This window comes from Bacillus sp. FSL W8-0920 (assembly GCF_038593215.1).
GTDB classification, from domain to species: Bacteria; Bacillota; Bacilli; order Bacillales; family Bacillaceae; genus Bacillus; species Bacillus pumilus.
Genome location: NZ_CP151974.1, coordinates 1,556,004 through 1,786,689, shown reverse-complemented (window position 1 = coordinate 1,786,689; position 230,686 = coordinate 1,556,004). Strand labels below are relative to the sequence as shown.

Genomic DNA, 230,686 nt, shown 5'->3' with positions numbered 1-230,686 from the left:
AATTGGCGGTCTTCCCTCTTGTCAGCTCCATACATCTTTTACATATCTATTATTATTCGCAAGGGTTGTCAGCCAATTTTCAGCTGCTTCCTTCGAGCATTGTTTCTCGTGTTGATAGAGGTCGATCAGTGTAGCCTCTACATCTGGTGCCATGACTTTTCCGTCCCCGCACACGTAAAGATACGCACCTTGGTCAAGTAACTTGATTAACATGCCGCCGTCTTCTTTCAACAAATGCTGGACATATACTTTTTGCTCTTTGTGACGAGAATAAGCCCGGTGGATGTGGACAACTCCTTTTTGCGCTGCAAGCTGCATTTCTTCAAAATACAGATCATCTTCATGAGGGTGACGGCAGCCAAAATATAGGTGAGCTTCGCCTAGTGGTTTGCCTTCCTTCTGCCATACTTCTCTTGCCTGAACAAACCCTCTAAATGGAGCGATTCCTGTACCCGGTCCGATCATGATCATCGGAACTTCAGATGAAGGCGGCAGCTGGAATCCTGCCTGCGCTTCGTGGAGGAAGCAGGCGACTTCTTCTCCTTCCTGCAGACCGCATAAATAGTTTGATGCGACTCCGGCATATTCTCCGCGGCCGCTCCACGCTTTCCCTTTCACAACCGCCACTGTGATACTGACTCTTTTTTCATCGACCTTTGGTGAGCTAGAAATAGAATAATAGCGCGGCTTCAAACCTGGTAAAAGTGCTAAAAAGTGCACAAATGACAGCTCACATGCTTCATATTGATCTAGTAAGTCAAGCATGGTTACTCGTTTCTTTAAAATAGCTTCTTGATACGCTTCACCAGCCATTTGCTCAAGCTCCACGCGGTGAGGCGGACAAACTGTATATGCGGCGAGCTCTCTTAGCTGCGTACGTGTTGCAGGCTCTTGAAGCTCAACATGCGACACAAGTAATTCTCTCATTTGAATCGGCTGATCTAAAGGTAAATGATTTGCTTCTTTCTCAGAAGAAAGCTTGATGTGCTGCTTAGGATCTAGATTGAAGCGATTGATCACCCGCTGAACGAGTGCATCACTATTTTTCGGAACAATTCCGATATGATCCCCTTCTTTGTACTTTTTCCCTTCAGGCAATTGCAACTCAATATGTCTTGTTTGCCGCTCACTTTTTTCAGATTGTAATTCTTCATTTTTCAGTACAACAGCTGAAAAGGCACCATATGTTTTAGCCACAGGACGTTCTACTAGCTCATTGGTATAAGCAACTGAAAGCTTTGGGTTTTCTTTACCTTTTTCTTGGAAGGTGAGCTTAAATTCTTTTGCGAGCTGCTTGAAGACCGTTTTCTGAAATGCTTCTTTATCCTCATCCATATCTCCGCCTGCATCACCTTCTCCTAAATCAGCTGCACGCTTCGCACCTTTTCTTTCAAGTGCTTCATCAATGAGACGAGGAATACGCTGGTACGTACTCGCCCAATTTCGATCTCCGCATCCAAACACAGCAAACGTCACGTTTGTTAAATCCTGCTCTTTATCCTGCGTGACCCAATCCACAAATTTTTTCGCATGGTCAGGCGGATGTCCATTATATGAAGCGGTCACGATGAAGACTGCACCCTTATCTGGTAATTGACGTGTATAGTCATCAAGCGGAGCAGTGGTCACATCAAACCCTTTTGCTTTTCCTTCTTCAGCCAATTCGTTTGCGATTTGCTGCGCTGTGCCAAGATTTGATCCATATAAAACAAGCAATGGTGTACCATGACTCTCCACTTTTGACTCATCAGATTTTGTGCTTTTTTTCGCCTCGTCTTTCGGTGGTGCCATAAAGAGTTGCTGCTTTCTTGGCCGCACTTTGATTTTAAAATCGTTTGGCTTAATCGTCAGAGATTCTTTTAAATCAAGTTCATATGATGTGTGATCAATCAATTCCAGGTTGTGCAGGACCATTGCCAGTACCATTGTGGCTTCATGAAGGGCGAATTGCATGCCGATACATGCACGCTGTCCATTCCCAAAAGGCTTGTAGGCATGCTGCGGGATCTTTTCAGGGTGTAGAAACCGCTCTGGTTTAAATTCTTCCGCATCCTCTCCCCATACCGCTTGATCACGATGTAACTTAGGTAGCAGCACGGAGACACTTTGGTTCTTTTTAATCGAATATTTCCCTCCGATGACGGTGTCCTCTTTCGCATAAAAAGAGAACGTAGGCGCTGTTGGCCAGAGGCGAAGAGATTCATTTAAAACCATACGTGTGTAATTTAGTTTTTGTACCTGCTTAAATGTTGGCAGTCCGCCTTGCAGCACATCATCTGCTTCTTGGACAGCTTTCTTTAATTTTTCAGGATTCTTTAATAAGAAATAAATCGCAAAGGATAGTAGCCCGCTTGTTGTTTCGTGCCCAGCTATTAAGAAGGTAATGATTTGATAGCGAATATTTTCATCTGACAGGCGCTCTCCTGTTTCAGGGTCCTTTGCATGCAACATGAGGGACAGTAAATCATCGCCCGTTTTATCTTGTTTTTTCCGTTCTTGAATAATGTCATCTACTAATTGCTTCATAAAATCAACATTATCTTCAAATTTTTTTCTTCTTTTGATCATTAGCTTATCTGCAACCGGCAACCGGCTCGCCTGATCCATCGCTTCGCTTAAACCATTCACCATACTTGCGATGAATGGATGCTGATTTTCTTTATAAAAACTGTTAAACCTGAAATCAAAACCACAAAGTCCGATCGTATCTAAAGTAAGCTTTGTCATATCCTCTGCTACTTCAATTTCTTCATCACGGCCTGTTCTTTGCCATTTTTGTACAAGCTGTGTGGCAATATCGAGCATCATTTCATGATAGCCCTTCATGGCCTGCTGACTAAACGCCGGCATCAAGATGTGGTGAGCCTTTCTCCAGTTCGGTTCTTCTGTCCAGCTCGTAAATAACCCATCCCCTGCAAATGCTCTTACTTTATTGAGACTAGTCCCAATGTATTTATCAAAACGGCTCTCATCACATATTTCTTGGAAAAGTTCATGATTAGAAACAAAAATACTTGTTGCTTTTGAAAATTCAAACTGAAAGATCGGTCCTAATTCATCTGCCAGCCGCCAAAAGGTTTGAGAAAGCTCCCCCTTTTTGATATGGGGAATATTTTTAAAAGGTCCGTATGTTTTTGGTTTTGGAATGATTGATGTTTGTTGCATGTGCCCACTCCTTTTCATTCATTAAGATGCGACGCTGATAGCGCGCCATAAACTTTGCTCAATGTCCTCTAGAAATTCAATCGTTGGCTCTATTTCTTCTGCAAGAATTTGTTTATGCAGCTGTACAAAGGCACCAAATACAATCGATAAAATGGTTCTACCTGAAAGATTTGGATGAATCCCATCCTTTTTCCCTTCTTCAAAGATAAGGAATAGCTCATGTAACAAATGCTGCATTTTCTCTTTGCTCGTCTCGTCTAAGTAATGGGATCGTTTATCAATTTCTAAGAAATATAGCCCGCTTGGATTCTCCTTTGTAAATAAAACCAAGCAATAAAATACATGCTTAAAGTACGCCCGAATACTCGCCTTTGGATCTGGACTGTTTGTGTTCATTTTTTCGATAAATGCAGAAAGGCTGCGCTGGTACAAAATATTGACGAGTGCCTCTTTACTGTCGAAATAACGGTAAATGGTTCCCGCTCCGACGTTTGCTCTTTTTGAAATCATTGGCATCGTGGTCCCATCAAAGCCCCGTTCAATAAATAAGTCTAGTGAAGCCTTCATGATCTGTTCTTGTTTATCAGTCACTGCTAGCACTTCATCCCCTCCTCGCCACAGGAATGAACGTTCATTCCGCAAACGGTATATTATATTAATATTTTAATTTGTTCTATATACACTTAAACACATTTATTTTTTTCCGTCATCACATTTTCTGAAAATAATAATAATTGAGAAATGATGCCTAGTCAGACAGCATCCAAACGACTTATAAACATTGACGGATATGTGTCATGCGGGTGACCTCCGCACTATACCTTCATTCTTGATCAATCGGAGAGTGAATGTGGTCGTCATATGTATCAATATATAAGCTGCCATTACTTGAACGGACTGCGTATACAATGTCCTTTAAGGAGAGCTGCCTTTTCTTAAGCTCTTCATCTATCCACTCCACCGTTAATTGATTTTCATGAATGTTTTTCAAAATGAGCTTTCCGTCCATGATCACTTCAATAGGCATGTAGCCCTCTGCCTTCATATACAATTGAAGATCCTTTCGAGTGACATTTTCAAACGAAGGATATTTTTTCACTGACATATGTCCATCTGTTTCAATTATGGCAAATTCAACTTCGCTAATATCAAAAATGTCTTTTTCTCTCAGCTGCTGATTTAAATAATCAAGGGTATATCTCATTCCCTTCATATTCTCTTCAAGAATTTTGCCATTTTGTATGACAAGGGTTGGTTTACCGGCCATAAATCCTCTCAATTTTCGGCTCCTTAAAGCAATGAGCGAAATCACATAAATGATCATGACAAGCGTGACAAAGGAAATCGTCGTGTGATGAAACGGAAGCGTTGTATTAAACGCGAGACTCGCCGCAATTGAACCTAAGCTAATGGCTGCTATAAAATCAAAAATATTCATTTGTGCTATGGTTTGCTTTCCAAGAAGACGTGCTCCACCAAATAAAATCGCAAAAGCAAACATCGTCCGTAAAATGACTTCAATATGGTCAGGCATGTAAGGGTCCACCTTTCAATTGCATCAAAAAAAGCCTTTTCCTTAGAAAAGACTCCTTTTTAGACTATGCATTTATTCCATCATTATTCAATTGGGCTGCATCGCTTTGCTCAAAATGTGAGCGCAGCTCAATAATGGAGCTATTTCTGACAGCATTGGCATCTTGCTCAAGAAGCCACGTATAAAATCTAGCTTGCTCCGCTGTTTGCAATGCCTGCATATATTTATGCGTGGAACGCTTCTCTGCAACGCGCTGTTTGATCGCGCGCATCTGCTTCCAGAATTGATAATAAGGAAGCTTGAGCTTGGTCATCAAGCCGCGATCATCCTCAATGACATATCCCTCTTCTTTGATCGAGTCGTCATGAGAAACGGCCTGATACCATTTATAAAAAGACGTCCAATCATGGAACACAGCCACTTCCTGCTTGCTGGATATTCCAAGCTGTTCGCTTACTCTTTTCACTTCAGTAAATGGTGCCTTTTCATAGCTTAGCTGACGCTTCACTATATCAAGCAAAATGAGTTGATCATGATCATATGTGATAATATGTGGGTCTTTCTCTGGCAAAATGACTTCAAACACAAGAGATGCATTGTGGTCACGTACGTATGATTTGATGTAGTCGACCTGCACGTCTCCGAAGGTCTGATAGAATAACTCCTCGACCCAGGAAGCATGCTGATTTTGTTTCACATGAGATGTATACGATTTGGACGTAAACACCAATTCGTCTTCCATTTCGTTATACCCAACCGTCCCTAAATATCCATTTGCTTTATCGTAGACGGTGACAGGAAATTGAAGGTGGTTCACTAGATGATGCATTTTTGTCTCCGGACGCTCATCAATGTTAAAAAATTTGTTGTAGCTTCTTGAAACAATCTGCTTTGACACCATATTGACAAACAAACCTCTTGCCTTCACATTCACATCATCCCACTGCCGTTCACTAAACGCTTTTTTCGTAAAATTAAAAGATGAAATATGGTGCGGAAGCTTTAATTCCTGTACATACTCATGCTGATCTAAGTGAGCTAAAAAGTCATCTAGTGAGATATCTGGTTGAATAGCGGCTGATGGTTTTTTCTCAGAAGCTCTATAGATTGGGTTGTCAATTTCATGAGTCTCAATCCCGTCAGCTGTGATTTTCAACACCCTCAGCTGTCCCCCGAATTCAACCTGGCCTTCTAGATTATAAGACCTTTCCGCTGCTTGAATAGGCAGCCTGTATAAATTGCGATGCCCGTGAATTTGAATGACATCTAATCCAGCAGTATTTTGAACAAACAAGTGATCAATGTCATCTGAATATTCACCTACACCGTGGATGAGTTGCTGTGTTGAGACATGCAATAGCTCTTCTGGCAAATGAGCAAGCCCCCCGTGGGTAACAAGAAATGTCTTGCCATGGTACGTAAAATAAGTAAGCTGATGAAATGTCCTAACAAACTTTCGTACTTCTTTTAAATCAAAGTCTGCTGCTTCAATCTCAGGTGCAGTATGCCGGTTAAACATATTACTTCTTACTTTTTCACCATGTGCAAACCGGTATAAATGCTGATCATGATTGCCCTCAATCACGATGACATTCCGGCATTCTCTATGTGCGAGCATCCATTCTAATACTTCCTTGTTTTCTATACCTCTATCAAGCAAATCACCTGCAAAGATATAAAGTTCATTTTCTTTAATATCTCCTTGTAAATAGGTGGTCAGAGCGGTATGACAGCCGTGAATATCTCCAAAAACATGAATGGCCTCATATTGATCGAAGGATCGAGGCTGATAGGTCATCACTTGCGGATATTCCTCAGGCTGCAAGACAGTCACCCATGATGGGACCTTTTCTGTTTTTAACCGCTCATTCATTTGATATAAAACAGACTCCCGCACAACTTTGTGAGCTTCCCGTGAGCGATTTTGCAATAGAGCTGTTTCAAGCGACACCTGCGTGAAATCGACGACATACACCCTGTAACGATACGATGTGGCCAGCGATTTATATTGAGATATCGATTTGCTTGAAATATGCGTGGCATCAATCACAGTAAAGTCTCCGCGTTCCATACGTGCTGTAAGCAATTCAAATAATAAAGACCAGACTTTGTGGTCATGCTTGCTTGAAATTTCTGGTTTCCCATTGACAGATAACTGTGGAGGCTGGGTCAAAAGACGAATCTGATCCGCTGATAATGTGTAAGGCTCTAAGCCTTGGGCTTTGATCCAAGTTGATTTCCCTACGCCTGGGAGACCTCGTAAAAGGACTAAAGTTCTCATATTGGTTCTCCTTTAATAAGTGATATTTTACCTATTATAGATAAATGATGGATAAATCTCAATCTTTTATCGATTATGGTAATATATAGATAGAAAGGGAGGTTTTACGTATGTCTAATGGGGAGAATATCGCATTTAATATTGGTGATCTTCTATTTCAAGTGTTCTCTCTTCTATTCATTGCTGCTATCGTGACGATCATTGTCATCGCTTTTCGAATGATCAGAAGAAAAAGAATGGAATTGAAGAAGGTTGAGGAAAGATTGAACAAAGTAATTGAAAAAAACGATTTAAAAGAGTAAAAATCCGGAATTTAACCGGATTTTTTTTGTTTCATCACAATCCCTTGCCGCTGCTGCATCAAAAAGAAAAAGACGCCTAAAAGGACAAGAAAACCGCCACACATTTGGAGCAGCGTGACTTTCTCTCCAAGCAGCCATACAGCAAGAATCGTGGCTCCAACAGGTTCGCCAAGGATACTCATTGAAATGGTTGTGGCATTGACATAGGTTAAAAGCCAATTATTAATGACATGAGACATGGTGGGAATGATCGCAAGCAATAAAAAGATTCCCCACTCTTTACCCGGATAGCCTGTAAAAGGCGTTTGCTGAATCAAATTGAATAAAATTAAAAAAAGACCGGCAAAACCAAACACACAAAAACTATAAATCCAATGAGATATCTTTCTGACAGCCTGTTGACCTATTAATAAATAACAAACAACCGCGATCACACTTAAAAAGGATAAAATGTCTCCTAGGATGGCTTCCTGGCTATGACCTATGTCTCCCCACCCAATCATAAGTGCACCAACAATTGCGGCACACATCGTCAAGAGTGCAGGCAGCGTGGTTCGTTCACGGAAAAAGAGAAAGCCGCCTAATAAGGAGACCATCGGCTGAAGGGCGATGATAATAGTAGAGCTTGCCACAGTCGTCAGCTTCAGTGAGCCAAACCACAACACAAAATGGAGTCCTAAAAAGAAGCCTGACATACATAAGAAAAACCAATCTCTTCGCTGAATCGAGAGAAATTCTTTTTTTCGTGGCAGAATAAACGGCAGCATAAAAATCGCGGCAAAGATCATTCGATACATGCTTAAAATAGCAGCAGGTGCATTTGACCATTTCACAATGATAGCAGAAAACGAAATGGCAATAATTGAAATCACAAGCGGTAGTGCAATTGATTTCTTTTGAGCAGTTGACTTCATGTCCATAAGCAGCTTCCTTTACATCAGCAGTAGATGAGAAGTTCATCTTGTATGTCGTCATCTTACTATGTCCAATCCGCTAGAGGCAAGATGATTTTAAAACTTATGTACGCTTTTTTGCATGAAAAAAGGCTTTCTTCTCGAAAGCCCTATTCATCATCTATCAATAGATAAACCGCCCGAACTGGACCATGAACCCCTACTACTAAATTCATCTCAATATCCGCAGAGTTACTCGGACCTGATATGAAATGAATAGCACCTTTCGCCTGCTCTCCCTCCTCTACTGAGCGATTAAGAGCCGAAACAGCTTGAATCATCCGCGGAACCACCGTGCTTTTTTCGATACACACGATATACATCATCGGTAAAAAATGGAGCGCTCTTCCTTGGCCCTGATGGGATGAAAGGACGACTGTACCTGATTCTGCTAAGGTGTAATCACTGAATACAACCGAATACGCCGCTTGTTCTACTAGCCTGATATTTTCTTCCCTTGAAGCCTCAGCATTCCAGCTGGTGACTGCGAATCCTTCGTGCTGCAAGGTGTCAAACATCGGATAAAATCCATATTGTTCAAAACGATGATCGCCCGATGTCATCACAGAACCCTCTCCATACTCTGTCATCAATGATCGTAATACAGAGGGCGCTTCCTCTGGTGTTGTTTCGACCACTCTTGTATGAATTCGTTGACATTGCACCTTCAATTGCTCGACTAGCTCTTCTTTAGACAAAAGTCCGTTTGTTTCCCACTGAACTTGATGCTTCCAAGCTGGACGCTGAATAGATGCAGGCGAGGAGGAATCCTTCCCTAATTGCTTACGGATATGAGCTAAAAACGATTCTCGGTGAGAAATGGTTCCCTTCATCACTGTTCCTCCTTCTGTCTCTTTTTAAACCAATCCCTGAATCTTTCTTTACTTGGAGCTGGCAGGTCACGAATATCTGTCCAATTCTTTAAAGGACCTATTCCTTTTGAAATCTGTCCGTTTGAAGCCATACGATTCATCAATACAGGAGCTGCTTTTGTTCCGAATTGATACATCCCGGGAGTCGATGCGCCCATTCCGAACATTTTCATCGCCATCATTTCAGCTTTAGACGCTCTCCCCTCTTTTTCCACGATGACTTGACGATGTTTTATTAATAACTCGTGAAGCGGGATCTTTACTGGACAAGCATCTGTGCAGGCCGCGCAAAGGCTGGATGCAAAGGGGAGCTCTTGGTAGTCATCATAGCCGCCAAGAAGCGGCGATAAAACAGCACCAATTGGCCCCGGATAAATCGATCCGTATGAATGTCCGCCCACATGCCGGTAAACTGGGCACACATTGATGCAGGCTGCGCACCTGATACATTGGAGAACAGACTGAAAGGCAGTACCTAATATATTGGACCGCCCATTGTCCACAATGACCAAGTGAAATTCTTCTGGCCCATCCACTTCTTCTTCTCCTTTTGGTCCAACGACAGAAATGTAACTCGTTAATTTCTGACCGACTGCACTTCTGCACAAAAGACCAACGAGGACATCCAGCTCCTCCATCGTTGGAACAATCCGTTCCATGCCCATAACGGCGATATGTGTCTTCGGGATAGCCGTGACAAGATCCGCATTCCCTTCATTTGTCACAAGGCAAATGGAACCTGTATTGGCGACAGCAAAATTACAGCCGGTGACACCAATATCTGCTTCGAGGAACTTTTCACGTAAGATGGCTCTCACAAAACTCGTCATATCTTCAGGTGTCTCTGACATCTCATATCCGAGCTTTTCGTGAAAGACTTCTCGTATTTGTTCTTTCGTCATATGAAGAGCAGGTGCCACAATATGTGAAGGAGGTTCATGATCATCTACTTGCAGAATATACTCGCCAAGATCGCTTTCCACCACCTCACAGCCGATCTCTTCAAGGGCTTGATTCATTTCAATTTCTTCTGTGACCATTGATTTTGATTTAACGATCTTTTGGGCCGCCTTTTTCTGTGCCACATGTTGAATATACGCCGATGCCTCTTCCTTTGTTTTTGCAAAAAAGACATGTCCCCCGCGTGCACTAACACTTTCACTTAATTGGTATAAGTAGTCATCAAGATGCGTCAGCGTATGCTGGCGGATTTCCTCGCCAAGCTCACGCCACTTTTCCCAGTTGCCAAGCTCTTCGCTCGCAGCTAGCCGCCTTTCATACAGGCGTTCCTGTGCTGAGGAAACAGCACCTCTCATGACTTTATCTTCTAACCCTTCCCCGATTCGTTCTTTAAAGGCCTTCTCTCCAATTTTCATACTCATGTGCCGTTCCCCCTCTTAAAGTCAGCGGCTATTTAATACCTCTGCGATATGCATCACTTGAATGGGCTTATCAAGACGATTCAGCCTCCCGCCAATATTCAGCAGGCAGCCGCAGTCAGCACCAATGATGTATTCAGCGTGTGTCTCCTCTATGCTTTGGACTTTCTCATCGACCATTTGCTCAGAAATAGGAGTCATTTTTACTGAAAAGGTTCCTCCAAATCCGCAGCAATTTTCGGCGCGCGGCAATGGTGTCATCGTCAAATCTTTGACATTTGACAACAGTGTGAAAGGGGCTTCCTTAATTCGCAGCAGTCTCGTCATATGACAGGATGTGTGATAGGTTGCGTTTCCTTTCAGGCTCGCTCCGACATCTGTGACGTGTAATATATCAACAATAAACTCGGTTAATTCATATGTTTTCTCAGCAAGTGCCTTAGCTTTTGCTGACCACACTGGGTCTTCTTTTAAAAGATGAGGATATTCTAAAAACATCGCCTTACAAGAACCTGACGGCGTCACGACATATTCAGCTGATTCAAAGGCTTTGATCATGTTTTTTGCTGCTTTAATGGTTTCTTTTGTATAGCCGCTGTTAAAGGCTGGCTGCCCGCAGCACACTTGTGCCTCTGGAAATTCCACTTCTACACCGAGCCTTTCTAATACTTCCACTGTGGCCTTTCCTACATTTGGCTGCATGGTGTCAATTAAACAAGTAACGAATAAATGGACTTTCATCGGCGAACTTCCCTTCTTTGCTGCAATTTGATTCATCAATTTGGTCATCTGATGACGAAATAACAGGCCTTATTTTCATTTTAATCCCAAATTTCTGAAATTTCAACGAGGTGATTTGTCTAAATTTGGACATATGGCTCGTGTAGCTTGAATGAAAAAAACGCCCTTTTGATAGGACGTTTGAGAAAATTTATTTTGTAATCATTTCACGAATTTTTTCGTCGATAGGAGTGAGATGGCCTAATTTTTCTTTATGTTCTCAATTCTTTTTTCGAAAGAGGGATGACTTTCACGCCATTCAGACTTTTTTCCATAATCTCCATCTTCTTCTTCAATAAGGCTGCTTAATTTAATCAAAGTATTGAGATACAGTGTTTTATTCCCAAGGTGGAAAACAGCAAAGTTATCAGCCTGAATCTCAAATAACCGGCTGATTTTCTTTGGCAGCCATTCCGTAATGAAGATCATGAGAATTACTCCTACTGGGAAAATAAGAACATATTGCCACCATCCGTTGGCAAGCATAACATGTCTGGCATAATACATACTGATACCCATAAGTAATGTTACGATCAAAGTTAGGTACATGGTATAATGTGCGTGTTTTAACTTTGCATGTCCCATTTCATGATATAAGATAGCACGAATTTCCTCTTTATCAAACTTTTCTAACAACCCTTCTGTCACATACACATCAACTCTTCTTTTAAATGGAAGTTTAAATGAATATATCCAGGCATTCACATCCTGTTTTGAGTCTTTTTTCACCCAAATATTCACCTTTTGGTTTGTCTTATACTCAATATCCTTGCGAATATACATGAATGCTTCTGTATTTAAAACTTCATATTTGTTTATTATTTTTTGAATGATTGAGTAACCAATAATAAATAATATGATTAGGGCGAAGTACCAACCACAGAATAGAAAAAGGTTATCCATGATCTTCGCTTGAAATGACAAAGGAAGTAATAAATAAGATCCGAAATATAACAAGGATAATGTGGCAGCACCAAACAAAACGACTTGCTCCCTAACATTCATTAAAAACGAATTTCCTGACGCACCTTCATTCTCTTCTAAACCTTCAGGCGTATCTTTTGTAGTATACTCAAATGAATAAGCTGTCAATAAGACTGACAGGAAACTAGGTACAAGTATAGAGAGAATGATGCTTAATACATAAGAGCCTGTTATTGATAGCGCATATCCCATTAAGAAAAAATAATTTAATCCCAAGGGAAGAAAAATGGCTAGAACAAAGGGAATAAATAATGTGAATAGGTTTTTCATAGATTCATGAAGATTAAAAAATAAAAATAACATAGCTGGAAAAAGAATTCCTATTAAGGTAATTAATATAATATATGTGGTATTATGCTTAAAACCTGTTTTGACCTTAGTAGTTTCTGTTAGATTCGTTAGATTGTATTTAGAGAAAAAAGGATTTTGCGATACCTGTTCCATCTTAATTTTATCATCATGAATAAGTACAAAACCTCTTCTTAGAAAAACCATTGCTTTTTCTTTCATTAATTTGTTAGTTTCAATCGTGCTAACTCTATTCCTAGATGAAATCTCCGTGAAATTTACTTGCTTTCCCCCCAATTGAAAGGCTGCTTCTGAACGATCTTTGGAGTCATCATCTTGATAGGTTAATAAAAAATCACCCTGATAAAGAGAATGGGAGATTAATACTTTTGGATTGTTAGCTTTGTTCGAATCAAGTAGAACAAAAGGAGAAACAACTGCTGAACGGATACCAACTTCAATCAAAATGACTATTATTGTTATAATGCTTGCAATAAGATAAGAAAGGGAGGCTTTTCGTAACATTTCGTCACATCCTGCTTATGTAGATTTTAAAAGGTTTCATATGTTAAGAAAGAGTAATAACCATTATATACGTCCATTATTCAGAAGAACTAATTGAAAATCTAACCTTTATTATTAGCTTCCCTATGCTAGATTAAGCAGGAAGAATAAACAAATAATAAGCCTAAATTCCATTTTAGTCCCAACTTCCTGCAATTTCAATGAAGTGCTCGTGTAGCTTGAATGAAAAAAACGCCCTTTAGATAGGACGTTTGAGAAAATTTATTTTGAAATCATTTCACGAATTTTTTCGTCGATAGGTGTTAACGGCCGTCCTAATAAGGTTTCGAAATCATGGCTTTCAACGGCTAAGGCACCATCGCGAATTCCGCTTTGAATGGCTTTGACAAATGGAACAGCTTCTTTTCGTACACCATTAGAAGCTAAAAATTCCCCAAATGTGTCGACATCAATTGGCTCCACTTTAATCTCTTTTCCGCTCACCTCACTGACAATGTGAGCAAGTTCAGTGTGTGTCCGAAGAGGGCCTGACAGTTCATATATCTCCTTGTCATGTTTAGAAAGTGTTAACGCATTTGCGGCCGCTTCTGCGTAGTCATTTCTTGTTGCCCAGCCAACCTTGCCATCACCAATTGGACTTAAAAATGGTGCGCCGCTAACGGCTGCTAGTATCGTATCTTTTTCATTTTCTACATACCAGTTGTTTCTTAGAAACACATGAGGAATGCCAGAGGCCACAATGGCTTCTTCAGTTTTTGCGTGGTCGTGTGCAAGGACAAGCTGACTCTCTCTTGCATTCACAACGCTTGTATAAGCAATAAAGGATACACTGGCTGCTTTCGCCGCTTGGATGGCAGCCGTATGTTGCTGCACGCGGTCACCATCCGCAGTTGAAATGATCAAAAGGCGGTCAATGCCTTGAAAGGCTGCCTTAAGGGTGTCTGGCTGAGTAAAGTCTCCGCGGCGTACATCCACCCCGGCTTCCTTTAAATGTGCTGCTTTTTGCGGATCTCGAACACTCACCGCAATTTGTTCAGCTGGTACCTTTTTAAGTAAATGCTGGACGACGAGCGATCCAAGCTGTCCTGTTGCGCCTGTTACTAATAACTTCATAATGTTTGACCTCCTCATTTTGTGATTCACGGTGATGTGCATACGTTATAATCAAAATGGTTACAACAAAAGTGTAAAAAAAGCTCCAATGTATGAGCTTTTTTATTCCGCCTCTGTCAATAATTGCTGAATTGTCACTTGCTTTAGGTGATTCTCAAGTGCAGCTTGTGCTTCTTTTAGTTCATGCCGCAGTCTTGTATCCATCGCTTGACCAATCGGACATGCGATGACTGGCTGATGGAAGTTAAACAATTCTTCATCCTCGCTTACATCGACAGCACGGTACACATCTAACAGCGTGATTTCCTCTGCCGGCCTTTTTAAGTAAGCACCACCTACTCCGCGGCGTATCTCAATGAGACCTGCCCGTTTGAGCATTGCCATCATTTTTCGAACAATGGCTGGATTTGAATTCACACTTTCTGCAATAAAATTCCCTGTACACTCTTTTTGAACACCTGCAATAAATGACAAAATATGAACAGCAATCGGATACCTGTTGCTAATTTGTTTCACAATCTTTCACCACCGTTGTAATCAATATAGTTACAACGAGTGATTTTGTCAATCAATAAACGGATTTTTCTTTCGATCCCAGTCCTCATATGTCATGATATCGTGGTCTTCTTCTGTATCAAGCTCAAGCGGGGCAATGCATTCAAGCAGATTTCCATCTGGGTCAAGAAAATAGATCGCTGCATGAAATTGCGGCGGATTATCGAGAACTAAAGGCTGCTTCTCTTCTGAAAAGCCAAACATTGGGTGAATGCTGATGCCTTTTTCAACCAGCCAAGCCTTGATTTGTTCGATACTAGAGGTTGTAATTTGAAAAGCAACGTGCCGTGTCGAGGGATGATATGGGAAGTCATTGATATCTACTTTCCACAAGCCAAGCCAGCTCTTCCCTTTCTCAATCCATAAAAAAGCAACTCGTTCATTTGCGTGAGCAAGTGTCAATTCCAATTTTTCATAAAACGCAATAGATTTCTTTAAGTCACTCACAGGTAAATGGGCTTCATACAAACCTTTTATCATCATCAAAATCACTCCTTTTCTACCTTCTATTCTGCGGGAATTGATGAGATTCTGCCTCAGCAAAACGATGTATTTTATCCCCTTCATTGGTTTGAGAAGAATGATATGTTTGATCGATTACATATGGGGGAAGTTGTTCAAATAAAAGAAAGGAGCGCTTTATATGCCTTGGACGATGAAAGATTATCCTGCTTCATTTAAATCATTAGACAACGTCATTCGAAAAAAAGCGCTTGAGATTGCGAACAAAATGATGCAGGAAGGCTATGACGAAAGTAGAGCCATCCCAATTGCAATCAGTCAAGCGAAAGAATGGAAAAAGAACGCAACGGAGAAAGAGATCGAGAATGTCTCAGCTCATGGTTCTGTCACGCCATCTAAAGACAGCAGCTCCGCAAGACCAGAGCTTATGGATCATGCGCAGCATGTCGTCAAGCACGAAGAAGGCTGGGCGGTTCAAACAGAGAAAGCAAAACGAGCAAGTGAGGTCAAAGAAACGAAACAAGAAGCCATCGACCGGGCAAGTGAGATTGCATCTAATAAAGGGACTTCTGTTGTTATCCATAGAAAAGATGGGAACATTCAGGATGTGTTAAAACCGCAGTAAGACCGCTCAAAAGCGGTCTTATTTTATGCATTCTTTTCTTTTTTCGCTGGTGCTTTTCTTTTTTTAGGTGCTGTCTTTTTCGCTTTGGCTGGTTTTGATCGGTCGATTGAAGCCTGTAGAGCTGCCATTAAATCGGTCACATTGGATGCAGGATCTTTTTTGCCTGTCGTTTCTGGCTGAACTGTATGTTCTCCAGATATTTTATCTCCAATTAAATTCATCAGCTGTTCTCTGTATTCATCCTGATAGGCAGCTGGATCGAAAGTTGTGGTTAATTGCTCGATTAAAAGAAGCGCTGTATCTAACTCCTTTTTTACAATGTTTTCTTCTTGGGGGATATTCGGTACATCTGATACCTGTCTAATTTCATCAGGGAAATGAATGGTTTCCATCAGTAAAATATGTTCATAGCATCTAACGATTGCTAATTGCTCCTTTGAGCGGATCATAATCTTTGCGACACCAATTTTCCCCGATTCCTCTAAAGCTTTTCTTAATAATGAATAAGCCTTCGCTCCGCCGGTATCTGGTGATAAAAAGTAACTTCTTTCATAATAGATTGGATCAATCTCTTCGATCTTCACAAAATCAATGATTTCAACGGCTTTTTCTTCATTTTCTTTTCGCAGCTTTTCAAGCTCTTCCTCGTCTAATTCAATGAATTTATTTTTCGCATACTCGTACGCTTTGACGATTTGTTCTGGTGCCACCTCTTCACCGCAATTGGCACATACTTTCTTGTAGTTAATGGGCGTGTGACACTCTTTATGCAGCTGCCTTAATTTAATGTCTTTGTTCTCTGTAGCGGTAAACAGCTTCACTGGAATATTGACTAGTCCAAAGCTAATGCCGCCTTTCCAAACTGTATGCATCGCGTCACCTCCGTTCTTTTCTCCTTACTATGCAATGTTTTCGTTAGACTTATGTATGTGAATGAAAATTTCATCCCACTCTAAGAACACATCATATGAGGAAGTGACATGCACAAATGAAACCTATGCAATTAACGGCTGCACATGAGGTTCCTACCGGTGCAGACTGGGTGTATGAATTAAAATATGACGGCTTTCGAGCCATTCTGACGTGGGATCAAAACGAGATTCATTTAGAAAGCAGAGCCGGAAAACGATTAAATGAACAGTTTCCTGAGGTGATTGAACAGTGCGAACAATTAAGGGATCAGTTTGCTCTTTTTTTACCTCTGACGTTTGACGGGGAATTGGTCTTTTTACTGGATGAACAGCAAAGCGATTTTGCGAGGGTTCAGCAAAGAGGCAGGCTGAAAAACAAAGAGGCGATTAAGCAACAGGCTGAGCGGTTTCCATGTCATTTGATCGCATTTGATCTATTAAGATGCAAAGGGCAATCTCTAATTGATTTACCGTTGATAGAAAGGAAAAAACAGTTACAGCAAGTTTTCCAAGCAGCAAAACTTCCGCCATCTGTACAGCTTGAACACCCTTCCCTTCTTCAACTCATTCATACAGACACAAATCCTGAAAATATGAAAAAGCTGATGACGACGTATTTAGCAGAAGGACTCGTTGCGAAAAAAGGAACGAGTAAATGGCACGACAATACCCGGTCAAAAGAATGGTTGAAAGTCAAAAACTGGCGATATGTCTCTGTCATAGTGACTCATTTTGATAAAGAAAATGGCTACTTTCAAGGCTGTATTTATCAAGATCATCAACTCACTGAGGTTGTCCAATTCAAGCATGGATTTTCTAAAGAAGAAGAACAAACGCTTCGTACGCTCTTTCAAACAAAAGGCAAGCAGACAGGGGCATCAGGATATGAAATCCCACCTTCTATCGTCGCGAGCATTGCTTGTATCTCCTTTGATGGATCCGCCTTAAGAGAGCCGCGTTTTTCTTCCTTTTTACTAGATACTGATCCAGCGACGTGTACGTTTCAGCAAATGCTCAAACAGCTATATCCGCTCCCTGCTGTGATTGACATCACTCATCCCGAAAAACCGATTGTGCCAGCTCTTCATCTGAACAAGGCAGATTACTTACTTTATTTGAGACAAGCCGCTCCCTATCTCTTGCCCTTTTTACGTGAAAGACGGCTGACTTTAATTCGGTTTCCTCATGGCGCCGGGGATGAATTCTTTTATCAAAAGTCGACACCTGATTATGCGCCAGATTATGTGTTGACCGATCAAGCTGATGATATTGCTTACACGGTCTGTAATGACCCTCAGACGCTTCTTTGGCTTGGCAACCAGCTTGCAATGGAATTTCATATTCCTTTTGAAACAAGGGATACGAACCGGCCGGTCGAAATCGTCTTTGATTTAGACCCGCCGTCTGTTAACGAGTTTCATCTAGCCATAGAAGCTGCCAAGCGAATCAAAACGCTTTTAGACGGTCTCTTTCTCACAGCCTTTATTAAAACAAGCGGTGGTAAAGGCCTACAAGTGTATATTCCATTAAAGAAAAATGCCTTCACATACGTAGAAACGAGAACATTTACCGCGTTTATATGCCAATTTTTATGTGAACAAGCCCCTGAGCTATTTACTTTGGAACGTCTTAAGAAAAAACGCGGCAAGCGCTTGTATTTAGACTATATTCAGCACGATGCTGGAAAAACAATCATTGCGCCCTATTCACCAAGAGGAAATGAGCTTGGACTTGTAGCGACACCGCTTGAATGGGACGAACTCCATCAAAATGGACTTCATCCTTCTTTGTTTACCATGCCAGCTGTGATAGAGCGTCTAAAGGAAAAAGGCGATCCATTCCGACGCATGAGGCACCTTGCAAATGATGACACTTTCAGACAAGTTTTGCACCGGCTTGAGGACATTATCCCGGCACATAAGATGGACATACGCGGTCATTAAGCGTTACACTTACTCATTAGAGAGTAAGAAAGGGATGACCATTTTGACCGCACATTCATTTCGAAATATAGCACTTATTTTCTTGTGCCTTGCAGCAGGTATTGTGGATGTGATTGGCTATTTGAGCTTAGGGCATGTATTTACAGCCAATATGACAGGTAATATTGTGCTACTTGGCATTGCAGCAGGAAGCTCCTTGCAGCTTACGGCCCTTCATTCCATCACCGCACTGAGTGGATTTGTATTAGGGATTTTACTTGCTGTTGTGATAGGCGGAAAGCATGAGAAAACATTTTGGCCAAAAGCCGTTACACGTATCTTTATCATAGAAGTCCTGATACTGCTTCTATTTGCTCTCATGACCATTTTCCCTTATACACAAGGTGCTTATTTTATGCTCATTATCCTTTTAAGCATGGCCATGGGCCTGCAGACAGCGGCCGCCCGCAAATTAAATGTGGCTGGCATTTCCACAACGGTTCTAACGAATACACTCGCCAACCTATTTGAGGATTTGGCTCAGCGCATTTCACATCGGGAAAAAAGAACAGCTCCCATTCAGCATGTCAGTTTCATGCGAATAGGCTCTATTGTCTTTTACTGCCTAGGTGCTGCATTAGCGGCATACACAGATGCATTTGATCCGTTTATCATCATTTGGCTGCCTATCTCTATCCTAGGGGTCATTGTGATCACTGCTGCATTCAAGCACTTTCATCAATTGAAATAGCCAATCGAAAGATGGCTATTTCAATCTCTGTAATGAAACCACTAATAACTTCTTACATAAAAACCAGGAGGACGCCCCATAATGAACGTGGAGCCATATGGAGAATATCCAGAAAATGTCCCGAATCCACCATATCCAGGATAACCTCCTAAACCAGAGAACACGCCAGGGCTCACATAATACCCGCCAAAGCCAATATGTGGCCCCACTGCTCCTCCGCTAAAACCGCCTCCGTGAAATCCTCCATACACCCGTGGGTCCATACAATCACCTACCTTCTAGATACACTTCATCACATCATATGCATGACAAATGGAGCGGTGTTCCCGCTTTTTCTTTTACTTCTATGTACAATAGACCAATTTGAGAAAATTTGAATGAAAAGTCCTGCAAAAAATTAAATTAAGCAAAGAAAGGTGACCTTTTTAACTTGTTGCTCTGCCCTATGTTTATTTAGAATAATGAGGCAGGTAACAAATTTGCACACCCCCTTTGTTGCGAATTCTTCTTATTAAACGTTCTTGTAGCGTTTAATAAGAAGAGCCTATTAAAAGACAAAAAACCCTTGCTGACGATAATCAACAAGGGCAAGAGATAAATGGTGGATTAACCACCAATGATTTTTTCTGCTACTTCGAAAGAACCCGCAACGTTTTGAGTCAGAACTGACGCAGCGATCGCTAAACCTACAACGAATAATACTTTTAAACCTGTTTTCATCTTAAATCAACCCCATTCTTTTCATATGTAAATCCGCTTCTAAACTTTTGTTCAAATAAAAAACAGACTGCTCATAAAGTGCTTGCTTTTCACAATACTTAGCCGCAAAATGTGAAAGCTCTTTTACTTCATGATATTCATTCTTCTCTTCTAACTTTCTTAATTTCTCATCAATTTGTTGAAATCTTTGTGGTGCATTCGTTAAGTAAAGGTCATGGACGATGCCTATTTTCAGCTGAAACACTTCATGAGAAGCATCTTTTATTCTCGCATACGCAGCCTCTATATAGTGGCTTGCACGCTGCTTTTCACCAATCACACAGAGTTCCCGGCTCATCAGATACGTAGAATGGAAAAAGAAATCCGACTCGTAATATTCTTGATGGGACAATGCTTTTTCAAGATGACGTATTGATTCTTTCGGTTTATTCCAAAATGAATATAAAATGGCCACATTGTGATGAAGCTGAGCCAGCATAAAATCATCCTGCTCGCTTGTCAAAACCTCTTCCGCCAAACGATAATTTTCAAGCGCCTCTTCATACCGGCCGATCTCTGTTTGATTCGCCGCTATGAGGGAATATGAAAGTGCCGTTCTTCTTTCATAATGCTTGTGCCGTTTATAAACGTGAAGGGCTCTCCTGATATAGCTTAATGAGAGCATGATATGACTAAGCCGGTAGTAAAGCCAGGCCACCTTAAAATCGAAATCAGCACGTTCGATCTCACTTGGAATTTTATCTAAGAGCTTTTCAGCACTTTGATACATTTGCAATGCAACCTCGTAATTCCCTTGATGCTGCTCATACACACCCTCATAAAAATCAAAATAGTAGGCAAGGCGGTTAGATAAGTCATCCTCTTTTTTCCCGTGGAGACCTTCCATACTTTTCGTTGAAACACTGCCCTTTTGACCTCTTAAATTGTACATGAGAATGTGATGCCTCTTCTCAAGAAGAGAATAGTACATAAGGATGTCCGCATCATCAATTTCCTCTACTGCTTGTTTCGCTTTAGCAAATAGCCGTTCTGCCTCATCTGCATGATCTTTTTTAATTTCCATGTTCCAGTCATTTAATAATGATGCCAATTCCGCAACAGGAATCTTGCTCATTCTACACCCCCAATCACCTTCAGCTGCATCACATGATTTCACTAAATATGGAACTTCTATTAGCAATTGCTAATTAGTCCATTCGAGATCATTTTAATATGAATCACTTAAATCTTCAATAACCGTTTCCTTTGAAAAAGCTTTTCTTTTTTCTAACCAATGATGTTTGCGTAAAAATTCCGTCTTTTTTCGGTTTTAAAATAAACAATCATCTCGGGATGAAATGAAAAAAGCCCTTTTTGGGGGCTTTTTGTACTTATTCCAATCGTATGATGGTAAGTGCCGCTCCAACAGACCCTCCCCCAAGTAACACCACTGTTGCGACTAAACCGAAAATTTGGAGAGAAATTTGGTTACCTGCTGCAAGTGTTGTAATGAGTGATACGTTGTAGGTAGATGCCGATAAAGCGGGTGTTAATATAGAACCGGGAATGGCAGATCCGCTGTTAACCAGCCTTGTTCCAGCAAGCAGCGCTGCATTTGTGTTCACTTGATAAGTGATGAAATAGCGACCCGAGACTGGCACTGTAAAAATCGTATTTCCACCACTTGCCGTAAAACCATCTAAACTCTGATTATTAGGCAAAGAAACCGCTGTCCCGCCTAGGACAACAAGCACTGTACTTCCCGACGTATTAGACGCGTACATTGAGTTAGCGGTTACAATTGTACCGGTTGGACCGGTTATACCCGTTGAACCTGTTGCTCCTGTTACTCCGGTTAATCCTGTTGATCCGGTTGAACCCGTTGATCCTGTTGGACCCGTTACTCCCGTCGGGCCCGTTGATCCGGTTGGACCTGTTACTCCCGTTGAACCTGTTGATCCTGTTGGGCCAGTTACTCCGGTTAATCCTGTTGATCCGGTTGAACCCGTCGATCCGGTCGGGCCAGTTGATCCGGTTGAACCCGTTGATCCGGTCGGGCCAGTTGATCCCGTTGATCCGGTTGGGCCAGTTACTCCTGTTGGACCCGTTATTCCTCCACACATATTAAGCTGGGCACACATGCCTCTCACTTCTTTCAAACTGTGGAATCTTCAAGACATACACACTAATACTGATAATTGAGAGAAAAAGAAACGACAATACTTCCAGTCGAGGTCCCACCCGTAGCTACAATCCCAATGGAGTTAAGATCACTTAGCGTAATGGATCGACTCTCTCCTGGAGGTACAGTGAAATCTGGAACAGCCGCACCGTTGACCTCTAATGTCACAGTTGGAGCTACAGCCACGATTCCGTTGTTTTCCACCATAATGGTCCCGTTTATGACAAATGGTGTTCCATCCGTCCAGACGACTACTGGATCCGCTGCTGCTGCTAAATCGACTGTGAAGCATACCGCATCATTCACAAAGCCTGTTTGCTCATTACTACACCCGCCTAAAATAGCCATTTTAACCCTCCTTCAACCTATTCTTGATAGACTATGATCTAGTGATCTACGAAGATTGTGCGCTTATCCCAGACTCAAAGCCTTATTTTTTTCCTTTGTACCATGTTCAATTGAATGTCTAAACATGCTTGCACCTTTTCAGTGGTTTGATGATTGAAAATCAACATCATATCTTTTACAGTAATCGATCGACTTTCTCCTTTTTGAACACATATATCGTGACATGATTTTTTCGTTTGAATCGTGATAGAAACCGGCACATCTTGATCATCATGATGATGCAAAATCACTGTTGCTGCATTTGGTAATTTTGTTCCATTTCGCCAGATTTCAACCGAACTGGGCGATGTTGAAAAACCAAGAAGGAGGTGGTGAGGTTCTATGTTCTTTAAAATGATCGCATCATAGACTGGTTGTTCTGCTTCAATCATTCCGCATAAAAAAGAAAGATCAACAAGGATCTTTGAACTGGATCGATATAAAACTTTCTGACAGCACGCCGATCGCATGCAGCATGGAACAAGAAGCTCTAACACCACACAATTCTGTTCTTCATTGATGGAAATCAAGGAAAAATAGCAAGTCTTAAACACACTTTTTTCAAAGAACACCCATGAGTAGAAAGGTTCTCCATCTTCCATGAGTAGCAAAAAAGAAGGACTCATTGAACGCTTGTGAGTAAAGCTTTCATTTTTTGTTTGATTGTTTATCTCTTTCAGTTTACTCATCAACAGGTTTGTCACTTTCCATCAGCCCAATTCAATGCTGTATACAAATCCATATGGTCTTTTATCATATGTGCCTTTGACTATTTTGTGCGATTCGCCTATAGATCAGTAAACTAATTATCAGCACAGCTTTTCATTTATCCAGTTTCTTTATATAATATGATCAATAACTTCCGCGCCTCAGTAGCTCTAGAAGGGAAGAGCGCCGTAAAACAAATTGTAGCTGGCGGGTCGCAAGGCAAGGGTTTCAGAAGCACCGAAAAGCACACGAGCTGAGACAGGTGAAATTCCTGTCGGTGAAATTCCGTAGGGAAGCGTGTTGCCCCTAGCCTATGCTTACGAAAGGAGTGCGGGTTCGAATCCCGTCTGAGGCTTATGAGGTAGATGGAATGGGAGGATAAAATATCATGCATGTGTTTGAAGAGTATGTAAGCAACATTGGTAACCCAGAGCTGAAGCAGCGCACGCAAGACATTTTACAATGGATTTTAGACACATTCCCTCAATTAGAACCAAAAATTGCTTGGAATCAGCCCATGTTCACAGACCATGGCACATTTATTATTGGGTTTAGCGTGGCAAAACATCACATTTCTGTCGCACCAGAAGGAAAAGGAATTGATCACTTTTCAGCTGACATTGTACAAGCTGGTTACGATCATGGAAAAAAGATGTTTCGCATGAAGGAAAGCTTGCCAGTTGATTATCCTCTCCTAAAGAAAATCATCGAATTTAATATCGAAGACAAAGCGGATTGTACAACGTTTTGGCGAAAATAAAAAGTACCCCGATCTGAGCCATTATTAGATCGGGGCATTTTGCTGCAACATGTTATTTTGTTCTCTTTCTTACAACGTTCTGCTCAAGCCACTCATAACATGACAAGATGGCATTCACGCTCCTTTGACATATCGGTAAATAGACAACTGCAACCGCTATTAAACACGCTATAACAGCCCCTGCTAAGACATCAAAAGGATAATGGACACCTACCCATATCCTTGAAAAACCAACGGCGCACGCTATGATCAGCCAATAAACATGGCGTTTGTGAAAAAGCCAAAAGATCAGACATACAGAAAAAATCAAGATGGTATGATCACTCGGAAAAGAGTTATTCACTTCCTTTTGAATCAAAAGGTTGACATGACTCATTTCGGCAAAGGGCTGCTGGTTGGAATAAAAAAATCCTGCAATTTTCCCAATTAACTCTGCCAATATGAAAGTAAGTCCAGCAGATACCACCATTCCCCTATTGGTTTTACTTCGACTTTGAAACCATATGAACAGACACGTGAGCGCTGCTAACAGCACAGTATATTCAGCTAGTCCAATGAATATCGGATTCAAATAACCATGATCGATACTGAGCTGATTCACCCACCTAAATAAATCTTCATTATATCGCTGCATCTCATTTCATTCCTTTTTCCTCGATTTATGACAAGGATAATTGAAATAAGATGACTCTTCCATCGATTGAACGAACAAACCATGGAACCATATGACATGTTTGTCACTTTGCTGTCACTGACATCATTTACTTACTGCTCTATAGAGAGTGATGCTGCTCCCATTCCTTTTTAAGTAAAGCATATTGGTACGTGTTTTCATATTTAGGGGTGCCATCCTCATATGTAGTAAATGAAATAAACTCAAGAAAAAGGCCTTCTCTCCGCATGCCTAATCGCTCACATAATGCCTGCGAACGGACATTATCATCTTCTACATAGGCATAAAGCCGCCTTGCTGCCTTTTCTACAAATAAATAGAACAAAAGCGCCACAGCGCTCTCTCGTGCATATCCCTTTCCTTCATATGCTTCATTGAAATTCCAGCCGATTGAATACGTATCAGGATCCTCTTTTAAATGAAACAACTCACCGATAATCTGCCCACTTTCTTTTAAACAAACCGCTACATATGAATGGTCTTCTTTTCTCTTTTTCACTATAGCCAAAGCTTCTTCTAATGAAGAAATTCGATCAGCGAGGAAACAATTTACTCTTGGATTAGACAAGTACTCAAGCATCCCTGCTGCATCTTCATCGCAAAACGGTCTAAGCATTAAACGATTCGTTTCTAATTGATTCATAAATGACTCCTCACTGTTTTTGCTTTATTTCGTGTTTTCTAGTCTTTTCATATTTTAGATGACATGCACCAGCTTTGACAATCAAGTTATTCTGAAGTGTCTTCAAATAAACGAAACTCATAAAAAGCATTTTGCTATTAAATCATTTGGTCAAAACTGATAAAATAGAACTTATGTTTCTATTTTATGAAAAAGGGGTTACACGATATGATCAAAACAGTGGATGGCAACATTTTAGAGGCAAGTGAAGACATCATCTGTCACCAGGTGAACTGTAAAGGGGTCATGGGCGCTGGATTAGCCAAACAAATCAAAAGCAAATATCCCAATGTGTACAAAGAGTATAAAAAATTATGTACAGAACAAGGAGATGACTTGTTAAGCTCCGTTCAACTCATCACAACTAATGACGGAAAAACAATTGCTAACTTATTTGCTCAAACCGGATACGGAAGAAAAAGAATGCAAACGGACTACGATGCCTTACGCAGCTGCTTGCAAAGCCTAAATGACACAGTAACCCATTCAAATGAAACGAAAAACCATACTTCCATCGCCATTCCCTACGGGATCGGCTGCGGACTGGCTGGCGGCGATTGGGCGATTGTGGAAGGCATGATTGAAGAGGTATTGGGTGGGTGTGAAGTGACGGTTTATCGGTTTAAATAATGGAATGAGTTTTTTATGATATGAAATATCAAATACAGGCACATAAAAACCCTCCTTGATTAGGAGGGTAATGCGTGTTAGTTGTCGTCTTTATTTTTTAAATAATTTAATACAGCTTCTTTATCTTCCTCATCTTCAGGGAGAAATCCAAAGGTTTCATATTCCCAAACTGCTATTCTCTGTATATTGTCAATTCCTAAAGAATAAACATCTTCGTATCCAAAATCAATAGTGAATTTCCCTGAAACATCTAATTGGAGAGTAGCTGTTGTCCAAGCACCTAAATCATTTTGTATATATGTCTTTTTCAACTCTTCAAAAATTTCACTAAGTTCGTATAATAAGTGGATGTATGTTGACTTACTTACATTATATTTATGAGGAATTTGATGTCCATTTACATATTCTTTTTCATTTTGCTCATTAAAATAAAACACTATCTCAGCCGAATCATCAAGTATTTCTGCATACATCCAAACTTTATCCCAATCACATGGTATTAATTCATTAATTGATTCTGCTATTTTTTTATAGTTTATTTCTAATTCTTCCATTGAGTTTTAACCTCCAGGTTGATTCTTAATAAATGCTTGAGAATAACGTTCTCCAATTTTATACTCCACAGAGAAACTAACAGGTCGTAATGAATCTCCTTTATAGATAGGTTCAATGCTCAATGCTACTTGTTTAGGTGGGTTTGAATTTAAAGCTTTCAACCACCGTTGCTCCATAGTGTACCATTTCCCGCCACTACGATTAATCTGTGAATTCATCGGAAGCAGGTTATCAATATCACCTGAACCTTTAAAAATTGACGCAATTAAATTCCCACCATCATCATCCAGTAATCGATCTGGCTTACCTGAATTAGATTGGGCGTATTGGTTTCTTTTGACCTCTCCGTATTTTAAATCACTTGCTTCAACTTTGACAATACGTCCGTAGTGATCGGTTGTGTAGGTATACCCTTGCTTTGTTGAATAAACAACATTTGGTTTTAATACTTTTTTCCGTTTCCATCTCACATAGTGGTCTCCGTAACTGACAACGGTTGGCGGTGATTTTTGTGCTGGTAAGCGTCTGCCTGTCTGAGAGATGCCGTAGCCTGAGTTGTTGTCTAGACGCTTAGCCATGGAGAGGAGTTTATTTTTAAGTTTTTCCCCGTCAAATACATTGTACGGGAGCTTCGGTCCACCAGCCATTTGAAATTTTGGTGAGTACGGCAATAGATTCGGAATAGAGACTCTGTCTAATGATTTTGCTCCTTGTTCAAGCCCTTTCTTCACTGTAGTTTTCGCCGCCGTTGTCCCCGTTTTTGTGATGGCTCCTGTCCCTTTAGAACCGAAGACAATTTCTGCTAGTGAACCAGTCGCATAGGCGAACCAGTGTGACCGTGAATACGCATCACCATCTATGACTTCTTTTTCGAATGAGCCTGAAATGGCTTTTCCAATCGCTTTCGATGTTTCAATTGGGTGTGAGTGAAACAGCTGTTACGACCGATTCAACGGCACCCCCAGGGTCTGTTACAAGATCATAGATGCCAACCACTGTATCTTTGGTCACATCATATAGACCAACTGCTTTTACACTGTCAATGAATACCTCTGATGCTTCTTCCTGCGCTTTGATTTGAAGCAGCTGGCTGTATACATTAATCAAAAATTGAAAAGTCAAAGGCTTGTTAACACTTATTGCATAAGCAATTGTTAATTCGAATTCTTCTGTTTGTCGTTCATCTATAATTGGTTTATCTATTTTTTTCGTTTCTGCTAAATCATGGTTAAGTTGTGCAACATGCTCAGGTAACATCATCGCAGTCATTTTTTTCTAAGCATTTAATCATTCTTCTTGAAGGATTAAACAGCAACAGAATGTTCTTTATCAATGAGCTTTAAGAACTTTTGTTCGATGTAAATATTGGTATTAAAAAAACCCTCCAAATTATAGGAGGGCAATGTGTTAGTTGTTTTCTTCTTTGTTTTTAATAAACTCCAACACAACTTCTCTATCTTCCTCATTTTCAGGGAGAATTCCCAAATTTTCATATTCCCAAATAGCCATTCGTTGATAGGTATTGTAATGGGAGTTCAATACATCATCATAATTAAAATCTATGACAAATTGATTCCTATTCTTAATCTTTAGTGTTAAATTTGTCCAAACTTCTTGATTGTTGATTTTAAATTCATCTCTCAGTTTTTTGAAAGAATCCTGTAAATTAATTAATAATTCATCATATATATTTTCACTGACGTCAAATATATCAGGAATATCATGAGAATACATATATTTTTGTTGTTTGTTTGTATTAAAGAAAAAATAAACTTCTCGAGAGTCATTCAGGATTTCTGCATATAGCAAAACATTCTCCCAATCAACAGGTATTATATCATTTATTGTATTCAAAATTTCTTGATAAACTTCATACGATGGTTCCATCTCCATTTTAATTAACCTCCTGACTTATTTTCAATCGTTACCTTTTTAACTCTCCGATCACCAATTTTATATTTAATTTTAAATAAAGAGGGCCGCATAGAATCTCCTTCATATCTTATATTTTCTACGGAAACTGACACAGTCTCAGGTGGGTCTTTCCTCAAAGCTGCCAACCACTCTTGTTCCAATTTATACCATTTCCCACCGCTTCGATTAATCTGTGAATTCATCGGCACAAGATTATCAATATCCCCAGACCCTTTAAAAATAGAGGCAATTAAATGCCCACCATCATCATCCAGTAATCGATCTGGCTTACCTGAATTAGATTGGGCGTATTGGTTTCTTTTGACCTCTCCGTATTTTAAATCACTTGCTTCAACTTTGACAATACGTCCGTAGTGATCGGTTGTGTAGGTGTAGCCTTGCTTAGTTGAATAAACGACATTCGGTTTTAATACTTTTTTACGTTTCCATCTCACATAGTGATCTCCGTAACTGACAACAGTCGGTGGTGATTTTGGTGCTGGTAATCGCCTTCCCGTTTTGGAGATTCCGTATCCTGAGTTGTTGTCGAGTCGCTTTGCCATGGAGAGGAGTTTATTTTTGAGATTTTCTCCGTTAAATAATTATGATCATGCATTACTACGTTCTATAGCTAATACAAACTAAAACACCCATTTACATTATTTTTTAATAAATAAAAAGGATGCACTTTAGCACCCTTTAAACTTAAAAGTTATTTAGATTAGTAAATATTTATCTTCTTCCTTTAACATTTTCAAGAGGTCGTCACTAAGTTGGATTCCTAAAGCTCCTGTGTCACTTTCATCATCTTCTTCAACAACAAATAAACTTTCAATAAATTTAGTAAACGTATCAGCAATCAGGAACAGATCCTGTTCTCCATCTCTAAGTTCATGATCCCAAAATAGATTTTACCTTGGTCTTGTTCACTAATCTCCAGTAGCCAAACTGGCCATTCTTTTAAATCGGTGTATATATTATCTTCAATCCAATATTCTCCATAGTCGCTTATAAAACTTTTATAGTCAGAAGAAATATTATAATTGTTTTCTGCTCTTATTTTATTTATTTGTTCCATTGTTTTATCACTTGTCAATCTGTATTCAATAGTATATTGATTTAGCTTATCTTTAATTTGTTGAAAGCTCATTTTAATAGCCTCCTCTCAAGTCTGATACAGCACCAATATGCGGTACATTTTTATGTAATTCAGTCGGTACAAGTTGAATCACAGATGGAAATCTCTTGCTGGTAAACTTTTCCCTGGATCATATGTCTATTCTAATACAAAAACCCTCCTTTATTTGGAGGGCAGTAAGTAGTTGTAACTTTATTCTTTGTTCTTAATATATTGCTCAAGAAATTCCCTGACTGATTTTCTTTTAGGAAGTATTCCAAGATTTTCGTAAGCCCATATTGCTCTTCTTTGAGACCCATTAATTCCTTGATTCAATATATCTTCATAATCTAAGTCTAAGGAAAATTCACCATTTGCATCTAATTTTAAAGTTAAATTTGTCCATTTTTCTGGATTAATTAATTCATATGCTTGTTGTAGCTCTTCAAACAAATCATGTAATTTTATTAAAAACTCGTTATAGATTGACTTACTTACATTATGATCTTCAGGTATATTATGCGAGTAAAGAAATGCTGTTTCTCCCTTTAATCTATAATAAAAATTAATCTCTGCAGAGTCGTCTAATATTTCGGCATATAAACAAACTTCATCCCACTCTTTTGGTATCATCTCATTAACAATTTGTGCAATTTCACCATACAGAGTATCTAGTTTCTCTAATTCCATTGTTTATCCACCTTTTTGATTTTTAATAATTGATCTTTGTAAATCGTCATCACCTATTTTAAATTCAACAACAAAACGTTCTGGTCTCAATGAATCACTTTTATAAACTGGTTCTATCGAAACAGATACTTTCTCAGGAGGAACTTCTTTCAATGCAGCTAACCACTCTTGCTCCATCTCATACCATTTCCCGCCACTACGATTAATCTGTGAATTCATCGGAAGCAGGTTATCAATATCACCTGAACCTTTAAAAATTGACGCAATTAAATGCCCACCATCATCATCCAGTAATCGATCTGGCTTACCTGAATTAGATTGGGCGTATTGGTTTCTTTTGACCTCTCCGTATTTTAAATCACTTGCTTCAACTTTGACAATGCGTCCGTAGTGATCGGTTGTGTAGGTATACCCTTGCTTTGTTGAATAAACAACATTTGGTTTTAATACTTTTTTCCGTTTCCATCTCACATAGTGGTCTCCGTAACTGACAACGGTTGGCGGTGATTTTTGTGCTGGTAAGCGTCTGCCTGTCTGAGAGATGCCGTAGCCTGAGTTGTTGTCTAGACGCTTAGCCATGGAGAGGAGTTTATTTTTAAGTTTTTCCCCGTCAAATACATTGTACGGGAGCTTCGGTCCACCAGCCATTTGAAATTTTGGTGAGTACGGCAATAGATTCGGAATAGAGACTCTGTCTAATGATTTTGCTCCTTGTTCAAGCCCTTTCTTCACTGTAGTTTTGGCCGCGGTTGTCCCTGTTTTTGTGATGGCTCCTGCCCCTTTGGAACCAAAGACGATTTCTGCTAGTGAACCAGTCGCATAGGCGAACCAGTGTGAACGAGAATACGCATCACCATCTATGACTTCTTTTTGGAATGAGTCTGAAATTGATTTTCCAATCGCTTTCGATGTTTCAATTGGATGAGAAACAGCCGTAATGACTGATTCTACGGCACCACCAGGGTCTGTCACAAGATCATATATTCCGGTCACTGTATCTTTGGCCACATCATATAGACCAACTGCAGCACCTTTTACACTATCAACGAATACCTCTGATGCTTCTTCCTGCGCTTTGATTTGGAGCAGCTGGCTGTAATACATTTTTTGATCGTAAGAAAGATTTTCATATCCAATTTCGTCTACAATCTCAAAGTATTTCGCTTCTGATATACACGAAGGATCATTGAGCTTTTCTTTCAATTCTTTAATTCTTCGTTTCTCTTTTTCTTCTTTTTTCACTTTTAAATATGCTTTCACCTGTGCATCGATTTTATCATGATTCTTGTACACATCTGTCTCATGAAATGCTTTTGCATCATAATACATGGGTTGAGCGTTCTTTCCTTTTCCTGTAGCAGCCATCATCTTTGCATAAAAAGTTTTGAGGTGATTCTCAATCGCTTCTGATTTTGCGTATTCTGTTTTTAGCTCATGATCTATTTTATGTAAAGCATCAATTGTCTCTTTTCTTTTTTTGTTCGCATCGTCTAAATGTTCATTGACCTCTTTACTTGAAAATGTGTGTAATTCAATTAAATCACTGATATCGTCAAAAATAGTGGAAAGAGCTTCTTTTTGTTCCTTGACCATATCTTTATTGTTCTGAATGCCTTGCTTCAATTGAGCATCTAGGAAGTGCTCATCAATAAATGTACTCCCGCCTAATGATTCATCATCCAGCTTTCCTTTCACTCCATCTAAAAAAGCTTTTTGCATATCGATAAAATCAAGATAAGTGTCTGTGTATAGTGCAAGATCATTATAAAAAGCTTTGATATTATCTGCACCTTTTCCAGTAAACTCATCACCTAATCCCGATACACCTTTTAATGCTTTTTTCACAAGTTTCATCTCTTCTTGAAGCTCATGATAGGCCTTTGACCTCTGTTCGACAGCTGATAGTAAAGATGGAGCATCTAATATTTTCATATAAAAAAGACTCCTTTTATGGAATATTCTTTTACTAGAATACCATAAGGAGCCTGACACTTTAATCCACTTTATCGTTTTTTAACCAATTATCCTCCGTAGTGGTGGATTAAAACCCTATCGCTTTTATGAACCTGCACCTCTAGAGAAAAGTAACACTACCTCATTTTTAGCATCAGCTTGAGTTTGTTGTCCAACAGGCATTCCAAGAATTGTACCTAATAGCAAAGCAGTAGTAATCATCATCATTATTTTTTTCATGATCATATGACCTCCTTTCCTATAAGCGTACAAGATTTTAAAGCCAATTCCAAGAAGTAGTTACTTTCTTCATAAAGATTTAACTTCTTATAAATGGATGCAACATCAGGAGCTAGAGCCTCTATATCAACATATGCTTTTCTTTCTTCCAAAAAACATAGCCCTTTCTTGATATCCTCATAGCTTTCCCGTGGTGTTGTATAACATTTCTCAAGGATATTGAATTTCAAAATAAAGTTTGTGTTTTGCTGTTCTTTAGAAAAGGATTTCCCCTCAGCAACCCAACTTATTGCCTGATCCAATTGATTTGATTTATAGCTTGATCTTGCAAATTCATACGCACATTGTAAGTATGAAACAGGGGCTGACTGTTTTAGATCATCTGCGAAAATTGCTTTGTTAAAATATTCAATGGCTTCTATATGGTGGTCATCCTGAATTTTGAGAAATCCTAAATCATAATAAGCCAACGCTAACAATCTCTTATCATTCTTCTCAATTAGTCTATCAACACACTCCAAAAGCATTTTTTCAGCTTTGTCTAGTCTACCATCATCAATCAAATTCAGTGCCAACAACATATTACAGTTTATGGTCTGTATGCTGTAACCTTCATGACCTTTATAGATATCTTTTGCTGTTTGTAGATGATGGTGAGAAAGGAGCGTGACCTTATTGAAATAGTAGAGTGTGCCAATTTTATAATGGAACTCAGCCTTTTCAATTTCATCATGTACCTTGTCCAATTGTCTCTCAGCTACTCTAAATAGGACTAGAGCTTCTGAATAATTATTCCTTGCACTCTCGTACATACCTTTGAAAAGATAAAAGTAAAACCTTAGCATGTCATCTGTTTTGACTCTTTCGCTTTCTGTTATTGTTGGCTGCCCCACTAAATCTTCCATAAGTACCTTAAATCTATAATCAAGAATATTGAAATAGAGTAAAACATCTTGATTTTCTTCCATTTCGCCTAACATCTCTTGAATCTCATCCCTCAACTCTACTGCTTGTGAAACTTCCCTCTTTTTAATATGTAAATACCATTTGTTGAGAGTGTTTGCTACATCTACAGAGGAAATCAAACCCGACATCCCATTACCCCCTTGCTCTCATTTCCTTTGTATAATTTTAACACGATATTTACAACATATGTAAAGTCAAGGTGGTCATTTTAAAAATTTTCGGTATCCCGCAAAATGCAAAAATACGTTTCTATAAAAGGTATGTTTTATGTAGAGTGCATTAAAAGAGGAACAGCATGGCAGTAAAAAATTATACATATGGATCCTGTAACACAGGAAGTAACAGAGCTTTCTAAAGGTGGATTTAGTACAAAAAAGAAGAGCAAGTTGATGCTTAAAACATGAGAATTGCTTAGAAGTGGTATTGAAGTTGGTGGCGTAGAAACAACTTTAAAACATTTTCTTTAGGAACGCCTATTCTCTTTTTAAATATAGATTCACACCCCATTTTCTTCTTTTTTTAATATAAATTGAGACCAAAATAAAATCCCCCTGAAGCCAATAGCTCCAAGGGGTTTCTTGATTAATACTGAGACATATACTGATCGCGTTCCCATGGGTGTACTTGGGTTCTAAACATAATTTATTACTTAATATATGTAATTTGTAGCTTCTTAACCCTATTAAATCAACGTTTTGACAAATAGAATCCTCATCTTAACTCATCTTCAATTATCCATAGGTGGTCAAAAAGTGGTCAATTTTGTGGTCAAAATCGCAGCGAGTTTAATCTGGTTTTTTATTGATTATTGATCCATTTTAATAGGAATTCTTTAGTTTGAGCGACAGGGTAATACCACTTGTTCCCTATCTTTCTTTTTGGGAAATCTTTATCAAAGAAAAACTCTTTTTGCATAGTGTTCATACACATACTTGTCTGGTATTCTAGCTCCTTAGTATTCCAAAACAGTTTTTCATTGTCGAGCTTATTTAAGTGTTTCTCCAATTCATCTATGTAAAGTTTTCTAACTTCTTCTTCATCAATTTTGATGTTTAACATTTAATTCCTGCTTTCATTTTTTATTTTATATACGACAATATAAAAATTACAGAACGACGAATAAGGTGCTAGCATCATGCCCCACCCTTTGTTTTTAACAAACTTCATTAGTGTTTAATTAAAACAAGCAGACAGGGTAACATCTCCCTGTCTGCAAATTTAAGCTTTATTACCATTAATATATTTCACTAACATGGCTGCTGCGTACATAAAGAATGCAGCGATTAAACCATTCACCATGCTCCCAAAAACGACAATCAAAATCTGTCCTGCGTAATCCGTCCATGTCTTATCTGGAAATACTGCAATGTTCCATAGACTCACCAGCATGTAGAATCCAGTCACAACGATAAACGTCCAAACAACTAACTTTGATTTGAGCATTTACTGACAATCCCCCATTATCCATTTTCTTCTATGATAACATGGGTTAATAATTAATCCTCAATCAATTCATCTTGCTCCATATTCTTGACTTCGTCTAACTCACGTTCTAAACGCTTCTTATCTTGTTATCCTTTCAAGACGTGTATGAGCAATACACAGAATTGGTTTCTTCGTATGTTGAAAAATGTTCTTGTTTCAAATAACCCTCAAAGCCCAAAGCAGCTTTAACTATATTTTTACTCTTAAACAACATATCTCTTTGAATATCATCATCTCTCATGCCTGAAATATCGTCCATAAACATTGCGTGTAATTTAAATCTATTATTCTCATATTCAAATCTAAGAATCTTCACTTGTAGTCCCCCTAGTTTCATTTCCTTAATTATACAGAAAATTTAGATTGAATGAAAAGAATACCGTAGTTTCATACGACTGAACGCAAAAATGCGTTTTGATTTAAATCCACTTCCGAGTTCCCCAACCCTAATATGGTACAAATCACAATTTAATAAGCCATATTAGCATGAATATTTTTAATAAAAATGTGAATATTACTCATGAAAATATTTTAAAAGGTGGTTGAGTATTTGTGAATAATTATGGTCCTGATAAAAATCTTCGAATTAGATGGGAATGGTCACACACTATTCGAATTCAACCTAAACAAAGCGTAATTTACCGTTTTAGTTTTAGAGCAGATCATGAGAACGCAGTAATTGTTTATTCATTACCTGATATCAAACCATTAGTTGAAAGAGGTAACCATTCTCGTTCGACAGAAGACTGGGAATTCTATAACGATTGTAATGAAACTATTGAACATCTTATAACCGGATGGTGCAAATCTACACCACCTGATGCAGAGGAACCGTGGTATCACAGCCCTAAATATATTCATCCTAGCACTGAAGTAACTGATGTAATTGGATTTGCAGATGATCAAAAACGAGATACACCTCCAAGAGACCCAGATTTATTCCAAAATGCCCTAGTTACTGTAGTTTATCGGTAATTTTATAATTAGTCTTGACTTGTCGTTTGCTTTTTGGCTTGATAGGTTGAAAGCAATGGACAACGGCTGGACAAGTTGTCTGCCTGAATTTGCTTGTAAAAAAATAAACAAACTCAGACAGGCGACTGACTAACTTGATAGTGTATCAAGCTTATGGTATCCGTATGTGTCACCCTATTTGCCGTTGGTTATTCTCCAAACAAGCCTACTGTGTCAAGTGTCCCTAACAGTTTCAGAAAGCCCATAATTGGACTCTCATACTTGTGGCTTGTCCTGCATCGTCAGAAACGATACACCCATCCTTCGTTCAGCACTTAATGGCAGCTTTCGCCTTTCAGATACATGTACAAATAGGGAAGCACAGTGGTATCCTATCCTCATTTATCGCATCGGCTGAGTCACTACCCTTTCAAGTTTAACGTGTGTTAGTGCATTCCACGACAGTCTTACCCTTAAAATAGGCATCACTAAAGACAACACCTTGATCCAGGAGTATAGACTGATTCTATTTAGTTAGGTGAGGTAAACTTTACTTACCTCACAAAATCCACGACCTATGTTTAAATGAGGTCGCAATGCGTTCTATTGAATATAGATAAAAAATAAGTTAGAATGGGCTGGTATCATGGGAGTGTACCAACCCATCAGATTAGATAGTGCGCCAACACTTTTCTAATCAGCTAGAAATGACGATCATGAGCAGTAGGAATAGCCCTAATGTGCTCATGATTGTTACAAACAGTAACTCATCTATGAATCTTCTAAATAGCTTCCCCATCAGATTAACCCCACTACAGCTAACTCACCACGATCATAAATCTCAAGCAAATTATAATCATCATCCTCCACGCTATATTGTCCATTATTATGTACTTCAACCACTGTTCCAACCTCTCCGTATAAGTTTAGAACTCTTTGCCCTACAGATAACTTCCAGTTTGGATTAACATTGTTTAACATGTTCATTTCCCCTTTGTAATTGGTTTAGTTGGATCAAGTATGATGCAATCAAATTCAGTTTCTTGATTCTTCGGTTCTAATATCCTCAAGTCGGTTAAGGCTTCCCAAAGCGTGATTTGCTTCAATAGATGTGTAACGACCTCAGCAAGCGTTTCTAAGTCTGCATATGGAACGTTTCTTCCTATATACCAGATCGTTCCCTCATCATAGTTACCGTCAGTTCGTTTAGTGATTTCAGCTAGTACGATCTGACCATCACACTCCCCTACTGCATAGCCTTCTTTAACAATGATTGCTGAGTAAAGATTGTTGATTTCTTGTGTGTTGAATTCGGTTTGAACGATTGTGATATGGTTCATCTAACTCTCCTTCTTTGACACGTTTTTGGTGTTGACTTAATCATAAATCAACACCTTAAAGGTGTCAACACTTTTTTGTAGTCGATTTTTAAGAAAATCCACTTTTAGATTCTGTTTTTTGTTATAATCAAAAAGGAGGTGAAACTGTTGACTAAAATTGTTAAAACAAGATTGAAAGAAATATTAGATGAACGAGGCTTATCAATTAGGGGTTTCGCCTTCGGGAATGACCTGAGATTTGAAACCGTTAGAAGGTTTTACAATAACACCGCTAAACAATACCAACGTGAGACACTAGGCAAGATTTGCGAAGCCTTGGATATAAAAATTGAGGATTTACTTTACATTACAGAAGATGATTCTAATGACTCTTAAGCAAAAGTATTGCTTTTTATTTTTTTGAAATTCGTTAAACAAAACAATTGCAATGGTGATACAAATAGATTAGAGGTAAGCAAAATGGAAGAAAAGCTACTTAATTTAATCGAACAATTGGCTGCGGACGTATCAATCATCAAACAAGATGTGAAGGAAATTAAATCTACAGTTACCAAGTTGGAAGAAAATGAGCAGTTTTATAATTGGGCAGAGGTGAAGCTATATGGCTGAAGCCGAACAAATTCTAAAAGCTATTCATGAACTTTCAGTACAATTAAAAGGAATTGAATGCAATATTGTTGAATTCAGTAATGAAGTAAAAGATGAATTCAATCAGATAAATGAAAAATTAGATAGACAAATAGCCACTTACATTAATGTGTAGGTGGTTTTTTCATGCGTAAATATACCCCTTTTACGCTGTAAGAAATTAGTAATGCATCTAATGAAACAAAGACAAAAAGCATGTGATTTAAATACTATTTCCTCTAATTTATGTAAAATTTATTTCATTTTGTGATATCCTCACTATTGAAAAATGATTAGAAAGGAAGTATTCCAATGAAAAAGTTTTTTGTTAAGATGTTGCTAGTTCTCATTTCAGCAGCAGTATTTATTCCAACTACAGCTACACACGCAGCAGAAAAGGTCGAACAGAAAGAAGATTTGGTAGTAACTATCAAACCTACTGAGCTTCAGAAACAACTTGCTTTAAGAGATGTACCATTAGAAAAACAAGAAGCCTTGATTCAAGCATTTAAAGCTATTGAGAATGCTAACAATGATCCACTTGCTACTACAAATGGCCCTAAAAGTGCGGGTATTAAGGCAGCAATCAAAGTAATTAAAGGTTTAGTAAATAACGACTGGGCACAATGGGTTTTAAAGCAACGTTTTGGAAAGGAAGCAGTAAATGGTACTGTCAAAAATGCAAACAGGATCATTAAAGAATTAGAAAAAATTCTTGATACTCCAAAAAATGCAGCTGGTAGGGCTCGAGAGGTTGTTTCTGCAGAGCTTAGAAAACATATAGATGGAGGTGTAGCTGATACAATCGGACTTGTTGTTGAATACATTGTTCTCACTGCTGATCTACTCATACTTTAGATAAAAGGATGGTGACTATATATGTCACAAAATCAATTCATTCAATTCCAAAAAGCCAATGGTTTAGACGATGAAGACGTTCAATTCCTCATCACTCTCTCAGGAGCATTTTGTAGTTGTGAAGAGGAAGACAAAAAGGCATATGATATAACAAGGTTAGCGTTCATTAGACACTTTGGTGAGGATTTAAACCTTTCAGAGATAGAAGGAAACACTAGAGAAGAATATGAAAAGATCATCAATCAATTTCTAAGCAAGAAGGATAAAAAAATCAATGTAGATGAACTTTTACAATCTTTTTATGCTGCGGATATGATGGATGGATTAAAGAAGAAATTCAATTAACGACCTTCATTTGAAGGTCTTTTTTATTACCATCATTTACATATAGACCCTCTCCTCTATTCTTCTTATTATTAATTTTAGAAATTCAATTAGAGGAGTTTTATTATGGCCAAAACTAATAGAGGAAATTGGAAGGAAAACTTTGAACACGCAAAAAAGAATACGACAGAGATATTAACTTTTCCAGGAAAGCCATACTCAATAGCAATCTTTCCTCAAGTATACGGGGATCTTGTTACAGAAGAAGAATTCTATCAAGAATTAGCAAATATAATCATAAAAGAAGCACGTATGGAATCTAAATATAATGAGGGTGATGAATATGATCGAACAGGACAAAAACAAGCCTCCAAAGAAGAAAAAAGAATCGATTGAAAACTATAAGATTGTTATAGATTTAACTGAAGAAGAAATTGAAGAACACGTAGATGAAATAATGAAGTCAGAAGAATTCTATAAATTATTCGAAAGCATTATGTACAAATATAATCTAGTCTAATAAACAAACCAGTCCTCTCGATCAATTCAAGAGGACTATTTATTTACTTATAAATTCAAGAGCCAATAAACATAATTAAAGCAGCGAAAATTGCAGCGATTACAACTAAAAATAAGACACAGCCTGAAAAAAGGTGGCTTTTCGATCCTGTTTCAAAAAAGTAGGCAATACAAAAGACTAGTCCAATTATAACCGGTATGATGAGTGCTATCACATGAATACCTCTTTCCCTATATGTATGTTGATATATTCATGCAATTATATCCTTTTATAGACATATAGGGCAATATGATTATATATTAACCTATTGCTTCCCATAAATACTTCACATTTGGTTTATTTCCTCGTAAAAGATTATCAGCTCCCGTTTTAAACAGGTTTATACCTATGCTTCCATATGCATCTGTGCCGCCCACCAGAACCAAATTTCCATTTGTTAATTGGTTTATATATCCGAATGAATTCAAAGTTATATGTAAGCTGCTATCCTCTATAGATGTGGAATATATCTTGACGGTGTTAGGTGTGAAACTTAAATCGAGCTGCCTACCTATAGTACCATCTCCAATGTATTCTCCACTTGCATAAACAGCGTTGGCTTGAATATCACTTTTAAGTGCATATTCGCTCGCTTCTAATCCACCTAACTTCATTGCATTACCTGAAATTGATGCCGAAATCACACCGTTTTCATCTCTAACAGGGATGGTATTAGGTGCTTCATGTGCAGCAGTGGTTATTCCATTCAATGAGTCTGCACTTCCTGCAGATTGGATAATCCATTGTTCTCCATCGTATAGTTCAGACTTGTTGTTCACTGGATCAATCCAAAGAGTACCAACGTCAGGATTAGAAGGCTTTTCATTTGTAGCAATCTGATACAACCCATTTACTTTCCCTCTAACCTCTACAGTAGTAGACGGTCTATAAGGATTCTCGTTCGGAGCCTGTGGCTGAACTATATCTGATAACAAAACACCATTTGAACTAATAGAAGTTTCAACATTTCTGTATGCCTGTACTCCAAAGGTGAAGTATTTTGTCGGAACCTGTGAAGTAAATGTAGCAATTCGCTTATCAAATCTAACAGAAATACGTTGTTCCTTAGCTAACGAAGCACCAAATAAGTAAGTGTCTGAATATGTATCAGGATAACAGTGTACGATGAAACCATCTATATTGTATTTATCTTCATCAGAGGTTGGATAATTCCATGACACTGAAATATCAACAGAGCCATTTTCATTTACTTTGTGCGATATGGATTTCACTCCTATGGTTGGAGGAGAAGGAGGAATTGAAATACGATCATTACGTGCATTGTAGTTAGTAGCAAGCCGATCATAGTCAATCTTACGAGTGTTGAATTCAGTAGATGCTTTATCAGCCTTATAAAACAATTGAATGAAGTCATCTTCTTCTTTAGCCTTTTTTCCATTTGTGATAGTAACTGATATAGATGAATCATCAAAATTCAAGCTCATTCCAGCTAAAGTAGCTCTATATTCAGTTCCGAACTCTTTGTTTTGAATTCTAATTATGTCACCTAATGAAATCCTATCCCAATAATCTTTTTCACTTACTGCATTATATAGGTTAACTATGTTTGTCTTAATGTCGATAGGAGGTGATTTCCGTTTCTCCAGCTCTTCGTAGCTTTTTTCATATAGCTCCGTTTCATCAAAAATGTTGTCGTTAGTCCACTCATCTTCAAGTATAAATTTGGACAGCTCATTGGACATATCTTCGCCAAGAAAGTTGCTCATATCTAGTCGTTTTCTAAGCTGCTCAATCTGACTGTTTAACGTGGAAATCTCAGAAACGGTTTTATCGATTTCATTCTTTTTTGTATCAACTTCTTTTTGCTTTGCATTTCGTTGCTTTATTAAATCTTTAGTGTCTCCATCAGTCTCTTTAACCACTTCAATTCGATCTAAAATTTGCTGCAACTCAAGGTTTTTAAGAACGAATAGCTCATTCTCTTGAGCAGTCTTTTTGGCTTCGATTTTCTTTTTGTCATCCAACATTGTTTTGAACTTTTTGGATTCTTTGTCGACAAGTTCATTGTAATCTAATAAAGCATGACAAAGCTCATTGCTCATATAAGCACTTTTCTTCAATACATTTCTTTTATCGTCACGTTGGAATGGTCTCAAAAATAAGCTGAAATCATCAAGATACCCTTGCCCTGTTGGATTTATAGAGTTGATAACAATACCGTCTTTTCCTGTGACGTGTAATCTTGTCACTACTTCGTCCATGCTTCTAGTATCCGTCATATCAATCATGAAGTTGTGAGATGATATCTTAACACCTTTAAATTTAGATATGTTGTTTTTTTCAAAGAAGGATACTCTATCATTAATAGTGTCATATACAGGTACAGCGTCAAACGTTTCACAAATATTCCTTAAAAAATCGAATCTTGATGTAATTGATCCGATAGAAAATGATCGTCTTTTTTCATTAAGCGTGCTTTCAATTTCTCCAATAGTCCAACCAGTTCCCTTAAGACAAACCTCACCAATTTCCTGGAGATTCTTTGATATACCTTCATATTGCCTGATTTTTGGTTTATTTAACATGTAAGGAGTGAGCTGACAATTAACCTGAATCTCAGATTTTTCTTGAGTTGTCGAATCAGTAATACTATCTATTACATAATATTCAGTTCGATTTAAGAAAGTGGCCTTAATCAAGTACCATTCCCTGATAAGTTGAGCAACGTGGTTTGGTTTAATTTCATCACCATATCTAGCTTTAAGAGGGATATTAAATGTTAGATCATTAATGGTAGCATGATTTAGGTTGGCTGAAGCATTCGAGAAATCAACAATATTTGCGATCTTCTTTTTATTTGTTCTACATAGCTCTAATTTAAGCGTACCTGGTTTGAAAGTGAATTCTTCTAGATTCATCTTTTATCTATTACAACTCCTTTAGATTGTAAAAAAAGAGCCTGATTAACAGACTCTTATACTTTACCTTTCATTTGCTTTAACCCTTTGCGAATTGTTTGCAATGCATTATTAGCCCCTTTTTCATCACCAACCATTTTATCAATGTGCATATTCACTGAATAATTGTTCGTAACATTCTTAGACTCTGACACTTCAAATCCTGGAACAGAAAGTCTTGGGATAGCTACTGAAGAAGCAACGTTGTTAAACATACTACGGATTGACTCGTAGCTCTTCGCTATTGCACCCATACTTCGATCTTCTACCTTTGTTTCTCTAAGTAGCTCTACAGCTTTAAGCATATTAACTGAGTCTTGTTTATTGAGGACAATTTCCCCATCATCTACTACAGCTAAAGCGCCTTGGGCTGGAACTTTACCAACTGATCCACCAGTCTTAAAACGAGCGATCTTCTGTCCAGTTGTATTTCCCTTAACAACAACTCCTAAAGCATTTGAAGCCTCTTTAAGCTTATCAATCAAATTGTTAGAAATAGACTTACCGATGGACTCCATATTTGAATTGATGAATTTAGTAAACTCAGAAAGCTTTTTATTGATATCGCTAATCTTACCGTCCATCAATTTTCCTTCTAAATCTTTGAATCCACGTTCATCGTTAACAAGATCATCATATTTTGTATTGATTGATTTTTCGTCTTTTTCAAGTTGATCTTGTAGCGCTTCTTTACGTTTGGAGTTTTCACGATCTTTTAGGAATTGATCTAAATCAAGCTGTTCTTTTTGCATCTGTTCGGTAAGCTCTTTAACCTTTGACTTACCAAACTCAGAGTCATCGAGCGCATATTGGTTTATCTGATCTAAAAGCTTTTGAATGCTTTCCTGACGATCTTTTAAATCCTTTTGGAACTTAGCTTCATCATCTTCTTTATCAATGCCATCAATGATGTCTTGAGTAGCTTTACGAAGAGCTTCAAGCTCGATATCTCGCATTTTCTCATACATCTCTTTGTAGATAGAGACAACTTCATCTGCAAGTGACTTATAAATATCTTTGATGCTTTTCTTGGTTTGATATAGCTCTAGGTTGAAATCCTTTTGTTTATCTTTCCAAGAAGCGATTTCGTCAGATATTTGCTTTTGGATTTCAGGGAAACCCTTAGCTGCTTTCTTTTGTTTCTCCAAATCTTTTATGTACTTTGCAGCTTCCTTTTGTTGCTGCTGAATCAGCTTGATTTGCTGACTATAGTACTTAACTTTATCCTTGTCTTCTTCAGTTGTTTGAATCTTAATATCAACATTCTTAAGTTTTGATTCAGTCTTTTTGACTGACTTATCAATATTGTTAAGAATTTGATCAGTTTTAGATTGAACAATAGTAGCTTGTAATTCATAAACCTGATCTTTGATACTGATAAGATCAAGTTTAGCTTGTTTTAATTCTTCACGTAATTGATCACGTTGAGCAGCGTTTAATTGTTTATTTTGCTTTAGCTCTTTGTTAATCCAACTTACTTTTTGACTCTGAATCTTTTGTTGTGCTTCAACTGCTTTACGTTGTTCATTTGTATATTTTCTAAACTGAGCACTATCGTTGAGATAGCGGCTTGCTTTAGATTGGTTTTGAGCAACTTTCAACTCTAAATCAGATTTACGTTTTTCAAATTCATCAAGCTTTGACTGGACAAGCTCATATTGTAAATCTTGAATTTGGTCTTTAACAGAAGATAGGTCACCTTCAAGTCCAAGTAAGTCAGATTTAGCTTGGGAAATAGCTTGTTGGCGTTCAGCTTCAGAACTAGACAAGTCAGATCCAATTTGTTGCATATATGCTTCTGGATCAATCGCTTTACCGTTTTTCTCAATCTGCATATGAAGGTGAGTACCAGTAGAACGACCAGTGCTTCCCATCTTACCGAGAGTTTGCCCAGCTTGAACCTTTTGCCCAGCCTTAACATTAAGACCTTTTTGCATATGCATATACTTAGCTACGGTACCATCATCTTGTTGGACGACAACCCAATACCCAGCAGATTTAGAGTATGCGGCAGTGAGGACTTTCCCAGATTTTAGCGACTTAATAGGAGTGCCAGATTTAGCAGCTAAGTCTAAACCTTTATGAGGAGCAGAGCGTAAACCTTTTTCTTGCTGACCGAAATGAGATGTTCTTCTCATTGAGTCATAGTAACCAGCAGCCGATCCACCACTAGAGGATAGTGAACCACCCATTTGTTTAAAGTAGTTGTTTACTTTCTTAACGTAATTTTGCGTTTCTTTAATAGGTGGTACGCCGCCATACTTCGTTACATTACCAGGCCCCGCATTGTATGCCGCTAATGCCTTTTCAATTGACCCGAATTTATCAAGCATTTGTTTAAGGTACTTAGTACCACCCATAATGTTTTGATAAGGATCTTTAGAATTCTTAACTCCTAGACCTCTAGCTGTTGCAGGCATAAGTTGCATTAATCCTGTTGCGCCTGCATGTGAACGAGCATTAGGGTTAAAGTTAGATTCTTGTTTAATAACAGCAGCGATTAACGCAGCTGGAACATTGTATTTCGATGCAGCTTGATTAATTATGTTTGAGTACTTACCAGAGTAAGAACCACCTGAAGCAGAATATGAAGAACTAGAAGGGGAGTAGGATGAAGAAGAATCAACAATACCCGTTTGAGCAATGTAGCCAGATTTAATTTGCTCTTTAAGTAACTTAATTTGACTCTTAAGAAGCTTTTCTTTTCTTTCTAACGCCTTGATTTCCTTCTTAATTGAATCACGATATTTCTGTGACCACTTAGGATAGTCATTAGTCTTTCTATTTTGTTCTTCAATCTGCTTATTGACTCGCTCTAATGCTTCTTTATATTTGTCTGCAACATAGATTGAATCTTTCGTTGATTTTGAAGCTTTGTCAGTTGAGTCAGATAGATTTTCGTTTGATGTGCCAACTTCTCCGAGGCTTGCTGATGCCAATTTACTGAAATCGTCCATCTCTTTTGTGAGATCAACAAGGCCTTGTAGCCTTTCTCTTGTTGCGTGCATTTCAGCTTTTTCTTCTGATAATTCACCCATTCCAGAAGTTTTACCAAGTTCTTTGTCGATGTCAGCTAAACTTGCTTTAGCATCCTGGAGAGTCTTAAGAGATCTCACTTCAAAACCATAGCCATTGATCTTCTTAATAGAGTTGTTTACTTCGTTCTTTGTTTGTTGGTTACTAAACTCAACCATATCTCTATACGCTTTAATCTTAGCGTCACGAAGTTTAACAACTGCATTTCTATTTATGCTTACAACGCCATTTTCAATTTTAATTGCGCCAATCAAATCTTTTTCTTTTTGCATCAGTTTTGTGGCTTCAGTAGCAGAAATGTTTTTACCTTCGGCCATCTTTTCTAACAAACCATTTAGAGGGGAAACTTGATCAGCAAGTTGATCATAGATATCTCCAAAGGCTTCAGGTAATAAATCAAACTGACCAGAAGATATAACGTCTTTAAGTGCATCTTTAATTGCATTGGTATCCCCTGCTGCTTCTTTAAGGCGACTGCTTAAATCTGCTACTTTGCTACCTGTTTCGTCCACTGCATCGCCAAATTCGTCATAGGTAACAGATGTGTCATTAACTACACCTTTTAACTTGTCCATGCTGATACTCATGATATCAATGCTTGAACCTGATACCTGGTATTTAGACAGGTATGCCTCTAAATCTTCTTTGGCTTTTTCAAACCCACCTGAGTCACTATCGTCTAATGCTCTTTGTAACGCATCCTGTATTCTACCTAAATTCTTTTCAAATTCCTCAACATCTTTAGGATCAGTCAATTCATCAAGATTAAGTGCATCAACAACCTGCTTAATCTGGTCTTTTAAGCTCGTACTAATTGTTAATTTACTAAACGCTTCAGCAGTTTCAATGATCTTGTCTTTCATTTCATAAGAAGCGCTTACTACTTGCTGACGAATGGACTCCATTTCCGTTTTGATTTTAGCTCTATCCACATCTGTCTTAGATATAGGTGCTTTTGCATTAATGAAGGCATTGTCAGATACAAATGGATTGTCTAAGTCTTTTTGTTTCTTCTCTAATTCTTTATTTAATTCTTTGATTTTGTTAATCGAATCTTGAGCAGTGTCAGAAGCTTTAACTTTAATTTCTTCTTTTTTTGCTTTGATTAAATTTCTAACGGCTTCAGTCTCTTTATCAACTCGTTCAGCAGAAACTAGGTGCGCTCTTCCTGTTGAATCTACACCCTCCACCAGAGCAGGAAACAGATTGGCTAACTCTTGGGTTATCTTTAGATACTCTTGCTCATTCGTTGTTGTAAGGCCACCATCACGCCTAGATTGATCTAATTCCTTATATCTCTTAATTAATTCTTCTGTTTGATCTTTATTGACTGTAAGTGCTTCAATATTTGTATTTTGAGTTTGTTCAAATTCTTCTCTAGCTTTTTTAGCGTCTGAGTATGCTCCTACAATCTTTTCTAGGGCTACTCCAATCAAAATCAAACCTGCTCCAACTACTGTTGCAGACATTAATCCTCTCCAAGCTACAGTCATAGCCTTTGTAGCTAGTGCCGCTCTAGACATCCCTGCTTCAACGCCTAATAAAGCTTTTTGACTTGCACTCAAAGCACCTACGCCAAATACTAAGGCCGTCTGCATAGCTCTAGCTGTCTTACTAAACGCAAATACCGCTGCATTAGCTGTTAGGAAAGCCGTAGGAAGAAAACCAATGGAATTGACTACTCCTGAAATTGCAGCTAACAAGTCGCCTAATACATCAGTAGCAGCGATTAGACCATCACTAATAAAAGCCCTGCTTGCAGCTTCAGAAAGCTCTACAAACTTATTGGAGAGATTGTTTAACCTAGCTTCTAACGATTGAGAATATTTTTCTTGCTCCCTCATCGAGCTACCTTGACTGTTTATGGCCATTGAAGTTGCTTTAGTAGCTGTTTCCCAATTCTCCATTAACGCTAAGAATCTTGTATTTTGGAATTGAGAAGCGATTGTAATACCTAGCTGTTGCTTTTGAGCTTGAGACAGCGTTTTCCATCTTCCAGCTAGTTTTTCTAAGATATCCGCAACAGGTATAGCTTCCCCACCTGCATCTTTAACAGCTATCCCTATTCCTTCTAAAGCTGAAACTGCTTGTTTGTTCGTCTGAATCCTAGCAAAAATTGTTTTTAGGGCGTTTCCAGTAACGTTACCCGACTCTTTTGTACTTGATTGAATACTCGCTGTATAACCAAGTAATTGCTCCATACTTACACCATAAACTTTTGCTGCCGCTGCTGATTTACGCATTGACTGAGCTAAATCTAGTGAAGATGTCTGGAAGTTGTTATCGACTTCATTTAGAGCATCAGAAATTTTGAGGGAATCTTTTGAAGCTATACCGAAGTTGACCATTGCTGATGTAAGAGCCTTAACGGTATCTTCAGGTTGAAGTTGTGAGATATTTTGAAGGACTTGAGAGGTTTTAGTTAGGTAGAGGAGTTCGTCACCTTTATAACCTTGTCTGGCAAATTCTGATGTCATAGTAAGGACATCAGCTACTTTATTAGACAATTCATTACTTAGATCAATTGAACGCTGCAACAACTCATTAAACTTATAATCAGGAGCGTCCATTACTCTTCGGATTTCAGTCATTTTCGAGTCAAGCATGATAGCATTATCGACCATAGCTTTTAGGCCGCTAACTGCACCAAAGAATATCGATCCAGTAATTAAATAGGCTGGCATCCTTGCAAATGCTTCGCCTAACCTACGGCCAAATGTATTAATGTTCTGAGCTGAGTTAGTTACATTTGCTGAAAGCTCTCTGAACTGAACATTTAAGCTCTGCATCTGGTTTTGAAGCTTAGGTGTGCGACTGGTTAAAGCATTTACTGAAGAAAGATATTGCTGAATTGCTTGTGAGTTTGTATCACTTATAGACGAACCATATTGGGATGTTAATTTACTGGCTCTAACTGCAGCAAGCCGTTGATATAACTGAATTTGCCGCTGTATTTCTTGAGTCTTTGCTACTGCTGCTGACTTATCATCTAAAAGCTTTATTTTCCCACGAAGCGCCTCAATTTCATTTGCACTTTGAGCAAGGTTTAGTTTCTTACCTAAAGATGTCAAAGTAACATCTGATACTATTCCTTTTTGGCGTAATTTCTCCAAAGAATCATGTAACGTATCAACAGCTTTTCGCTGCTGGTCGTAATTAGTTACTGTTTTTACAGATTTTAAGCCATTTTTATCAGAGGCGTATGTAACATCATCAAAGCCATTTTTGTACCTTTCGACTTTTCCTGTTCTTCTGCCAGAGCCGTCAGTTTTGTTTACTTCTTTTTGTTTTTGTCCAAGTCGCTCCGTAAGTTGAGTAAGCTTCGCTACTTCTTTAGCTTCTTCTCTTAAACTCTTTGTTGTATTATCAATGACTTTTCGAGTTTTTTCGTGGATTTCTCCATTTTGCTTTATTTTCTGATTGACTGTTTTAATTGATCCATCTGCATTTTTAAAAACAGTCTCATACTCTTTAATGGTTGCGTTGTAATCTTTTAAGCTACGTTGATTCTCCGAAAAGCGCTTTGAAATATTTTCAAGACTCTTTAAGACATCTTTAACAAGATCGATGTCTAATTTAAGACCGTTTACTTTGCCTTGCAACTGTTTAATTTGATTGTTTATTTGATCGACTGATTTTTTCGAGGTGTCAGCCATTGGTGTAACAATAATTTTTAATTGCTCACTCACTTTTACATCTCCTTTTGTAATAAAACAAAAATAAAAAAAAGAAACACCTCGAAAATGTAGTCGAAGCGTTTCTTTTCATTATTTTTTCGGTTTTACAAATACCTCAATATGCTTTCCCCAATCTCTGGGACGGTAAAGAACTTCATATTTAATGTCTTTGTACACTATCTCTGCTCCTGTTTGCAAAAACTTCAAAGGCCTACAAATCAGTAAATCTGTGACATCTGGAAATCTTCCTAAGGCAGACTGATACATCTTTTCATCTAAAGGCTGGAATTCACATTTGTATGGAGTAAATTTCTCTACCTTTTCCATGATTGGTTTCCCAGTGATCTCATTAATCTTTCCAGTTGGGACAGTCTCAATATCTATTTTGTAGAAGGTTTTTTTAAAATTCATGATATGGCCTTTTACAGCAACTTAACTGTTTGATTGTTATTATTATAGTCATCCAACTCATTAATAATATAGGCAGGAATCGTTTCATGAAACGATTCGTTGACAGCTCCCATAGCCTCTTTTTTGACACCTTCATATCCTCTCAGTCTAAATTTAAAAACTGCGATATTTAGAAGGGCTGAATATAATCGATTAGGTATTTCATCTAAGTTACAATGATTTAGTATGAAGTTTTCTGCATCATTAATATAGAGCTGTAAAAGAGTGTCATCAACTTCTTCATCAATTAAAGTCTTAAAATCTTTAAGTCGATTCATTGTCTCCACCTGCCATTTCATTCTCTTCAACTTTAGTTTTGGCTTTCTTAGTCTTTTTTTCTGTGTATTTTTCATAATCCGAATTCTCAATAAGGTATTCATAATGATCCTCTGTTACATTCCATACCAAACCTGTAACTTTATTTTTAATCCACAAATATATCATGCTCCTTTGTTTTAAAAAAAGAGAGGGAATCCCCTCTCTTATCAATAGTTTTCAAATTTAGCAGTTAATAAAGCGATCCCCTTCGGTTTCGCCAATTTCGCTCCATAAACATTTAACCCTTTCACTGCATCCGCAAAGTGTTTTTCTTGACGGAATGATTCAACCTTATTCAGTTGCGATGCAAAGGTAATTGCTGATCGATGACCTGCCATAATCTTATAGTTGCCATCCACTACAGGACAATTGTTAGAAGTGTAAACTTTTAAAGAACTAACATTCCCGATATATCCGTCATATAGAACTTCAGGAAATTTAGTGAAACGTGCGTCTTTTTGTAGCATTCCATAACCCGCTTCTGGAATAACAACGAATCTATCTTTCTTAGGAACATTTGCTTCAGATAGCTTTACGTCTAAATCAACCAAATGGTTATACAGGCTTCCTGAATGAACTCCTTGCGGTTCTGCATCAGTACCAATAATATTATTCTCATCTACTCCAGTGTACAAATTGGCGATAAACTTATCTACGTTTTCAGCGATTCCGAAAGCAGCCTCTGTCATAGCTTCCTTTAGAATATTAATATTTGATTGAGCTGCAGCAATGTCTTCAACTTTAAAGTTAAAGAAATCTCTCTGATCAATTTTAAGCTCCATTTGTTCAGCATCAAGTTCTTCTGGGTCACCTACCCCATCCTTTTCTGTGTACTTTCCAATTGTTACTTTACCTAGCGTGTTCATCTTAACGGTGCTTCCGTATTTCACATCGCCTTGATAATCCGAATTAACAAGATTCCCGTACACTAAAGATTTTTTGTACATTTTGTTTAAATTAGTTGACCAAACAACTGGGAAAAACTTTTCATATGCCATATTTTAATTCACCTTAACCTTTTATAATTAATTTTGTGATGTAAGAAGCTGAAGAACAGCCTCTTCATTTTCCAAATATTCTTTTTCAGACATGCTTTCTAACTGCTCAATAGTAAATGTTTTTGGTTGTTGTAGACTGCCTTTTGGATCAATGCCATCTTCTTTAAGTCTTTCTTTTGTCTTACTTTGCAAATGTTGATCGAAAACATCTTTAAAAATATTGAGATTAGCTTCTGTTTTCTCAGAATCATCAGATAGGAAAAAGTCAATTAATTGAGTCGGTAGACCATCTTGGTGAGCCTTCTCTAAAGCTTTTTCTTTGATCTCCTTCATCTTGAGAGTTTTTTCTAATTTTTCAACTTTGATTTCAAGTGGATTTTTAGTTGGATTGAGTTCTTTAACCTTTTGATCAACTAGCTTATCCAAATTATTAGCTTTCCACGTTTCTAACCCTTTTGTAAAATGTTGATCTAAACGTGGTTGAAGATACTTCTTGCCATCGTCAGTTTCTAAAAACTGTTTTACTTCTTCTAAATTCATATGTATCACTCCGTTTAATTTGCCTTTATGTGCTCGCCATAAAGTCTATTTTGTTGTATGTATAACCCACATTCATACATCCCTGCCCTAACCGCTCGCAGGATTCCCAATTTTAAAGCATAATTAAAACCCTGTTGGTTCAACAGGGTCTTCTTGTGCTGGTATTACTAAAACATCTGGTTTACCAGCTGTCGTATCTTTGCTATTTTCTAGTTGTTTTTGAAGCTTTTCATATGCTGCAGAGGGGTTTGAGATAAAAGATAATCGAGATAGAAGGTCTTCATGAGGAACTATTCCATTCAATGCAGCTACCATTTGAGCATTGGCAACATCATCAACTGGAACATTTCGTGTGAAGGAGATAGCAATATCTTTATAATCAAACTTCCTATTTTTGATGTCTTTAAGCGCTAAATATTCACAGAAAAGTTTGAGCCTTGATTTTAACAACTGATCAAAGTCTGACTCACTGATAGCTGATTGGTTTTCAAGCTCTTGAAGCTTTAAACGAATTGTTACTCCTGAAGTATTACTTTGGAAATTCTCGTTTAAATTAACTTGATGACTTTGAGCGTAGATTTCATCTTGAAACAATTGAAGTACGTCTTTTAAGAAAGTAGCATTGATGTCTTTTGTAAGCCACTTCACTTCAGAATTTGCATTAGGCAACTGAATAATACCGTTTTCCCGCATCTCTTTAGCGTCTTTCATTGTAATATTACAGTTTTTAAACACGAGATAAGAGTTACGATGATCCATGATTTCTTGAGCTGACACCGACAGGATAGCATTGTAAATGTCAATAATCTTCATAATATCTTCAAATGTAGATTTCTTAGAATCGTTATTCTTTAATTCTCTTACTGGACAACGAGAAAACCTATGTGGCTTTTCTTGTAAAAGTTCAAAAGCACCACCATTAATCTTATAATTTCGAAAATGGGTGTCATCCCAGACATCAATGTACTCACTGTCATCAAATTTCACTTTATATTTTCGAACAGCTAAAGTAATCCTATTTTCAACAGAATTATCGTGAAGCACAATCATTTCAGATGGATGGTATACAGCACATTGAAAATCCCCTTCGCTATTAATGAAGCTAACCTCATAAGCATGACCATTAATCGAAGATATAATTTTTAATTTAATGTTATGATTGTGTTCCCATGTATTAAAGTTGTAATCAATCAAGCTTAGAAATTCTTTGTTGTCAGTTTTAGAATTGTAACTAACTGGTTTACCCAACAAATATCCCACACTGTTTTGAACCATCTTCCTGCAATAGTTAAAATAAACCCTCATATCATTTTTCATTGGGTCATTTGCAATACGTTTATGAAGAATGTCGTGATCACCGTTATAATACCGCCACTTTTTATCATAATTAGGTTTAGTCAATTTTAATTCATCAAGCAGCTTATTTATAATTTCTTCTTTATCAAAAATACTCATACACCTCTTTAGAAGAACCAGCTCTTAGGTATTGATTTAACATACCCTACGTCTTCTACTTCATTTATTCTTTTAGACCATTCTGCAACTGCATCAGGAAAGTCGTCATAAGCAGAGAAATCCGCTCCGGCGAAATCTTTGAGCTGTTGAATGGCCTCTTCATCCTCATCATTAAAAATGATTCTTCCCATATTTACATCACCGACAATAGTGTTGATTCTGTCATCCTTGTTTTTAGTAACGGCATTATTCAACCACTCGATATTCCTGCCAGATAATTCAGGATCATTTTTAACTAATTCTTGAAGCTGAATTACATCCGCTCCGTTATATACGTTTTTCTCAATGTTGACAAAAGTAATGTCGGGATATTGTTTGAGCAACTTCAACGTGCAAGCCATGTAATCCTCATACTCACCTTTAAAGACAGTACCTTTACGAACGTATTTGATATTCATATCTGATATACTACCTACAACAAAAGCGTAATAGTCTTTTTTCTTCTTTTGTTTGTTTCGTGTCCCTGCTGGATCAATAGAAAGCATGGTTTTAACAAAGTCATGACTTTCAATTTTCTCAGCAGATTCAGTAATGATAGTTTTGAATTTCTTTTGCCCAGTAGAGGTGATAACACCTTGGACTTCCTGGTTATATGCAACTGGGTTTTCATAATAAGCAAGAGCCATTTCTAATGGTTTCCAGTAACTTTCCCACAGAATCGGAAATTTCATTTCCTTTTCATTTTGATAATAAAACTCTTTAGCATGTTGCAGCCTGTTCTCATTTTTAGAATCTGAAAGAATGTCTTTAAATTCAGCCCATAGACCAGAATTAAACAATTCATCAATGTCATCTACAAGAATCCCTTTTTCTTTGCGAACCTGCCACGTAGCTAACTTTTGAAGCCTACTATAGAAACACTCTGGATGCTGAATTGTTCCACATCCAATCATAATGCCGCCTTGTCTAACCATTTTCCCATTTTCATCAAATTGTGGTTTTTGGAATGCAAAGTTAACATCTGAAGAAAAACGACTCCATTTTTTCTCTCTATTTGCATCCGTAGCACAATCGTCATTGTTTTGGTAATCATCTAAAATGGCTAACTCAATCCGAGTGTTTCCGTACTTCCTACCCCTCATATCTGTTTTACTACTGATACTTTCAACCATCGTTCCATTTGTGAACTCAAGTTGCGAAGAATTACAGATATATTTTTTGTTCGTGGGATCTAAAAGCTTGCCATAGCACGACTCAATATAAACGTTGCCTACAAACACTTCTTTGATTTGCTTAATAAACTTTTCAGCAAGGTCACCAGTCGATGAACATACTAATGTGAAAATTCTAAGCTTATTTGCAACAGAAAAAGAAACAGCTGGTAAGTTTGCGAAGGCACTTTTACCTGTTCCCCTCGGAAGAATATACGATTGCTTATCATGCGTATTACGCAAAAGCATTCCTTCAATGTCTTCCCATATCTCTCTATGAATAGGAGCTATTTCAGACGTATCAGGCGCTCTAAATGTATCTTGCAGGAAAAATAAACAGAAGAATTCAAGATTTTTCTGACCTAATTCCCAAGCTAATCCATGATATGTGAATAAATCCTCAGCACGTTTCATCATCATATGAGATGCGAAATCTTCTGCTTCTGTTTCAGTCATATTCTCTCTTATTGCCTGTTTGACTAAATATTCATATAAAAACATCCTATTTTCAGATGTGTTTATGTTTATTGATTTGGTTATTTCTATCACCTCGAAATTTTGAAAAATACTGCAAAAAATTTGTACCCTGCTATCGTTTAAAAGGGCATTTTCTCAAACAGAAAGGTGGGGGTTAAAGCCTATCAGCTTCCTGTCTAAGCCTCTTTATCTACTTCGAGATATATTTGTATCAACTGTTCTATCGCTTCTATATCGAGCTTTAAACACTCTTATAATCTGCCTACAATTATGTGATTCCAAAATGAATTCAAGTAATATCGGTGTCATAACTTTTAAGTATTGACACCACTTAAGACACCCAGTATAATTAAGGTATCAAAAGGTGTCATAACTTAGTGTCATAAATACATACTTAAAAAGGGGTGCTCAATATGAAATATGGTTATGCTCGTGTAAGTACACAAGGTCAAGACTTAACAGGTCAAATCGAACAATTGAAAGAGGAAGGTTGCGAAAAGATTTATCAGGAGAAATTCACAGGGACACGCCAAAAGGAAGTTGAACGCCCCCAATTTAATGCCTTACTATCACAATTACACAAAGGAGACACCTTAGTAGTAACTAAACTTGATCGGTTTGCAAGATCAGCTAAAGATGCAATTGATGTAATTGAAGATTTGTTTGATAAAGGAATTAAAGTTCACGTTTTGAATATGGGACTCGTTGAGGATACGCCTACAGGCCGCTTGATATTTAACATCTTGAGCTCTTTTGCTCAGTTTGAAAGGGATATGATTGTAGAACGTACACAAGAAGGAAAAGCACGTGCGAAGCAAAGCGAGGACTTTAGAGAAGGAAGACCGAATAAGTTCTCAAAGAAGCAAATACAGCACGCTCTTGAGTTATTAAACGATCATTCGTATAAACAAGTTGAACAGCTGACAGGCATAAGCAAGAGCACACTAATTAGAGCTAAAAAGAAACAACAAACCCTCTCTATGGTATAATATAGATGAGGGTTTTTATTGTTCTTCCTTAGATTTCTTCCACTTTTTAATTTCATCTTCGATTGTTTCTTTATCTACTTCATTAGACTTTGTTTCAGTAATTTCAACCTTAGATGTTGGAGTACCTTCTGAATATGCCAGCAGCGTTTTGAGTGCGTCTAGCTGATCCTTAGTCTTTTGACTATCATCCATGCCGATATTCTCCAATTTTTTAAACCAATTCTTAGCTCTTGCGCTTCTCTCTTGCTGTGCTAAAAGTTTGAAGTTTTGTATCTCATTGTCCAGCTCCTGTAAGTATTCTTTATCTTTTCTCCAAAGGTATAATGCATTACGACTGACTCCAATTTCATCAGCAATTTCCTGCATTTTCATCCTTCCTTCAGCAATTAACGAGATCGATTTAATCTTTCTTTCATCTAACATATTTCGCTTTACACACCTTTTTATTTACAAATTTTTGTTTTTTTATTATAGTTTACCTACTAAATAGAATAGGGTGACTAATTATGTCAAAACCTTCATTTCGTCATATTCTTGACAATATGATTTTTAAAGAAATTCAACTAAATGAAGTATCAGATTACTACTATGAAATGGAACAATACAATCAAAAATCACAAAATGAATACAGTGAACAACTTAGAAATGCTTTAAAAGCTAGTGAAGATGGATTAGCTAATGAAGAAATAGATGAGTACATCGAAGAATTTTCTGCTAAAAAAGAGTATTACAAAAAAACACACGCTAATTTATTGAGACAGAATACTTTCCTTCAAATATATTTTTTATTTGAAAACTATTTGAACAAAAAATGTGAGCTTTGCCAAGAGATTCTTGATATAGATGTGGGTTTAAAAGATATCGAGGGTAGAGGAATTAAAAGAGCGAAAATATATTTAACAAAGCATGGCCAAATCACAGGCCCTTTCAGTAGCCACCTATGGAGGGATATTTCAAATTACGGTAAAGCAAGAAATGCCATAGCACACGCAAATTCAACAGCTAAAAATACTGAAGGTGAAATAAAAAGTTTACCTGGATTGATTATTTCATACAAAAATTCAGAGATATTTACCTTCACTTTAGATGAAACTTTCGTTCCGTCATGTTTAAAAACAGTAAGAGATTTTGTAGATTTATTAAAGTAACCATATTCATTACATGATTATTCCAATCAATTTTAAATACTAACACATAAACTCTAAATAATACTCAAAGGTGATAGAATGTATCAATTTACAAATGCGGCAGAATTTAGATTAACAATGGAATTAGAAAAGATTAAAAAGTTTTATGAAGAGTTAGAGCTTAATCATTCCAAAATATCTTTAGAGAACGATCGACTTTTAAAAGAAAACACTTCATCGTTAACAGAAGAAGAAGAGTTGAAATATTATGAAGATCATTTCGATGTAGATTCATATAATAAATATAACGTTTGGTTTCCGCAATTGACCAGACAAGGACTTTTCACTCAAACTTTTTTTATTTTTGAATATTATCTAAATCAACTATACATAGAATTTAAACTAGAACAAGATCATAAGGTAAACTATAAAGATATGCATGGAAGTGGCATTAAAAGAGCTCATCTCTATCTAAGTAAAATTTGCTCTATTGACAAACCTTTTCAGACAAATGAATGGAAACTGCTTAAAGATTATAATAAGGTTAGAAATGCCATAGCCCATGAAAACGGGGAAATGAATGAAAATGTCAACTTAAAAGGGTTTGTTAAAATTGAATATAATAACAGCCCTGATACATTTATTCTCGAAGAGGATTTTGTCGACAATTTCTTAAAAACCATAGAGGGTTTTAGATCTAAATTTTATGATTAATCATTTTCTGTCACTCTAGTCTTTAAAACAACTGTTAACAATTCATCATTAAATTCATCAATGATATTGTTAACAGTTTCTTTCACTTCTTCACTTGGTTCATAAAACGGGTCTAATCTATGATTGGCCAATTGATCATTCTCGAACTCTAGCTTGGCAATATGATCTAACATTTCTTTGGTAACTCTTTTGAAACTATCAATGTCAACCAGTTGCGCGTTGTTTTCTTTACAGGAATCACACCGTTGGAACGAATACTTTCCGCCTAGAATACGACATAGATGAGATACTGTTTCTAAGATTCCTTCTGGTGTACTACATCGCTTCACTAAACATTTATCACAATCCATAAGAATTGTTTCTTTGTTTTTGTTCTTTTTAAACATCCTTAAATCAATCCTCTCTAATTTTAATTCCACTGTATTTAACGTGTCTTACAGCTCATCTAACGCTTTAATAACTTGCTCCGTCTTATTATCCAAATCGCTTTCAACAAGCTGATCTACAGCATCCTCAACACTCTTGATATGATCAAACACCTTCTGAATACTTTCTTCGGGAAATGACATCATAATCTGTCCCATCAACCCACTATCGACTAAGTTGACATACGCACTCATTTTAGATTTCAGGCTGTTTGGGATTTTAAGGTTTGTAAACTTCTTGATGATCAAGAAATACAACCAATCCGTCATAGCAACTTCATCAATCTTCAAACCATTTTTATCTCCATTAAAGTAATCGGTATTTAACTCTTTAAGGACTTCCGCAATTTTACTGGGCGCAAACTCTGGATAAATATAAAGGTGGAACTCATCATTCAGTTGAACCTTCTTTTTCTCATCATATTTCTTGGTGAGTTCACCTAATGTTGTTAAATTCACTGCTTTTGTCGTCATTTTTCATTCTCCTTTTTGTGTGAATTATTAAGGGGTGTGCAACATTTAATCGCACACCCAAGTAAATTAATCTCCTAAGTCTCCACCATCGTCAGGCGTTGAGTTGCCAGGTGCAGAAGGTGCTGCTCCTTTTGAGCCATCTTCATTACGCTTAACTCTTGCAAAACGTCCGATTTTCCCATCGTCATCCGCAAGCGCTCTATAACCTAACTCTGGTGTAAAGGCCTGTCCAGCCTCAAGAGACATATCAAACTCGCCTGAGAAGTTAACTTTAGGCAACTGAATGTATAAGTCACTGAATACTTTAGATGTAATTGGATCATATTCAAGTGTATGGAGTTCTAAGTAATAGTTCTCTGAGAACTTATCACCATTGATTTCAACAGTTTCAGCATCCACTTCAATTAAGTAATGAACTGTAACTTGTTCGCCCTTTTTAGCAAAAGTATTGGATAATGTATAACTCGTTCCAGAAACGGCAGTCTGATAGACTTCCCCATTGGTTTTATTTGTGAATGTAACTTCTGAATCTTCTAAAGGTGTTTTTGTCAAGGTAACACCATTTGAATCATTAACTGTTAGAACTTCATCTTCGTAAACGGAAATAGTTTCATTCTCAATGGAAACTCCTTGCTGCATTGCCATGAAATCAAGGTCAAAGAAAGCGTTCCTAATGTTACCTGAGACTTCTTTGCTTGAGTTAATAACATATAAATCCTTGTTTCCCCAACCGCCTTTTAAAAAGTCCTGCTGAACTTGTTGTGCGAGGGATGTTAATTGTGTTACTGCTGAACCAATTACTTTACCCGTACTGATTTGTTTCATTGTCACTTTTCCAACTTCGTGTATAACTGACTGCTTTGCCATTTCTAATAAACAACTCCTTAAATAATAAAAAGACTGATTTTATCAGCCTAGTAATTTTTCAATTGATTCTGAATCTTTTTGTGACAAGTGATGTTTCTCCTCAGCATATAGGTCAATATGATCGTCCCATCCATTAACCTTCACTTCTGAACTGACAGTAGCAAAAATAACAGACGCATCATGATTTTCTTTTTTGAGTATGCGGTGATATGTAAGATAAAGCTGATAAAGAGACCACTCATTAATAGTGGAATAGTCTACGCCTGTCATTACTACAACCACACTAATCATGTCTGATAGATCAGCGCCATTATCACTTGACTTCAATTCCTTTGAAATCTGATTAAGCTCTTCTATCTCTGAATTTGGAGATTTCTTGTCCTCATTGATTAGATGCATCTTCAAGACAAGACTTCTCAATTCTAGGAAGTTTTCATTCGATATTTTTGACATGATTTCTTTATCATCGAAAACCTTAATAAATATAGATTGATAAGCTTCTAAATACAGCGGATGCATCAAAATTAGTTGAAATAAATTACGACCACTAACCATTTCTTCAATGTCTTCGGCATCGAGTTTATCTTTCAAGGCCTGTCGCATAGACTCTACTATTTTATCTTGGTTATCTGCCATCAATTGGAGGTCACTAGAAAAATCAACATACTCTTTAATCTTGATGAAGTGACAATCCCCAATGGGCGTTCTTACAGGTTGCCCAGTGCCGAAAAGCTGCATAAAATCATTTGATTTCATTTGCTTGTACCAAAAGTAAAAATAAGTTTATAACCGATATATCCATTCGGGGAATTTGGGATTAGTAATCGCTTATAATTCACAATTTTTCCGAAGCCAGTTGCTCTGCTATTAAAAAGCAGCTGTGCAAGATTATCTTGAATCTTTAAGTTTCTTAATTCAATTTGTTCCACTTCATCAATACTGGTATAGATGTCAATCATGATATCTTGGGATTGAATTTGTAGGTTGTTTGTGGGAGTACCATTCGCTAGGTACATACACATTCTAGCAATTGGTTTTTCATCTTCTAAATCATCAATTTTAGGGGATCTGTAGATTAACAAGGGGATTTGATCATCATTTGTTACATCGGGATGATCTGAAGATAATGGGGATTCTTTATAGAATAAGAACCTATTATTCTTTTCATTAGATGAAATCAGTCTGTAAATATCTAAAAAATTTTGCTCAATATTACTCATTTAAACGTGTCACCTCCTTTATCCAATGAGGGACTAAACTTGTCATAGAAATCTCTTTCTTTATATTCTGTTCAACTCGTTCCAGTAAGGCAGGATCAATTTTGCTATAGATTTTTTGAAAATCTGTATTGGGATTTGGGTTTCCCCATTTTGGTTTAAACATGGCTTACACCATCCATTTATATGAAATATTATCGTTTGAATTTTTTTAGTTGTACGAATACAGGAGCGCATATAGCGCCCCAACACTCATACAAAAAGGAGAAATAAAAATGTTTGTAACATTCGGTGGAAATGGACTGCATCTTACAATCCACACCTAATCATTCGTTTTCTGGAGGAGAAAATAAATGGTTACTAAACTTCAAAAAGCGCAAATTCATTTATTTTTGATAAGGTCGCTGAAATTGCTAGGTACAACCCTTATTTGTTGTTTCCGCAACAAACGGTATTGTAGTGACGACCAAAAAATTGCTACTTTTTCTTCCATACGAGTTCAGGGCGAGAATAAACAAATTCGACAAGTCGATTTAATTTTTCTTTTGAAATCTCGCACTCGAAAGTGAAGTATTTACTCAAATGAGACTGAGTACAACCGCAATGCTTGGCTGCTTCCACCTGGGTTATTCTTCTTTTTTGCATAGCTTGTCTTAGTTCAAATCGTTCGATATTCATTTATTCTAGTCCCGACTCCTTTCGCAAGATTTATTTAATCATTGCGTTATCATTCATTTTTATGTTATGTTTTAAATAGGGATTTATTTATTCCCTAGTATACGGTTATAGAAATTCATATGAATATAAAAAACCCTTGTTGTATCAAGGGTTCTTCGTGCATCCATTAATCTGTTATCAAATTCACGCGGACATTTTTCTGTTTTTTCTCGCAATCGCTTTTCTATCCGCATCCAACTGTTTCCGATGATCTTTATAACAATTCTCACATAAGTAATGTCTTCTGGCATTCAGATCACTCAACTTGTTTTCACAATGATGGTTTTTACATTCAGCAATCACATTTAAATTTGTCTTCAGATTCCACAGGAGATCATTTCCAAAGCATCCCCATAATGTATCCTTGAATTTTGTCTTCTTAATGAAGAATAGATATTCAACTAAGATATCGACCACTTCAGTTTTTGTCACATTTAGATTCAATAGTTCCTCAGTGAATACCTTATACACAAACCATTTTTTATCAGATCTCTTTTCTTCCTTTTTCTCTTGATTACTTAACCTGTATTTATTCGTATCCATCATTTTGTACACTTTGATCACTTCAACCATCTTTAATAAATCTGAATCCCCATGATTTATCTTCAATTCACGCATTACACATTCGTTTAATCTTCTAATCCTTTCTAGCAATCTAGGGCTACGATCAGGTGCGCTTAAACTCTCATAATATCTCGCTTTGTATAACTCTTTATACTCTTTAAGGAGTTGATCTAATTTATCAATATTTTCTTTTGTTAATGGTTTTTTCTTATGTAATTTCGGACTCAAGAACAGTCTGTAATTATACTCTAATGGATCCAACGCCTTATCAAAACTTCTTTTCGTTTCTCTTGCAGTCGGCATAATTATATCTATCTTATCAACAGTCATAGCACCGTTAGGCATTTCAACGTTTTTCTCTTCCTTGTCTTTCGCATATTTAAAGAAGTATGGCAGCTTTCGCCTTCTTGTTTTATCATCTTCTTCAACTTTCAAGAACTTTTCAATCTCATTACTAGCATGTGTAGCCCTCGTTGGCTGGTATAACGTTTTCGCATAGTCTATTCCAAAGTTATTCTCCATCGTTAACCATTTGATTACATCCAGGTTCACATTTTCGCTATTCCAAACTTTTGAAATGTTATTAGAAAACTCTCCGATGTTGATCTTGAAAGAACTTCTCAAATTGTCATATATTTTGCCGTTTTCAATGATATCTTTCTGAGCAGATTCCATTTCATAATAAAGAGGAAGAATTTCATCATGTTGGCCAACCTTCATATTTCTTTTAGCAATACTGACAAATTCCTTATCGCTTACAACAAGAGCCTTATCACCATCAAAATCAAACTGCAATAACCTAAATAGAGAGTCTTTGTTTGATGTATAGATTCCTTTTGTGATGAACCATTTCTTCGTTTTTTCGTTTATCACATTGGATCTGATGCCATGCTCTCTATAAAGGTGAGGAGAACGAAGCACGTCAATTTCTAAGCTGTCTTCATATAATTTACAGCTAACCTCTCCATCTTCAATTAATCCGTTTGGATTTTTCTCACCAGTAAACCAAAATTCACAAGCTGCGTACAGGTCGGGTATTAAGAAAGTATGATGTGATCCTTTTAACTTTATTTTTCCTGCTTTAGCTTCCTTGATCATCCTCGCTTTAATTTCTTTGATCGTTTCTTTCACATGATTATCTTTTAATAAGCTAGGATATACAAACAGAGCTTCCTGGAGATTGCTTCTTTTCTCATTTTCTTCAACGGCTCCCATAACATCTAACATGGCATCAGTGCTCTGATAAAGTGTTTTGATCTCATTAATCGTAAGTTTTGTTAATCTTGTCATTTCGCTGTCTGTGATGTCCGTTAACGTTTGAAGCATTTGATAGTTAAGCTTACTTGTCTTTAAGTTCTCCTCTTCCTCATTTAGTTTGGATGCTTCACAATTGTATTCCTTGAAACAGCGTTTGTAGTGATCCCACTTACTTTCCCTTTCGTTACCATAATAGCTCCACATTTTAAATTGAGACTTTGTAAGGATCATGTGAATATCGTCTACCAGCACATCCCATTCACGACCATCAATGTCTTTTATAATTGATTTACCATGCTCTTTTGCAAACTGTTTGAAATCGAAAGGTACTAGCATCCCCTTCATAAATGGTGCTCTGAATTGAAATGGTTTATCTGCAACAGTTGGCAATATCATTCCGCAGCCATCAGTCTGATCGACTGGAATAGTCATCTTCTTCCGAGTTATTTCATATGTATTACGATCAATATAGTCAAAGTGGCCTTCTATTTCATTTTCAAAGTCTGGAACAACTATTGCTTTATCAATATCGAACCCTTCCCATACTGCACTAGCACTATTCGATAAAGCTAGATAGGCATTCCATTTATTGATATTCATACCGCCTTTAGAGTTGATCAACTTTTCATCGAGTCCGCACATTAAGGTTGTTTTGTGCTTATTTAGCGATGACCTCTTGATGAAAACACCTTTCTTATCACGAATCTGTCCAGCAGATGAAGCATAATAGTCGTACTGCTTTTTATTGAACTTAAATCCTTTTTTGATCAGACTGCCGAAAACTTCTTCATAAAAACTTTCAACAATAATAATTTCATCTGAAGGTTGTTCGTTTTCTGTTTCAATCCCTAATGTTCTAGTTAAGGTTGATTCAAAAATGCCAATAACCTTGTTAATATTGATATCTCCAGTATTCTTGTATCTGATTGCATCGAGATTGAGTTCCCTTGTCTTTTTAAAGTCCGACATCAATTCTTTCATTTTCTTCTTATTCTGGTTTTTAATAAGATTAGCAATCCCACATAATTTAACAATCTTTCTTCTAGTAAGACCTTCATCCCTCAACACTTCTATATTCTTCAGCTGCTTTTCTTCTGAACCTTCCAGCTCCTTTTTTGCAACTATCTTCAAGGAATCAACATAATCAGTAATTATTTTTTTGGCAGGCTGATGTTTTTTCATTTCTCCTTCTTGCTTCTCTGTTAGTTCAATTGTTTCCATTACGCTTAGACTTGCATTGCTACTTTTAACTTCTTTCAAAAATTCAACGAAGTAAGTCAAGCTAAGATTTTCATTATTGATTACCTGTTCCTCTGGTGTAAAAAATGCTGATGTGTCTAATGAGTAAATATATACTTGCTTTGATAAGTTTGATTTCAATGAATCTCCTCCAAATTGTTATTTCTATCACGAAGAATGATTAACTTGTTAATCATGATGAGAAGGTGTACAAAGCTTGCTTTGTGCAACTGCTCTTTTGCATGTGAGTGTTTATGTAATACATGGGGGATGCTTTAGATAGACAATTTTCCACTACGTTCCAAATTATCTATCGTGCAGCCAACCATCCCCCATACCCCCTTCAGACTGTGATTGGGATTTTGTTTTTCCTTTTAAAGAATGTTTTTCTCTAATATGTAAAGTGGAAAAAATAACGGATTGAAACGTTTTGCTCTTATATTTCTATAGGAAGTCTAAACCGTCAATTTTATAGTCCGTCAGGCAAGCTATATTCAATCTCAAAATCCAACTCATCTATTTCTTCAAGTTCCAAAATTTCTTGAGAGATAATCTTTGCATTATCTTTAATCACAATATCTATTAACTTCTTAATATCTTCAGAATATGACTGTTCAAGTCTAAATTCCTTTTGTTGTGACAATTCACTTTCAGTTTCGTGTCTTTTAGAACCGTTGATAGCTAATTTTTTACAGGCTTTTTCATTAAGCTCATTTTGATGTCGTTGCCTGTCTGATTTGTTCAACAGAAAATCCAATAGTTTATCAGACTCTTCTTTCAAATATTTATCGTTCGGTGTGATTTCATATGCAGAATAATAAAAATCAATACCTCCAAGTTCTTTTAAGAGTTTTTTTGACTTTTCACAAAACTCCTTCCAGTCTTTTGAGATTCTAAGACTTTTGAGGTTTGTATAACCGAGCGAGAGCATCGTGCTTCTCTCAGAAAATAAAATTAGACGCTTTTCGTCAGGCGAAGCTAAACTATGCATCCCATTTTTACTTACCTTTGTTACAGTATTACAAATAATAAGCCTTTTATTTTGAAGGGTTTTTAAAGCCAACTCAATCGCTCTTTTAAAAGAGTCATTTGTAGTATAGTAAAAGTCACTTACCACTTGCCTATCTACTTTACAAAATATAGATAAAGCTTTTTTTCTTTTAAAACAATGGCTGTAGTTTAGATTCACCAGATTGAGTTCCCTTAGAAACTTACTTTTGCTGATTATCAGGTTTCCACTATGTCTTTTCTGAGCTAACAGATCGAGAATTAAAATTTGCATGATATCGCCATAAACAGTGTTATTCCCTTTCCGCTTCCTCTTTTCAAGTGGAGTTTCATAAACTTGATCAATGGTAATTAGATGTCCAACTTTGTTATATGTACAGTACCTTTCCAACTCTCTAAACTGCGCTTTCTTCGTATCCGATGATTTTTTCACTTCGATGCCTAATTCTTGGCACATAACTTTATAATTTTTGAATTGTTTTCCTGGTTTTAAAATTTCTATTTTTATAATTATCGCTCCCATGCTTTTCAGTAATAATATCTATGTAATATCTCGCTGTCTCTCTGCAGCTGCTATCGCTATGTTCATCTGTTGCGATCTCGTACATGTACTTTATGTATTTCTCATCTAACCCTAGCTCCGCTATAAAATCCATAAGCATTGCTATTTGATTCTCAAAGTGTTTTAACGCTTTGTTAGTGTTGTCTAAACCAATCTCCAGGGCATATTGATTATTCTGAAGGAACCGTGTCTCAGCATCCTTCTCGTCCTCAAATACTTGATCAGTGTAATAGTGGTTATTATTTAGCATGAAGAACAACAACTCTCCTTTCTTCATCACAATCTAATTTACATAAAAGAGTTGTTTTACCCACTTCTAATTCCCTTATGTATTTCAACTTGCTGCTTTCAATTAAATCAATATGTATTGTCGCTTCAGGACAGTATTCACTCGAAACGATTATAGAGTCGCCTTCATCATTCCATTTAATTATGTTCATTCTGTGATATCCATCAGAAGTGAATGTGTTCATGCTTCTGATCATTACACCTATGTCTTTTCTTAGATTAGTCGTTGACTCTCGATAGAGAATTTTTTTACAGACACCTTTATTCATCCTATAAGGCATTTTGATGATCGCTGACTCTAAATGGTTTAATTTCACTAAATCAGCTACAAATCCATTAGTGATCAGCAGCGCATTCAATTCGGGGTTATAATATGTACCATTGTTTTTTAATTCAGTTGTGAAACCAATATCCTCTGCCATGCTTGCGATAGCCATGCTTCTGAATTTACCCAATCGCAACCTCCTTCTTTCATTAAGACTTCTTGATAGTTAAAGATGAGTTACATCGGTTACAAGTTAAGACCAAACTTTCATCATTCACATAAAGATCACTAACTGCGAAATGCTCTCCGCCTATATCATCAGTACCGTAAATCTCAGAATCGAATGATAGCTGTATCTCATGGTGGCCAAAATCATTATCAGAAATTTCACTATGAAACATCTGCTCTTGATTAAACCCCACTTCGTTTCCACACGTACAAGTTAGATTTAAAATCATTTCAAGTTCTCCTTTTCAGATTATTTCTTGATATATCAAAAAGGCAGGGATTCAATCTCCCCACCTTTCTAATATGTAAGGCATTTAATTAAGCGCCATGACCAAATCCTGCTGTGTTGAAATCAGAAGCAGTATCAATTTGTGTACCTGCAACTACACCTCCGAAGAAAATTGCAGCTGCTACAATAGTAAGTGCGAATACTTTTTTCATTTTTTCACCTCCCTTCAAGCGATTAATTCATCTTAAACTGCCAATACTTCAAGAATGAGTTTATCTGTGCCTAACTTTTCAAGTTCAAGTAGTGGCAAGTTAGCAGAGAATTTATCCCCACTTAATTTAAAATACTTAATAGACTTATAGAAATATCCGTCTGAGCCATACGCAAGCCCTTTTAGATACATATGCATACCTAACTGGTTGTCATCGTGTTCCTCGGCTTCTAGGGCTTCTAGAATTGATTTAGCGATTGACATTTCACCTTTGCGAATGTAGCTGTGAGCAACCTCTTGTCGGTCACTAATTTCCTCTGAGTCATGATGTAACCATTTGTTTTCTTTTCCCCATAAATTTTCAAGGAAGCACAAACTTCTTAAAGCTTGGATTGATCTCTCTCTGTTCTCAGTTGAATGTTCTAACGCAAAAAGAAAACACTTTTTACTTGAATCGTAGTCTGTAAACATTTGAGAGTTACCTTGCGCTAGGTATGAATAGGCTGTAATTCTTCTTACGTTGGAGTTGAGTATCCCGTAGCTTGAATAATATCGCACTCTTTCCAGCTTATTCTGCCTTAGTGAACAGTTAGCTAAAAGTAGCATCAATCGGCTGTGGAACGATTGTTTAACATATGACTCTTCTAAACTTTCAATCACAACGTCTTCTGACAACGAATCTAGCCTGTTGAATTGGTTATTCCATAATGCGAAATACATCGGAATGATTCGACTATAAACTTTCATCTCGTCTGTTTTTAATTTGAAACTACCTAGTAACCTGACCAAATCTTCAGAATTCACAAGACCTTCTTCTGCATCCCTTTGTGCTTTGTAAGTCTTTGCCCATTCTATGCTTTTTGCGTTTGCTGTGTTGTTGAGGATATTCTCGATGTGAGCATCAAGCTTTTCAATTTCAGCGTTCACAGATAAGTATTCCAAAGCTTGTCTCGAACACTGCTTGCCTGGATCAAGCGTTAATATGTAATCACTCATCAATTCCATTTCATTAACTGGATCAATTTCTTTAACAATATCTATGATGCTTTGAATATCATTTGTTTCCTTGCTAGGTTCGTTCAGAAAACGGTAGAACCCACTTCTGTCTGTATACCCTGCTATCTTTGCCAATTTCATAGCCATTGAAGAATCGTCTTCACACTTGCTTTTGATGAATGCTTTTAATTTGCTCAATCCAATATCCCCCTAGTTATCTCTATTTAGTTATGAATTATTCATCTTGGGTTATTCAGTTGTCAAAGAACGCGGAAGATTTGTCTTACCTCACAATCTTAATGTAGCATGATTTTGGTAATATGTAAATTGTAAAATTAATTTGTTTTATGCTTCATTTTATAATATAATTAACACATAGAAACTGGAGGTAGTGTCATGAATTACTCTGTACTTGAATATTTCAGGAAATCGATGAAAGAAATACGTACGATGAAAAAAATTGGATCAAGAGAATTATCAAGAAAAATCGGAAAAGCCGAAACTTATATTTCACAATTTGAAAGAGGGCTAATTAAATCACCTGATTATCAAATCTGTTTCGATATAATGAAAGAACTTGGCTTTGCGGAGAAGGACATACCAAACATATTGTTTGAACAATATGAAATTATGTCACCAGAGGAAGAAAAGGCATATAAAGAAGCAGAAGAAAGAGAAATAGAACGAATGCAAGAACTATACAATGACCCTGATTACTTACAAGCAGAATTGATAAGATATTTAGAATCGGAAAAAGAAGCAGAAGAAAGAGAGAAAAGGTCAGAATTAATCAAGTCTTCCCCTTCTAAAATGTGGGGAGAAAATTATTCGGAAGATAGGAACGAGAAGTTCTTCGCAGAGGTCTCAGGTGTTGATGATGAAATAACTTTCAATATTAAAAGTGCACTAAAAATACTTTCAATAATTCAAAAACATGATAAAAACTATGCACATGTTGTAAGTCAGGGATTTTATGAAATGCTTAAGGATAGCCAGTTCAATATATTACTTTACAACTTTATCTTTAATTTCTTTAAACATGACATAAAACTCTTAGATGAAGAAGGCCTTTTAAAAGTTATGAATTCCTATATCGATGAATTAAATCAAGCGAAAAAGAAAAAAACAGCTTTCGGAACGCCGAAAAAAATAAAGAAGATTGTAACTTTGCAATCTAAAGGAGGTGAATAGGTGTTAATTAACGCATCCACTGAATCATATGTAGCAAATTAAAGAAAGTTATGTAAATAAATTTCATATGTAGATAATCTTAAGTATACCCTCTGATCATCATTGACTAATTAAAAGGTGGGATTTTATTGGCAAGTTTCCGTAAAAGAGGTACGACATGGCAGTATAGAATTAAATATAAGGATCCTGTAACACAAGAAGTAACAGAGCTTTCTAAAGGTGGATTTAGTACAAAAAAAGAAGCACAAATTGCTGCTTCAAAACATGAGGAATTACTTAGAAGTGATATAGAGGTTGGAGGTGGAGAAACATCTTTAAAACATTTTCTTATTGAATGGTTAGAAGTTTATAAAAAAGGAAAGGTTGCAAAAAACACGTTTAACATTCACAAAAGAAATATTGAGAATAAAATCCTCCCCTACTTCCTAGAGATTAAGCTAAAAGACATAACACCAATGAGATACCAAAAATTCATAAATACTCTTGAGGAATCAGGTAAATACAGCACAAGAACTATCGAGATCATACACGGCACAATGTATCATGCTTTATCGATGGCTGTTAGACCACTTAAAAAAATTTCATCAAATCCATGCGATGGAGTTGTATTGCCCAAAAAAGATCGATCCAAATCCAAACACAGTTTGGAATATATCAACTCTGAGGACATTGGAAAGTTCTTAAAAATAGCTCGTCAGGACAACTATATCTATTACATTTACTTTAAGACTTTGATTGAAACTGGAATGAGAAAAGGTGAAGCTGCTGCTCTTCAACGAAAAGATATTGATCTAAAAAATCGGACAATAGCCATAAACAAATCACTAGACTTCCAAAGAGACCCTGGTGAAGAAGTATTCGGAAACACAAAAACATATCACTCAGAACGAACAATCAAGATTACTGAGTCTTTTGCAAAGGAACTTCATGCTCATATGAAGTGGATCAACGATAACAAAATGGTCTTTAATGAAATATACGACCATGATCTAGACCTTGTTTTCTGCAGAGAAAAAGGAGATCCCTTACCAAAGTCCTCCCTCTTCAATGCTCTAAAAAGAATATTAAAAAAGGCTGAAATTGAAAATATCCCAATCCATGGACTAAGACATACTCACGCCGTTCTTCTATTAGAAGCTGGCCAGAGCATGAAGTTCATCCAAGAAAGATTGGGACATAAAAATATAAGCATAACTTCTGACGTGTATGCTCATATAAGTGAAAAACTCGAAAATAAATCTGTGGACAGTTTCGAGAATTACATCAACTCAATTCTGAGTTGAAATTTTTTGGTGATTTTGGTGGTCAAAAAGTGGTCAAACCTTTTTTGGGTTGTGGACACTGTAAATTTGACCACCAAATTCTTTTCTAAAACCCTTTTAAATCAACGTTTCTTTATTAATACTGAGACATATACTGATCGCGTTCCCATGGGTGTACTTGGGTTCTAAACATATCCCATTCGATTTCTTTTGATTCGATGAAGTGCTCGAATAAGTGATCGCCTAGTGCGTTGACCATGACTTCGTTTGATTTCAGCAGCTCAAGTGCTTCTGCAAGTGTTGCAGGCAGATCAGCAATGCCGTTTTCAAGGCGCTCTTCTTTGTCCATGACATAGATGTTTCTGTCAATTGGTGCTGGTGCGTCTAGTTTGTTTTTGATTCCGTCAAGACCTGCTGCAAGTAATACGCTTAGTGCAAGGTATGGGTTTGCAGATGGGTCTACGCTGCGCACTTCTACACGTGTGCTGATGCCGCGTGATGCAGGGATACGGATTAATGGGCTACGGTTTTGTGCACTCCATGCCACGTAGCAAGGTGCTTCATAACCAGGTACAAGACGCTTGTAAGAGTTCACCGTTGGGTTTGTGACCGCTGTAAAGCTAGTTGCATGCTTGACGATACCTGCGATAAAGTGTCTAGCCGTCTCGCTTAATTGTAAATCTGCTTTTTCATCAAAGAATGCGTTTTTGCCATTTTTGAATAATGATAGGTTACAGTGCATACCAGATCCGTTTACACCAAACAATGGTTTTGGCATGAATGTCGCATGAAGACCATGCTTTCTCGCGATCGTTTTGACAACGAGTTTGAACGTTTGAATGTCATCACAAGAACGGATGGCGCCTGCATATTTGAAGTCAATTTCATGCTGTCCAGGTGCTACTTCATGGTGAGACGCTTCAATTTCAAAGCCCATTTCTTCAAGCTCAAGCACGATATCACGGCGGCAGTTTTCGCCTAAATCTGTTGGTGCAAGGTCAAAGTATCCACCTTTATCGTTTAATTCAAGCGTTGGCTCGCCTTTTTCATCTAATTTAAATAAGAAGAATTCTGGCTCAGGTCCAAGGTTGAAATCACTAAATCCTAGGTCTTCCATTTCCTTTAAGACACGCTTTAAGTTGTTACGTGGGTCTCCATCAAATGGCGTCCCGTCTGGCTTGTAAATGTCACAAATAAAGCGTGCAACTTTACCTTTTTCTGCTGTCCATGGGAATATAACAAATGTGTTGAGATCTGGGTATAGATACATATCTGATTCTTCAATACGTACGAAACCTTCAATAGATGAACCGTCAAACATACATTTGTTATCGAGAGCTTTTTCTAACTGGCTCACAGGAATTTCAACATTTTTAATCGTTCCGAGAATGTCTGTAAATTGCAGACGGATGTACTTTACATTTTCCTCATTTACTAATTTTACGATATCTTCTCTTGTGTATTTTGCCATTTCGTAAAACTCCTCCCCTACAAAAGGTAAAATTGTATAGCAATGCTTTTGCTAATTGGTTAACGGAAGAACCTTGACATATCCCCCTGCCTAAAGGTCGTTCCTTGTTGGAAACGTCCAGCCTGAATGAGTTCCTTCTTCAGTAGCTTCCTGAGTTCATCATCTGTCAAGTTGTGCTTCGCTGTGGATTTCTCCTCGGTCTTTGCATCAGACGCTGGATGTTCTGCCTCAGCATTGGCAAAAAGTTTTTTGATTCCTGCCATGTTTACACCTTGTTCGATGAGGTTTTTAATTTCTAGTAATTTATCAACATCATGGAAAGAAAATAATCGGCGATTCCCATCACTTCTTGCTGGAAATACTAAACCATTTTCCTCATAATAGCGAATTTGCCTTGCAGATAATTCTGTTAGCTGCATGACAATCCCAATTGGGAATAAAGGCATTGAGCGGCGAATGTTATCACTCATCTCAACTGTCTCCTCCTCTTTGCTTAAATTTATTATATGTCATGTTATATTATGTGTCAACATTATGTTAGGAATATTAACATGGATTTTTTTATCGAGCAGGTATGTCGATAAAACCTTGTTCCAATAAGGCATCTACAGCACTGCAAATCGCATTTTTCACATGGGCATACGTCAGTCCGCCTTGAACGTAGGCTGTATAAGGCGGTCTGATCGGTCCATCGGCTGACAATTCGATACTAGCCCCTTGGACGAAGGTGCCCGCTGCCATAATGACATCATCCTCGTAACCCGGCATATAGCTTGCATGCGGTGTGACGTGACTGTTGATCGGAGATGCATATTGAATCGCCTGACAGAATGCAATCATTTTGTTAGGATCACCAAATTCGACGGATTGAATTAAATCCGTTCTTTTCGCATTCCACGCTGGGTTCGTTTGGAATCCGAGCTTCTCAAGAAAACGAGCCGTGAACACTGCACCTTTTAAGCTTTGCGCCACAACATGCGGTGCTAAGAAAAATCCTTGATACATCTCCTGAAGCGCATAAAGCGAGGCACCCGCTTCACTGCCGATGCCCGGAGATGTCATTCGATAAGAGCAAGCTTCTACCCATTTTTCTTTTCCAACGATGTAACCGCCTGTTTTGGCAAGCCCGCCGCCTGGGTTTTTAATAAGGGAACCCGCCATAAGATCCGCTCCCACATGACATGGCTCTTGTAATTCAGTAAATTCACCATAACAGTTGTCCACAAACACAATGATTTCTTCATTGATCTCTTTTACAAATGAAATCATTTGCTCGATTTCTTCTATTGTAAAGGAAGGTCTTGAAGCATAGCCTTTCGAACGCTGAATGCCGATCATTTTTGTTTTAGAGGAGATTGACTCTTTTACTTTGTCATAATCGACGGATCCATCTTGTCTTAAATCAATGGCCTTGTAATCAATCTGGAAGTCTTTTAATGAGCCTGTCCCTTCTTTGCCGCGAATCCCTACAATTTCTTCTAGCGTATCGTATGGTTTTCCCGTCATATAGATCAATTCATCGCCAGGTCTCAGCACACCAAATAACGCAATGGAAATGGCATGTGTGCCGGAAATGATCTGCGGACGCACAAGGCCGCTTTCTCCTCCGAAGACATCCGCATAAATTTTTTCTAGCGTGTCTCTTCCCATATCATCGTAGCCATATCCAGTTGTCGGGTTAAAGTGAGAATCACTGACTCTATGCTTTCGGTAGCTTTCAAGCACCCGCCACTCATTTTGTTCGCTCTTTTGATCAATTTGCTGATGCATGTGAAAAATGTCTTGTTCTGTTTCTGCTGCTACTTTTTCTAAAATACTGCCGTGTTTTAATGTATGAAACATCTTGATTTAATTCCTTTCTTACAACATATACTTCTTGATTTGACCTAATATGGTCTGCTCCTCACCGCTAAACCCGGTGATGTCATAAAGTTCTGCTTCTTTTTGAAATTCTAGCGCTTCCACGAGCGTTTCTGATTTTAATGCGGAGATGAGCTTTCCTTCATACGCTGGAATCTTCACATGATAGGGCTTTAAAAAGTTTTGTTTCAGTTCTGCCATAATATCCGCTTTTAATCGCTTTACATCTTCTTCGCGCCTCGCACTGATTAATAGATGACGATGCTTTGAAGATGGGATGAAATCCGGTCTGATTTGATCTTCTTTGTTATAAACCGTCAGCATTGGAATACGATCTGCTTCTAATTCCTCTAAAAGCTCATGAACCGTCCGTTCGTGACCTTCGTAATCCTCATTAGAAGAATCAATGACATGAAGCAAATAATCGGCTTCCTTCACTTCTTCAAGAGTGGAACGAAATGCCGCAATGAGTGTTGTTGGGAGGTCTTGGATAAAACCAACGGTGTCTGAAATCAGCACACTATAGCCAGATGCTAATGTCATCTTACGTGTCATTGGATCAAGTGTCGCAAATAGCAGATCTTCTTCATGGCTATCTGCATCTGTTAATTGGTTAAACAAAGTAGATTTTCCGGCATTCGTATACCCAACAATGGCAATTTGGAACACACCATTTTTCTTCCGGCGTTCCCGGTATCTTGTCCGGTGCTCTTTGACTGTAGATAATTGCCCGTTAATTTCGTGAATACGGTTTCGAATATGGCGTCTATCTGTTTCAAGTTTTGTTTCACCTGGACCTCTTGCGCCAATTCCTCCGCCTTGCCTTGAGAGGCTGATCCCTTGTCCGCTTAGTCTCGGCAAGGCATACTGAAGCTGGGCAAGCTCTATTTGCAGCTTCCCCTCTCTTGTCCGGGCTCTTTTTGCAAAGATGTCTAAAATCAATTGTGTCCGATCGATAATTTTCACATCTAAGGCAGTTGCCAAAGCTTTTAGCTGACTTGGAGACAGTTCATCATTAAAAATAATGACATCACATTCGAATTCCTCGCAAAGCACTTCAAGCTCTTCTACTTTCCCTTTACCGATATATGTTGCGCTGTCTTGTCTATTTCTCTTCTGCGTCATTACGCTGACAGCTTCACCGCCAGCCGTTTTGGTTAAGGAAGCTAATTCTTCCATTGAGTATTGAAAGCGTTCTTCCGTGACATGCGGCAATTGACAGCCGACAAGGATCGCTTTTTCTGTCATTTCATGTTCATTCAACGTCAGTTGTTTCCTTTCTGTACTTAAGTTTTCAGTAGTACCATCATACCAAACACACCACACGTATACCACTATTCGGATGGTTTATTTTAGTATCTCTTTATAAAAAGGATACGCCATTTTAAGTAGGCGTATCCTCTTTCATTTGGAGATCGTGACTTTTAATCGTGAGCAAATCTTTTTTATCATAATGATCCACAAGCAGGAGTCTCATCGCTTGGGTACGAATGGCCTTTTCAATCGTGTTTCGCACAAAACGGCCGTTGCTGAATTTTGCAGGACTCGTGGTGCTTTTAATGTGCATTAAGTAATCTCGCAGCTTCCATTCAGCTTCTTGAGTAAATATATATTCTCTGTCAGCCATCATCCGTTTGGCAATGTCCATGAGCTGATCGACGGTATAATCAGGAAAGCTGATATTGATTGGAAATCTCGATTGCAGGCCGGGGTTTAATGATAGAAAATGATCCATTTCCTTGGAGTAGCCAGCAAGAATGAGAATGAATTCGTGCTGTTTGTCCTCCATATGTTTGACTAGGGTATCAATCGCTTCTTTCCCAAAATCCTTTTCGCCTCCGCGGGCAAGAGAATAGGCTTCGTCGATGAACAAAATGCCGCCTAGTGATTTTTTAATTAAATCTCTTGTTTTTTGAGCAGTATGACCAATGTACTCGCCGACTAGATCTCCGCGTTCCGCTTCAATTAAGTGACCTTTTGAGAGGACATTCATTTCAAAGAAAAGCTTCCCGACAAGTCTTGCAACCGTTGTTTTCCCTGTGCCGGGATTCCCTTTGAACATCATATGAAGCGCTTGTTTACCTACCTTTAACCCTTGTTCCTGCCTTTTTTGATTGACAAAGATCCAAGCATAAATCTCTTTTATGTTTCGTTTCATTTCATCCATACCGACAAGGCTGTTCATTTCACGCTCTATTTCCCGTAAGATGCTGTGTTTTGCCTCATTTTTCTGCAAGGCTTCTAGGTATTCTGCCTCTGAATCTGCATCAACCAATACTTGTTTTTGTCCGTTAAGTATAATATTGATTTGGCCGTTGTTTTTATATGTGACAGCTCGCTCCAACGTATTCACCTCTCGCTCTTCTCTCTTTATTCTATTCGGGTGGAGCTGTAATCGTGACAATCGCCCGCTTAAGCCCAAGTTTGCTGTCAAAATGACCCGAGATTCCGAATATTGTAGGGATTTCTGCGGTTTCCCAGGAAATGATGTGCTATTTCCATTGTATTCATCCCATTTAGGCGGACAAACCAACAATTTGTTTTTTCTTAGAAAAATGTAGCTTTCTCATCACAAATTGTGCAGAAAAGAGTCTCAATGATTTCCGCATTTTGTACAGGCAATTTTTCTATTTTCTCATAAAATAAAGACGAGGTGATGAATAGATGGTGAAAATTTTTATTGATCCTGGCCATGGAGGAACAGATTCTGGAGCTGCTGCTAATGGACTTTTGGAGAAAAATATCACACTGCAAATCGCGATTTTATTGAGAGATATGTTGATTAGTGATTATGATGACGTTTCCGTCCGCTTAAGTCGTTCTATTGATCAATCCGTTACTTTGGCCCAGCGTACAAATGCGGCAAACAGCTGGGGAGCTGACTATTTCGTGTCTATTCATATTAATGCAGGCGGGGGCACAGGTTTTGAAAGCTATGTGTATCCTGGCGTTTCAGCACCAACCACCACGTATCGCAATGCCCTTCATGATGAAATTGTTCGCTCGGTGGATTTTGCCAACCGCGGCAAGAAAACAGCGAACTTCCACGTTCTTCGAGAAACTTCTATGCCCGCTATTTTAACAGAGAATGGTTTCATCGATACGACAGCTGATGCAAATAAGCTCCGCAACGCAACCTTCCTTCAAGGCATCGCTCGCGCTCATGCCACTGGATTAGAGAAAGCCTTTCAGCTGAAAAAAAAAGCTAGTAATCTTTATAAAGTTCAGGCTGGAGCTTTCAAGGTGAAAGCCAATGCAGATGAATTAGCAGCCACGCTGAAATCCAAAGGCTTTGACGCCTTCGTTGTATTAGAGGGCGGCATGTTCCGAGTGCAAGCCGGGGCTTTTCGTACAAAGCAAAATGCGGATGACCTCGTCGCAAGATTGAAACAGGCCGGTCATGACGCATTCGTTTTCCAATAACTGAAGCTTGTTATAACGAAATAAACCGGCTCAAGTCTGCTGCTGAGCCGGTTTATGATTGATTCCTTTATGCTAAAATGTTCACGACAAATTGAGACCACGTTTCAAGTCGATCGAAGTATTCAGGCTTTTTCAAATCGGATGCTTTCATCCATTTTCCTGAGATTTGATCTGTTTCTTTCACTTCTACATGAGCGCCTGGAGATAATTCAAGCGCCGATAACAGTCCAATGTGCACACGGCCGACACTGTTGTCATCATCATTAATTAAACCAAGGGTTTTCATCTCAAGTTTGTCTTCTTCTTGAATAGAAAGTTCCTCGTCTAGTTCACGATCCGTATTTTCTTTTAGAATTTCAGCAAAGTTTTTGCCTTCGATGAAATTCATGTGACCACCAAAGCCAAGAGATAACTTATGATGCAATCGAGTCTCTCCCCCGCCTTGAAGCCTTTCATATACATACACTTCGTCGTCACGCTTAATCACGACATAAGGAATCGGCTGCTTGAAGTCAGGATTTTCTTCCGCATCGCCTCTGCGCATCTGCTTGAAGTGCTCTTCGATTTCTTTCATAATGGTGTTGATTGTTTTCTCTTCACTATTCACACCATTAAACGCAAGCGTTTCGTTTTGGAATACGCGTGTGCGCGGTGCAACTAGTATGATTTCATCCATTTTTCCCATGTTCGGTAACCTCCAGTATGTAACGCATTATATGAAATGGCAAAAAGCCAAAACGAGTGATGCGTTTTGACTTTTACGCCTTACTTATGATTCATCTCCAAAGAAGAAGTCGTCATCTTTTAACGGCTCAACCGTTGCTTTTTTGTAGCCGTTCCCTTTCATTGAGAAGAAGTCATGCGATTTTGTTTTTGTATTGAGTCCGTTCAATACAATTGGATTGATCTCTTCTTCTTCAAAGTAAGGGGCAAATCCAAGGTTCATTAACGCTTTATTGGCATTGTAACGAATGAACTTTTTCACATCATGCGATAAATTGACTTGGTCATATATATCTTCCGTGTAATGAAGTTCATTTTCATAAAGCTCGTTCAAGAGGTCAATCGAGAAATCATATAGCTCTTTTTGCACGTCAGGTGTTTGTTTGTTGTAAATTTCTTGTGCTAATAATCCAACATATACACCGTGAATCGCTTCATCACGCAAAATCAAGTTGATGATTTCACCACTTTGCATGAGCTTTCCTTGTCCATAGAAATAAAGCGGGTAGTAAAAACCACTGTAAAATAGGAAGCTTTCTAAATAAACAGAAGCAACCATTGCTTTAAAGAGGGAAATCGGATCGTCCTTTTGAATCGAACGGTATAAACTGACAATCATATCTGCTTTCTTTTGCAAGAATTTATTCTTTTTGACCCATTCAAACACTTCACTGATCGTTTCAGTTGGTGCGAGTGTCATGAAGATATTTGAGTATGATTTCGCATGTACCGCATTTTCCATCATCGCCATAAAGTTTAATACTGCTTTACGCTGATGGCCTTCTACATGTTCAGCCACAATCGGCATCCCTGTATTTCCTTGTTCTGTATCAAGTAAAGTCAATCCAGCAAGTACCTTCATGTACGTATCTCGCTCTTTTTCACCTAGATATTTCCATGTTAAGAGGTCCCCGTTTAAGGAAATCTCTTCAGGAAGCCAGAACTGCTTCACATTTTGGTTGTAAAACATTTGTGTAAAATCATCTTCGTGTTTTGACCAGTTGGCTGCATCATAAATTTTTGTCACGTTAAACTCTCCTTTAATCAAACAACACAAGAAAGACAGCCTTCCTGCCCTGTATCCTTCGTTCTTGCATAATAAAGTGTCTTAATGCCTTTATGGTGTGCATACAGATCGATGCGGTTTAGGTCACGCGTTGTCATCGTATCTTTCAGGAATAGTGTAAAGCTGATTCCTTGATCGACGTGCTGCTGAATCGTTGCGATCATATCGACCACTTTAAACATATCCATATCGTACGCTTCTTTATAGAAGAACCAGTTTTGCGCTGAAAGACCTGGCATTGGGTAATACGTTTTGCTGTTGCCGTATGTTCTTTCTTCGATACGTTCCATAATTGGCATAACAGAGGCTGTTGCCGATTGCACATAAGAAATGGAACCTGTTGGTGCAATACATAAGCGGTAGCTATGGTACATGCCATTTTCCGCTACAAAGTCTTTGAGTGCTGCCCAGTCTTCTTTTGTTGGAATGTGCATGCCTTCAAATAATGCTGCTGCTTTTTCTGTTTTTGGTGTGAAATCATTCTCCACGTATTTATTGAAGTACTCGCCCGTTGCGTAGCCAGAGCCTTCATAACGATGGAATGTTTCTCCTTTTTCTTTTGCAAGCTCACTTGAACGTTTAATTGAATAGTAGTTCACCATCATAAAGAACGTATTCGCGAAATCTCTTGCTTCTTCACTTTCATAGGCCATTTGGTTTTGAGCCAAATACCCGTGAAGGTTCATCGCACCAAGTCCGATTGATTTCATCGCTTTGTTCGCTTTTCGAACAGCCGGTGCATTGCGAATATCTGTTGTTTCAGATACAAGCGTGAGTGAGTCTGTTGCTAGTTTGACCGTTTTTTCGATCGATTTGTTTTTCATGACATTCATGATATTTAATGAACCAAGGTTACAAGAAATATCAAGACCAATTTCATCTTCTTGATCATAGTCCGCGTAAGAAGAGACCTCTGAAGCTTGAAGCACTTCTGAGCAAAGGTTTGAGAATTTCACTCGTGAAATATGGTTTAATGCATGCTCTCTATTCACATTATCTTGGAACATGATATATGGATAGCCAGATTCTGAGCGAAGAACAGCCAATTTTTCAAGAAGCTTTCTCGGATTGACTTTTTCTTTTTTGATTTTCGGGTTTTCTACAAGCTCATCATACATTTCTTCCATGTCCATCTCATCAAGATGCTGTCCATATTCTTTATAGACTGTGTGCGGATAGAAGGTGTAAGCTGTTTTATCTTCTCTGGCAAGCTCAATAAATTTATCCGGGATGACGACACCGATGGACAATGTTTTCACACGCACATCTTCATCTGCAGAGATTTTTTTTGTATCTAAGAAATCATTAATATCTCTGTGGAAAATATTAAGGTAGGCACTACCTGATCCTTGTCTTTGTCCCATTTGATCTGCATATCTGAATGCATTATCAAGAAGCTTCATCACGCCGACGACACCTTTTGTCGCGTTTTCAACATCTTTAATTGCTTCGCCTTTTGCACGAAGCTTTGACAAGTTCAAGCTGACGCCGCCGCCTAATTTTGAAAGCTGCATTGAAATATCAATCGCTCTTGAAATATCGTTTAATGAGTCATTCACTTCAAGCAAGAAGCAGCTCACAAGCTCACCGCGTCTTTTACGTCCAGCGTTTAAGAATGTTGGTGTACTTGGCTGGTATTCCTGATTGATCATCAGTTCTACAAACTCAAGGGCTTTTTCTTTATCTCCGCCCGCAAAGAAAAGCGCTACAACTGAAATGCGGTCTTCATAGCGTTCAAGGATTTTCTTTTTATCATTTGTTTTCAGTGCATAGTCGTTGTAAAACTTAAACGCACTCATGAATGATGGGAATCTAAATTTCTTCGCATATGCAGCTTCGAATACCTCTTTAATATCTGCCATGCTGTATTGTCTTAAAAATTCTTCCTCATAGTAGTCGTTTTCTATTAAGTAATCAATCTTCTCTTCTAAGTTGTGAAAGAAGACTGTGTTTTGATTAATATAATCTACGAAATAACTATGTACAGCTTCTTTGTCCTTATCGAACTGAAACTTTCCTTCTTTTTGAATCATAATCTCGTTATTTAATTGTATCCACTTTGGAACCTGATTTTGTGACAATTCTTTCTACCTCCTGTGTAAACAATTCAACATCCCTTTTTGTTCCGCTTAGTTCAAAGGTGTGCAAAATAGGAACTTGATATTGTTTAGAAATCGTATCGGCGCTTTTGGCAAAATTATCTCCCCATACTTTGTTTCCACTCACCGCTACACCTAGTAAAAGGTGAGCATTTTTCTCTAAAAAGGATTGAGTAGTACTAGGGACTTGTCCAAATCCTGTCGTAAAGGTGACGAGAATAAACGGCGTATCCAAAAACTCTTCTCCAGTCAATTTTCGTTTGTCTGTAAAAGGGGTCTTGTCCAAAAAGCGTTGAACATTTCCTGTTTTTGAATCAAATACGATTTGAATCAATTCCATCACGACCTAGTTTTTAGTATTGTTGATCATTTCGTTATTCACTATATATAGTATACTATGTTTTTTCAAAACACAACATATAGATGTTCGAAACGAAAAAAATCAACCAACCCGGCCGAACATTCATAGCCGAACTCGTACGTTCAAATAAATAGAGCAGAACAGGATCTAAAAATAGACTGCTCTACTCTCTATTCAACTGAAACCGAAATCTATCATAACACGAAAAAAAATCGCTTAGTAGACTAGACTTTTTGTTTTATTTTTTGTAGGCATCGCACTGTAAATCTTCTGACACTTCTGTAATTTCCACTTCAACACCTAATTCTTTTAGCACCGCTTCAAGCGCAGAGACGATTGAAGCTTCTCTGACTAATTCTTTCCCATTTACAGAAACGCTTGTTCCATATTCAAAACAGGAGTCGTCTTCACAAGTTTGTTCCCAATGATTAATTTTAATTTTGTGTGTCATGAACTCATCCTTTTCTGTCTAGATGTCTGATGCATGATTATAGTGTAGCGACTTCACATTCATTTGTAAATTTACGTGCTTACTCTTCTACAGAATCGTCATCATCATCATCTTCGTCCCACTCATCTATGTATTTTGTTTTAATAAGGGTCAGTTCTCCCTCTTTTTCATCAAACCGGTACACATGTACTTCATCATCTTTCACAACAGCAAAGTGATTATTTTTTAGTGCAACAGCTGATTGTAATAGGCCATCTATATGTCCATGATCATCTTGATTAGAATAGTTATGCCAGCTTTCCTGTCTTGATTCAATGTTTGAAATGGCGCATGATCCAAATAAGACAACAATCCCAATCAATAGTAGGATCACTCTAATCCTTCTTAATTCAAGCTCTGCATTTTCCATATCGCTTCCCTCACCTTTCTTCATATCCAATAAGGGATTATACGCAAAATAGACAGAAAGGTTTCACGGCATGCAAAATAGCCCCTCTGCACTGACAAAAAACGTAGCGGGTTCCGGCCGGTTTATTCGCAGATGCATGGGGCTATTAGGTCGAACATATCCTATTCTAATTCTAGATTTACATTCTTTTGAGGTGCAAATGTAGAAATGGCGTGTTTATAAATAAGCTGCTGCTTCCCTTCTGTTTCAAGCAGCACCGTGAAATTGTCAAAGCCTTTCACTTGACCGCGAAGCTGAAAGCCATTCAGTAAGAATACTGTAACAAATGTATTGTCTTTACGAATTTGATTCAAAAATTGGTCCTGAATATTAATCGGTTTCATGTTTCGTCCTCCTTGATTCTGATAACTACAGTTTCGCTTTAAGTCCAAGCTTTCCTGCTATATATGCGAAAATTTCCTCTTTTTTGTCTGAAAAGTGGCAAGGCGGTGTCATGTCGAACCAAGTGACATCCATTTTATTACGGAACCACGTGAACTGACGCTTCGCATATCTACGGGAATTTTGCTTTAATTGCTGGATAGCTTCATCAAGTGAGCAGTCACCTTGAAAATACGTATACAGCTCTTTATAACCAATCGCTTGAACCGATTGACAATCCTTCAAGCCAGATTGATAAAGTGCGCTCACTTCCTCAATTAAGCCTTCATCTATCATCATATCAATTCTTTGGTGAATGCGCTCGTACAAAAGCTCTCGATCCATTTTCAGCCCAATGAAGGCTGTATCATAAAGAGGAACTTCTTGATGACCATTTTGCATCTCCGACATTTTCTGACCTGTTGTATGGATCACTTCCAGCGCCCGGATCACGCGGCGGACATTATTCGGATGAATGGCTTTTGCAGCATCAGGGTCTACTGCCTTTAGCTTTTCGTGTAGCTGAAGGGAGCCATGCTGCTGTTCAAACAGCGCCATTTCTTCTCTAAAAGCAGGGTCACTTTTCTCATCGGTAAATGTGTAATCATATAAAACAGATTGGATATACAAACCTGTTCCGCCGACGATCATGGGTGTTTTCCCTCTAGCGGCAATCTCTTTGATTTTCATACGGACTAGTTGCTGAAATTCAGCTGTAGAAAAGGATTCATCTGGCTCTTTAATATCAATTAAGTGGTGCGGGACACCATCCATTTCTTCAGGGGTGATTTTAGCTGTTCCAATGTCCATTCCTTTATAAATCTGCATAGAATCACCACTGATAATTTCTCCATTAAATGCTTTGGCTATATGTATGCTCAGTTTTGTTTTGCCGACAGCCGTCGGTCCTACTAATACAATCACTGGTTGTTTCGTTTTTTTCATAACATCACTCTCTTTTACAAACTGCCTACAGTATAGCATAACTTCTCTTTCTCTCCTATATAGGGCCTATCACCAGCCGAGTGGTTCATTTCCGACCACTTCATATGTTTTTCCTTTAAAACGATGGGTATGCGTTGCCCTCTCTTGATCTGGACTATAGACGACACCTCCGTATCGGATGGGGACAGGATCTGTATAAGCAGAATACGTGACCTCCTGGATTTCGTGATAATGTGTGCCATCGGCTCTTGGGATAGCAGGTCCTGTGATGCCATAGTATCTGTGAAAATGGCCTCTTTCAAAAGAGGTGACCCCGCGATAGTAATGCGTATGCTTGTCAGTACTGCTTCCATTTACAGGCTGAGAGATCCCTTCAATTAAATGATAATGCTCTTCTGTTATATCCGTTCGTGCTTTATAGGCATGAGCATGCGGCGGACAATTTGCCCAATCAGATGGATACAGGCCCATTTTTGACATTCCTCCTTATATTAGGCGGTCACCCAAACACATGTAGGCCATTTGAATACACTGATGTCAGTTACAGTGATTTTATGTGAGAGGAGCCTTTTTTTATGAATTATTTTGAATCACCACCGTTTATTCAAGAAGACATGAGAAGACCTTTTGGATTTGGACGCCCTGGGTTTGGTTTTGGAGGCCCAGGATTTGGTTTTGGAAGACCTGGATTTGGTTTTGGGAGACCTGGATTTTTTGGAGCTCCATTTTTAGGTGGTTTTACCGGAGGACTACTTGCTGGGTCCCTGCTTGCACCAGGCTATGGCTATGGGTACCCTTATCCGCCTCCGTACCCGCCATATGGACCATACCCTTATTATTAAATATGACTTTTAAGTGAAAACAACCTTTCATAAAATGAATCGATTGACACACTAGTTTTTCATGGGTTAACATTTACTTTACCGACCGTTCAGTAAAGTAGGTGTTTTTTTTATGTCTAAAACCAAAAAAGAGCAAATTTTTGAGGCAGCTGCTCGTACGATTTTAAAAGAAGGATTAAGTCAGCTTACCCTTCAGCATGTAGCAGAGCATGCACATATGACCAAGGCCGGCCTGCTTTATCATTTTTCAAGCAAGGAAGAGCTCATCCAAAAAATGAATGAGCACGCGATTGTCTGCTTTCGTCAGCAGCTTGAGTCGTATCAGGAAACATACAAAAACGAAAAGGCTCCTTATGTACGTGCATATATTTTGGCGACATTAAATGATCTTGATATGCAAAACACGACCCAGTTATGTACAAGTATGCTGGCCACCATGTCATTTGATGAAGCGTTATTGAACCCTTGGCGTGATTTTTATGCAGAGTTCAAAGCGAAAGCAGCTGAGGAAATCAATGACCCTGCATTGAGCCAGCTGATCCGCCTTTCATGTGATGGAATATGGTTTTCAGAAATGTTTCAGCTTGAACCGCTGAACCGAGAGGAAAAAACCCTTTTACTTCATCGGATTTTACACCTATTAGAGGAGGGATAATCATGATCCTCGGATATCTTTTTCTAGCTGTGGCCATTTTTTCAGAAGCCATTGGCGCCGTGATGTTAAAATTCTCAAATGGCTTTACTCGCTTTAAGCCTAGCGCTGTCGTTGTTGCTGGGTATACACTTGCCTTTTATATGCTGTCATTGACACTGAACATCATTCCGCTTAGCATGTCTTACGCAACATGGTCTGGGGTTGGTACAGTCCTCACGGCTATTTTTGGCGTGCTTTTTTTCAAAGAAACCTTGAACCAAAGAGCAATCATTGGGATGGCGATGCTTGTCTCAGGGGTCGTACTTTTAAATATGTCATAAAGGATGTGAGAGATCATGAAAGGAATGCTCTATTTAACAGGGGCTATTTTGACAGAGGTTTTTGGCAGTACGATGCTGAAGCTTTCACAAGGTTTTTCGCAACTGCTGCCGAGCATTGGGGTCCTGATCGGATTTGGGTGTGCCTTTACCTTCCTCAGTCTGGCACTTAAAACGATTGACCTTTCGTCTGCTTATGCAACATGGTCTGGCGTTGGAACAGCACTCACTGCTCTTATCGGACTCGTGCTGTTTAACGAAACCATTCACATAAAAGGCTTCATCGGTCTTGCACTAGTGATATGCGGCGTGATTGTCTTGAACCTGTCAAAAAAACAAAAGGAAGAAAACAAAGAACAAATCGATCAAACCGAATGGACGTCATAAAAAAAGTCATTTTCTCCATTTCATTAAGAGAAAATGACTTTTTGTTTTTACCCGCCGACTTGAATGGTTTCTTCTAAGGAAATGTCCACATTTCCTTGAACAGCTCTTGAGATCATACATGAGCTTTCGGCTTTGTGCGCGAGCTTGCGGGCCAGCTCAATATCTTGCGGAGAAGCAGAGGCTTTGAGGATGATGACAGGCCGGTGAATGATTTTTTCATATGTAAACACACCATTTGTCACATCTACGACAGCCTCAGAACTCATTGTGAGATCCTCTTTTTCTAATTGGCTCCGCTCCATCATAGCGGCAAGTGTAATAATATAACACGTAGCCGCTGCACCTAAGAGCATCTCATCTGGATTTGTTCCGATGCCGGGACCGTCCATTTCTTTTGGAATTGAAATCTTCGTTTTTAACTGTTCGCATGAGATTGTACCCACATCGTTACGCAGGCCAGGCCAGCTCGCCTGAAGATGAAAATGATGACGCGCCATATTCGTCTCTCCTTTTGTTATCACTTTTTATAGTGTAACAAGAATTCACGCTGCTTGTCTTAACATGTGCACCATCTTTATGTATATTCCTCATCCAGCACTGTCCGAATCGCCCTGACATACCGGTAGAACGTCTCGTTTTTTGTACTCGACCGCCGCCGAAAGTCAAAACTGTCAAATAAAGCTTCACGCTGACTTCTACTAATCTCTAGCTGTACACTTTGCCCTGTTTTAGTAAGATTATTAATATTATGATTGCTTGTTCCGCTCAGGGTTGCGTGTGCGACAGCCAGTTCAGCAGAAAATCCGTTCCGCTCTAATGAGTTCACTATTTTTTCTGCACGGTCGTAATCTGTTCCGCCAACGAGCGTATGGTCAATGCCTTCCTCACCTTTGTATCCATGCACTGCTAAGATATAATCGTGTGCTTTTGCCTGCGCGACGCCGACTGGCTCATCAAAGTTTGTACTTGTCACATGAAGTTCTGATGCATTCTCTCTTAAACCTTCAAACAAATACGTAGAGAAATCATTATCGAAAAAATGGACGATCTCACTCACGCCGCCTTCAATTCTCCCGCCATGGGGTGACATCACAAGAAGACGGCTTCCAGGCACTGGGTTGGCTGTAATTTGATAGCTGCTTGTTGATTCGTTTTCTTCCAGTTCTTTAAAATTGCGATAAATATCATTTGAACCGCTTTCGTCTTCCCCACCTGATGACAATGGCTCATCATGTTCCTGTGCTTGCATTGTATAATAAACGCCCCATCCGATCGCAAGCAGGAGAAGCAAAGCAAAAAACTTCTTCATTCCCGTTCTCCTTTAACAGATTTCTAAGCCGTTTCTATGATTTATATTGAATCATCATTTCTTTTCATTTTTTCCACTTTTTCTCTTCAAATTTGATCATAACACTCTAGATCATGAGATTCCTCAAAAATAAGATAATTGCATTTATATACACAGAAACGCCTCTCGTCTTTGAAAACAGAGTTAGAATAGTATGACAGACAAACGAAGTTATGTTTAAAATGACCTAGTTCTATCCAGTCTGTTTTCTTTAATTCGGCTTGTTTTTATATGGATTTGATTTTTTTCCTCTGTGACAAGTCACATTTGTATGAGCATTGACCCTGTCTAACCCCTCCTTTTTTTCTGCAAAATCGTTTGTTTCACCGGTTCTCTAAGAAGAACTCTCCCACCTATCATCGGCTGATTCTACATGTTTTCCACCTTTTTCTATTATTTTACAAAATGTAAGCGCTTTTCTTTTTCATCAGAAATGAGTAAGCCGCCAATATGAAGAAAAGAAGGGACAAGAATCCGAACAAAGCAGCTCTCATTCTCATAACGTAAGAGTGTACAAGAATGGATAGCTAGAATGGAGGGCATCACATGTTTGGATTTTCTATGGTGCAAATGGTCAGGACACATGCTAGTAAACTAGATCAGCCTTTAAGAGAGACCGTCCTTCACCTTTATAAACCTTTTAAATGGACGCCATGCTTTCTTCATCGTTTCTTTGAAGGAAGATTAAAGAAGAGAAAGAAGCTTCGTGTAATTATTGAATTTAAGGAAGACGCGGTCGAAGCAGGGATTCAAAGCACAAAACAGCTCATGAAAAAAAGTAGAAAAACAAATATCAAACGGCACTTTTCACATATCGACTGCTGCGCTGCAGACATAACACCGGCCGCTTTAGAGGAGCTGTTAGCAAATGGTGAGCATATTCGTAAAATTTATTTAGACCGGAAAGTTCATGCACTTCTGGATGTGGCCACACAAGCCAGTCACGCGGATGAAGTCTTCCGCAACGGTACAGCCTTAACAGGGGAAGGCATTACGGTCGCTGTCATTGATACAGGAATTTATCCGCATAAAGATTTAGAAGGAAGGATTCGCGATTTTGTGGACTTAGTCAAGCAAAAAACAAAGCCTTATGATGATAACGGGCATGGTACTCACTGCGCTGGAGATGTAGCTGGAGACGGAGCGGCCTCAGATGGCTTGTACAAAGGACCTGCTCCAAAAGCTCATTTAATTGGCGTAAAAGTGTTAAATAAACAAGGGGCTGGATCGCTTTCTACTATTATAGAAGGGGTTGAATGGTGCATCCAGTTCAATGAAGATCACCCTGATGATCCGATTCATATTATGAGTATGTCACTAGGCGGAGATGCTCAGCGTTATGATGACGAACAGGACGATCCGATGGTGCGTGCTGTCAATGCTGCTTGGGATCAAGGCATTGTAGTATGCGTCGCAGCCGGAAACTCTGGTCCTAACAGTCAAACGATTGCGAGCCCTGCCGTCAGTCAAAAAGTGATTACGGTTGGCGCTTTTGATGACCGGAATACACCAGAATCAAACGATGATATCGTGGCACCATTTTCAAGCAGAGGTCCTACTGTTTATGGTGAGACAAAGCCTGATATCCTTGCACCAGGAGTAAACATCGTCTCTCTCAGATCACCAAGATCCTTTCTAGATAAACTCGACAAATCAAGCAGAGTCGATGATGATTACACGACGTTATCTGGCACATCTATGGCAACACCGATTTGCGCTGGTATTTGTGCTCTTCTATTAGAGCATTCACCAGATTTAACGCCCGATGAGGTCAAAACCCTGTTAAAAGAAAATACAAGCAAGTGGTCTAGGGATGACCCGATGATTTACGGGGCAGGTGCCATTGACGCAGAAAAAGCCATCAAAGAATAAATAAAAAAGCCCTTTACGTTGATTCGTAAAGGGTGTTGTTTTTGTCTGTTATTACGTGTGAAGTCTTTCATCTACTTGATCAGCTGACATGTTATGCTTCGTTCTCATACATCTCATCTCCTTTTTGAATGTGCGTACGCGCTTCGATCACAATCTCAAAAAAAGTGGAGGATTCCTTGTACATGTCGCGTTCCTTATAATAATTAGCCGCATCAAGTGCTAATTCCTCTAAATCAGCAAACATTTTTTTGCTTCGCAGTCCAAATAGTGCCGATCTTAATTGCTCACAGCTGTCTTTTTCTATATAAAGCGCCTGTAAAAATTGAAATTTCAACTGATAAATTTCATCTTCCAATAAACAAGCCTCGTTCATTCCTTTACGTATAGCCTCACCCGCCCGCTCGATATCTCCGAGTTTAAACCATGTAAGAGCAAGTGAAAATAATGATTTGATCATCGTGGATGCTTGATCTTTTTGATAAAGGGAAATGGCTTGTTCAAAAAAGACTGTCGCTGTATGGTACGTTCCCATACTATAATGACAAGCTCCTAAGTTATTAAGAGCCATCGCTTTAAAATAAGATGTGCACTCTTTCCGCTCCATCGCTTCACAAACCTTTAACGCTTTTTCTAAGTAAGGAAGCGCTTTTTGGTGCTGACTCACATCAATACAATTACCTGCCATGACAAAATCACATTGAATGCTTCTTTTTCCATAAAGCTGATGTTTCTTATAAATGTCTCTCGCCTTTTTAGCATAATGCATGGAGAAATAAGTTTGTTTCATATGATAGTATACTTCAGCGATTTTATAGTAAAATTCCGCTTTTTCAATCTCATCTGTCACTAAGATCAGTTGATGTTCCGCATGCTTGTAATAGGAAATGGCCTCGATGTATCGGCGCTGGATAAACGCATACATTCCATGAAAAAAATGAAAGTAATAGCCAAGTAAGCCTGTCATCTCATCTTCTCCATCTTCCATTTCTTTCGGAAAAGACACGGCTTGAAGTGTTTCACTCCCTGCATGGACTGGCGTTAAATGCTGAAGCATCAGTTGATGGCGAAAATCCATTAGAGAATAATATAGAAGCAAATCTTGATCCTCTTCCATCTCATGAATTTCTTCTTCAACAAGGCGCTTCATATCGTTTGCTTGTTCGACTTCAAATTTGCAAATATGCGTGTACCATTGATTGATCTTTACACCTACTTCGGAAGATGGTATTTTATGTGCCATCCACTTCAGCCCCATTCTATCATATCAAACTGATAACTATTATTTTACATAATTTATGTTTTTAAGGCAAATTGTAATTTATTGCATGATTTATGTTCATTTCGCATATTTCTATCTTTTTTACCAAGTTTAAATGGAGTACTTTTACCCATCAAAACGATTTTACTACGAAGTTGGGTCAAATTCTCTTAATACTTCTTTTAAAGCACGGATATAACGTCTGAATGCTTTTTTCTTTCCTTTTCTCGTATCAAAATGGTCGAAAAAAGATTCTCTCTGCGCCGTACTAATTTCTAGCTGAACGCTTTCACCACTTGCATTTCGATTATTAATATTTTTAGGATCTGTTCCTGAAAGCCGTTCGCCTTCTTGCACCATTTCTGCAGAAAATCCTCGATCTTTTAACTCTCGTACAACTGCTCTTTTCATTTTTTCGTTTGTCCCGCCAACTAGCGTGTGCTTTTTATCACTTTTATAGCCGTGGATGGAAATGGAGAAGGGATACGTTTTAATCATTTGGACCAATATCGGTTCATCAAACTTGGTGCTTGTAATATGCAAATCACGATTGTTGTCTTGTTTCGTTCCTTCAAACAAATACGTCGAGTATCTTTGTTGAAATGCTTCTACAATTTCACTTGTTCCTGGTTCAATTTCCCCTCCATGAGGAGAAAAGACGAGTAAATCACTTCCGCCCTTTTCGTGAAATTCTATTTCATACCCTTTTCTTTCATGCCGAATAAGCTGTTTAAAACTGTCGTATCGATCCCCTTTTTTTCGCTCTTTTTGATACTTTTCTACCTCTTCTTGATGTTTCTTTTGCTCTTTTTTTTCTTGAACAGAATGGCTGCATTTCACCATTAAAAGAGCACATAGGATCAGAAAGATGAATCCACATATCAGTAGCCTTTTCATTTCACCGCTCCTTTTCATTCTCTTAGGTGTCATCTTATCGCATTATTTTACTATCAATGGCTAACAGAATTCAAAGGTTGTCCGGCTCATTTAAATGAATCAGGAGAACTTTCCTGTTTTTTTATGCCGCTCTAGGTATTTCTGACTTCTTTGAATCATTCGCTGCTTGAATAAAAAACTGCATCGTATGACCTTATTTTAGCTTTAGTTAAAATCACCTACAAAAATGGACATGTTTTTCTGATTTCAAACAAAAAAGCCGCAAACAAAAGGGATGCCCTTCTGTTTACAGCCAATTATTGTATATCCATCATAAAATTCTTAGTTCATTCTCTAAAGCTGAAAGGACTTCATCTTGTGAAAGCCCTTGTGCAAGAGAAATTTCACTCACTAACATGCCTCTAGCATCTTCAAGCATCTTCTTTTCACTTGAATTTAATGCTTTCTTCTGATTTCGTCTCATCAGATCTTTGACAACGTCTGCACCGTCTTCGATCGCACCTGTTTTTAGTTTTTTCATATTTTCATCATATCTTTGCTTCCAAGTAAGCGTGTCGTCGTTTGTTTCTTCTGCAAAATTGTTCATCACAACTTTCAGCGTTGCTTGATCTGCTACCTGACGAATACCTAGTTGATTGATTCTGCCTCTTGGGATCATCATCTGCATATTCGGCATTTGAATCAGAAAATATTCCTCCGTCTTACCTAAAATCTCTTTTTCTTCCATTCCTTCAATCACACCGGCACCATGCATAGGATAAACAATTTTATCACCTATTTGAAACAAATCCGCCACCTCCGAAAGTATTCACAATTTGATTATAACACATTTCATGGTTGGATAAAAATTTATATTTTATCATGTTATTTTAGCACTAGTCAATTCTTTTCATTTGAATTTTGAGAAAAAGCCTTTTTTTAGAGAAGATGCGCCACCATCCAGTCCCCTTGTCTTATTCGTGCATATACTAGCATTGAGTCACATTTAGGAGGGATGACAATGTGCAAATGCAAGTGCAAACATTCCCACTCAAACTGTTATAAAAAGCATGACGATCATTGCCATGAGGACCCATGTAAAGAAAAAAAGTTTCATCATAAAAAAGATGATTGGTTTGAGAGCGATTTCTGGGATACTTCTAGAAGCTACGATCCCTATTATTACCCTAAAAGTGTCTGCAGCAGTTGTAAGAAGCGTCGTAGAAGAAGACATGGCTTCTCATATTAGCACCTGACGCTTTCAACTGCTTTTTGTTTTCCCGGCTGAAAAGCCGGTTTTTTTCATATGGATAGGCTCATGAAACGGATCATGCTCATAGGATATGGCAACCTGACATAAAGGATGAGATATCAAATGAACAATATGAATAGCCAAATGAATTATCATCACGAAGGAAATCCGTACCATACGTTTGAGAATGTGTATACAGCCAATCATGAGCATGTGGTCGCGCCAAACATGCATGATCATATGAATATGCCAAACCATTATCATACCGGTAAAAAGGATAAGTACAGCGGACATTATCCGCATCATCATTCAGCCTATCCGCCTTTTCCAAATCAGCATGACCCCTTTTCGCATGTTCCAATGAAGGATCACCATCATCATGGCCACTATGGTGGATCTGGAATGATGCCATATCATCCATACGGATATCAAGATATGCATATGATGATGCCGAATCAGCAAATGCCAGGCTTTGGTTACGGAATGAACCAACCAAATGCGCATTTTCCCCGTTATTACTAAACAAAATGACAAAATAAGGGTATAATATACCATTTAATACCATGTAGGGATATGGTAACATTATAGGTAAATAATGGGTGTAATCATCTATTATTTACCTATATTCAACAAGGGGGAAGGAAGAAATGAAAAAAACATGGACGATGATCATGATGGGGATGCTCACATTGGTTATGGCGCTGTCAGTGCCGCTTTCTGCATCTGCTGAAGGAGCCAAAACAGAGGAAAGCAAAGCATCAACCAATGCAAAACCAGCTGCCCTTTACGCAAAAATTACAGGTACAAGTAAGCAGGAATGGTCTTTTTCTGACATTGAACTAACGTACAGCCCAAATTCTATTCTAAGTCTTGGTGCGGTTGAGTTCACACTGCCAAAGGGTTTCCAAGCAACAACTAAAGACATTATGAACGGTAAAGCATTAAAAGACAGCTACATTTTGAACAACGGACAAACCGTCCGTATTCCGCTTAGATTGGATTTACTTGGAATTTCCAAATATACATTAAAGCTTTCACATAAAGTACTCCCTGCCGCAGGTACATATACGTTCCGCGCAGAAAATCGAGCAATTAGCATCGGTTCCACATTTTATGCAGAAGATACGATTGATATTAATACACGACCAGTTGTGGTCACACCGCCAGATCCGTGTGGATGCTAAATAAAAAAGCGCTCTAATAAGAGCGCTTCAGTGTGTAGACAAACCCTCGCATTCGGTTTCAGGTCTGCGCTCCGGTGCTCACGAATGTCAAATTCGCTCCGCTCCGGTACTCGTCCTTCCTAGGGCTGCAAAGGTTTTCTATCACGCTGTAAAGAAGACAAAGGGCTAAAATGATTTTTATTTTAGCCCTTTGTCTTCTTTTATTTGATCACATGACCCGTTTAAACATTTTCTCCATTTCATATGTCGAGTGATGAATGATGATCGGCCGGCCGTGCGGACAAGTGAAAGGGTCCTTTGTCTGCCTGAGTTCATCTAATAGGGCTTTGATTTCATCATTTCGCAAATGACGATTTGCTTTGATAGAGCCTTTGCAGCTCATCATGATTGCCGCTTCTTCTCTTAATTTTTTGATATCTACACGTTTCTCATCCAGCACTTGCTCAATAATCTCTTCGATCAGTTCAGCCTCTTCTCCTTTTGGAAACCACTGCGGATGCGACCGTACAATGTAGCTTCCTGAACCAAAAGGCTCTAAGAAGACACCCACTTTCGTTAGTATCTCTTTATGCTCTTCAATAATCAGCATATCGTTTTTCGAGTAATGGAATGTTAATGGGACGAGCATTTCTTGTACTTCCTGTTTGATCTCTCCTACTTTCTCACGATAATACTCATACTTGATTCGCTCCTGAGCCGCATGCTGATCAATAATATAAAGCCCACGTTCATTTTGAGCCAAAATATATGTGCCGTGCATTTGTCCGATGGGATACATCACAGGGACGCGTTCGTTTTCTGAAATGGCTTCTGCAGCATCTTCTCTTAGTTCTGACTCTTCATATTCTAGTGAAGCGGCGGATTCCTCTAACTGAACTCGCTCAGATGAGGCTTCTTCATAAAATACTGGTGATGATGGTTCCGTCTTCTCTTGATTAGGCATTCCGTATGCTTCGGTATGGCTTGTCTCATATAAGACCGATTCGAGCGGCTCCGGCTGATAGGATAGCGGCGTTTCCACCTCGCTTGTGTTTCCTTTTTTCGCATCAAAGGTTAAGGATTGCTGCTCATTTTTGATCGCTGGCATTGGTGCTTTCTTTGGCACCGAAGCACTTGGAATGAGCTGCTGCTTTTGAAATACGTCCTTAATTCCTTGCTTAATTAACTCATGAAGTTCCTGCTCTTTACTAAGTCTCACTTCAAGCTTCGAAGGATGAACGTTCACATCCACTAAAATGGGGTCCATCTTCATCTCTATAAATGTAATCGGGTGGCGGCCAATCGGTAGCAGCGTGTGATACCCTTCATGGACCGCTTTCACGAGCGGAAAATGCTTAACATATCTGCCGTTTACAACAGAAGACATATAATTCCGTGATGCCCTTGTCACTTCTGGCAAGGAGATATATCCTTTCACTTCAAAATCAAGTGATTGCACGTGAAGCGGCACCATTTTTTTCGCAACAGCTGTCCCGTAAATGGCCGCAAGCACATGCCGCACATCCCCGTTTCCATTCGTCTGAAGCAGGACTTTTCCTTGATGACGCAAGCGAATCGATACTTCTGGGTGAGCCAGCGCAATTCGATTGACGACATCTGATATATTGCCAAGCTCCGTATGAACGGTTTTCATGTATTTTAGGCGGGCCGGTGTATTGTAAAATAAGTTGGTAACGACGATCTCGGTACCGCGGCGACTAGAGGTTTTTTTCTCTGAAATGATCTTTCCGCCTTGCAGCACCAGGTGCGTTCCAGCTCCTTCACCAGTACTTGTTTTCATTTCTAGATGAGAGACAGATGCGATACTTGGCAGCGCCTCTCCCCTGAAACCGAGCGTTCTGACACGGAACAGGTCATTTTCATCTTTGATTTTACTCGTTGCATGGCGCTGAAAGGCGAGCTTACAATCTTCAGCATCGATTCCAACACCATTATCAATCATTCTAATAGAAGAAAGACCTGCTTCTTCTACATCGATTTCAATCACTGTACTACTTGCATCGATTGCATTTTCCATAAGCTCTTTTACGACAGAAGCTGGACGCTCGACTACTTCACCTGCAGCAATTTTATTGGATAGGTCATCGGATAACTGAATAATCTTTGCCATTTTGCTCACCTCACCTTACATTATAATTTCTTTTGCAATTCATATAGCTTAGTCATCGCTTCGAGCGGAGTCATATCCATTAGATTGAATGACTTTAATTCCTCGATCACCGCTTGATCTTTCTGTTTTAGAACTGGTTTGGTTTGCGGTTTTTCTTCTACTTCAAAGAAAGAAAGCTGCTGCTTTTCCTCTGCCTTTTCTGTTTTTGGAGCTGCAGATACGTGCGGGGTCACTTCATGTGATCCGCTCTCAAGCTCCGTCAAAATGGTCTGGGCCCTATCGATGATCGCATCAGGCAATTCAGCAAGCTGCGCTACATGAATACCATAGCTTTTATCAGCTGCACCCTCTTTGATTTGATGTAAGAAAACGACCGTGCCCTCATGCTCTTCAGCACGTACATGGACATTTTTCAGCTCGCTTAATTGAGATTCAAGAACTGTCAGTTCGTGATAATGTGTGGAAAAAAGCGTTTTGGCACCAATATGATCGTGAACAAATTCAATGATCGCCTGCGCAAGAGCCATTCCATCATAGGTGCTTGTCCCGCGTCCAATTTCATCAAATAAAATCAAGCTGTTTTTCGTTGCATGCACCATCGCATTTTTTGCTTCGAGCATCTCTACCATAAAAGTACTCTGACCAGAAATCAAATCATCTGCCGCCCCAATGCGTGTAAAGATTTGGTCAAAGATCGGAAGAGTCGCCTTCGATGCCGGCACAAAGCAGCCAATTTGCGCAAGAATGGAGATAAGCGCCATTTGTCTCATATACGTACTTTTCCCTGACATATTTGGTCCAGTAATGAGTAAGGTTTGCCGGCCATTTCCCATATGGCAGTCATTCGGTACATACTCCTGGTGATCCATCACTTTTTCAACGACTGGGTGACGACCATCTATGACATATACCTCATCCTCTGAGAATTCTGGACGGATATAACGGCGTTTTTCACTGACAGTCGCAAAGCATTGAAGCGCATCCAGCTCACTCATTTGTTTTGCAAGCAGCTGTAATCTAGGAATATAACCTTTCACTTGCTCCCTGAGAGCTGTAAATAGTTCATATTCCAATTCGTTGATATTTGATTCTGCTTCAAGTATCAGTGCTTCTTTTTCTTTTAATTCAGGTGTGATATACCGCTCTGCATTGGCAAGCGTTTGTTTTCTTTCATAACGGCCTTCCTCCAGCAGATGTGTATTTGCGCGTGTCACTTCGATATAATAACCAAACACTTTATTAAACCCGACTTTTAAGGAGCGAATGCCGGTATATTCTCTTTCCTGCTGTTCAAGACGTGCAATCCAGTCCTTTCCGTTTCGGCTGGCATCACGGTATTCATCTAATTTTGCATTGTAGCCATCTTTAATCAAATTGCCTTCTTTTATCGTCATCGGCGGATTTTCATAAAGTGCATCTTCTAATAAATTAAGCAAGTCACCACAAGGATCAATCGCATTCGCTCTTGATTTTGCCATTTCCTCTGGCAGTGAGTGCACAAGCTCTTTAATGGCTGGTACTTGTTTTAAGGATTCCTTTAACTGAATGAGATCACGGGCATTTACGTTGCCAAATGCGACGCGGCCCGCTAAACGTTCGAGATCATATACTTGCTTTAACCGTTCACGCAGATCCTCTCGTTCAAAGAGATGGTCCATGAGAATTTGCACCATTTCCTGGCGTTCTTTAATGTGCGAAAGACGAATTAACGGCCGGTCGATCCATTGCTTGAGCAGCCTTCCACCCATCGCTGTTTTTGTTTCATCTAACAGCCATAACAAAGAGCCCTTCTTGCTTTTTGAGCGGATCGTCTCTGTTAATTCAAGATTTCGTTTTGAGTAAAGATCAATTTTCATTGTTTGTTCGAGCTCAAACACTTGAACTGGCTGAAGGTGATCGAGGCTTCTTTTTTGCGTTCTTCTTAAATAAGCATATAATGTCAAAAAGGCCGATCTTAGTTGCTCACTCAGGCGAGACACGAGCCGCTCAGCTTCATCGATCAATTCATCACTATCTTCGTATGAAATGGTCGCTTGGCACCGATCCTTTAAGGTCTTGACTGTTTCCTCATCCAGCTGCTTTGACACCACAATTTCTTTTGCACCGACAGAATAAATTTCAGACACGACTTCATCTAATCGATCAATGAAAGCCGCCATGTTTTCACCAGTAGATAAATCGGAAAGTGCAAGTCCATATCCATTTTCAAACTTTGTCACAGAGGCAATGAAGTTGTTTTCATTTTCACTTAAGCCTTTACCATCCATCACCGTACCTGGTGTAATGAGTTGAACGACTTCTCTTTTGACTACACCTTTTGCCGTTTTAGGATCTTCCACCTGCTCACAAATCGCGACCTTGTAGCCTTTTGAAATCAATTGTTCTATGTATGCAGAAGCAGAATGATAAGGAACACCGCACATTGGTATGGTCCCGCCATCTCTGCTTGTTAGCGTGATTTCTAATTCTTGTGACGCTTCTTTTGCGTCATCAAAAAACATTTCATAAAAATCGCCTAAGCGAAAAAATAAAAAGGCATCTTGATACTCTGCCTTGATTTTTAAATATTGCTGTATCATGGGCGTATAACTTGCCATATTTCTAATCCCTCACTATATTACATTCGAATTCATACCATCTTTCATTATAGCATAAAAAATCACCTTTTTTCTCCTAGATAGGACACAAAAAAACTAGGGGGATATGCGCCCTAGTCATCAATTACTCTTCTGGATCACCCGCTAGGAATTCTGGATGAATATCCTCTAACTCCTCATCCACCTCTTCTTCCCACTCATGATCATCTTTTTCTTTCCAGCTTGAATTGACCTCTACAACAATTTTTGTTTCTCCTACCACTTCAGCAATGAATTCACGCTCTGCCTGAACGATAATTTTATTGCCGTTTGGAGAAATGGTCACTTCTAGACAATTCGGCTGCTGCAGTACTTTTGCAATCACTTCGTGCTCATCATCAAGGAAATTTTTATCTTTATATCTTAGTTTGATGATGTCTACATATTTCACCCGTTCTGTGACGACTTCTGTTTTTGTGTTATCAGCGTAAGAATACCATACGTTAATATCAAAGGTTCCTTCAATCTCAACAGTTTTACCGACCTTTTCAGCATCATACTTATGATTAATGATCCAACCACCTAGGATGCTGGTTGGTTTTTGCGATGGAGAAATGGTGTGTGTGCTTTGGGTGAATTTCCTCCCTTTTGCAACCACCGCTTTTGTAATAATTTCTCTGTATTCAGACATTCCGGCATGCCTCCTTGTTCTTGATCGTTTTATCTTATGCTGGGCATTCGTCTAGTGTGTCACGATTTTGAACTTCATGTTCAATTAAATTCATTTCTGTTTCAGTGTATGCATGGTCGCCCATAAACTTGCCTTGAAAATTGGAAAAGTTGGAGAGTGAGAGATTTTGGGGTGACGAAACAAGAAGTAGAATGGGAAGTGTGATTTTTGTTCTTTCAAAAAATGATGATAGCAAAACAAAAAACCCCGCATTTGCGGGGTTTTCTCATTTAATGGAGCAACTTGGTGATGAGTTTTTCACTTTTGAACCGGTTTCTCCTAATAAGAGGTCACCGCCGGTTGAAAGAATGATTTCATCTGTTACTTGATTAGAAATCGTATGCGCTACGAGCTGAAGCAGGGAATTGACTTCCACTTGTGATTCTTTGAATTCTTGAATCACTGGGATTTCATCCAGTTCTTCTTGCAGGGCATCGATTTTTTCTTCCACTTGCTTTAAGGCTTCATGTTTGCCGTAATGCTTTAAATTTACAGCTTGTTTTTGAAGCGCCTTAATTTGGTTAATAATCGTTGAAATTTTTGTATTTTCATTGATTTGCGCTTCTGCTTTCTTGAAGAAATCAACTTCTTCTGTTTCAGAAATCATTTTAGCGAGCTCTCTTGCGCGCTCGACAATCTCTTTTTTTGAATAAAGCGTCATTTTAATTCACCTCGATAGCTTCTCCAACCATTTCTCCGTCAAGAGACCAAGTTTTGGCTTGTGTGATTTTCACTTTGACGATGTTGCCAATCGCTTCTTTTGGTGCTTTAAAATTCACAAGCTTGCTTTTACTTGTATATCCGGCTAGGATTTCAGGATTGTTTTTACTTTCACCCTCTACTAATACTTCGACAGTCTGCCCTTCATATTCCTTCATTTTTTTCGCAGAAATTTCATTCACGAGGGCATTCAGGCGCTGCAGACGTTCTTTTTTCACATGCATTGGCACGTTGTCTTGCATTTTCGCTGCTGGTGTTCCTTCTCTTGGAGAGTAAATGAACGTATAAGCAGCGTCAAACTCAACCTCGCGATAGAGGGAAAGTGTTTCTTCAAACTGCTCATCTGTCTCATTTGGGAACCCAACAATAATATCCGTTGTTAATGAAGCATTTGGCATCGCTTCTTTGATTTTGCGCACAAGATCAAGGTAACGCTCACGGTCATATTTTCTCGCCATAAGCTTCAAGACAGAAGAACTGCCGGATTGAACTGGCAAATGAATATGATCGAGAAGGTTCCCACCCTTAGCAAGCACTTCAATTAAGTGATCGTCAAAGTCACGCGGGTGGCTTGTTGTAAAACGGATACGCGGAATATCGATTTTACGCAGCTCATCCATCAAGTGTCCAAGACCATATTCCATGTCTTCAAAATCTTTTCCATACGCATTCACGTTTTGACCAAGAAGGGTAATTTCCTTATATCCTTCTGCCGCTAAACGTCTGACCTCTTGAATAATTTCGTCAGGGCGGCGGCTTCTTTCTTTACCGCGTGTGTAAGGGACGATACAGTATGTACAGAATTTATCACAACCGTACATAATATTCACCCAGCCCTTAATTTTTCCTTGGCGGGCTCTCGGAAGGTTTTCAATGACATCGCCTTCTTTTGACCAAACCTCGATGACCATTTCTTTTGAAAGATAGCATTCAGATAACAGCTCTGGCAGGCGGTGAATGTTGTGTGTACCGAAAATCAAATCAACAAATGGATGTTTCTTCAAAATACGGTTGACGACAGATTCCTCTTGAGACATACATCCGCAGACACCTAAAATTAAATCTGGCTTTTCACGCTTTAATGCTTTTAAATGACCAAGCTCTCCGAACACTTTATTTTCCGCATTCTCACGAATTGCACAAGTGTTTAATAAGATGACATTTGCATCCTCCGTTGAGTTTGTCGGTTCATAACCAAGCGCCATAAAAATACCAGCCATCACTTCTGTGTCATGCTCATTCATTTGACAGCCATATGTGCGAATATAAAACTTGCGCCCGTTTCCTAACCCTTGAAAACGCTCGTCAATTTGAAATTGATTGTATTCGACTTCTTCTTTACCCCGTTTTTTTGCATCTTTTAAGGAAGGCGGAATGTACACAGCTTCAAAATACTGGCTATAGTCCTTCTCGGATTTTTTGTCCGATGAACTTACTTGTCCGCTCGCTTTTCTCTGCTCTTCATTCATGAATTTGTACTCCTTTCAAACCAAGCTCCACCCTACAGTATAGACTATTTTGTGATGAATTGAAAATAAATTCATATACAGTTTTTCTATAAAAAATGGCTATTCAGCAAGAAGGTCACAGCCAATCTCTTTATTAAAAAAAGAGAGCCTGCGCTCTCTCAATCAAGTATGTTCAGTTTTTTTGCTTCTTCTTCGATGATCGTCAGTGCACGGTCCAGTTCTTCTTTTGTGTGCTCTGCTGTGATGATGGCTCTAATTCTCGCTTTTCCTTTTGCTACAGTTGGGAAAGCGATGCCCTGGGCAAACACGCCTCGGTCTATTAAAGCCTTTGAAAAGCGAAACGTAAGAGCTTCGTCTCCAATCATGATTGGAATAATGGGTGTTTCTGTCGGAGCAACTTGAAATCCAAGGCTGACGACTTTTTCTTTGAAATAGGCGGCGTTTTCCCAGAGCGTGCTAATTCGCTCTGGTTCGTCTAACAGCACTTCAATCGCTTCTTCACACGCTCTAGTCACAGCTGGCGGATGTGAGGTGCTGAATAAAAACGGTCTTGCTTTATGCTTTAAATAATCAATCAAAACGGCTGATCCCGCTACATAGCCGCCGAGCACTCCGACAGCCTTACTAAGTGTCCCAACCTGAATATGCACTCTGCCGTCGAGTTTAAAATGGTTGACTGTCCCGCGGCCATTTTCACCAAGCACGCCCGAGGCATGTGCATCGTCTACCATCACAAATGCATCATATGCTTCTGCGAGCCTGACAATCTCAGGAAGTGGCGCAATATCTCCATCCATCGAGAACACACCGTCTGTGACGATGAGACGAACGCGGTAATTCATAGATTTCTTTAAAATTTTCTCAAGCTCTTCCATATTGGAATGACCATATACTTTTTTATCTGCTTTTGTTAACCGAATGCCGTCAATGATTGAGGCATGATTCAGTTCATCTGAAATCACAATATCATCTTTTGTCAGGATACTTGATAAGACCCCTTGATTGGTCGTAAAGCCTGATTGGAATACAAGGGCTGCCTCGGTCTTTTTAAATGCAGCGAGCTTTTTTTCAAGACGTTCGTGCATCGTCATTGTGCCAGCGATCGTTCGTACCGACCCCGTACCAGCACCGAATTGATCAATGGCCTCTTTTGCCGCTTTCATCAGCCTTGGATGTGAGGTGAGGCCTAAGTAGTTATTTGAGGAGAGCTGTATGACAGGTTGTTCATTTAATGTCACAGTGGATGATTGTTTTGAGTCAATCTCTTTCAATGTTTGGTGAGTGCCTTGCTGCTTCATTGTTTCCAGTTCATCTTGTAAATACGTGAATTCTTTCATCATTTCTTCCCCCTTTGATTTGATGGCATCATCAGTACGACCTTTCCGCACATCCCATTTCTCATGAGTTCAAATCCCTTTTCGAACTGTTCAAATGGTAGTGTATGGGTGACAACTGGCTTGACATCGATGGTATTTGTTCTTAATAACTCAGATACTTGACGCCACGTTTCAAACATTTTTCTCCCCGTGATCCCTTGCACGGTTAATCCCCTAAAAACAATTTGATTCGTAATGTCAATTGTCACTGGTCGTTCTGGCAAGCTTAGTATATTGATTTTCCCTCCATTTGCACAAGCTTCGAGAGCTTGATTAATGGCAACTGGATGTCCTGACATCTCGCATATCACATCTGCCCCCTCCATCCGCGTGAACTGCTTAATCACCTCAACAGGATCATCTTTTCCAATATCCACGATATGGTCTGCTCCCATTTTCTGGGCAAGATTCAGCCTGTATTCGTTTTGATCGACAGCAAACACTTGGACAGCACCGGAAGCTTTCGCGACGGCGATCGCCATTAAACCGATTGGTCCGCAGCCAAAAATCGCCACTGACTTACCTGAAACAGGTGTGTGCAGCACTGTATGAACCGCATTGCCAAGCGGCTCTTGAATAGACGCAAGCTCTACTGGCATTTGAGCTGGATTGTGCCACACATTTTGTTCAGGTACTTTGACATATTCAGCAAAACAGCCGTCAATGTCTACTCCTAAAATTTTCGTTTCATTGCACAAGTGCTGTTGACCTGTTAAACACATAGAGCACTGATTACATACAACATGTGTCTCTGCCGATACAAAATCCCCTACTTTTGCACGTGAGACTTGCTTCCCCGTCTTGACAACTTCCCCTGTAAATTCATGTCCAAAAATGTAGGGCGCTTTAACTCTTCCCTTTGCCCAGTCATCCCAATTGTAAATATGCACGTCTGTTCCGCATATCGAAGTGGCTTTCACCTGAATCAATACTTCGTGATCATTGATTTCTGGAATCGGCATCTCCATCAGCACCGCTCCGTAAGCGCTTTCTTTTTTAACAATTGCTTTCATCGTTCCACACATGACGTACAACCCCTTTGTTAAAAAACTTCTCCCACTGAGATTTTAACACGTCTTATTTTCGTCGTAAATACCATTGTCTACTGTAAAAAGACAAATGAACACTCCACATATTTTTTTGGATATTTTTCTAAAAAAAAAGCAAATCCCCATAGAAAAGGAGATTTACTTTTTGATTCACCGTCTTTTTGAAACGGCAATATATAAGGCTGGCACAATTAATAGTGTCAAAATTGTTGAGAAAAAGACACCCGATACAATGCAGATTGCCAGCGGCTTAAAGAGCGGATCATTACTTAATGCTACAGGCATTAGGGCAACAAGTGCCGTAAATGCTGTTAGTAAAATTGGCCTAATCCTTGCTCTTCCCGCTTCAATGACAGCTGTCTGTTGATCGAATCCCTGCTTACGCCGCTGCTCAATAAACTCGAACAAGACAACCGCATTTCGGACCACGATACCAGCTAATGAGACAATTCCCATTGTTGCCATAAAGCTGAACGGTGTTTGTGTGACAAATAGTCCGATAACAGCTCCAGATATCGCTAAGTAAACCGTTCCTAGAACTAATAGTGGAAGCATCAATGAATTGAACTGGAAAGCGATGGTCACATAAATGAGAAGCAAGACAACCCCAAATAAGAGACTAATTTCAATAAAGAACTTGGTTTGATCTTCATTTTCTCCGCCTTGAGAAATAGCTAGATCCTTCGCTGCATCTGTTTTTCCTACTTGATCGACGACTTCTTTCATGTCGTCTTTAAACGACTCTGACGTGCCAGGGTACGCCTTCAGCGTAATGGTCGGAATTCCATTTTCATGTGGAATGCTTTCGTACTGCTCTGTTTCTTTTTCTTTTACATATCGGCTAAGTGGCTCGAGTGAAGGCATACCGCCTTCATTTGAATTGACAGGCACTTTTATTTCTTTTAGCTTTAATCCATTTTGATGTGTACCTACATCCTGTTTGACCACTAAATCGATATCTTTTGTTCCTTGTTTAAAGCTGCCTAATGGCATGCCTTCTGTCACAAGACCGAGCTGTCTGCTGACAAGCTGAGCGCTGAGGCCATCCTCTGCCATTCGGTCACGGTTTAGTTCAAAGGAGATCATTTTTACCGGCTGATTGACATCGTCAGTGATCAAGCTCGCTCCTTTTTCTTTCATTTCACTTGTGAGCGTTTCTTTGACATCAATGAGCTTTGCAAAAGAGTCACCCGCAATGGTTACTGTCACAGGTGCACCAGTTGGAGGTCCTTGAACAATGGTTTTCATAAAGATATCAGCATCTTTAAATTTCTTACGCAATGGCTCTGTCATACGATCGATCAATTGTTTACTCGTCATCTGATCATTGTCTACTCTCACGACAACCTGACCAGTATGATCACTTGCATTTGAGATACTTTCATTAAACAGGTTCGGTACACCGCCGCCTGCAAAGATCGTCGTCTCTTCAATGCCTTTCTGCTGTTTCATCTCTTGTTCTATTTTCTCTAATGTTTCATTTGTTTTGTCTAATGTTGTTTCACTTGGAAGTGTGACAGTGACAACCACTTCTTTCTTATTCGCTGCAGGGAAAAATTCAAATGGTGTGACGAAAATCAATAAAAAGGCAAGCGTTGCAACAAGCAAACCACTAAAGCCAATAAGCAGCGGACGCTTCACAATGTTCGTCAGCACACGGTCTGCATAAAAATCAGCTAATTTTTTTAACGGTTTGCCTAGGAATCCTGGCTCTTTTTGAATTTTCTTGTTCTGTCTTTTTCGGTTCACGGTATATTGGTAGACTGGCACTAGTGTCAGAGAAATTACCATAGACGCAAGTACAGTCGTTACGAGGACAGACGGTAATGCTCGTATAAATGAACCGTTTGCACCTGATAGGAAAACAAGTGGCAAGAAAGCAAACACAACCGCAAGTGTTGAGGTCAAAATAGACCCTGCAACTTCTTTGACCCCTGCAATCGTTCCTTTCAGCGGACTTTCATATTTTTTCATTTGCCTTAAAATATTATCGTTGACGACAATGGCATCATCGACAAGTATTCCTAGGGCAATGATAAATCCGATAATCGATATCTGATTGAGGTCCACTTGTAAAAATGGCAGCGGAATCGTTCCGATTGTGATTGATAATGGGATGGCAAGTGAAACGATGAACGCACCGCCAATGGTCAGACCAAGTGTGGTGACAACAATAACAGCGATGACCGCAACAATGGCTTCTTTTATCAAATCATTAAAAATGGCATCCACTTCACTTTTTTGTGAATAGTAGTTTACCCACTCGACACCACTTGGAAGCTGCTTCTCTTTCTCAATAACATCACTGACTTTGTCATACATTTTAGGAATATCAAGCCCTGGTTTGATATTGACTGTAAATGAATAGGCAGGCTTTCCGTTATACGACACAATGTCACTTTTCTCTTTTTCTACTTCTTTTAAGCTGCCAAGCTGACTGATTGTGACCGGTTCACGGTTCGTTTTGGAGAAAAGCTCAAGCTTTTTCACTTGATTCAAACGGTCGTAGGCATCGATGGACAGCTTAACCTTCTCACCGCCTGTCCGAATGTCGCCTAGTGGAGATGTGTCAAATTCCTGATTGATGGCATTTGTGACATCCGTTACACTTAACCCTTCATCCTCCAGTTTACTTGAATCTAAGTTTAATACCGCTTGTTTGTCATTGAATCCTTTGATGACGACACTGTCTACCCCATTGATGTCCTCAACCTTTTCCTTCAACGCACGCAGCGATTCCTGACTTTTTGCTAAGTCTGCTGATTGACTTGCCACAGCCATATAAGAACCAACCGGCACGCTGCCAAACTCATCCTTTACATCAGGCTCCATCACTCCATCAGGAAAGGACGACGCAGCACTTGTGGTTTCGTTCTTAATTTGACTTGCCACCTTTTGAAAGTCGGTTTGATCATCAATTTCAAGCACAATATTTGAAAACCCAATGGCAGAAACAGAGCTCGTTTTCTCTACACCATTGATATCAGATATGGCTGATTCGAGCTTATTGGTTACATCACTTTCCACCTGTTTTGCATCCGCACCTGGGAACACGGTGGAAATCGTGACGATATTCGCTTGGAATTCTGGCAGTTCTCGCTTAGGAAGCTGCGTAAATAAATAGCCGCCAGCAATGAGAACAATAAAAAATAAAATAAAAACAAGCTTTCCTCTTTTCAAAAAAGCTTCAACCATTATTTCACCTACTTAAATATTTATTTTTGATGAAGTATTTTTAACTTAATCTTAATTTATCATCATGGTGAAAAAATGCAAGCTCTAATATGTCATTTTTATCTATTTCATGAACTGAATATGTTATATAAGAAATGTATAGTGGTAAACAAAAACAACCTGCTTACATGATGTAAGCAGGTTGAAAATAATAAAATTAGAATTATCGTGGCTCAACAATCAATTTGATGGCTGTTCTTTCTTCTCCATCGATAAGAATGTCAGTAAAGGCTGGAATGCATATCAAATCCACTCCACTTGGTGCAACAAATCCCCTTGCTATGGCTACAGCCTTGACCGCCTGATTCAGCGCTCCAGCGCCGATTGCTTGTATTTCCGCTGCACCGCGTTCACGTAAAACGCCTGCTAATGCTCCTGCTACTGAATTCGGATTTGACTTTGCTGACACTTTTAAAATTTCCATTTCTGCTCCCCCTTAAATTTACAATGGATAAGTGAGTGTTCATTAGAACAATCTTTGTTAGATGATGCTATTTTTTGAAAATCCATCCCCAAAATGTTTTTCAAAAATAGCAGGCTACCTACCATTTTTACTATATTCACGATAGAGGGCGCATATTCCTTCTTTCTGATTAATATTTTTCTGAAATAAATATGTGAACATTTATTCAAAGAAAATATGGTCATCATTTATCAAAATTCGATCAATTTTGACAGCTTTTTTCGACTGTTCGTCAATTTCTACGATTACTGCACTTAATGTCGTGCGTCCTTCCGCAATCTCAAAACGGACTGGAAGACTCGTTTTGAATCGTTTAATAATCGTCTCCCGATCAACACCTAAAATGCCATCATAAGGTCCTGTCATTCCCACATCTGAAATATACGCAGTTCCTTTTGGCAAAACGCGGTTATCTGCTGTTTGAACATGTGTATGCGTTCCAACGACACATGATGCACGGCCGTCTGTATACCAGCCCATCGCTAGCTTTTCACTTGTGGCTTCACCATGAAAATCAATAAAAATGAACGGTGTACGTTTAGATGCTTCCGCAATTAACTCGTCTACTTTTTGAAATGGGCAGTCAAGTGGGGGTAAAAAAGTACGTCCTTGCAGGTTGATGACGGCTAATTCTTTCCCTTGTTTTTTGATAAACGTAAGACCTTTACCAGGTGTACCTTCTGGGAAGTTCGCCGGACGAACCATGTTGGCTGCGTCATCAATGAAATCAAAAATGTCTCTTTTATCCCATGTATGGTTGCCCATTGTGAGCACGTCAGCTCCTGCTTGCAGCAGTTCATGATAGATTTTTTCAGTGATCCCTTTTCCATGAGCAGCATTTTCTCCATTGACAATGGTAAAGTGGGGCTGATATTTCTTCTTTAGCTTTGGCAAGTATTCTTTCAGTGTGTCTCGTCCAGGTGAACCGACAATATCTCCAACAAATAATATTTTCATGCGCTTTGAACCCTTTCTCTTATAAATTGACTTCTTATCAGTGTTGCATATTTACACAAAAAAATAAAGCGGCGCTAAGCGCACCGCTCTATTTTGCATACTCTACTGCGCGAGTTTCTCGAATGACCGTCACTTTAATGTGACCAGGGTAATCGAGCTCGTCCTCAATCCGCTTACGAATATCCCTTGCTAGACGGTGAGCTTCAAGATCATTAATTGAATCCGGCTTCACCATAATACGTACTTCACGTCCAGCCTGTATCGCAAACGATTTTTCAACACCTTCATAAGATTCAGAGATATCTTCTAATTTCTCAAGTCTCCGAATGTAATTTTCAAGCGTCTCACTTCGTGCACCAGGGCGTGCTGCAGATAATGCATCTGCTGCCGCAACAAGAACAGCGATAATAGATGTCGGTTCTTGGTCACCGTGGTGAGAGGCAATACTGTTGATGACAACAGGATGCTCTTTATATTTCGTCGCAAGCTCAACGCCAATTTCTACGTGGCTTCCTTCTACTTCATGATCAATGGCTTTTCCAATGTCATGCAGAAGACCTGCTCGTTTTGCAAGCTTTGCATCTTCTCCAAGCTCTGAAGCCATGAGACCTGCAAGATGTGCAACCTCAATTGAATGCTTCAGGACATTTTGTCCATAACTTGTACGGAATTTTAAGCGACCGAGAATTTTGATGAGATCCGGATGCAGACCGTGAACTCCGACTTCGAATGTCGTTTGCTCACCCATCTCACGGATATAATCATCGACTTCACGGCGTGATTTTTCCACCATTTCTTCAATTCGTGCAGGATGAATGCGGCCATCCTGGACTAGCTTGTCCAGAGCTATCCTCGCTGTTTCACGTCTAATCGGATCAAAACCCGATAGGATAACAGCTTCAGGTGTATCATCTATGATCAAGTCAATACCTGTTAACGTTTCTAACGTACGGATATTTCGTCCTTCACGTCCGATAATACGACCTTTCATCTCATCATTTGGAAGATTGACTACAGATACCGTCGTTTCAGCTACATGATCAGCTGCACAACGCTGTAACGCAAGTGAAAGAATATTTTTCGCCTTTTTATCAGCCTCTTCTTTCGCTCGGTTTTCAGATTCTTTCGTCATGACTGCAATGTCGTGGGAAAGCTCATTTTCAACTTGATCCAGAATGATTTGTTTCGCTTCATCTCGAGTTAAACTTGAAATACGTTCCAACTCGGCTTTCTGCAAACGAATCATATCATCCACTTTGCTTTCCATCTCTTCAATATGTTGTTGTCGTTCATTCAGAGAATGATCTCTCTTCTCCAACAGGGACTCCCGTTTATCTAAAGATTCATCTTTGCGATCAAGATTTTCCTCTTTTTGAAGTAAACGGTTTTCTTGTCTTTGAAGCTCATTACGTCTTTCACGAACTTCTTGCTCCGCCTCTACACGAAAGGAATGAATTTCATCTTTCGCTTCCAAGAGCGCTTCTTTCTTCAATGCTTCCGCATCACGCTTTGCATCCTCAACAATTTGTTCGGCCATGTTTCTTGCGCCGGATATTTTTGCTTCTGCAATGGTTTTACGAACAAAGTAGCCAACAACTAAACAGATTAGGCTCAGCAAAATGGAGATGATCGTAAACATCGTAGGCGACATATTTTCACCTCCTCTTGCTATGAACTTGGTTTTACAAATAAAGTGTCGGCATGTACATTGTTTTGTGTCTCAACATACAGGGCCTTCACAGGGAATGAGATCCTCACTGCCCTTGTCAAGTTTAAATTAGTTATCAATCATGTTAAGAAAAACAAGTGATACATTTCCATTGTAATTGTGTCGGAAATACTTGTCAAGCTTGCTATCTTAACGTTTGCAAAAGCAGATCAGAATTATTCTTGATTCAGCAGCTGATATATTATATTGTTCACTTGGCCCAGTTTCGTGTTATTTTGAATGTTTGACAACAATACAACAATGGTTTGTCCAGATTTGCTAAAGCTGTTCAAAATGTTGAAACCCGGCATGACACCATGGTTTGAATAGCTGCCGGGAGCAACATAAAATCCCATTCCGTATGTGGAGCTACTTCCTGGCGTAAACATCTTTTTATAGCTCTTCTGCGAATACAGTTTGCCGTCTATCAGTGCTTGGTCAAATTTGCACATATCTATAGCACTCATATAAATATCTCCAGCACCATACAGCTGAGATAGATCAGGCATATACGGTGTAATCATTCTGCCGCCTTTCAGTTTATACCCTACAGCAGGATAAGGGTTTTTTTCATATGTTTTGTAAAAACCTGCATGCGTCATTCCTGCCGGTTTAAAAATATGATTCGTTATATATTGTTCATAGGACTCACCGCTTACTTTAGCAACAATATAAGCAAGAACAGAATAGTTGGAATCCTTGTATTCCCATACGCCCGGCTGACGATTAATTCCCTGACGTTCTATATCTTTTATTAAATTGTCCGGAGTAATTGCGCCGTTTCCTTCAATATGTCCGTTTATTCCCGATGTATGTGTAAGCAGATTTTTCAAGGTAATCTTTTGTCCGTTAGGGAAATGAGGTAAATACATGCTTACCGGATCACTTGTCTGAAGTTTCCCCTTTTCCTCAAGCTGCAAAATAGCGGTTGCTATCAGCGCTTTTTGTGACGAACCGACATAAAAAGATGTCAATGGATTATTTTGAATTTTTTGTTTACGGTCTGCATAACCAAAACCTTTATTTGTTACGATTTCTCCATTTTTAACCATCATGGCTGTTCCGCTGAAACCGATCTCATTTAAATAGCTGCTGATATTTTGATTGCGGTCTACTGTTTTGATTTGTTCCTCTGATTTTTTGACGGTTTTCTTTTTGACTTCTTTTTTCTGGCTAGTACTTGAAGCTGCTGCAGTTTGTTGAAACGGGTTGTTCTCTTCACTATTTCGATGAAGCACATTCCACATCGTTAAGTAAATCATCGCTGCTAAAAAAACAAGCACAAGTTTTCCCCTCTGATTTGGTTTTCTCTGTCTGCGTTTTGCAGTTCTACTGCGGGTTGGGCTTGTCATTACCTTTTCCCCCCAAAATAAATTCCATTTTATATTTTAGACGGATGAAGTACTGAAAAAGTTGTCGAAAGTTTTTTGCAAAATAAAAAAGGCTGAGTTTTTTCACCCAGCCTTTTGTATCATTTCATACTGATTTTATTTTTATTCTAATTCTTCTAGCGCCTCTTCAGCTTCCTGCTGCGCTACTCCGTTATTATCCAAGCCGTAATGTTCGCGAATTTGCTCCTGAATCATTAGCATGATATCTTTATTTTCTTTCAGGAACTGTTTCGCATTTTCGCGGCCTTGTCCAAGACGTTCCTCTTGGTAAGAATACCAAGCACCGCTCTTTTGTACGATATCTAGTTCGCTTCCAAGGTCGATGATTTCGCCCTCTTTTGAAATTCCTTCACCGTACATAATGTCTACTTCTGCAATACGGAATGGCGGTGCTACTTTGTTTTTCACTACTTTAATTCTCGTTTTATTCCCCATAATGTCATTGCCCTGCTTCAGCTGTTCAGCACGGCGCACTTCTAAACGAACAGATGAATAGAACTTCAGCGCACGTCCACCTGGCGTTGTTTCAGGGTTACCGAACATGACTCCAACTTTTTCACGAATTTGGTTAATAAAGATGGCAATGGTTTTTGATTTATTAATGGCACCAGATAGTTTACGAAGTGCTTGGGACATCAAACGTGCTTGTAGACCAACGTGTGAATCACCCATGTCTCCTTCAATCTCTGCTTTTGGTACAAGAGCAGCTACTGAGTCAATAACAACAATGTCAACTGCACCACTGCGGACAAGAGCTTCTGCAATTTCAAGTGCTTGTTCTCCTGTATCAGGCTGAGAAAGTAACAACTCATCAATATTGACACCTAGTTTTTGAGCGTAAACTGGATCGAGCGCATGCTCTGCATCAATAAATGCAGCTTGTCCTCCCTGCTGCTGAACCTCGGCAATGGCATGAAGTGCTACTGTCGTTTTACCAGAACTCTCTGGACCATATACTTCAATAATACGGCCACGAGGATATCCACCTATTCCTAGTGCAGTATCAAGTGCTAACGAACCACTCGGTACTGTTGAAATACGTGTATCTGTTCGCTCTCCTAGTTTCATAATAGAGCCTTTACCAAACTGTTTTTCTATTTGTTTAAGAGCCATATCTAAGGCTGCTTGACGATCACTCATTCTATTGTTTCCTCCTTTATCAATTCCACTATCTATACTATACCTTGTTTCACGTCATTTGCCAAGAAAAAAACGAACACATATTCGATTTTTTCTTGGCAGATTTTTAAGAAAAGAGTGATTTCTATTAGAAAAAACACTCTTTTATAAAGGAGTAAACCTAACAAAAAACAAAATTAACTTTCTTTTAATAAATTGAGCAAGTGATGCAAACCGTATTTCACAGCGCGCTTTCGAATGCCCGACCGGCTTCCTGTAAACATCCATTCAAACACGTCTGTATGGTCTTTCGTAGATAGCCCGATGAACACTTTTCCGACAGGCTGTCCCTCGTGGGTATCAGGGCCTGCTACACCCGTAAAGCTAATGCCAATATCACTTCCCGTAAGCTTTCTAGCACCTTCAGCAAGCTCTAAAGCACACTCTTTGCTAACAGCACCATGAGAAGACAATGTTTCCTCACGGCAGCCAAGCACCTGCTGTTTGACTTGGTTTGTATAACAAACGATACTGCCGCTTAAAATCGACGATGCACCTTCAAGATCTGTCAGCCATTCAGAAAACATTCCTCCTGTCAGGCTCTCAGCCGCTGCCACTGTTTTCCCGTGTTCGTGCAGGGCCTTGGAGGCTTCACGGACAAGTGATGTATCACCATACCCGTAGAAGTACTCTCCTACACGCGCTAAAATTTTCGCTTCCGTCTCTTTTAACAGACGCTCCGTTTCTTTTTCATCCTTATGCTTAGCCGTGAGCCTAAGTGTCACTTCACCGTCAGATGCGAGAGGTGCAATCGTTGGGTTGGTTTGAGCATCAATTAAATCTTCTAGGTCTGTTTCAAGCTGTGATTCACCGATTCCGAAAAAGCGAAGAACAACAGACACGATTTTTTCCTTCAAATCCAGTTTCTCAGATATCAGCGGCTTCGCCTCGTTCTCAAACATTGGATGCAGTTCACTTGGCGGACCAGGAAGAAGCATATAAAACGTATCGTTTTCTTGAATAAACATACCTGGAGCCATTCCAAACCGGTTCACGAGCACATCAGATCCTTCTAGGACGAGTGCCTGCTTCCGGTTATTCGGTGACATGTCTCGTCCAGTCTTTCGAAAGTATTCTTGAATGGATTCAAATGCTTCTTCATTTAGCACGAGCTCTTTTCCAAGCGTACTCGCGATGGTTTCTTTTGTTAAATCATCTTTCGTTGGTCCAAGACCACCTGAGAAGATAATAAAATTCGATCTTTCCTGCGCCACTTGAATGGCCCTTTTTAAACGCTCTGGATTGTCACCAACTGCTGTATGGTAATAAACATTCACACCAATTTCAGCCAGCTGTTTGCTGATGAATTGTGCATTCGTATTCGTAATTTGCCCTAGTAAAAGTTCGGAACCGACTGCAATAATTTCTGCTTTTCTCTCTGACTTCAAAGCGTACACGTCCTTTTTAGTTAGCATTCTTTAAAGCTTCCCAGTTTTTAACAAAGTAATCCCAGCCTGACACAACAGTGAAGAACACTGCTACCCACATCGCAAGGTCACCAAACGGGAATGATACAAGTTCGAACGGCAGGTTATGCAATAGAAGAGCTGAAATCGCAATGATTTGCGCCCATGTTTTCACTTTTCCAAGCATATTAGCTGCTACCACTTCACCGCCTCCGGCTAGTACAAGCCTTAGACCAGTTACAGCAAATTCACGGCTAATGATCACAATCGCCATCCATGCCGGCGTGAGGTTGTACTGAACAAGTATAATTAAAGCAGCTGAAACAAGCAATTTATCTGCAAGCGGATCTAAAAATTTACCAAAATTCGTCACTAAGTTCAGTTTACGCGCATAGTACCCATCAATCCAGTCCGTTGTCGAAGCAACAATGAACAGGATTGCTCCAACAAGATGTGTCACTTCGATACTGACGTGACCAAAACGCGCAACGCCCCAATCTAAAGGTGCAAGCATAATAATCATAAAAACAGGGATCAAGGCGATCCTAGAAAGAGTTATTTTATTCGGTAAGTTAAACATGAATTTCAATCCTCCAATAAGCCATTTTTTTATGTATATATAATAGTAGGAACAAAAGAAAAGTCATCTACTTGCTTAAGATGACTTTTCCTTTCCTTTATTCACAATCACAATGTTTTGTGTCATGGTGTTCTTAGGGTCTAATTCGTACTTAAGCGTCTCGTCATTCACCTTAATATCAATTCCAGTCGCATTGCCTAGACGGATATCGACCTGAGAGAGCTCAGACAAGTCTGTTTTAAACGATTCGCCATCTTTAAGTTCACCCATTTTCAGCACTTTTCCAGATTCGTCTCTGACGCGCAGCCAAGAAGCTTTTGTAGCAGAAATGGTTAACTCCATCTCATCTGCGCCTGACACTTCATACGTTGTCGTTGAGCCTTCTGTATTCGCTGCCTTCAAAGAGACCGTTTCATCGTCTTTGGATGAATCCTTTGATGAGTCATCTTTTTTAGATGATTTTTCTTGATCATCTGACGAAGCTTTTTCTTTTTTCTTTTGATCCTTGGCAAGAGATGAATCCTCAGATACTTCATACTTAGATTCTGACTGCTGAGGAGCCGTCTGGTTGTTCTTCTGTCCGCTATCATGATTGACCGCCTGCACGATGACATAAATGATCGCGATGACCACAAGGACGCCTCCAATAATCAAGATGGTCGGCAGCAGCTCAAGCACCTTCGAGGCAGGCTTAGGCAGCTCTCTTTGCGGCTTAATATTTGATAATTTATCAGATACTTCATCGTTATATGTGCTCGGCACATCTTTACGAAATTCTTCGAACAATTGTTCAGGATTTAGTCCAACGGCTTCGGCATATTGTTTAATAAATGCTCTGACGTAAAATTTACCTGGAATAATATCATAGTTTCCTTGTTCGATTGCTAGCAAGTAGCGCTTTTGGATTTTGGTCACCGTCTGAAGATCCTCCAGCGACATCCCTTTTTCCTCTCTGGCCTCAATGAGCCGTTTTCCCAATTCAGTCAAAACAAACACCTACCATTACCATATTAAAAATCGAAGCCAGAAAAACCAGAATGATCAAACACTTGTGGTTCTTCAGCGTGCTCATATGTAATCTCTTCGTCTGCACTATTACGCAATTCAATGATATAGTCGAAATCATCCATTGTATATTCTGAATTTTGAATAAAGATGTCTGGATGCTCAACTACTTTTGTTGCCGGCAGTCTCATAATTTCTCTTAAAAGCTGCAAGTGCTTCTCAGAACCTCTTCGCGTCGACACAATCCCATCAATAATAAAGACGTTATCTGGGCTGTATTCATCCGCAATCAGCTGACTTCGGATCGTCTGTTTCAAAAGAGTCGACGATACAAATAGCCATCTCTTGCTGGCACATACACTTGAAGCCACAATTGATTCTGTTTTTCCGACACGCGGCATCCCGCGAATCCCAATCAATTTATGTCCTTCTTTTTTAAATAGTTCTGCCATAAAATCAACAAGAAGACCAAGCTCGTCCCTTTCAAATCGGAACGTCTTTTTGTCATCTGCATCACGCTGAATATATCTGCCGTGACGAACCGCTAAGCGGTCACGAAGTTTTGGCTGTCTTAATTTCGTTACTTTTATCGTTTCCATTGTATTTAAAATTGATTCAAGGCGCTTAATTTGATCTGTATGGTCACAGCGCAAAAGCATTCCGCGTCTTGATACATCAACACCATTAATTGTCACAATATTAATTGAAAGCATCCCCATTAGAGATGAAATGTCTCCTAAAAGTCCGGGACGGTTTACCTGTATCTCATATTCAAAATACCATTCGAGCTTTGCCAAATGATATTACCCCCTTCATTGTGGCAAATTTTTACCTTCCTATATCATAAAGCATTTTCACATTTTTAGAAAGCACAATGTTGTGAAACAGTTAAAATAAAAAGAGAGGCACAAACGACCCCTCTTTTTGTTTAGTGCGAGCTATTATTTTCAACCAGTTTGACCATCATATTGGCAATTGCGCGCTGCTCATCTTCTGATGCAACGCTCCAAAGGTCAGCAAGTACTCTTTCTTGCTCGTTCTTTGCTTCAACTTCGTTAGCTAAATATCCGCCAATTTCATACGCAAGGTTATTGATGGTATCATCTTTTAAGCCTTTATCCTGCGCATGATTTAAGCGGTCACCTAAAAAGTTTTTCCAATGGTCCCAGTTCTCAAGTACTGACATGTCGATTCCTCCATTCGAAAAGATGAATTACAGCCATAGCTTTTGTCATGGAGTTACGAATTATACACGTTATTTAACAGTACCAGCCTCCATTAACGGATAAAATTTGACCTGTCATATAACTTGACTGCTTTGAGGCGAGAAACCAAATGACATCTGCAATCTCCTCAGGTGATGCAAGCCGGCCAAGCGGGATTTCTTCCTCCAGCATGTCAATATCTTCTTGTGTGAAGCTTTTCATCATGTCTGTATGGACAGCACCTGGCGAAACAGCATTTGCTCTAATTCCACTTGGGGCAAGCTCTTTTGCCAGACCTTTAATAAACGCATTTTGCGCCCCCTTTACCATGCTATACAGCACTTCACACGATGCACCTGTTTCTCCCCATATTGAGCTTACCGCAACAATATGACCTGCTTTTTTTTGAATCATGGCTGGCAATAGGTGCTGGGTGAGCTCATATGGACTTGTGACATGAAGCTGCACCATACTGGCTAATACGTCTTTTTCTGTATCTGTCACTAATCCGACATGACTCTTACCGCTATTTAATACAAGAATATCTGGACATACAGGCAGACGGCTGACGAGCTCATCTGCTCCGCCCGTTTTAGCTAAATCCGCTTGAACGACATGCGTCTGAATATGACATGTTTCTTCCAGCTCAGCGGCAAGCTGAACGGCTGTCTGTTCATTTTTGTGATAATGGATTATCACATGGCAGCCTTCCTGGGCAAGCTTTTTTGCCGCAGCCTGCCCAATCCCGCCACTGGCACCTGTTATCAGCGCCCAACGACTCATCACATGGATTCCTACTTTCTATTTGAAATATCTATTCTTTTCGTTTAAATGGGAACCAGTTCGCTGATCCGAACAATTTCACCATCACAGGTACGAACAATGGTAGCACAACGAGTGCGTACAGCAAAAGTCCTGTGAGAACAAGTGTTGCAATCTGCAGGAGAGACAGCACTCCTGAAGGAAGCATGGCTGCAAATGTTCCTGCCAAAATAACAGCAGCAGACATAATGACAGAGCCCATATTCTTCATTGATTCGGTCATCGCAAACTGAATGTCTTTTGTTTTGTATTCATTGAACCTCTCCATTAAGAAAATCGAATAATCGACTCCGAGCGCCATTAATATGACAAATCCAAAGAATGGAACCGCCCAGTTAATCCCCGGATATCCGAAGAAATGAGTGAAAATAAATTCTGTCATTCCGATAGCTGTAAAGTAAGTCAAAATAAGTGAACCTACTAAGTACAGCGGCATCACAAGCGAACGGAACAGGATCACCAGGATGAGGAAAATACCGATCATCATGTAAAGAACCGTCTTATTGAAATCTTGGTCTGACAGCTGTTTTAAATCAGCGTTCATACTTGATACACCTGAAACGCCGAATGATGCATCTTTTAAATTTGTTTCAGGAAGTGCCCGCTCGACAGAAGCTTCTACTTGTTTGATCGTCGACAAGGCTTCATTACCATATGGATTTTTTTCTAAAATGACATCAATCTTTGTCATCTTGCGGTCATCCGACATGTATGAATCAAATACTTGCTTAAATGCTTTATTTTTCAGCACATCTTTTGGGATAAACCAGCCGGCCATGTCTTGATCTGGTGCATTTTTCAGTTCGTCTAAGTAGTCACCTGCACCCATTAATCCGCTTGAAATTTTCTCTAAGCCATCGACGCTTTTGTTCAGCCCATCTGTCAGTTTGGTCAGGTCATCACCAAAGCCGCCAATCTTTTCTTTCATTTGTTTTTGACCATCAATCACTTGCCCGGCACCATTTGCAAGCTTTGGCATATTATCAGCTATTTGCCCTTGACCTTTAGACGTTTTATCCAATCCAGTTTCAATTGCATCTAAGCCAGCAATGAGTTCATCGATTTGACTCGTCAAGACTTTTTGCTGCTCTTTAGCTTTTGCGATAAAGGCATCCGCTGCTTCAAGCTGTTTTCTAGCTTCTTTCGCTTGTTTGGCATAGCTGTCTGCCTGTTTTGCGCCTTCTTGCAAGGTCGTAGAAAGTTCATTATATGAAGCTTTGATGGCTTGATACGATTGATTTTCTTTCACTTGCGGAATTTGTTTTTCAAGTGTACTAAATTGTTTATTTGCTTGTGTGATTAATGCTTTTACATCTGCTGCGGCAGAGGAGGACGTATCAACCTGCGCCAATGCTGCCTTTAATTCTTTGGAAATGCTTTTATACAGCGACACTTGCTGATTTACTTGTGCGACTTGAGTCGTTAATTCTTTTTTCGCACCTTTAATTTTTTCTTTAATCTGTGCAACACCGTTTTTGTTTTGATCGATTCCGCCTTGTAAATCTCTTAACGATTTTTCGATGTTTTGAATGCCTGTTTTCACTGATTCTGTACCAGAAATCAATTTGTTAATGCCTTTTCCAGATGATTTGATTTGCGGCGTTTGATCCTCAATGGATTGACTCATTGTCGTCAGTGCATCTTGGATTTTTTTCAAGCCTTCATTACTTTTATCAAGTCCGGTATTTAGTTCTTTTGCTTGTGATTTCACGTATAGATCACTCAGCCCTTTACCGACAGGACGTGTCGCACTTCTCACTTTACTTACGCCATCTGTTTGTTCAATTGCACGGCTGAGTTTTTCTACAGCAATCAGCCCTTTATTGTTGTCTAACAGATCAGCTGATTTCACAACAATCGTTGCAGGTAGAGCTTCTCCTGGTCCAAATTTGTCAGAAATCGTATTGAATGCATTGACTGATTCATATTTATTACCGATTTCATCTAAGCTATTATAAGAAAGCGTTCCTTTATACATGAGAATGGGCGGAAGCGTAATGATTCCTACGATTAATAAACTGAAAAGTGGTTTTTTAAATGAAAAGCGTCCTGCTGTTTCCCACATTTTTGACTGCGGATGCGCAATATCACCTTTAATCGGCCAAAATAACACTTTACCTAAAACCGCCATAAAGAACGGAACAATCGTGAGAAGCGCCACAATGAGCACAGCGACACCAACTGCTACTGCAACAGCCGATTTATAGAGCTGAAACTGTGCCAGGCCAATACATGTAAAACCGATGAGCACAGCAATTCCGCTGAATAAAACAGTCTTTCCTGCTGTTTTATACGTAATGAGAATTGCCTCAATTTTATCTTTACCGTGTGCGATTTCTTCTTTAAAGCGGCTGAGAAGTAGAATGCAGTAGTCCGTTCCTATTCCAAACATGATCGCGACCATGAAAATTTGGGTAAAGGTCGAGAGCGGGAAGTCGAGATATTTAACTAAATAAGCCACGATGGATTGACTCACCAAGTAAGACAAAGCTACTGCGACTAATGGAACGAAAGGCGCCACAGCTGATCTAAAGACAAGGACAAGAACGATAAGAATAAACCCAATCGTAATGAACTCAGTTTTCTTCAGACCTTCTTGCGAGCTTGTGATCACGTCATCATCAATTAACGGCTGTCCTGTCATTTCATATGTTAGATTTAAGCTCTTCAGCTTTTCATTGACTCTTTCTTTAAAATCGGAAGCTTTGATTTTGTTTGAGTCATATGTAACTGGAACAAGGAGCGTCGTGCGATCTTTAGAAAGCATCTGTTTTTTGATATCTTTATTGGCGTCAAAATAAGAAGTGATGTCCTCGACATGTAGATCTTGGTCCTTTTCTAAAATCTCCATTGCCTTTTTTAAAGATGTTTCTCTTTCTTTGGCAATGTTCTTTTCTTGAAAGACAATGACAATTGATTTTTCTGTATCACCGTTTTCAGACATTTTCTTTAATAACTGATTTGCATATGAGGACGGATAGCCGTCTGGTACTGAAATTTGCCCTTTTTCTTTTGTTAATTGCGCCATATTAGGGGCGGTGATGAGTAACACTGCCGCTAATACGATCCATAAAATCGTGATCAGCCATCTACCCTTTATGATTGCTCTCATTAGTACTTTGTGCCTCCTCTTCGATGATTACTTGATAGATCTTTTCATATGTTTGAATAAATGATTCCATTTCTTTTTCTTCCAGCTTTTCAAAATAAGATCGAACGAGATCCTGAAGCTGCTTTTCCATTCGGCTGACCACATCTTTGCCCTCTGGCGTGACGTAAAGGTGAACATTTCTTCGATCGGCTTTATCGTGCTCACGGACAATATAGTTTTTTGTAAAAAGACGATTGGTCATGGAGGTTACCGCACTTTTATTCACATTGCATACATTTGCAAGGTCAGTAGACGTACATCCAGGATGTAAATTGATGTATCGAAGCGAGTAATACTGATCAAGCGTCAGCTCTTTATCAAGCTTTTCCGTGATCATACTCGATACCTTTTTTTCCATCATAAGATAGACGTCTGCATATCTCTGAATGAGCTGTGCAATTTTATTTTGTTCCATACGCTGCTCCTTTTTTAGTTTAAGTGTTTAACTATTAAAGAGTTTAACTAATGAACAAAATGATTGTCAATGAAAATCCTCACAAATCACAGGCTTTTATTCATTAAACACAAAAAAGACAAACTCATTTATCTGAGTTTGTCTCTCTTTATTTATTTGGTTTTCGGGACGACTTTGAAAACGGACATCCGTTCTTCATCAATTTCTTCCTCTAAAATTTGCTGAATGTCGGTTAATTGGATCTGTTCCAGCATAGTCACGACATCAAATAAGCTCATTTCTAAAAATGCATATCGGGTAAATTGGTTTGCAATGTATTCAGGAGAGTTCATCGCTTTTAAAAAGCTTCCGATTTTCTTCTTACGCGCGAGCTCAATTTTCTCTTCTGAGATCAAGTTCTTTGCTTGAAGAAGGGTTTCTTTTAATACTTTCGCCAGTTGATCAGGATCATTTGTGTCTCCGCCAACTGACGTGAAGCCAAAGCCGCCTTCTTCCGTATAATCGTAGCTGAAGGTCTCATCAATTAAACCTTTTTCATACATTTGTTCATATTGTAAGGAGCTTTTACCAAACAGTGTCTCTAAAATGAGATTCATTCCGAGCTCATGTTTTAGCAGCTCATTTCCTTTTTTATGAGGATTCTTTGTTTTCAAACCGAACATACATTTCGAGCCTTGTACGTTCATTGGAAGTTCGTATTCTTTTCGGTACACACCTTCAGGCTCATTGATGTCTTTTCGTTTGATCTCTGGCTGGTCTGTAAATGGCTTTTTCGCCTGATTTGCTCGAACTTGATCTAATATTTGCTTCGGATCAACGGGACCGACAACAAATAGAAGCATATTGCTCGGGTGATAGAACGTTTCATAGCATTCATACAAATGATCTTTTGTAATCGGAGCAATGCTTTCTACTGTTCCAGCTATATCAATTCTCACGGGGTGCTCTTGATATAGATTTTCAATCAGACCGAAGAATAAACGCCAGTCCGGATTGTCATCATACATGTTAATCTCTTGACCAATGATGCCCTTTTCTTTTTCGACCGTTTTTTCAGTAAAATAAGGTTCTTGAACAAAATCAATGAGTGTCTCAAGATTTTGTTCGACATTTGAGGTGCTTGAGAATAAGTAAGCTGTTCTCGTAAATGTCGTAAAAGCATTTGCGGATGCTCCTTGTTTACTAAATGTATGAAATACGTCTCCGTCTTCTTTTTCAAACAGTTTATGCTCTAAGAAATGGGCAATTCCGTCAGGCACTCGAATCATGTCTTCTTTGCCAAGCGGCACAAATTCGTTATCGACAGAGCCATATTTGGTTGTAAAGGTCGCATAGGTTTTGTTAAACCCTTGCTTTGGGAGCACATAGACGTCAAGTCCGCTCTCCATTTTTTCGTGATAGACCGTTTCTTGCAGCTGGTCGAATTGAATTGTTTTCACTGTCATGAAGCACCCTCCGTTCCTTTAAGAAAATAGGTCGTATCCCATTCGATTTTCTGACCCACTTTGATGATGTCCTCTTTTGTCACTCGGTCAAGTGCTTCTAAAAAGGAATCAAGCGTTTCCCCTGTTGGCACAACGGCATGCTGATACAGGTATTCCGCTGTCCCATAAGATGTATCGATCGTTTCAAGCAGCTGATTTTTGACGACAGCTTTTGTTTGGTCAATCGCTTCATCTGAAAAATCACCTTTTTGCATCGCTTCAAATTGTTCTTTTATGATGTCTACTGCCTGCTGATAGTTGCCGACTTCAATCCCTGACATGACCATCATCAAGCCTTTAAAGCTCTCAAGTCTAGACACAGCGTAGTACGCAAGACTTGCTTTTTCCCGAACATTGATGAATAGCTTCGAGTGTGAGAAGCCGCCGAATATGCCATTAAACAAATGCAAAGCCGGATAATCGTCATCTGCAATCGTCGTATGCGTGCGAAAGCCGATATTCAGTTTGCCTTGCTTTACGTCTTCTTCGTCGATGACTTCTTTTGCTTCTCTTTGCGTGCTTGCTGATTCAGCGTGTTGTTTGACCGGTTCTCTATTACTTGTTTTGAAGTATTGAGAGACCATTCGGCTGATGTCTTGTTCGTCTACATCTCCCACAACATAAAGATCAAGCTGATTTGTTTGAAGCGCATGCTTATATGCTTCAAACAGCGAATGAGCTGTGATCGTTTCGATATCTTCCATTTCTCCATTGACGTGCAGTGCATACGGTTCACCTTTGCACATTTCCTGCACAAGCCTTAAGTTCGAGTAACGCATTTTATCATCATACACTGCTTGAATTCGCTGTTTTAAAGTGCGTTTTTCTTGATCTACATATAATTGACTAAACGCTCCATTTTCAACATACGGATGGAATAGTAGATCAGATAGTAAGGCAATCCCTTTTTCTAGTAAAGGGGTTTGATCCTTTAAATATTTCTCATTCGCCATTTCCAGGCGGAAGGTAATGATGTGATTCTCCCCTTTTTTCGCCATGTCTGCTGAAACCGTAGCACCATAAAGCTCATCAAAATAAGCACGCAATTCTCCTGTTTTCGGCATTTTCTCTGTTCCTCTTAACAGCACATGCGGGAAAAGTGAACGCATGGTGACGTCATCTTTCGATAGAGGCGCAAGCATTTTAAAAAGGATTGTGACCGTTTTAAATTTTTCTGTTTTGACAATATGAGTATGAAGACCAGGTGTGTCTAGTGTCTTCTCTTGTAAGTACGTCATGAGAAACCTCCTTTGTTCATCCTATTTATTATGTATTAGAACATAGCTGATATATACGTAAAACAGCCATTTAATAGACATTATATCAATCAGAGGAAAGGATAGGAAATAAAAACGCCTCTGCTATAAGCAGAGACGCCGGTCGTTATTTCATTCTAAAAGGCCACCAATTCCATTTACCGAAAATACGAACCATGACCGGGATGAAGAGCGGTAATACAACAAAAGCATATAATAAAAGCCCAATGAGTATGACCGTTGCAATTTCAACAAGTGATAATACACCGGACGGCAGCATAGCGGCAAAGGTCCCCGCTAATATCGCGACTGCTGAAATAATGACGGAACCCATATTTCTCATCGCTGATATCATTGATGCTTGCACATGCTCTCCCTTCCATTCATTAAAGCGATCCATTAAGAAGATCGAATAATCAATGCCAAGGGTGACAAGAATGACAAAGCTGAAAAATGGGACAGCCCAGCTGAGACCGTCGTAGCCAAAAAATGTTTTAAAGATCCATTCTGTTAAACCGACGGATGTAAAATACGTTAAAATGAGTGAAAGTGTTAAGTATATCGGCATGACGATTGACCGTAATAATATAATTAAAATGATAAAGATGCCAACTAGCATGAAAATGACCGTTCGAATAAAGTCACCGTCAGATGTTTCTTTTAAATCTACATTTAAACTTGAGATACCAGACACACCGTAATTTGCATTCTTTAACCCGCTGACAGGTAAATATTGATCAAGGGTGTCCTCAATTTTCGCAACGCCTTTCATCGCTTCATTGCTGTATGGATTCACATTTAAAATAACTTCAAAGGTTGTTAATTTACGATCTGGAGACATATACGTATGAAAGATTTGCTTAAATTCAGGGCGTTTCAGCACTTCTTCTGGAATAAACCAGCCTGTTATTTCTTCATCTGGCGCTTTCTGAAGCTGCTTTAAATAGCCGTCCGCCTCTGTGAAGCCGCTTTTGACCTGCTCAAGCCCTTCAATACTTTCATCTAAACCATCTGTTAACAATGTGAGTTTTGATGAAAGCTGGCTAAATCCTTTTTTGATGGCTTTTTGACCGTCTGTCAGCTGGTCTGCGCCATCTTCAATTTTAGGCATTTCTTTAATCAATTGTTTTTGACCCTCATTTGTTTGATCAAGACCGGCATAAATTTGATCCAGTCCTTCCATGAGCGCTTGTACTTGACGTTTTACTTCTTTTTGCTTGCTTGATAGGCTTTGAATCACTGAATCTGCTTTCTTGATCTTTTCTTTAAAGACAGAGGCTTCCTCTTCATACAGACTCATTTGGTCCCCTGCTTGATCAAGCATTCCTTTTGTGTCTTTGAATACTTTCTTTATTTCTTTATATTCATCCATATCTTTTACTTCTGGAAGCCGTTTTTCAAGTGCTTCAAACGATACATTTTCATACGAACTTTTTACTTTTTTAATGGTGGTTATTAGCTGCTGATTTGATTTCGCATGACGTTCAAGCGTACTCACCATTCGTTTAAGCTCTTGAATCATCGCTTCACTGCTTCGATATTCTTGCTCTAATTCCTTTTTTGCTTCTTTGATTTTACTTCGAATGGTTCCGACGCCATCTTTACTGCGCCTCACCCCATCTTCTAAAGAGATCAGGGACACCCTTACTTCTCCAATGCCGCTTTTGATCGCTTTTGTTCCATCAATCAGCTGATCAATGCCTTTAGCGGATTCTTGAATTTTTGGTTTTTGTTTAAGAAGGGCAAGATTTGTTTCGGTCAAACCATCTGAAATTTTTCCGATTCCTTCATGGCCTTTTCCTAGTTCTCCGCCCAGCTCTTTTGCTTGAGAGGTGACGTAAAGCTGACTTAGCCCGTCCCCAACAGGCCGAGTGACACTGCGAACTGTTTTTACTTCGTCAATGTCATTTAATTTACGGGTCAGTTTTTCAATTATGACAATCTTTTCTTGGTTATCTAACTTATTGTCACTTTCAACAAGTACATTCAGGGGCAGCGCTTCCCCAAAGCCAAATTGCTCTGATATCGTATTAAATGCAGACACTGATTCATACTTTGTCCCAATCTCATTTAAGCTGTTATAAGAAAGAGTCCCGTCGTACATCAGAATAGGAGGCACCGTAATGAGTGCAACTAAACCTAGGCTGATCAGCGGCCTTTTAAATGAAAAACGCCCAGCCCATTCCCACATTTTACTTTGCGGGTGGCGAATGTTTTCTCTTTTAGATGGCCAGAAAAGGGATTTTCCAAAAACAGACATAAAAAAGGGAACGATGGTGACAAGGGCGATCAGCAGGATACCAACTCCAACAGCAACACTAACGGCTGATTGATACAATTGAAATTTGGCAAACCCAATGCTTGAGAAGCCGACTAACACGGCTAAGCCACTGAAAAGGACCGTTTTCCCTGCACATTTATATGTGATGATAATCGACTCTTTCACATCACGACCTTGACCGATTTCTTCTTTAAAACGGCTTAACAGCAAAATACAATAATCTGTTCCTATACCGAACATAATCGCTACCATAAAAATCTGAGTAAAATTAGATAGAGGAAATTGCATATATTCTACTAGAAAAGCCACAATACACCGGCTGACAGCATAAGAAATGCCGATCGTAATGAGCGGAACAACAGGTGCCAAAATCGATCTGAAAACAATGATTAAAATAAAGAAAATAAAAATGATCGTTATAAGTTCAGTTTTCTTCAGACCTTGTTGAGAGCTTTGAATGACATCTGAATCCACAAATTTTTGTCCCGTCATTTCATATGAGACATGATAGGGCTTTAAAACTTCCTCAATTTGTTCTTTAAGCTTCACAGCTTTTGTTTCGTAGTGGTCGAATTTGAATGGAACAAGAAGTGTACTTTTATCCTTTGATAAAAGTTGTCTTTGAATGTCCGGATCTACATGAAAATACGAAGTAATTCCGTCAACGTGGAGGTCTGGAGCATGTGTCATGAGTGCAGATAAAGCCTTTTTTAATTCCTGCTCTTTCTTTGGGAACAGATGTTGTTCGGAGAATACAATGACACCCGTATCTTTTTTCCCGTTTTGATCTGTGAGCTTATCCAATAAGTGAAGTGCCTCAGCTGTTGGTGTCCCCTCCGGAACCTTTAATTGCCCTTTTTCTCTTGTTAATTCCTCTAAATTGGGCGCAGTAATAAACAGAATCACAGCTGTTATCATCCACACCACTAATACAATCCATCTTGCTTTAATTATTTGCAACATAGCTGCTTCAAGCTCCTTCTAGTTCATCAATCAATTTGCTATATTTGAGCGTGTCTGAAGTGCTGACTGCGTCTCCTTCAACGTGCTAATGGCAGGATGACCTATTCAATTGTCTTTTCGTGTTGAAGAAACACACATTCATCATCACCACGCGAACTCAATTTCCGCCTAAAGAAGGACAGAAAATGAATGTTTTTGAACACCTCCCGTTTGGAATAATTTAAAAGATATTACTATACATTAGTTTAACTATCAAAATTTTACATGTCAATTTATAAAAAAGAAAAAAGATGGCAAAATACCGTCTTTTTTCTAGATTAAACCGTTTTTAATTGTTCACTTTCATCCTCTTCATCTGGCTGGATGAAGAAGATGACCAAAAATAGAGAAATAAGACTGCAAATGGTCGAGAGAATAAAAACGATGGAGTCCCCTTTATCCATGAGATAAGCGTAAATCGGAGGTCCTAAAGCGACACCGATAAAACGCATACTGCTGTAAAACGACGTAATGGTTCCGCACTGCTCTTTTTCAATTCCTTCTGTGATCAGGGCATCAAGTGCAGGCAGGACAATACCGATGCCAACACCGCCAATGCTTAAGCAGATAAACAATACATAAAAGCTGTGATTCCACCATAAAAGCATATAGGAAAGTGATAGCAAGGCCATGCCTACGATTAAAAAGATTCTCATTTTCCCTTTTTCTTTTCCAATTGTTTTCCCAGCAACGTATGAGCTGATGGATAGAAAAAGGAGCGGAATGCTAAGCAGGAGCCCTTTTTTGACACCCTTAATTTGATAAGCTGCCTCCAGGTTATCAGATAAGTAAAAAAGCACACCAAAAAGAAGAAACATAATAAAACCGCCAATTGCAAAAATGGCATAAAGCCAGCGTCCCTCATGCTTAAATATGGTCTTTGTTGATTGTAAAAATTCTTTGAATGAAGGCGGGTCCTCCTCTTTTTTCGCGGATTCTACCATGAACAGTACCATGAGAAAGCTGATGATTGAGAAGAACGGAATAAACCAAAATGGCACAAACCAAAACCATGAAGCCAAAAGCGCCCCAATAATCGGGCTCAATACCTTTCCAGCTGTGTTAGAGGTTTCAATGGCGCCTAGTCCCGCACTGACTTCTTCATCATCATGAAACAAATCTCCAATAAACGGCATCACGACAGGTGCTGCCCCGGCTGAGCCAACACCTTGAAGGACCCTGCCAAATAGTATCCACATGTACGGTTCTTTCATGATCGTTGAGGCAACTGCTGCCACAGCCCCTCCAAGTCCTGCGATTAACAGACACGGCAGGAGTACCTTTTTTCGCCCGATTCGATCTGATAAATAGCCGGCGATCGGAATACATAAGATCGCGACAACGGAGTATACCGTAATAATGAGGGAGACTTGAAAGGAAGTAATGGAAAGTGTCTTTTCTATCTGTGGCAATACAGGAATGAGCATCGAGTTCCCAAGTGTCATGATTAAAGGCACTGATGATAATGCAATAATATTCTTTTTACTGACTGTTTTCTCGCCCAACATCATTCACCCAATTCTATATACTGTTACGTATTAGTGTGGCAAGTTTTACGGGTATTATGTATGGGCAAACAAAAAGCAACCGCTTATGAAAGCGACTGCTCGTTAAAATCGTTTACGTATCACATGAAAGCTGAATTTATCCGCTCGAAAATAATTAAGCGAGTATAAGACCGGCTGATCATCCTGATCATAGTGCATTTGTTTCAGTAGTAATAATGCTGTTTCAGGGTCACATTCTAGTATCGGTGAAACCTGATCGTGGTAGCCGATTGGTTCAATGTCAGCAACTGCATATTTTATCCCGCTGTGTGGTTCTCTTCCAAACAGCTCAAAAAGAGACTCTTCTTCATGTGTAAAAGAAGCGGGAAGATGCTTGACCGGAATTTTATCTAAACAGTAAACCACGGGCTGTCCATCTGCCGTCCGAACGCGCTCCATTGAAAAAATCTCATCAGATTCATCACACTGAAAACGAATCACATCATTCTCTGTTGGTTCCCCTTCTTGGGAGGATAAAAAAATGGTTCCAGGCGTCATATTGACCTGCTCTATCATTTTCGTGACACTTGCCAGCTGTTCTATGCCTGTTGAAAAGAGTGGTCTTGTGTTGACGAACGTACCCACACCATGCCTTCTAATTAAATATTTCTCTTCTTCTAATATACGAAGGGCTTCACGCAGTGTCGCTCTGCTCACACCTAAAAGCTTTGAGAGCTCAAACTCAGAAGGCAGCTTTTCTTTTTCGGCATATACGCCTGATTGTATATCTTCTTTAATACGGTCAATCACTTTCAAATATAAATGGCGATTGTCTGTTTTGGTCGACATGTTTTCCCTCCGTCTAATCAATGCAAATGATAAGATGAGAAATCTCTATTCCGAGATAAGTTGAACATAACTATATCATGTTTTTGCAAATAAATAAATAGTCTGACTTCCAGTTAACATAATCATACTATCGTTCACTTCTTTTTTAGAAAGCTCTCTTCGATTTATGAAGAGAGCTCATCATATTGTTCTTTTGAAAGCAGGACTTCTCTCGGTTTACTTCCTTCATAAGGACCGACAACGCCTCGCTCTTCCATTGCGTCAATCAGGCGGGCGGCCCGGGTATAGCCGATGCGGAATCTTCTTTGAAGCATAGAGACAGAAGCCGTCTGCATGCCGATGATGAGTTCCACTGCTTCATCATATAAATCGTCATCCACAGCTGTAAGCTGATCCTGCGTTTCTTCAGTTGGAATCATTTCTTCTTGATATTGCGCTTTTTGCTGAGTGATCACATGGTCAACGACATGCTCTACTTCTTCATCTGATAAAAAGGCGCCCTGCACACGAACCGGTTTGTTTGCCCCAACTGGTAAAAACAGCATGTCCCCTCTGCCGAGCAGTTTTTCTGCGCCCCCCATATCAAGGATCGTCCTTGAATCGGTTTGCGAGGACACGCTAAAGGCGATGCGAGATGGGATGTTGGCTTTAATGACACCTGTAATGACATCGACAGAAGGTCTTTGTGTGGCAATAATTAAATGAATCCCCGCTGCACGAGCCATTTGCGAAAGTCTTGTAATAGAATCTTCCACATCTGAGGAAGCGACCATCATTAAATCTGCAAGCTCGTCTACAATGACGACAATATAAGGAAGTTCTGGCTGTTTCGCCTCTTCTGATTGATTCATTCGTTTAATGTAATCATTGTACCCTTCAATATTTCTTGTCCCCGTATGAGAAAACAATTCATATCGGCGTTCCATTTCACTGACGACTTTTTTCAGTGCCTGTGAGGCTTTCTTAGGGTCCGTTACAACGGGAGCGAGCAGATGCGGAATGCCATTATACACATTTAGTTCAACCATTTTCGGATCAATCATCATCATTTTCACTTCATGAGGTTTCGCTCTCATGAGAATACTTGTGATAATGCCATTGATACACACACTTTTTCCGCTTCCTGTCGATCCTGCTACAAGTAAATGCGGCATTTTGTTCATTTCAGCGAGCACGGCTTCACCCGAAATATTGCGGCCTAGTCCAATCAGCAGCTTCGCATTTGGACGGTCATTTTGCTTCGATTCTAATACCTCTTTTAAAGAAACCATCGCAATTTCTGCATTAGGAACCTCAATACCGATGGCTGATTTCCCAGGAATCGGCGCCTCAATCCGAATATCTTTTGCGGCGAGAGCAAGAGCTAAGTCATCACTTAGATTGACGATCTTACTTACCTTCACGCCAACATCTGGATAGACCTCATATTTGGTAACAGCCGGTCCTAAGTGAACCTGTGTAACTTTCGCTTTGACGCCGAAGCTTTGAAACGTTTTTTCAAGCTTTCTTGCATTTTCATATATATTCTTTTTGTCTGTTTGCTGTCCTGAGTGCTGCGGCTCTGCCAAAATATCCAGTGACGGCAATTCGTAATCTTTGTTTTCAAGTTCCGTAAACGTCATCGGCGGCGCCTCTTTTGGTTCATCAGCTGAATCTGATGGAGCCGGCGTACTTTGCACAGATTCTTGAAGAGGCGAAGTCTCTTTTGCCGCCTGCTCTTTTTGAACGAGCGGGGTGAGAATGTCATCTCTGTCAGCAAAGCTTGAGATAATCGGCTGACTATTGTCAGGCACTGGCGATTCCTCTTCCATTATGATCTGATCATCTTCGTCCTCTTCTTGAATACGAGACCGTTTTTTCTTTTGGGCCGTTTTCTGAGAGGGCGCGCTCTTTTTCGCCTGCCTGATTCCTTTCATATCTTCAACAAACGCTTTCCACTGCTTCACCATAAATTGCGAGACAGGCAGCGTCACTTTTTTCACCATTTCTTGAAGAGATCGATTTGTAATCAGCACAATTCCAATCAGCATCAGAACGATTGCCATGATTTGAGAGCCTGCTTGTGCAAATAAGAAATAAGAAGCAGCAAATAATACGGCACCGATCATGCCGCCTCCTAAATCAGGCGACCCCGTCTCACCTTTCATGTCCATCAAGAAAAGCTCAAATGTATTTCTGATCACACTTTGAGAGCCTATCGCACCCGCAGATGAAAGGTGCTGAAAGAGCTTCACATGAGACAAAAGCAAGATACTCGCAATGATGCAGTATAGACCTGCTTTTCTTCTTGTCAACATATCTGGGATTTGTTTTTTCCAGAAGATGGTCACGCCAAAAAGAAATAATCCGATAAGGCAGAGAATGAACCATTCACCTGCAAAGAATCGGAATAAATGTACGAAGGTTTGTCCAACGACGCCTAGCTGTAAAATGGCGATGATCGCTATGGCAATACAGACTAACCCATTTAATTCATATTTCAGTTTTAGCTGTTTATTTTGTTTTTTTCTCGTTTTCCGTTTTCTCTTTTTAGCCATACTCATCACCTTACTACGAAAGAAAATATAACCTACCGAAAGATCAGAAAGAAAGCAGCCTGGTTTTGGCTGCATCTTGTTGTAAGTTTTCCCTTTATTATAGCATAGAATCATTCATATGAGTCGGTTTGATTAGAGCCTAATTGTAACTTCAATCGCTTGCCTGGTGCAAGCTCTTGATTCAAAAAGTCCATTGGATTGGTGCTCATGACTTGAACGATTTCTGCTTCATCCTCTTTCATTTCAACCATAACTGGCACGCCTTGGATGTTTACCTGCTGAAGTTTACGGTCTCCTTGTTCCTCTGCGTAAATGGCTTCATATGGCATAGGTGTGTATAAAATCATTGGATCAGCCCCTCGTTTTGAGATGCCCTTTCTCCAATCAGCTCGTTCAACTTTTTAATCGCTTGTCCTACACCGCCTACTTCATTCATGAGTCCGTATTCTGCCGCCTCATGACCAACAACATTTGTTCCAATGTCTCTTGTCAAATTGCCTTTTGAGAACATGAGCTCTTTGAACTTCTCTTCTGTAATATTGGAGTGGCTTGTCACAAAGTTAATGACTCTTTCCTGCATTTTATCTAAGTATTCAAAGGTTTGCGGGACACCAATCACAAGACCAGTTAAACGCACAGGATGAATGGTCATCGTGGCTGTTTCCGCAATATAGGAATAGTCACACGATACAGCAATCGGGACACCAATGGAGTGGCCGCCGCCAAGTACAATCGATACAGTCGGTTTTGATAAAGACGCAAGCATTTCTGCAATCGCTAGCCCTGCTTCAACATCGCCGCCTACTGTATTTAAGATGATCAAAAGCCCTTCAATTTTTGGGTTTTGCTCTACTGCTACGATTTGCGGTATGACATGCTCGTATTTGGTTGTTTTATTTTGTGGCGGAAGCTGCATGTGCCCTTCAATTTGTCCAATAATGGTGAGGCAATGGATATTTGTATCTTGCGGCAGCTGTGGTATGGCTGTTTCACCAAGCTGCTGTATTTTGCTCATAATGCTGTCTTTTTCTTCTGGCTTTCGCTCAGGCTGCTGTTCATTTTTTTCGTCCATTTGTCTCCATCCTTTCCTCAAACTCTCCTCCTATTATGAACAAGAAGGCCATATTCAATCCGCATTCCTCGCACCACATCAAAAAAGCCCAAAGAGCTTATGCTCCTTGGGCTTTCTCATCATACTTCCATAATAATCGGAATGATCATCGGCTTACGTTTTGTTTTTTCATATAGGAATTGATTGAGTACGTCACGCATGGATTGTTTCAATGTTGACCATTCAACAATTGAGTTTTCCGTTTGCTCTTTGACAATCCCTTTGACCATTTCTGTCGCTTTCACAATCAGCTCTTCAGATTCTCTGACATACACAAATCCTCTTGTGATGATTTCAGGTCCAGAAATTAATTGTTTCTTTTGTTTATCGAGCGTAATGACGACAATTAAGATACCATCTTGAGACAATAGGCGTCTATCGCGTAACACAATGTTCCCGATATCACCAACGCCAAGACCATCGATCAAAATATTGCCTTGGTGAACTTTTTCACCAATCTTGACGTTCTGTCCTCTAAACTCCACAACATCCCCTTTATCAATCAAGAAAATGTCACTTCGTTTCATTCCCACTTCTTCAGCAACACGAGAATGTGCTTTTTGCATACGATATTCGCCATTCACCGGAATTAAATACTTCGGTTTTAGTAAGTTCAGCATGAGCTTTAACTCTTCTTGGCAGCCATGTCCAGAAACATGCACACGTTTTTGTGCAAAAATGACTTGTGCGCCGCTTCTTGTAAGGAAATCCACTGTTTTTGAATAGGTAAGTTCTTGTCCAGGAAGAGGTGTAGATGCAATCACAACCGTGTCATCTTTTTCAATATGAAGCTGTTTGTGATTTTGTTTCGCCATTTTTGTTAACGCAGCTAAAGGCTCTCCGTGGCTTCCAGCTGTCAGGACGACCACATCGTTTTTCGCCATTTTCTTCACTTCTTGAACTGGTACAAATAATTCTTCGTCTGCTGTGACATAACCAAGTTTGATCGCCAGCTGAAGAGTCGTCATCATATTCTTTCCTGCTACGGCAAGCTTACGGCCATTTTGATTTGTTGCATTAATGATCTGCTGCACTCGGTTAATGTTAGATGAAGATACAGCCACAATGACACGATTTTCAGCATTGTACATCGCATTTGAGATTTCGTCTTGAACGAGCGCCTCAGAAGGTGTATAGCCTGGTTTTTCAGCATTGGCACTGTCTGAAAGAAGTGCTAAAACGCCATTGTTTCCAATTTTCGCAATCTCTCCGATGTCACAGGCTTGGTTAAGCGCTGGGGTTTGATCAAATTTAAAATCACCTGTGCATACGATTGAACCAAGAGAGGTTTTGAAGCTGATCCCAACTGAATCAGGGATGCTGTGATTCGTTCTAAAGAATGATACCTTTGTTGTTTCAAACGTAATGACTGATTTTGCATGTACCTCACGCAAATCAGCTTTTTGATTGAAGCCATACTGTTTTAATTTTTCTCGAAGTAACGCAAGGGTCAGCTTCGTTCCGTAAACTGGTACAGACAATTTGCTTAAGCAATGGAATACGCCTCCGATTGCTTCATCATGTCCGTGGGTAAGAAAAATTGCTTTCACCCGATCAGCACGTTCTGTTAAATAAGAGATATCAGGAATGACAACGTCAATGCCTAGCATTTCGTTTTCTGGATGCATCAAGCCTGCATCTACCACATATATGTCCGAATCAATTTCAATGACATATAAGTTTTTCCCGATTTCTCCAACGCCTCCAAGTGCAATAATTCTTACGTTCTCTGTATTTTTCTTTTTCAAAATTCTTATCCTCCTAGTCTCAAGCCCGTCCATCATCGCTTAATGCTATTATAACTGAATCTAATTTTAGAAAACAAGATGAAGTCACATTTTAAGAAAGTGTTTATGTATAAAAAACGGTCATACTCAGGGACATCTGAGAATGACCGCTTACGAAATCTTTTGTTTTGATCAGCTGTTTAAGACGCTGCTTAAATCCAGTCTCTCTTCTTCTGACAAAGGTAGAAGCGGAAGACGAACCGATCCGACATCTAGTCCTTTCAGCTGAAGAGCTGTTTTGACAGGCGTTGGATTTGGCGCTGAGAATAGCTGTTTCATGATTGGAAGCAGCTTTTGATGGATCAATGCGGCATTGGCCGTTTGACCTGAAGCATAGCTTTTCAGCATTTGCTGCATATCAAGCCCTACGATATGAGACGCCACAGAGACTACTCCTTTTGCACCAACAGATACAGCTGGAAGTGTTAAGCTGTCGTCACCTGAATAGACATCGAAATCTTCTGGTGTTTCTGCAATGATTTTTGTCATGGCATCAAGATCACCACTTGCTTCTTTGATTGCGACAATGTTAGGTATTTGCGCAAGCTTAATGGTTGTTTCTGGGGCTAATGACGCAGCCGTTCTCCCTGGTACATTGTAAAGCATGACAGGAAGAGATGTAGACTCGGCAATGGCTTTAAAGTGTGCATACATGCCTTCCTGTGATGGCTTGTTGTAGTAAGGTACGACAAGCATCACTGCATCAACGCCCGCTTCTTCTGCTTTTTTCGTTAGTTTGATAGACGCATTTGTATTATTACTGCCTGTTCCTGCAATGATTTTACAACGACCATTTGCTAATTTTACCGATTGCTGAAAAAGAGCGACTTTTTCCTCAGTCGATAAAGTTGGCGATTCGCCTGTTGTCCCTGCAACGACTAATGAGTCACTGCCGTTTTTTAACAAGTAATCAATGAGAATTGATAGCTTTTGGAAATCAATGTTGCCCTTTTTATCAAAAGGTGTAATCATAGCTGTTGCGATATTTCCGAAATTCATTTTTTTCACCTCATCATGATTCAATCACATTTATCTTGAAAGTTCAAACACTTCGTGCAGGGCATTGACAGCCGCTCTCATGTTTTCTTCGTTCACTAGCACCCAAATGGTCGTATGGCTGTCAGCCGATTGTAAAATCGGAATGTTTTGCTCGGATAGAGCCGATACAATTTTTGATGTGACACCTGGTACACCCATGATGCCTGCGCCAACAGCTGATACTTTCGCACAATTTGTTGTGACAATTGGCGTATAACCAAGATCTTTTAGGATCGAGGTTGCCTTTTCAGTCATTGCACCTGTCACGGTATACACAATCTCACTCGGTGTAATATTGAAGAAATCGACACTGATTTGTGCATTAGCCATTGCTTTAAAGACCTCTGTTTGGACGCTGTATTGCCCTTCTTTTGCCGGGACTTTGATTTGCGTCACATCATTGACATGTGCAATACCCGTAATGAGGCGGTCGTACACATCATGGCTCATTTTATCTGAGTAGTGTGACGTGACGAGTGTGCCCTCTTCATCAGAGTATGTTGAACGGACCCTCATTGGTACTTTTGCTTGCATCGCAATTTCGACAGCTCTCGGGTGAATGACTTTTGCTCCTTGATATGCAAGGTTGCAAATTTCTGTATATGTCACGACTCTGAGCGGCTTTGCATTTTCAACAATGCGGGGATCTGCCGTCATGACGCCTTCTACATCTGTAAAAATATCAATAAAGTCTGCCTGTAATGCAGCACCTAAAGCAGCTGCGGACGTATCACTGCCGCCTCGTCCAATTGTGGTCACGTCTCCATTTTTCGCGGCTCCTTGGAACCCAGCAACAACGACAACATCATGTTCAGATAGTGCCGCCTCGAGACGTTCGCACTTCATATCAATAATTTTCGCACTCGTATGTTCCTTATCTGTCACAAAGCCAGCCTGTGCGCCTGTCATCGCTACAGCTTTTAGCCCGTTTTCATTCAGCATGCTTGAAAACACAACAGCTGAAATATTCTCTCCGCAGGAAACGAGCAAGTCTTTTTCTCGATTTGTCATATGCTGCGCGCTGCCGTAAAGCAGACCAAGCAGCGTATCTGTCGCATAAGGATCGCCTTTTCGTCCCATTGCGGAAACGACGACAACCGACTTATAGCCTTTCTCTTTTGCCGATAAGATATGTGCAAGTGCCCTTTGTCTACCTTGATCATCTTTGACAGATGTACCGCCAAATTTTTGGACAATTATTTTCACTGTTTTCACTCCAAGTTCATTCTGACGTAACAGAAGAGAGCAGGCGAAAGATGCCTAACTCTCTTCTGTTCGTCCTCATCATCCATTGAATGTTAAACTAATTTTAATGCTTTTAAGCTTTCTGCAATTTGAACGGAGTTCCATGCAGCGCCTTTTAGCAGGTTATCAGATACAATCCACATATGGAACCCGTTTGGACGGTCCAAATCTTTCCGAATGCGGCCGACAAATACGTCGTTTTTCCCAACAGCATCTGCAGGCATTGGATAAATTTGCTGAGACGGATCATCTTGCAGTGTAATGCCTGGAGCATCTTTTAGAATGGACTTGACGTCTTCAACTGTTGCGTCGTTTGATTCTAGTTCGACGTAAACAGATTCTGAATGTCCTGTTTCAATTGGAAGTCTCACACATGTTGCCGCTACTTCCAGCTCTGGCATATGCATGATTTTTTTCGTTTCGTTGATCATTTTCATTTCTTCAAATGTATAGCCATTGTCTTGGAATTTATCAATTTGCGGAATCGCATTAAATGCAATTTGATAAGGCATGACTTCCGGTTTCACATCTTCTTTATTTAAAATGGCTTGTGATTGGCTATATAGCTCGTCAATGGCTTCATGTCCTGCACCTGATACGGCTTGGTAAGTGGACACGATGACTTTTTTCATGCCATACGCCTGACGAAGCGGTTCTAATGCCGCTACCATTTGAATCGTTGAACAGTTAGGGTTTGCAATGATTCCTTTATGGTCATGCAAGTCTTTTTCGTTTACCTCTGGTACGACAAGAGGGATGTTTTCGTCCATACGGAAAGCACTTGTGTTGTCTACAACAATCGCACCTCGTTTGACTGCTTCAGGAGCTAGCGCCTTGGAAACATTTCCTCCAGCACTGAATAATGCAATACTTACTCCTTCAAAGCTTTCAGGTGTTGCTTCCTGTACAGTATACTCTTGACCTCTGAATGTCACTTTTGTTCCAGCAGAACGTTTTGAGGATAGTAGAGTCAGTGTATCCATTTCAAAATCTCTGTCAGCTAGTGTTTTTAACATTTGTTGACCGACAGCTCCAGTCGCTCCAACTACAGCTACATGCAATCCTCTTCCCATCAGTAAAACTCCTTCCGACCCATCCATGATTCTTTTCTTTCGGATGGCCATCCTATGACTTTTTACATTTTATTTTACCATAGAAAAGCAAGGCTTGAAGCATCTTTTTTGAATCTTTCATGATTTTCTAGTGAATCTATTATTCGCTTGGTCCAATTAAAATTGGCTGAATTTGTCTATGCTGAAGTGCCTCTTCTACTGTTTGAGAAAGCAAATCCATGTTCGCGACCATGGAGGTCGGTTTTTTAAATGGATCATCCTGGCCAAATGGAATAAAGAAAATATTTTTTGTCGACATCAGCCTCATCAGATTTGTACCATTTAAGCCTAGCGCATCATTTGTTGAAATTCCTAAAACGACAGGACGATGATTTCGAATGGTTGCTTTTGCAGCCATTAAAACAGGGCTGTCTGTCATGGCATTTGCAAATTTCGCCATCGAGTTCCCTGTTAATGGAGCAATGACCATACAATCAAGTGGCAGCTTAGGCCCGAGCGGCTCTGCTTTCACGATTGAGTCAATCGCCTTAAAGCCAGTCAGCTTCTCGATCCGCTCAATCCAGTCCGCCCCATCTCCGAATCTTGTATTCGTGTTCTGGACCGTATATGATACCACTGGACGCACTTCTGCTCCTTCTTTTACAAGTGCTTCGATCTGCGGATAAACAGCTTCGTACGTACAGTGGGAACCAGTTAAGCCAAAGCCGATTCTTTTCCCTTTTAATGTTGTCATGATTCCATCCCCCTTTTTTCCTCTGCAAGTTCACATAAGAGCCCAGAAAGCACTTTTGCAATGATTTGCCCTGCTGTCTTTGGTGCGACAATCCCCGGGAGTCCTGGTGCAAGAAGCGCCTTCACCCCGTGTTTTTGTGCAAAGTCAAAGTCTGTTCCTCCTGGGCGGGAGGCGATATCCAAAATGAGTGTCTTTGGTGTCATGCTGACGATGACAGATGAATCTAATACAAGGCTTGGAATGGTATTGATGATGATATCTACATCTGTTACTTCTTCTTTTAACCGGTCCATTGAAAATGGATCGAGTCCCATTTCAAATGCCCGCGCTAAATGCGCTGTATCTGCTGCCCCTACTTTTACGTCCGCACCGAGTGCCCGAAATGTGCGGGCAATGGTGAGTCCTGTTCTTCCGAGCCCAAGAACAGCGACACGTGATCCATGAATCGTATAATCCGTTTGCTGAATGGCCATCATGATAATCCCTTCAACTGTTGGAATAGAGTTATATATGGCAATATCATCTCGCTCAAACAGCTTCACAAGTTTTCGGTTCACCTGCTTTGCCAGATTGTCTAAGTACGTATTAGAAATACCTGAGTACAGGGTACAATGGGCAGGGGTTCTTTCTAAATATGTTGCTTCTAGTAACACCTGTTCATTTGAGAAAACTGTCGCGACAACACCTTCATCCGTTGCCCCTGATACTGGCAGGATCATACTGTCTACCTGTTCGAATGGAAGTTCTGACATTTTTAGCTTTTCAGCCCCAATAAATCCGTGATCCAGCTGATCAAATCCAACCAAAAACACTTTGGCATGCTGCTGTGACAGCTTGCGAATAATTTCAAGCTGCCTTGCATCTCCCCCGATCACCGCAACCGTTAAACCGCTCAACATACTGACCGTTCACCTTCTTTATTTAAAAAAGTCTGTAATATTTTCTGAATCTCCCTTTTAGCATATGAGGAGAGGATTCAGCCTGTGAACAAATCGAAGAGAGAAAAGAAAAAGAGCACCCATTTATGATGGATGCTCTTTTTCCCCGGGCGGCTGAAGTGCTTCAGGCACATCGAGAATGATCATATCTGATCCTATTTTTTGAATGTGATTCCACGGGACGCGGATGTCATTTCCTTGCTTTCGAAAGCCAAACCACTTCACGGAAGGTATGATGAGTGCTGTGATTTGACCGTCCTGTTCATTGATTTCAAGGTCGGTTTGTCCAAGCACGCCAAGCCGCTCCGCTCTTTTAATATCAACGATCTCTTTTCCTGACAGCTCGCTTAGCCTCAAAATCGCATCACTTCCCTTCCGTATCATATATGCAGCCACAAGAAGAAATAGACCGTCCCGCTTTTGCAAGTTATGCATGGTGCCAATTTGAATACCAAGCTGGTTTCAGTTGATGAAAGTGATCATGGTCTGCCAGCATTCTCTCCACTCGGTTCACCATATCTTGTACATGTTCAGTGTCATAAGAAAGCGTCCAAACAATAGAAGAAAAGCAGCTCATTGCTGTATAGATAGAAAAAAGAAGCCAAAAATCGTCTGTGGCCTGCGTATTTACATAGTGATCCAGTTGCCCTGCTGAAAACGGAATACTATTTTCTCGGCTAAATAAGGACAATTTATAAAAATCATGAACCGGGTCACCCCAGTCAGATTGATCAAAATCAATGACGCCGGCATACTCACCTTCTTGTATGATGATATTCCCCAAATGAAAATCATCATGCTGGAATTGATTAGGTCTCGCCTTTACCGCATCAGCATGTGATTTGATAAAATCTAATACGAATTGCTCTTTCGTAAAGGTCACTCCACTTGATTGATAGGCATGTACATACCGTTCATGTTTCGCCATGACTCTCTCATCCCATGGCGCGACATGAGAAGGTGCGGGACATGTATGCATGAAATTCAGCTCTCTGCCTGCCCGTCTTCCGATTTCATACTGCTCTTCATTTGTAAGCAGATGGATGGATGCTCTAGCGTTCTCTCCTTCAATAAAAGAGAAAATACGATAGGTACAGTTAAGTTCAGGATTCATTCCAACCTCCATGACTTCAGAACATAGAAGCCCTCGATTTTTAAACTTTTGCTGAACTGAAGCTTTTCTTTTAAAATTAGTATACGTTTTGAGATTTGATAGCTTGAGCACCAGCTTTTCACTTGAGGATGTTGTGACGAGGTAAGTTCGGTTTCCAGATAATCCAGATGTCATCGGCTGAAAGGAGATGGCTTGTGTCAGAAGCGGAGAGAGGAGTTTCAGTTTTTCTCGTTTCATGTAAGCAGTGCCCCTTTCTACTTGATATACAATAAACGGCAGACCTCTTAAGAAGCCTGCCGTGTTGTTTACATTATGATGGCTGATCACCCGTAGGACTAATAAGCGAGAGCGCATAATCCTCAGTAAAGATTCGTTTTGATAAGTTATTCACACCGTCTAAAGTGACTTTATTGATTTCTTCAATAATTTCATCAAGTGTACGATGTTTGCCAAGGAGCAGTTCATTTTTACCGTTTCGGCTCATCTTGCTGTTTGTGCTTTCAAGGCTGAGCATTAGGTTCCCTTTCATTTGCTCCTTAGAGTTTTCAAGCTCTTTTTGCGTAATTCCCTCACGCTTTAAGACGTCTAGTGTTTGTAAGATGGTTTCAGAGAGCAGGTTTAACTGCTTCGCTCCAGTCCCGCCATAAATCGTCAGCATGCCGTTATCTGCAAATGAACTGTGATAGCTGAAAACGGAATAGGCGAGGCCTTTGTCTTCTCTTACATCCTGAAATAAGCGGCTGCTCATGCTTCCCCCAAGAACATTATTTAAGACGATTAAGTCATAGATGCCTTTGTCTCCAGCTGGGAGGCCATTAAAGCCCATGCATAGATGCGCTTGCTCTGTTTCCTTTTTGCGTGTGAGCTTGTCATAGTGAAATTGCGGCGCTTCTACAGGCTGTTTTTTTCCTTTCGTTTCATACGAACCGAACAACTTTTCAACTTCACTAATGAATGTGTCATCCACATTCCCTGCAACAGAGATAACGACGCGGTCCGGCGTGTAGAATTCATCCATATAAGCTCTAAGAGAGTCACCGTTAAAGGTAGAAAGTGTTTCTTCTGTTCCTAAAATCGGGAACCCTAAAGAATGATCACCATAAATCGCTTTGCTCAACAGATCGTGAACGATATCATCAGGTGTATCCTCATACATTTTGATTTCTTCATATACTACATTTTTTTCTTTTTTCAGCTCTTCTTCATCAAAAGCAGAGTGGAAGAACATGTCGCTTAATACATCGAGGGCGTAGCCGGCATGTGAATCAAGCACCTTTGCATAGTAGCAAGTGTATTCTTTTGACGTAAAGGCATTTACTTGACCACCGATGCGGTCAAAGGATTCTGCGATATCACGTGCAGATCTCGTCTTTGTCCCTTTAAAGAACATATGCTCTAGAAAGTGTGATATCCCATTAATTTCTGGTGTCTCATGTCTAGAACCCGTTCCAATCCAGACGCCAATTGCGACAGATCTTACAGTGGGATTGTTTTCAAGTACAATTCTTACTCCGTTTTGGCATGTATACGTTTTGACCAAGTTTTGCTCCTCCTATTCAACAAACAGATCGGATCACGGATGTCTTTTTTCACTTAGGAGGTCAGAAACCGTTCCTAATTCATATCCTCTTTCCTTGATTTGAGTGATAAGTGCGTCAAGACTTTTCGCCGTCGAATCTGTTGGATGCATTAATATCATCGCCCCATTGTGAATTTTTCCAAGCACCCGTTTTTGTAGTACGTTTGGTGACGGTTTTTGCCAGTCAATGGTGTCTACCGTCCACATAATGGTTTCCATTCCTTCTTCTGCGGCAAGCTTCACTGTTTCTTCTTTAAAGCTACCGCTTGGAGGGGCGAACCACTTCGGTTTTTTTCCAAGGGATTCTTCAATTTGACGATTTGTTTTGGTAATCTGCTCTAATGCTCGTTCTCTTGTCAGTGTGCGCATATCTGGGTGATTGTATGAATGGTTTCCAATTTCATGACCATCTGCCACGATCTTTTTAGCAAGATCCGTGCTTTTTTTCACCCATTTGCCCTCTAAGAAAAAGGTCGCCTTGACCTGATGCTTTTCCAGTGTCTTTAACATCTTGATTAAATGTTCGTCACCCCAAGCCACGTTGATGAGGAAAGCATTCATTTTTTTATCTGGATGTCCCTTGTAAATGGGTTCAGCACCAAGTTCATGTAAATGAATAGAAGGTTTTGTTTCATTGAAAACAAGCAGCTTTTCATCAAATGACCCTTGTTTTTTCATTTTTTCATAAGAGGCATCGATATTGACCGTCTGTCCATTTAGACCAGGCATCTTTTTCCACACTTTATCAATCTTAGCATTTTGCGCCTTCACTTCATAGTCAGAAGACTTCGATTCAATCTCTTGATATAAAATATCTTTTGAAACAGATGCAACCTCAGCATGCTCTTTCATTGATTCAATATATGTAACAGCAGCCGGCTGCTTCATCGTTTGATATGACACGAGCAGTAAAAATACAAACACAATGAATGGTAACGTTTTTTTCAATGGTTGTCCCTCCCCTTTACCACAAATTATGATGGGGAGAAACAAGCTAGAACTATTGTTAGCGCAAGAAAAGAAAGAAGCCTGGTACGGATACCTGGCTTCTAACATATTTCATTAAGACTGTTTTTCTTCTTTTTCCTTTTCTTCACGTAAAACAGCTTTGCGAGAAAGGTTCACACGGCCTTGTTTATCGATTTCAGTGACTTTGACAAGTAATTCATCGCCAATCTTCACGACATCTTCTACTTTGCCTACACGATCAAGCGCAAGCTCAGAAATATGAACAAGTCCATCTTTGCCGCTGAAGATTTCAAGGAAAGCACCGAATTTTTCAATGCGTTTTACTTTACCTAAGTAAAGTTGTCCTACTTCAACTTCTCTCACAAGATCTTCAATGATTTTCTTCGCTTTTTGGTTCATGTCTTCTTCTGTAGAAGAGATAAAGATTGTACCATCTTGTTCAATATCGATTTTCACACCGGTATCTTCGATGATTTTATTGATTTGTTTACCGCTTGGTCCAATGACATCGCGAATTTTATCAGGATTGATTTTCATCGTTAAGATTTTTGGTGCATAACGAGACAATTCTCCTCTAGAAGCAGGAATCGTTGACAGCATGCTATCTAAGATTTCCATTCTTCCTTTTTTCGCTTGTTGGAGCGCTTCTTCCAAAATGTCTTTTGATAGACCATCGATTTTGATATCCATTTGAAGTGCTGTTACACCTTTTGATGTACCTGCAACTTTAAAGTCCATATCACCAAGTGCATCTTCCATTCCTTGAATGTCTGTCAGCACTGTGTAGTATTCACCGGATTTCACAAGTCCCATTGCAATCCCTGCAACTGGTGCTTTAATTGGAACACCCGCATCCATCATCGCAAGTGTGCTTGCGCAAATACTTGCTTGTGAAGTAGATCCGTTTGATTCCAGTACCTCAGACACAAGGCGAACCGTATAAGGGAAATCTTTTTCAGATGGGATCACTGGTTCTAATGCCCGTTCACCTAGCGCTCCATGTCCGATTTCACGGCGTCCTGGGCCACGCATTGGCCCTGTCTCACCAACACTGAATTGAGGGAAGTTGTAATGGTGCATGAAGCGTTTTGATTCTTCAACGCCTAGACCGTCAAGAATTTGCACATCGCCAAGTGCACCTAATGTACAAATACTGAGCGCCTGTGTTTGTCCTCTTGTAAATAGACCTGAACCGTGCGTTCTTGGTAGAAGTCCTACTTCTGAAGAAAGTGGACGGATTTGATCTACACCACGTCCATCTGGACGTACTTTCTCTTCAGTGATCAGACGACGAACTTCATTTTTGACAAGCTTGTTTAATACGTCTTTCGCTTGTTTAATTGTCGCTTCGTCGCGATCTTCTTCTTCAAATTTCTCAACCACAGCTTTTTTCACTGCACTGATTGCATCTTCACGTGCATGCTTCTCATGTACTTGAATCGCTTTCAGCAGGTCTGTTTCAGCAAGTGCTTTTACTTCGTCTGCTAACGTTTGATCTACTTCATATAGAGGAATATCGATTTTTGCTTTACCGACTGCTTTGACAATTTCCTCTTGGAATTCGATTAAACGTTTGATCTCTTGGTGACCATACATGATAGCTTCAAGCATTGTTTCTTCTGGTACTTCGTCAGCACCAGCTTCGACCATGTTGATCGCATCTTTTGTTCCAGCGACTACAAGGTTGATGTCACTTTGTTCAAGCTGTTCTACATTTGGATTGATGATAAACTTTCCATCAACTCGTCCTACTGTAACGCCAGCGATTGGTCCCTCAAATGGAATGTCAGACACACATAATGCTAAAGATGAGCCAAACATTGCAGCCATTTCAGATGAACAATCTTGATCCACACTCATGACGATACTAATAACTTGTACTTCGTTTCTAAATCCATCAGCAAATAATGGACGGATTGGTCTATCAATTAAGCGGCTCGCAAGGATCGCTTTTTCACTTGGACGGCCTTCTCTTTTAATGAAGCCACCAGGAATTTTACCTACTGCGTATAATCTTTCTTCGTAGTTCACAGTGAGCGGGAAGAAATCAAGTGGTTTTGGTTCTTTAGAAGCTGTTGCTGAGCTAAGCACAGCTGTATCTCCGTAGCGTACGAGGACCGCTCCGTTTGCTTGCTTTGCAAGCTGGCCAGTTTCAACTGTCAGTTGACGTCCAGCCCAGTCTATGGTGAAGACATGTTTCTCTTGTCCCATTCTGAGAAAAACTCCTCTCTTATCTTGAAATTTTAGTTAATTCTTATTATGAACAAAATGATTTTCACATATCAATGTGAAAGGTGTATGTAGAAGGGTTTTTGCCATTCTTTCAACATTTTAACCATAAAATATTAGTGATTATACGATAAAAAAGCGGGAATCCTCCCGCTTTTTACGATTATCGACGTAAGCCTAGTTTGTTAATTAACTCACGGTAACGAGTTACGTCTTTATTACGTAGATACGTAAGAAGATTACGACGTCTACCTACCATTTTCAAAAGACCGCGACGTGAGTGGTGATCTTTCTTATGAGTACGTAAATGCTCGTTCAAGTTGTTAATTGATTCTGTTAGGACAGCGATCTGAACTTCTGGAGATCCAGTATCAGATTCGTGTGTTTTGAACTCACTAATTAATTGAGTTTTACGCTCTTGAGTAATAGCCATCCTGTTTCACCTCCAAATCATGTTAGCCCCATCTACCTCGCAACCGTCGGTGAAGTCGGCCTGCCAAGTAAGTGGTTTTAAAGCTACAGGAATAATCATACTAAAAATATGCTGAATTTGCAAATGGTAGAGCTGTTTTTCTATGAATTTTTTGTTTGCTTTCGCTGATGTTGAAAAAACTGAATCGCTTCTTCTTTATCTTGACTGATTTGAGCCGTTAACTCCTGGATTCCGTTAAATTTTTGCTCACTGCGAATGCGCTTGAACCACTGTAATTTAATCGGTTCACCATATATTTCTTCGTTAAAACCAAAGAGGTTTACTTCAATGGCAGGTTGATCAGGACGTTTTTCATAAAAGGTTGGTTTATAGCCAACATTACAAACACCTTCATACACTTTACCTTTCACTTCTGCTCTTACTGCATAAACCCCTGTTGGCGGAATGATATACTCAGCAGATAAACCGACATTCGCAGTCGGAAAGCCGATCGTCCGTCCTCGTTTATCACCATGAATGACAATACCGCGCAGCTGATACGGTTTTCCTAAAAGCTCACTCACATATTCAACATCCCCATTTTTCAATGCAGAGCGTATGAGTGTTGAGCTGACTTTTCGGTCTTGATTAGACAACTTAGGAACGATGGTGGCCGTGATACGCCCTTTTCCGTACTCATCGAAGGTTTCCATTGTACCTGCACCAAAACGGCCAAACGTAAAATCAAAACCAGCTACTGCGTGCTTCACATTCAGCTCATCTAAATATTGATCGACAAACTCTTGAGGAGATAGCGCTGCAAAGCTTTCGCTGAACTGCACAATGTATAAATAGTCAGCGCCCAGTTGTTCGATGAAATCAATTTTATCCTCAAGCGGTGTAATTAAGTCCTTGGGTTCACGTGCTTTTTGCAAAACATGTGATGGGTGCGGATGAAAGGTCATGACCGCTAAAGCCAATCCTTCTTTTCTCGCAATGCTTTTTGCTGCGTCAATCACTTTTTGATGTCCGAGGTGAACACCGTCAAAATACCCTAAAGCCATAACAGACGGGTCTTGATCCTTTTGATTCAATGTATGTGGGTGTGAAATATGTATAGTCTTCACGAGATGGTCACCTTTTCTTTAAGATTGCTTGTCCTGAGATAAGATCTTCGCCGGCTTCATCAGATTCTGTTTGGTCGGGTGCTTCATATATATCGCCATACACCGACCTGAAGGAGCAAAGACAGCGACACGATCTTCCTCTGCGAAATGAGCGAATTCATCAGGCATGGGCAGGACTGCACCGTTTTCCACTTTACTTGCTAATGTATCATTTATCTCCCATTTCGGCAAATGATTGAGCGCGCGCTCGATCGAGACAAGGTGCTCATCTACTGTGCCTTCTTCGCTTATATCTCGCAGCTCATCAAGGGTGATGCACTCATCTAGTGTAAAATCACCTGATCCTGTGCGAATGAGATGTGACATATGAGCTGGAAATCCTAGTTTCTTTCCAATATCAACTGCTAAGGTTCTGACATACGTTCCTTTTGAACATAAAACGGTGAATCTAAATGATACTTTTCCATTTTCAAATAAAGCAGGTGTTGTCCGCTCGATACGGTGAATCGTAATCTCGCGGCTCGGCCGCTCAATTTCAATGCCTTCTCTTGCATATTCGTAGAGTTTTTTTCCGCCAATTTTCACAGCCGAAAACATAGGAGGAATTTGTTCAATGGTTCCTTGAAACTGTTTCAGCACAGCATCAATGTCTTCTTCTGAGATGGGGTTTTGTACCTTTTTTTCTTCTACGATCTCACCTGTTTGGTCTTCTGTTGTTGTAGAAAATCCAATCGTGATTTCTGCATCATACGTTTTCGATTTATCTGTTAAGTATTCGACAATCTTCGTTGCTCTTCCAATACAAATGGGCAGAACACCTGATACCTCGGGGTCGAGGGTGCCTGTATGTCCGACTTTTTTTGTATGTAAGAGCTTTCTCACTTTGAACACACAGTCGTGAGAGGTCATCCCTATTTCTTTATGTAATAAAAGAACACCATTTACCATCTGCGCTCTCTCCTTTCGTAAACGATGAAAAAGGACAGACGATCATCGCCTATCCTTATTTCAACGTCTTATTCGTGATCTTTTGTGTTTAGTTCAGCAATTAGGCTTTCAATTCTGTTTCCGTAATCCACGGATTCATCGAATTCAAAGTGCAGTTCTGGTGTTTTGCGAAGTCTAATTCGATTGCCAATTTCAGAGCGGATATACCCTTTAGCCTTAGCAAGGCCTTTTAAGGTTTCCTCTCTTTTCTTCTCGTCACCGAGAACAGAAATGTAAACTTTCGCAATTTGCAAATCACCGGTTACTTCGACATCGGTTACAGTCAAAAAGCCGATTCTTGGATCTTTTAGCTTTCTGCCTAGGATGTCGCCTAATTCTTTTTTCATCTGCTCACCCACGCGGGTTGCTCTCATACTCATGATCATATCACCTCTAATTAAAACCACTCAGTTTTCGTGATCGTTCGTTCAATTTCAGGAAAAGAATCAATAAAGCTTAAAACACGCTGCAATTCCTTTTCCACTTGAACCCGAGATGAGGAAATCACGGCGATTCCAATTGATGTACGCTGCCATGTGTCCTGGTAATCCATTTCAGCCATGGTTACATTGAATTTATGGCGCGTTCTTGTCAATATACGCTGAAGAACCGCACGTTTTTCCTTCAGTGAGGAGGCATCATAAATGATGCACTCACATTCGGTATAACCGATCATTTTCTTTCGATTTCTTGCATAACAAATGATTCCAGAACATCGCCTTCACGGATATCATTGTATTTCTTAATGGTAATACCACATTCATAACCTTGTGAAACTTCTTTCACGTCATCTTTGAATCGTTTTAATACGTCGACTTCGCCTTCAAAAATAACGACGCCGTCACGAATTAAGCGGATACCACTATCTCTTGTGATGGTTCCTTCAGTGACATAACCACCAGCAATTGTACCGATTTTAGATACTTTGAACGTTTGACGAACTTCAACTTGACCGATGACTTTTTCTTCATATTCAGGGTCAAGCATTCCTTTCATCGCCGCTTCAATTTCATCGATGACTTTATAAATAATGCGGTGTAAGCGGATATCTACGTTTTCTGTTTCAGCTGTGCTCTTTGCATTTCCATCAGGACGTACGTTAAATCCGATCACGATCGCATTAGAAGCACTTGCTAAAATAATATCAGATTCTGTAATCGCTCCAACACCCGTATGGATGATTTTCACTTTTACGCCTTCTACTTCAATTTTTTGAAGAGCGGCCGTCAGTGCTTCAGCAGAACCTTGTACGTCTGCTTTCACGATCAAGTTGATATCTTTCACTTCACCTTGTTTGATTTGCTCAAATAGGTCATCTAGAGATAATTTCGCTTTGTCTGAACGCTGTTCATCAAGCTGTTTCGAAGCACGCGCCTCACCTACTTGACGAGCTGTTTTTTCATCTTTGAATACGAGGAACTGATCCCCTGCATTTGGTACATCGTTTAAACCAGTGATTTCAACAGGTGTAGATGGTCCTGCTGTTTTCACGCGGCGTCCGATGTCATTGACCATTGCACGAACGCGCCCAAATGTATTTCCGACAACGATTGGGTCACCTACTTGAAGCGTACCAGTTTGAACAAGAAGGGTTGCAACTGACCCTCTTCCTTTATCAAGCTCAGCCTCGATAACAGTCCCTTTTGCCGCACGATTTGGGTTGGCTTTCAGTTCTCCAACTTCGCTGACAAGAAGGATCATTTCGATCAATTCGTCAATGCCTTCACCTGTTTTTGCAGATAGAGGAACGAAGATCGTTTCGCCGCCCCAAGCTTCTGGTACTAGACCATGCTCCGTTAATTCCTGCATCACACGGTCAGGGTTCGCTGTTGGTTTGTCAATTTTGTTGACAGCAACAATGATTGGCACTTCTGCTGCTTTCGCATGGTTAATAGCTTCTACCGTTTGCGGCATCACGCCATCATCTGCTGCCACGACTAGAATGGTTGTATCCGTTACCTCGGCACCACGTGCACGCATCATTGTAAAGGCTGCGTGTCCAGGTGTATCAAGGAACGTGATTTTCTTGCCGTTTTCTTCAATTTGGTATGCACCGATATGCTGCGTGATTCCACCAGCTTCGCCTTCAACGACTTTCGTCTTACGAATGCTGTCAAGAAGCGTTGTTTTCCCGTGGTCAACGTGTCCCATGATCGTCACAACTGGAGGGCGTACTTGCATATCTTCTTCTTTATCTTCCACTTCATACTTTTCAAGTTCAGTTTCTTCTAAAATAATGACTTCCTCTACTGGAACGCCATATTCAGAAGCGATTAGTTCAACTGTATCTTTATCGAGCTCTTGGTTAATGGTTGCCATTACACCAAGCATCATCAGCTTTTTGATAATTTCAGCTGTTTCTTTTCCAAGCTCTTCAGCCAGCTGGCCGACTGTCATTGAATTTGTAAATTCAATTTTTTCAGGAAGCTCTTTCTTAGGCTTCACAGGTCTAGCTTGTTGATGCTGCGATTTGTTATTCCCACCGCGTTTATTTTTGTTTTTGTTTTGGTTGTTGTTTTTTTTGTTTTTATTAAATTGATTATTCTGCACGTCATTCTTCTTTCTATCATTGTTTTTGTTAGATGATTGTTTTTTTTGTTCTGCGGGTTTCTCGTTAGTTGTCTCTTTTGCTTTGGCTTTTTTATAGATAGCGTCTAGCTTTTTCACAGTGTCGTCTTCAAGCGTCGCCATGTGGTTGTTCACTTCCACATTCATATCCTTAAGCGCTGCTATAATATCTTTACTTGAAACATCTATGGCTTTTGCGTATTCATATACTCTCACTTTAGCCATTCGTTCACCCCCAAATAAATTAATCGAGCAAGCTTATAAGCTTCTTAGCGAAGCCTTGGTCAGTGACAGCGACAACTACGCGAGCTTCTTTCCCAATAGAACGTCCGAGAACGGAACGGTCTTCAATTTTTCTAACCGGAACATTATAAAATTTGCATTTGTCAGATACCTTTTTCTCTGTGTTCGGTGAGGCATCTGCTGCAAGAAGAACCAGCTTAGCACGCGCATGTCTAACTTCTTTGATCACAAGATCTTCTCCTGACACGACTTTACGAGCTCGATTTGCTAGACCAAGCAAAGGATACCACTTAGAATCAGTCATTTGGTTTTTTCACCTTTTCAGCTAGTTCTAGTAATTCTTCAAATATGTGTTCGTCAATCTGTGTCTGAAATTGCTGCTGTAAACTGCGTTTGTTCTTTGCCGCAAGAATGGTTTCTTTATCGAGAGAAAGGTAAGCTCCGCGTCCGTTCTTTTTTCCGGTTGCGTCAACAGACACTTCACCTTCTTTAGAACGAACAACACGGATCAGTTCTTTCTTTGGTTTCATTTCTCCCGTCACGACACATTTTCTAAGCGGGATTTTTTTTCGGCTATTCACCTTTTACATCACCTCTTATTCGTCAGATTCCTCAGCTACTGGTTCAGCCTCTAAGAAAAGAGATTCAGAGTCTTCAGTTCTTGGGAAAATACCGAGTTCCCTTGCATCTGTTTCGCTTTTAATGTCAATTTTCCAGCTAGTCAGCTTTGCTGCAAGACGAGCATTTTGACCTCTTTTACCAATGGCTAACGACAGCTGATAATCAGGGACAATGACTGTTGTCGCCTTATCTTCTTCATTCACAATAACATCAAGTACTTTTGATGGACTTAATGCATTGGCAACAAATTCAACCGGGTCATTAGACCAATGGACAATGTCAATTTTTTCGCCTTTTAGCTCGTTGACAATTGCTTGTACACGCTGGCCTTTTGGTCCAACACAAGAACCAACTGGGTCAACATCAGGATCATCCGTACGAACAGAGATTTTAGAACGGTCCCCAGCTTCTCTAGCAACCGATTTAAGCTCTACAGTACCATCATAAATTTCTGGCACTTCAATTTCAAATAAACGCTTTAAAAGACCTGGATGTGTTCTAGACACATAAATTTGTGGTCCTTTTGTTGTTTTTTCGACTTTTGTAATAAACACCTTAATACGGTCATGTGGTTTGTAGTCCTCATTTGGCATTTGTTCGTTGACCGGAAGAAGGGCTTCGATTTTGCCAAGTGACACGTAAATGAATTTACTGTCAATTCGCTGAACGATTCCTGTCATAATGTCTTCCTCGCGATCGATAAACTCAGTGTAGATCACACCTCGCTCTGCTTCTCTCACTCGCTGCGTCACCACTTGTTTCGCAGTCTGAGCTGCAATGCGTCCGAAATCTTTTGGCGTGACTTCAATTTCAACGACGTCACCTACCATGTAATTCGGGTTCATATTGGCTGCATCATCTACAGAGATTTCAAGGCGAGAATCATACACTTCATCTACAACATCTTTTCTTGCAAATACGCGAATTGTTCCCGTTTCGCGGTTTAAATCAACACGAACATTTTGCGCTTGATTAAAGTTACGCTTATATGCAGAAATGAGTGCAGCTTCTATCGCTTCAATAATAATTTCTTTACTAATACCCTTCTCTTTCTCGAGAACAGTCAGGGCATCTAACAACTCACTACTCATTTTTATGGTTCCCCCTTATATCAATGAAAAGGTTAATTGAACGAAACTGCTAATCTTGCGTTAGCTATTTTTTCGTATGGAATATTGATCTCTTTCTTTCTTGTCTTGATCTTCACTGTCACTGTTGCAATCTCACCATCAAAGCTTGTAAGCTCACCTTCAAATGCTTTTTCACCATCAATTGGTTCATATGTTTTCATGAAAACATTTTTTCCAAGTGCTTTTTCAAAATCAGCTTTTTTCTTTAATGGGCGCTCCGCTCCAGGAGAGGACACTTCAAGAAAGTAGTTTTGGCTAATCGGATCTGCCTCATCAAGCTTTTCGCTCAAGGCTTCGCTCACTTTGGCACATTCTTCGATATCGACGCCTTTATCAGAGTCAATAAACACGCGAAGGAACCAGTTTTGACCCTCTTTGACAAATTCAACATCAACGAGTTCAAGCTGTAAGCCATCTAAAATTGGCTGTACCATTTCGCTTACGACATCCACTACTTTTTTGCTCATTCTCTTCCTCCTTGTGCTTTCGATAAACGCTCTTATCAATCATTCTGCATAAAAACCCTGCTTTATGTGAGCAGGGGGAGCAGAAAACGGATGAATAATGTCGAGACAAAAATTGCCTGTTCAATACAAAAGAGCGGGTTTCCCCACTCTTGTCTCGGTAATCGTTAGCATTTCCATAAAAACTATACCATATCCAATTTTTTTATGCAAATGAAGTTCCTTATTCAGCAGGCATTCGCCATCAGTTCTTTTCGTTCATTCTTTTCGCATGTTCACTGATAAGGGCTGCCTCCCTGCTCCCTTTTATGATGCGGAAACCGTCATAATCGGGATAGAGCGAATCATCGTCTTGAATGCTTGTTAAAATCCAAAATTGACTACCAGCCCCTCCGAGCCGCTCAACCGCTGACAGCCAGCTTTGGTATACGTCAGGACGTGCTGATTGATTTTGATAGCCAAACTCTTCTAACACAACTGGTTTTCCGATTGACTTCCCGCGGATGATATGGTCTTCGATCCATTTCACTCCCCAAGCAGCAGACTTGTTCCAATGATCTGGGTACAGATGGTAGGTTCCATAATCGATATTAGAGAGAGCTGTCAAACGGTCCCAATCGACGCCTTCTCCGCCTCTGTAAAACCAATCTTCATGGCCTGGTATGCGAAAAAACCCTTCATCTCCTACTGCAACAAGATGGTGACGATCCAGCGATTTGATCCATGTACTCATTTCATCTGCCCATTTGACTAGTATATTACCCGTTGAATCTGACTGCACACGCGGCTCATTGGCTAGTTCCCAAGTCATAATAGCTGGATCGTCCTTATATTGAACACCTGTGTACGTATTCGTTCTTTCTAAAACATAACGCACATAATTTTTGTAAGCATGTTGAATACGAGGATCTGTATAAAAGGCATCATGTGATCCTGCATTGAACCACTTTACGTATTGATTCATCCCGCCAAAGTCATCCCAATTGTTCACTAGTGGGATGACAAGTTTTATTCCTTCCTGCCCCGCTTTATAAATCGCATAATCTAGTTTTTGAAAACCCGATTCTTCATAGACCCCTGGACTAGATTGTAAAACGGAGTTTTCTTGAGGGGCTCCGTCGTGAAATCCCCAAATACGTAAGACCTTTAAATTCATTGCTTTCATATCATCGAACACTGCATCTACCATCTTTTTAGATTTGTAATGGAAATAGTAATTATTTGTACCAGCAAAGTAAAATGGTTGATTGTTCAGCGTAAATTGTGTGCCAGACGTCTGTACATAAGCGGCGGCTTTAATCGTCAGTGAAAACCATCCGGCCCATATAGCGACCACAAGTATGAAGAAGGACACTCTTTGAGTCCACTTTTTCATTTACATTCTCCTCACAATCTATCCTTCTTCAGGTATGATCACATCTAGCCGAAGTGGTGTTTGTTCATTTGAATCAAGTTCAATTGTCTGCTGTTTCAACAGTTTACTTTCTTTACCGATTCGAATCTCATATGTCCCGTGAAATGCTCGACATGTCACATTGCCATTAGCATCTGTTATTTCAACTCTTTGTGTCGTCCACTCATTTAGAAGCTTTTCGTAACGTCTACCTGCTTCATTTAAAGACCAATCGTAATTCACGATGGCCGCATGCTCACCTCTCCAATGGGCACCTGCCCAAAATCCCCACATTAGCACTCCTTTTACGGCTGGATGACTAAATGCGACACGGTATAAAGCCTCTAGGTTATCCGCTCTTCTATTAGCGTCAGGGTGAACAGAGTCGTACTCTGTAACCCATATAGGAAGTCCAAGCTCAGCAAGCACATCGAGCCTCTCTTTTACAACGGCTGGATCGACCCGTTCTTCAAAATGTCCTTGTACACCAATCGCCTCAATAGGTGCGCCTAACTGACGAAGTTCATTGATATGTGCTTTATAAGCATGGTGCTCACCATATGAGATCACATTATAATCATTCACAAACAATCGTGCTTGAGGGTCAATTTTTTTCGTTTCTTCATACATCCATTTCCAAATATTTTTCCCGAAGCGGTCTTTAAAAAATGAACCATGCATCATTTCATTGTTTACATCCCAGTGACGGAATCTTCCTTTAAAGTGATTGCCCGCATGCTCAAGCCGGTTTTTCATGGCTTCATACACTTCGTGATTCGGTAGTGACCTCAGCCAGCTTGGATTGGCATCCTCTACCTCCCAAAATAAAGCGTGCCCCCTTACTGGAAGTTGATGTTTATCTGCAAAATTCAGCATCGCATCTGCTTTTTCGTAGGTGATTCTCCCTCTTTCCGGCTCATTTGCATACCATTTTGCCTCATTTTCAAAAACAGCCCAATTAAAATGCTTCACAAAAAAATCGGCATATTGTTGATTAAATAACACTTGGTCATTCATCGCTGAACCAAATGCGAATTCATGCCTGATTTGCTTAATCTCAACCTCTATACCTGCTATTGGCTTTTTATCGTGATTTGTGACGTTTATTTCAAGATCTCTTTGTCTATGCTCTGAGATTCGATCATTCGCCTCTTTTTTCCACATCAGATTGATCTGCTCATTTTCGCCCTTGTTTATTGATTGATGAAGAAAACTTCTTTCTTTGACCATGTAAAAACACCCTTATCTTCACTGTATTTATATTTCTTAAACAAACTGCCGGCTCAAAGAAACCGGCAGCTTAAATTTCACCTGCTAGTTGATTAGACGATGATATTCTGCGTAGGCAGTGGCCATATCCACTTGTGACCAAAAACGGTGATAGGTGAAAACCGGTGCCCCATTCTCCCATTTGCCTGTTGCTTCATTAAATGAAGACTGATATTTACTCTCGAGTGAAGACCATGCTGGATCTTGTTTAATGTTTGGACGAAGATCAGCAAAACTCGTATAGACCCCATTACCTCCTCGCTGCGGATCAGAAGGAATAGTGCTTGATCCAGGAATCTGATTCCCTTGACCAAAGGTCCCGCTCCAACCATTTGGGAAATACACTTCTTTTTTAAAGAAGCGGTCATAGTCCTCTCTGTCTTCCTCTGTCACAATGCCCACGCCATCATTGTAATTCCACGCCACCTCAAGGAGCTGTGCGGCTGCATCTTTCGCTTTTACGCCAAGCGCTGTATAATCCCCTGTTTCTAGCTTAGTAGCAGCAGCAAAGAATGTTAAAGCCTTGACGAGACTCCCTAGTACGCCCGTATCCTGAGTTGGATCTTTTGTGACAGCTGTTAGGTTTGGATTTCCTGTTGCAGACTGGAACCCATTCCAAGTATCAGGCTGTCCGCTCCATGCAATATTTCCAGGAAGCCAAAACTCGCCAGGTGCACTCGTTGTAGCCACAGCAGCATTTGTTCCTCCTAGAATTCTTTGTCCTTGGTCATCTAAGAAATACCCCTCTTCATCCGACACAGGACGGCTGCCGATAAAAATGTAATCTAATGCATAGTCGACCCATTTTGTGATACAAGATTTCGCCATTTGGACATTTTCAGAAGTTTTGTCTCCATCTTTCACAAAAATATAATAAAGCTCTGCTACGCGCTCCATCGGCCATGCCTGCATCCCGAACCAGTTATTAGAAGGTGGATCATGGTAAACAGGTGCATCCTCGTATGCCATATCGTAAAAAGTACTTCTTCCCGCCGGATATGCACTATAGTCTCCATTCCAGCTATTGGTTGCGCCTCCTGCTATCGCTCCCTCTTTTGATTGAAGCCATACATAAAATTCAAGCTGCCTTTTTAATGTTTTTTCCCAATCGCTTGCACCGGTAGCGGAAGATGGCTTTAAACCACCTTTGTCTGAGGACAAAGCATAAGCGGCGACAGGGTTTTGATACCCTTGGTGGCAGTGGCTCGCTCCGATACGCCATGACCAGTTTGCATAGTCGCCAAGTCCTCCGCCCCAAGAGGTATACCACGCCATTAAGTAATGACAGGCACCCTTTCCGTTTCCAGGGTACGGATTCCCTTGCTTGCCGCTTCCAATCGTTTGAAAATACTTATCGTACATACCGTAACGGAGAAAATCACCCATTTTTTTCGCTTTATCAAGATAGGTTGAATTATTGTAGCCGAGTTCCTTTGCCCAATACATCGCTTGTATTGCACGCGCATCAGCATCCGTCGCATTGGTATAGCGCCACTGAGCAGCTGGTGCTTGGTTTTCTTTTGTGAACAAGCTCATAAAGCCTTCATTTGGCTTCCCAAAAGATTGATCATCTTGTGATGGATGTGGGATCGCCTCCCATACAGATTCCTGCGGCCCGCGCTGGAACGTGTTTACATATGCGGCTGTATGTGATGGATTGAGTAAGTTCCCATATTTATACCAGTTATCGACATCAAGCAGCCAGTGCATTAAATACGTTTCATTCGTTCCATAGGTTGATTTCAATTCACCATCAATCGGATCTTGACCAGCAGGACGAGCTCCGCTCAGCTGACTAGGATATTGATCTGGATATGGTTTTTCCGCTGCGTATGTGGCTGGGCTAGAAGGATTGTAGGCGCTCATATGCGGCTGCTCATCATTTCCATCTTCATTTACTGGGATGATGTACTTCTCCATATTGTCCCAGGCTGCCTCTAATTTGCTCCAATCCCCTGTGTAATGTCCGTACAACACCTCTAGCCACAGCCAATAGCTATACGCTTCTGACGTTGTCATATGCCCATAATCAGGCGCTTCGCAAATAAGCGTCTCAATTGAATGATACGGAATTCCTTCTGATGAAAAATATCCATTCCCATCACTTTTAATTTGATGATAAAGCGTTAAAAACCGTTCTTTGTTTGACAAATCCTTCACCCTTTCAAAAAATCTTGATTTTTATTTGTCTGGAAGTGTACCAAATACTAAAGCACCATCATCAAAAACAGGAATTCTCGTTGTTTTTTGCATATTGGATGTTAAGCCTTGAAAGGAATAATCATTTGAGGCATCCCATATATTCGACCCATTTGGTGCAGATAATCGAAATTGTATTTCCTTCTTATGCTCTGATTCTCCTCCAGGAAAAATCGCTACGCCTGTAAAATCAATTTCTGCATAATACACGTGAGCTGATGCGTCATATACCTTGATCGGAGATAAGGAAGCGCCTTCATTGTAGGCGGCTGTCACTTGAATATCTTTTTCAGTGAATCCCTTTGCAAAGACCTCACTCAGATTGACGTAATATCTAAAGGAGAGCGTTTGACTACGTCTCGCCGGCCATCCGGACCGGTTGTATAGAACCGCCTTTACTTGAGTAGATGTTGCATCGTTATTCATCACTGCTGCCTCTACAAAAAACTCATCCTCTGGTTGTTCTTGAGGCGGGAAATTGGGCAGCTTTGATTGCCCTTTTCCAAACAGCTGCACCATTTTGGCTATATTTCCTGTAAAAGCGGCATTATAGTCCGTCGCCACCTCGTTTGATACATAATCAGAGATGTCATCGTCATATTGATCCTGTGCATTTGGTCCGCCAACGAGCGCCCCATAAAGAGTGTGACGATGATTCGAAGGATTTGTCAGCTGATTAGACCATGAACCGTGTGCAGTTCGGTGGTGTGGATGCTTCGGCGGGTTCTGGCCAAACCCAACGACATAGCTTCTATTAAGCGGATTATCACCAAGCATATAGTGAGTTTGGTTGATCGCAAACGTTTGGTATCGATTCTTTTTTTCTTCATCTGACACCCAATCAGCGTAAACAAAGGCTAAAAATGCTGCATTTGCTGTATAACGAAGCGAGCCCCATTGGTCAAGCCATGCCAAACCGCCAGGCGTATAAGTGATTCTTTCGACTTTTCCATTTTGAACAAAACCTGTGGTCCAGTAATCAAGATTACGCTCTGTCGATTCTATAAATCGATTCTCTTTCGTGATTCTGGCGAGTAAGATTTGCGAAGCAAAAAAAGTATTGTCCCAGGACATGGTAAACGTATAATCCCAATCCTTCGGCCATTCCTCTACTGCTTTTAATGCTTGATTTAAATAGGTTTCTTCATTTGTTGCCAAGTACAGCCAGATTCCGCCCCAAATGAGTTCATCAATATAGCCGCTCCATGAGTTGTAAAACGGCTGAGCGTTTGTGACACAATCTGTATACTCGCCGCGATACCTGTCAGCAAATGCATACAGCTGTTTCGCGTGCGTCAGAAGCTTTGCTGCATAAGGGGCATCTGTCTCTTTAAAAATGATAGAGCCCGCTGCTAAAGCTGCCGCAGTTTGTGCGGCCACTTCTGTTCCTGGACAATTTTCATCAATTTTAAAAGCTGGCCGGCTCATCGGCATCACTTCTGCCGGTCCCCACCAAGCATGATCAGCGTTCCCATCACCTACCTGCGCCCAAAACTCGTTCGGACCTGTATGAGCTTTCAAAAAATAATCTGTTGCCCACCTGATTTGATCGAGGATGTCATCAAGCAGTTCTGCCTCTTCATAGGCTTCTCGGTATTCATATACTGTCCATGCAAGCACAGCTGCTGAGTACGCCATTGGAAGTCCAAATTTCACATGATCACCTGCGTCATACCAGCCGCCAGTTAAGTCATGCCCTACATCCTTCCCGTCCTCTAGTCCAGAATCTCCCCGCCAGTTGAGACGGCTGCTTTTAGGCAGTTTTCCAGACCGCTGCGCTTCATAAAACAACAAGGATTTTTGAAGAACCTCTACATAGTTATACGATGCCATTTCTGTATGACTCACCCCTTCTATTTAGTCAAACATGAATAGACAAGCCACCTCCTTTGATTCAGAACGTGATTTGAACAGCTTTGAAAAGAATCAAATATGTTTCAAAAATAAGCATAGTAAACAGCAATCAGCTTTGCGCTCATCGAAGTTTTTTTCTCTTGATTCTTTCTGTGACTGTACCCAGAATGATCATATGTCGATTGAGAACATTTCAGACGGCGAAATTCTCTTTTTTGCTCTATTTGGGTAGAAAGAATGACATACAATCTCTTCTTTTAAAACATCACGCTAAATCAAGGTATATGAATGAATTAGAAAATGATTCCATTTGGTGGAAATTCTTTATTAGTTAACATAATAATATTATTGTATATATAAAAAAGAAACGCCCCTTTAAGGGCGCTCTTCATTGATCGCATTAAAACAAAGAAAGCTGGTTTTGATCAGGAAGTGCTTCTAAGCAGCCTTGACGATCTAAATATTCTAGAATCGTTTTCGACACTTTTCCGCGTTTTTGTAAATCTTCTTTTGAAAGGAATTCCCCATCTTGACGTGCGCGAACAATATTTAACGCAACGTTCGTTCCGAGTCCAGGGATTGAGTTGAATGGCGGAATTAATCCATCTCCATCAATGATAAACTCTGTTGCACTTGATCGATAGAGATCCACTTTTTTGAAATGGTAGCCTCTTTCACACATTTCAAGGGCAAGCTCTAGTACAGTTAATAGGTTCTTTTCTTTCGGTGATGCATCTAAACCTTTTGAGTTAATATCGTCCATGACCGCTCGAATCGCATTCGATCCTTTTGTCATTGTTTCAATATCAAAGTCATCTGCACGAACGGTAAAGTAAGCCGCATAGTATAAAAGTGCATGATGCACCTTAAAGTAGGCAATCCGTACAGCCATTAATACATAAGCAGCTGCGTGGGCCTTAGGGAACATGTATTTGATCTTTTTGCAAGAATCAATATACCAGTTCGGTACATTATTATTCTTCATTTCTTCTTCCCATTCAGGGGGAAGTCCTTTTCCTTTACGAACAGACTCCATGATTTTAAAGGCAAGTGACGGCTCTAAGCCCTGATAGATGAGATAGACCATAATATCGTCACGGCACCCAATCACTTCACTTAGTTCACACGTTTTATTGTGAATGAGCTCTTGCGCGTTCCCGAGCCATACATCCGTCCCGTGTGATAAACCAGAGATCTGAACGAGCTCTGAGAAGGTTGTTGGTTTTGTATCCTCAAGCATTTGCCGAACAAACCTTGTCCCAAACTCTGGAATACCGAGTGTACCTGTTTTACAGCCAATTTGCTCCTCTGTTACACCAAGAGGCTCTGTTCCTTGGAAAATTTTCATCACTTCTGGATCATCTGTTGGAATCGTCTTTGGATCAATTCCGCTTAAATCTTGAAGCATACGAATAACCGTAGGATCATCGTGCCCTAATATATCAAGTTTGAGCAAGTTGTCATGGATTGAGTGGAAATCAAAATGCGTCGTTTTCCAATCAGAACCTGTCGCATCTGCTGGAAATTGAATAGGTGAGAAATCGTAAATGTCCATATAATCCGGCACTACAATAATACCGCCTGGATGCTGGCCCGTTGTCCGTTTTACCCCTGTACAGCCTTGTACAAGCCGGTCGATTTCTGCGCCCCTCATATGAAGATTATGATCTCCAGCGTAGCCTTTCACGTAACCATATGCTGTTTTTTCTGCAACAGTACCAATCGTACCTGCTCGGTATACATACTCTTCACCGAACAGCTCTTTCGTATAGTTATGGGCAATCGGTTGATATTCACCTGAGAAGTTCAAGTCGATATCAGGGACTTTGTCTCCTTTAAAACCTAAGAACGTTTCAAACGGAATATCATGTCCGTCTTTTTTGTACGGCGTGCCACATTCCGGGCAGTCCTTGTCAGGAAGGTCAAAGCCTGAACCAACAGATCCGTCGTTAAAGAACTCGGAATGCTTACAGCTTGGACATACATAATGCGGCGCAAGCGGGTTCACTTCGGTAATCTCTGTTAAAGTTGCAACAAGAGATGAGCCGACAGATCCCCTTGAACCAACAAGATATCCGTCATCAAGTGATTTCTTTACAAGCTTATGAGAGATTAAGTAAATAACGGCGAATCCATGCCCGATAATACTTTTTAATTCTTTCTCAATACGGTCTTCTACGATTTTCGGCAAATCATCTCCATAGATGCTGCGCGCCATTTGATAGCTCATTTCCCGTACTTCTTCATCTGCACCTTCAATTTTTGGTGTGTATAGGTCATCTTTGATTGGTTTAATGCTTTCGACCATCTCAGAGACTTTTTTCGTATTCGTCACGACGATCTCTTTCGCTTTTTCCTCTCCTAGAAAGGAGAATGCTTCGAGCATTTCATCTGTCGTTCTAAAATGAACTTTTGGCAGTTCATGACGATTCAGCGGATTTGCTCCACCTTGTGATGAAATTAAGATTTTACGATAAATTTTGTCTTCTGGATGCAGATAATGCACATTTCCGGTTGCTACGACTGGTTTATTCAGCTTTTCGCCAAGCTTCACAATGTTTGTGATGATTTCTTTTAACGCACGTTCATCTCGAACAAGCTCCAGCTGTAGCAGATGCTGATACACTTCTGGCGGATGAACTTCTAAATAGTCATAAAATGCTGCAATGTCTTCCACCTCATCAGGTGATTTTTGCATCATTCCTTCAAACACTTCACCCTTATCACAGGCAGACCCAATAATTAAACCTTCTCGATATTTCTCAAGCTGTGAGCGCGGAATGCGCGGCACTCGGTAGAAATAATGAATATGAGAAAGAGAAACAAGCTTGAATAAATTTTTCAGCCCTGTCTCATTTTGTGCGATCAGAATGGCATGGTAAGGACGTGAGCGCTGGTAAGCATTAGACTGACCCATGTTTTCATTCAATTGATCGTGATAGGCAATATCCTTTTCAGCCGCATCTTTTAGCATTTTCAGCATGAGGTAGCCTGTCGCCTCTGCATCGTAAATGGCCCGGTGATGCTGCGTCAGTTCTATATCGAACTTTTTACAAAGTGTGTTCAGCCGGTGATTCTTAAATTCAGGGTAAAGGAATCGGCCAAGTTCCAGTGTATCAATCACAGGGTTTGACGCTTTATCTGTTTTTAACAGGCGTTTGTACGCTGTATTTAAAAAGCCCATATCAAAGCTTGCATTGTGCGCAACAAGTATATCTTGTCCAATCCATTCTTTGAAATCCCGTACGACATCGACGACATCTGGAGCATCTCTGACCATATCATCCGTGATACCTGTTAATTCGATCGTTGTCGCTGATAGTGGGTGATGAGGATTTGCAAATGCCTCAAAACGGTCAATGATTTCTCCGCCCTTTATTTTCACTGCTGCCAGCTCAATAATCGTGTCATACACAGCTGAAAGTCCAGTTGTCTCTACGTCAAATACAACATATGTTGCATCCTCTAACAAACGGTGCTCTGGATTATAGGCAATAGGTACTCCGTCGTCAACCAAGTTGATTTCCACACCATACATCATTTTGATGTCATGCTTTTTACTTGCTGCATACGCATCTGGGAAGGATTGTACAACCGCATGATCCGTCAGAGCAATCGCTTCATGTCCCCATTTTTTTGCTTGTTCCACCAACTTGCCGATGCCAGTAACAGCATCCATTTGACTCATTGGGGAATGCAAATGAAGCTCGACACGCTTTTCACCCTCAGGTGCCGTATCCTCTTTCAGCTGAGGTTTCATTTCATTGACGTCATTGGCAATCATGACAAGGTCTCTAACAAACGTATCGTTTTGAATGCTTCCTCTTGCTTTGACCCACATGCCTTTTTTCAATGATTTCATCAGCTGGGCATCTTCTTTTTCTCTTGCAAACATTTTAATTAAAATACTGTTTGTATAATCTGTAATTTTAAAGATACAAAGCGTTCTGCCGCTTTTCAGCTCACGCGTTTCTGCATCGAATACGTAGCCCTGGACGGTGATTCTTCTTTCCTCATCCATAATACTATCAAGCGTACGAATTTCTTCATTGTCTTTAATTTGATAGCCAATCATGAGTGGGCCAGACGGACCTTCTTCCTGCTCCTCACTTTCCTTCTTCTCCATCTCAGTGAGGGCTTGCATCGCTCTTTCTTGATCTTCTGCAAGCTTTTGTTCTCTGAACTTCTGAATCTCTTGATCTGATACAAAAATTTCTGTATCAAATTGCAATTCTGGAAAGCCTACTTGTTTAAAAGCAGCCTGGAGCATTGGACTGTACTTCTTCTTGATGGCCAAAGCCTCTGTTTCGCTTTTCGTTTTGATGATGATTTTATGTCCAGACAGCGATGGTTTTTGCTGCTGAAGCAAGCTGATAATTGGAGGAGAAATTCCTTGAAGCTCTTCCACACAATGTGACCAATACGATTGAACGAGCTCTTCAGAGATGCTCGAATCATTGACTTCAATCGTGCAAGTGACTTGTGCAATATGAGAAAATGCATTTGTCAGCCTGCTGAGAAACATTGCATATACCTTGTAAGGCAAAAGCGCCTTAAATTTAAAAAGGAAATGCCACGTTTTCGCCGCCTTATGCACCGTCAATTTGACGATTTCTCCTTCTTCAAAGTAACGACTGAGGTCATCATCTGTCATTTGAATCTGATTGAGTAATATATGAAATTGCCGCCGTGTGATCGGTAATTGTTCATCCAAGACAGGACCCTCCTTTTGTCAATCAGAAAGGTACCTCTTTTCTACAGGAGGTACCTTCATTTTTTTGTTCGTTTTTTATGCTTGGCGTATAAAAGAAATCAGCTCATCAACAGATACTTCGTGTGATTCCCCTGATTTTCTAAACTTCACTTCAACAATGCCTTCTTCTGAACGTTTTCCGCAGCTAATGCGAATTGGCAGCCCAATTAAATCACTGTCTGCAAATTTCACGCCTGCTCGCTCCTGACGGTCATCGAAAAGTACGTCAAAGCCCTCATCTTCTAAGCGCTCGTATAACGTTTCAGCTAGCTCTTTTTGAGCATCGTTTTTCATATTTAATGCAAGGAGATGAAGGTCATATGGCGCAACAGCTTCCGGCCAAATGATTCCTTTCTCATCGTGATGCTGTTCAACAATCGCTGAAAGCGTTCTAGAGATACCGATACCATAGCAGCCCATAATCATTGGCTGCGCTCGACCATTCTCATCAAGGTACGTCGCATCCATTGACTCAGAATAACGAGTGCCTAGTTTAAAGACTTGTCCTACTTCAATCCCTTTAGCAAACTGGATTGTGCCTTCTCCATCTGGAGAAACGTCGCCTTCTTGGATCAAACGGAGATCTGTGAATTCTTTCACTGACACATCACGCGCAGGATTGACATTGATATAGTGATAATCCGCTTCGTTTGCACCTGCAACAGCATTTGTCATGCCTTTAACCGCAAGGTCTGCATAAATATCGACTTCTGCTTCCAGCTTCACTGGACCAACAAATCCAGGCTCTGTTCCAATGACTTCTAGTACTTCTTCGCGAGTAGCAAGCTCTACAAGCTGTGCTCCTACCAAGTTTTTCACTTTCACATCATTTACTTCATGGTCGCCTCTCGTCAGGATGAGAACATACGCATCATCTGCTTTAAACAAAACAGACTTGATACAAAGAGAAGGATCAACTTCTAAAAATCCAGCGATGTCTTGAATCGTTTTTGCTTGCGGTGTATGGACTTTTTCAAGTTCTTTGAAGTCCGCAGGATTTGCTTCTTCTCTTTGATATACAGCTTCAGCCATTTCAATGTTCGCAGCATAGGAAGATGTATCAGAGTATGCGATTGTATCTTCTCCTACTTCTGACAGTGCCATAAACTCATGTGTATCTTTTCCTCCCATTGCACCAGAATCTGCAATAACTGGTCTAAAATTAAGACCTACTTTTGAGAATACATTGGAGTAAGCTGTAAACATCTTGTTGTAAGTGTCATCAAGGCTTTCTGGTGAAGAATGGAATGAGTACGCATCCTTCATAATAAATTCACGTCCCCGCAGTAGCCCAAAACGCGGTCTCTGTTCGTCGCGGAATTTTGATTGAATTTGATAAAGAGTTAAAGGAAGCTTCTTATACGATTTCACTTCGCTGCGTACAAGTGATGTAATCACTTCTTCGTGCGTTGGGCCAAGTGCAAACTCACGGCCATGACGATCTTTCATACGCATCAATTCTGGACCGTATGTATACCATCTTCCTGACTCTTGCCACATTTCTGCCTGCTGCAGCACTGGCATTAACAGCTCAGCTGCTCCCGCCTTTTCCATCTCCTTGCGAACGATGGATTGAATATGCTGGATGACTTTATGAGCAAGCGGCAGATAATGATAGATTCCGCTTGTGTTTTGTCTAATGAACCCAGCTCTTACTAAGAGCTGGTGACTTTTTGCCTCAGCATCTGCTGGCACCTCTCGAAGAGTTGGTATGAAAGTCAGGGATTGTCTCATGTCGTTACACCTCATTTATGAAATAGGACTTCTCACAAAAACTCTTGTTTCCCGTAATGAGAAACAAGAGACATTGGTTTTATAAAAATAATCGCTGGATGTCATTCCACGTAACCACTAGCATTAACAGCATGAGGAATGCAACACCGATAAAGACAACAAGTGCTTCTTTCTCACGATTAATTGGTTTACCGCGAATGGCTTCAACAAACAAGAATAGTAAACGTCCTCCGTCTAGTGCAGGAATCGGCAATAAATTCACGATACCTAAGTTAATACTAAGGAACGCCGCAAACTGCATTAATGTTAACACACCTTGCTTAGCTACTTCTCCTGTCATGTCATAGATCCCAACAGGACCTGCTAACATATCTAGTGAAAATTGCCCTGTGACAATCTTTTGTAAGTTCGTTAAAATCAGACCTGCTGTTGAAATCACAGTCGTTCCTGAGGATGAAATAACCTTCAGAAATCCATTTTCCGTTGGCGGATAAGATCCGAAACGGCCAATGTTTTTTCCGTCTGCTTTCACAGCTTCTGGTACAACCTGCACAGTGCTTTCTTTGCCGTCTCGGTCAATGACGACATTCATTTTTTTCTCAGGGTTCTTTTGAACAGTTTGAACGACGTCTGTCCAAGAATTCATTTTATCCCCGTTAATGGACACGATGTGGTCCCCCTGCATGAGTCCAGCTTCTGCCGCTCGGCCGTCTTTCGTCAGCTTGCCGAGTACAGGATCATCAACGGTGACCCCTTGAATAAACCCTAAAGCAACTAAAATCACATACGCCAAGATAAAGTTCATAATCGGTCCAGCTGCGATCGCTTTAATACGCTGCCATACCGTTTTTGATCCAAATTGACGATTGTACGGTGCGATTTGAATTTCTTCACCATCTGCAATATAAAAGCTTGTTTGACTTACATTGTAGCCAGTCAAAATATCTTCATTTCCAGCTTCATATCCTGAGATTCTCATCGCATGATCTAAATCAATCTGCTCAACTTCGATGACAAGTGCATCAGGATATTTTTCTTTATCATTTAAAATGATTTTTTCTACTTCATTTTGCTCATTGAATAAGAGCCCCACTGTATGACCTGGTTTAATTTCAATGACTTCAGGGTCCTCTCCTGCCATTTTAACAAATCCGCCAATAGGGAGAAGTCTAATGGTATAAACGGTTTCTTTTCGTTTAAAGGAGAAAATCTTCGGCCCAAAACCAATTGCGAACTCACGGCATAAAATCCCCGCTCGCTGCGCCATAATTAAATGGCCAAGCTCGTGGAAAAAAACGAGCGTTCCAAAAATAATAATAAACGCAATCACTGTATTCACGAACATACCACCTTATGTGAGGATTGATTGAACAAAGTCTCGTGTATCTTTGTCCACTTCATGGATATCTTGCAAACTAGGCGTTGAAATCACATGATGTCTGTTTAGTGCCTTTTCAATCAATTCTTCAATTTGCAGGAATGTTACTTTGCCTTTCAGAAATGCATCGACTGCCATTTCATTTGCTGCATTGAGCACAGCAGGCATTGTCCCTCCTATTTTACCTGATTCATAAGCAAAATGTAAGCAGCGATACCTGTCAAAATCCGCTTTTTGGAAATTCAATTGTCCAATCTCCCAAAGGTTCAATGATTTTGCTTCTGGTAATGGCGCCCTGTCAGGGTATGTGAGTGCATATTGAATGGGCACTCTCATGTCAGGTGTCCCTAACTGAGCCATGACGCTTTTGTCGTGAAATTCCACCATCGAATGGATAATGCTCTCTTTATGTAACAGCACATCAATTTGTTCATACGGTATATCAAACAACCAATGTGCCTCAATCACCTCGAGCCCTTTATTCATCATCGTCGCTGAATCAATGGTAATTTTCGCTCCCATCGACCAGTTTGGGTGGTTCAGCGCTTCTTCAACCGTAACACCTTCAAGTTCAGTTCGTTTTTTATCTCGGAAACTACCACCTGAGGCTGTCACGATTAAGCGTTCAATGTTTTTAGCTTGTTCACCTTGCAGGCATTGAAAAATAGCGGAATGCTCACTATCGACAGGAAGTAAAGGTACATCATATCTTTTCGCGTACTCTTTTACTATATGACCAGCTGTCACAAGTGTTTCCTTATTTGCGAGTGCAATCGTCTTTTTTTGTTCAATGGCCTTTAATGTTGGAACAAGCCCGACACTTCCGACAAGGGCATTGACCACAACGTCCACTGCTCCATAGGTCGCTGCTTCGATGTTGGTTTCATCACCAGCAGCCATCTTGACATCGTATTCAAATGAATGACCCTTTAGCGTGTGATAGGCCTCTTCACTTAAGCATCCGACAAATTCAGGCTGAAACTGTTCAATGATTGGTATGGCTTTGTCTACATTTCGGCCAAACGTCATGGCTTTTAGCTTAAATTTGTCTGGGTGCTGCCTCATCACATCTAATGTTTGTTCTCCAATTGATCCTGTTGCGCCTAATAGCGAAATATATCTCAAATTGCCACTCCTTCTCTCGTTCAATAAGTTTCTATGAGGTTAGCTGGCAAACGTTGCAAGCAATAAATATAAAAACGGCAGAACGAATAAAAAGCTGTCAAACCTGTCCAAAATCCCGCCATGTCCAGGGAGAATTGTCCCTGAATCCTTCACGTGGTAATGACGCTTTAAAGCAGATTCCACAAGGTCGCCAAGCTGTCCAAAGATACTGAGCAAAAGCGTAATAAACATAACGAGCAGATATGATGGCAAAAATCCTGTAATCGCCTGAAACACAAATGACAACACGACCGCTGTGACGATTCCGCCGATAAATCCTTCTACTGTTTTGTTTGGGCTGATCTCTGGCCAGAGCTTTCGTTTCCCCATCGATTTCCCAATAAAATAGGCACCTGAGTCAGTGGACCAAATAATCACTGCTGCGAAGAAGATCGCACTCATGCCATATAAGCCTCTAATTTGAATAAAATAATAGAAACTGACGCCAATATATAATGTCGCTAATATTACAAAAGCAACCTCATCGAATGTGAAAGAGTTTTTGCTCAACACTGTATAAGTTAAAAGAATTAAGACTGCAAATAAAGCAATCTGCATTTTTGATGCGTCTACGTTCGGGAAGAAGCTATTCTCTCCGCCCATTAAAAGCCAAAGCAATATTAAGCTGACAATACCAGGAAAGCTAAAAATCGATATCTTTTTCATTCTTAGAAGCTCAAAGAGAGCGACACTTCCCATTAAGTAAATCAGCAGGGTAAATGGCATCTGTCCATATATAACTGCAAGTAAAAAGACTGCAGCTGCCAAAACACCCGTCAAAATTCTTTGTTTCATCTGCACCACCCTCTAAATTCCACCGAACCTCCGGCCGCGGCGCTGGTATTCTCCGATAGCGCCTATAAGATGCTCATCAGAAAAGTCAGGCCAAAGCACATCCGTAAAGACAAATTCGCTGTACGCAATTTGCCAAAGCATGAAGTTGCTTAATCTAATTTCTCCACTTGTGCGAATAAGCAAATCCGGATCTTGAAGAGATTCTGTCATTAAATAAGCTGAAAACATCTCTTCTGTGATGTCTTCTGCTTGAAGCTTACCTTCTTTGACTTTTTCAGAAATTTGTCTGCATGCGGAGACGATTTCTGTGCGCCCTCCATAGTTGAGCGCAAAATTCAAAATGAGCCCGTCGTTATTCGTCGTACTCTTTACTGCATTCTCCACCGCTCTTTTCGTATGCTGCGGGAGGCCGTCTGGATCACCTGTTAAGCGAACACGGACATTTTCCTCGATGAGCTCGGGCAGGTAGATGTTTAAAAATTCTTCAGGAAGTTTCATTAAAAAGTCTACTTCTAGTTTTGGACGCTTCCAATTTTCTGTAGAGAAAGCATACAAAGTCAGCACTTTGACATTCAGCTCATTTGCAAGCTTTGTCATGCGCTTGACGACTTTCATTCCTTCATGATGTCCTGCTACCCGCGGAAGAGCACGTTTTTTTGCCCATCTTCCGTTCCCATCCATGATAATGGCGATATGTTCAGGAATTTCTCCATTTAATATGTCTTCTTTTGTCAGACTTTCTAAGTTGGAAGCTGCAGTTTGCTGATTCTTCCAATTTTTGAGTATATTGAGCATGAGATTCCTCCATCACCCAAAAAGGTTGCGTTTCCGCTAATAATATAGTCACCAACAGTATTAACAAAAAAACCCCCTGTAAACATGAAGAGGGTCTTTTCACTATTATCTATTGTACATAGTTTTTTCTTAAACTTCCATGATTTCTTTTTCTTTATCTTTCGTCACGTCATCAATTTTAGCGACATATTCATCTGTCAATTTTTGAACATCCTCTGTTGATGATCTTAATTCATCTTCAGTGATCTCACCATTTTTCTCGAGCTTTTTCAACTCATCGTTTGCATCACGACGAACATTACGAACAGCTACTTTTGCTTCTTCTGAATATTTTCTTACCACTTTCACAAGCTCTTTACGTCTTTCTTCTGTTAGTGCAGGAATCGCAATACGGATCACATTTCCGTCACTTGTTGGCGTGATGCCAAGATCAGACTTTTGGATCGATTTTTCGATATCACCGATAGCTGTTTTATCATAAGGTGTGATAATCAGCATACGTGCTTCTGGCACTGTGATTGACGCGATTTGGTTAAGTGGTGTTTGTGCACCGTAATAATCAACCGTCACTTTATCAAGCAATGAAGCATTTGCTCTGCCCGCACGAACAGTTGCAAGTTCACGTCCGTATGCTTGAACGGCTTTTTCCATTTTTTCTTTCGTTTGGTTCAATACTTCTTTTGACACGTTATTTCCCCCTCACAATCGTTCCAATTGATTCGCCATTTACGGCACGTTTAATATTTCCTTCTTCCATAATAGAGAATACGATTAATGGAATGTCATTGTCCATACATAATGAGGACGCAGTAGAATCCATTACTGCAAGCCCTTCTTTTAGCACATCAAGATATGAAAGCTTGTCATATTTTACTGCATCCGCATCTGTACGAGGATCAGCACTGTAGACACCGTCTACATTATTTTTCGCCATTAAAATGACATCTGCTTCAATTTCTGCTGCACGAAGTGCTGCCGTTGTATCTGTAGAGAAATAAGGGTTACCAGTACCTGCAGCAAAAATTACGACACGTTTCTTCTCAAGATGACGGATCGCTTTTCTTCTTATGTATGGTTCTGCAACCTGTCTCATTTCGATAGAGGTTTGTACCCTAGACTGAATGCCAAGCGTTTCTAGGCTGTCTTGTAGCGCGAGTGAATTCATCACTGTTGCCAGCATGCCCATGTAGTCTGCTGTTGCACGGTCCATTCCTAAGTCACTACCTGTCTTACCGCGCCAAAGGTTTCCTCCGCCTACAACAACTGCAACCTCAACATCTAGCTCTGCAATTTCTTTTACTTGCTTTGCAATTGAATGAATGACAGTTGGGTTAATTCCATTTCCAGCATCACCTGCTAGTGCTTCGCCACTTAGCTTCAGTACAATGCGATTATATTTCGGTTTGCTCATGATAACCTCCAAGTGTAAACTATACCGTCTCTTATTATGCGTAAGAAACTGCCTTTTGTAAATCAATATCCTCTAAAAAATAGGGAACACAGTGCTTGTGCTCCCTAAAAAAGCCCCAGAGAGCTTTTCAAACATTATTTTTTCACTTGGCTCATAACTTCTTCAGCAAAGTTGTCTTGACGCTTCTCGATGCCTTCGCCCACTTCATAGCGGACATAAGTTTGAACGCTTGCGTTTTTCGCAGCTACTACTTGTTTCACTTTTTCATCTGGGTTTTTAACGAAAGCTTGGTCAAGTAAGCAAATTTCTTCGAAGAATTTGTTTAGACGGCCTTCTACCATTTTAGCTACGATGTTTTCAGGTTTTCCTTCTTGAAGCGCTTGCTGCGTTAATACTTCGCGCTCACGGTTTGCTTCTTCTTCTGACACTTGGTCACGAGAAATGTATTTAGGGTTTACAGCAGCAACGTGCATTGCGATGTCTCTTGCAAGCTCTTCGTCAGTTGTTCCGTTAAGAACAGCTAACACACCGATGCGTCCGCCCATGTGTAAGTAAGAACCGAATGCTGCGTTATCTTCTTTCGTGATAACAGAGAAACGACGTAGAGTGATTTTCTCTCCGATTTTCGCAATCGCAGATGTGATATGCTCTTCAACTGTTGAACCGTTTTCCATTTTAGAAGCATGAGCTTCTTCAATTGTTGCAGGTTTAGCAGCAAGCAAATGATCAGCAAGTTCGTTAAGAAGTGATTGGAACCCTTCGTTTTTCGAAACGAAATCAGTCTCAGAGTTCACTTCTAGGATCACGCCTGTGTTGCCGTCAGTTTTGATAAGAGTTAATCCTTCTGCAGCAATACGGTCTGCTTTTTTCGCAGCTTTTGCAATTCCTTTTTCTCTTAGAAGATCGATTGCTTTGTCGATGTCACCATCAGTTTCTGTTAACGCTTTTTTACAGTCCATCATACCTGCACCAGTTTTTTGACGCAGTTCTTTAACTAATTGAGCAGTAATAGCCATTTTACATTTCCTCCTTCTATGTTAAAACACGGATTACTAGGTGAAAAAAAGGTGATAAAAGGCATTTCCCTCTTATCACCTTTTGAATAGGTTACGCAGTTGTTGTTTCAGTTTCTGTCGTTTCTTCTACAACAGCTTCTTCTTCGCCTTGTTTAGACTCAAGAATCGCATCTGCCATTTTAGCAGTTAGAAGTTTTACAGCACGGATTGCATCATCGTTTGCAGGGATCACAACATCAATTTCGTCTGGATCACAGTTTGTGTCAACGATACCGATGATTGGGATATTCAATTTACGAGCTTCTGCAACTGCAATACGCTCTTTACGAGGGTCGATAATGAAAAGTGCATCCGGAAGACCTTTCATGTCTTTGATTCCGCCTAGGAATTTTTCAAGACGTTCTAATTCTTTTTTCAGTTGAACGACTTCTTTCTTAGGAAGAACATCGAATGTACCGTTTTCTTGCATTTTTTCAATATCTTTTAAACGTTTGATACGTTTTTGGATTGTTTCAAAGTTTGTTAAAGTTCCACCAAGCCAGCGTTGGTTCACATAGAACATACCAGAACGGATTGCTTCTTCTTTCACTGAATCTTGTGCTTGCTTTTTCGTACCAACGAAAAGGATTTTTCCTCCGTCAGCAGCAAGGTTTTTCGTGAAGTTGTAAGCTTCCTCTACTTTTTTCACCGTTTTTTGAAGATCGATGATGTAGATACCGTTACGCTCTGTAAAGATGTAACGCTTCATTTTTGGGTTCCAGCGGCGCGTTTGGTGACCGAAGTGAACACCAGCTTCTAGCAATTGTTTCATAGAAATAACTGACATGTTGTTGCCTCCTAATATAATGGTTTTTTTTCCTCCGCTCAAGTCATGTTCACATAAAACTGCGCCACGGCAGCACCTTCATATGAATCATTAAGCGTGTGTATTTAACACCAAGAAATAATATAACACATGATGGACTGACAATCAAGAATCCTTTACAGCTTTCCGCTAAATTTTAATAAAAGCTCGATTTCTGTCTTGCCCGTTTTCAGTTCTTTCGCTATTTCTTCTAGCGAATGCCCTTGGTCATATAAGGTCTTCACTTGGTCCTCGAATGTTTCTTCTACTTCACTTTCAGAAGACGCAAAAGCGTCTGATTCAAGATGTGGAACGGGTTCGTTTACCTTCTCTTCCTGCACTTCGACTTCGCTAAGGAGAGCCGACAAGTGCTCTGGTACTGGATCTTCACTTTCTACCGATTGCTGGGATTCAATTGGTGTTTGTGGCTGCTTTGGTGTCTGAAAATCTGTTTTCAGCTCTTCAGCAGAAAAATCAGGGGAAGCGGCTGCCACTTTTGATAGTTTGTCATTCTCTTCTTTGACTTCCATCAAAAATGCAGCCAGGGTATTTTCCGTTTCTTCTAGAAGTTCTCGCTGCTTTTGTTCAGTTGCCTTCAGCGAATTCATTCTCGTATATAAAATGATCACAAAATAAATAAGTGCAGCATGAAGCATGAAGCTAATCAGCCATAACATATTTTTTCACTCACTAACTCTTTAAGATTGAATGGCTTTATCAAGCAGATGCTTAAGCTTGAACAATGCCTTTGAATGAATTTGCGAAATGCGTGAGGTCGATAAATTGAGCACGTGACCGATTTCCGTTAACGTCAGTTCCTCTTTATAGAAAAGACTGATCACGAGCTTTTCTTTTTCAGATAGCTCGGTCATTTTTTCAGCAAGCTGTTCTATTAATTCATCTTTCAGCATCTTCTCTTCAGGTGTCACAGTTTTCTCGTCGCGAATCATGACTTGGACGTTTTCACCGTCTTCTTGATCATGCAGCTTCTCGTCGATTGAAAGCAGATTTGCAAAGAAACCTTCATTCATTGTTGTGACAACATCCTGTTCACTCATGCCAAGTTCCTCTGCCACTTCTGTTGGCGTCACATTTCGTAAATAGCGTTGTTCAAGCTTTTCAATAGCCGCTTCTACTTTTTTTGTTTTTTCTCTTGATGTACGAGGCAGCCAGTCCTCTTTACGAAGACCGTCGATGATGGCCCCGCGGATTCTGAAGGATGCATATGTATCAAACTTCAGATCTCTTCCGGGGTCGAATTTTTCAAGGGCATCATATAAACCGAGCATCCCTAGACTGATCAAGTCTTCTTTATGCACTGACTTCGGGAGACCGATGGAAATTCTTCCAACATGATATGTGACGAGCGGCATATAGCGGCGCATAAGATCATCTCCAGCAGCTGGGTCCTTCCACTCTTTCCATCTAGCCCATAGCGCCTGATCTTCGTAATTTAAGGATTGCATCTTTCTCCCCCTATACTTCCTTAGTTATATCTTCATAATGCCTTGCTTCACAGTGCGGATCTCAAGCTCTGTCGTAAGCGGGTCAAATTCAATCGTACGACCATTGTTCCCGCCCGTATCCTCACTAATGATCGGGATGCGATAAAGAGACAGATGTTCTTTAACAGCTGATACGTTTCTAGGTCCAATTCTCATCAGATCATTGGTTGACTTAAACTTAAACATTTCTGCGCCACCAGCAAGTTTTGCCTTTAGCGCATGTTTGCGCGCTCCTTCTTTAAGGAGCAGATCAATTGTATGCTTGACACCTGTATCTGCATATTTAGCCAAGTTCTCCACTGCCCCTTTTGCAAGGGATGAGTCTGGAAGCATGACATGGACAAGACCTGCCAGTTTTTTTTCTTGATCAAACAGAACAAGCCCTACACAAGAACCAAGTCCGGATGTCCGAATGCGGTCCGGTGTTTTCACAAGCTGAACATCCGCTATACCAACCTTTACAACTGCCGGAATCTGAACGTTCATTAAAGGTTACCTAATGCTTTGAATAGTTTTTCAAACGATTCAAAGTCTGGTAATAGAAACATATTTCCTTTCAGCTCTTGCTTATTTTGATCATCAAAAATTGATGTATCAATCACAATTGCCTGATCACCTAGAGGACTGAATTGCATTAACCCTTCGCTAATGACAGCCCCGAACATATCGAGCGTAACATCTGGAACACTTGGGTGAAGCTGCAATTTTGTTAAATCGGCAAGGGCTGATAAATAAGAGCCTGCTAAAATATTTCCCAGCTCGTGTAGTGCTGACGTCCCCATCACATGCTCGTGAATGGTATCAATATCAAATGCTGGATCTCGTACAAGCTCTCTTACAAATTGCTCAGCTTGCTCAAAGGGCATAATGAAAAAGATAGAGCCAGATAAATCTCCTTCCATTCGCAGGAAAATGCTTGCAACTGGGAGGTCTGCACCGCCAAAGAAATCCATTAATTCTTCAAACGAGAGAACCTTGACAAACGGAACAGCCATATCTATTTTGCGATCCAAAAGGCTGGCAAGAGCAGACGCGGCGTGGCCTGCTCCAATATTCCCTACCTCTCTTAATACATCCAGCTGTTCATCTTTTATTTCATTGAAAATGCTCATTTCACATCCTCCTTAATGAACAGGTGCATCTTGAACGCTCTTGTCGAGGACAGCACCAGGGTGAATGATATTAAATAGACGCTGATCATGCTTAATGATACCTGTTACCCATGATTGTCCTTCTTTTTCAGCTGACTCAGGAGAAGATTCTACTTCTTCTTGATGGACTGTAATGACATCATTCGCTTCATCAACAATCCAGCCGACTTCAATGTCACCAACTTGTACAATAATCATTCTTGTTTCATCTGTAATTTCGTTGTCACTTGATCCAAGTCTCACTCTAAGATCGATGACAGGCGTCACGACACCGCGCAGATTAATAACACCGCATATATAAGGGGCAACGCCAGGGACTCTTGTCGGCTGCTGCCATTTTTCAATGGACTTTACTTCTGATACTGAAATGGCGTATTCTTTTTTGTTTACGATAAACACAATCATCTTTTCGCCAGTTTTGATATCTGTACTCATTTCAGACCGCTCCTCTATTGTTTTTTACTTGATCAGTGCATTACAGTCAACGATGAGTGCAACTTGACCGTCGCCTAGGATTGTTGCGCCTGAGATCGCAAACACGTTTGGCAGGTAATCTCCTAGTGATTTCAATACAACCTCTTGCTGACCAATAAATGAATCGACCACAAATGCTGTCAGCTTATCTCCTTTACGAACAACGATGATGTGCAGTTCTTCCTCTAATTCATTCGCATTTGGTACGTGGAATTGTTTCTTCAAGTACACGACCGGTACGATAAATCCGCGGAAATCAATTACTTCGCGATCATGCGTTTGAAGGATGTCGCTTTTCTTAATGACAGCCGTTTCAATAATAGAAGAAATCGGAATCGCAAATGTTTCCTCTTCCAGTTTTACAAGAAGTACAGAAATAATCGATAATGTAAGCGGAAGCTGGATCGAGAATAGTGAGCCCTGTCCTTCTGTTGAGTTGATGCTTACAGATCCGCCTAGTGATTCCAGCTTGTTTTTCACGACGTCAAGACCTACACCGCGGCCTGAGATGTCAGATATCTCATCAGCTGTAGAGAATCCTGCTGCAAAGATCAATGAATCAATTTGATGATCTTCAATGGTTTCCGCTTCTCTTTCTGTAATAACCCCGCGCTCTAATGCTTTTTCAAGCACTTTCTTACGGTTAATTCCGCCGCCATCATCTTCTACTTCAATGAAGACGTGGTTTCCGCTATGATACGCCTTTAATAGAACGGTTCCTTTTTCTGGCTTGCCTTTTTTCACACGTTCTTCTGGCGATTCAATTCCGTGATCTAGACTGTTTCTAAGTAAGTGTAGGAGCGGATCTCCAATCTCGTCGATGACTGTTCGATCAAGCTCAGTATCAGCACCTTCAATGATCAGTTCAATTTTTTTATTGAGCTCTTTCGTCAATTGACGGATCATACGTGGGAACCTGTTAAACACCGTTTCTACAGGAACCATTCTCATGTTCAGGATGATCGATTGCAGATCGCCTGAAATACGTGTCATTCTTTCGACCGTATCAGTGAGTTCGTTATTTTCAAGCTCTTTGGCAATCTGTTCTAAACGGCCTCTGTCAATCACCAGTTCTTCAAATAGATTCATAAGAGAGTCTAGACGATCGATGTTGACACGAATCGTTTTTGTTCCTCCTGCAGCTGAACCGTTATTGCCATTTGCTTTTGGTGCATCGTTTGCTGGTGCTTTCGCAGCAGGCACGGAGACTTCTTCTTTTTTCTGTTCAGGTTTTGCTTCTTGTTTTTCAGCTGGAGTCGCTTCTTCAAATGCAGAAACTTCCGAGATCTCAACTTGTTCAACTTCTGAGATCGTCATCACGATTTTTTTCACTTCGTCCATCGGTTGTTTAGATAAATAAGAAATACTGAATTCAGATTCGAAATCTTCTGATTCTAAAAGTTCTGCATTTGGAACTGTTTTGACGACCTCGCCTGCTTCGTTCAGTCTTTCAAAGATCATATAGACACGAACGGCTTTTAATAGGCATGCGTCACTTAATGTTACATTGAGTTCATAGCATTTAAAGCCTTGTTCCCTCGCTTCATCAAGCACTGTTCGTTCAAATTCGTTATAGTCTAAGTCATTAGCAGCAGCCGCTGATACAGCCGCTGTTTCAACACTAGGAGCTGCCTCAGCATGGCTTCCTGTCACATCTAGCTTTTTACTAATCTCTGTGACATCGCGTTTCCCATCTCCGCCTTCTGCAATTGATTGAACCATTGCTTCAAGGTGATCAAGTGCTTCAAACATTGTGTCCATTGACTCAGGTGTGACAATCATTTGTTCATTTCGAATGGCATCAAACATGTTTTCTAAATGATGTGTTAGCTGAGCCATATCAGCGTAGCCCATCGTTGCACTCATGCCTTTCAATGTGTGAGCCGCTCTGAATATATCATTCACTAGCTGCAAGTCGGTTGGGTTCTTTTCTAAATCAAGAAGTTTTTCATTACAAGTTTGTAAGTGTTCTCTGCTTTCATCTAAAAAGATATCTAAGTATTGGTTTACATCCAACGTGTTCACGCCCTCTCTTTTTTCATGGAGCTTATAATTGCATGTGCGATGTCATCCACATGCCTTGTTTCATGTGCAAGGCCTGCTTTAATGACTGATTTAGGCATTCCGAAAACAACACATGATTCTTCTTTTTCTGCAATGACTTTTGTATGACCGCTTGCGACCATTTTTTTGACACCTTCTGTGCCGTCACTACCCATGCCTGTCATAATGACAGCAATTTTCTCGTAACCCTTTATATGACTGATGGATTCAAATAAATAGTTAACAGAAGGTTTGTGCCGGCTTTCCGTGTCCTCTGGAGAAAGCCTGATGACTAAGGATGCCCCTTGTTCATGAAGTGACATATTCATTCCACCAGGCGCTATGTAAGCCACTCCATTTTTAGCGATGTCTCCATCTTGTGCTTCTTTAATCGAAATTTGAGATAAATGGTCTAACCTAGTAGCAAGTGATGCTGTAAATCCTGCCGGCATATGCTGCACAATCAAAATAGGTGCTTCTATGTCCTTGGGCAGCTTCGTGACAACTCGTTGAAGTGCCCTTGGCCCTCCCGTTGATGTTCCAATAGAAATAATCTTTCGGAGTGAGCCACTTTTTACGGCTTGCGGGCGAGGTGTAGCCACTGGAATTGGCGGCTTCATCACCGGCTTTGGAGAAACCTGTACTTCAGTGCGTTTCCTTGACAGCCCTGCCGCAAGCACCCGCTCTACAATTTGGCCTCTTACTTTGTGTAAATCGAGCGAAATACTTCCTGAAGGCTTTGTCACAAAGTCAAAAGCACCAAGTTCTAAGCAATGGATGGTTAAATCTTTCCCTTGCTTTGTCTGGCTTGACACCATAATCACGGCAAGGTCGTGTTCAGCCAGAATTTGTTTTAATGCTTCTGTTCCATTTAAAACAGGCATTTCCACATCTAATGTGACGACATCTGGATTCAGTTCCTTGATCCGTTTTAAGGCATCTTCCCCATTTCGCGCCGTTCCGACGACTTCTATTTCTTGCTCGGCACTTAGGAAATCACTAATGAGCTTTCGCATAAAGGCCGAGTCATCTACTACAAGCACTCTAATCATGAGTCCACCTTCCTCCTTTTAAAAAAAGAGGACAACTTATCTATAAACGTATGCTGCTCTCTCTGTGCCTCTCTTATCTGCTGTTGATAAAGTGTTTCTGCCAGCATCTTGATCGTTTTACTCAGCCGTGAATGAGGCTGCTTCATATAAAATGGAATTTGTTCAGCCACCGCTTTTGGAACCGCAGGATCATCCGGCACAGCACCAGCAAATACTAGTTTTCTGTGTAAAAATGATGTGACCACTCCTGCTAATTTCCGGTAGGTTTCTGACCCTTCTGACGGGGTTTTACACCGGTTGACAATGATTTGCACAGATTGTTCGAACTGATGAATCGCTAAGTGTTTAATTGCGCTGTAGGCATCCATGATTGATGTTGGTTCTGGCGTTGTCACAACCACAACTTCTCCTGCTGATAAAACAAAAGGCAGTTGATCTTTAGACAAGCCAGCCCCCATATCAAAGAAGATACAATCAAAGTCGTGCATCATTCTTTCCATTTCCTCTAGAAAGAACGACCATTGATCTTTATCTAAAGAAAACAGCTGTTCAAGTCCGCTTCCACCAGAAATGTAATAAAGGTTGTTCGTTCCTTGGGTCATAGCTGCTTGGAAGGATTTCTTCCTGACAAGAACATCTAATATAGAGCTAGTCGAAGTTTTTCCTAGTAAAATATCAATATTGCCCATACCAAAATCAAGGTCGATGACTAACACTCGCTTCCCTGCATTTGCGATAGACAGTGCCATATTCAGCGTCAAATTCGATTTTCCAACCCCACCTTTACCGCTCATGACAGCAATGGTTTTTGCCTGTCCGCTTATACCAAGAGGAGCTGGTGCGATCGTTTGATTCTGCTGAACGAGCTTTCTTAAACCTTCTGCTTGGTCGGGCTTCATCATTGTAAGACCATCCTTGTTAATTCAAGAGGAGAGCCCTCAAGAATATCCTCAGGAACATTTTGACCATTTGTTAAAAAGCCAAGTCCAATTTGAGAGTCTGCAATGATTTGAAAGATGGTTCCCATCGTGTCTGTTTCATCTACCTTTGTAAAAATGAATTGATCGATTGGAACGTGTTCAAAGCGTTTAACCATGGCTTTCATGTCCTGATACTTCGAGGTCGCACTCATCACTAGGAAACTTTGAATGCTTTCATTAAATGGAATGATGTCTGTCAGCTCTTTGATATACGCTTCTTCTTTAAAGTTACGACCCGCTGTGTCTACGAAAATATGATCATACTCTTTAAACGTCTCTTGAGCTTTTACAAAATCCTCTCTCGAATAACAAACCTCAAGCGGTGCATTGAGCAGTTCCGCATATGTTTTCAGTTGTTCGATCGCTGCAATTCGGTACGTATCTGTTGTAATAAAAGCGATTTTCTTTTGCTTCTGAATGGCCGTTTTGGCAGCGAGCTTTGCAATCGTTGTTGTTTTACCAGCTCCAGTTGAACCAAACAGCACAATGTATTTTGAACGAATCATCGGCTCATCAGAGGTGTGAGCCGGCAGCATATCTGTCAGCTGTTGTTCAAGTTCTTTTTGAATTTGATCTTCCTTGACAGCACCCTTCGTTAAAAGACCTTTGAGGCATTCGTCTCGAATGACATCATCAAGACCTTGATCCTTCAGTTTTTGATCGATTGCCATGAGAGGATCAGGCAGAATACCAGCATGCCGCTCATTCCTCGCATATTCTAAAGGCTGAGCTTGAGAAGGTACTGGTTTCACTGCCTCAGGAGCAAGAGACGGCTCTTCAGGCCGGTGTTGAATCTGCTCCTTTTTCGGAAATACTGGAAGAGGAGGCGCAGGGTGTCCACCTTTACCCGCTCTTTCTTCAAAATCTTGATCCAGCACTGCAATCACTTCAACCATTTGCTGTTTCTTTAAACCGAACAGCTTTCGTTTCACAACGGTTTTGGAATTTAAAATGACGGCATCCTTTCCAAGCTGCTGCCTAATTTGAATCGTTGCCTCCTGCATTGAATTCGCTGTGATTTTTTTCATTTTCATTAGATATCCACCACTCCGATGCTCTGTACTTCCACATTTGCTTCTAGTTCGTTATAAGATAGTACCGGTAAATCCGGGAAATATCTTTCTAACAGCTGCTTGACGTACATTCTTATAGGAGGTGAGCACAATAGAACCGGCGTTTCCTGACGAAGCGAAAGCTGTTCAATTTCTCTCGCCACTGATTGAATCACACTTTCAGAGGATTCTGGATCTAACGATAAGTAGTTGCCATGCTCTGTCTGCTGTACGCTGTCAGCAATCACCTTTTCCACTCGGCCTGAGCATGTCACGACTTTGAGCGATTCATTTTCTCTCGCATATTGTGCAGTAATCTGTCTTGCCAGCGCCTGTCTGACATACTCTGTTAACAAATCTGTATCCGTCGTTAATTTTCCGTAGTCTGCAAGCGTCTCAAAAATGGTGACAAGATTTCGAATAGAAACCTTTTCTTTCAGCAGTTTTGCCAACACTTTTTGAATATCACCAACTGCTAGTGGGTTTGGCGTCACCTCATCCACTAAGACAGGATAACTTTCTTTTAGATGATCGATTAATTGCTTCGTTTCTTGGCGCCCGAGCAGTTCGTGTGTGTTTTGTCTAATTTTCTCTGTGATGTGAGTAGACACAACCGATGCAGGATCTACAACCGTATAGCCAAGCATCTCAGCCTGATCTTTTTCTGCTTCTGAGATCCATTTAGCCGGAAGACCAAAGGATGGCTCAATTGTTTCAATCCCTTCAATCGGATCATCATCAGGCGTTGGAGACATCGCTAAGTAATGATCAAGCAGCAGCTCTCCTTTTGCTACTTCGTTCCCTTTAATTTTCAACCGGTATTCATTTGGGTTCAGTGCAATATTGTCCCGGATCCGTACGACTGGAATGACAAGACCAAGTTCGAGGGCAAGCTGCCTTCGGATCATCACAATTCGGTCTAACAGGTCACCGCCCTGATTTGCATCAGCGAGCGGGATGAGGCCGTAGCCAAATTCAAATTCAATGGCATCCATTTGCAGGAGATGAATAACGCTTTCTGGACTTTTCATCTCTTCTACCTCTGCCTGTTCCTCCAGTACCTCTTCAATTTCTTCTTGGTCTTGTTTGTTTTTCGACATCATGTATGCGCCAAGTGCAATTAAACCTGCGATCGGTCCTGTCAAAAGTATGCCGATTGGTGTAAACAGCCCAAGAAGGAAGATCGTGCCTGCTGTGACATAAAGCATAGCTGGGAATGCAAAGAGCTGACCTGTAATGTCTGATCCAAGGTTTCCGTTAGAAGCTGCTCTCGTAACAACAATCCCTGTCGCCGTTGAAATGAGGAGTGCCGGAATTTGAGAAACAATTCCGTCCCCTACTGTTAACAGGGTAAAGTGGGAAGCTGATTCTTGAATCGACATGCCTTGCTGAAGCATCCCAATAATAATTCCAAATATAATATTGATGATAACGATGATAATACCAGCGATGGCGTCCCCTTTAACGAACTTACTGGCACCGTCCATCGCTCCATAAAAGTCTGCTTCCCTCGCTACTTTTTCACGGCGGTTTCTTGCTTCACTTTCTGTCAGCATCCCTGCATTTAAATCAGCGTCAATACTCATTTGTTTACCTGGCATCGCATCAAGTGTAAATCTTGCCGCAACCTCTGATACACGCTCAGCCCCTTTAGTAATAACAATAAACTGAATGATGATCAGAATAAGGAAAACAACGAGACCAACGATGATATTTCCTCCAACAACAAATGAACCAAACGTTTCTACAACCTTTCCAGCATCTCCTGTTGAAAGAATAGAACGTGTTGTAGAGATGTTAAGCCCTAAACGAAACAGTGTTAAGAGCAAAAGCAATGATGGAAAAATTGAAAATTCCAGTGGTTCTTGCATGTTCATAGTGGTGAGAAGCACGATAAGCGCAAGAGAAATATTAATAATGATTAAAATACTTAATAGCATTGGCGGAAACGGTATGACCAGCATCGCCACAATTAAAATAACACTGAATATAACAGATAAATCTCTTGCTGACATGCCTGTTCTCTCCTTTTAAAACCAAAAATTCATAAAATCTTTTGTTTCGTTTTATAGACGTAAGCTAAAATTTCTGCGATCGCCTTAAAGTATTCCTCTGGGACCGCTTGGTCGATGTCGACCTGATCATATAGTGCCCGAGCGAGCGGCCGGTTTTCTATGGTCATGATATCGTGCTCTTTCGCAATCGTTCTAATTTTCAAAGCTAAAATATCTGTTCCCTTTGCCACAACAAAGGGCGCGTCCATCTTTTCTTCGTCATATTTCAAAGCAATTGCATAGTGGGTTGGGTTTGTAATGATGACGTCCGCTTTTGGGACTTCCTGCATCATCCGTCTCATGGCCATTTCCCGCTGGCGCTGTTTAATCTTAGATTTTATGAGCGGGTCACCCTCTGATTTTTTATACTCATCTTTGATGTCTTGTTTGGACATCCGTAAGTTTTTTTCATAATCAAATTTCTGATACATATAATCAAGCCCTGCTAAGATCATGAGAGCACCTGCTGCATATAGCCCCATAATCAAGGTCATATTTGCGACGAAATGAAGGGTTTCCTCTGCTGTTAATAAAGGAAGCCTCAGGATTTCGTCAAAGTGCATCCAAAGTGCAATAAATGTCGCAAAACCAATTAAACCAATTTTCAAAATGGATTTTAATAGCTCTACGAGGGCTCGAATACTGTATATCCGTTTAAACCCTTTAATAGGATCTAGCTTTTCTAATTTCGGTTTGATGATTTCTGTTGAAAAGAGAAATCCAACTTGTAAATAGTTACTGATAACGCCTGCCAGCATACCAACACCAAGGATTGGCATGAGAAGGAGCCCTGTTTCCTGAAGCAATTCCACAAATAGTTGATGAATATTAGATGTGCTAACCTTCATTAGCATGGTTGTTGAATAAAAACGTTCAATGAGCGCAATAATACGCTCTTTCATAAAAGGCCCAATAAAAAAGAATGATAAAAAGATTAATAGAAATGAGATGGCTGTATTGACGTCGGTACTTTTGGCAACCTGACCTTTTTTACGTGAATCTTGTCTTTTTTTCGGCGTTGCTTTTTCTGTTTTTTCACCTGCGAAAAATTGCAAGTCTAGTCTAAGTCTTGTCATCATGACGAACCACCGACCAATGCTAAGAAATTCCTCATGGTGAGTACAATCGTATCAAATGTATTTTGGACAACCCCGAAGATGACGCCCATACAGATGATGATCATAATAAAACTCACACCCATTTTAATAGGAAGTCCGACAACAAAAACGTTCATCTGCGGAACTGTTCGTGCCACAATGCCCAGTGCCAAATCGACCAAAAACAAGCTGGCAACGACCGGTGCTGAGATTTGAAAGGCAATGATGAACATTTGGTTGAAGCTCTTTGCAATAAAATAAGCAAAGGATTCACTACCGAAATTCAGTGCGTACTGATCAACTGCAATATATTGAAAGCTGTAATAGATTCCATCAAGCAGCAGGTGGTGTGCATTGGTTGCCAGCATCAATAGCAATGTGACCGTATAAAAAAACTGCCCCATCAGCGGCGTTTGCGCCCCTGTTTGCGGATCAATCACATTGGCGATCGCAAAGCCCATTTGAAAATCAATAAATGAGCCGGCAATTTGAACAGCGGACACCATGATATATGCAATCAAACCAAGCAGAAGTCCGACCATTGCTTCTTTCACCGCAAGCATCATATAAAGACCGTCTATGTCGAGTGCTGGCGGTTCCTTAATCGTGCTAAAACTAATCACGGCTAAAAACAGAGAGAATCCAACTCTGTGTACAGCTGGGATCGTTCTATGCGCTAAAAGCGGTACTGTCACAAAAAAAGCGGTGATCCGAATAAAAACTAATAGAAAAGCAGGGAATAATTCTATGATTGACATCGCTCGTTAACCTGCAAATCGATCTAAATTCGAGAACAGCTCTGTCGTAAAGGACACAATGGTTGACAGCATCCATGGACCAAACACAACAAGCCCGATAAGAACTGCAACAATTTTAGGAATGAACGCAAGCGTCTGTTCTTGAATTTGGGTTGTCGCCTGAAACACACTGACAATCAGTCCCACAATAAGAGCGAGCGCTAGAAGCGGCCCACTGACAAGCAATACCACATACACTGATCTTTCAGCCATCGTAATGACAAATTCTGAACTCATGTTTTAAGCACCTACTCTAAAAGCTTTGCAGCAAAGATTTAACAATCAAATACCATCCATCGACTAAAACAAATAACAATATTTTAAAAGGGAGCGATATCATAACCGGCGGAAGCATCATCATCCCCATTGACATCAGAACACTTGCGACCACCATGTCAATAATTAAAAAGGGAATAAAGATCATGAAACCAATTTGAAATGCCGTCTTTAATTCTGAAATCGCAAAAGCGGGTACCATCGCCGTTAACGGAATATCTTTTATCGATTCAGGTGTATCGATTTTTGCGTAACTAAGAAATAAAGCCAAATCCTTCTGTCTCGTATGTTTACTCATAAATTCTTTAATGGGCACTTCGGCTTTTTCATATGCCTGATTGAGCGTAATGTCATCATTTAAAAGCGGCGTGAGTGCCTCTTTATTAATCTCTGAGAACGTAGGTGCCATGATAAAAAATGTGAGAAACAATGCAAGCCCTACAAGCACTTGGTTTGGCGGCATTGAGTTGGTTGCAAGTGACGTTCTAACGAATGAAAGTACAATCACAATTCGTGTAAAACACGTCATTAAAATGAGAATGCCTGGTGCAACCGAAAATACGGTTAAAAGTAAAAGAAGACGGACAGACGTGCTAATATTCCCTGCACCGCTGGAATTAAATAAATCGATAAACTCATTCATTTTGTTTCGGGCCTTTCTTTCTGACTTCTGATTGGGTCTTTTTCAATTCGGCTAGCTGCGCCTTCAAATTGGCTGAAAAAGAAGAAGTGGTTGGCTGATCCTGTTTCTTTATCTGAGATGTGAATTTTTGAACGATTTTTGGTAAATCAGTTTTGCTTTCCATCGCTTCTTCATATTGTTTCACGATCGCTTCACATTCTTGTTCATCATCAATTTCTTTTAGCAGCTGGATTGAGTCCGCTACTCCGACAACTAATACTCGTTTACCCACTTTGATAAGCTGGACTGAACGGTTTTGGCCAACCGTCGTTCCGCCAATATTTTCAACATAGCGAAATGGTTTAAGTAAGCGGTTTTGCTTACCAACAAATCTCACCAATCCATAAATAAGCAGGATGACAAAAAGTAAGGCACCAATCATTTTGACAAAATCCATAATGGAGACAGAAGAAGAGGGAACTTCTTCTGCCGGATTCGTTTGATTGTCAGTGGTTGTCTTTTCTGTATCCTTTTTGCTGCTCTTCTCTTCTTTGATCCAGTCATTCACTGTGCTATTTTCAGGATCTTTCGTTTCAGCAAACAGTGAGGCAGGCTGTATCGTTAAGAAAAGCATAAAACTGATCATTGCTATACATATCAAACGTTTTTTCAACAAGTCTTACACCCTTTTTTAGCCTAACGTTTTATTAATTGCTTCAAGTACACGGTCTGCCTGGAACGGCTTCACGATAAAGTCTTTTGCGCCTGCTTGGATCGCGTCAATAACCATTGACTGCTGCCCCATTGCAGAACACATGATGATTTTTGCAGAAGCATCGATTTGTTTAATTTCTTTTAATGCTGTGATCCCGTCCATTTCTGGCATTGTGATATCCATTGTGACAAGATCAGGAGATGTTTCTTTAAATTTTTCAACTGCTTGAGCGCCGTTTTCTGCTTCTCCTACTACATCAAATCCGTTTTTTACAAGAATATCCTTTATCATCATTCTCATGAATGCTGCATCATCTACGATTAATACCTTAGTAGCCATTTACTTATTCTCTCCCTGTATGTTTGTTTATTTTAAATTAGAAAGTCTTTCTGACTGACTTAAAATATCAGTCACACGAACACCAAAGTTCTCATCAATGACAACGACTTCCCCTTTGGCGACGATTCGTTTGTTCACTAGAATGTCTACTGGCTCACCAGCAAGTTTGTCCAGTTCAATGATACTTCCTGCTGAAAGCTCAAGGACTTCTTTGACACTTCGCTGAGTTCTTCCAAGTTCCACCGTAATGGAAAGCGGAATGTCCATCAGCATATCAAGATTTCCAAGCTGGCTTGTTGTATGCTGAGGCTCACTGAACGCTTCAAATTCAACTGGTGCCACATTTACAGGTGCTGCCGCCTTTGGCTTCGCCTGTCTTTTCGGCGGAGCAGCTTGCTGCGCTGGGGCAGACTGCGTTTGCGTTGCTGCCGGCTGAGGTTCAGGTGCACTCACTTGAGCTTCTTGAACCAGCTCTTCTTCTTGCGCAGGATCTGTTAATTCTGCGATTAAATCCTTCGCAAATGTAATAGGATAAAGCTGCATAATATTTGAATCAATGAGCTCTCCTATTTTTAATCTGAAGGACACTTTGACAAGCATTTCTTCAGCTGGGATCCGGTCTGTTCCTTCTCCTTCTTTCACATCAAGTAATTCGACGCGAGGCGGAGAAATATCAATCTTTTTATTAAAGACCGTCGACATGGATGTCGCAGCAGAACCCATCATTTGGTTCATCGCTTCTTGCACTGCACTTAAGTGAATCTCGCTTAAAGAAGGGTCAGCATTTGTCCCGTCTCCGCCCATCATTAAGTCCGCAATGACTGCTGCATCTGTTTGCTGGACGACAAGCAGGTTACTTGCGCTGAAGCCTTCCGTATAATTCACTTCAATCGCGACATACGGATGAGGAAATTCCTCATTCAGCATACTTTTTTGAATCACTGTCACAGTTGGAGTGGTAATCTCCACTTTTTGATTTAATAGGGTTGAAAGTGCTGTAGCAGAACTGCCGAATGAAATATTTCCGATTTCTCCAATGGCATCTTGCTCCATTGCAGAAAGGATTGTTTCAGGCTCTATATCGTCATTGCTGCCTCCTTTAAGGAGCGCATCAATTTCGTCTTGTGATAATTTACTTCCGTTATTCTCCATCTTCTTCACCTCTTATGTCGTGATCTAGAATTTGAATCGCCTGTTTCCGATTCACGCGGCCGGCCTGTCCCAAGAATTTCGGTTTATTTCCGACCATAACAGTAAGAGGCGCATTTACTGGTTTGTCCAAGGCAATACAATCACCAATTTCCAAATTCAAAAACTCTTCCACCGTCATTTCCGATTCCCCTAGCTCTGCGACTACCGGTATCTTTGCCGTCATAATCCGTTTTTCAATAGCCTTTGTTTCTTGTTGTTTTGGTTCATTTCGTTCAGACTGCATCCAGTAGTGTACAGACAGCTTTGGAATAATAGGCTCTAATACAACATGGGGAATACATAGGTTAATAACCCCGCTTACCTCACCAATTTGTGTATTAAGAGAAATGACGACAACTGTTTCGTTTGGTGACACCATTTGAACAAACTGGGGATTTACCTCGAAATCTGCCATTTCAGGCTCGATGTCGGTTATGGACTGCCACGCTTCTCTGTAATTTTCCAAAGCTCCCTCAAACATGTTTGAGATAATCTTTGTTTCGATTTCTGTAAGTGATTCCGTCTTATTATGACTAATGCCTATCCCGCCCATCAGCCTGTCCATCATGGCATAGCCGATTGTTGGGTTCACTTCAAGCATGATTCTTCCTTCAAGCGGGCTGACATAAAATAAGTTTAATAATGTCATATTAGGAATCGAACGAATAAATTCTTCGTATGGTACTTGGTCAACCGAGCTGACAGTAATTTGAATATATGATCTTAGCTGAGCTGAAAAGTGTGTGGTGAGCAGTCTAGCGAAGTTATCGTGAATCCTTGTTAAACTTCGAATCTGGTCTTTCGAAAAGCGAAGTGCACGTTTAAAATCATACACCTTTACTTTTTTCGTCGTTTCTTCTTTTTTCAGCTCTTCTGCATCCATTTCGCCTGTAGATATGGCGGATAATAATGCATCGATCTCATTCTGGGAAAGCACTTCTCCTGACATTTCTTCACCTCCATCGTGTCAATTAATCGCCTCTATTGCAGATTAAAGGAGGTTATATATACTTCTTTCACCTTGCCATCTTGCAAATAGTTATTCACTTTGTTTTTAACTAGTGTTTTAAAATGTTCTCTGCCTTTTTTGCCATCAAGTTCATCTGCATTCGTGTCTGATAAAATGTCAATTACGGCGTCTTTCACTTGAAAACTTCTTTTCTCGAGCTCTTCTTTTGCTTTTTCAGAGTCTGTTTCAATATTCAATACAAGTTTGACCGCATTTCCTTCAGACTTTAAATTGGTGATAATCTCAGGAATTTCAACAGAAGCTTTTACGACTTCATCTGCTGTTGGCTCTTTTTCAGCTTTTGCTTCTTCTGAACCATTCAGCAGAAAAATGATGCCTGCTCCTATTCCGCCGATGGCAATAATCATGATTAGCATTACTACGACTAATTTCTTCTTCATTCAAATTCCTCTATTCCTTGATTCAATGAAATGACTTGGATTTTTCTGTAGAAAGAAATGATTTTCTCTTGAAGCTGCTCTTCATTTTCTTTCACAACGAATTTCTTTCCATTGGCTAATGTAATGGTCGTGTCTGGAAAGCTTTCGATTTGCTCGATATGGAGAGCGTTCAGCATAAATCCTTTGCCATTCAATCTTGTCACTTCAATCATATTAAGCAGAGAAGCGATCATCCGCTCCCCCTACCTCCTATCGTTTCAGATTCACAAGCTCTTGCAGGATTTCATCAGATGTTGTGATCGTCTTTGCATTCGATTGGAATCCACGCTGCGCGATAATCATTTCGGTAAACTCGTCTGTTAAATCAACATTTGACATTTCAAGTCGACCTGTTTGAATGATGCCCGTTCCTTGTTCACCAGGAACGATAGGATTACTTGGTGCACCTGAGCTTAACGTTTGGCGGTATAGGTTCTCACCAACTTTGTCTAATCCTGCTGCGTTACTGAAAGATACGAGTGAAACCTGTCCAACATTTCTAGATACGTTGTTTTCAACAACAGATATTGTTCCATCTGGACCAACACTTACACTTGAAATGCCATCTGGAATCGTTATCTTTTGTCCATTCATTCCAAGCACGTAATTTCCGTCAGAAGTGGTTAAACTTCCCTCTGAATCCCGAGTAAAGTTCCCTGCTCTGGTATAAAGAACTTCTCCTTGTTTTTCAATACGGAAAAATCCATCTCCATTGATGTAGAAATCATAATCTCTATCCGTATTTTGAGAAGCTCCTGCTGACATGATTTTATCAATAGAAGATAAAGATGATCCTAAACCAACTTGTTTTGAGTTGATTGAACCAGAGTTGTTCGTCGGTCCACCAGAACTTGAAATGGTTTGGCTGACCATATCTTTAAAAGTGATACGGCTTTTTTTGTATCCGTGTGTATTGACGTTGGCTACGTTATTGGCTACAACATCTAATTTTGTTTGGAAGTTTTTCATTCCACTAATTCCTGAGTAAAGTGAGCGTAACATTTATTTTCCTCCTCGAATTACTTCGTTTTTTCTCCAACTGCTGTAACATCCCAAGGGCTGATTTTCGTTCCATCTTCTAAATATAGGAAGTATTCATTGTTTATGTTTTTAACAGATTTCACAGTGCCTGATATCTCTTTATCATCCAATTTGCCCGATACTTCTTTACCGATCCACCCTACATACGTCGTAAACGGATCTTGGTGTGCAACAAATGTAGACATGAGCTGATTCAGCTTGGTGATAGAATCGTTCATATTGGTTTGCTGTTCTAAAGATGAAAATGTTGCAAGCTGTGTGACAAACTCACGGTCATCTAGTGGGTTTGTCGGATCTTGGTTTTGAAGCTGCGTGAGCAAAATTTTCAAGAATTGATCTTTGCCAAGCGTATCTGTTTTCTTTTCTGCTTTTGAAGAAGTGTCTGTTTGTGCGGCTATTCTATTTGTAGCATCAACTGTTGCCATTAGATCTCCTCCTCTTCTTCATCTGACCCAACAAGAGCATCCAGTACATCTTGGAATTCTGCTTCCTGTTCATCAGGCTTTTGGAAATTCTGCCCTTTTGACTGTTGCTGCTTGTTTTCTTCGTTAAATTGTCCAAATAACGGCTGCTCATTTGATTGAAGCGGTATATGGAAACGGTCCACTTGAACCGACATATTCGGAAGCGCCTGCTTGAGCTGCGGAAGGTGATGCTCTAGCAGTTCTTTTGCTGCCTGTGTCGAAGCTGTAATTTTACTCGCATACATACCATTTTGCTTCGTCAGCTGAATCGTGATAAATCCGAGATTTTCTGGATTTAACCGAACTGTAAAGCGCCCACTTGAGTTGCCAAATGGCGTGAATTTCATTTGCTTCCACGTATTTAGAATTTGCTGATCAACCGTTCCCGGCTTTTCATCAGTTGTTTGTGTCTGCTGAACAGGAGCTGCTGATTGCAGTTGAAAAAACTGCTTATGACCTGGCAACAGCGTATGAGTGATTGTTTTTTCAGAAGCAGGTGCAGCAGTGCTTTGTCCTTTGACAACTTCCTTTTTGATGAGCCATTCAAGAGAGTTAGCCCCTTTTGCAGGAGTAGCAAGAGTAGATTCTTGTCTTGGAGAGACCAATTCTTTTAACTCTCCTAAAGCAATCTTCAACTCTTTGTCTGACCCTTTTGCATTTGCCATCATATGGTCGATTAACTGATTAAAGTGTTTCAGCTCACTTTGAGACATCGAATTCAGCTTTGGTGCTGAACCCTGCGAGAAAAACTGCTCTTTTACTTGCTGAATCAGTTTCTCATCTACTCCATTTTTTGAAAGAAAGTGAATGAAGTCTTGACCCTTTGCTTCAATATCTTGCACTAGCTTTGCATCAAAGCTGAGCGGCTGTTGATTGAGTAGTTGATATATGAAAAAGTGGACTTGTATGAGCTGCTCACTATGTTCAGAAGCTGACTTATCCGTTTGATCACCGTAAATGGATGATTCCATTTTTTGAAATAGCTCTTCTAGTGACTTGAGATCAGACGAATCAAGCGTTTGACCTTGAAGTGTTTGAAGCGCGCTAAGAAGGTCTCCGTTGATGCCTTCTTCAGGCGATTGCATCCATTTTTCAATGATTTGCATCGCATCATTGATGGAAAGAGTGGCACCCGCTGTTTCAGCATTCACAAGGCCGCTTTGTGCGCCTGCCCCGCTAAGTAATTGTTTAAACAACCCGCTTGCAGATGCCGCGCCGCTCCCCTTTGGTCCCGAGAGACCTTGAGACGATTGCTGTAAGGCTCCAATATCCAATAGCTTCACTTATTGCCCACCCCCATTTTCACTTTCTTTTTTAGAAAGCTCTTTCGTAAACGTAGCTGCCTTCTGAGGTGTTAGTTTTGCTAATATGTCTGTTAGTTTATTTTTGCTCAGCTCTTCAAGAATCTTCAATGCCTCTTTATCACTTAATTCTGATAAAATTTTGGCGGATTTCCCTGCGTCCATGCTTTCATAGATACTGGCAATCTTCCCTTTCGGTTTCTGGTTAGAGGCTGCTGCCCCATCAGAAGTTGTCCCTGATGCATTATTACCTGATGTATCGCTTGATGAGCTGCTATTTGATGAACTGTCATCCGCTGACTTATCATTCGCATCATTTTCAGATGTTTTTTCAAGTGAACTGATTTTTTGATTCAGTCTTTTAATCTCTTCATCACTTGTTTTTAAGTCTTTTTGTGCAATTTCAAGTTCATTCTTTTGCTCTTTAATGGTCTTTTTCAGTTCCTTCAATTCTGCATCGCTTTGATTATTATGTGAAGATGACGTTTTTGAGGTGTCATCTGAACCAACCAAACTACTGACGCCCGGAATGTTTTGGAGCGGTTTCTTTAGATCAAAACCTGCCATATAAAGGATTGTGCCAGTCACTAACACAAGCACAATCAATGGGATGATGACAATAAACAAGATCCATTGAAATTTACCGCCGCTTGATTCTTTCGTTTTTTCCTTCTTAGGCATTCATCTCGACTCCTAATGTCCTTGAAACATGAATTGGCTGATAGAGATATCATCCATTTCTTTCATTTCAATGGCCTTATGTTCAAGGGAAAACTTTTCGTACTGCTTTTCTTTCATTTTTTCAAACTTTTTAAACTCGATGTTTTTTTCAGTTAAATCAGATTGTTTTTCATTCATTTGATGGCGTTTCATGATCACAAGCTGCTGATAATGCTGAATGGTGTTATCTAAATTGGTCACAAATTGCTGATAATGACGCATTTCTTGAACACTCATACCACTTCTCAGCTTTTCTTCTTTGCTTTTTTCCATTAATTCTTTTTTACTCATATTTTCATAGAGCTTTTCAGCGACTTGCTCAAATGCCGAAACGGATTGTTGGTACGCTGCGAGTGACTTGTCTTTTTCACTTTCTTTCAGTTCTAAGAGCTTTTGAAATTTGTATTGATATCTCACTGTTTTTGTCAATCCTCTCTATTCATCAAACCGAGCAATACATTCACACTGTCTTCAATAGATACAGCCTCTTCTACATCCTGCTTCAAAAATGAAATCAGATGAGGATAAGCCTGCATGGCATCATCAATGTCTTTCGAGGAGCCTTTTTTATATGCTCCAATGTTAATGAGGTCCTCAGCGTTTTGATAAGTGGATAAAAGCTGACGGAACCGGTTGGCCGCCTCCTTGTGATCATGACTTGCGATATTGCTCATAACACGGCTGATACTTTTCAGAATATTGACAGCAGGAAATTGTCCTTTGTTGGCTAAAGCACGATCAAGTACAATGTGGCCATCTAAGATTCCCCTGACTGTATCAGCGATTGGCTCATTCATATCGTCACCATCAACAAGCACTGTGTAAAACGCTGTGATAGAACCAAGCTGATTTGTTCCAGTTCGTTCAAGTAATTTTGGCAGTATAGCGAACACCGAAGGCGTATATCCTTTTGTCGTTGGCGGTTCACCAGTTGCAAGACCGATTTCCCTTTGTGCCATAGCGACCCGTGTAACAGAGTCCATCATGAACATGACGTTTTTGCCTCTGTCTCTAAAATATTCTGCAATAGCTGTTGCTGTATAAGCAGCCTTCATTCTCGTCAGTGCAGGCTGGTCAGAAGTTGCGACGACAACAATCGATCGCTTTAGTCCCTCGGTACCTAAATCCTTTTCAATAAACTCACGAACTTCCCGGCCACGCTCTCCAACAAGGGCAATGACATTGAGGTCTGCTTCTGTCTGCTTAGCAATCATCCCCATTAAGGTACTTTTTCCAACACCACTTCCGGCAAAAATACCGATCCGCTGACCAGTGCCGACTGTAAGCAGACTGTCAATCACTCTGACACCAACGCCCATTTTTTCACGAATAGGTGGCCTGTCCATCGGGTTTGGAGGTGACTGATCTGTCGAAACAGGTGCAAGTCCCTTTGGAAGCATACTGCCGTCCAGCGGTTCACCGAAGGCATCAACAACTTCGCCAATTAACCCAGTCCCAACTTTGACCTTCAGCGACTCACCTGTCGCTTCAACTAGACTTCCTGGTGAAATATTGGATGCTTCTACATAAGGCATGAGCAGAATATTTTCATCTCTAAACCCTACGACCTCTGCTTTTATTGGATCGTGCTTACGCCCCTTTTTATGAATGAGACACACGTCTCCGATAGAACTTTCCGGCCCCTTAGATTCAATCATCAGTCCAACAACTCGATTGACTTTACCAAATCGTTTATAAGGATCTGCGGTTTCAATCGTTTCTTTTAACACATCGATGTTCATTTGTGATCACCTGAATCAATGACTTCTAGTAGCTTTTCTTTCAACTGATTCATTTGTGTATCAACACTCGCTTCCACTTTTCCAAAGCTTGTTTCTACGTAACAAGTCCCTTTTGGCGCTTTTTCATCCGAGTAAATGGCAAGGTGTGTATCCTTTTGAAGGATTCTGATTAATTCGTCTTTATACTCCATCACATGATCGTAATGTTCAGGGTCAACATAGATGGAAATATCGTCATATTCTTTCACTTCAGAAATGACCTGCTTCACGAGAGCCAAAAATTGATCTTTCGTGTCCTCAGCCGAGTACCAAACACGTTTGGCGAGTTCAAAAGCCAGTTCCACAATTTTTTCTGCGGAGCTTTCAATTTTTTCTTCGTAATCCTGCTTGGCAAGACTGACAATGTCATTTGCTTGATCAAGAATTGATCGGTACTGACTCATCGCATCTGCTTCACCCTTTTGGAAGCCATCTTGATAACCTGCTTGTTTCGCTTCTTCAATAAGCTGCATTCTTTCTTCTTCAAAATCAGCGCGGCGCTGATTGATTTCAGCCATTGTTTTTTCAAGCTCACTATTTGCTTGTTCTACTATACGGCTTGCTTGATCTTCAGCATCACTTAGTACAAGCTGCGACACTTCTGTTTCATTGACAAGCTCTTCTTCATGATGTTCTTTTTTGAACTCCACTTGCTGCAAAGGAATCGTTTGCCGGCCTTGCTCAGGAATAACAGATGTTTCATGTTTGATAATCCTAGACAATGATATCGTCTCCTCCGCCTCGAGCTATGACGATTTCTCCAGCTTCCTCGAGTCGTCTTACGATGCTGACAATACGGGTTTGTGCTTCCTCGACATCTCTAAGCCGGACAGGTCCCATAAACTCCATTTCTTCTTTGAACGTTTCGACCATTCTCTGTGACATGTTGCGGAAGACAATTTCTTTGACCTCTTCGCTTGCCACTTTGAGTGCAAGCAATAAGTCATCATTTTCAACATCTCTGATCACGCGCTGAATCGCTCTGCTGTCAAGAGTGACAATATCCTCAAAGACAAACATACGTTTCTTAATTTCATCAGCAAGCTCAGGATCTTGAATTTCAAGAGTGTCTAAAATGGTCTTCTCGGTCGCACGGTCTACACCATTTAGTACTTCTACAACCGCTTCGACTCCGCCCGTTTGCGTATAGTCTTGCGTAAAGGTTGAAGAAAGTTTTTGTTCAAGAATGCGTTCCACTTCATTGATGATCTCTGGAGATGTGCGATCCATTAAAGCAATACGTCTCGCAACCTCTGTTTGTACTTCCTCACCTAATTCAGATAAAATCTGCCCTGCTTGAACTGGATCTAAGTAGGAAAGGATGAGCGCAATGGTTTGTGGATGCTCATGCTGGATAAAGTTTAAGATTTGTTCTGGGTCAGCCTTTCGAGCAAAATCAAACGGTTTCACTTGAAGTGAGGATGTTAATCGGTTTAAGATACTATCCGCTTTGTCCTCACCAAGCGCTTTTTCAAGCACTTGTCTTGCGTACATAAGACCGCCTTGTGATATGTAGTCCTGCGCGATGGCGATGCTGTGAAATTCTTCAATGATTTCATCTTTTTTAGCAGTATCTACACTTCGCACATTGGAAATTTCCAATGTTAATTTTTCTATTTCGTCTTCAGACAGATGTTTGTATACAGATGCTGACACCTCTAGCCCTAAGGAAATCATTAGGATTGCTGCTTTTTGTCTGCCTGTTAGTCGATTTGAATCTTTTCTCGACATGTGTATTCCTCCTAATCCTCGGACAGCCAGCTGCGTAGCAATTTAGCAAAGTCTTCTGGTTTATCTTTTGCCATTTTTTCAAGCTGATTTTTCCTCACCATTTCTTCTGTTTCTGGTTCAGTGTCGATATCAGGAACATGAATTGGTGTATGTTCATCAAACTCAAACTCTTCTTCCTCTTCTTTTCTGCGTTTACGCACAAGAAGAATAATGAGAGCGATAATTGCAAGTAGTAGCACACCGCCTGCAATATAAACCCAAATTGGAATATTGTTTGATGGGTTTTCTGCTGCAGTTTGCTGTTTACCGTCTAATTTTGATACAGATAAAACAATTTTGTTATCTAAGTCCGCTTGAGTGAGCGCTTGACCATTTGTGTATTCTTTATCAATTGACGTGCTAATGATCGTTGAAAGAATCTTTTTAATATCATCTTGTCTTTCAGCTGTTAAAGAGTTCACATCGTTTGCAGTTGGTGGTTCGACCAATGCTTGAATGCCAACATCTCTAATTTTATAAGGGCTCTCTTTGATATCTTTATGAATGCGGTTGACTTCATAGTTGATACGATCTTCGCTCTTTTCGTAATCTCCGCTACCATTCGCTCCATCGGCGCCTTGATAGTTTGTGACATCATCGTCGCCTGTTCCAGCGGTTCCACCAGCTGCTGCACCATTTCCTGAATAAGTTTCAGCAATCTTTTCAGCGCTGACAGCGATGCCTTGCATGTTTTCTTTATCAACTGGTTCTACAAGGTCTTCTTTTCTTTTCTCTTCAGTAAAATCAATGTCTGTTGTGACCGATACAGCGACTTTTTCTTGACCCATCATTGTTCCCAGCAGCTGTTGAATTTTTCTTTGAAGGTTCTTTTCGATTTCTTCTTTTTTCTGCTGCTGTGCATCCATTCCACTTGCATAGGAATCGGAACTGCTGTTTAAATCGTAGTAGTTGGAATCTTGGTCCATAATGACAATGTTTTCTGTCTTTAAATTCGGTACACTTTTTGAAATAAGATGATAAAGGCCTTTTACTTGCTGCGGCGCGAGCGTGTAGCCACGTTCAACTTGCAGCACAATGGATGCTGATGCATTACTTTGCTCTTCTCCAACAAAAACGGAATCTTTTGGCAGGTTAATCATAACTTTTGAATCTTTGATCCCATCAATCGTGTTGATTAGATTGGATAGTTCTGTCTGAGTTGCGTCTACTTTCAGAACATCAAATTCATTATCTGTTAAACCGAAGCCGGAATTATTCGCAAAGAAGGAGTAATCAATATTCCCTGTCTTAGGGAGACCCTCAGATGCGAGTGTTACTTTTAAAGAGTCGGCCTGCTTTTCTGGAACGAGAATCGTTGTTCCATTATTCGCAAGTTCCGATTTAACGTTTTTGCCATCTAGTTCCTGTTTGATTTGCCCAGCTTCTGCCTCAGACAAATCTCTAAACAATGGAACCATTTTTTCAGAAGAAGCAAAGATGCTAACAACCGTAATAATGATTGCTAGGGCAGCAACGCCGCCAATCATAAGTATTTTTTGTAATTTTGATCGATTTCGCCAAAACTCAACTGTTTTTGTTCTTAATTGCATTAAAGTACGATTCATCTTAACCCCCGGTCATTCCATTCAGTCTTTTTTTGTCCGTCAGCACCTCCTACATCTGCATTCTCATAATCTCTTGGTACGCTTCGACCGCTTTATTTCGAAACTCCGTTGCAGCTGTGAGTGTCACACTCGCTTTTTGCGAGGCAATCATGACTTCATCGAGATTGACATCTTTTCCTTGTGCAAGTGCATTTGTATACTGGTCTGATTTAAGCTGTGATTGATTTAATGCCTCAATGGAATTCTTCAGCACATCAGAGAAATTCGTTTGACTTTTAGGTGCAGCCGCATGAACGGACGATGCATTTGTCAATTCACTTGCTTGCTGAGCAGCTTGAAGCTGGAAAGGAGATATTGCGTTAACCAATTCTTTTCACCTTACTTTCCTATTTCTAAAGCTTTCATCAACATGCTTTTATTCGCATTTAGCGCGGTCACGTTTGCTTCATATGACCTTGAGCTGCTGATGAGGTCAACCATTTCCTTTAATGGATCAACATTAGGTGTTTGAACATATCCATTTTCATTGGCATCGGGATTTGTAGGATCATATTGAAGGTTGAATGGAGTTTCGTCTTCTGTAATCTTCGTTGCTTTCACGCCGTTTCCTAATTTACCGCTCGAATTCATGCTTGAGTTTAATATAGATGAAAACGATTCACCTGACGGCTGTAATGTGACGAGCTTACGTCTATAAGGCTCCCAGTTGCCATCAACCTGTTTCGCTCTTGTTGTATCCATATTTGCAAGGTTAGAGGATACAACGTCCATTCTGAGCCTCTGTGCTGTTAATGCAGAGGCCGAAGCGTTAACGCCTGAAAAAATTGACATCACTTACCTCCTGTCAAAACTGTTTTAAGAGAATTGAATTTTCCACTCATTCTTTCAACCAACGCATTATACTGAATTTGGTTTTTAGCGAGTTCACTCATCTCTTGATCAATATCGACATTATTTCCGTTTTCTTGATATGAAGTACGGTTGCTCGAAACAACTGAATAATTAGACCCTGTTTTAGAAAAATCAATGTGACCTTGGTATGTTTTTTTAGCATCTAACTTGATCGACGCATCGTTTAGCATATCATGAAATGCGACGTTTTTCGACTTGTAGTTCGGTGTGTCTATATTCGCGATATTATTGCTTATGACTTTTTGCTTAACATTCGCTCTGCCCAAGGCATTCTCAAGGTTGCTTATCGTTCCAGAAAATATATCCAAAACCATATACCTCCAATCATATGTATTTCATTCCATTTAATCATGTCGAGATTTGTAAAACCATATGTTCATTGTAAGAAATAATAGGATTAAAGTCTATGATGTATATGTAAAAAAAACTCGTAATATATATCTATTTTACGAATAGGTATAAAGACCTAGATTCAAAGAACTAAGAATTGTAAGGGTTTTCTTGGAAAAAAGAGTGTCATTTTTCGGACAAATCCTCTTTTTTTATAAAAAAAAACCCTTTTCAGCTTGTATTTCTGCTGAAAAGGGTTTTTGATTAATGAGATTTTAAATTTTCAAGTTCAATTAAAAATTTGTTGTTTAACACTTTGATATACGTTCCCTTCATTCCAAGAGAACGAGATTCGATGACGCCTGCACTTTCTAACTTACGTAAGGCGTTCACGATCACTGAACGAGTGATTCCTACACGGTCAGCAATTTTACTTGCCACTAGAAGCCCTTCGTTGCCATCAAGTTCTTCAAAGATGTGCTCAATGGCTTCAAGCTCACTATATGAAAGAGAACTAATCGCCATTTGGACAACAGCTTTACTTCTTGCTTCTTCTTCGATTTCCTCTGATTTCTCACGAAGGATCTCCATTCCAACAACTGTTGCACCGTATTCAGCAAGAATTAAATCATCATCTTTGAATGTATCTTGCAAACGAGACAGGATTAACGTCCCTAAACGATCTCCTCCTCCGATAATTGGAACAATGGTTGTCAAACCTGATTCAAATAAATCACGGTTCTCAATCGGGAAAGCTGTATACTCACTGTTAATGTCAAGATTTGAAGATGTTTCAGGGATGTTAAATAGACTCTTTGTATATTCTTCAGGGAACTGACGGTCTTCAAGCATTTTCTTCATACGCGGATTTTCAATCTGCTGGTTGATCGAGTAGCCTAGAAGCTTCCCTCTTCTGCTTAATACGAAAATGTTTGAATCAATGACATCTCTCAACGTTTCTGCCATTTCCTTAAAATTAACTGGTTTCCCCGCTGCATCTTGCAGCATTGAGTTAATAATCCTTGTTTTTTGTAGTAACGCCATATTAATGATCCTCCTAGATTACTTTATTCATTTGTTAAAGTATAAATTGACTTAAGTCTTTGTTATTCGCAATCTTTCCTAGCTTCTCTTCTACATACTGAGGGGTAATGGTCACTGTCCCTAGTGTAATATCAGGCGCCTCAAATGAAAGCTCTTCAAGCAGCTTTTCAAGTATGGTATGAAGCCTTCTTGCACCGATGTTATCTGTCTCCTGATTGACATGATAAGCCACTTCGGCAATCTTATGAATAGCATCGTCAGAAAATTCAAGAGATATACCTTCTGTTTCAAGTAAAGCTTTATATTGCTTTAATAATGCATTATCTGGTTCCGTTAAGATTTTCACAAAGTCTTCGATACTTAATTTATCTAATTCTACACGAATTGGGAAGCGCCCTTGAAGCTCTGGAATCAAATCTGATGGTTTTGCCATATGAAATGCACCTGCTGCTACAAAAAGCACATGGTCTGTTTTCACTGCCCCATATTTCGTCATCACAGTTGAACCTTCTACAATCGGTAAAATATCACGTTGAACCCCTTCACGAGAAACATCTGCAGATGATGCACCACCGCTTTTAGCGATTTTATCGATTTCGTCGATAAAAATAATTCCTTGCTGCTCTGCTTTATAGACAGCTTCTTGACTGACTTCATCCATGTCAATCAGTTTTGAAGCTTCCTCAGCTGTTAACGCCTTTCTTGCTTCTCTGACGGTCAGCTTTCTGCGTTTTTTCTTTTTAGGCATGAGATTGCCGAGCGCATCCTGCATGTTCATGCCCATTTGCTCCATACCCGAGCCCTGAAGCATATCAAACATGGATGGCTGCTGCTCTTCGACTTCGATCGTGACGTAATGATCTTCAAGTTCGCCCATAGCCAGTTGATGAGCGATTCGCTTTCTTGTCGATTCAAGTTCAACTTCTTCACTTGATTGATCTCGATCACGGTCATCTTCATCAGAACCACCAAACAGCATCTCAAAAGGATTTTTCACAGACTGGCTTTTTTTCTTGCCAGGAACAAGTAAATGAACAAGACGTTTATTTGCTTGTTTTTCTGCTTCTTCTTGAACGTCTTTCATCTTTTCTTCTTTGACAATTCGGATCGCTGTCTCAACTAGATCTCTGACCATCGATTCTACATCACGGCCGACGTAACCAACTTCAGTAAACTTCGTCGCTTCCACTTTAATAAAAGGCGCACCAGAAATTTTTGCAATTCTGCGGGCAATCTCTGTTTTCCCCACACCTGTTGGGCCGATCATTAAAATGTTTTTCGGAACGACTTCATCCTTTAGCTTATCATGTAAAAGGCTTCTTCTGTAACGGTTTCTTAAAGCCACCGCCACTGCTTTTTTCGCATCAAGCTGACCAATAATGTATTGATCAAGCTTTTCAACTATCTCTCTTGGGGTGAACGGCTTTTTCTCCATACGTCTCATGTCCTTTCTATTCAAGCTCTTCTAAAGTGATTTGATCGTTCGTGTAGACACAGATTTCTCCAGCGGTTTCAAGAGCTGCCTTTGCAATATCTCTTGCTGTGAGATGATCACCTGCATGTGTTTTGAGTGCTCTCCCGGCGCTAAGCGCATAATTGCCGCCTGAGCCGATGGCCAAAATACCGTCATCTGGTTCGATGACCTCTCCTGTCCCAGAGACAAGCAGGATGCTGTCTTTGTTCATAACGATCAGCATGGCCTCAAGCTGTCTAAGCATCTTGTCACTACGCCATTCTTTTGCTAGTTCTACGGCTGCCCGCTTTAAGTTACCACCATATTCTTCAAGCTTCGTTTCAAACTTTTCAAAGAGTGTAAATGCATCTGCTACTGAACCTGCAAAACCTGCAAGCACCTTGCCTCCGAAAAGACGGCGCACTTTTTTTGCTGTGTGTTTCATCACGACAGCCTGCCCGAAAGTGACTTGACCGTCTCCAGCCATCGCACTTTTTCCTTTGTGTTGAACGGCAAAGATGGTTGTTGCATGAAATGATGACATGAAAAAACCTCCTTTTAGGATCGTTTAAAAGCCCTTGGGTGATGAGACATGTACGTTTTCCTTAAAGAATCTTTTGATACATGCGTGTACACCTGAGTTGATGATAAATTCGAATGACCAAGAAGTTCTTGAACACTTCTCAAATCTGCCCCCTCATTTAAGAGGTGTGTGGCAAAGGTGTGCCTTAACATGTGAGGATGGATATGTAATGTGCCTGACGCCTTTTTCATTAGTTCAGTGAGAATGAATCGAACGCCTCTGTCTGTAAGAGGCGCCCCGCGCTGATTCAAAAACACATATGCATCAGCACGATCATTCCCCTTCGCTTTCAGCTTTAGCCTTCCATCCTCTAAATAAGTGATGAGCGCTTCATGAGCATATGAACCAAAAGGAACATACCGCTGCTTGCTGCCTTTTCCATGAACAAGCACTGTATCCATCGATAAATCAAGATCAGATTCTTTTAATGAACATAACTCACTGACCCTCATACCTGTTGCATAAAGAAGTTCTAAAATCGCTTGGTTTCTTTGCCCAAGCGGTGTGCTGACATCAGAAACTGTAAAAAGCTCTTTTAGTTCCTCTTCATACAAAAATGAAGGAATTCGCTTATCCTGCTTTGGTAAGCTAACGAGTAAAAAAGGATTTTCTTTCACAAGCTGTTCTCTTAATAGAAATTTATAAAAGCTGCGAAGCGCAGAGACTTTCTTACTAATCGTTCTTCTTGTCAGGCCTTTTTCATAAGCTTCTGTTAAATAAATTCTCGTATCTTGATAGGATACCTCTTCAAAACCGTCTATTCCTTGAACGTTCATAAATCTGACAAACTCTTCAATCGCTTCTGTATATCCTGAGATGGTTAAAGCAGAATAGTTTTTTTCAATTTGCAGATATTCAATGAATAAGTGGACAAGACGCTGTTTATTCGTCATTTTTACACCTCTTTAAGGCTTTTAAATGGTATCACATATCTTGCTTTCCGTGCAATGATTTACTACAGAGATTTCGAAATAGTTTGAATAGTTTCGATTGCGCGCTTAGCGTACTCCGCATAACGCTCTTGTTTGTTTTTAATGCGAACACCAAGATCTTTCAACAAACCAAAATTCGCATTCATTGGCTGGAAGCTTTTCTTGTTTGTCGATGTGATGTAATAAGCCATGCTGCCGATCGCTGTTTCCTCCGGAAGTGTCACAAGCTCTTCTCCTTTGACAAAACGAGCGGCGTTAATTCCAGCCACTAGTCCGGAAGCTGCGGACTCGACATAGCCTTCAACGCCTGTCATTTGTCCGGCAAAGAATAGATCTTCTCTATTTTTAAACTGATACGTTGGTTTTAAAAGACTTGGTGAGTTAATGAATGTATTGCGGTGCATCACGCCATAACGAACAATCTCTGCTTCTTCAAGACCTGGAATCAAGCGGAATACTTCCTTTTGGTCGCCCCACTTCAGATGTGTCTGGAAGCCGACGATGTTATATAAAGTGCCTGCTGCATCATCTTGTCTTAATTGAACAACAGCATAAGGTCTTTTTCCTGTTTTCGGATCTTCAAGTCCTACTGGCTTCATCGGACCAAACAACATCGTTTTCTTTCCTCTTTTCGCCATGACTTCAATTGGCATACAGCCTTCAAAGAAGATTTCTTTTTCGAACTCTTTTAATGGCACAGTTTCAGCAGAAATAAGCGCGTCGTAAAAACGATCGAATTCTTCTTCTGTCATTGGACAGTTTAAATAAGCAGCTTCTCCTTTGTCATAACGTGATTTCAAGTACACCTTATCCATATCAATGCTATCTTTCTCTAGGATAGGAGCCGCTGCATCGTAGAAGTACAGATATTCTTCACCAGTTAACGATTTTAATTCTTTTGAAAGTGCTTCAGATGTAAGTGGGCCTGTCGCAATAATTGTTGGACCTTCTGGAATGCTTTGCACTTCTTCTTGAAAAACTGTCACATTCGGGTGATTTTTTACGCGATCAGTAACGTTTGCTGCAAATTCATGACGATCTACTGCAAGCGCTCCGCCAGCAGGAACTGAGCTTTCATCTGCAGCTGCGATAATCGCTGAATCTAAATGACGCATTTCTTCCTTTAATACACCGACCGCATTTGTCAAAGCGTTGGCACGCAGTGAATTGCTGCATACAAGCTCTGCAAATTTATCTGTGTGGTGAGCTGGCGTTTGTTTGACAGGTCTCATTTCATACAAGTTGACTTTAATTCCGCGTTTAGCAATTTGCCATGCCGCTTCACTTCCAGCTAAACCTGCTCCGATCACATTTACAAATTGACTCATTGTACAACTCTCCTATTTCGTAAGTTCTGTTTGATGACATAAAAAAGCAGGTGAACAAGGCTGCTCACCGCTATTTTTGTTGTTCCTCTTTATAATCACAATTCACACATTGAACTTGCATGCCTTTTTTCAGCTTTTTCTCTACAAGCATATTTTCGCATTTTGGACACTTTCTTTCAATCGGTTTGTCCCAAGAGACGAATTCACACTCTGGAAAACGATCACAGCCATAAAAAATGCGGCGCTTCTTAGATTTTCGTTCAACAATGTTTCCTTCATGACATGTCGGGCATTTCACACCAATATCTTTCACAATTGGTTTTGTGTTACGGCAGTCAGGAAAGTTAGAGCAAGCCATGAACTTACCGTATCGACCCATTTTGTACACCATCGGATGTCCACACTCTTCACAGTCAACTCCGGCGTATTCAGGCTCAATCTCAACTTCTTGCATTTCTGCTTCCGCTTTTTCGACCCGTTTTGCAAAGTCTTGATAGAAGCTGTCGATAATACGAACCCATTCGATCGTACCTTCTTCAACGCTATCAAGTTCTTTTTCCATTTTCGCTGTGAATTCCACGTTAATGATTTCAGGGAAGAATTCAATGATTAAGTTGAGAACAATTTCCCCAAGCTCTGTTGGGATAAACCGTTTATTATCAAGTGCGACATAGCCGCGCTTTTGAATCGTATCTAATGTTGGTGCATACGTAGACGGACGGCCTATACCTAGCTCTTCAAGCGTTTTGACAAGTCTTGCCTCAGTGTAGCGCGGAGGCGGCTGCGTGAAGTGCTGTTCAGGTTCGATATCTTTTGAAAGAACCGTATCACCTTCTTTAAGATCAGGCAGCATTTTGTCCTTTTCTTCTAGCTGGTCGTCTTTCCCTTCTACATATACCTTCATGAATCCAGGGAATTTCACTTTGCTTCCGTTAGCACGGAATGTAAGCCCGTTATTATCAAGGTCCACACTCATTGTATCAAGAACAGCCGGCGCCATTTGGCTTGCGACGAATCGTTCCCAAATCAATTTATACAGACGAAGTTGATCTCGGCTTAAAACATGTTTGACATCTGCTGGTTTTCTTAGCGTAGATGTCGGTCTGATGGCTTCGTGAGCATCTTGTGCATTTTCATTCTTTTTAGCGGTTCGTTTTGTTGTATTTAAGAAATTCTTACCGTACGTCTGATCAATGAAAGCAGATACTTCTTCAATCGCCGTATTGGAAATACGTGTTGAGTCCGTTCTCATGTATGTAATGAGTCCGACTGTACCTTCTTTACCAAGATCAATTCCTTCATATAATTGCTGTGCAATCATCATCGTCTTTTTCGCACGGAAGTTTAATTTTCTCGCAGCTTCCTGCTGTAAAGTAGATGTTGTAAACGGAACAGCTGGGTTGCGTTTACGCTCTTTTTTCGTCACTTTCTCTACAGAGAATTTGCTCCCTTTTAGTTTCGAAAGGATTTCTTTTACATCTTCTTTTGTTTTCAGTGGATGCTTTTTGCCATTGACGCCAAAGAAGCTCGCTTCGAAGCTTTCTTTTCCTTTTAGGAATGTACCGTCAATTGTCCAGTATTCTTCTGGTTTAAATTCATTAATTTCATTCTCGCGATCAATAATCAGGCGAAGTGCAACTGATTGAACACGACCAGCACTTAAGCCCTTTTTCACTTTCTTCCATAAAATCGGACTAATTTTATACCCAACGAGACGATCTAAGATCCGTCTTGCCTGCTGTGCATCAACTAAATCCATATTGATCATGCGTGGATGCTTAAAGGAATCTTTAATAGCATCTTTTGTAATCTCGTTAAAGACAACGCGGCAGTCAGAAGAGAGGTCAAGGTCAAGACTATGCGCTAAATGCCAAGCAATCGCTTCTCCCTCTCTATCGGGGTCAGCTGCGAGATAGACTTTCTTTACTTTTTTCGCAGCTGTTTTTAATTCTTTTAATACGGGGCCTTTCCCGCGAATTGTAATATACCTCGGTTCGAAGTCATGCTCAGTGTCAACACCAAGCTGACTTTTCGGTAAATCTCTTATGTGCCCCATTGAAGCCTTTACTTTATACTTTTTACCTAAATAACGCTCAATCGTTTTCGCCTTGGCTGGCGACTCAACGATGACTAAATAATCAGCCATACTCAAAATCCCCCTTAAGAGGTGTTCTCTCTTTATACATTTCACAATTCATATTTATGTTAATTGCACCTATCTAACAGGCAATCATGAAAAATTCTTTATGATGAACATCATTATAAACACGAAAAACAAAGTGTAAACTTAAATCCTCACTATTATTAAATATTCCTATGTCTTTTGTCAAACGATATTTTTATGAGAGTTCAGTATATTGAACGCTGCGGAAGGAGAATTCCTCTAAAATATCCTTCGTTGAATGAACAAGCTTTGCTCCCTGCTGTATAAGTCTGGCTGGACCTGTGGAATTAGGATCAAAGATTGATCCTGCAACCGCAAATACCTCTTTGCCTTGCTCAAGTGCTTGATAGGCGGTAATGAGTGAACCGCTCTTTTCTTTGCACTGAATCACGATGGTTCCACTTGTGAGCGCACTAATTAAACGATTCCTCAAAGGAAAATGCCACTTTTCTGGTTTGACGTAAGGCGGATGCTCAGATAAAAGCAAATGATGCTCGCCCATGTATTCAGCCATTTGCACATGTTCCTTTGGGTATAAGTGCTGAAATCCGCCTGCTATAATACCGATCGTTTTCCCTTTATTCCTAATGCACTCTTTATGTGCAAGTCCATCAATGCCTTTTGCTAAGCCACTGACAATCGTCCACTCTTCCTTTACAAGCTCACCAACAATTTTCTTCACACATGCTTCTCCATAAGACGATGGAACTCGTGTGCCTACTACACCTAAACTTTTTTCTTCATTTAAATACGATATGTTTCCTTTTAGGAATAACACAGGGGGAGGATCATAAATATGTTTTAGTGTGCTGGGATATAAGGGTGATGTGATGGGAATCATGTGAATGTTTTGCTTTAAATAGGCTTGAACGATGTGTTGAAAAATGGGGAATTCTTTTTCTTCGGCTTGTTTTAAGCGGGTAAAGTCGATTGTTTGTAATGATCGATCCTGTTTGAAATGATGTGTTTCTTCATTTATATATAGCTCAGGATCGACTTTCCACCATTTTGTTAACAAAGAGGGTGAGATGAGGCCTTTTAAGCGGTGAAAAATCATTCTTTCGGACACGTTGTACATACCATTCCTCCTGTTTAAGATAGAAAGAAGAAGACTTGTCAAAGAACAAGTCTTCTTGTGTCATTAATGCGTTTTACAAGCTTCAAAGAGATTCTTCTCTTTTAGTACTTTAATCAAAGTTTCTCCCATGACAGATGGTGTCTCTGCCACTTCAATTCCACATTCACGCATTGTTTTTACTTTTTCATCAGCTGTTCCTTTACCACCAGAAATAATGGCACCAGCATGTCCCATGCGTTTTCCTGGAGGCGCCGTTTTACCGCCAATAAAGCCAACAACTGGCTTTGTCATATTTGCTTTTACCCATTCAGCTGCTTCTTCTTCAGCCGTACCGCCAATTTCACCGATCATAATGACAGCATGTGTATCAGGGTCTTCATTGAATGCTTTTAATACATCAATAAAGTTTGTCCCATTGACAGGGTCTCCGCCGATTCCTACAGCTGTCGATTGACCAACGCCAGCTTCTGAAAGCTGATGTACCGCTTCATATGTAAGCGTTCCAGAACGAGAAACAACCCCCACATGACCTTTTTTATGAATGTAGCCTGGCATGATCCCAATCTTACATTCTTCAGGTGTAATGACACCTGGGCAGTTAGGGCCAACAAGTCTTGTCTTTTTCCCTTCCATATACCGTTTTACTTTGACCATGTCAAGTACTGGAATATGTTCTGTAATACAAATGACTAGATCGACTTCTGCATCAACAGCCTCTAAAATGGCATCTGCTGCAAATGGTGCTGGTACATAGATAACAGAAGCATTTGCTCCAGTTGTTTGAACAGCTTCAGATACTGTATTAAATACAGGAACTCCTTCTACTTCAGTTCCACCTTTTCCAGGTGTGACACCGCCAACAATATTTGTTCCGTACTCAATCATTTGTTTTGTATGGAACAATGCGGTTGAACCGGTAATCCCCTGAACAATTACTCTCGTATTTTTATTAATAAATACACTCATTTAGGTTCCCTGCCTTTCTGCTCTACTTGACTAAAGATACAATCTTTTCTGCCCCGTCAGCCATAGACTCAGCAGAAGTGATATTTAAGCCTGAATCGCTCAGGATTTTCTTCCCTAATTCAACGTTTGTTCCTTCAAGACGTACAACGAGTGGTAATGTTAAGCCGACTTGTTTCGTCGCTTCAACGACACCTTCTGCAATGACATCACATTTCATGATGCCGCCAAAAATGTTCACGAAAATCCCTTTTACATTTTGATCAGATAAGATGATTTTAAATGCTTCCGTTACTTTTTCAGCTGTTGCACCGCCGCCAACATCCAGGAAGTTTGCAGGGTCCCCGCCGTAATGCTTGATGATATCCATTGTAGACATCGCAAGACCTGCACCATTGACCATACAGCCAATATTTCCATCTAGAGAAATGTAGCTTAGATCATATTTAGATGCTTCAATTTCTTTTGGATCCTCTTCATCAAGGTCACGGTATTCTAATATATCTTTTTGTCTATATAAGGCATTGCTATCAAAGTTTAATTTCGCATCAAGTGCCATGACTTTTCCATCGCCTGTTACAACAAGTGGATTAATCTCAGCAATTGAACAATCTTTTTCAACGAACGCATTGTAAAGACTTGTCATAAACTTAACAGCTTGGCCAACTAATTTTGTTGGAATATTAATTTTAAACGCTACTTCTCTCGCCTGATAGCCTTGCAATCCAATCGCTGGGTCGATGACCACTTTGACGATTTTTTCTGGCGTTTTTTCTGCTACTTCTTCAATTTCAGTACCGCCTTCTTCAGAAGCCATCAATACAATTCTTGATGTCGCTCTGTCCAAAACAAGTCCAACGTAGTACTCCTTTTGAATATCGCAGCCTTCTTCAATAAGTAAGCGTTTTATTTCGCGCCCCTCAGGCCCAGTTTGATGTGTGACAAGTGTTTTGCCGAGCAATTCCTCTGCAAACCCTTTCACTTCATCTTTTGTTTTTGCAATTTTTACCCCGCCTGCTTTACCACGGCCGCCTGCATGAATCTGTGCTTTTACGACATATACAGAGCTTTCTAGCTCTTCTGATGCTTTCACTGCTTCATCAGGTGTAAATGCTACTTTACCATTTGGAACTGAAACCCCATATTTTCTTAGGATTTCTTTTCCTTGGTACTCATGGATATTCATTTCCCATCCTCCCAACATATGTAGAAACAAAAATTATAAAATAGACTGCGCTTTCATTTTAAAGAATAAAAAAGAGAATGTCTAGGGTTCTATGTAAAATCGTAAAATCCTTCTAAACATTCAAACTTTTATTTTATTAAAAATATAAATTTTTCATTCAAAACACTTATTTTACCTTATTTTTTCATTTTTTGATCTAACCTATAGATAAATGAAAATATTTCTGCTACAGTATCGTATAACGCTTCAGGGATCTCCTCATCCAGCGTTAAGTGGCGCATGAGTTCGACTAAATTACGGTCTTCTTGGATAGGAACTCCCGACTTTTTTGCTTCTTCAATGATATGGTCTGCCACATAGCCGCTCCCTGTCGCGACGACTTTTGGCGCCTTTTGTTTTTCTTCATCATAATGTAGAGCGACCGCCCTTCTAAGCGGTTTTGAATCCTTCATACTCGTAAGTCCAGCCCTTTCTCGCTGATTTTATGAAAGTGTTCATCTAGAAAGTGAGACGGATCTACTGGCTCTTGTCTCTTCTTTGCTGTAATTCCCGTAAGGCTGTATCCTAAGGCATTTAAATTCTCCCGAACTGCTGGAATCATTGGATTAATGGTTCCTTGAAGTTCATGACCGGTTTCAACTGTAATTGACATGACCTTTTGCTGAATCGTACAGTCGATTAATGTTTCTTCGAGGTTTTCCATGTTTAAGTAAAACATAAGGCGACACTGAGAAATATCAATAGAGCCATCTTTTTTCTTATGTCCTTTTAGAATAAAGGTTAAATCTTGAACACTATGTTTTGAAAAGAGCGGATAAGAGACCATCATTTGGCTGATGGTTTGGTTCTCCTGCTGCACAAATAACTGCCCGTTCAATCTATGAAACAATTGATCGACTTCTTTTTTTACGGGCTCTGGTAAATCGGACTGTCTCACATCATTTAAGACGAGCTTTAATTGGTGAAGCTCCTGATTTTTTACATCCTGGTTGCCTTTTTCGAGTAGTTTCAGCATACCGATTTCGTCACGTACACCTATTGCCTTTTTCATCGTCATGAGTAAATCGAGCACATCGGTTTTATTGCTTAATGCGGGTTCCGTCTGCTGCACCACCTGAGCCAATGCTTTTGCCTCTATTTTTGACAGGAACGGAAATTCTTTTTGAAGCACAGATGCTTTTGCGTCAGGCTGAGATCCAGCCTGCTGAAGCCCTTGCAGCAATGATGTGAGCTGTTTTAAGCTAGGCTCTTGCTGCCCATCTGCGCCTTGTTTTATTAAACTTGTAAGTATCCGCTCAATTTGCTGAGGCGGGATTTGCAGCTCTTTTGGGCTTATTGATTGCTGCACGTTAGATTGAAGAACTTGGGTCGTCTGACGCTCTTGAGCGATTGGAGTTTGGCTATTTTCTTTTGGTTGAGTCAGATTGGGCTGAGGCGTTACAGGTAGACTTCCTCCTTGCTTCATCGCCCCTTCTCTTGCTGCTAGAAGGACCGATAAGAGCTTTTCTGCATGGACAGACGTCTCAGCATCTATGACTGATCGAACGGCTTGTGTAAGCGCCTGTGTGGCGTCTGAGTGCTTCGGGAGCTGTGTTAAGCGTTCTAGCAGCGCTGTCATATCCTGATGAAGAGCAGAGGATGATTTCACAGCTAAAATGGATTGAAGCACTCCTTCCTGGATCGGCAAGTCTTTCTTTAAAGCAAATAAAAGTGCCTGGAGACCTTTTTTCACATCAGCTCCTTGAAGCTGTTCGATCCACTTCACTGCCGTTTTTAACTCTGTTTCGTTGATAACCGATTTTTCTTTTAAAAAAGCTGTGGCTGTTAGAATGTTTTCAAGTCCGCTTTTCAGAGAGAGACCTTCTAATAGTTTGGCAGCGGCATCCTTTAATGTCTTAGGATCTTGATCAAATTGCTGGACTGGCCTTAGTTTATTGAGGCTGTCTCCACCCTCTTGTTCAAATTGGAACCAATAAAATGCGTCTGCTTTGAGCTGAGCCGCTAGCTGTGCTTTTATTTTTGTTGAGCCTATTTGAACAAGGGCTGTATCATCTCCAAGCATTTTCAGTACTTTACCGAGAATCAGCCGATGCACATTTTCCTTTCCTTCGGTGTTTAATGGCACAGATTCTGCCGCACTTAACCGGCTATTCAGTGCTGTATGTATGTCCTCAACTCTTGTCATCACAGGCAGCCTCCTTAGGTCAAAAATTTATGAGATAACGGATTTCACTGGTGCAAACGATAATCGATGGATTGGGGCAGCTCCATGTGTTTGAATGGCAGCCAAATGCTCTTTTGTTCCGTACCCTTTATGTTTTTCAAATTGATACTCAGGGTACTTACGCCCGTATTCTTCCATCATCTGATCTCTTGTCACCTTTGCAATACATGCACCTGCTGCGATGGATGCACTTTTTGCATCTCCTTTGATGATATTCTCCTGGTGAATAGGAAGTGGGAGCGTCATGGCATCTATGAGTAGATAATCAGGTGTATGAGTTAACTGCTCCACCGCTCTCACCATCGCCAGTCTTGATGCCTCGTAAATATTGATTTCATCAATCGTAGCCGCATCAACAATGCCGATACCGATATCAAGTGCTTCTTTTTGGATCAGGTCATAATATGCCAATCTTTTTTTCTCAGATAATTGCTTTGAGTCGTTTAAACCGAGCAGGACTGTATCTTCCTTTAATATGACAGCTGCTGCTACAACGGGGCCTGCCAGCGGTCCTCTTCCTGCTTCATCTATTCCAGCAATACATGTGTATCCCTGCGCCTTAGCATTATTTTCAAATTGCAGCATCTCATTCCATGCTACATGAAGTTGCTGCTGCTTTTCTCTCTCTTTGTGCCACTTCTCTATCAGTTTTTGGACACTTTTTCTCTTATCATCTTTTACAAGCTCATGAATGTATGACTCGTCTTGCGAATGCTTTTCTATCAGTTCTTTTATTTGTTTCACTGTGTACATAGGCTTTTCGTCAGCCTCCTTCTTTATATCGGCAGTTTTCCGCAAAAAATAAAGACCCGCATGAGCTGCGTGTCTTTTAGCTTTCAGGCTTCTCAAAAGTGAGGGGACCAAATTTTTCTGTTCGAATATCCCGAATAATGATTTCGGTGGTTTTGTCGTAATTAATCAATCCACCGCTCATGAGACAGCCGCGCTTTGTACCTATTGCATCAAACAGCTCAGCCGTATCTTCAGGGATCTCCGTTAGGTCATAGCGTTTTTTTAATCTCTCTGGATAGTTTTCTTCTAGAAAGCGAAGTCCATATACAGCGACATCCTGTAAGTTGATGATAGAATCTTTGATCGCTCCAGTTACCGCTAGCCTAAGTCCTACTTTCTCATCTTCAAACTTCGGCCAGAGGATTCCAGGTGTATCGAGCAGTTCCAATTCTTTCCCTACCTTCACCCATTGCTGTGAGGTGGTAATACCAGGACGGTCTCCTGTTTTGGCAATGTTCTTTTTCGCTAAACGATTGATTAAGGTCGATTTCCCGACGTTGGGAATCCCGATAATCAGCGCCCGGATTGCACGTGGTTTAACACCTTTTGCTTTCATGCGGTCGAATTTTTCTTTTAAGATTTCTTTTGAAGTTGTGATGATCTGATTTAACCCTTGTCCATCGACAGAGTTAATAGCAAGTGACCGAACGCCTTGCTGCTCAAAGTGCGCCTGCCACTCCTTTGTCACACGAGGATCCGCTTTATCTGCTTTGTTTAATAGCATGATTTTGGGTTTATTCTGAAGGATTTCTTCGATCATTGGGTTTCTAGAGGACATCGGAATTCTAGCATCAGTTAATTCAAATACGATGTCGATGAGCTTTAATTTTTCTGTGACTTCACGTCTTGCTTTTGCCATATGGCCTGGAAACCATTGAATCGTCATATGTGCACCTTCTCTTCTATCGATTATCTCTATACATCGTACAAAAAAAGAGCCTGTTACAGGTAACAAGCTCTTTCCTTTGATATCATTATCGTCTGATTTCTTTGATACGAGCCGCTTTACCGCGAAGTTCACGTAGGTAGTAAAGTTTCGCACGACGTACCTTACCGTGACGTACAACTTCGATGTTAGCGATTTTTGGTGTGTGTACAGGGAATGTACGCTCAACGCCTACACCGTAAGAAATCTTACGAACTGTGAAAGTTTCGCTGATTCCACCACCACGACGCTTAATTACAACACCTTCAAAGATCTGGATACGCTCACGAGTACCCTCGACAACTTTAACGTGTACACGTAAAGTGTCACCAGGACGGAACGCAGGAAGATCAGTGCGTAATTGTTCTTTTGTGATTTCTTCAATCAAATGTTGCATCGTTTTCAACTCCTTCCAACAGATGCTCATGTCCTCTTTCTTCATTGCAGCGGAACATCGTTTTCAAACTTGAATCGGCAAGCCGTCCAAGTCACAAGTAGTATCATACCATACCTCTATGCAGTGTGCAATACAATCTAGTCATTATGAAGCTGCCAAAGCCATCTTTTTTCTTCATCTGTTAACGTTTTGCATGAATCGATCAAATCTGGCCTTCTTGTATAGGTTCGCTTCAAGGATTCTTTGCGCCGCCACTCTTCAATTTTGGCATGATTTCCAGAGAGGAGCACTTCCGGCACTTTTAGTCCTTTATAATCGGCTGGCCTTGTATAGTGAGGATGCTCTAGCAAACCTGTACTAAATGAATCTTCAATGTGAGACGCTTCTTTTCCAAGCACATGAGGCAAAAGCCTGACCACACTGTCTGCAATCATCATCGCTGGCAGCTCTCCGCCTGTGAGAACGAAATCTCCGATTGAGATTTCATCTGTGACAAGATGCTCCCTGATGCGCTCATCGTAGCCTTCATAATGGCCGCAAATGAACATAAGGTGTTCTTCTTTTGCAAGTTCCTCTGCCTTCTTTTGTGTATATCTTTCTCCTTGAGGACAGACAAGAATAATTCGGGGCTTCTTGCTTGCTTTCTTCGTTAAATCTTCTACCGCATCGAATACGGGCTGTGCTTTCAGTACCATACCAGCACCGCCGCCATATGGGTAATCATCTACTGTTTTGTGCTTATGATCTGAATACTCTCTAAAATTGACAACATTGAATGAGACAGCTTCTTTCTCCTGTGCCTTTTTTAAGATCGATGAGTGGAGCACACCTTCGAACATTTCAGGAAAAAGCGTTAAGAAGTCGATTTTCATTCGTCAATGAGTCCTTCCATCACTTCAATGTGTATGGTTTTGGATGAGATATCGATCTTTTTGACGACAGATGGGATATAAGGAATCAAGGCATCTTTTTTGCCTTTTCTTCCGACCACCCAGACATCATTTGCCCCTGGTGTTAAAATCTCCTTGATTTGGCCGACAAGCTGATCCTCTTCATCGTATACTTCACAGCCAATGATTTGGTGGAAATAAAATTCTCCTTCATCTAAAGAGCCGAGATGTTCTTTTTCTACTTTTAAGATTGATTCTTTCAATAGCTCTGCTTCATTTAATGAGCTAATTTCTTCAAATGTAAGCAAATCAAACTGTTTATGCTGCCTATGTGATACGACAGTGACTTTCAGCGGCTCCCCTTGACCTTGCTTAAAAATATAGAGGACGCTTCCTTTTTTGTAACGCTCTTCTGGGAAATCTGTCTTTGATACGACGCGTACTTCTCCGCGCACTCCGTGTGTATTGACAATCTTTCCAACATTCAACCATTCTTGTTCCATGTTCTCAATCACCCCTGACGTATTTCCACAATGGTGCCGTCTTTCACGACGATGACATTGTCTTGCATCTTGTCATCCCATTTATCACCTATTTTCACTTCAACCAGCGCATCCACTTCTGTCTCTTTCATTTCACTTCCAAGCGGCAAAATATGTAGCTGCTCTACTTGAAAGTCAATTTGCTGGATCTTTTCCTGCCGTTTATCGATGGCTTTTTGAAATTGAGGGATGGCTTCTTGCTGATGTGGTTCTTTTTCATGTTTTTTCAGTTGAAAATATAGTTGGTTGCATTCACGTTCTAGTCTTTCTTTTTTCTCCAAAAAAGTCGTTAACAGTTTGTCCTTACTGCTTTCAGTTAATACTTGCATGACGGTGACATGTTGAATGATCTGCATCTTCCTTTTTGTCCCCCTATCCGAAGGCATTTGTCCTCTACAGTATAACGAAAAATAGATTTAAACGTGTAAAAAAAGGGGAGGTCCTAAGCCCTCTCCCTTTTTAGTCAGCAATCTCAAGTTGAACTTTCTTAGAAGACTCTGCACTTGCTGCAAACATGACTGTTCGTATCGCTTTCGCTGTACGTCCCTGCTTTCCGATCACCTTTCCGGTATCTTCAGCATTGACAGACAGTGTGTAAATCACTTGCTCATCTTTTTCTAATGAAGATACGTGAATATCTTCAGGGAAATCAACAAGTGGCTCGACGATGGACACAATCAATTCTTCCAAGGACAGCTCATTCATTATTTGCTGTTTTTCGCATTATGAAATTTTTCAAGAATTCCTTGGCTTGAGAAAAGGTTGCGAACTGTATCAGATGGTTTCGCACCATTTTGAAGCCATTTAAGAGCTAATTCTTCGTTGATTTTCACCTCAGCTGGTGATAACACTGGATTGTATGTTCCAACTGTTTCGATGAAACGACCATCACGTGGTGAACGAGAATCTGCTACTACAATACGATAGAAAGGAGATCTTTTTGATCCCATACGTTTTAAACGAATTTTTACTGCCATTTTACTAGCACCTCCGAAAATATTTCAACAAGATAGTATATTAACAATGATAAAAGGGTTTGTAAAGTGTTTTTTCTTAACAACGGTTTTATCATGTATAACCAATTACATAAATGGTAATTTAAAGCCTTTTTTCTTTCCTTTGGACATGTTGGTCATTTGCTTCATCATCTTTTTCATTTCGTCAAATTGCTTTAAAAGGCGATTGACTTCCTGTACAGATGTTCCGCTTCCTTTTGCAATCCGTTTTCTTCGGCTTGCATTGATGACCTCTGGCTGTTCTTTTTCCTCGGTCGTCATTGATTTAATGATCGCTTCGATGTGATTGAGCTGCTTTTCGTCTACTTGGACGTTTTTGAGCCCTTTCATTTTACCGGCTCCCGGCATCATTTGGATCAATTCATCAAGTGGACCCATGTTACGAACTTGGCCAAGCTGCTCGAGGAAATCATCGAGTGTAAAGCTCATGGTCCGCATTTTTTGTTCAAGCTCTTTCGCTTTATCTTGGTCCACGTTTGCCTGTGCTTTTTCAATCAGTGTAAGCACATCTCCCATGCCAAGAATTCTTGATGCCATCCGTTCTGGGTGGAATGGTTCAATCGCGTCAAGCTTTTCACCTAGCGCGGCGAATTTAATCGGCGTATTGGTGACAGCTCGAATGGAAAGTGCTGCACCGCCTCGTGTATCCCCGTCTAGTTTCGTTAAAACGACACCTGTTAAACCTAGCTGTTCATTAAAGCTTTTCGCTACATTGACAGCATCTTGACCTGTCATAGAGTCAACAACAAGGAAAATTTCTTCTGGACTCGCTACTTCTTTTACTTTCTGAAGTTCATCCATCAATTCTTCATCAATATGAAGGCGTCCTGCTGTATCTAAAATGACATAATCATGGTGTTCTTCTTTCGCTTTTTCGATTGCCTGTTTGGCAATCTCGACAGGACTGACTTGATCACCTAATGAAAACACAGGCATATCAAGCTGTTTCCCTAGCGTTTCAAGCTGCTGGATCGCTGCTGGTCTGTAAATATCTGCAGCCACCATCATCGGCTTGCGATTATGTTTTTTGCGAAGTAAATTGGCAAGCTTCCCAGTTGTGGTGGTTTTACCTGCCCCTTGAAGACCAACCATCATAATGACCGTCGGAGATTTTTTCGCTACAGCGATTTTACTCTCTTCTCCGCCCATTAATTCAGTGAGTTCTTCTTTTACAACTTTAATGACCTGTTGCCCAGGGGTAAGGCTTTTCATGACCTCTTGTCCAACTGCCCGCTCACTTACTTTTTTCACAAAGTCTTTGACTACTTTAAAATTGACGTCAGCTTCAAGAAGGGCAAGGCGTACCTCGCGCATCATTTCTTTTACATCTTGTTCTGACACTTTTCCTTTGCCGCGGATTTTTGAAATCGTCTGCTGCAGTCGGTCGGCTAATCCTTCAAATGCCATACTGTGCCGCCTCCTAATCTAATTTCTCAAGCGATTCAATTAAAGCTTCTGCTTCTTCCATCTGAGCGGAATCTGCTACGAGCTCACTCATTTTTTTGAGAAGTTCTTTACGCTCTTTAAATTTCTTAAACAAGAGCAGCTTTTCTTCATATTGTTCAAGCATCGCTTCAGTCCGTTTAATATTATCATAAACAGCCTGTCTTGATACTTCATATTCATCCGCAATTTCACCGAGGGAAAAATCGTCTAGGTAGTAAAGCGACATGTAGCTCTTTTGCTTTGCGGTTAACAACGATTGATAGAAGTCAAACAAGTAGTTCATTCTCGTTGTTTTTTCAAGCGTCATGGGCTCTCTCCCCTTTGTTAAGTTCATTCCCTTTACATCAACTAAGTTTACACGGTTCTCTACTGTGTGTCAAGTTTTTATCTTGTCACTGCATGAAGCGGCGTATAAATAAAAATGCCAGCAATCTTTGCCGGCATTTTTGTTAGTCCTCTTGATCAATCACGTCTGAGAATAATCCATACACATACGATTCTGCATCGAATTCTTGCAGATCGTCTACCTTTTCACCTAAACCGACGAGCTTCACGGGGATGTTTAACTCATTTCGAATTGCAAGGACAATCCCGCCTTTTGCAGTGCCGTCAAGCTTTGTTAAAGCAATTCCTGTCACATTCGTCGCTTTAGAAAATTCTTTCGCTTGTGCCATCGCATTTTGACCCGTTGTTGCATCAAGAGCGAGCAGCACTTCATGCGGTGCATCTGGAACCTCGCGTTCAATGACTCTCTTGACCTTCTCCAGTTCTTTCATCAAGTTGACTTTGTTTTGTAGTCTTCCTGCTGTATCACAGATAAGGACATCCGCATTTTTCGCTTTTGCTGATTGAACGGCATCATAGATCACCGCTGCTGGGTCAGAACCAGCCGTCTGTTTGACAACAGGGACACCTGAACGCTCTCCCCATACTTCAAGCTGCTCTATTGCACCGGCACGGAATGTATCACCTGCTGCCAAAATGACGGATTTCCCATCATTTTTCAGCTTATTTGCAAGTTTGCCGATCGTCGTTGTTTTCCCAACGCCATTGACACCGACAAATAAAATGATATTTAATCGCCCGTCTTCAATATTCAGCGCAGAGATTTGTTCCTCTCCGCTATTGTAGATTTCAACCAGTTTTTCAGAGATGACCGATTGTACTTCACTTGGGTCTTGAATGTTTCTTAGTTTCACTTCTTTTTTCAGCTCATCAATCAGTTCCATCACCGTTGTGAAACCGACATCCGCGCCGATCAGAACTTCTTCTAATTCTTCAAAAAAGTCTTCATCAACTTTACGGTAGCGTGAAATGAGTTCATTTACTCTTCCTTGAAAGGAGTTTCTCGTTTTTTCAAGTCCATCCTTAAACTTTTCTGATACTGAATCGGTTTGCTGCGTAAATTTTTCTTTTAATTTCTTAAAAAAGCTCATTTGGTTCAAAAACCTCCTTTAATTACTGGACAAGCTCTTTCGTTTCTTCTAGTTTGACAGATACAAGCTTAGAAACACCTGACTCCTGCATCGTAACACCGTAGAGCACATCTGCTTCTTCCATTGTTCCTTTGCGGTGCGTAATGACTATGAATTGTGTTTCTTCGCTGTATTTTTTTAAATATTGTGCAAAGCGGAAAACATTGGCTTCATCAAGCGCCGCTTCTACCTCATCTAACACGCAGAATGGAACAGGTCTGACTTTTAAAATAGAGAATAGTAAAGCGATCGCTGTCAATGCTCTCTCACCTCCTGAAAGAAGGCTTAAGTTTTGCAGCTTTTTCCCTGGTGGCTGCGCGACAATATCAACGCCAGAGTTTAGTAAATCGTTTGGATCTGTCAGCTTAAGATCTGCTTTCCCGCCGCCAAATAATGCTTGGAAAACTGATTCAAAATGCCCGCGAATTTGCGAGAATGTTTCAGAGAAGCGCTTTGTCATCTCTTGATCCATTTCTTCGATCACTTGGAATAATGTATTTTTCGCTTCTGTCAGATCATTTCGCTGTTCTGTTAAGAAAAGGTAGCGTTCATTTACTCGTTCATACTCATCAATGCTGCCTAAGTTCACTGTTCCTAGCTCTTCAATGGCTAATTTGATCAGCTTCACTCGTTTTCTTGCTTCATCTGGCGATAACGTCAGATGATACATCTCTTTTGCCCCTTCAAACGAAAGAGCATACTCTTCGTTCAAATAAGCGATGAGGTTGTCGAGCTCAACTTCCATACGGCCAAGCTTAATTTCTTCATCTTTTAAGCTTGTGGTGAGCTGCTTGTAAAGGCGTTTTTGTTCTTTCAGTTCACGTTCAGCAAATTCTAACGTTTCAGAAAGAGCAAGACGCTGTTTGCGCCGCTCTGAAATGAGCGCGGTTGTTTTGTTTTTATTTTCCAGCTTCTCTTTCGCCGCTTCTTCCAGCTGTTCTGCTCCGCTTGAGCTAGATGTCATTTCACTTGTTAAGAGTGACAGATCTTCTTTTGTTTCCGTCAGCGTTTGTTCAGCCTCTTCTAATTCGGCCATTAAGCTCGAAAGCTTTTCTTGTTCATTCGCTAAGGACTGCTCTTTTTTGGCAAGCGAGATTTTCAGCTCTGTTAATTCGGCAGAAATGGTTTCTTTCGTTGAGCTTTGGGTCTGCTTACGCTTTGTTAATGTATTGATCTCTTGATCAAGGGTGGTCAATTTCTCCCCTATAGAAACTTCAAGAGCTGCCTGCTTTTTGTCCTTATCTGTAAGTTCAGTAGAACGCAGCTGCAATTCTTCTTTTTCTTGGTCATAGAGTTCAAGGTGAGCATTAATATTTTTTTCTGCTACTTGCAGTTCGTATAGCTTCCCTTTGAGCTCTTGCTGCTGTTCTCGAAGCGTTTCTCCCCGCTGACGCAGTTCGTTTAATTGACTTTCGTTTGCTGCAATCAATTGCTTCGTTTCTTTTGTTTCCTTTTCAAGGATCGTCGTTTTTTCTTCCATTTCAACAAGCTGCTTTGTTAATGTTTCGATCTCTCGGTTTCTTGAAAGAAGGGAGTTGTTCTTTTTCTTAACACCGCCACCAGTCATTGAACCGCCGGGGTTCACAACATCTCCATCAAGGGTCACGATGCGATAACGATGACCAAGCATTTTTGCCAGTTCATTGGCGCCTTTTAAGTCTCTAACGATCAGAACCGTTCCAAGCAAGTTCTGTATGACCTTTTGATACTTTTCTTCAAAGGAAACAAGGTGACTTGCTACACCGATAAATGCAGCGTGCTGCTCGGCTGTTTGGACGTCTCTATGCTGAATGGTTCTTTCTTTGATCACATTCATTGGCAGGAAGGTTGCTCGTCCAAAGGAGTGCTGCTTTAAGTATGCAATTGCTTGTCGCGCTGCGGCTTCGTTTTCTGTGACGACGTGCTGCGTTGCTGCGCCTAGCGCGATTTCAATCGCTGTCTCATGCTGCTGATCTGTTTGAATCAGCTCTGCAATGGCACCGTGAATACCGCCTAACCGTTCTTTTGCCTTTAAGACCTCTTTTACTCCTTGGAAAAAGCCTGAGAAGTCTTCCTGCATGGATTCTAGCATCTCTTTTTTTGACTTTGCCTGCTGCACATATTGATAGGCTTGGTAAAGAGCCGTTTCTTTTTTCTCGTATTGACGTTTCATTTGCTCAAGCTTTTGTTCCGCTTCTCTAAAACGCTTGACCTGAGCCAGAATGTCTTCTTCTAGGGCTGAAAGCTGCTGCTCAGCCTCTGTTTTCTTCTCTTTGACAGACACACGTTCTTCAATGTGTTTTTGGTTGTTTTGCGTGAGCCGATCTAGCTGCATGGCCGCTTGGCGCTGCTGTTCTTCTAATAATTTGCGTTCATTGCGGATGGAAGCCTGTTCATTGAGCAGATCAAAATAATCGCTTTTCAGCTGTTCAATTTGACCTTCCACATCTTCACTATGAAGCGACAGTTGATGCTGCTTTGTTTTCACTTCATCTTTTAGCTGCTGCACTTCTTTTTGAAGGCTGTCCCGCGCGATTTTCTGTTGCTGAATTTTTTCGGTTAGCTGCGCCTGCTTTTCAGTTAAACGAATGAGCGTTTCTTCTAGCTGTCCCTGGTTTGCGGCTGCATTTTTCTTCCGTTCTTTTAGTACTTCTTTTTTACCTTCAAGCTTTTCTAATTCCTCACTTGTGAAAAGAAGAACTTCTTGCAGGTCATTAATTGATTCGTCAAGTGCTTGAATGCGGTCTCTTGACTCTTCAATTTTAGCTTCTTTTGCTTGAATATCTGTGAATTGCTTCATTTCATCTTGTTTGAACCGCTCGACAGCTTCACCAAGTGTTGTCCATTTTTCATGAAGTGCTTCGATGTCATGGACAGTTAAGGCGATTTCGACATTTTCAAGCTCTTCTTTTTTTTGCAAATAGTCCTTTGCAATAGATGCCTGCATTCTTAATGGTTCTACTTGATCTTCTAGTTCATGCAGAATATCTTCTACTCGGTTTAAGTTGTCCTGCGTTTCAAACAGTTTATTCTCGGCTTTTTTCTTTCTTGTTTTATATTTCAAAACACCAGCCGCTTCTTCAAAGATGCTTCTTCTCTCTTCTGCCTTACTAGATAAAATTTCCTCTACCTTTCCTTGGCTGATGATCGAAAAAGCTTCCTTTCCAAGACCTGAATCCATGAAAAGTTCAATAATATCTTTTAAGCGGACAGATTGATTGTTTATGAGAAATTCACTTTCCCCTGAACGATAGACTCTTCTTGTCACACTGACTTCGTGAAAATCGATCGGTAAAAAGTGATCTTCGTTATCTAATGTTAAAGTCACTTCTGCTAGGTTGACTCTTTTTCTTGAGTCGCTTCCTGCAAAAATGATGTCTTCCATTTTTCCTCCGCGGAGGCTTTTCGCTGATTGTTCTCCAAGTACCCAGCGGATGGCATCGGTAATATTACTTTTGCCGCTTCCGTTTGGTCCAACAACAGCGGTGACCCCTTTGACAAAGTCCACGGTCACTCGCTGTGCAAAAGATTTGAATCCTATCACGTCTAAACGTTTGAGGAACATGAGAGTGATCCTCCTTATGTATTTAAAGTACTATTATCTTACCATATGAAGTGAAAAAAGATGATGGAAAACAGAGTGAAATCCCCCTGAATGACGAGGGGGATTTTATTGGTTCATATGATGTTTCTGCAATTTAGCAAGTGCTTCCTGTGCAGCATGCTGTTCTGCTTCTTTTTTACTGCGGCCATTTCCAATTCCAAGCACTTCTCCGCGAAGGGAGACATTTGCTTCAAATTCCCGGTTGTGTGCTGGTCCTTTTTCATGCAGGATGTGGTATTCAAGTACACCTTTTCCATCGCGCTGAACGAATTCTTGCAGCTGGCTTTTAAAGTCCATGACATGCGAGAACGCTCCATCATTAATTTTCGGATAAACATAGGCTTCTAGGAATCGCTCCACTGGCTCAAGCCCTTGATCTAAATAAAGTGCCCCGATAAACGCCTCGAATACGTCCGCTAAAAGTGCTGGGCGTTTTCTCCCGCCTGTCATTTCTTCGCCTTTTCCTAAAAGAACAAGGTCTCCGAAGGACAGCTCATGTGCCAGAGACACAAGTGACGGTTCACATACGATCGCTGCTCTTAGTTTTGTTAAATCTCCCTCGCTCATCGCAGGATATTTCGCAAATAAGAATTGAGAGATGGTCAATTCTAAAACAGCATCTCCTAGAAATTCAAGTCTTTCATTATCCTCGTATGGCTTTTTCCGGTGTTCATTCACATAAGAGGAATGCGTAAAGGCTTGATATAGAAGTTTTTCATTTTGAAAGTGTACAGAAATACGCTGCTGGAATTCTCTAAATTGCTCTAGTTTTTTGCTCTGTTTCTGTTTGTCTTTATATTGTTTTGGCATAGCAACCTCCAGGTAGGCTTAATCGCCTTTAAGGATACTGATTATATGGAGTCTCTCTTTCTACATGCAAGGAAACATTGCTCCTTAGCATCTGAAAAAGGCTGACAATTGATCAGCTGAATATGTTGAAACTAACATAAATTTTGAAAGTCCCGTCATGAAAACAGACGGGACTTTGTTACGCTTATTGCTGGCTATTTATGTAGTTCACAGCGTCACCGACTGTTGCAATTTTTTCAGCATCTTCGTCAGAAATTTCCATATCGAACTCATCTTCAAGTTCCATAACTAGCTCAACTACATCAAGGGAATCAGCGCCTAAATCTTCTTTAAATGAAGCTTCCATTTTCACGTCAGCCTCATCAACGCCAAGGCGGTCTACAATAATTTTTGATACACGCTCTAATACGTCTGCCATTGCCTTTCACCTCCCCTCAAAGTATTATAGTTGATTCGTTTTTAAAAAACTAGAGAAAACCTAATGAAATTTTGATATTTCTTAGGACATGACCATTCCGCCATCTACTTGGATGGTTTGGCCTGTAATATAACCTGCTCCTTCTGAAGCTAAAAAGACAACAACGTTGCTAATATCTTCAGGTGCACCAAAGCGTGCAAGCGGGATCTGCTTAAGCATTTCAGTTTGTACATTCTCATCAAGCTTGTCTGTCATATCTGTAGAAATAAAGCCTGGTGCTACTGCATTGACTGTAATATGACGAGTTGCCAGCTCTTTTGCTGTTGTTTTCGTTAATCCGATGACACCAGCTTTTGCTGCAACATAGTTTGCTTGTCCAGGATTTCCACATACGCCAACTACTGAAGCCAAGTTGATGATTCTTCCGCTGCGCTGTTTCATCATTTGACGTGTCACGGCTTTTGTACAGTTAAAGACACCTTTTAAGTTTATGTTAATGACGTCATCCCATTCATTTTCTTTCATTCTCATGAGCAGATTATCCTTTGTGATCCCTGCATTATTGACAAGAATGTCAATTGAGCCAAATGTGTCAATCGCTTGTTTCATGAGCGATTGTACTTCTTCAGCATTTGAAACATCAGCTTTAACGGCAAATGCCTGCTGGCCAAGTGCTTTGATTTCGTCTACGACTTCATTTGCTTTTGCTTCGTTTCCAGAATAGTTGACGACAACATTTGCACCATTCTTTGCTAAATCGATCGCAATAGAACGGCCAATCCCGCGTGATGCACCTGTTACAACGGCTGTTTTATTTGTAAGCATCAAGAATCCTCCTTCAATGTTTCAATGGCTACTTCAATTGTTTCCTGATCTGAAACTGAAATAGTTGTCAGGCGGCGATTGACCTTTTTCACAAGACCTGAAAGCACTTTGCCTGGGCCAATTTCAATAAACGTTGTCACGCCTAAATCAATCAGACGTTCTACACTTTCTTCAAATCGAACAGGAGAATACAATTGTTCAATGAGCTTTGTTTCAATAGCATCACGAGATGTAACGATGTCTGCTGTGACATTTGAGATCACTGGTGTTTTGGCATCTGTAATGCTTAGCTTTGACAGAACATCTGTGAATTTTTCAGCGGCTGGTTTCATTAAGGCAGAATGGAAAGGTCCACTCACTTCAAGGGCAATCGCACGTTTTGCGCCTTTTTCTTTCGCTTTCTCTGAAGCGAGTTCAACCCCTTTTGCTGTACCAGAGATCACGATTTGACCAGGACAGTTTAAGTTAGCGAGTTCTACAAGATGACCACTCTCTGTCACTTCTTTTGTCACTTCTAAAAGCGCAGCTTGATCTAAGCCAAGGATCGCTGCCATAGCGCCTTCTCCTGCTGGAACAGCTTCGTTCATTAATTCGCCGCGCTTTCTCACTGCATAGACAGCATCTTGAAACGAAAGTGCGCCTGCCGCAACGAGGGCCGTATATTCACCAAGGCTATGTCCTGCTGCGTAATCTGCTTTGATTCCGCTCTCTTCAAATTTCTTTAAGATGGCGATACTTGTCGTTAAAAGAGCTGGCTGCGCGTTATAAGTGAGCGTCAGCTCTTCTGCATCTCCTTCAAAAATCATTGAAGATAAGTCAAAACCGAGGGTCTTGTCTGCTTCTTCAAATACAGCTTTAGATACTGCTTCTTGGTCAAATAAATCTTTTCCCATGCCAATTTTTTGAGAGCCTTGGCCAGGGAATAAAAATGCAATTTTAGTCATGCTGCTATACCTCCATTAAGACTCGTTCGTGGTTTCTTTTTGGACTTCTTGATGAATGATGGCTGAAACGTCTTTTTCTACGATATCACGTGCCTGACGAATGGCATGAAAAATGGCGTTTTCATCAGAGGAACCGTGCGCTTTAATGACAGGTGCCTTTAAACCAAATAAAGCGGCACCGCCATATTCGGAGTAATCCATTTTAGACTTCATCTGCATCAATTTCGGCTTCATCATGCCAGCCGCTATTTTTGCTGTGAAGCTGGATGTTAATGTTTCTTTCAGCATTTTAAAGACAGAAAGAGCTGTGCCTTCAATCGTTTTCAGGGCGATATTTCCTGTGAAACCATCTGTGACAACGACATCAGCTACACCTTCTAGTAAATCACGAGACTCCACATTTCCTACGAAATTCAAATTTGATGCTTTCAATAATTCAAAGGTTTTTTTTGTGAGATCGTTGCCTTTTTTATCTTCTGTTCCTACATTTAACAATCCTACACGCGGATTGCTCTTTGGAAAAACACGCTCTGCGTAGATTGAACCCATCATCGCATATTGCACAAGGTGTTCTGGTTTGGCATCAACGTTTGCGCCGACATCTAGTAATAAAAACCCACTGCCATCAAGTGTTGGCAGTGTTGGAGCAAGTGCCGGTCTATCGATGCCATCAATTCTTCCTACGATAAACAGTCCTGCTGTCATGAGTGCGCCAGTGTTTCCTGCTGAAATACAAGCATCTGCTCGTCCTTCGGATACTTCTTGCGCCATTTTCACCATAGATGAATCCTTTTTACGTCTAACTGCACGCACTGGTTCATCTGTCGGTTCAATGACTTCTTTTGCATCTAAAATCGTGATGCGCTCGTTATTTGTTATGTATGGTTTGATTTTATTTTCATCGCCGACAAGTGTAATCTCGATATCTGAAAATGCCGTTAAGCTTTTTTGCACACCGTCAATAATGGCTTTAGGGGCATGGTCTCCCCCCATTGCATCGACTGCAATTCTCATATTACGTGCCACCTTTTACTTTTGTTTTGAGCGATACATGACGAAGTCACCTGAGAAGACAACTTCCTCACCGACATAGCTGTTTACTTCAACTACAGTTCTGCCTTTTTCTTTATCATGCGAGGCTACTTTGGCTTTTGAGACAACTCGTTCGCCTTGTTTAACCTGCCTTGTAAATTTAATATTCGCTTTTGCTGTTAAAGCCAGTTCATCGTCAATGACCGCTACTGCAAGCGAATTTGCCTGGGCGAAGAGATGATGTCCCCTGGCAATTTGGTTTCGGCTAAATACATGCTCTTTTCTCACTTCTAAAATGGAAATGGCTTGATCATCAAGCTCTACATCAATCATTTCTCCAATCACTTCATCCAGCGGAAGTGACTTCACTTCATCCTCTAATGTCTTTTCGGCCACATGCTTAATTCTTTCGCGTAATTCAGGAATTGACAGTTCCAAACGATCAAGACGAACCGTTTGAATGCTTACACCGAATTTACTTGCCAATTCTTCATCAGTAATGAACGGAGTCGAGCTGATCGTTTGCTGGAGAAGCTTTTGACGTTCTTTTTTATTTAGTTTCATATGCAGACACCATCCGTACATTTATGACTAGGTACTAATAGTAGTATATAATCTCATAGATGATAAATCAATCCTTGTTTCAAAAAGACAAGAAAATTCCTCCAGCGCTTGATCAGCTTAATTTATCTCCGCCCAGCACCCCGCTGTCTACAAGTGTTTGCCGAAGTTCTTTGTATTCGGAATCTGTCCAAAATGCATCTGACTGCACAAGTTCTGCCGCATCTTTTCTAGCGGTTTCCAGTGCTCTGTAGTCATGAACCATATCGGCTACTTTAAATTCAGGCATTCCGCTTTGTTTTTTACCGAAGAAATCACCGGGTCCTCTTAGCTCTAAGTCCTTTTCAGACAGCTCAAAGCCGTCGGTTGTTTCGGACATGATCCTCATCCGCTCTTTCCCGGTTTCCGATTTTGGATCCGCCATTAAAACACAAAATGATTGATGCTCTCCGCGTCCAACCCGGCCTCTGAGCTGATGAAGCTGAGACAGTCCGAAGCGGTCTGCATCGTAAATGACCATGATGGTCGCATTCGGCACGTTGACACCCACTTCAACGACTGTGGTTGAAACGAGAATTTGTACTTCATTTGCTGTAAAGTCTCTCATCACCTGATCTTTTTCATCACTCGCCAGTTTCCCGTGCATTAAGCCGATCGACCACTTACCGCGGTATGCCTCTGTCAGCATGCTGTGGACATCAATCGCATTTTGGACATCCAGCTTGTCCGATTCTTCTATGAGTGGACAAATAATATATGCCTGTCTTCCTTTTTTTAGCTCTTTATCTACAAATGCAAGAATCCTCTCAAGCATGTCATGCTTGACCCAATACGTTTCGATCTGTTTTCTGCCGGCTGGTAATTCATCAATGACGGAAACGTCCATTTCTCCAAAAACAGTGATCGCAAGTGTGCGCGGAATAGGTGTGGCAGTCATGAATAAGACATCTGGGTCCTGCCCTTTACTTCTTAGTTTTTTCCTTTGCTCGACGCCAAACCGGTGCTGCTCATCTGTGATCACAAGACCGAGCTGCTGAAATTCGACTTCGTCTTGGATGAGCGCATGCGTTCCGACTAATATATCAATCTCGCCCTCTTTTAGACGTTCTAGCAATTCTCTGCGGCGCTTTCCTTTCACAGAGCTT

The 230,686-nt window shown here is 40.1% G+C and carries 230 protein-coding genes and 1 pseudogene (1 of these 231 running past the window's edge); 27 read left to right on the top strand and 204 right to left on the bottom strand.

Annotated features, from left to right (window positions below; translation table 11 throughout):
* Positions 1–21 precede the first annotated feature (21 nt).
* From NSS78_RS08865 to NSS78_RS08850, 4 genes are all read right to left on the bottom strand, one after another.
* Positions 22–3,165 (bottom strand): bifunctional cytochrome P450/NADPH--P450 reductase, encoded by a 3,144-nt coding sequence (locus NSS78_RS08865; RefSeq protein ID WP_342468363.1) that lies wholly within the window; start codon positions 3,163–3,165, stop codon positions 22–24.
* A gap of 21 nt (positions 3,166–3,186) precedes the next feature.
* The gene (locus NSS78_RS08860) at positions 3,187–3,732 is read right to left on the bottom strand and encodes a TetR/AcrR family transcriptional regulator (protein WP_050945461.1); all 546 of its coding nucleotides are present in this window, start codon (positions 3,730–3,732) and stop codon (positions 3,187–3,189) included.
* Between the two features lie 256 nt (positions 3,733–3,988).
* Entirely contained in the window at positions 3,989–4,699 is a 711-nt protein-coding gene (locus tag NSS78_RS08855; protein ID WP_113387033.1) for a DUF421 domain-containing protein, read from the bottom strand.
* A 64-nt stretch (positions 4,700–4,763) separates the two neighbouring features.
* A complete protein-coding gene (locus tag NSS78_RS08850; RefSeq protein ID WP_268458575.1) occupies positions 4,764–6,980 on the bottom strand; it encodes an RNA ligase in 2,217 nt (738 codons plus the stop codon).
* 110 nt (positions 6,981–7,090) lie between these two features.
* On the opposite strand from NSS78_RS08850, the gene NSS78_RS08845 reads away from it, so the two are divergent.
* Positions 7,091–7,282, top strand: coding sequence for a TIGR00366 family protein (locus tag NSS78_RS08845; protein WP_003212466.1), 192 nt, complete (start codon positions 7,091–7,093; stop codon positions 7,280–7,282).
* 11 nt (positions 7,283–7,293) lie between these two features.
* Here the strand turns inward: NSS78_RS08845 and NSS78_RS08840 are convergent, their stop codons facing one another.
* From NSS78_RS08840 to NSS78_RS08805, 8 genes are all read right to left on the bottom strand, one after another.
* Entirely contained in the window at positions 7,294–8,202 is a 909-nt protein-coding gene (locus NSS78_RS08840; protein WP_050944906.1) for a DMT family transporter, read from the bottom strand.
* A gap of 143 nt (positions 8,203–8,345) precedes the next feature.
* Entirely contained in the window at positions 8,346–9,068 is a 723-nt protein-coding gene (locus tag NSS78_RS08835; RefSeq protein WP_335364949.1) for a lactate utilization protein C, read from the bottom strand.
* The gene (locus tag NSS78_RS08830) at positions 9,068–10,489 is read right to left on the bottom strand and encodes a LutB/LldF family L-lactate oxidation iron-sulfur protein (RefSeq protein WP_335355666.1); all 1,422 of its coding nucleotides are present in this window, start codon (positions 10,487–10,489) and stop codon (positions 9,068–9,070) included. Before NSS78_RS08830 ends, NSS78_RS08835 begins: the two co-directional genes overlap by 1 nt.
* A gap of 21 nt (positions 10,490–10,510) precedes the next feature.
* A complete protein-coding gene (locus tag NSS78_RS08825) occupies positions 10,511–11,227 on the bottom strand; it encodes a (Fe-S)-binding protein (RefSeq protein WP_003211416.1) in 717 nt (238 codons plus the stop codon).
* 240 nt (positions 11,228–11,467) lie between these two features.
* Positions 11,468–13,063: a M48 family metallopeptidase gene (locus tag NSS78_RS08820; protein WP_309217476.1), complete on the bottom strand. Its 1,596-nt coding sequence runs from the start codon at positions 13,061–13,063 to the stop codon at positions 11,468–11,470.
* Between the two features lie 261 nt (positions 13,064–13,324).
* Positions 13,325–14,176 carry an SDR family oxidoreductase gene (locus tag NSS78_RS08815; protein ID WP_309217477.1) on the bottom strand — a complete coding sequence of 284 codons (852 nt, stop codon included), beginning with the start codon at positions 14,174–14,176 and terminating at the stop codon, positions 13,325–13,327.
* A gap of 102 nt (positions 14,177–14,278) precedes the next feature.
* Positions 14,279–14,692, bottom strand: a complete 414-nt coding sequence (locus tag NSS78_RS08810) for an Rrf2 family transcriptional regulator (RefSeq protein WP_212046740.1) — start codon at positions 14,690–14,692, stop codon at positions 14,279–14,281.
* Between the two features lie 48 nt (positions 14,693–14,740).
* Positions 14,741–15,214, bottom strand: a complete 474-nt coding sequence (locus tag NSS78_RS08805) for a VOC family protein (RefSeq protein ID WP_050944912.1) — start codon at positions 15,212–15,214, stop codon at positions 14,741–14,743.
* 160 nt (positions 15,215–15,374) lie between these two features.
* Between NSS78_RS08805 and NSS78_RS08800 the strand changes: the two genes are divergently transcribed.
* Positions 15,375–15,818 (top strand): DUF2188 domain-containing protein, encoded by a 444-nt coding sequence (locus NSS78_RS08800; protein WP_212046739.1) that lies wholly within the window; start codon positions 15,375–15,377, stop codon positions 15,816–15,818.
* 23 nt (positions 15,819–15,841) lie between these two features.
* Here the strand turns inward: NSS78_RS08800 and NSS78_RS08795 are convergent, their stop codons facing one another.
* Entirely contained in the window at positions 15,842–16,690 is an 849-nt protein-coding gene (locus NSS78_RS08795) for a Ku protein (RefSeq protein WP_058015683.1), read from the bottom strand.
* 116 nt (positions 16,691–16,806) lie between these two features.
* Here NSS78_RS08795 and NSS78_RS08790 point away from each other — a divergent pair, with 116 nt between their 5' ends.
* Together NSS78_RS08790 and NSS78_RS08785 are read left to right on the top strand one after the other, a co-directional pair.
* On the top strand, positions 16,807–18,672 hold the full coding sequence (locus NSS78_RS08790; RefSeq protein WP_342468362.1) for a DNA ligase D: 1,866 nt from the start codon (positions 16,807–16,809) through the stop codon (positions 18,670–18,672).
* Between the two features lie 34 nt (positions 18,673–18,706).
* Positions 18,707–19,402 (top strand): YoaK family protein, encoded by a 696-nt coding sequence (locus NSS78_RS08785; RefSeq protein WP_050944914.1) that lies wholly within the window; start codon positions 18,707–18,709, stop codon positions 19,400–19,402.
* Between the two features lie 41 nt (positions 19,403–19,443).
* Here NSS78_RS08785 and NSS78_RS08780 read toward each other — a convergent pair whose 3' ends face one another.
* The 3 genes from NSS78_RS08780 to NSS78_RS08770 form a co-directional block, all read right to left on the bottom strand.
* Entirely contained in the window at positions 19,444–19,665 is a 222-nt protein-coding gene (locus NSS78_RS08780; protein ID WP_008343948.1) for a hypothetical protein, read from the bottom strand.
* 458 nt (positions 19,666–20,123) lie between these two features.
* Positions 20,124–21,236: a tetratricopeptide repeat protein gene (locus tag NSS78_RS08775; protein WP_050944915.1), complete on the bottom strand. Its 1,113-nt coding sequence runs from the start codon at positions 21,234–21,236 to the stop codon at positions 20,124–20,126.
* A 256-nt stretch (positions 21,237–21,492) separates the two neighbouring features.
* On the bottom strand, positions 21,493–21,885 hold the full coding sequence (locus NSS78_RS08770) for a hypothetical protein (RefSeq protein WP_233421740.1): 393 nt from the start codon (positions 21,883–21,885) through the stop codon (positions 21,493–21,495).
* Here NSS78_RS08770 and NSS78_RS08765 point away from each other — a divergent pair.
* A complete protein-coding gene (locus NSS78_RS08765; RefSeq protein WP_327841045.1) occupies positions 21,884–22,303 on the top strand; it encodes a DUF4573 domain-containing protein in 420 nt (139 codons plus the stop codon). The genes NSS78_RS08770 and NSS78_RS08765 overlap by 2 nt on opposite strands.
* Here NSS78_RS08765 and NSS78_RS08760 read toward each other — a convergent pair.
* Together NSS78_RS08760 and NSS78_RS08755 are read right to left on the bottom strand one after the other, a co-directional pair.
* Positions 22,287–22,631, bottom strand: coding sequence for an S-Ena type endospore appendage (locus tag NSS78_RS08760; RefSeq protein WP_034660755.1), 345 nt, complete (start codon positions 22,629–22,631; stop codon positions 22,287–22,289). The genes NSS78_RS08765 and NSS78_RS08760 overlap by 17 nt on opposite strands.
* 74 nt (positions 22,632–22,705) lie before the next feature.
* Entirely contained in the window at positions 22,706–23,359 is a 654-nt protein-coding gene (locus NSS78_RS08755; RefSeq protein ID WP_212046737.1) for a CotZ-related putative spore coat protein, read from the bottom strand.
* A 407-nt stretch (positions 23,360–23,766) separates the two neighbouring features.
* On the opposite strand from NSS78_RS08755, the gene NSS78_RS08750 reads away from it, so the two are divergent.
* Positions 23,767–24,138, top strand: coding sequence for an iron chaperone (locus NSS78_RS08750; RefSeq protein ID WP_284906580.1), 372 nt, complete (start codon positions 23,767–23,769; stop codon positions 24,136–24,138).
* 52 nt (positions 24,139–24,190) lie between these two features.
* Here the strand turns inward: NSS78_RS08750 and NSS78_RS08745 are convergent, their stop codons facing one another.
* Together NSS78_RS08745 and NSS78_RS08740 are read right to left on the bottom strand one after the other, a co-directional pair.
* Positions 24,191–24,772, bottom strand: a complete 582-nt coding sequence (locus tag NSS78_RS08745) for an undecaprenyl-diphosphatase (protein ID WP_327840994.1) — start codon at positions 24,770–24,772, stop codon at positions 24,191–24,193.
* A gap of 139 nt (positions 24,773–24,911) precedes the next feature.
* A complete protein-coding gene (locus tag NSS78_RS08740) occupies positions 24,912–25,454 on the bottom strand; it encodes a GNAT family N-acetyltransferase (RefSeq protein WP_335352048.1) in 543 nt (180 codons plus the stop codon).
* A 207-nt stretch (positions 25,455–25,661) separates the two neighbouring features.
* Between NSS78_RS08740 and NSS78_RS08735 the strand changes: the two genes are divergently transcribed.
* Positions 25,662–26,123 carry a macro domain-containing protein gene (locus NSS78_RS08735; protein WP_327840990.1) on the top strand — a complete coding sequence of 154 codons (462 nt, stop codon included), beginning with the start codon at positions 25,662–25,664 and terminating at the stop codon, positions 26,121–26,123.
* Between the two features lie 77 nt (positions 26,124–26,200).
* Here NSS78_RS08735 and NSS78_RS08730 read toward each other — a convergent pair whose 3' ends face one another.
* The 14 genes and pseudogenes from NSS78_RS08730 to NSS78_RS08665 all read right to left on the bottom strand — a co-directional run bounded on the left by NSS78_RS08730 (position 26,201) and on the right by NSS78_RS08665 (position 35,359).
* Positions 26,201–26,677, bottom strand: coding sequence for an immunity protein YezG family protein (locus tag NSS78_RS08730; protein ID WP_253622587.1), 477 nt, complete (start codon positions 26,675–26,677; stop codon positions 26,201–26,203).
* Between the two features lie 6 nt (positions 26,678–26,683).
* On the bottom strand, positions 26,684–27,409 hold the full coding sequence (locus NSS78_RS08725) for a DNA/RNA non-specific endonuclease (RefSeq protein ID WP_342468361.1): 726 nt from the start codon (positions 27,407–27,409) through the stop codon (positions 26,684–26,686).
* A gap of 181 nt (positions 27,410–27,590) precedes the next feature.
* On the bottom strand, positions 27,591–27,938 hold the full coding sequence (locus tag NSS78_RS08720; protein WP_327841103.1) for a YolD-like family protein: 348 nt from the start codon (positions 27,936–27,938) through the stop codon (positions 27,591–27,593).
* 147 nt (positions 27,939–28,085) lie between these two features.
* Positions 28,086–28,571 (bottom strand): antitoxin YezG family protein, encoded by a 486-nt coding sequence (locus NSS78_RS08715; protein ID WP_327841101.1) that lies wholly within the window; start codon positions 28,569–28,571, stop codon positions 28,086–28,088.
* 5 nt (positions 28,572–28,576) lie between these two features.
* Positions 28,577–29,194: pseudogene (locus NSS78_RS08710) on the bottom strand (DNA/RNA non-specific endonuclease); the annotation flags it as partial.
* 257 nt (positions 29,195–29,451) lie between these two features.
* Complete coding sequence (locus tag NSS78_RS08705; protein WP_137054599.1) at positions 29,452–29,742, bottom strand: hypothetical protein; 291 nt, start codon at positions 29,740–29,742, stop codon at positions 29,452–29,454.
* Between the two features lies 1 nt (position 29,743).
* Positions 29,744–29,824, bottom strand: coding sequence for an HNH endonuclease (locus tag NSS78_RS08700; protein ID WP_327841104.1), 81 nt, complete (start codon positions 29,822–29,824; stop codon positions 29,744–29,746).
* A 98-nt stretch (positions 29,825–29,922) separates the two neighbouring features.
* Positions 29,923–30,399: an immunity protein YezG family protein gene (locus NSS78_RS08695; protein ID WP_137054600.1), complete on the bottom strand. Its 477-nt coding sequence runs from the start codon at positions 30,397–30,399 to the stop codon at positions 29,923–29,925.
* A gap of 3 nt (positions 30,400–30,402) precedes the next feature.
* Positions 30,403–32,331, bottom strand: coding sequence for a T7SS effector LXG polymorphic toxin (locus tag NSS78_RS08690; RefSeq protein ID WP_342468360.1), 1,929 nt, complete (start codon positions 32,329–32,331; stop codon positions 30,403–30,405).
* Positions 32,332–32,457: 126 nt separating this feature from the next.
* The gene (locus tag NSS78_RS08685) at positions 32,458–32,592 is read right to left on the bottom strand and encodes a hypothetical protein (RefSeq protein WP_257736826.1); all 135 of its coding nucleotides are present in this window, start codon (positions 32,590–32,592) and stop codon (positions 32,458–32,460) included.
* Between the two features lie 2 nt (positions 32,593–32,594).
* The gene (locus NSS78_RS08680; protein ID WP_137054602.1) at positions 32,595–33,686 is read right to left on the bottom strand and encodes a Rap family tetratricopeptide repeat protein; all 1,092 of its coding nucleotides are present in this window, start codon (positions 33,684–33,686) and stop codon (positions 32,595–32,597) included.
* A gap of 670 nt (positions 33,687–34,356) precedes the next feature.
* Complete coding sequence (locus NSS78_RS08675; protein ID WP_008343967.1) at positions 34,357–34,617, bottom strand: hypothetical protein; 261 nt, start codon at positions 34,615–34,617, stop codon at positions 34,357–34,359.
* Positions 34,618–34,776: 159 nt separating this feature from the next.
* Positions 34,777–35,001 carry a hypothetical protein gene (locus NSS78_RS08670; protein ID WP_144678757.1) on the bottom strand — a complete coding sequence of 75 codons (225 nt, stop codon included), beginning with the start codon at positions 34,999–35,001 and terminating at the stop codon, positions 34,777–34,779.
* A gap of 136 nt (positions 35,002–35,137) precedes the next feature.
* A complete protein-coding gene (locus NSS78_RS08665; protein ID WP_342468359.1) occupies positions 35,138–35,359 on the bottom strand; it encodes a hypothetical protein in 222 nt (73 codons plus the stop codon).
* Positions 35,360–35,595: 236 nt separating this feature from the next.
* On the opposite strand from NSS78_RS08665, the gene NSS78_RS08660 reads away from it, so the two are divergent.
* Positions 35,596–36,018 (top strand): hypothetical protein, encoded by a 423-nt coding sequence (locus NSS78_RS08660; RefSeq protein WP_342468358.1) that lies wholly within the window; start codon positions 35,596–35,598, stop codon positions 36,016–36,018.
* A gap of 777 nt (positions 36,019–36,795) precedes the next feature.
* On the opposite strand, the gene NSS78_RS08655 is transcribed toward NSS78_RS08660, so the two are convergent.
* A complete protein-coding gene (locus tag NSS78_RS08655; RefSeq protein WP_342468357.1) occupies positions 36,796–36,978 on the bottom strand; it encodes a hypothetical protein in 183 nt (60 codons plus the stop codon).
* Between the two features lie 2 nt (positions 36,979–36,980).
* The gene (locus tag NSS78_RS08650) at positions 36,981–37,337 is read right to left on the bottom strand and encodes a hypothetical protein (RefSeq protein WP_342468356.1); all 357 of its coding nucleotides are present in this window, start codon (positions 37,335–37,337) and stop codon (positions 36,981–36,983) included.
* 147 nt (positions 37,338–37,484) lie between these two features.
* On the opposite strand from NSS78_RS08650, the gene NSS78_RS08645 reads away from it, so the two are divergent.
* The 6 genes from NSS78_RS08645 to NSS78_RS08620 all read left to right on the top strand — a co-directional run bounded on the left by NSS78_RS08645 (position 37,485) and on the right by NSS78_RS08620 (position 39,542).
* Positions 37,485–37,712, top strand: coding sequence for a helix-turn-helix transcriptional regulator (locus NSS78_RS08645; protein WP_268412847.1), 228 nt, complete (start codon positions 37,485–37,487; stop codon positions 37,710–37,712).
* Positions 37,713–37,796: 84 nt separating this feature from the next.
* Complete coding sequence (locus tag NSS78_RS08640) at positions 37,797–37,946, top strand: hypothetical protein (RefSeq protein ID WP_342468355.1); 150 nt, start codon at positions 37,797–37,799, stop codon at positions 37,944–37,946.
* Positions 37,939–38,100: a hypothetical protein gene (locus NSS78_RS08635; RefSeq protein WP_342468354.1), complete on the top strand. Its 162-nt coding sequence runs from the start codon at positions 37,939–37,941 to the stop codon at positions 38,098–38,100. The genes NSS78_RS08640 and NSS78_RS08635 overlap by 8 nt, the downstream gene beginning before the upstream one ends.
* Positions 38,101–38,276: 176 nt before the next feature.
* On the top strand, positions 38,277–38,822 hold the full coding sequence (locus NSS78_RS08630) for a hypothetical protein (protein ID WP_342468353.1): 546 nt from the start codon (positions 38,277–38,279) through the stop codon (positions 38,820–38,822).
* A gap of 21 nt (positions 38,823–38,843) precedes the next feature.
* A complete protein-coding gene (locus NSS78_RS08625) occupies positions 38,844–39,167 on the top strand; it encodes a hypothetical protein (RefSeq protein ID WP_073979946.1) in 324 nt (107 codons plus the stop codon).
* 105 nt (positions 39,168–39,272) lie between these two features.
* Positions 39,273–39,542 carry a hypothetical protein gene (locus NSS78_RS08620; RefSeq protein WP_342468352.1) on the top strand — a complete coding sequence of 90 codons (270 nt, stop codon included), beginning with the start codon at positions 39,273–39,275 and terminating at the stop codon, positions 39,540–39,542.
* Positions 39,543–39,965: 423 nt separating this feature from the next.
* On the opposite strand, the gene NSS78_RS08615 is transcribed toward NSS78_RS08620, so the two are convergent.
* From NSS78_RS08615 to NSS78_RS08575, 9 genes are all read right to left on the bottom strand, one after another.
* Positions 39,966–42,584 (bottom strand): hypothetical protein, encoded by a 2,619-nt coding sequence (locus NSS78_RS08615; protein ID WP_342468351.1) that lies wholly within the window; start codon positions 42,582–42,584, stop codon positions 39,966–39,968.
* Between the two features lie 56 nt (positions 42,585–42,640).
* Positions 42,641–49,348, bottom strand: coding sequence for a phage tail tape measure protein (locus tag NSS78_RS08610; protein WP_342468350.1), 6,708 nt, complete (start codon positions 49,346–49,348; stop codon positions 42,641–42,643).
* Between the two features lie 78 nt (positions 49,349–49,426).
* Positions 49,427–49,747: a hypothetical protein gene (locus NSS78_RS08605; protein ID WP_342468349.1), complete on the bottom strand. Its 321-nt coding sequence runs from the start codon at positions 49,745–49,747 to the stop codon at positions 49,427–49,429.
* A gap of 11 nt (positions 49,748–49,758) precedes the next feature.
* Positions 49,759–50,064 (bottom strand): head-tail connector protein, encoded by a 306-nt coding sequence (locus NSS78_RS08600; RefSeq protein ID WP_342468348.1) that lies wholly within the window; start codon positions 50,062–50,064, stop codon positions 49,759–49,761.
* The gene (locus NSS78_RS08595) at positions 50,051–50,221 is read right to left on the bottom strand and encodes a hypothetical protein (RefSeq protein ID WP_268412832.1); all 171 of its coding nucleotides are present in this window, start codon (positions 50,219–50,221) and stop codon (positions 50,051–50,053) included. Before NSS78_RS08595 ends, NSS78_RS08600 begins: the two co-directional genes overlap by 14 nt.
* A gap of 50 nt (positions 50,222–50,271) precedes the next feature.
* The gene (locus NSS78_RS08590; RefSeq protein WP_268412830.1) at positions 50,272–51,102 is read right to left on the bottom strand and encodes a P22 coat protein - protein 5 domain protein; all 831 of its coding nucleotides are present in this window, start codon (positions 51,100–51,102) and stop codon (positions 50,272–50,274) included.
* Between the two features lie 27 nt (positions 51,103–51,129).
* The gene (locus NSS78_RS08585; protein ID WP_268412826.1) at positions 51,130–51,642 is read right to left on the bottom strand and encodes a DUF4355 domain-containing protein; all 513 of its coding nucleotides are present in this window, start codon (positions 51,640–51,642) and stop codon (positions 51,130–51,132) included.
* 123 nt (positions 51,643–51,765) lie between these two features.
* Positions 51,766–53,097, bottom strand: coding sequence for a phage portal protein (locus NSS78_RS08580; RefSeq protein ID WP_342468347.1), 1,332 nt, complete (start codon positions 53,095–53,097; stop codon positions 51,766–51,768).
* Positions 53,098–53,105: 8 nt separating this feature from the next.
* The gene (locus NSS78_RS08575; protein ID WP_342468346.1) at positions 53,106–54,764 is read right to left on the bottom strand and encodes a hypothetical protein; all 1,659 of its coding nucleotides are present in this window, start codon (positions 54,762–54,764) and stop codon (positions 53,106–53,108) included.
* Positions 54,765–55,198: 434 nt separating this feature from the next.
* Between NSS78_RS08575 and NSS78_RS08570 the strand changes: the two genes are divergently transcribed.
* Positions 55,199–55,774 carry a recombinase family protein gene (locus tag NSS78_RS08570; protein WP_342468345.1) on the top strand — a complete coding sequence of 192 codons (576 nt, stop codon included), beginning with the start codon at positions 55,199–55,201 and terminating at the stop codon, positions 55,772–55,774.
* Positions 55,775–55,789: 15 nt separating this feature from the next.
* On the opposite strand, the gene NSS78_RS08565 is transcribed toward NSS78_RS08570, so the two are convergent.
* The gene (locus NSS78_RS08565) at positions 55,790–56,197 is read right to left on the bottom strand and encodes a phBC6A51 family helix-turn-helix protein (protein WP_342468344.1); all 408 of its coding nucleotides are present in this window, start codon (positions 56,195–56,197) and stop codon (positions 55,790–55,792) included.
* Positions 56,198–56,280: 83 nt separating this feature from the next.
* Between NSS78_RS08565 and NSS78_RS08560 the strand changes: the two genes are divergently transcribed.
* Positions 56,281–56,922, top strand: coding sequence for a hypothetical protein (locus NSS78_RS08560; protein ID WP_342468343.1), 642 nt, complete (start codon positions 56,281–56,283; stop codon positions 56,920–56,922).
* Positions 56,923–57,000: 78 nt separating this feature from the next.
* Positions 57,001–57,615 (top strand): hypothetical protein, encoded by a 615-nt coding sequence (locus NSS78_RS08555; RefSeq protein ID WP_342468342.1) that lies wholly within the window; start codon positions 57,001–57,003, stop codon positions 57,613–57,615.
* On the opposite strand, the gene NSS78_RS08550 is transcribed toward NSS78_RS08555, so the two are convergent.
* From NSS78_RS08550 to NSS78_RS08490, 13 genes are all read right to left on the bottom strand, one after another.
* Positions 57,612–58,001, bottom strand: a complete 390-nt coding sequence (locus NSS78_RS08550) for a hypothetical protein (protein WP_342468341.1) — start codon at positions 57,999–58,001, stop codon at positions 57,612–57,614. The genes NSS78_RS08555 and NSS78_RS08550 overlap by 4 nt on opposite strands.
* 48 nt (positions 58,002–58,049) lie before the next feature.
* On the bottom strand, positions 58,050–58,514 hold the full coding sequence (locus NSS78_RS08545) for a hypothetical protein (RefSeq protein WP_342468340.1): 465 nt from the start codon (positions 58,512–58,514) through the stop codon (positions 58,050–58,052).
* 66 nt (positions 58,515–58,580) lie between these two features.
* Positions 58,581–59,381, bottom strand: coding sequence for a hypothetical protein (locus NSS78_RS08540; protein WP_342468339.1), 801 nt, complete (start codon positions 59,379–59,381; stop codon positions 58,581–58,583).
* Positions 59,382–59,423: 42 nt separating this feature from the next.
* Positions 59,424–60,137, bottom strand: a complete 714-nt coding sequence (locus NSS78_RS08535) for a hypothetical protein (RefSeq protein ID WP_342468338.1) — start codon at positions 60,135–60,137, stop codon at positions 59,424–59,426.
* The gene (locus NSS78_RS08530; RefSeq protein WP_342468337.1) at positions 60,134–60,601 is read right to left on the bottom strand and encodes a hypothetical protein; all 468 of its coding nucleotides are present in this window, start codon (positions 60,599–60,601) and stop codon (positions 60,134–60,136) included. Before NSS78_RS08530 ends, NSS78_RS08535 begins: the two co-directional genes overlap by 4 nt.
* 474 nt (positions 60,602–61,075) lie before the next feature.
* Positions 61,076–61,276, bottom strand: a complete 201-nt coding sequence (locus NSS78_RS08525; RefSeq protein WP_008343997.1) for a helix-turn-helix transcriptional regulator — start codon at positions 61,274–61,276, stop codon at positions 61,076–61,078.
* 183 nt (positions 61,277–61,459) lie between these two features.
* Positions 61,460–64,516: a hypothetical protein gene (locus NSS78_RS08520; protein ID WP_342468336.1), complete on the bottom strand. Its 3,057-nt coding sequence runs from the start codon at positions 64,514–64,516 to the stop codon at positions 61,460–61,462.
* Positions 64,517–64,844: 328 nt separating this feature from the next.
* A complete protein-coding gene (locus NSS78_RS08515) occupies positions 64,845–65,906 on the bottom strand; it encodes a hypothetical protein (protein ID WP_342468335.1) in 1,062 nt (353 codons plus the stop codon).
* Complete coding sequence (locus NSS78_RS08510) at positions 65,845–66,195, bottom strand: hypothetical protein (RefSeq protein ID WP_342468334.1); 351 nt, start codon at positions 66,193–66,195, stop codon at positions 65,845–65,847. Before NSS78_RS08510 ends, NSS78_RS08515 begins: the two co-directional genes overlap by 62 nt.
* Positions 66,185–66,688, bottom strand: a complete 504-nt coding sequence (locus NSS78_RS08505; protein ID WP_342468333.1) for a hypothetical protein — start codon at positions 66,686–66,688, stop codon at positions 66,185–66,187. The genes NSS78_RS08510 and NSS78_RS08505 overlap by 11 nt, the downstream gene beginning before the upstream one ends.
* Positions 66,689–66,707: 19 nt before the next feature.
* Complete coding sequence (locus NSS78_RS08500; protein ID WP_342468332.1) at positions 66,708–66,956, bottom strand: hypothetical protein; 249 nt, start codon at positions 66,954–66,956, stop codon at positions 66,708–66,710.
* An 88-nt stretch (positions 66,957–67,044) separates the two neighbouring features.
* The gene (locus NSS78_RS08495; RefSeq protein WP_268412795.1) at positions 67,045–67,167 is read right to left on the bottom strand and encodes a hypothetical protein; all 123 of its coding nucleotides are present in this window, start codon (positions 67,165–67,167) and stop codon (positions 67,045–67,047) included.
* Between the two features lie 32 nt (positions 67,168–67,199).
* Entirely contained in the window at positions 67,200–68,360 is a 1,161-nt protein-coding gene (locus tag NSS78_RS08490; protein WP_342468331.1) for an AimR family lysis-lysogeny pheromone receptor, read from the bottom strand.
* A gap of 198 nt (positions 68,361–68,558) precedes the next feature.
* Here NSS78_RS08490 and NSS78_RS08485 point away from each other — a divergent pair, with 198 nt between their 5' ends.
* Positions 68,559–69,353: a helix-turn-helix transcriptional regulator gene (locus NSS78_RS08485; protein WP_144678788.1), complete on the top strand. Its 795-nt coding sequence runs from the start codon at positions 68,559–68,561 to the stop codon at positions 69,351–69,353.
* A 128-nt stretch (positions 69,354–69,481) separates the two neighbouring features.
* On the top strand, positions 69,482–70,636 hold the full coding sequence (locus tag NSS78_RS08480) for a site-specific integrase (RefSeq protein WP_144678789.1): 1,155 nt from the start codon (positions 69,482–69,484) through the stop codon (positions 70,634–70,636).
* Positions 70,637–70,751: 115 nt separating this feature from the next.
* On the opposite strand, the gene glnA is transcribed toward NSS78_RS08480, so the two are convergent.
* From glnA to spoVK, 5 genes are all read right to left on the bottom strand, one after another.
* Positions 70,752–72,086 (bottom strand): type I glutamate--ammonia ligase, encoded by a 1,335-nt coding sequence (gene glnA / locus NSS78_RS08475; protein WP_003211015.1) that lies wholly within the window; start codon positions 72,084–72,086, stop codon positions 70,752–70,754.
* A gap of 59 nt (positions 72,087–72,145) precedes the next feature.
* Complete coding sequence (locus NSS78_RS08470) at positions 72,146–72,556, bottom strand: MerR family transcriptional regulator (protein ID WP_212045882.1); 411 nt, start codon at positions 72,554–72,556, stop codon at positions 72,146–72,148.
* Between the two features lie 91 nt (positions 72,557–72,647).
* Positions 72,648–73,928: an aminotransferase class I/II-fold pyridoxal phosphate-dependent enzyme gene (locus NSS78_RS08465; protein WP_050944937.1), complete on the bottom strand. Its 1,281-nt coding sequence runs from the start codon at positions 73,926–73,928 to the stop codon at positions 72,648–72,650.
* A gap of 18 nt (positions 73,929–73,946) precedes the next feature.
* A complete protein-coding gene (gene hflX / locus NSS78_RS08460) occupies positions 73,947–75,209 on the bottom strand; it encodes a GTPase HflX (RefSeq protein ID WP_342468330.1) in 1,263 nt (420 codons plus the stop codon).
* A 121-nt stretch (positions 75,210–75,330) separates the two neighbouring features.
* Positions 75,331–76,290, bottom strand: a complete 960-nt coding sequence (gene spoVK / locus NSS78_RS08455; protein ID WP_003211912.1) for a stage V sporulation protein K — start codon at positions 76,288–76,290, stop codon at positions 75,331–75,333.
* 320 nt (positions 76,291–76,610) lie between these two features.
* On the opposite strand from spoVK, the gene NSS78_RS08450 reads away from it, so the two are divergent.
* Positions 76,611–77,369 (top strand): N-acetylmuramoyl-L-alanine amidase, encoded by a 759-nt coding sequence (locus tag NSS78_RS08450; RefSeq protein ID WP_050944941.1) that lies wholly within the window; start codon positions 76,611–76,613, stop codon positions 77,367–77,369.
* 67 nt (positions 77,370–77,436) lie between these two features.
* Here NSS78_RS08450 and NSS78_RS08445 read toward each other — a convergent pair whose 3' ends face one another.
* From NSS78_RS08445 to NSS78_RS08405, 9 genes are all read right to left on the bottom strand, one after another.
* Positions 77,437–78,054, bottom strand: coding sequence for a hypothetical protein (locus tag NSS78_RS08445; RefSeq protein WP_310023817.1), 618 nt, complete (start codon positions 78,052–78,054; stop codon positions 77,437–77,439).
* An 84-nt stretch (positions 78,055–78,138) separates the two neighbouring features.
* Positions 78,139–79,119: a class 1b ribonucleoside-diphosphate reductase subunit beta gene (gene nrdF, locus NSS78_RS08440; RefSeq protein ID WP_003212452.1), complete on the bottom strand. Its 981-nt coding sequence runs from the start codon at positions 79,117–79,119 to the stop codon at positions 78,139–78,141.
* A 17-nt stretch (positions 79,120–79,136) separates the two neighbouring features.
* On the bottom strand, positions 79,137–81,239 hold the full coding sequence (gene nrdE, locus NSS78_RS08435; RefSeq protein ID WP_003212060.1) for a class 1b ribonucleoside-diphosphate reductase subunit alpha: 2,103 nt from the start codon (positions 81,237–81,239) through the stop codon (positions 79,137–79,139).
* Positions 81,199–81,591 (bottom strand): class Ib ribonucleoside-diphosphate reductase assembly flavoprotein NrdI, encoded by a 393-nt coding sequence (nrdI, locus tag NSS78_RS08430; protein WP_008360380.1) that lies wholly within the window; start codon positions 81,589–81,591, stop codon positions 81,199–81,201. The genes nrdE and nrdI overlap by 41 nt, the downstream gene beginning before the upstream one ends.
* Before the next feature lie 265 nt (positions 81,592–81,856).
* Positions 81,857–82,069, bottom strand: coding sequence for a hypothetical protein (locus NSS78_RS08425; RefSeq protein WP_003212415.1), 213 nt, complete (start codon positions 82,067–82,069; stop codon positions 81,857–81,859).
* A gap of 79 nt (positions 82,070–82,148) precedes the next feature.
* Positions 82,149–82,478 carry a YmzC family protein gene (locus NSS78_RS08420; RefSeq protein ID WP_309216751.1) on the bottom strand — a complete coding sequence of 110 codons (330 nt, stop codon included), beginning with the start codon at positions 82,476–82,478 and terminating at the stop codon, positions 82,149–82,151.
* A 161-nt stretch (positions 82,479–82,639) separates the two neighbouring features.
* Complete coding sequence (gene hfq, locus NSS78_RS08415; RefSeq protein ID WP_003211269.1) at positions 82,640–82,861, bottom strand: RNA chaperone Hfq; 222 nt, start codon at positions 82,859–82,861, stop codon at positions 82,640–82,642.
* A 25-nt stretch (positions 82,862–82,886) separates the two neighbouring features.
* A complete protein-coding gene (gene miaA / locus NSS78_RS08410; protein WP_050944947.1) occupies positions 82,887–83,843 on the bottom strand; it encodes a tRNA (adenosine(37)-N6)-dimethylallyltransferase MiaA in 957 nt (318 codons plus the stop codon).
* Between the two features lie 69 nt (positions 83,844–83,912).
* Positions 83,913–84,314 (bottom strand): YmaF family protein, encoded by a 402-nt coding sequence (locus NSS78_RS08405; protein WP_268458605.1) that lies wholly within the window; start codon positions 84,312–84,314, stop codon positions 83,913–83,915.
* A gap of 104 nt (positions 84,315–84,418) precedes the next feature.
* On the opposite strand from NSS78_RS08405, the gene NSS78_RS08400 reads away from it, so the two are divergent.
* The 4 genes from NSS78_RS08400 to NSS78_RS08385 all read left to right on the top strand — a co-directional run bounded on the left by NSS78_RS08400 (position 84,419) and on the right by NSS78_RS08385 (position 86,044).
* Positions 84,419–84,685, top strand: coding sequence for a hypothetical protein (locus tag NSS78_RS08400; RefSeq protein WP_050944950.1), 267 nt, complete (start codon positions 84,419–84,421; stop codon positions 84,683–84,685).
* A gap of 112 nt (positions 84,686–84,797) precedes the next feature.
* Entirely contained in the window at positions 84,798–85,340 is a 543-nt protein-coding gene (locus NSS78_RS08395; protein ID WP_050944952.1) for a TetR/AcrR family transcriptional regulator, read from the top strand.
* Positions 85,341–85,342: 2 nt separating this feature from the next.
* Complete coding sequence (locus tag NSS78_RS08390) at positions 85,343–85,660, top strand: multidrug efflux SMR transporter (RefSeq protein ID WP_003211368.1); 318 nt, start codon at positions 85,343–85,345, stop codon at positions 85,658–85,660.
* Positions 85,661–85,675: 15 nt separating this feature from the next.
* Positions 85,676–86,044: a multidrug efflux SMR transporter gene (locus NSS78_RS08385; protein WP_034662159.1), complete on the top strand. Its 369-nt coding sequence runs from the start codon at positions 85,676–85,678 to the stop codon at positions 86,042–86,044.
* Between the two features lie 47 nt (positions 86,045–86,091).
* On the opposite strand, the gene NSS78_RS08380 is transcribed toward NSS78_RS08385, so the two are convergent.
* Both NSS78_RS08380 and NSS78_RS08375 read right to left on the bottom strand, forming a co-directional pair.
* A complete protein-coding gene (locus tag NSS78_RS08380) occupies positions 86,092–86,541 on the bottom strand; it encodes an OsmC family protein (protein ID WP_050944954.1) in 450 nt (149 codons plus the stop codon).
* Between the two features lie 77 nt (positions 86,542–86,618).
* Positions 86,619–87,353 (bottom strand): poly-gamma-glutamate hydrolase family protein, encoded by a 735-nt coding sequence (locus tag NSS78_RS08375; protein WP_003211920.1) that lies wholly within the window; start codon positions 87,351–87,353, stop codon positions 86,619–86,621.
* A gap of 585 nt (positions 87,354–87,938) precedes the next feature.
* Between NSS78_RS08375 and NSS78_RS08370 the strand changes: the two genes are divergently transcribed.
* Complete coding sequence (locus NSS78_RS08370; protein ID WP_327840709.1) at positions 87,939–89,264, top strand: S8 family peptidase; 1,326 nt, start codon at positions 87,939–87,941, stop codon at positions 89,262–89,264.
* A 91-nt stretch (positions 89,265–89,355) separates the two neighbouring features.
* Here NSS78_RS08370 and NSS78_RS08365 read toward each other — a convergent pair whose 3' ends face one another.
* The 3 genes from NSS78_RS08365 to NSS78_RS08355 form a co-directional block, all read right to left on the bottom strand.
* The gene (locus tag NSS78_RS08365; RefSeq protein WP_003211287.1) at positions 89,356–90,504 is read right to left on the bottom strand and encodes a Rap family tetratricopeptide repeat protein; all 1,149 of its coding nucleotides are present in this window, start codon (positions 90,502–90,504) and stop codon (positions 89,356–89,358) included.
* A 165-nt stretch (positions 90,505–90,669) separates the two neighbouring features.
* A complete protein-coding gene (locus tag NSS78_RS08360; protein ID WP_050944957.1) occupies positions 90,670–91,419 on the bottom strand; it encodes a poly-gamma-glutamate hydrolase family protein in 750 nt (249 codons plus the stop codon).
* A 310-nt stretch (positions 91,420–91,729) separates the two neighbouring features.
* Positions 91,730–92,206, bottom strand: a complete 477-nt coding sequence (locus tag NSS78_RS08355; protein ID WP_327840707.1) for a CarD family transcriptional regulator — start codon at positions 92,204–92,206, stop codon at positions 91,730–91,732.
* 567 nt (positions 92,207–92,773) lie between these two features.
* Between NSS78_RS08355 and NSS78_RS08350 the strand changes: the two genes are divergently transcribed.
* Together NSS78_RS08350 and bslA are read left to right on the top strand one after the other, a co-directional pair.
* Entirely contained in the window at positions 92,774–93,172 is a 399-nt protein-coding gene (locus tag NSS78_RS08350) for a hypothetical protein (RefSeq protein WP_327840705.1), read from the top strand.
* 125 nt (positions 93,173–93,297) lie between these two features.
* Positions 93,298–93,834, top strand: coding sequence for a biofilm surface layer hydrophobin BslA (bslA, locus tag NSS78_RS08345; protein WP_050944961.1), 537 nt, complete (start codon positions 93,298–93,300; stop codon positions 93,832–93,834).
* A 208-nt stretch (positions 93,835–94,042) separates the two neighbouring features.
* Here the strand turns inward: bslA and mutL are convergent, their stop codons facing one another.
* The 126 genes from mutL to recG all read right to left on the bottom strand — a co-directional run.
* Positions 94,043–95,944: a DNA mismatch repair endonuclease MutL gene (gene mutL / locus NSS78_RS08340; protein WP_327840703.1), complete on the bottom strand. Its 1,902-nt coding sequence runs from the start codon at positions 95,942–95,944 to the stop codon at positions 94,043–94,045.
* Between the two features lie 20 nt (positions 95,945–95,964).
* Positions 95,965–98,541 (bottom strand): DNA mismatch repair protein MutS, encoded by a 2,577-nt coding sequence (gene mutS / locus NSS78_RS08335; protein WP_327840701.1) that lies wholly within the window; start codon positions 98,539–98,541, stop codon positions 95,965–95,967.
* A gap of 124 nt (positions 98,542–98,665) precedes the next feature.
* Positions 98,666–99,211, bottom strand: a complete 546-nt coding sequence (gene cotE, locus NSS78_RS08330; protein ID WP_003212450.1) for an outer spore coat protein CotE — start codon at positions 99,209–99,211, stop codon at positions 98,666–98,668.
* Positions 99,212–99,476: 265 nt separating this feature from the next.
* Positions 99,477–99,911, bottom strand: coding sequence for a RicAFT regulatory complex protein RicA family protein (locus NSS78_RS08325; protein ID WP_003211238.1), 435 nt, complete (start codon positions 99,909–99,911; stop codon positions 99,477–99,479).
* Position 99,912: 1 nt separating this feature from the next.
* On the bottom strand, positions 99,913–101,439 hold the full coding sequence (gene miaB, locus NSS78_RS08320) for a tRNA (N6-isopentenyl adenosine(37)-C2)-methylthiotransferase MiaB (protein ID WP_012010025.1): 1,527 nt from the start codon (positions 101,437–101,439) through the stop codon (positions 99,913–99,915).
* Between the two features lie 158 nt (positions 101,440–101,597).
* Positions 101,598–102,779: a glycine C-acetyltransferase gene (locus tag NSS78_RS08315; RefSeq protein WP_106032963.1), complete on the bottom strand. Its 1,182-nt coding sequence runs from the start codon at positions 102,777–102,779 to the stop codon at positions 101,598–101,600.
* A complete protein-coding gene (gene tdh / locus NSS78_RS08310) occupies positions 102,776–103,840 on the bottom strand; it encodes an L-threonine 3-dehydrogenase (protein ID WP_327840698.1) in 1,065 nt (354 codons plus the stop codon). The genes NSS78_RS08315 and tdh overlap by 4 nt, the downstream gene beginning before the upstream one ends.
* A gap of 174 nt (positions 103,841–104,014) precedes the next feature.
* Positions 104,015–107,059, bottom strand: a complete 3,045-nt coding sequence (locus NSS78_RS08305; protein ID WP_342468329.1) for an efflux RND transporter permease subunit — start codon at positions 107,057–107,059, stop codon at positions 104,015–104,017.
* 202 nt (positions 107,060–107,261) lie between these two features.
* Complete coding sequence (spoVS, locus tag NSS78_RS08300; protein ID WP_003211281.1) at positions 107,262–107,522, bottom strand: stage V sporulation protein SpoVS; 261 nt, start codon at positions 107,520–107,522, stop codon at positions 107,262–107,264.
* Positions 107,523–107,723: 201 nt separating this feature from the next.
* Positions 107,724–108,518, bottom strand: coding sequence for a TIGR00282 family metallophosphoesterase (locus tag NSS78_RS08295; protein ID WP_003212177.1), 795 nt, complete (start codon positions 108,516–108,518; stop codon positions 107,724–107,726).
* A gap of 88 nt (positions 108,519–108,606) precedes the next feature.
* Entirely contained in the window at positions 108,607–110,169 is a 1,563-nt protein-coding gene (gene rny / locus NSS78_RS08290) for a ribonuclease Y (protein ID WP_003211958.1), read from the bottom strand.
* Between the two features lie 233 nt (positions 110,170–110,402).
* The gene (locus tag NSS78_RS08285) at positions 110,403–111,578 is read right to left on the bottom strand and encodes a serine hydrolase domain-containing protein (RefSeq protein ID WP_137054611.1); all 1,176 of its coding nucleotides are present in this window, start codon (positions 111,576–111,578) and stop codon (positions 110,403–110,405) included.
* A 141-nt stretch (positions 111,579–111,719) separates the two neighbouring features.
* The gene (gene recA / locus NSS78_RS08280; protein ID WP_050944976.1) at positions 111,720–112,757 is read right to left on the bottom strand and encodes a recombinase RecA; all 1,038 of its coding nucleotides are present in this window, start codon (positions 112,755–112,757) and stop codon (positions 111,720–111,722) included.
* Positions 112,758–112,933: 176 nt separating this feature from the next.
* On the bottom strand, positions 112,934–114,184 hold the full coding sequence (locus NSS78_RS08275; protein WP_034620034.1) for a competence/damage-inducible protein A: 1,251 nt from the start codon (positions 114,182–114,184) through the stop codon (positions 112,934–112,936).
* A gap of 16 nt (positions 114,185–114,200) precedes the next feature.
* Positions 114,201–114,782: a CDP-diacylglycerol--glycerol-3-phosphate 3-phosphatidyltransferase gene (gene pgsA, locus NSS78_RS08270; protein WP_003211136.1), complete on the bottom strand. Its 582-nt coding sequence runs from the start codon at positions 114,780–114,782 to the stop codon at positions 114,201–114,203.
* 75 nt (positions 114,783–114,857) lie between these two features.
* Positions 114,858–115,769 (bottom strand): helix-turn-helix domain-containing protein, encoded by a 912-nt coding sequence (locus NSS78_RS08265; RefSeq protein WP_003212257.1) that lies wholly within the window; start codon positions 115,767–115,769, stop codon positions 114,858–114,860.
* Positions 115,770–115,792: 23 nt separating this feature from the next.
* Positions 115,793–116,584 carry a DUF3388 domain-containing protein gene (locus tag NSS78_RS08260; protein WP_003211480.1) on the bottom strand — a complete coding sequence of 264 codons (792 nt, stop codon included), beginning with the start codon at positions 116,582–116,584 and terminating at the stop codon, positions 115,793–115,795.
* A gap of 131 nt (positions 116,585–116,715) precedes the next feature.
* Positions 116,716–116,973: a DUF3243 domain-containing protein gene (locus NSS78_RS08255; RefSeq protein ID WP_003211590.1), complete on the bottom strand. Its 258-nt coding sequence runs from the start codon at positions 116,971–116,973 to the stop codon at positions 116,716–116,718.
* A 73-nt stretch (positions 116,974–117,046) separates the two neighbouring features.
* A complete protein-coding gene (locus tag NSS78_RS08250; protein WP_137054613.1) occupies positions 117,047–117,775 on the bottom strand; it encodes an SDR family oxidoreductase in 729 nt (242 codons plus the stop codon).
* Between the two features lie 31 nt (positions 117,776–117,806).
* Entirely contained in the window at positions 117,807–120,926 is a 3,120-nt protein-coding gene (locus NSS78_RS08245) for an MMPL family transporter (protein ID WP_327840692.1), read from the bottom strand.
* Positions 120,904–121,380, bottom strand: a complete 477-nt coding sequence (locus NSS78_RS08240) for a MarR family transcriptional regulator (RefSeq protein ID WP_003212512.1) — start codon at positions 121,378–121,380, stop codon at positions 120,904–120,906. The genes NSS78_RS08245 and NSS78_RS08240 overlap by 23 nt, the downstream gene beginning before the upstream one ends.
* Positions 121,381–121,532: 152 nt before the next feature.
* Positions 121,533–122,825 carry a pitrilysin family protein gene (locus NSS78_RS08235; protein ID WP_309216721.1) on the bottom strand — a complete coding sequence of 431 codons (1,293 nt, stop codon included), beginning with the start codon at positions 122,823–122,825 and terminating at the stop codon, positions 121,533–121,535.
* Entirely contained in the window at positions 122,822–124,102 is a 1,281-nt protein-coding gene (locus NSS78_RS08230; protein ID WP_050944985.1) for a pitrilysin family protein, read from the bottom strand. The genes NSS78_RS08235 and NSS78_RS08230 overlap by 4 nt, the downstream gene beginning before the upstream one ends.
* Before the next feature lie 145 nt (positions 124,103–124,247).
* Positions 124,248–127,364 (bottom strand): MMPL family transporter, encoded by a 3,117-nt coding sequence (locus NSS78_RS08225; protein WP_253622599.1) that lies wholly within the window; start codon positions 127,362–127,364, stop codon positions 124,248–124,250.
* A gap of 317 nt (positions 127,365–127,681) precedes the next feature.
* Positions 127,682–128,914 (bottom strand): MFS transporter, encoded by a 1,233-nt coding sequence (locus NSS78_RS08220; protein ID WP_199852771.1) that lies wholly within the window; start codon positions 128,912–128,914, stop codon positions 127,682–127,684.
* Positions 128,915–129,013: 99 nt separating this feature from the next.
* The gene (locus tag NSS78_RS08215; protein ID WP_050944992.1) at positions 129,014–129,739 is read right to left on the bottom strand and encodes a GntR family transcriptional regulator; all 726 of its coding nucleotides are present in this window, start codon (positions 129,737–129,739) and stop codon (positions 129,014–129,016) included.
* A gap of 164 nt (positions 129,740–129,903) precedes the next feature.
* A complete protein-coding gene (locus NSS78_RS08210) occupies positions 129,904–132,276 on the bottom strand; it encodes a DNA translocase FtsK (RefSeq protein ID WP_309216718.1) in 2,373 nt (790 codons plus the stop codon).
* A gap of 110 nt (positions 132,277–132,386) precedes the next feature.
* The gene (locus NSS78_RS08205) at positions 132,387–132,623 is read right to left on the bottom strand and encodes a YlzJ-like family protein (RefSeq protein WP_003211099.1); all 237 of its coding nucleotides are present in this window, start codon (positions 132,621–132,623) and stop codon (positions 132,387–132,389) included.
* Positions 132,620–133,348: a ClpP family protease gene (locus NSS78_RS08200; RefSeq protein WP_003212436.1), complete on the bottom strand. Its 729-nt coding sequence runs from the start codon at positions 133,346–133,348 to the stop codon at positions 132,620–132,622. The genes NSS78_RS08205 and NSS78_RS08200 overlap by 4 nt, the downstream gene beginning before the upstream one ends.
* Positions 133,349–133,467: 119 nt before the next feature.
* Positions 133,468–135,135: a ribonuclease J2 gene (gene rnjB, locus NSS78_RS08195; RefSeq protein ID WP_003212233.1), complete on the bottom strand. Its 1,668-nt coding sequence runs from the start codon at positions 135,133–135,135 to the stop codon at positions 133,468–133,470.
* Positions 135,136–135,306: 171 nt separating this feature from the next.
* Entirely contained in the window at positions 135,307–136,173 is an 867-nt protein-coding gene (dapA, locus tag NSS78_RS08190) for a 4-hydroxy-tetrahydrodipicolinate synthase (RefSeq protein ID WP_003211660.1), read from the bottom strand.
* Between the two features lie 30 nt (positions 136,174–136,203).
* Positions 136,204–137,418 (bottom strand): aspartate kinase, encoded by a 1,215-nt coding sequence (dapG, locus tag NSS78_RS08185; RefSeq protein WP_050944998.1) that lies wholly within the window; start codon positions 137,416–137,418, stop codon positions 136,204–136,206.
* A 92-nt stretch (positions 137,419–137,510) separates the two neighbouring features.
* Positions 137,511–138,530: an aspartate-semialdehyde dehydrogenase gene (gene asd / locus NSS78_RS08180; RefSeq protein WP_003211715.1), complete on the bottom strand. Its 1,020-nt coding sequence runs from the start codon at positions 138,528–138,530 to the stop codon at positions 137,511–137,513.
* A gap of 139 nt (positions 138,531–138,669) precedes the next feature.
* Positions 138,670–139,263 carry a dipicolinate synthase subunit B gene (dpaB, locus tag NSS78_RS08175; RefSeq protein WP_050945000.1) on the bottom strand — a complete coding sequence of 198 codons (594 nt, stop codon included), beginning with the start codon at positions 139,261–139,263 and terminating at the stop codon, positions 138,670–138,672.
* Positions 139,260–140,162 carry a dipicolinic acid synthetase subunit A gene (dpaA, locus tag NSS78_RS08170; protein WP_003212195.1) on the bottom strand — a complete coding sequence of 301 codons (903 nt, stop codon included), beginning with the start codon at positions 140,160–140,162 and terminating at the stop codon, positions 139,260–139,262. The genes dpaB and dpaA overlap by 4 nt, the downstream gene beginning before the upstream one ends.
* Positions 140,163–140,285: 123 nt before the next feature.
* Complete coding sequence (locus NSS78_RS08165) at positions 140,286–140,558, bottom strand: YlmC/YmxH family sporulation protein (protein WP_012010001.1); 273 nt, start codon at positions 140,556–140,558, stop codon at positions 140,286–140,288.
* A gap of 70 nt (positions 140,559–140,628) precedes the next feature.
* Complete coding sequence (locus tag NSS78_RS08160; protein WP_309216717.1) at positions 140,629–141,552, bottom strand: aminoglycoside phosphotransferase family protein; 924 nt, start codon at positions 141,550–141,552, stop codon at positions 140,629–140,631.
* Positions 141,553–141,625: 73 nt separating this feature from the next.
* Entirely contained in the window at positions 141,626–142,855 is a 1,230-nt protein-coding gene (locus tag NSS78_RS08155) for a pitrilysin family protein (protein ID WP_050945004.1), read from the bottom strand.
* A 33-nt stretch (positions 142,856–142,888) separates the two neighbouring features.
* On the bottom strand, positions 142,889–143,782 hold the full coding sequence (locus NSS78_RS08150; RefSeq protein ID WP_223250646.1) for a polysaccharide deacetylase family protein: 894 nt from the start codon (positions 143,780–143,782) through the stop codon (positions 142,889–142,891).
* Between the two features lie 174 nt (positions 143,783–143,956).
* Positions 143,957–146,074: a polyribonucleotide nucleotidyltransferase gene (gene pnp, locus NSS78_RS08145; protein ID WP_003211098.1), complete on the bottom strand. Its 2,118-nt coding sequence runs from the start codon at positions 146,072–146,074 to the stop codon at positions 143,957–143,959.
* 181 nt (positions 146,075–146,255) lie between these two features.
* Entirely contained in the window at positions 146,256–146,525 is a 270-nt protein-coding gene (gene rpsO, locus NSS78_RS08140) for a 30S ribosomal protein S15 (RefSeq protein WP_012009997.1), read from the bottom strand.
* A gap of 140 nt (positions 146,526–146,665) precedes the next feature.
* A complete protein-coding gene (ribF, locus tag NSS78_RS08135) occupies positions 146,666–147,631 on the bottom strand; it encodes a bifunctional riboflavin kinase/FAD synthetase (protein WP_309216713.1) in 966 nt (321 codons plus the stop codon).
* An 18-nt stretch (positions 147,632–147,649) separates the two neighbouring features.
* A complete protein-coding gene (gene truB, locus NSS78_RS08130; protein WP_003211771.1) occupies positions 147,650–148,579 on the bottom strand; it encodes a tRNA pseudouridine(55) synthase TruB in 930 nt (309 codons plus the stop codon).
* 68 nt (positions 148,580–148,647) lie between these two features.
* Complete coding sequence (gene rbfA, locus NSS78_RS08125; RefSeq protein WP_003210803.1) at positions 148,648–148,998, bottom strand: 30S ribosome-binding factor RbfA; 351 nt, start codon at positions 148,996–148,998, stop codon at positions 148,648–148,650.
* 17 nt (positions 148,999–149,015) lie between these two features.
* Complete coding sequence (locus NSS78_RS08120) at positions 149,016–149,294, bottom strand: DUF503 domain-containing protein (RefSeq protein WP_012009994.1); 279 nt, start codon at positions 149,292–149,294, stop codon at positions 149,016–149,018.
* Complete coding sequence (infB, locus tag NSS78_RS08115; RefSeq protein ID WP_003212253.1) at positions 149,291–151,411, bottom strand: translation initiation factor IF-2; 2,121 nt, start codon at positions 151,409–151,411, stop codon at positions 149,291–149,293. Before infB ends, NSS78_RS08120 begins: the two co-directional genes overlap by 4 nt.
* Positions 151,412–151,430: 19 nt before the next feature.
* On the bottom strand, positions 151,431–151,733 hold the full coding sequence (locus NSS78_RS08110) for a YlxQ family RNA-binding protein (protein WP_034619894.1): 303 nt from the start codon (positions 151,731–151,733) through the stop codon (positions 151,431–151,433).
* On the bottom strand, positions 151,726–152,010 hold the full coding sequence (locus NSS78_RS08105) for a YlxR family protein (protein ID WP_003210758.1): 285 nt from the start codon (positions 152,008–152,010) through the stop codon (positions 151,726–151,728). The genes NSS78_RS08110 and NSS78_RS08105 overlap by 8 nt, the downstream gene beginning before the upstream one ends.
* 15 nt (positions 152,011–152,025) lie before the next feature.
* Positions 152,026–153,141 (bottom strand): transcription termination factor NusA, encoded by a 1,116-nt coding sequence (gene nusA / locus NSS78_RS08100; RefSeq protein ID WP_003211013.1) that lies wholly within the window; start codon positions 153,139–153,141, stop codon positions 152,026–152,028.
* Positions 153,142–153,173: 32 nt separating this feature from the next.
* Positions 153,174–153,647 (bottom strand): ribosome maturation factor RimP, encoded by a 474-nt coding sequence (rimP, locus tag NSS78_RS08095; protein WP_003211398.1) that lies wholly within the window; start codon positions 153,645–153,647, stop codon positions 153,174–153,176.
* 241 nt (positions 153,648–153,888) lie between these two features.
* Entirely contained in the window at positions 153,889–155,019 is a 1,131-nt protein-coding gene (locus tag NSS78_RS08090) for a cellulase family glycosylhydrolase (protein WP_212045867.1), read from the bottom strand.
* A gap of 18 nt (positions 155,020–155,037) precedes the next feature.
* Positions 155,038–156,267: an endo-1,4-beta-xylanase gene (locus NSS78_RS08085; protein ID WP_212045866.1), complete on the bottom strand. Its 1,230-nt coding sequence runs from the start codon at positions 156,265–156,267 to the stop codon at positions 155,038–155,040.
* An 84-nt stretch (positions 156,268–156,351) separates the two neighbouring features.
* Positions 156,352–158,457 (bottom strand): glycoside hydrolase family 48 protein, encoded by a 2,106-nt coding sequence (locus tag NSS78_RS08080; protein ID WP_003210908.1) that lies wholly within the window; start codon positions 158,455–158,457, stop codon positions 156,352–156,354.
* A 30-nt stretch (positions 158,458–158,487) separates the two neighbouring features.
* A complete protein-coding gene (locus tag NSS78_RS08075) occupies positions 158,488–160,338 on the bottom strand; it encodes a glycoside hydrolase family 9 protein (RefSeq protein ID WP_253622947.1) in 1,851 nt (616 codons plus the stop codon).
* A gap of 421 nt (positions 160,339–160,759) precedes the next feature.
* The gene (locus tag NSS78_RS08070; RefSeq protein WP_233421743.1) at positions 160,760–165,013 is read right to left on the bottom strand and encodes a PolC-type DNA polymerase III; all 4,254 of its coding nucleotides are present in this window, start codon (positions 165,011–165,013) and stop codon (positions 160,760–160,762) included.
* Between the two features lie 135 nt (positions 165,014–165,148).
* Positions 165,149–166,846, bottom strand: a complete 1,698-nt coding sequence (locus NSS78_RS08065; RefSeq protein ID WP_335364971.1) for a proline--tRNA ligase — start codon at positions 166,844–166,846, stop codon at positions 165,149–165,151.
* A 79-nt stretch (positions 166,847–166,925) separates the two neighbouring features.
* Positions 166,926–168,191 carry an RIP metalloprotease RseP gene (gene rseP / locus NSS78_RS08060; RefSeq protein ID WP_106055909.1) on the bottom strand — a complete coding sequence of 422 codons (1,266 nt, stop codon included), beginning with the start codon at positions 168,189–168,191 and terminating at the stop codon, positions 166,926–166,928.
* Positions 168,192–168,197: 6 nt separating this feature from the next.
* The gene (gene dxr / locus NSS78_RS08055; RefSeq protein WP_309216707.1) at positions 168,198–169,349 is read right to left on the bottom strand and encodes a 1-deoxy-D-xylulose-5-phosphate reductoisomerase; all 1,152 of its coding nucleotides are present in this window, start codon (positions 169,347–169,349) and stop codon (positions 168,198–168,200) included.
* Positions 169,350–169,388: 39 nt separating this feature from the next.
* A complete protein-coding gene (locus NSS78_RS08050; protein WP_003211667.1) occupies positions 169,389–170,183 on the bottom strand; it encodes a phosphatidate cytidylyltransferase in 795 nt (264 codons plus the stop codon).
* A 12-nt stretch (positions 170,184–170,195) separates the two neighbouring features.
* A complete protein-coding gene (locus NSS78_RS08045) occupies positions 170,196–170,978 on the bottom strand; it encodes an isoprenyl transferase (RefSeq protein ID WP_003212321.1) in 783 nt (260 codons plus the stop codon).
* 129 nt (positions 170,979–171,107) lie between these two features.
* A complete protein-coding gene (gene frr / locus NSS78_RS08040) occupies positions 171,108–171,665 on the bottom strand; it encodes a ribosome recycling factor (protein WP_003212469.1) in 558 nt (185 codons plus the stop codon).
* Position 171,666: 1 nt separating this feature from the next.
* Positions 171,667–172,389 carry a UMP kinase gene (gene pyrH, locus NSS78_RS08035; protein WP_003210919.1) on the bottom strand — a complete coding sequence of 241 codons (723 nt, stop codon included), beginning with the start codon at positions 172,387–172,389 and terminating at the stop codon, positions 171,667–171,669.
* 134 nt (positions 172,390–172,523) lie between these two features.
* Positions 172,524–173,405: a translation elongation factor Ts gene (gene tsf / locus NSS78_RS08030; RefSeq protein WP_003211584.1), complete on the bottom strand. Its 882-nt coding sequence runs from the start codon at positions 173,403–173,405 to the stop codon at positions 172,524–172,526.
* A gap of 91 nt (positions 173,406–173,496) precedes the next feature.
* Positions 173,497–174,231 carry a 30S ribosomal protein S2 gene (gene rpsB / locus NSS78_RS08025; RefSeq protein WP_003212093.1) on the bottom strand — a complete coding sequence of 245 codons (735 nt, stop codon included), beginning with the start codon at positions 174,229–174,231 and terminating at the stop codon, positions 173,497–173,499.
* A gap of 155 nt (positions 174,232–174,386) precedes the next feature.
* Entirely contained in the window at positions 174,387–174,926 is a 540-nt protein-coding gene (locus NSS78_RS08020; protein ID WP_050945035.1) for a Swarming motility protein SwrB, read from the bottom strand.
* 21 nt (positions 174,927–174,947) lie between these two features.
* The gene (locus tag NSS78_RS08015; RefSeq protein ID WP_012009976.1) at positions 174,948–175,715 is read right to left on the bottom strand and encodes a FliA/WhiG family RNA polymerase sigma factor; all 768 of its coding nucleotides are present in this window, start codon (positions 175,713–175,715) and stop codon (positions 174,948–174,950) included.
* Positions 175,716–175,739: 24 nt separating this feature from the next.
* Positions 175,740–176,240, bottom strand: coding sequence for a chemotaxis protein CheD (locus NSS78_RS08010; protein WP_003212153.1), 501 nt, complete (start codon positions 176,238–176,240; stop codon positions 175,740–175,742).
* Positions 176,240–176,866, bottom strand: a complete 627-nt coding sequence (locus tag NSS78_RS08005) for a chemotaxis protein CheC (protein ID WP_003211405.1) — start codon at positions 176,864–176,866, stop codon at positions 176,240–176,242. Before NSS78_RS08005 ends, NSS78_RS08010 begins: the two co-directional genes overlap by 1 nt.
* A 12-nt stretch (positions 176,867–176,878) precedes the next feature.
* The gene (locus tag NSS78_RS08000) at positions 176,879–177,340 is read right to left on the bottom strand and encodes a chemotaxis protein CheW (RefSeq protein ID WP_003211606.1); all 462 of its coding nucleotides are present in this window, start codon (positions 177,338–177,340) and stop codon (positions 176,879–176,881) included.
* A 24-nt stretch (positions 177,341–177,364) separates the two neighbouring features.
* Complete coding sequence (locus NSS78_RS07995) at positions 177,365–179,395, bottom strand: chemotaxis protein CheA (protein ID WP_212045863.1); 2,031 nt, start codon at positions 179,393–179,395, stop codon at positions 177,365–177,367.
* 5 nt (positions 179,396–179,400) lie between these two features.
* A complete protein-coding gene (locus tag NSS78_RS07990; protein WP_003210900.1) occupies positions 179,401–180,474 on the bottom strand; it encodes a chemotaxis response regulator protein-glutamate methylesterase in 1,074 nt (357 codons plus the stop codon).
* Positions 180,471–181,376, bottom strand: coding sequence for a MinD/ParA family protein (locus tag NSS78_RS07985; RefSeq protein WP_106028951.1), 906 nt, complete (start codon positions 181,374–181,376; stop codon positions 180,471–180,473). Before NSS78_RS07985 ends, NSS78_RS07990 begins: the two co-directional genes overlap by 4 nt.
* Entirely contained in the window at positions 181,373–182,488 is a 1,116-nt protein-coding gene (flhF, locus tag NSS78_RS07980; RefSeq protein WP_106032949.1) for a flagellar biosynthesis protein FlhF, read from the bottom strand. The genes NSS78_RS07985 and flhF overlap by 4 nt, the downstream gene beginning before the upstream one ends.
* Positions 182,488–184,521, bottom strand: a complete 2,034-nt coding sequence (flhA, locus tag NSS78_RS07975) for a flagellar biosynthesis protein FlhA (protein WP_003212241.1) — start codon at positions 184,519–184,521, stop codon at positions 182,488–182,490. The genes flhF and flhA overlap by 1 nt, the downstream gene beginning before the upstream one ends.
* Before the next feature lie 29 nt (positions 184,522–184,550).
* Positions 184,551–185,639, bottom strand: a complete 1,089-nt coding sequence (gene flhB / locus NSS78_RS07970; protein ID WP_309216701.1) for a flagellar biosynthesis protein FlhB — start codon at positions 185,637–185,639, stop codon at positions 184,551–184,553.
* Positions 185,636–186,415, bottom strand: a complete 780-nt coding sequence (gene fliR / locus NSS78_RS07965) for a flagellar biosynthetic protein FliR (RefSeq protein ID WP_012009967.1) — start codon at positions 186,413–186,415, stop codon at positions 185,636–185,638. Before fliR ends, flhB begins: the two co-directional genes overlap by 4 nt.
* A gap of 6 nt (positions 186,416–186,421) precedes the next feature.
* Positions 186,422–186,691 carry a flagellar biosynthesis protein FliQ gene (fliQ, locus tag NSS78_RS07960; protein ID WP_003211206.1) on the bottom strand — a complete coding sequence of 90 codons (270 nt, stop codon included), beginning with the start codon at positions 186,689–186,691 and terminating at the stop codon, positions 186,422–186,424.
* A 16-nt stretch (positions 186,692–186,707) separates the two neighbouring features.
* Positions 186,708–187,373 carry a flagellar type III secretion system pore protein FliP gene (fliP, locus tag NSS78_RS07955; RefSeq protein WP_003211147.1) on the bottom strand — a complete coding sequence of 222 codons (666 nt, stop codon included), beginning with the start codon at positions 187,371–187,373 and terminating at the stop codon, positions 186,708–186,710.
* The gene (gene fliZ / locus NSS78_RS07950) at positions 187,366–187,986 is read right to left on the bottom strand and encodes a flagella biosynthesis regulatory protein FliZ (protein WP_342468377.1); all 621 of its coding nucleotides are present in this window, start codon (positions 187,984–187,986) and stop codon (positions 187,366–187,368) included. The genes fliP and fliZ overlap by 8 nt, the downstream gene beginning before the upstream one ends.
* Positions 187,987–188,043: 57 nt before the next feature.
* Positions 188,044–188,406: a response regulator gene (locus NSS78_RS07945; protein WP_003212360.1), complete on the bottom strand. Its 363-nt coding sequence runs from the start codon at positions 188,404–188,406 to the stop codon at positions 188,044–188,046.
* A gap of 27 nt (positions 188,407–188,433) precedes the next feature.
* A complete protein-coding gene (gene fliY / locus NSS78_RS07940) occupies positions 188,434–189,558 on the bottom strand; it encodes a flagellar motor switch phosphatase FliY (RefSeq protein WP_342468328.1) in 1,125 nt (374 codons plus the stop codon).
* Positions 189,548–190,546 carry a flagellar motor switch protein FliM gene (gene fliM / locus NSS78_RS07935; protein ID WP_003212239.1) on the bottom strand — a complete coding sequence of 333 codons (999 nt, stop codon included), beginning with the start codon at positions 190,544–190,546 and terminating at the stop codon, positions 189,548–189,550. Before fliM ends, fliY begins: the two co-directional genes overlap by 11 nt.
* A gap of 32 nt (positions 190,547–190,578) precedes the next feature.
* Entirely contained in the window at positions 190,579–191,007 is a 429-nt protein-coding gene (fliL, locus tag NSS78_RS07930) for a flagellar basal body-associated protein FliL (protein ID WP_003212424.1), read from the bottom strand.
* Positions 191,004–191,219 (bottom strand): flagellar FlbD family protein, encoded by a 216-nt coding sequence (locus NSS78_RS07925; RefSeq protein ID WP_034620035.1) that lies wholly within the window; start codon positions 191,217–191,219, stop codon positions 191,004–191,006. The genes fliL and NSS78_RS07925 overlap by 4 nt, the downstream gene beginning before the upstream one ends.
* A gap of 37 nt (positions 191,220–191,256) precedes the next feature.
* The gene (gene flgG / locus NSS78_RS07920) at positions 191,257–192,048 is read right to left on the bottom strand and encodes a flagellar basal body rod protein FlgG (protein WP_003211619.1); all 792 of its coding nucleotides are present in this window, start codon (positions 192,046–192,048) and stop codon (positions 191,257–191,259) included.
* A 17-nt stretch (positions 192,049–192,065) separates the two neighbouring features.
* Positions 192,066–192,512: a flagellar hook assembly protein FlgD gene (gene flgD / locus NSS78_RS07915; RefSeq protein ID WP_050945047.1), complete on the bottom strand. Its 447-nt coding sequence runs from the start codon at positions 192,510–192,512 to the stop codon at positions 192,066–192,068.
* Positions 192,512–193,834, bottom strand: coding sequence for a flagellar hook-length control protein FliK (locus NSS78_RS07910; protein WP_003210821.1), 1,323 nt, complete (start codon positions 193,832–193,834; stop codon positions 192,512–192,514). The genes flgD and NSS78_RS07910 overlap by 1 nt, the downstream gene beginning before the upstream one ends.
* Positions 193,835–194,533 carry a MotE family protein gene (locus NSS78_RS07905; protein ID WP_050945049.1) on the bottom strand — a complete coding sequence of 233 codons (699 nt, stop codon included), beginning with the start codon at positions 194,531–194,533 and terminating at the stop codon, positions 193,835–193,837.
* Between the two features lie 12 nt (positions 194,534–194,545).
* Positions 194,546–194,989 (bottom strand): flagellar export protein FliJ, encoded by a 444-nt coding sequence (fliJ, locus tag NSS78_RS07900; RefSeq protein ID WP_034620036.1) that lies wholly within the window; start codon positions 194,987–194,989, stop codon positions 194,546–194,548.
* Between the two features lie 8 nt (positions 194,990–194,997).
* Positions 194,998–196,314 carry a flagellar protein export ATPase FliI gene (gene fliI, locus NSS78_RS07895; RefSeq protein WP_106065280.1) on the bottom strand — a complete coding sequence of 439 codons (1,317 nt, stop codon included), beginning with the start codon at positions 196,312–196,314 and terminating at the stop codon, positions 194,998–195,000.
* The gene (gene fliH / locus NSS78_RS07890; RefSeq protein ID WP_003212485.1) at positions 196,311–197,075 is read right to left on the bottom strand and encodes a flagellar assembly protein FliH; all 765 of its coding nucleotides are present in this window, start codon (positions 197,073–197,075) and stop codon (positions 196,311–196,313) included. Before fliH ends, fliI begins: the two co-directional genes overlap by 4 nt.
* Positions 197,068–198,084 (bottom strand): flagellar motor switch protein FliG, encoded by a 1,017-nt coding sequence (gene fliG / locus NSS78_RS07885; protein WP_003210883.1) that lies wholly within the window; start codon positions 198,082–198,084, stop codon positions 197,068–197,070. The genes fliH and fliG overlap by 8 nt, the downstream gene beginning before the upstream one ends.
* A gap of 11 nt (positions 198,085–198,095) precedes the next feature.
* A complete protein-coding gene (gene fliF / locus NSS78_RS07880) occupies positions 198,096–199,688 on the bottom strand; it encodes a flagellar basal-body MS-ring/collar protein FliF (RefSeq protein WP_327840672.1) in 1,593 nt (530 codons plus the stop codon).
* A gap of 49 nt (positions 199,689–199,737) precedes the next feature.
* Positions 199,738–200,055: a flagellar hook-basal body complex protein FliE gene (gene fliE, locus NSS78_RS07875; protein ID WP_003212183.1), complete on the bottom strand. Its 318-nt coding sequence runs from the start codon at positions 200,053–200,055 to the stop codon at positions 199,738–199,740.
* Between the two features lie 11 nt (positions 200,056–200,066).
* Positions 200,067–200,519, bottom strand: coding sequence for a flagellar basal body rod protein FlgC (gene flgC, locus NSS78_RS07870; protein WP_012009953.1), 453 nt, complete (start codon positions 200,517–200,519; stop codon positions 200,067–200,069).
* The gene (flgB, locus tag NSS78_RS07865) at positions 200,519–200,908 is read right to left on the bottom strand and encodes a flagellar basal body rod protein FlgB (RefSeq protein ID WP_012009952.1); all 390 of its coding nucleotides are present in this window, start codon (positions 200,906–200,908) and stop codon (positions 200,519–200,521) included. The genes flgC and flgB overlap by 1 nt, the downstream gene beginning before the upstream one ends.
* 286 nt (positions 200,909–201,194) lie before the next feature.
* Positions 201,195–201,974: a GTP-sensing pleiotropic transcriptional regulator CodY gene (codY, locus tag NSS78_RS07860; protein ID WP_003210838.1), complete on the bottom strand. Its 780-nt coding sequence runs from the start codon at positions 201,972–201,974 to the stop codon at positions 201,195–201,197.
* A gap of 34 nt (positions 201,975–202,008) precedes the next feature.
* A complete protein-coding gene (hslU, locus tag NSS78_RS07855) occupies positions 202,009–203,409 on the bottom strand; it encodes an HslU--HslV peptidase ATPase subunit (protein WP_003211907.1) in 1,401 nt (466 codons plus the stop codon).
* A gap of 16 nt (positions 203,410–203,425) precedes the next feature.
* On the bottom strand, positions 203,426–203,971 hold the full coding sequence (hslV, locus tag NSS78_RS07850) for an ATP-dependent protease subunit HslV (RefSeq protein WP_003211247.1): 546 nt from the start codon (positions 203,969–203,971) through the stop codon (positions 203,426–203,428).
* Positions 203,972–203,985: 14 nt separating this feature from the next.
* Positions 203,986–204,903: a tyrosine recombinase XerC gene (xerC, locus tag NSS78_RS07845; RefSeq protein WP_003211704.1), complete on the bottom strand. Its 918-nt coding sequence runs from the start codon at positions 204,901–204,903 to the stop codon at positions 203,986–203,988.
* Positions 204,904–204,965: 62 nt separating this feature from the next.
* Positions 204,966–206,270, bottom strand: coding sequence for an FADH(2)-oxidizing methylenetetrahydrofolate--tRNA-(uracil(54)-C(5))-methyltransferase TrmFO (trmFO, locus tag NSS78_RS07840; RefSeq protein ID WP_003212444.1), 1,305 nt, complete (start codon positions 206,268–206,270; stop codon positions 204,966–204,968).
* Positions 206,271–206,340: 70 nt separating this feature from the next.
* Entirely contained in the window at positions 206,341–208,416 is a 2,076-nt protein-coding gene (gene topA, locus NSS78_RS07835) for a type I DNA topoisomerase (protein WP_003212237.1), read from the bottom strand.
* Positions 208,417–208,609: 193 nt separating this feature from the next.
* Positions 208,610–209,512 (bottom strand): DNA-processing protein DprA, encoded by a 903-nt coding sequence (dprA, locus tag NSS78_RS07830; RefSeq protein WP_050945050.1) that lies wholly within the window; start codon positions 209,510–209,512, stop codon positions 208,610–208,612.
* A 63-nt stretch (positions 209,513–209,575) separates the two neighbouring features.
* Positions 209,576–210,478 carry a succinate--CoA ligase subunit alpha gene (gene sucD / locus NSS78_RS07825; protein WP_003212080.1) on the bottom strand — a complete coding sequence of 301 codons (903 nt, stop codon included), beginning with the start codon at positions 210,476–210,478 and terminating at the stop codon, positions 209,576–209,578.
* Positions 210,479–210,500: 22 nt separating this feature from the next.
* On the bottom strand, positions 210,501–211,661 hold the full coding sequence (sucC, locus tag NSS78_RS07820) for an ADP-forming succinate--CoA ligase subunit beta (RefSeq protein WP_003211841.1): 1,161 nt from the start codon (positions 211,659–211,661) through the stop codon (positions 210,501–210,503).
* Positions 211,662–211,837: 176 nt separating this feature from the next.
* Positions 211,838–212,113: a FlhB-like flagellar biosynthesis protein gene (locus NSS78_RS07815; RefSeq protein WP_003211418.1), complete on the bottom strand. Its 276-nt coding sequence runs from the start codon at positions 212,111–212,113 to the stop codon at positions 211,838–211,840.
* The gene (locus NSS78_RS07810; protein ID WP_342468327.1) at positions 212,110–213,846 is read right to left on the bottom strand and encodes a glycosyltransferase; all 1,737 of its coding nucleotides are present in this window, start codon (positions 213,844–213,846) and stop codon (positions 212,110–212,112) included. The genes NSS78_RS07815 and NSS78_RS07810 overlap by 4 nt, the downstream gene beginning before the upstream one ends.
* A gap of 27 nt (positions 213,847–213,873) precedes the next feature.
* Positions 213,874–214,638 (bottom strand): ribonuclease HII, encoded by a 765-nt coding sequence (locus tag NSS78_RS07805; protein WP_003210902.1) that lies wholly within the window; start codon positions 214,636–214,638, stop codon positions 213,874–213,876.
* 76 nt (positions 214,639–214,714) lie between these two features.
* Positions 214,715–215,563: a ribosome biogenesis GTPase YlqF gene (gene ylqF / locus NSS78_RS07800; protein WP_050945052.1), complete on the bottom strand. Its 849-nt coding sequence runs from the start codon at positions 215,561–215,563 to the stop codon at positions 214,715–214,717.
* Between the two features lie 88 nt (positions 215,564–215,651).
* Positions 215,652–215,999, bottom strand: coding sequence for a 50S ribosomal protein L19 (gene rplS, locus NSS78_RS07795; protein WP_003212364.1), 348 nt, complete (start codon positions 215,997–215,999; stop codon positions 215,652–215,654).
* Positions 216,000–216,136: 137 nt separating this feature from the next.
* The gene (gene trmD, locus NSS78_RS07790; RefSeq protein ID WP_003211682.1) at positions 216,137–216,871 is read right to left on the bottom strand and encodes a tRNA (guanosine(37)-N1)-methyltransferase TrmD; all 735 of its coding nucleotides are present in this window, start codon (positions 216,869–216,871) and stop codon (positions 216,137–216,139) included.
* Entirely contained in the window at positions 216,868–217,392 is a 525-nt protein-coding gene (gene rimM, locus NSS78_RS07785; RefSeq protein ID WP_327840667.1) for a ribosome maturation factor RimM, read from the bottom strand. The genes trmD and rimM overlap by 4 nt, the downstream gene beginning before the upstream one ends.
* Before the next feature lie 8 nt (positions 217,393–217,400).
* Entirely contained in the window at positions 217,401–217,787 is a 387-nt protein-coding gene (locus NSS78_RS07780) for a YlqD family protein (RefSeq protein WP_050945054.1), read from the bottom strand.
* 103 nt (positions 217,788–217,890) lie between these two features.
* Positions 217,891–218,136, bottom strand: a complete 246-nt coding sequence (locus NSS78_RS07775; RefSeq protein ID WP_012009937.1) for a KH domain-containing protein — start codon at positions 218,134–218,136, stop codon at positions 217,891–217,893.
* Positions 218,136–218,408, bottom strand: coding sequence for a 30S ribosomal protein S16 (rpsP, locus tag NSS78_RS07770; RefSeq protein WP_003212139.1), 273 nt, complete (start codon positions 218,406–218,408; stop codon positions 218,136–218,138). Before rpsP ends, NSS78_RS07775 begins: the two co-directional genes overlap by 1 nt.
* Positions 218,409–218,513: 105 nt before the next feature.
* The gene (gene ffh, locus NSS78_RS07765; RefSeq protein WP_050945055.1) at positions 218,514–219,854 is read right to left on the bottom strand and encodes a signal recognition particle protein; all 1,341 of its coding nucleotides are present in this window, start codon (positions 219,852–219,854) and stop codon (positions 218,514–218,516) included.
* A 13-nt stretch (positions 219,855–219,867) separates the two neighbouring features.
* The gene (locus tag NSS78_RS07760; protein WP_003210763.1) at positions 219,868–220,200 is read right to left on the bottom strand and encodes a putative DNA-binding protein; all 333 of its coding nucleotides are present in this window, start codon (positions 220,198–220,200) and stop codon (positions 219,868–219,870) included.
* 142 nt (positions 220,201–220,342) lie between these two features.
* Positions 220,343–221,329, bottom strand: coding sequence for a signal recognition particle-docking protein FtsY (gene ftsY, locus NSS78_RS07755; RefSeq protein WP_003211188.1), 987 nt, complete (start codon positions 221,327–221,329; stop codon positions 220,343–220,345).
* 22 nt (positions 221,330–221,351) lie between these two features.
* Positions 221,352–224,912, bottom strand: a complete 3,561-nt coding sequence (gene smc, locus NSS78_RS07750; RefSeq protein ID WP_339162100.1) for a chromosome segregation protein SMC — start codon at positions 224,910–224,912, stop codon at positions 221,352–221,354.
* Positions 224,913–225,017: 105 nt separating this feature from the next.
* Positions 225,018–225,761 (bottom strand): ribonuclease III, encoded by a 744-nt coding sequence (gene rnc / locus NSS78_RS07745; RefSeq protein WP_003211549.1) that lies wholly within the window; start codon positions 225,759–225,761, stop codon positions 225,018–225,020.
* 184 nt (positions 225,762–225,945) lie between these two features.
* The gene (gene acpP / locus NSS78_RS07740; RefSeq protein WP_003212028.1) at positions 225,946–226,179 is read right to left on the bottom strand and encodes an acyl carrier protein; all 234 of its coding nucleotides are present in this window, start codon (positions 226,177–226,179) and stop codon (positions 225,946–225,948) included.
* Between the two features lie 81 nt (positions 226,180–226,260).
* Complete coding sequence (gene fabG / locus NSS78_RS07735) at positions 226,261–227,004, bottom strand: 3-oxoacyl-[acyl-carrier-protein] reductase (protein ID WP_050945057.1); 744 nt, start codon at positions 227,002–227,004, stop codon at positions 226,261–226,263.
* The gene (gene fabD / locus NSS78_RS07730; protein WP_268458671.1) at positions 227,004–227,948 is read right to left on the bottom strand and encodes an ACP S-malonyltransferase; all 945 of its coding nucleotides are present in this window, start codon (positions 227,946–227,948) and stop codon (positions 227,004–227,006) included. The genes fabG and fabD overlap by 1 nt, the downstream gene beginning before the upstream one ends.
* 15 nt (positions 227,949–227,963) lie before the next feature.
* Positions 227,964–228,962, bottom strand: a complete 999-nt coding sequence (plsX, locus tag NSS78_RS07725) for a phosphate acyltransferase PlsX (RefSeq protein ID WP_003211133.1) — start codon at positions 228,960–228,962, stop codon at positions 227,964–227,966.
* Positions 228,963–228,977: 15 nt separating this feature from the next.
* Positions 228,978–229,544, bottom strand: coding sequence for a transcription factor FapR (gene fapR, locus NSS78_RS07720; RefSeq protein ID WP_003210820.1), 567 nt, complete (start codon positions 229,542–229,544; stop codon positions 228,978–228,980).
* Between the two features lie 112 nt (positions 229,545–229,656).
* On the bottom strand, positions 229,657–230,686 hold the 3' portion of the coding sequence (recG, locus tag NSS78_RS07715) for an ATP-dependent DNA helicase RecG (RefSeq protein WP_342468326.1). 1,019 nt of this gene lie beyond the right edge of the window; only the last 1,030 of its 2,049 coding nucleotides appear in the window; the start codon falls outside the window, past its right edge; the stop codon is at positions 229,657–229,659.

Coding starts and splice junctions, on each gene's coding strand:
- NSS78_RS08865 (WP_342468363.1), bottom strand. CDS start 3,165: ATGCAACAAACATCAATCATTCCAAAACCAAAAACATACGGACCTTTT.
- NSS78_RS08860 (WP_050945461.1), bottom strand. CDS start 3,732: ATGAAGGCTTCACTAGACTTATTTATTGAACGGGGCTTTGATGGGACC.
- NSS78_RS08855 (WP_113387033.1), bottom strand. CDS start 4,699: ATGCCTGACCATATTGAAGTCATTTTACGGACGATGTTTGCTTTTGCG.
- NSS78_RS08850 (WP_268458575.1), bottom strand. CDS start 6,980: ATGAGAACTTTAGTCCTTTTACGAGGTCTCCCAGGCGTAGGGAAATCA.
- NSS78_RS08845 (WP_003212466.1), top strand. CDS start 7,091: ATGTCTAATGGGGAGAATATCGCATTTAATATTGGTGATCTTCTATTT.
- NSS78_RS08840 (WP_050944906.1), bottom strand. CDS start 8,202: ATGGACATGAAGTCAACTGCTCAAAAGAAATCAATTGCACTACCGCTT.
- NSS78_RS08835 (WP_335364949.1), bottom strand. CDS start 9,068: ATGAAGGGAACCATTTCTCACCGAGAATCGTTTTTAGCTCATATCCGT.
- NSS78_RS08830 (WP_335355666.1), bottom strand. CDS start 10,489: ATGAGTATGAAAATTGGAGAGAAGGCCTTTAAAGAACGAATCGGGGAA.
- NSS78_RS08825 (WP_003211416.1), bottom strand. CDS start 11,227: ATGAAAGTCCATTTATTCGTTACTTGTTTAATTGACACCATGCAGCCA.
- NSS78_RS08820 (WP_309217476.1), bottom strand. CDS start 13,063: ATGTTACGAAAAGCCTCCCTTTCTTATCTTATTGCAAGCATTATAACA.
- NSS78_RS08815 (WP_309217477.1), bottom strand. CDS start 14,176: ATGAAGTTATTAGTAACAGGCGCAACAGGACAGCTTGGATCGCTCGTC.
- NSS78_RS08805 (WP_050944912.1), bottom strand. CDS start 15,214: ATGATGATAAAAGGTTTGTATGAAGCCCATTTACCTGTGAGTGACTTA.
- NSS78_RS08800 (WP_212046739.1), top strand. CDS start 15,375: ATGCCTTGGACGATGAAAGATTATCCTGCTTCATTTAAATCATTAGAC.
- NSS78_RS08795 (WP_058015683.1), bottom strand. CDS start 16,690: ATGCATACAGTTTGGAAAGGCGGCATTAGCTTTGGACTAGTCAATATT.
- NSS78_RS08790 (WP_342468362.1), top strand. CDS start 16,807: ATGAAACCTATGCAATTAACGGCTGCACATGAGGTTCCTACCGGTGCA.
- NSS78_RS08785 (WP_050944914.1), top strand. CDS start 18,707: ATGACCATTTTGACCGCACATTCATTTCGAAATATAGCACTTATTTTC.
- NSS78_RS08780 (WP_008343948.1), bottom strand. CDS start 19,665: ATGGACCCACGGGTGTATGGAGGATTTCACGGAGGCGGTTTTAGCGGA.
- NSS78_RS08775 (WP_050944915.1), bottom strand. CDS start 21,236: ATGAGCAAGATTCCTGTTGCGGAATTGGCATCATTATTAAATGACTGG.
- NSS78_RS08770 (WP_233421740.1), bottom strand. CDS start 21,885: ATGTACGCGTCTAATACGTCGGGAAGTACAGTGCTTGTTGTCCTAGGC.
- NSS78_RS08760 (WP_034660755.1), bottom strand. CDS start 22,631: ATGGCTATTTTAGGCGGGTGTAGTAATGAGCAAACAGGCTTTGTGAAT.
- NSS78_RS08755 (WP_212046737.1), bottom strand. CDS start 23,359: ATGAGTAAACTGAAAGAGATAAACAATCAAACAAAAAATGAAAGCTTT.
- NSS78_RS08750 (WP_284906580.1), top strand. CDS start 23,767: ATGCATGTGTTTGAAGAGTATGTAAGCAACATTGGTAACCCAGAGCTG.
- NSS78_RS08745 (WP_327840994.1), bottom strand. CDS start 24,772: ATGCAGCGATATAATGAAGATTTATTTAGGTGGGTGAATCAGCTCAGT.
- NSS78_RS08740 (WP_335352048.1), bottom strand. CDS start 25,454: ATGAATCAATTAGAAACGAATCGTTTAATGCTTAGACCGTTTTGCGAT.
- NSS78_RS08735 (WP_327840990.1), top strand. CDS start 25,662: ATGATCAAAACAGTGGATGGCAACATTTTAGAGGCAAGTGAAGACATC.
- NSS78_RS08730 (WP_253622587.1), bottom strand. CDS start 26,677: ATGGAAGAATTAGAAATAAACTATAAAAAAATAGCAGAATCAATTAAT.
- NSS78_RS08720 (WP_327841103.1), bottom strand. CDS start 27,938: ATGATGTTACCTGAGCATGTTGCACAACTTAACCATGATTTAGCAGAA.
- NSS78_RS08715 (WP_327841101.1), bottom strand. CDS start 28,571: ATGGAGATGGAACCATCGTATGAAGTTTATCAAGAAATTTTGAATACA.
- NSS78_RS08705 (WP_137054599.1), bottom strand. CDS start 29,742: ATGAGCTTTCAACAAATTAAAGATAAGCTAAATCAATATACTATTGAA.
- NSS78_RS08695 (WP_137054600.1), bottom strand. CDS start 30,399: ATGGAATTAGAGAAACTAGATACTCTGTATGGTGAAATTGCACAAATT.
- NSS78_RS08690 (WP_342468360.1), bottom strand. CDS start 32,331: ATGAAAATATTAGATGCTCCATCTTTACTATCAGCTGTCGAACAGAGG.
- NSS78_RS08685 (WP_257736826.1), bottom strand. CDS start 32,592: ATGAAAAAAATAATGATGATGATTACTACTGCTTTGCTATTAGGTACA.
- NSS78_RS08680 (WP_137054602.1), bottom strand. CDS start 33,686: ATGTCGGGTTTGATTTCCTCTGTAGATGTAGCAAACACTCTCAACAAA.
- NSS78_RS08675 (WP_008343967.1), bottom strand. CDS start 34,617: ATGTTAAACATCAAAATTGATGAAGAAGAAGTTAGAAAACTTTACATA.
- NSS78_RS08670 (WP_144678757.1), bottom strand. CDS start 35,001: ATGCTCAAATCAAAGTTAGTTGTTTGGACGTTTATCGTTGTGACTGGA.
- NSS78_RS08655 (WP_342468357.1), bottom strand. CDS start 36,978: ATGTTAAACAATGTTAATCCAAACTGGAAGTTATCTGTAGGGCAAAGA.
- NSS78_RS08650 (WP_342468356.1), bottom strand. CDS start 37,337: ATGAACCATATCACAATCGTTCAAACCGAATTCAACACACAAGAAATC.
- NSS78_RS08640 (WP_342468355.1), top strand. CDS start 37,797: ATGGAAGAAAAGCTACTTAATTTAATCGAACAATTGGCTGCGGACGTA.
- NSS78_RS08635 (WP_342468354.1), top strand. CDS start 37,939: ATGGCTGAAGCCGAACAAATTCTAAAAGCTATTCATGAACTTTCAGTA.
- NSS78_RS08630 (WP_342468353.1), top strand. CDS start 38,277: ATGAAAAAGTTTTTTGTTAAGATGTTGCTAGTTCTCATTTCAGCAGCA.
- NSS78_RS08625 (WP_073979946.1), top strand. CDS start 38,844: ATGTCACAAAATCAATTCATTCAATTCCAAAAAGCCAATGGTTTAGAC.
- NSS78_RS08620 (WP_342468352.1), top strand. CDS start 39,273: ATGGCCAAAACTAATAGAGGAAATTGGAAGGAAAACTTTGAACACGCA.
- NSS78_RS08615 (WP_342468351.1), bottom strand. CDS start 42,584: ATGAATCTAGAAGAATTCACTTTCAAACCAGGTACGCTTAAATTAGAG.
- NSS78_RS08605 (WP_342468349.1), bottom strand. CDS start 49,747: ATGAATTTTAAAAAAACCTTCTACAAAATAGATATTGAGACTGTCCCA.
- NSS78_RS08600 (WP_342468348.1), bottom strand. CDS start 50,064: ATGAATCGACTTAAAGATTTTAAGACTTTAATTGATGAAGAAGTTGAT.
- NSS78_RS08590 (WP_268412830.1), bottom strand. CDS start 51,102: ATGGCATATGAAAAGTTTTTCCCAGTTGTTTGGTCAACTAATTTAAAC.
- NSS78_RS08585 (WP_268412826.1), bottom strand. CDS start 51,642: ATGAATTTAGAAGAAGTAAAACAGTTTTTAGAAACTGACGATGGCAAG.
- NSS78_RS08580 (WP_342468347.1), bottom strand. CDS start 53,097: ATGAGTATTTTTGATAAAGAAGAAATTATAAATAAGCTGCTTGATGAA.
- NSS78_RS08575 (WP_342468346.1), bottom strand. CDS start 54,764: ATGACTGAAACAGAAGCAGAAGATTTCGCATCTCATATGATGATGAAA.
- NSS78_RS08570 (WP_342468345.1), top strand. CDS start 55,199: ATGAAATATGGTTATGCTCGTGTAAGTACACAAGGTCAAGACTTAACA.
- NSS78_RS08565 (WP_342468344.1), bottom strand. CDS start 56,197: ATGTTAGATGAAAGAAAGATTAAATCGATCTCGTTAATTGCTGAAGGA.
- NSS78_RS08560 (WP_342468343.1), top strand. CDS start 56,281: ATGTCAAAACCTTCATTTCGTCATATTCTTGACAATATGATTTTTAAA.
- NSS78_RS08555 (WP_342468342.1), top strand. CDS start 57,001: ATGTATCAATTTACAAATGCGGCAGAATTTAGATTAACAATGGAATTA.
- NSS78_RS08550 (WP_342468341.1), bottom strand. CDS start 58,001: ATGTTTAAAAAGAACAAAAACAAAGAAACAATTCTTATGGATTGTGAT.
- NSS78_RS08545 (WP_342468340.1), bottom strand. CDS start 58,514: ATGACGACAAAAGCAGTGAATTTAACAACATTAGGTGAACTCACCAAG.
- NSS78_RS08540 (WP_342468339.1), bottom strand. CDS start 59,381: ATGGCAAAGCAGTCAGTTATACACGAAGTTGGAAAAGTGACAATGAAA.
- NSS78_RS08535 (WP_342468338.1), bottom strand. CDS start 60,137: ATGAAATCAAATGATTTTATGCAGCTTTTCGGCACTGGGCAACCTGTA.
- NSS78_RS08530 (WP_342468337.1), bottom strand. CDS start 60,601: ATGAGTAATATTGAGCAAAATTTTTTAGATATTTACAGACTGATTTCA.
- NSS78_RS08525 (WP_008343997.1), bottom strand. CDS start 61,276: ATGAATATCGAACGATTTGAACTAAGACAAGCTATGCAAAAAAGAAGA.
- NSS78_RS08515 (WP_342468335.1), bottom strand. CDS start 65,906: ATGGGAGCGATAATTATAAAAATAGAAATTTTAAAACCAGGAAAACAA.
- NSS78_RS08510 (WP_342468334.1), bottom strand. CDS start 66,195: ATGCTAAATAATAACCACTATTACACTGATCAAGTATTTGAGGACGAG.
- NSS78_RS08500 (WP_342468332.1), bottom strand. CDS start 66,956: ATGATTTTAAATCTAACTTGTACGTGTGGAAACGAAGTGGGGTTTAAT.
- NSS78_RS08495 (WP_268412795.1), bottom strand. CDS start 67,167: ATGAAAAAAGTATTCGCACTTACTATTGTAGCAGCTGCAATTTTCTTC.
- NSS78_RS08485 (WP_144678788.1), top strand. CDS start 68,559: ATGAATTACTCTGTACTTGAATATTTCAGGAAATCGATGAAAGAAATA.
- glnA (WP_003211015.1), bottom strand. CDS start 72,086: ATGGCAAAATACACAAGAGAAGATATCGTAAAATTAGTAAATGAGGAA.
- NSS78_RS08470 (WP_212045882.1), bottom strand. CDS start 72,556: ATGAGTGATAACATTCGCCGCTCAATGCCTTTATTCCCAATTGGGATT.
- NSS78_RS08465 (WP_050944937.1), bottom strand. CDS start 73,928: ATGTTTCATACATTAAAACACGGCAGTATTTTAGAAAAAGTAGCAGCA.
- NSS78_RS08450 (WP_050944941.1), top strand. CDS start 76,611: ATGGTGAAAATTTTTATTGATCCTGGCCATGGAGGAACAGATTCTGGA.
- NSS78_RS08445 (WP_310023817.1), bottom strand. CDS start 78,054: ATGGGAAAAATGGATGAAATCATACTAGTTGCACCGCGCACACGCGTA.
- NSS78_RS08425 (WP_003212415.1), bottom strand. CDS start 82,069: ATGACACACAAAATTAAAATTAATCATTGGGAACAAACTTGTGAAGAC.
- NSS78_RS08420 (WP_309216751.1), bottom strand. CDS start 82,478: ATGGAAAATGCAGAGCTTGAATTAAGAAGGATTAGAGTGATCCTACTA.
- hfq (WP_003211269.1), bottom strand. CDS start 82,861: ATGAAACCGATTAATATTCAGGACCAATTTTTGAATCAAATTCGTAAA.
- miaA (WP_050944947.1), bottom strand. CDS start 83,843: ATGAAAAAAACGAAACAACCAGTGATTGTATTAGTAGGACCGACGGCT.
- NSS78_RS08405 (WP_268458605.1), bottom strand. CDS start 84,314: ATGGGCCTGTATCCATCTGATTGGGCAAATTGTCCGCCGCATGCTCAT.
- NSS78_RS08400 (WP_050944950.1), top strand. CDS start 84,419: ATGAATTATTTTGAATCACCACCGTTTATTCAAGAAGACATGAGAAGA.
- NSS78_RS08395 (WP_050944952.1), top strand. CDS start 84,798: ATGTCTAAAACCAAAAAAGAGCAAATTTTTGAGGCAGCTGCTCGTACG.
- NSS78_RS08390 (WP_003211368.1), top strand. CDS start 85,343: ATGATCCTCGGATATCTTTTTCTAGCTGTGGCCATTTTTTCAGAAGCC.
- NSS78_RS08385 (WP_034662159.1), top strand. CDS start 85,676: ATGAAAGGAATGCTCTATTTAACAGGGGCTATTTTGACAGAGGTTTTT.
- NSS78_RS08380 (WP_050944954.1), bottom strand. CDS start 86,541: ATGGCGCGTCATCATTTTCATCTTCAGGCGAGCTGGCCTGGCCTGCGT.
- NSS78_RS08375 (WP_003211920.1), bottom strand. CDS start 87,353: ATGAAGAAGTTTTTTGCTTTGCTTCTCCTGCTTGCGATCGGATGGGGC.
- NSS78_RS08370 (WP_327840709.1), top strand. CDS start 87,939: ATGTTTGGATTTTCTATGGTGCAAATGGTCAGGACACATGCTAGTAAA.
- NSS78_RS08365 (WP_003211287.1), bottom strand. CDS start 90,504: ATGGCACATAAAATACCATCTTCCGAAGTAGGTGTAAAGATCAATCAA.
- NSS78_RS08360 (WP_050944957.1), bottom strand. CDS start 91,419: ATGAAAAGGCTACTGATATGTGGATTCATCTTTCTGATCCTATGTGCT.
- NSS78_RS08350 (WP_327840705.1), top strand. CDS start 92,774: ATGAACAATATGAATAGCCAAATGAATTATCATCACGAAGGAAATCCG.
- bslA (WP_050944961.1), top strand. CDS start 93,298: ATGAAAAAAACATGGACGATGATCATGATGGGGATGCTCACATTGGTT.
- mutL (WP_327840703.1), bottom strand. CDS start 95,944: ATGGCAAAGATTATTCAGTTATCCGATGACCTATCCAATAAAATTGCT.
- mutS (WP_327840701.1), bottom strand. CDS start 98,541: ATGGCAAGTTATACGCCCATGATACAGCAATATTTAAAAATCAAGGCA.
- cotE (WP_003212450.1), bottom strand. CDS start 99,211: ATGTCTGAATACAGAGAAATTATTACAAAAGCGGTGGTTGCAAAAGGG.
- NSS78_RS08325 (WP_003211238.1), bottom strand. CDS start 99,911: ATGACGCTTTATTCAAAAAAAGAGATTGTCGAGCGCGCAAGAGAGCTC.
- miaB (WP_012010025.1), bottom strand. CDS start 101,439: ATGAATGAAGAGCAGAGAAAAGCGAGCGGACAAGTAAGTTCATCGGAC.
- NSS78_RS08315 (WP_106032963.1), bottom strand. CDS start 102,779: ATGATGAAAGAATTCACGTATTTACAAGATGAACTGGAAACAATGAAG.
- tdh (WP_327840698.1), bottom strand. CDS start 103,840: ATGTGTGGAACGATGAAAGCAATTGTTAAAAAAGAAAGCGCTTACGGA.
- NSS78_RS08305 (WP_342468329.1), bottom strand. CDS start 107,059: ATGGTTGAAGCTTTTTTGAAAAGAGGAAAGCTTGTTTTTATTTTATTT.
- spoVS (WP_003211281.1), bottom strand. CDS start 107,522: ATGGAAATTTTAAAAGTGTCAGCAAAGTCAAATCCGAATTCAGTAGCA.
- NSS78_RS08295 (WP_003212177.1), bottom strand. CDS start 108,518: ATGAAAATATTATTTGTTGGAGATATTGTCGGTTCACCTGGACGAGAC.
- rny (WP_003211958.1), bottom strand. CDS start 110,169: ATGTCGCCTACGATGTTTACGATCATCTCCATTTTGCTGAGCCTAATC.
- NSS78_RS08285 (WP_137054611.1), bottom strand. CDS start 111,578: ATGACAAGCCCAACCCGCAGTAGAACTGCAAAACGCAGACAGAGAAAA.
- recA (WP_050944976.1), bottom strand. CDS start 112,757: ATGAGTGATCGTCAAGCAGCCTTAGATATGGCTCTTAAACAAATAGAA.
- pgsA (WP_003211136.1), bottom strand. CDS start 114,782: ATGTTTAACTTACCGAATAAAATAACTCTTTCTAGGATCGCCTTGATC.
- NSS78_RS08255 (WP_003211590.1), bottom strand. CDS start 116,973: ATGTCAGTACTTGAGAACTGGGACCATTGGAAAAACTTTTTAGGTGAC.
- NSS78_RS08250 (WP_137054613.1), bottom strand. CDS start 117,775: ATGAGTCGTTGGGCGCTGATAACAGGTGCCAGTGGCGGGATTGGGCAG.
- NSS78_RS08245 (WP_327840692.1), bottom strand. CDS start 120,926: ATGAGAGCAATCATAAAGGGTAGATGGCTGATCACGATTTTATGGATC.
- NSS78_RS08240 (WP_003212512.1), bottom strand. CDS start 121,380: ATGGAACAAAATAAAATTGCACAGCTCATTCAGAGATATGCAGACGTC.
- NSS78_RS08235 (WP_309216721.1), bottom strand. CDS start 122,825: ATGACAGTGAAAACAATTCAATTCGACCAGCTGCAAGAAACGGTCTAT.
- NSS78_RS08230 (WP_050944985.1), bottom strand. CDS start 124,102: ATGACGTACTTACAAGAGAAGACACTAGACACACCTGGTCTTCATACT.
- NSS78_RS08225 (WP_253622599.1), bottom strand. CDS start 127,364: ATGTTGCAAATAATTAAAGCAAGATGGATTGTATTAGTGGTGTGGATG.
- NSS78_RS08220 (WP_199852771.1), bottom strand. CDS start 128,914: ATGATGTTGGGCGAGAAAACAGTCAGTAAAAAGAATATTATTGCATTA.
- NSS78_RS08215 (WP_050944992.1), bottom strand. CDS start 129,739: ATGTCGACCAAAACAGACAATCGCCATTTATATTTGAAAGTGATTGAC.
- NSS78_RS08210 (WP_309216718.1), bottom strand. CDS start 132,276: ATGGCTAAAAAGAGAAAACGGAAAACGAGAAAAAAACAAAATAAACAG.
- NSS78_RS08205 (WP_003211099.1), bottom strand. CDS start 132,623: ATGATTTTATACACACCTATGCCATATGAAGCCATTTACGCAGAGGAA.
- NSS78_RS08200 (WP_003212436.1), bottom strand. CDS start 133,348: ATGGACGAAAAAAATGAACAGCAGCCTGAGCGAAAGCCAGAAGAAAAA.
- dapA (WP_003211660.1), bottom strand. CDS start 136,173: ATGAATTTCGGAAATATCGCAACAGCTATGATTACACCTTTTGATAAA.
- asd (WP_003211715.1), bottom strand. CDS start 138,530: ATGGGAAGAGGATTGCATGTAGCTGTAGTTGGAGCGACTGGAGCTGTC.
- dpaB (WP_050945000.1), bottom strand. CDS start 139,263: ATGACAACATTAAAAGGGAAAAGAATCGGCTTTGGCTTAACTGGTTCC.
- dpaA (WP_003212195.1), bottom strand. CDS start 140,162: ATGTTGAGCGGTTTAACGGTTGCGGTGATCGGGGGAGATGCAAGGCAG.
- NSS78_RS08160 (WP_309216717.1), bottom strand. CDS start 141,552: ATGAAACGAGAAAAACTGAAACTCCTCTCTCCGCTTCTGACACAAGCC.
- NSS78_RS08150 (WP_223250646.1), bottom strand. CDS start 143,782: ATGAAGCAGCCGGCTGCTGTTACATATATTGAATCAATGAAAGAGCAT.
- pnp (WP_003211098.1), bottom strand. CDS start 146,074: ATGGGACAAGAGAAACATGTCTTCACCATAGACTGGGCTGGACGTCAA.
- rpsO (WP_012009997.1), bottom strand. CDS start 146,525: ATGGCTATTACTCAAGAGCGTAAAACTCAATTAATTAGTGAGTTCAAA.
- truB (WP_003211771.1), bottom strand. CDS start 148,579: ATGGTAAATGGTGTTCTTTTATTACATAAAGAAATAGGGATGACCTCT.
- rbfA (WP_003210803.1), bottom strand. CDS start 148,998: ATGAGTATGAGAGCAACCCGCGTGGGTGAGCAGATGAAAAAAGAATTA.
- NSS78_RS08120 (WP_012009994.1), bottom strand. CDS start 149,294: ATGATCGGTTATACCGAATGTGAGTGCATCATTTATGATGCCTCCTCA.
- infB (WP_003212253.1), bottom strand. CDS start 151,411: ATGGCTAAAGTGAGAGTATATGAATACGCAAAAGCCATAGATGTTTCA.
- NSS78_RS08110 (WP_034619894.1), bottom strand. CDS start 151,733: ATGACTGATTCTAAGTGGTATCCTTTGCTTGGTCTAGCAAATCGAGCT.
- nusA (WP_003211013.1), bottom strand. CDS start 153,141: ATGAGTAGTGAGTTGTTAGATGCCCTGACTGTTCTCGAGAAAGAGAAG.
- rimP (WP_003211398.1), bottom strand. CDS start 153,647: ATGAGCAAAAAAGTAGTGGATGTCGTAAGCGAAATGGTACAGCCAATT.
- NSS78_RS08090 (WP_212045867.1), bottom strand. CDS start 155,019: ATGAAAAAGTGGACTCAAAGAGTGTCCTTCTTCATACTTGTGGTCGCT.
- NSS78_RS08085 (WP_212045866.1), bottom strand. CDS start 156,267: ATGGTCAAAGAAAGAAGTTTTCTTCATCAATCAATAAACAAGGGCGAA.
- NSS78_RS08075 (WP_253622947.1), bottom strand. CDS start 160,338: ATGGCATCGTATAACTATGTAGAGGTTCTTCAAAAATCCTTGTTGTTT.
- NSS78_RS08070 (WP_233421743.1), bottom strand. CDS start 165,013: ATGACAGATGATGACCTCAGTCGTTACTTTGAAGAAGGAGAAATCGTC.
- NSS78_RS08065 (WP_335364971.1), bottom strand. CDS start 166,846: ATGAGACAATCCCTGACTTTCATACCAACTCTTCGAGAGGTGCCAGCA.
- rseP (WP_106055909.1), bottom strand. CDS start 168,191: ATGTTCGTGAATACAGTGATTGCGTTTATTATTATTTTTGGAACGCTC.
- NSS78_RS08050 (WP_003211667.1), bottom strand. CDS start 170,183: ATGAAACAAAGAATTTTGACGGGTGTTTTGGCAGCTGCAGTCTTTTTA.
- NSS78_RS08045 (WP_003212321.1), bottom strand. CDS start 170,978: ATGCTCAATATACTCAAAAATTGGAAGAATCAGCAAACTGCAGCTTCC.
- pyrH (WP_003210919.1), bottom strand. CDS start 172,389: ATGAGCAAACCGAAATATAATCGCATTGTACTGAAGCTAAGTGGCGAA.
- tsf (WP_003211584.1), bottom strand. CDS start 173,405: ATGGCTATTACTGCTCAATTAGTTAAAGAACTGCGTCAAAAAACTGGT.
- rpsB (WP_003212093.1), bottom strand. CDS start 174,231: ATGTCAGTTATTTCTATGAAACAATTGCTAGAAGCTGGTGTTCACTTC.
- NSS78_RS08020 (WP_050945035.1), bottom strand. CDS start 174,926: ATGTTATGGCTGATTAGCTTCATGCTTCATGCTGCACTTATTTATTTT.
- NSS78_RS08015 (WP_012009976.1), bottom strand. CDS start 175,715: ATGCAATCCTTAAATTACGAAGATCAGGCGCTATGGGCTAGATGGAAA.
- NSS78_RS08010 (WP_003212153.1), bottom strand. CDS start 176,240: ATGAACGTTCAGATTCCGGCAGTTGTAAAGGTTGGTATAGCGGATGTT.
- NSS78_RS08005 (WP_003211405.1), bottom strand. CDS start 176,866: ATGAGCATTTTCAATGAAATAAAAGATGAACAGCTGGATGTATTAAGA.
- NSS78_RS08000 (WP_003211606.1), bottom strand. CDS start 177,340: ATGAGTACAGATATCAAAACTGGCGAAAAGATGATTGTGTTTATCGTA.
- NSS78_RS07990 (WP_003210900.1), bottom strand. CDS start 180,474: ATGATTAGAGTGCTTGTAGTAGATGACTCGGCCTTTATGCGAAAGCTC.
- NSS78_RS07985 (WP_106028951.1), bottom strand. CDS start 181,376: ATGATGAAGCCCGACCAAGCAGAAGGTTTAAGAAAGCTCGTTCAGCAG.
- flhF (WP_106032949.1), bottom strand. CDS start 182,488: ATGAAAATGAAAAAAATCACAGCGAATTCAATGCAGGAGGCAACGATT.
- flhA (WP_003212241.1), bottom strand. CDS start 184,521: ATGTCAGCAAGAGATTTATCTGTTATATTCAGTGTTATTTTAATTGTG.
- flhB (WP_309216701.1), bottom strand. CDS start 185,639: ATGATGACAAGACTTAGACTAGACTTGCAATTTTTCGCAGGTGAAAAA.
- fliR (WP_012009967.1), bottom strand. CDS start 186,415: ATGTCAATCATAGAATTATTCCCTGCTTTTCTATTAGTTTTTATTCGG.
- fliQ (WP_003211206.1), bottom strand. CDS start 186,691: ATGAGTTCAGAATTTGTCATTACGATGGCTGAAAGATCAGTGTATGTG.
- fliP (WP_003211147.1), bottom strand. CDS start 187,373: ATGAATGAGTTTATCGATTTATTTAATTCCAGCGGTGCAGGGAATATT.
- fliZ (WP_342468377.1), bottom strand. CDS start 187,986: ATGCTTTTCTTAACGATACAGCCTGCCTCACTGTTTGCTGAAACGAAA.
- NSS78_RS07945 (WP_003212360.1), bottom strand. CDS start 188,406: ATGGCTACTAAGGTATTAATCGTAGATGATGCAGCATTCATGAGAATG.
- fliY (WP_342468328.1), bottom strand. CDS start 189,558: ATGGAGAATAACGGAAGTAAATTATCACAAGACGAAATTGATGCGCTC.
- fliM (WP_003212239.1), bottom strand. CDS start 190,546: ATGTCAGGAGAAGTGCTTTCCCAGAATGAGATCGATGCATTATTATCC.
- fliL (WP_003212424.1), bottom strand. CDS start 191,007: ATGAAGAAGAAATTAGTCGTAGTAATGCTAATCATGATTATTGCCATC.
- NSS78_RS07925 (WP_034620035.1), bottom strand. CDS start 191,219: ATGATTGAAGTGACAAGATTGAATGGCAAAGGATTTATGCTGAACGCT.
- flgG (WP_003211619.1), bottom strand. CDS start 192,048: ATGTTACGCTCACTTTACTCAGGAATTAGTGGAATGAAAAACTTCCAA.
- flgD (WP_050945047.1), bottom strand. CDS start 192,512: ATGGCAACAGTTGATGCTACAAATAGAATAGCCGCACAAACAGACACT.
- NSS78_RS07905 (WP_050945049.1), bottom strand. CDS start 194,533: ATGCCTAAGAAGGAAAAAACGAAAGAATCAAGCGGCGGTAAATTTCAA.
- fliI (WP_106065280.1), bottom strand. CDS start 196,314: ATGAACATCGATGTGTTAAAAGAAACGATTGAAACCGCAGATCCTTAT.
- fliG (WP_003210883.1), bottom strand. CDS start 198,084: ATGTCGAGAAAAGATTCAAATCGACTAACAGGCAGACAAAAAGCAGCA.
- fliF (WP_327840672.1), bottom strand. CDS start 199,688: ATGAATCGTACTTTAATGCAATTAAGAACAAAAACAGTTGAGTTTTGG.
- flgC (WP_012009953.1), bottom strand. CDS start 200,519: ATGTCAATTTTTTCAGGCGTTAACGCTTCGGCCTCTGCATTAACAGCA.
- codY (WP_003210838.1), bottom strand. CDS start 201,974: ATGGCGTTACTACAAAAAACAAGGATTATTAACTCAATGCTGCAAGAT.
- hslU (WP_003211907.1), bottom strand. CDS start 203,409: ATGGAGAAAAAGCCGTTCACCCCAAGAGAGATAGTTGAAAAGCTTGAT.
- hslV (WP_003211247.1), bottom strand. CDS start 203,971: ATGTCATCATTTCATGCAACAACCATCTTTGCCGTTCAACACAAAGGA.
- xerC (WP_003211704.1), bottom strand. CDS start 204,903: ATGACGAATAAACAGCGTCTTGTCCACTTATTCATTGAATATCTGCAA.
- trmFO (WP_003212444.1), bottom strand. CDS start 206,270: ATGAGTCAATTTGTAAATGTGATCGGAGCAGGTTTAGCTGGAAGTGAA.
- topA (WP_003212237.1), bottom strand. CDS start 208,416: ATGGCTGATTATTTAGTCATCGTTGAGTCGCCAGCCAAGGCGAAAACG.
- dprA (WP_050945050.1), bottom strand. CDS start 209,512: ATGTACAACGTGTCCGAAAGAATGATTTTTCACCGCTTAAAAGGCCTC.
- sucD (WP_003212080.1), bottom strand. CDS start 210,478: ATGAGTGTATTTATTAATAAAAATACGAGAGTAATTGTTCAGGGGATT.
- sucC (WP_003211841.1), bottom strand. CDS start 211,661: ATGAATATCCATGAGTACCAAGGAAAAGAAATCCTAAGAAAATATGGG.
- NSS78_RS07815 (WP_003211418.1), bottom strand. CDS start 212,113: ATGAAGGATTCAAAACCGCTTAGAAGGGCGGTCGCTCTACATTATGAT.
- NSS78_RS07810 (WP_342468327.1), bottom strand. CDS start 213,846: ATGACAAGAGTTGAGGACATACATACAGCACTGAATAGCCGGTTAAGT.
- NSS78_RS07805 (WP_003210902.1), bottom strand. CDS start 214,638: ATGTACACAGTGAAACAAATAAAAGAACTGATAGAAAAGCATTCGCAA.
- ylqF (WP_050945052.1), bottom strand. CDS start 215,563: ATGACGATTCAATGGTTTCCAGGCCATATGGCAAAAGCAAGACGTGAA.
- rplS (WP_003212364.1), bottom strand. CDS start 215,999: ATGCAACATTTGATTGAAGAAATCACAAAAGAACAATTACGCACTGAT.
- trmD (WP_003211682.1), bottom strand. CDS start 216,871: ATGAAAATCGACTTCTTAACGCTTTTTCCTGAAATGTTCGAAGGTGTG.
- rimM (WP_327840667.1), bottom strand. CDS start 217,392: ATGGAACAAGAATGGTTGAATGTTGGAAAGATTGTCAATACACACGGA.
- NSS78_RS07780 (WP_050945054.1), bottom strand. CDS start 217,787: ATGCAGATCATTCAACATGTCACCGTCATGCAAGTATTAACTGAAAGC.
- NSS78_RS07775 (WP_012009937.1), bottom strand. CDS start 218,136: ATGAATGAGCTGTCCTTGGAAGAATTGATTGTGTCCATCGTCGAGCCA.
- rpsP (WP_003212139.1), bottom strand. CDS start 218,408: ATGGCAGTAAAAATTCGTTTAAAACGTATGGGATCAAAAAGATCTCCT.
- ffh (WP_050945055.1), bottom strand. CDS start 219,854: ATGGCATTTGAAGGATTAGCCGACCGACTGCAGCAGACGATTTCAAAA.
- NSS78_RS07760 (WP_003210763.1), bottom strand. CDS start 220,200: ATGACGCTTGAAAAAACAACGAGAATGAACTACTTGTTTGACTTCTAT.
- ftsY (WP_003211188.1), bottom strand. CDS start 221,329: ATGAGCTTTTTTAAGAAATTAAAAGAAAAATTTACGCAGCAAACCGAT.
- smc (WP_339162100.1), bottom strand. CDS start 224,912: ATGTTCCTCAAACGTTTAGACGTGATAGGATTCAAATCTTTTGCACAG.
- rnc (WP_003211549.1), bottom strand. CDS start 225,761: ATGCCAAAACAATATAAAGACAAACAGAAACAGAGCAAAAAACTAGAG.
- acpP (WP_003212028.1), bottom strand. CDS start 226,179: ATGGCAGACGTATTAGAGCGTGTATCAAAAATTATTGTAGACCGCCTT.
- fabG (WP_050945057.1), bottom strand. CDS start 227,004: ATGCTTACAAATAAAACAGCCGTTGTAACAGGTGCATCACGCGGGATT.
- fabD (WP_268458671.1), bottom strand. CDS start 227,948: ATGACTAAAATTGCATTTTTATTCCCTGGCCAAGGCTCTCAAAAAATT.
- plsX (WP_003211133.1), bottom strand. CDS start 228,962: ATGAGAATTGCAGTCGATGCAATGGGGGGAGACCATGCCCCTAAAGCC.
- fapR (WP_003210820.1), bottom strand. CDS start 229,544: ATGAAACTAAATAAAAAAGAACGTCAAAAGCTTCTCCAGCAAACGATC.